General features: G+C 58.6%; 195 protein-coding genes, 2 tRNA genes and 2 riboswitches (1 of these 199 only partly in view). Of the genes, 115 read left to right on the top strand and 82 right to left on the bottom strand.

Annotation, left to right across the window (positions count from 1 at the left end; genetic code table 11):
- Positions 1-25: 25 nt before the first annotated feature.
- The 3 genes from ahpF to Q6A51_RS02515 form a co-directional block, all read right to left on the bottom strand.
- Positions 26-1,588: an alkyl hydroperoxide reductase subunit F gene (ahpF, locus tag Q6A51_RS02525; protein ID WP_304574043.1), complete on the bottom strand. Its 1,563-nt coding sequence runs from the start codon at positions 1,586-1,588 to the stop codon at positions 26-28.
- Between the two features lie 125 nt (positions 1,589-1,713).
- A complete protein-coding gene (gene ahpC / locus Q6A51_RS02520; RefSeq protein WP_025259928.1) occupies positions 1,714-2,277 on the bottom strand; it encodes an alkyl hydroperoxide reductase subunit C in 564 nt (187 codons plus the stop codon).
- A 101-nt stretch (positions 2,278-2,378) separates the two neighbouring features.
- On the bottom strand, positions 2,379-3,338 hold the full coding sequence (locus tag Q6A51_RS02515) for a site-specific integrase (protein ID WP_304574042.1): 960 nt from the start codon (positions 3,336-3,338) through the stop codon (positions 2,379-2,381).
- Positions 3,339-3,515: 177 nt separating this feature from the next.
- Between Q6A51_RS02515 and Q6A51_RS02510 the strand changes: the two genes are divergently transcribed.
- Both Q6A51_RS02510 and Q6A51_RS02505 read left to right on the top strand, forming a co-directional pair.
- Positions 3,516-4,532, top strand: a complete 1,017-nt coding sequence (locus tag Q6A51_RS02510; RefSeq protein ID WP_304574041.1) for a DNA-binding protein — start codon at positions 3,516-3,518, stop codon at positions 4,530-4,532.
- A 146-nt stretch (positions 4,533-4,678) separates the two neighbouring features.
- Positions 4,679-5,707 (top strand): ABC transporter substrate-binding protein, encoded by a 1,029-nt coding sequence (locus tag Q6A51_RS02505; RefSeq protein ID WP_201019593.1) that lies wholly within the window; start codon positions 4,679-4,681, stop codon positions 5,705-5,707.
- An 87-nt stretch (positions 5,708-5,794) separates the two neighbouring features.
- Here Q6A51_RS02505 and Q6A51_RS02500 read toward each other — a convergent pair whose 3' ends face one another.
- From Q6A51_RS02500 to Q6A51_RS02490, 3 genes are all read right to left on the bottom strand, one after another.
- Complete coding sequence (locus tag Q6A51_RS02500) at positions 5,795-8,182, bottom strand: TonB-dependent receptor plug domain-containing protein (RefSeq protein ID WP_304574040.1); 2,388 nt, start codon at positions 8,180-8,182, stop codon at positions 5,795-5,797.
- Positions 8,183-8,508: 326 nt separating this feature from the next.
- Positions 8,509-9,546 (bottom strand): NADP(H)-dependent aldo-keto reductase, encoded by a 1,038-nt coding sequence (locus tag Q6A51_RS02495; RefSeq protein ID WP_201002142.1) that lies wholly within the window; start codon positions 9,544-9,546, stop codon positions 8,509-8,511.
- 135 nt (positions 9,547-9,681) lie between these two features.
- Positions 9,682-11,493 (bottom strand): ABC transporter ATP-binding protein, encoded by a 1,812-nt coding sequence (locus Q6A51_RS02490; RefSeq protein ID WP_304574039.1) that lies wholly within the window; start codon positions 11,491-11,493, stop codon positions 9,682-9,684.
- 89 nt (positions 11,494-11,582) lie between these two features.
- Here Q6A51_RS02490 and Q6A51_RS02485 point away from each other — a divergent pair, with 89 nt between their 5' ends.
- A complete protein-coding gene (locus Q6A51_RS02485) occupies positions 11,583-12,014 on the top strand; it encodes a DUF1810 domain-containing protein (protein ID WP_201019591.1) in 432 nt (143 codons plus the stop codon).
- Positions 12,015-12,019: 5 nt separating this feature from the next.
- Here Q6A51_RS02485 and Q6A51_RS02480 read toward each other — a convergent pair whose 3' ends face one another.
- The 6 genes from Q6A51_RS02480 to Q6A51_RS02455 form a co-directional block, all read right to left on the bottom strand.
- Positions 12,020-13,093 carry a DUF1615 domain-containing protein gene (locus Q6A51_RS02480; RefSeq protein WP_304574038.1) on the bottom strand — a complete coding sequence of 358 codons (1,074 nt, stop codon included), beginning with the start codon at positions 13,091-13,093 and terminating at the stop codon, positions 12,020-12,022.
- Positions 13,094-13,147: 54 nt separating this feature from the next.
- Positions 13,148-14,056 carry a glutaminase B gene (gene glsB, locus Q6A51_RS02475; protein ID WP_201002134.1) on the bottom strand — a complete coding sequence of 303 codons (909 nt, stop codon included), beginning with the start codon at positions 14,054-14,056 and terminating at the stop codon, positions 13,148-13,150.
- A 119-nt stretch (positions 14,057-14,175) separates the two neighbouring features.
- Positions 14,176-14,994: a class II aldolase/adducin family protein gene (locus Q6A51_RS02470; RefSeq protein WP_201019588.1), complete on the bottom strand. Its 819-nt coding sequence runs from the start codon at positions 14,992-14,994 to the stop codon at positions 14,176-14,178.
- Positions 14,995-15,185: 191 nt separating this feature from the next.
- A complete protein-coding gene (gorA, locus tag Q6A51_RS02465; protein WP_304574037.1) occupies positions 15,186-16,550 on the bottom strand; it encodes a glutathione-disulfide reductase in 1,365 nt (454 codons plus the stop codon).
- Positions 16,551-16,655: 105 nt separating this feature from the next.
- On the bottom strand, positions 16,656-17,495 hold the full coding sequence (galU, locus tag Q6A51_RS02460; RefSeq protein ID WP_025259916.1) for a UTP--glucose-1-phosphate uridylyltransferase GalU: 840 nt from the start codon (positions 17,493-17,495) through the stop codon (positions 16,656-16,658).
- A 44-nt stretch (positions 17,496-17,539) separates the two neighbouring features.
- Positions 17,540-18,901 (bottom strand): UDP-glucose dehydrogenase family protein, encoded by a 1,362-nt coding sequence (locus Q6A51_RS02455; protein WP_304574036.1) that lies wholly within the window; start codon positions 18,899-18,901, stop codon positions 17,540-17,542.
- A 183-nt stretch (positions 18,902-19,084) separates the two neighbouring features.
- On the opposite strand from Q6A51_RS02455, the gene Q6A51_RS02450 reads away from it, so the two are divergent.
- The gene (locus tag Q6A51_RS02450; RefSeq protein WP_025259914.1) at positions 19,085-19,366 is read left to right on the top strand and encodes a hypothetical protein; all 282 of its coding nucleotides are present in this window, start codon (positions 19,085-19,087) and stop codon (positions 19,364-19,366) included.
- A gap of 7 nt (positions 19,367-19,373) precedes the next feature.
- Here the strand turns inward: Q6A51_RS02450 and Q6A51_RS02445 are convergent, their stop codons facing one another.
- The gene (locus Q6A51_RS02445) at positions 19,374-19,724 is read right to left on the bottom strand and encodes a hypothetical protein (protein WP_201002128.1); all 351 of its coding nucleotides are present in this window, start codon (positions 19,722-19,724) and stop codon (positions 19,374-19,376) included.
- 172 nt (positions 19,725-19,896) lie between these two features.
- Here Q6A51_RS02445 and Q6A51_RS02440 point away from each other — a divergent pair, with 172 nt between their 5' ends.
- Complete coding sequence (locus Q6A51_RS02440) at positions 19,897-20,202, top strand: DUF1883 domain-containing protein (protein WP_201002126.1); 306 nt, start codon at positions 19,897-19,899, stop codon at positions 20,200-20,202.
- A gap of 16 nt (positions 20,203-20,218) precedes the next feature.
- A complete protein-coding gene (locus Q6A51_RS02435; protein WP_201002124.1) occupies positions 20,219-20,398 on the top strand; it encodes a hypothetical protein in 180 nt (59 codons plus the stop codon).
- Between the two features lie 117 nt (positions 20,399-20,515).
- On the opposite strand, the gene Q6A51_RS02430 is transcribed toward Q6A51_RS02435, so the two are convergent.
- From Q6A51_RS02430 to gnd, 4 genes are read right to left on the bottom strand one after another with little or no spacing between them, the layout of a single operon-like run.
- Entirely contained in the window at positions 20,516-22,336 is a 1,821-nt protein-coding gene (locus tag Q6A51_RS02430; RefSeq protein ID WP_304574035.1) for a glycoside hydrolase family 15 protein, read from the bottom strand.
- 46 nt (positions 22,337-22,382) lie between these two features.
- Complete coding sequence (locus Q6A51_RS02425) at positions 22,383-23,201, bottom strand: HAD family hydrolase (RefSeq protein WP_201002411.1); 819 nt, start codon at positions 23,199-23,201, stop codon at positions 22,383-22,385.
- Positions 23,194-24,726: a glucose-6-phosphate dehydrogenase gene (gene zwf / locus Q6A51_RS02420; protein ID WP_304574034.1), complete on the bottom strand. Its 1,533-nt coding sequence runs from the start codon at positions 24,724-24,726 to the stop codon at positions 23,194-23,196. Before zwf ends, Q6A51_RS02425 begins: the two co-directional genes overlap by 8 nt.
- Complete coding sequence (gene gnd / locus Q6A51_RS02415) at positions 24,726-25,700, bottom strand: phosphogluconate dehydrogenase (NAD(+)-dependent, decarboxylating) (RefSeq protein WP_201019583.1); 975 nt, start codon at positions 25,698-25,700, stop codon at positions 24,726-24,728. The genes zwf and gnd overlap by 1 nt, the downstream gene beginning before the upstream one ends.
- Positions 25,701-26,016: 316 nt before the next feature.
- On the opposite strand from gnd, the gene Q6A51_RS02410 reads away from it, so the two are divergent.
- Entirely contained in the window at positions 26,017-26,190 is a 174-nt protein-coding gene (locus Q6A51_RS02410; RefSeq protein WP_201002116.1) for a DUF6026 family protein, read from the top strand.
- A gap of 73 nt (positions 26,191-26,263) precedes the next feature.
- On the opposite strand, the gene Q6A51_RS02405 is transcribed toward Q6A51_RS02410, so the two are convergent.
- Positions 26,264-26,755 (bottom strand): GNAT family N-acetyltransferase, encoded by a 492-nt coding sequence (locus Q6A51_RS02405; protein ID WP_201002114.1) that lies wholly within the window; start codon positions 26,753-26,755, stop codon positions 26,264-26,266.
- Between the two features lie 599 nt (positions 26,756-27,354).
- Between Q6A51_RS02405 and glgA the strand changes: the two genes are divergently transcribed.
- The 10 genes from glgA (at position 27,355) to Q6A51_RS02355 (ending at position 41,361) form a co-directional block, all read left to right on the top strand.
- Complete coding sequence (glgA, locus tag Q6A51_RS02400) at positions 27,355-28,947, top strand: glycogen synthase GlgA (RefSeq protein WP_201002112.1); 1,593 nt, start codon at positions 27,355-27,357, stop codon at positions 28,945-28,947.
- A 17-nt stretch (positions 28,948-28,964) separates the two neighbouring features.
- Positions 28,965-30,779: a malto-oligosyltrehalose trehalohydrolase gene (gene treZ / locus Q6A51_RS02395; protein WP_304574033.1), complete on the top strand. Its 1,815-nt coding sequence runs from the start codon at positions 28,965-28,967 to the stop codon at positions 30,777-30,779.
- Positions 30,769-32,847, top strand: coding sequence for a 4-alpha-glucanotransferase (malQ, locus tag Q6A51_RS02390; RefSeq protein WP_304574032.1), 2,079 nt, complete (start codon positions 30,769-30,771; stop codon positions 32,845-32,847). The genes treZ and malQ overlap by 11 nt, the downstream gene beginning before the upstream one ends.
- Positions 32,844-35,627, top strand: coding sequence for a malto-oligosyltrehalose synthase (locus tag Q6A51_RS02385; RefSeq protein ID WP_304574031.1), 2,784 nt, complete (start codon positions 32,844-32,846; stop codon positions 35,625-35,627). Before malQ ends, Q6A51_RS02385 begins: the two co-directional genes overlap by 4 nt.
- 17 nt (positions 35,628-35,644) lie before the next feature.
- Entirely contained in the window at positions 35,645-35,995 is a 351-nt protein-coding gene (locus Q6A51_RS02380) for a DUF2934 domain-containing protein (RefSeq protein ID WP_201002104.1), read from the top strand.
- Between the two features lie 159 nt (positions 35,996-36,154).
- Positions 36,155-38,323 carry a glycogen debranching protein GlgX gene (gene glgX / locus Q6A51_RS02375; RefSeq protein ID WP_304574030.1) on the top strand — a complete coding sequence of 723 codons (2,169 nt, stop codon included), beginning with the start codon at positions 36,155-36,157 and terminating at the stop codon, positions 38,321-38,323.
- Positions 38,320-39,339, top strand: coding sequence for an acyl-CoA dehydrogenase family protein (locus Q6A51_RS02370; RefSeq protein ID WP_304574029.1), 1,020 nt, complete (start codon positions 38,320-38,322; stop codon positions 39,337-39,339). The genes glgX and Q6A51_RS02370 overlap by 4 nt, the downstream gene beginning before the upstream one ends.
- Complete coding sequence (locus tag Q6A51_RS02365; RefSeq protein ID WP_201002098.1) at positions 39,336-40,094, top strand: PIG-L deacetylase family protein; 759 nt, start codon at positions 39,336-39,338, stop codon at positions 40,092-40,094. The genes Q6A51_RS02370 and Q6A51_RS02365 overlap by 4 nt, the downstream gene beginning before the upstream one ends.
- Positions 40,091-40,690: a class I SAM-dependent DNA methyltransferase gene (locus Q6A51_RS02360; RefSeq protein ID WP_201019578.1), complete on the top strand. Its 600-nt coding sequence runs from the start codon at positions 40,091-40,093 to the stop codon at positions 40,688-40,690. Before Q6A51_RS02365 ends, Q6A51_RS02360 begins: the two co-directional genes overlap by 4 nt.
- Entirely contained in the window at positions 40,687-41,361 is a 675-nt protein-coding gene (locus tag Q6A51_RS02355) for a glycosyltransferase family 2 protein (RefSeq protein WP_201019577.1), read from the top strand. The genes Q6A51_RS02360 and Q6A51_RS02355 overlap by 4 nt, the downstream gene beginning before the upstream one ends.
- On the opposite strand, the gene Q6A51_RS02350 is transcribed toward Q6A51_RS02355, so the two are convergent.
- On the bottom strand, positions 41,316-42,395 hold the full coding sequence (locus Q6A51_RS02350; protein ID WP_201002409.1) for an alpha/beta hydrolase family protein: 1,080 nt from the start codon (positions 42,393-42,395) through the stop codon (positions 41,316-41,318). The genes Q6A51_RS02355 and Q6A51_RS02350 overlap by 46 nt on opposite strands.
- A gap of 306 nt (positions 42,396-42,701) precedes the next feature.
- Positions 42,702-43,493: a 3-oxoadipate enol-lactonase gene (pcaD, locus tag Q6A51_RS02345; protein ID WP_304574028.1), complete on the bottom strand. Its 792-nt coding sequence runs from the start codon at positions 43,491-43,493 to the stop codon at positions 42,702-42,704.
- Between the two features lie 118 nt (positions 43,494-43,611).
- On the opposite strand from pcaD, the gene Q6A51_RS02340 reads away from it, so the two are divergent.
- Entirely contained in the window at positions 43,612-43,956 is a 345-nt protein-coding gene (locus tag Q6A51_RS02340) for an MmcQ/YjbR family DNA-binding protein (RefSeq protein ID WP_201019575.1), read from the top strand.
- On the opposite strand, the gene Q6A51_RS02335 is transcribed toward Q6A51_RS02340, so the two are convergent.
- Both Q6A51_RS02335 and Q6A51_RS02330 read right to left on the bottom strand, forming a co-directional pair.
- A complete protein-coding gene (locus Q6A51_RS02335; protein WP_405046116.1) occupies positions 43,921-44,385 on the bottom strand; it encodes a DUF1294 domain-containing protein in 465 nt (154 codons plus the stop codon). The genes Q6A51_RS02340 and Q6A51_RS02335 overlap by 36 nt on opposite strands.
- Positions 44,386-44,387: 2 nt before the next feature.
- Complete coding sequence (locus tag Q6A51_RS02330; RefSeq protein ID WP_201002085.1) at positions 44,388-45,218, bottom strand: undecaprenyl-diphosphate phosphatase; 831 nt, start codon at positions 45,216-45,218, stop codon at positions 44,388-44,390.
- A gap of 214 nt (positions 45,219-45,432) precedes the next feature.
- Between Q6A51_RS02330 and pnuC the strand changes: the two genes are divergently transcribed.
- Both pnuC and Q6A51_RS02320 read left to right on the top strand, forming a co-directional pair.
- The gene (pnuC, locus tag Q6A51_RS02325) at positions 45,433-45,996 is read left to right on the top strand and encodes a nicotinamide riboside transporter PnuC (RefSeq protein WP_201002083.1); all 564 of its coding nucleotides are present in this window, start codon (positions 45,433-45,435) and stop codon (positions 45,994-45,996) included.
- Positions 45,993-46,571: an AAA family ATPase gene (locus Q6A51_RS02320; RefSeq protein WP_201019572.1), complete on the top strand. Its 579-nt coding sequence runs from the start codon at positions 45,993-45,995 to the stop codon at positions 46,569-46,571. The genes pnuC and Q6A51_RS02320 overlap by 4 nt, the downstream gene beginning before the upstream one ends.
- On the opposite strand, the gene Q6A51_RS02315 is transcribed toward Q6A51_RS02320, so the two are convergent.
- Positions 46,515-47,840, bottom strand: coding sequence for a sigma-54 dependent transcriptional regulator (locus tag Q6A51_RS02315; protein WP_304574026.1), 1,326 nt, complete (start codon positions 47,838-47,840; stop codon positions 46,515-46,517). The genes Q6A51_RS02320 and Q6A51_RS02315 overlap by 57 nt on opposite strands.
- Positions 47,841-48,213: 373 nt before the next feature.
- Between Q6A51_RS02315 and Q6A51_RS02310 the strand changes: the two genes are divergently transcribed.
- Positions 48,214-48,480 (top strand): hypothetical protein, encoded by a 267-nt coding sequence (locus Q6A51_RS02310; protein ID WP_201002078.1) that lies wholly within the window; start codon positions 48,214-48,216, stop codon positions 48,478-48,480.
- Between the two features lie 156 nt (positions 48,481-48,636).
- Here Q6A51_RS02310 and Q6A51_RS02305 read toward each other — a convergent pair whose 3' ends face one another.
- The 4 genes from Q6A51_RS02305 to cobW are packed head-to-tail and all read right to left on the bottom strand — an operon-like array spanning position 48,637 to position 55,211.
- Positions 48,637-49,245: a vWA domain-containing protein gene (locus Q6A51_RS02305; RefSeq protein WP_304574101.1), complete on the bottom strand. Its 609-nt coding sequence runs from the start codon at positions 49,243-49,245 to the stop codon at positions 48,637-48,639.
- Positions 49,246-49,298: 53 nt separating this feature from the next.
- A complete protein-coding gene (locus tag Q6A51_RS02300; RefSeq protein ID WP_304574025.1) occupies positions 49,299-50,330 on the bottom strand; it encodes an ATP-binding protein in 1,032 nt (343 codons plus the stop codon).
- Entirely contained in the window at positions 50,330-54,094 is a 3,765-nt protein-coding gene (gene cobN, locus Q6A51_RS02295) for a cobaltochelatase subunit CobN (protein ID WP_304574024.1), read from the bottom strand. Before cobN ends, Q6A51_RS02300 begins: the two co-directional genes overlap by 1 nt.
- Positions 54,095-54,116: 22 nt before the next feature.
- Positions 54,117-55,211 (bottom strand): cobalamin biosynthesis protein CobW, encoded by a 1,095-nt coding sequence (cobW, locus tag Q6A51_RS02290; protein WP_304574023.1) that lies wholly within the window; start codon positions 55,209-55,211, stop codon positions 54,117-54,119.
- A 108-nt stretch (positions 55,212-55,319) separates the two neighbouring features.
- Positions 55,320-55,531, bottom strand: a riboswitch (cobalamin riboswitch).
- A 58-nt stretch (positions 55,532-55,589) separates the two neighbouring features.
- Positions 55,590-55,805: riboswitch (cobalamin riboswitch) on the top strand.
- 95 nt (positions 55,806-55,900) lie between these two features.
- On the opposite strand from cobW, the gene Q6A51_RS02285 reads away from it, so the two are divergent.
- From Q6A51_RS02285 to cobM, 4 genes are read left to right on the top strand one after another with little or no spacing between them, the layout of a single operon-like run.
- Positions 55,901-56,086 (top strand): CbtB domain-containing protein, encoded by a 186-nt coding sequence (locus Q6A51_RS02285; protein WP_201002072.1) that lies wholly within the window; start codon positions 55,901-55,903, stop codon positions 56,084-56,086.
- An 11-nt stretch (positions 56,087-56,097) separates the two neighbouring features.
- Positions 56,098-56,802 (top strand): CbtA family protein, encoded by a 705-nt coding sequence (locus Q6A51_RS02280; protein ID WP_304574022.1) that lies wholly within the window; start codon positions 56,098-56,100, stop codon positions 56,800-56,802.
- Complete coding sequence (locus Q6A51_RS02275) at positions 56,783-57,226, top strand: cobalamin biosynthesis protein (protein WP_304574021.1); 444 nt, start codon at positions 56,783-56,785, stop codon at positions 57,224-57,226. Before Q6A51_RS02280 ends, Q6A51_RS02275 begins: the two co-directional genes overlap by 20 nt.
- A gap of 42 nt (positions 57,227-57,268) precedes the next feature.
- Entirely contained in the window at positions 57,269-58,015 is a 747-nt protein-coding gene (gene cobM / locus Q6A51_RS02270; RefSeq protein WP_201002066.1) for a precorrin-4 C(11)-methyltransferase, read from the top strand.
- A 68-nt stretch (positions 58,016-58,083) separates the two neighbouring features.
- Here cobM and nfuA read toward each other — a convergent pair whose 3' ends face one another.
- The 3 genes from nfuA to Q6A51_RS02255 form a co-directional block, all read right to left on the bottom strand.
- Complete coding sequence (gene nfuA, locus Q6A51_RS02265; RefSeq protein ID WP_122315432.1) at positions 58,084-58,677, bottom strand: Fe-S biogenesis protein NfuA; 594 nt, start codon at positions 58,675-58,677, stop codon at positions 58,084-58,086.
- Between the two features lie 69 nt (positions 58,678-58,746).
- Positions 58,747-59,769: an acyltransferase family protein gene (locus tag Q6A51_RS02260; RefSeq protein ID WP_304574020.1), complete on the bottom strand. Its 1,023-nt coding sequence runs from the start codon at positions 59,767-59,769 to the stop codon at positions 58,747-58,749.
- Between the two features lie 167 nt (positions 59,770-59,936).
- Positions 59,937-62,240, bottom strand: a complete 2,304-nt coding sequence (locus Q6A51_RS02255) for a fatty acid cis/trans isomerase (RefSeq protein WP_405046110.1) — start codon at positions 62,238-62,240, stop codon at positions 59,937-59,939.
- Between the two features lie 153 nt (positions 62,241-62,393).
- Here Q6A51_RS02255 and metH point away from each other — a divergent pair, with 153 nt between their 5' ends.
- Positions 62,394-66,113: a methionine synthase gene (gene metH / locus Q6A51_RS02250; protein WP_304574019.1), complete on the top strand. Its 3,720-nt coding sequence runs from the start codon at positions 62,394-62,396 to the stop codon at positions 66,111-66,113.
- 51 nt (positions 66,114-66,164) lie between these two features.
- Here the strand turns inward: metH and Q6A51_RS02245 are convergent, their stop codons facing one another.
- Positions 66,165-67,268 (bottom strand): ABC transporter substrate-binding protein, encoded by a 1,104-nt coding sequence (locus Q6A51_RS02245; protein ID WP_201002057.1) that lies wholly within the window; start codon positions 67,266-67,268, stop codon positions 66,165-66,167.
- A 572-nt stretch (positions 67,269-67,840) separates the two neighbouring features.
- Here Q6A51_RS02245 and Q6A51_RS02240 point away from each other — a divergent pair.
- Together Q6A51_RS02240 and Q6A51_RS02235 are read left to right on the top strand one after the other, a co-directional pair.
- Positions 67,841-69,499 carry a nitrite/sulfite reductase gene (locus Q6A51_RS02240; protein WP_201002055.1) on the top strand — a complete coding sequence of 553 codons (1,659 nt, stop codon included), beginning with the start codon at positions 67,841-67,843 and terminating at the stop codon, positions 69,497-69,499.
- Entirely contained in the window at positions 69,483-69,977 is a 495-nt protein-coding gene (locus Q6A51_RS02235; RefSeq protein WP_201002053.1) for a DUF934 domain-containing protein, read from the top strand. Before Q6A51_RS02240 ends, Q6A51_RS02235 begins: the two co-directional genes overlap by 17 nt.
- A gap of 67 nt (positions 69,978-70,044) precedes the next feature.
- On the opposite strand, the gene sohB is transcribed toward Q6A51_RS02235, so the two are convergent.
- Positions 70,045-71,073 carry a protease SohB gene (sohB, locus tag Q6A51_RS02230; RefSeq protein WP_304574018.1) on the bottom strand — a complete coding sequence of 343 codons (1,029 nt, stop codon included), beginning with the start codon at positions 71,071-71,073 and terminating at the stop codon, positions 70,045-70,047.
- Positions 71,074-71,278: 205 nt separating this feature from the next.
- Here sohB and Q6A51_RS02225 point away from each other — a divergent pair, with 205 nt between their 5' ends.
- From Q6A51_RS02225 to Q6A51_RS02200, 6 genes are all read left to right on the top strand, one after another.
- Positions 71,279-71,989, top strand: a complete 711-nt coding sequence (locus Q6A51_RS02225) for a histidine phosphatase family protein (RefSeq protein ID WP_304574017.1) — start codon at positions 71,279-71,281, stop codon at positions 71,987-71,989.
- Between the two features lie 55 nt (positions 71,990-72,044).
- The gene (locus tag Q6A51_RS02220) at positions 72,045-72,362 is read left to right on the top strand and encodes an SCP2 sterol-binding domain-containing protein (protein ID WP_201002048.1); all 318 of its coding nucleotides are present in this window, start codon (positions 72,045-72,047) and stop codon (positions 72,360-72,362) included.
- Positions 72,363-72,573: 211 nt separating this feature from the next.
- Positions 72,574-73,641: a phosphotransferase family protein gene (locus tag Q6A51_RS02215; protein ID WP_304574016.1), complete on the top strand. Its 1,068-nt coding sequence runs from the start codon at positions 72,574-72,576 to the stop codon at positions 73,639-73,641.
- Positions 73,642-73,671: 30 nt separating this feature from the next.
- A complete protein-coding gene (locus Q6A51_RS02210; protein WP_201002044.1) occupies positions 73,672-74,439 on the top strand; it encodes an SDR family oxidoreductase in 768 nt (255 codons plus the stop codon).
- Between the two features lie 140 nt (positions 74,440-74,579).
- A complete protein-coding gene (locus Q6A51_RS02205; protein WP_201002042.1) occupies positions 74,580-75,722 on the top strand; it encodes a Gfo/Idh/MocA family protein in 1,143 nt (380 codons plus the stop codon).
- Between the two features lie 103 nt (positions 75,723-75,825).
- On the top strand, positions 75,826-76,605 hold the full coding sequence (locus Q6A51_RS02200; protein WP_201019559.1) for a TSUP family transporter: 780 nt from the start codon (positions 75,826-75,828) through the stop codon (positions 76,603-76,605).
- Here the strand turns inward: Q6A51_RS02200 and nudC are convergent.
- On the bottom strand, positions 76,573-77,409 hold the full coding sequence (nudC, locus tag Q6A51_RS02195; RefSeq protein ID WP_201019558.1) for an NAD(+) diphosphatase: 837 nt from the start codon (positions 77,407-77,409) through the stop codon (positions 76,573-76,575). The two genes, Q6A51_RS02200 and nudC, sit on opposite strands and share 33 nt — an antisense overlap.
- 39 nt (positions 77,410-77,448) lie before the next feature.
- On the bottom strand, positions 77,449-78,261 hold the full coding sequence (locus tag Q6A51_RS02190; RefSeq protein WP_304574015.1) for a crotonase/enoyl-CoA hydratase family protein: 813 nt from the start codon (positions 78,259-78,261) through the stop codon (positions 77,449-77,451).
- A gap of 203 nt (positions 78,262-78,464) precedes the next feature.
- On the opposite strand from Q6A51_RS02190, the gene Q6A51_RS02185 reads away from it, so the two are divergent.
- Positions 78,465-79,949 carry an ATPase domain-containing protein gene (locus Q6A51_RS02185; protein ID WP_304574014.1) on the top strand — a complete coding sequence of 495 codons (1,485 nt, stop codon included), beginning with the start codon at positions 78,465-78,467 and terminating at the stop codon, positions 79,947-79,949.
- Positions 79,946-81,976 carry a hybrid sensor histidine kinase/response regulator gene (locus tag Q6A51_RS02180; RefSeq protein ID WP_304574013.1) on the top strand — a complete coding sequence of 677 codons (2,031 nt, stop codon included), beginning with the start codon at positions 79,946-79,948 and terminating at the stop codon, positions 81,974-81,976. Before Q6A51_RS02185 ends, Q6A51_RS02180 begins: the two co-directional genes overlap by 4 nt.
- Positions 81,977-81,995: 19 nt before the next feature.
- Here Q6A51_RS02180 and Q6A51_RS02175 read toward each other — a convergent pair whose 3' ends face one another.
- The 5 genes from Q6A51_RS02175 to Q6A51_RS02155 form a co-directional block, all read right to left on the bottom strand.
- Positions 81,996-82,373 (bottom strand): response regulator, encoded by a 378-nt coding sequence (locus Q6A51_RS02175; RefSeq protein ID WP_201002030.1) that lies wholly within the window; start codon positions 82,371-82,373, stop codon positions 81,996-81,998.
- 176 nt (positions 82,374-82,549) lie between these two features.
- Positions 82,550-83,731, bottom strand: a complete 1,182-nt coding sequence (locus Q6A51_RS02170) for a hybrid sensor histidine kinase/response regulator (protein WP_201019554.1) — start codon at positions 83,729-83,731, stop codon at positions 82,550-82,552.
- On the bottom strand, positions 83,725-84,339 hold the full coding sequence (locus tag Q6A51_RS02165; protein ID WP_201019553.1) for a chemotaxis protein CheB: 615 nt from the start codon (positions 84,337-84,339) through the stop codon (positions 83,725-83,727). The genes Q6A51_RS02170 and Q6A51_RS02165 overlap by 7 nt, the downstream gene beginning before the upstream one ends.
- Entirely contained in the window at positions 84,336-85,157 is an 822-nt protein-coding gene (locus Q6A51_RS02160) for a CheR family methyltransferase (protein WP_201002024.1), read from the bottom strand. Before Q6A51_RS02160 ends, Q6A51_RS02165 begins: the two co-directional genes overlap by 4 nt.
- Before the next feature lie 40 nt (positions 85,158-85,197).
- A complete protein-coding gene (locus Q6A51_RS02155) occupies positions 85,198-88,698 on the bottom strand; it encodes a response regulator (protein ID WP_201019552.1) in 3,501 nt (1,166 codons plus the stop codon).
- Positions 88,699-89,045: 347 nt separating this feature from the next.
- Here Q6A51_RS02155 and Q6A51_RS02150 point away from each other — a divergent pair, with 347 nt between their 5' ends.
- Positions 89,046-89,405, top strand: coding sequence for a response regulator (locus Q6A51_RS02150; RefSeq protein WP_201019551.1), 360 nt, complete (start codon positions 89,046-89,048; stop codon positions 89,403-89,405).
- A gap of 46 nt (positions 89,406-89,451) precedes the next feature.
- Positions 89,452-90,720, top strand: a complete 1,269-nt coding sequence (locus tag Q6A51_RS02145; protein ID WP_405046115.1) for a glycosyltransferase — start codon at positions 89,452-89,454, stop codon at positions 90,718-90,720.
- Position 90,721: 1 nt separating this feature from the next.
- Here Q6A51_RS02145 and cobF read toward each other — a convergent pair whose 3' ends face one another.
- The gene (gene cobF, locus Q6A51_RS02140; protein WP_304574012.1) at positions 90,722-91,477 is read right to left on the bottom strand and encodes a precorrin-6A synthase (deacetylating); all 756 of its coding nucleotides are present in this window, start codon (positions 91,475-91,477) and stop codon (positions 90,722-90,724) included.
- Positions 91,478-91,582: 105 nt separating this feature from the next.
- Here cobF and Q6A51_RS02135 point away from each other — a divergent pair, with 105 nt between their 5' ends.
- From Q6A51_RS02135 to Q6A51_RS02100, 8 genes are all read left to right on the top strand, one after another.
- Positions 91,583-92,488, top strand: a complete 906-nt coding sequence (locus Q6A51_RS02135) for an AraC family transcriptional regulator (protein ID WP_201002016.1) — start codon at positions 91,583-91,585, stop codon at positions 92,486-92,488.
- Between the two features lie 240 nt (positions 92,489-92,728).
- Positions 92,729-94,051: an ABC transporter substrate-binding protein gene (locus Q6A51_RS02130; RefSeq protein WP_304574011.1), complete on the top strand. Its 1,323-nt coding sequence runs from the start codon at positions 92,729-92,731 to the stop codon at positions 94,049-94,051.
- 74 nt (positions 94,052-94,125) lie between these two features.
- Positions 94,126-95,058 (top strand): carbohydrate ABC transporter permease, encoded by a 933-nt coding sequence (locus Q6A51_RS02125; protein WP_201002012.1) that lies wholly within the window; start codon positions 94,126-94,128, stop codon positions 95,056-95,058.
- Between the two features lie 10 nt (positions 95,059-95,068).
- The gene (locus Q6A51_RS02120; protein ID WP_201002010.1) at positions 95,069-95,902 is read left to right on the top strand and encodes a carbohydrate ABC transporter permease; all 834 of its coding nucleotides are present in this window, start codon (positions 95,069-95,071) and stop codon (positions 95,900-95,902) included.
- Positions 95,903-95,933: 31 nt separating this feature from the next.
- Entirely contained in the window at positions 95,934-97,037 is a 1,104-nt protein-coding gene (locus Q6A51_RS02115) for an ABC transporter ATP-binding protein (RefSeq protein WP_304574010.1), read from the top strand.
- A gap of 20 nt (positions 97,038-97,057) precedes the next feature.
- The gene (locus Q6A51_RS02110; RefSeq protein ID WP_304574009.1) at positions 97,058-98,539 is read left to right on the top strand and encodes a mannitol dehydrogenase family protein; all 1,482 of its coding nucleotides are present in this window, start codon (positions 97,058-97,060) and stop codon (positions 98,537-98,539) included.
- 9 nt (positions 98,540-98,548) lie between these two features.
- On the top strand, positions 98,549-100,030 hold the full coding sequence (gene xylB / locus Q6A51_RS02105; RefSeq protein WP_304574008.1) for a xylulokinase: 1,482 nt from the start codon (positions 98,549-98,551) through the stop codon (positions 100,028-100,030).
- Positions 100,031-100,053: 23 nt separating this feature from the next.
- On the top strand, positions 100,054-100,992 hold the full coding sequence (locus tag Q6A51_RS02100) for a carbohydrate kinase family protein (protein WP_201019544.1): 939 nt from the start codon (positions 100,054-100,056) through the stop codon (positions 100,990-100,992).
- A gap of 61 nt (positions 100,993-101,053) precedes the next feature.
- Here Q6A51_RS02100 and Q6A51_RS02095 read toward each other — a convergent pair whose 3' ends face one another.
- Positions 101,054-101,608, bottom strand: coding sequence for a hypothetical protein (locus Q6A51_RS02095; protein ID WP_304574007.1), 555 nt, complete (start codon positions 101,606-101,608; stop codon positions 101,054-101,056).
- 142 nt (positions 101,609-101,750) lie between these two features.
- On the bottom strand, positions 101,751-104,651 hold the full coding sequence (locus Q6A51_RS02090) for a sensor domain-containing phosphodiesterase (RefSeq protein WP_405046109.1): 2,901 nt from the start codon (positions 104,649-104,651) through the stop codon (positions 101,751-101,753).
- Between the two features lie 260 nt (positions 104,652-104,911).
- Between Q6A51_RS02090 and Q6A51_RS02085 the strand changes: the two genes are divergently transcribed.
- The 10 genes from Q6A51_RS02085 (at position 104,912) to Q6A51_RS02040 (ending at position 112,091) form a co-directional block, all read left to right on the top strand.
- Positions 104,912-105,976 (top strand): NAD(P)-dependent alcohol dehydrogenase, encoded by a 1,065-nt coding sequence (locus Q6A51_RS02085; RefSeq protein WP_201001996.1) that lies wholly within the window; start codon positions 104,912-104,914, stop codon positions 105,974-105,976.
- A 243-nt stretch (positions 105,977-106,219) separates the two neighbouring features.
- Positions 106,220-106,588 (top strand): hypothetical protein, encoded by a 369-nt coding sequence (locus Q6A51_RS02080; RefSeq protein ID WP_201019540.1) that lies wholly within the window; start codon positions 106,220-106,222, stop codon positions 106,586-106,588.
- 220 nt (positions 106,589-106,808) lie between these two features.
- Positions 106,809-107,171 (top strand): NUDIX hydrolase, encoded by a 363-nt coding sequence (locus tag Q6A51_RS02075; RefSeq protein WP_025259837.1) that lies wholly within the window; start codon positions 106,809-106,811, stop codon positions 107,169-107,171.
- A gap of 206 nt (positions 107,172-107,377) precedes the next feature.
- Positions 107,378-108,334: a tyrosine-type recombinase/integrase gene (locus tag Q6A51_RS02070; protein ID WP_122321287.1), complete on the top strand. Its 957-nt coding sequence runs from the start codon at positions 107,378-107,380 to the stop codon at positions 108,332-108,334.
- A 474-nt stretch (positions 108,335-108,808) separates the two neighbouring features.
- Positions 108,809-109,078, top strand: coding sequence for a hypothetical protein (locus tag Q6A51_RS02065; protein WP_122321285.1), 270 nt, complete (start codon positions 108,809-108,811; stop codon positions 109,076-109,078).
- Positions 109,079-109,092: 14 nt separating this feature from the next.
- Positions 109,093-109,518, top strand: a complete 426-nt coding sequence (locus Q6A51_RS02060) for a hypothetical protein (protein WP_122321283.1) — start codon at positions 109,093-109,095, stop codon at positions 109,516-109,518.
- Entirely contained in the window at positions 109,515-109,778 is a 264-nt protein-coding gene (locus Q6A51_RS02055) for a hypothetical protein (protein ID WP_122321281.1), read from the top strand. Before Q6A51_RS02060 ends, Q6A51_RS02055 begins: the two co-directional genes overlap by 4 nt.
- Before the next feature lie 94 nt (positions 109,779-109,872).
- Entirely contained in the window at positions 109,873-110,124 is a 252-nt protein-coding gene (locus tag Q6A51_RS02050) for a hypothetical protein (RefSeq protein ID WP_122321279.1), read from the top strand.
- Between the two features lie 34 nt (positions 110,125-110,158).
- Positions 110,159-111,409, top strand: coding sequence for a hypothetical protein (locus Q6A51_RS02045; RefSeq protein WP_122321277.1), 1,251 nt, complete (start codon positions 110,159-110,161; stop codon positions 111,407-111,409).
- Positions 111,410-111,743: 334 nt separating this feature from the next.
- Positions 111,744-112,091, top strand: a complete 348-nt coding sequence (locus tag Q6A51_RS02040; protein WP_122321275.1) for a hypothetical protein — start codon at positions 111,744-111,746, stop codon at positions 112,089-112,091.
- Between the two features lie 668 nt (positions 112,092-112,759).
- Here Q6A51_RS02040 and Q6A51_RS02035 read toward each other — a convergent pair.
- Both Q6A51_RS02035 and Q6A51_RS02030 read right to left on the bottom strand, forming a co-directional pair.
- Positions 112,760-113,077, bottom strand: a complete 318-nt coding sequence (locus tag Q6A51_RS02035) for a hypothetical protein (RefSeq protein ID WP_201019539.1) — start codon at positions 113,075-113,077, stop codon at positions 112,760-112,762.
- A 540-nt stretch (positions 113,078-113,617) separates the two neighbouring features.
- Positions 113,618-113,694, bottom strand: a tRNA-Val gene (locus tag Q6A51_RS02030).
- A gap of 296 nt (positions 113,695-113,990) precedes the next feature.
- Between Q6A51_RS02030 and Q6A51_RS02025 the strand changes: the two genes are divergently transcribed.
- The gene (locus Q6A51_RS02025) at positions 113,991-114,212 is read left to right on the top strand and encodes a ubiquitin-like protein (RefSeq protein ID WP_025259836.1); all 222 of its coding nucleotides are present in this window, start codon (positions 113,991-113,993) and stop codon (positions 114,210-114,212) included.
- A 140-nt stretch (positions 114,213-114,352) separates the two neighbouring features.
- Here the strand turns inward: Q6A51_RS02025 and Q6A51_RS02020 are convergent.
- Positions 114,353-114,429, bottom strand: a tRNA-Val gene (locus Q6A51_RS02020).
- Positions 114,430-114,611: 182 nt separating this feature from the next.
- Here Q6A51_RS02020 and Q6A51_RS02015 point away from each other — a divergent pair.
- Positions 114,612-115,895: an NAD(P)/FAD-dependent oxidoreductase gene (locus tag Q6A51_RS02015; RefSeq protein ID WP_304574006.1), complete on the top strand. Its 1,284-nt coding sequence runs from the start codon at positions 114,612-114,614 to the stop codon at positions 115,893-115,895.
- A gap of 58 nt (positions 115,896-115,953) precedes the next feature.
- Here Q6A51_RS02015 and Q6A51_RS02010 read toward each other — a convergent pair whose 3' ends face one another.
- A complete protein-coding gene (locus Q6A51_RS02010; RefSeq protein WP_374063445.1) occupies positions 115,954-116,544 on the bottom strand; it encodes a peptidase C39 family protein in 591 nt (196 codons plus the stop codon).
- Between the two features lie 7 nt (positions 116,545-116,551).
- Between Q6A51_RS02010 and Q6A51_RS02005 the strand changes: the two genes are divergently transcribed.
- Both Q6A51_RS02005 and Q6A51_RS02000 read left to right on the top strand, forming a co-directional pair.
- The gene (locus Q6A51_RS02005) at positions 116,552-116,731 is read left to right on the top strand and encodes a hypothetical protein (protein WP_236124047.1); all 180 of its coding nucleotides are present in this window, start codon (positions 116,552-116,554) and stop codon (positions 116,729-116,731) included.
- A 128-nt stretch (positions 116,732-116,859) separates the two neighbouring features.
- The gene (locus Q6A51_RS02000; RefSeq protein WP_201019536.1) at positions 116,860-117,024 is read left to right on the top strand and encodes a hypothetical protein; all 165 of its coding nucleotides are present in this window, start codon (positions 116,860-116,862) and stop codon (positions 117,022-117,024) included.
- A gap of 73 nt (positions 117,025-117,097) precedes the next feature.
- Here Q6A51_RS02000 and Q6A51_RS01995 read toward each other — a convergent pair whose 3' ends face one another.
- Together Q6A51_RS01995 and Q6A51_RS01990 are read right to left on the bottom strand one after the other, a co-directional pair.
- A complete protein-coding gene (locus tag Q6A51_RS01995; RefSeq protein ID WP_201019535.1) occupies positions 117,098-117,856 on the bottom strand; it encodes a TerC family protein in 759 nt (252 codons plus the stop codon).
- Positions 117,857-117,888: 32 nt separating this feature from the next.
- Positions 117,889-118,131: a hypothetical protein gene (locus Q6A51_RS01990; RefSeq protein WP_201001980.1), complete on the bottom strand. Its 243-nt coding sequence runs from the start codon at positions 118,129-118,131 to the stop codon at positions 117,889-117,891.
- Between the two features lie 132 nt (positions 118,132-118,263).
- Here Q6A51_RS01990 and nhaR point away from each other — a divergent pair, with 132 nt between their 5' ends.
- The gene (gene nhaR, locus Q6A51_RS01985) at positions 118,264-119,160 is read left to right on the top strand and encodes a transcriptional activator NhaR (protein WP_201019533.1); all 897 of its coding nucleotides are present in this window, start codon (positions 118,264-118,266) and stop codon (positions 119,158-119,160) included.
- A gap of 2 nt (positions 119,161-119,162) precedes the next feature.
- On the opposite strand, the gene Q6A51_RS01980 is transcribed toward nhaR, so the two are convergent.
- Positions 119,163-119,672: a DUF1993 domain-containing protein gene (locus Q6A51_RS01980; protein WP_201001977.1), complete on the bottom strand. Its 510-nt coding sequence runs from the start codon at positions 119,670-119,672 to the stop codon at positions 119,163-119,165.
- Positions 119,673-119,826: 154 nt separating this feature from the next.
- Here Q6A51_RS01980 and Q6A51_RS01975 point away from each other — a divergent pair, with 154 nt between their 5' ends.
- Positions 119,827-120,486, top strand: a complete 660-nt coding sequence (locus tag Q6A51_RS01975; RefSeq protein WP_304574005.1) for a YceH family protein — start codon at positions 119,827-119,829, stop codon at positions 120,484-120,486.
- A gap of 100 nt (positions 120,487-120,586) precedes the next feature.
- Here Q6A51_RS01975 and Q6A51_RS01970 read toward each other — a convergent pair whose 3' ends face one another.
- Genes Q6A51_RS01970 through Q6A51_RS01960 form a run of 3 tightly spaced genes read right to left on the bottom strand, consistent with a single transcriptional unit; the run spans position 120,587 to position 123,144 of the window.
- Entirely contained in the window at positions 120,587-121,171 is a 585-nt protein-coding gene (locus tag Q6A51_RS01970; RefSeq protein ID WP_304574004.1) for an isochorismatase family protein, read from the bottom strand.
- A gap of 60 nt (positions 121,172-121,231) precedes the next feature.
- The gene (locus tag Q6A51_RS01965; RefSeq protein ID WP_304574003.1) at positions 121,232-122,068 is read right to left on the bottom strand and encodes a pirin family protein; all 837 of its coding nucleotides are present in this window, start codon (positions 122,066-122,068) and stop codon (positions 121,232-121,234) included.
- Between the two features lie 11 nt (positions 122,069-122,079).
- Positions 122,080-123,144 (bottom strand): alkene reductase, encoded by a 1,065-nt coding sequence (locus Q6A51_RS01960; RefSeq protein WP_304574002.1) that lies wholly within the window; start codon positions 123,142-123,144, stop codon positions 122,080-122,082.
- Between the two features lie 101 nt (positions 123,145-123,245).
- Here Q6A51_RS01960 and Q6A51_RS01955 point away from each other — a divergent pair, with 101 nt between their 5' ends.
- The 3 genes from Q6A51_RS01955 (at position 123,246) to Q6A51_RS01945 (ending at position 125,080) form a co-directional block, all read left to right on the top strand.
- A complete protein-coding gene (locus Q6A51_RS01955) occupies positions 123,246-124,127 on the top strand; it encodes a LysR family transcriptional regulator (RefSeq protein WP_304574001.1) in 882 nt (293 codons plus the stop codon).
- 246 nt (positions 124,128-124,373) lie between these two features.
- Positions 124,374-124,727 (top strand): hypothetical protein, encoded by a 354-nt coding sequence (locus Q6A51_RS01950; protein WP_025259829.1) that lies wholly within the window; start codon positions 124,374-124,376, stop codon positions 124,725-124,727.
- Between the two features lie 170 nt (positions 124,728-124,897).
- Positions 124,898-125,080 (top strand): hypothetical protein, encoded by a 183-nt coding sequence (locus Q6A51_RS01945; protein WP_201019531.1) that lies wholly within the window; start codon positions 124,898-124,900, stop codon positions 125,078-125,080.
- A gap of 97 nt (positions 125,081-125,177) precedes the next feature.
- On the opposite strand, the gene Q6A51_RS01940 is transcribed toward Q6A51_RS01945, so the two are convergent.
- A complete protein-coding gene (locus Q6A51_RS01940; RefSeq protein WP_201017540.1) occupies positions 125,178-125,738 on the bottom strand; it encodes a hypothetical protein in 561 nt (186 codons plus the stop codon).
- A gap of 252 nt (positions 125,739-125,990) precedes the next feature.
- On the opposite strand from Q6A51_RS01940, the gene pbpG reads away from it, so the two are divergent.
- A complete protein-coding gene (gene pbpG, locus Q6A51_RS01935; protein WP_304574000.1) occupies positions 125,991-126,935 on the top strand; it encodes a D-alanyl-D-alanine endopeptidase in 945 nt (314 codons plus the stop codon).
- Positions 126,936-127,018: 83 nt separating this feature from the next.
- Here pbpG and Q6A51_RS01930 read toward each other — a convergent pair whose 3' ends face one another.
- Together Q6A51_RS01930 and Q6A51_RS01925 are read right to left on the bottom strand one after the other, a co-directional pair.
- On the bottom strand, positions 127,019-128,449 hold the full coding sequence (locus Q6A51_RS01930; protein ID WP_201017542.1) for an NAD-dependent succinate-semialdehyde dehydrogenase: 1,431 nt from the start codon (positions 128,447-128,449) through the stop codon (positions 127,019-127,021).
- A 170-nt stretch (positions 128,450-128,619) separates the two neighbouring features.
- The gene (locus Q6A51_RS01925) at positions 128,620-129,477 is read right to left on the bottom strand and encodes an SDR family oxidoreductase (protein ID WP_201017543.1); all 858 of its coding nucleotides are present in this window, start codon (positions 129,475-129,477) and stop codon (positions 128,620-128,622) included.
- 220 nt (positions 129,478-129,697) lie between these two features.
- Between Q6A51_RS01925 and Q6A51_RS01920 the strand changes: the two genes are divergently transcribed.
- The 6 genes from Q6A51_RS01920 to Q6A51_RS01895 all read left to right on the top strand — a co-directional run bounded on the left by Q6A51_RS01920 (position 129,698) and on the right by Q6A51_RS01895 (position 134,633).
- Positions 129,698-130,288 carry an amino acid synthesis family protein gene (locus tag Q6A51_RS01920; protein ID WP_201017544.1) on the top strand — a complete coding sequence of 197 codons (591 nt, stop codon included), beginning with the start codon at positions 129,698-129,700 and terminating at the stop codon, positions 130,286-130,288.
- Positions 130,289-130,332: 44 nt separating this feature from the next.
- Positions 130,333-131,166, top strand: a complete 834-nt coding sequence (locus Q6A51_RS01915) for an alpha/beta fold hydrolase (protein ID WP_201017545.1) — start codon at positions 130,333-130,335, stop codon at positions 131,164-131,166.
- Entirely contained in the window at positions 131,163-132,644 is a 1,482-nt protein-coding gene (locus Q6A51_RS01910; RefSeq protein ID WP_201017546.1) for an aldehyde dehydrogenase, read from the top strand. The genes Q6A51_RS01915 and Q6A51_RS01910 overlap by 4 nt, the downstream gene beginning before the upstream one ends.
- A 14-nt stretch (positions 132,645-132,658) precedes the next feature.
- Entirely contained in the window at positions 132,659-133,144 is a 486-nt protein-coding gene (locus tag Q6A51_RS01905; protein ID WP_201017547.1) for a flavin reductase family protein, read from the top strand.
- A gap of 171 nt (positions 133,145-133,315) precedes the next feature.
- Positions 133,316-134,068 carry a GntR family transcriptional regulator gene (locus Q6A51_RS01900; protein ID WP_201001956.1) on the top strand — a complete coding sequence of 251 codons (753 nt, stop codon included), beginning with the start codon at positions 133,316-133,318 and terminating at the stop codon, positions 134,066-134,068.
- Between the two features lies 1 nt (position 134,069).
- Positions 134,070-134,633 carry an NUDIX hydrolase gene (locus tag Q6A51_RS01895; RefSeq protein WP_201001954.1) on the top strand — a complete coding sequence of 188 codons (564 nt, stop codon included), beginning with the start codon at positions 134,070-134,072 and terminating at the stop codon, positions 134,631-134,633.
- A gap of 73 nt (positions 134,634-134,706) precedes the next feature.
- Here Q6A51_RS01895 and Q6A51_RS01890 read toward each other — a convergent pair whose 3' ends face one another.
- Positions 134,707-134,994: a DUF1330 domain-containing protein gene (locus tag Q6A51_RS01890; protein WP_201017548.1), complete on the bottom strand. Its 288-nt coding sequence runs from the start codon at positions 134,992-134,994 to the stop codon at positions 134,707-134,709.
- Positions 134,995-135,087: 93 nt separating this feature from the next.
- Here Q6A51_RS01890 and ribBA point away from each other — a divergent pair, with 93 nt between their 5' ends.
- The 5 genes from ribBA to Q6A51_RS01865 all read left to right on the top strand — a co-directional run bounded on the left by ribBA (position 135,088) and on the right by Q6A51_RS01865 (position 140,442).
- Positions 135,088-136,197 (top strand): bifunctional 3,4-dihydroxy-2-butanone-4-phosphate synthase/GTP cyclohydrolase II, encoded by a 1,110-nt coding sequence (gene ribBA / locus Q6A51_RS01885; RefSeq protein WP_201001951.1) that lies wholly within the window; start codon positions 135,088-135,090, stop codon positions 136,195-136,197.
- A 308-nt stretch (positions 136,198-136,505) separates the two neighbouring features.
- Positions 136,506-137,531 carry an ABC transporter substrate-binding protein gene (locus Q6A51_RS01880; protein ID WP_304573999.1) on the top strand — a complete coding sequence of 342 codons (1,026 nt, stop codon included), beginning with the start codon at positions 136,506-136,508 and terminating at the stop codon, positions 137,529-137,531.
- The gene (locus Q6A51_RS01875; protein ID WP_201001948.1) at positions 137,516-138,472 is read left to right on the top strand and encodes an ABC transporter permease; all 957 of its coding nucleotides are present in this window, start codon (positions 137,516-137,518) and stop codon (positions 138,470-138,472) included. Before Q6A51_RS01880 ends, Q6A51_RS01875 begins: the two co-directional genes overlap by 16 nt.
- A gap of 3 nt (positions 138,473-138,475) precedes the next feature.
- Positions 138,476-139,291, top strand: a complete 816-nt coding sequence (locus Q6A51_RS01870) for an ABC transporter permease (RefSeq protein WP_201001946.1) — start codon at positions 138,476-138,478, stop codon at positions 139,289-139,291.
- Positions 139,288-140,442 carry an ABC transporter ATP-binding protein gene (locus tag Q6A51_RS01865; protein ID WP_304573998.1) on the top strand — a complete coding sequence of 385 codons (1,155 nt, stop codon included), beginning with the start codon at positions 139,288-139,290 and terminating at the stop codon, positions 140,440-140,442. The genes Q6A51_RS01870 and Q6A51_RS01865 overlap by 4 nt, the downstream gene beginning before the upstream one ends.
- A 146-nt stretch (positions 140,443-140,588) precedes the next feature.
- Here Q6A51_RS01865 and Q6A51_RS01860 read toward each other — a convergent pair whose 3' ends face one another.
- From Q6A51_RS01860 to Q6A51_RS01835, 6 genes are all read right to left on the bottom strand, one after another.
- Entirely contained in the window at positions 140,589-140,990 is a 402-nt protein-coding gene (locus Q6A51_RS01860) for an ExbD/TolR family protein (RefSeq protein ID WP_122318332.1), read from the bottom strand.
- 1 nt (position 140,991) lies between these two features.
- Entirely contained in the window at positions 140,992-141,717 is a 726-nt protein-coding gene (locus Q6A51_RS01855; RefSeq protein ID WP_201001940.1) for a MotA/TolQ/ExbB proton channel family protein, read from the bottom strand.
- A gap of 90 nt (positions 141,718-141,807) precedes the next feature.
- Positions 141,808-142,620: an energy transducer TonB gene (locus tag Q6A51_RS01850; protein ID WP_201017553.1), complete on the bottom strand. Its 813-nt coding sequence runs from the start codon at positions 142,618-142,620 to the stop codon at positions 141,808-141,810.
- A gap of 224 nt (positions 142,621-142,844) precedes the next feature.
- On the bottom strand, positions 142,845-143,354 hold the full coding sequence (locus tag Q6A51_RS01845; protein ID WP_304573997.1) for a copper chaperone PCu(A)C: 510 nt from the start codon (positions 143,352-143,354) through the stop codon (positions 142,845-142,847).
- Entirely contained in the window at positions 143,348-143,953 is a 606-nt protein-coding gene (locus tag Q6A51_RS01840; RefSeq protein ID WP_201017555.1) for an SCO family protein, read from the bottom strand. Before Q6A51_RS01840 ends, Q6A51_RS01845 begins: the two co-directional genes overlap by 7 nt.
- A gap of 92 nt (positions 143,954-144,045) precedes the next feature.
- Positions 144,046-144,423, bottom strand: coding sequence for a DUF2946 domain-containing protein (locus Q6A51_RS01835; protein ID WP_201001932.1), 378 nt, complete (start codon positions 144,421-144,423; stop codon positions 144,046-144,048).
- Between the two features lie 345 nt (positions 144,424-144,768).
- Between Q6A51_RS01835 and Q6A51_RS01830 the strand changes: the two genes are divergently transcribed.
- Positions 144,769-147,264 (top strand): TonB-dependent receptor plug domain-containing protein, encoded by a 2,496-nt coding sequence (locus Q6A51_RS01830; RefSeq protein WP_304573996.1) that lies wholly within the window; start codon positions 144,769-144,771, stop codon positions 147,262-147,264.
- A gap of 15 nt (positions 147,265-147,279) precedes the next feature.
- Here Q6A51_RS01830 and Q6A51_RS01825 read toward each other — a convergent pair whose 3' ends face one another.
- Positions 147,280-148,224 (bottom strand): helix-turn-helix transcriptional regulator, encoded by a 945-nt coding sequence (locus tag Q6A51_RS01825; RefSeq protein ID WP_304573995.1) that lies wholly within the window; start codon positions 148,222-148,224, stop codon positions 147,280-147,282.
- 147 nt (positions 148,225-148,371) lie between these two features.
- Here Q6A51_RS01825 and Q6A51_RS01820 point away from each other — a divergent pair, with 147 nt between their 5' ends.
- The 11 genes from Q6A51_RS01820 (at position 148,372) to Q6A51_RS01770 (ending at position 176,137) form a co-directional block, all read left to right on the top strand.
- The gene (locus Q6A51_RS01820; protein WP_201001926.1) at positions 148,372-150,375 is read left to right on the top strand and encodes a TonB-dependent receptor; all 2,004 of its coding nucleotides are present in this window, start codon (positions 148,372-148,374) and stop codon (positions 150,373-150,375) included.
- Positions 150,376-150,521: 146 nt separating this feature from the next.
- On the top strand, positions 150,522-152,306 hold the full coding sequence (locus tag Q6A51_RS01815) for an ABC transporter ATP-binding protein (RefSeq protein WP_304573994.1): 1,785 nt from the start codon (positions 150,522-150,524) through the stop codon (positions 152,304-152,306).
- Positions 152,303-154,048: an ABC transporter ATP-binding protein gene (locus Q6A51_RS01810; RefSeq protein ID WP_304573993.1), complete on the top strand. Its 1,746-nt coding sequence runs from the start codon at positions 152,303-152,305 to the stop codon at positions 154,046-154,048. The genes Q6A51_RS01815 and Q6A51_RS01810 overlap by 4 nt, the downstream gene beginning before the upstream one ends.
- Before the next feature lie 59 nt (positions 154,049-154,107).
- Positions 154,108-160,284: a non-ribosomal peptide synthetase gene (locus tag Q6A51_RS01805; RefSeq protein WP_304573992.1), complete on the top strand. Its 6,177-nt coding sequence runs from the start codon at positions 154,108-154,110 to the stop codon at positions 160,282-160,284.
- A complete protein-coding gene (locus tag Q6A51_RS01800) occupies positions 160,281-161,504 on the top strand; it encodes an MFS transporter (protein ID WP_304573991.1) in 1,224 nt (407 codons plus the stop codon). The genes Q6A51_RS01805 and Q6A51_RS01800 overlap by 4 nt, the downstream gene beginning before the upstream one ends.
- Positions 161,491-170,982, top strand: coding sequence for a type I polyketide synthase (locus Q6A51_RS01795; protein WP_304573990.1), 9,492 nt, complete (start codon positions 161,491-161,493; stop codon positions 170,980-170,982). Before Q6A51_RS01800 ends, Q6A51_RS01795 begins: the two co-directional genes overlap by 14 nt.
- Positions 170,979-172,061 (top strand): Gfo/Idh/MocA family oxidoreductase, encoded by a 1,083-nt coding sequence (locus Q6A51_RS01790; RefSeq protein WP_201017563.1) that lies wholly within the window; start codon positions 170,979-170,981, stop codon positions 172,059-172,061. Before Q6A51_RS01795 ends, Q6A51_RS01790 begins: the two co-directional genes overlap by 4 nt.
- A 4-nt stretch (positions 172,062-172,065) precedes the next feature.
- The gene (locus tag Q6A51_RS01785; protein ID WP_304573989.1) at positions 172,066-172,830 is read left to right on the top strand and encodes a thioesterase II family protein; all 765 of its coding nucleotides are present in this window, start codon (positions 172,066-172,068) and stop codon (positions 172,828-172,830) included.
- A 12-nt stretch (positions 172,831-172,842) separates the two neighbouring features.
- Positions 172,843-174,414, top strand: a complete 1,572-nt coding sequence (locus tag Q6A51_RS01780) for a (2,3-dihydroxybenzoyl)adenylate synthase (protein ID WP_304573988.1) — start codon at positions 172,843-172,845, stop codon at positions 174,412-174,414.
- 14 nt (positions 174,415-174,428) lie between these two features.
- On the top strand, positions 174,429-174,752 hold the full coding sequence (locus Q6A51_RS01775; protein ID WP_025259794.1) for an isochorismate lyase: 324 nt from the start codon (positions 174,429-174,431) through the stop codon (positions 174,750-174,752).
- Positions 174,749-176,137: an isochorismate synthase gene (locus tag Q6A51_RS01770; protein ID WP_304573987.1), complete on the top strand. Its 1,389-nt coding sequence runs from the start codon at positions 174,749-174,751 to the stop codon at positions 176,135-176,137. The genes Q6A51_RS01775 and Q6A51_RS01770 overlap by 4 nt, the downstream gene beginning before the upstream one ends.
- A gap of 69 nt (positions 176,138-176,206) precedes the next feature.
- On the opposite strand, the gene Q6A51_RS01765 is transcribed toward Q6A51_RS01770, so the two are convergent.
- Positions 176,207-176,758: a TetR/AcrR family transcriptional regulator gene (locus Q6A51_RS01765; RefSeq protein ID WP_201017567.1), complete on the bottom strand. Its 552-nt coding sequence runs from the start codon at positions 176,756-176,758 to the stop codon at positions 176,207-176,209.
- Between the two features lie 178 nt (positions 176,759-176,936).
- Here Q6A51_RS01765 and Q6A51_RS01760 point away from each other — a divergent pair, with 178 nt between their 5' ends.
- On the top strand, positions 176,937-178,097 hold the full coding sequence (locus tag Q6A51_RS01760; protein ID WP_201001910.1) for an efflux RND transporter periplasmic adaptor subunit: 1,161 nt from the start codon (positions 176,937-176,939) through the stop codon (positions 178,095-178,097).
- A gap of 33 nt (positions 178,098-178,130) precedes the next feature.
- Complete coding sequence (locus Q6A51_RS01755; RefSeq protein ID WP_304573986.1) at positions 178,131-181,241, top strand: efflux RND transporter permease subunit; 3,111 nt, start codon at positions 178,131-178,133, stop codon at positions 181,239-181,241.
- 42 nt (positions 181,242-181,283) lie between these two features.
- Here Q6A51_RS01755 and Q6A51_RS01750 read toward each other — a convergent pair whose 3' ends face one another.
- Entirely contained in the window at positions 181,284-182,840 is a 1,557-nt protein-coding gene (locus tag Q6A51_RS01750) for a sensor domain-containing diguanylate cyclase (RefSeq protein WP_304573985.1), read from the bottom strand.
- Between the two features lie 313 nt (positions 182,841-183,153).
- Between Q6A51_RS01750 and Q6A51_RS01745 the strand changes: the two genes are divergently transcribed.
- Both Q6A51_RS01745 and Q6A51_RS01740 read left to right on the top strand, forming a co-directional pair.
- On the top strand, positions 183,154-183,933 hold the full coding sequence (locus tag Q6A51_RS01745) for a DUF4198 domain-containing protein (RefSeq protein ID WP_201017570.1): 780 nt from the start codon (positions 183,154-183,156) through the stop codon (positions 183,931-183,933).
- Positions 183,934-183,949: 16 nt separating this feature from the next.
- Positions 183,950-184,327: a hypothetical protein gene (locus Q6A51_RS01740; RefSeq protein ID WP_304573984.1), complete on the top strand. Its 378-nt coding sequence runs from the start codon at positions 183,950-183,952 to the stop codon at positions 184,325-184,327.
- Positions 184,328-184,522: 195 nt separating this feature from the next.
- Here the strand turns inward: Q6A51_RS01740 and Q6A51_RS01735 are convergent, their stop codons facing one another.
- Entirely contained in the window at positions 184,523-185,020 is a 498-nt protein-coding gene (locus Q6A51_RS01735) for a hypothetical protein (protein ID WP_304573983.1), read from the bottom strand.
- A 131-nt stretch (positions 185,021-185,151) separates the two neighbouring features.
- The gene (locus Q6A51_RS01730) at positions 185,152-186,210 is read right to left on the bottom strand and encodes a LacI family DNA-binding transcriptional regulator (RefSeq protein WP_304573982.1); all 1,059 of its coding nucleotides are present in this window, start codon (positions 186,208-186,210) and stop codon (positions 185,152-185,154) included.
- A 178-nt stretch (positions 186,211-186,388) separates the two neighbouring features.
- Between Q6A51_RS01730 and Q6A51_RS01725 the strand changes: the two genes are divergently transcribed.
- Genes Q6A51_RS01725 through Q6A51_RS01710 form a run of 4 tightly spaced genes read left to right on the top strand, consistent with a single transcriptional unit; the run spans position 186,389 to position 189,988 of the window.
- A complete protein-coding gene (locus Q6A51_RS01725) occupies positions 186,389-187,486 on the top strand; it encodes a fatty acid desaturase family protein (protein WP_122321239.1) in 1,098 nt (365 codons plus the stop codon).
- A gap of 45 nt (positions 187,487-187,531) precedes the next feature.
- Complete coding sequence (locus Q6A51_RS01720; RefSeq protein ID WP_122321237.1) at positions 187,532-187,852, top strand: MocE family 2Fe-2S type ferredoxin; 321 nt, start codon at positions 187,532-187,534, stop codon at positions 187,850-187,852.
- Between the two features lie 14 nt (positions 187,853-187,866).
- Positions 187,867-189,108, top strand: a complete 1,242-nt coding sequence (locus Q6A51_RS01715) for an NAD(P)/FAD-dependent oxidoreductase (RefSeq protein ID WP_304573981.1) — start codon at positions 187,867-187,869, stop codon at positions 189,106-189,108.
- Between the two features lies 1 nt (position 189,109).
- Positions 189,110-189,988, top strand: a complete 879-nt coding sequence (locus tag Q6A51_RS01710) for a sugar phosphate isomerase/epimerase family protein (protein WP_304573980.1) — start codon at positions 189,110-189,112, stop codon at positions 189,986-189,988.
- On the opposite strand, the gene Q6A51_RS01705 is transcribed toward Q6A51_RS01710, so the two are convergent.
- The gene (locus Q6A51_RS01705) at positions 189,939-190,682 is read right to left on the bottom strand and encodes a GntR family transcriptional regulator (protein WP_122321295.1); all 744 of its coding nucleotides are present in this window, start codon (positions 190,680-190,682) and stop codon (positions 189,939-189,941) included. The genes Q6A51_RS01710 and Q6A51_RS01705 overlap by 50 nt on opposite strands.
- A gap of 116 nt (positions 190,683-190,798) precedes the next feature.
- On the opposite strand from Q6A51_RS01705, the gene Q6A51_RS01700 reads away from it, so the two are divergent.
- Both Q6A51_RS01700 and Q6A51_RS01695 read left to right on the top strand, forming a co-directional pair.
- On the top strand, positions 190,799-192,154 hold the full coding sequence (locus Q6A51_RS01700) for a class-II fumarase/aspartase family protein (RefSeq protein ID WP_304573979.1): 1,356 nt from the start codon (positions 190,799-190,801) through the stop codon (positions 192,152-192,154).
- Between the two features lie 69 nt (positions 192,155-192,223).
- Positions 192,224-193,525 (top strand): cation:dicarboxylate symporter family transporter, encoded by a 1,302-nt coding sequence (locus Q6A51_RS01695; protein WP_201017580.1) that lies wholly within the window; start codon positions 192,224-192,226, stop codon positions 193,523-193,525.
- A gap of 16 nt (positions 193,526-193,541) precedes the next feature.
- Here Q6A51_RS01695 and Q6A51_RS01690 read toward each other — a convergent pair whose 3' ends face one another.
- Entirely contained in the window at positions 193,542-194,237 is a 696-nt protein-coding gene (locus tag Q6A51_RS01690) for a TetR/AcrR family transcriptional regulator (protein ID WP_304573978.1), read from the bottom strand.
- 136 nt (positions 194,238-194,373) lie between these two features.
- On the opposite strand from Q6A51_RS01690, the gene Q6A51_RS01685 reads away from it, so the two are divergent.
- From Q6A51_RS01685 to Q6A51_RS01650, 8 genes are all read left to right on the top strand, one after another.
- Positions 194,374-195,579 (top strand): efflux RND transporter periplasmic adaptor subunit, encoded by a 1,206-nt coding sequence (locus tag Q6A51_RS01685; protein WP_304573977.1) that lies wholly within the window; start codon positions 194,374-194,376, stop codon positions 195,577-195,579.
- Between the two features lie 15 nt (positions 195,580-195,594).
- A complete protein-coding gene (locus Q6A51_RS01680; RefSeq protein WP_304573976.1) occupies positions 195,595-198,708 on the top strand; it encodes an efflux RND transporter permease subunit in 3,114 nt (1,037 codons plus the stop codon).
- 161 nt (positions 198,709-198,869) lie between these two features.
- Positions 198,870-199,205, top strand: a complete 336-nt coding sequence (locus Q6A51_RS01675) for a hypothetical protein (protein ID WP_201017583.1) — start codon at positions 198,870-198,872, stop codon at positions 199,203-199,205.
- A gap of 258 nt (positions 199,206-199,463) precedes the next feature.
- Positions 199,464-200,441 carry an aldo/keto reductase gene (locus tag Q6A51_RS01670; protein ID WP_304573975.1) on the top strand — a complete coding sequence of 326 codons (978 nt, stop codon included), beginning with the start codon at positions 199,464-199,466 and terminating at the stop codon, positions 200,439-200,441.
- Between the two features lie 11 nt (positions 200,442-200,452).
- Positions 200,453-201,175: an NADPH-dependent F420 reductase gene (locus Q6A51_RS01665; RefSeq protein ID WP_236250160.1), complete on the top strand. Its 723-nt coding sequence runs from the start codon at positions 200,453-200,455 to the stop codon at positions 201,173-201,175.
- Between the two features lie 55 nt (positions 201,176-201,230).
- Complete coding sequence (locus Q6A51_RS01660) at positions 201,231-201,704, top strand: (2Fe-2S)-binding protein (protein ID WP_025259773.1); 474 nt, start codon at positions 201,231-201,233, stop codon at positions 201,702-201,704.
- A 14-nt stretch (positions 201,705-201,718) separates the two neighbouring features.
- Positions 201,719-203,956, top strand: coding sequence for a xanthine dehydrogenase family protein molybdopterin-binding subunit (locus Q6A51_RS01655; RefSeq protein ID WP_304573974.1), 2,238 nt, complete (start codon positions 201,719-201,721; stop codon positions 203,954-203,956).
- Positions 203,957-203,986: 30 nt separating this feature from the next.
- Entirely contained in the window at positions 203,987-204,352 is a 366-nt protein-coding gene (locus Q6A51_RS01650) for a c-type cytochrome (protein WP_236249374.1), read from the top strand.
- 2 nt (positions 204,353-204,354) lie between these two features.
- On the opposite strand, the gene Q6A51_RS01645 is transcribed toward Q6A51_RS01650, so the two are convergent.
- The 4 genes from Q6A51_RS01645 to Q6A51_RS01630 all read right to left on the bottom strand — a co-directional run bounded on the left by Q6A51_RS01645 (position 204,355) and on the right by Q6A51_RS01630 (position 208,600).
- Complete coding sequence (locus Q6A51_RS01645) at positions 204,355-205,263, bottom strand: AraC family transcriptional regulator (RefSeq protein WP_025259770.1); 909 nt, start codon at positions 205,261-205,263, stop codon at positions 204,355-204,357.
- A 134-nt stretch (positions 205,264-205,397) separates the two neighbouring features.
- Positions 205,398-206,684: an NTP/NDP exchange transporter gene (locus Q6A51_RS01640; protein ID WP_304573973.1), complete on the bottom strand. Its 1,287-nt coding sequence runs from the start codon at positions 206,682-206,684 to the stop codon at positions 205,398-205,400.
- Positions 206,685-206,763: 79 nt separating this feature from the next.
- Complete coding sequence (locus Q6A51_RS01635; RefSeq protein ID WP_201001890.1) at positions 206,764-207,108, bottom strand: antibiotic biosynthesis monooxygenase; 345 nt, start codon at positions 207,106-207,108, stop codon at positions 206,764-206,766.
- 322 nt (positions 207,109-207,430) lie between these two features.
- Positions 207,431-208,600, bottom strand: a complete 1,170-nt coding sequence (locus Q6A51_RS01630; RefSeq protein WP_304573972.1) for a PQQ-dependent sugar dehydrogenase — start codon at positions 208,598-208,600, stop codon at positions 207,431-207,433.
- A gap of 301 nt (positions 208,601-208,901) precedes the next feature.
- Between Q6A51_RS01630 and Q6A51_RS01625 the strand changes: the two genes are divergently transcribed.
- The 5 genes from Q6A51_RS01625 to Q6A51_RS01605 all read left to right on the top strand — a co-directional run bounded on the left by Q6A51_RS01625 (position 208,902) and on the right by Q6A51_RS01605 (position 216,351).
- The gene (locus Q6A51_RS01625) at positions 208,902-209,606 is read left to right on the top strand and encodes a heavy metal response regulator transcription factor (RefSeq protein WP_201017591.1); all 705 of its coding nucleotides are present in this window, start codon (positions 208,902-208,904) and stop codon (positions 209,604-209,606) included.
- Positions 209,603-210,991 carry a heavy metal sensor histidine kinase gene (locus Q6A51_RS01620; RefSeq protein ID WP_304573971.1) on the top strand — a complete coding sequence of 463 codons (1,389 nt, stop codon included), beginning with the start codon at positions 209,603-209,605 and terminating at the stop codon, positions 210,989-210,991. The genes Q6A51_RS01625 and Q6A51_RS01620 overlap by 4 nt, the downstream gene beginning before the upstream one ends.
- A gap of 198 nt (positions 210,992-211,189) precedes the next feature.
- On the top strand, positions 211,190-211,927 hold the full coding sequence (locus tag Q6A51_RS01615) for a hypothetical protein (protein WP_304573970.1): 738 nt from the start codon (positions 211,190-211,192) through the stop codon (positions 211,925-211,927).
- An 82-nt stretch (positions 211,928-212,009) separates the two neighbouring features.
- Complete coding sequence (locus tag Q6A51_RS01610) at positions 212,010-213,188, top strand: efflux RND transporter periplasmic adaptor subunit (protein ID WP_200985963.1); 1,179 nt, start codon at positions 212,010-212,012, stop codon at positions 213,186-213,188.
- Between the two features lie 7 nt (positions 213,189-213,195).
- Entirely contained in the window at positions 213,196-216,351 is a 3,156-nt protein-coding gene (locus Q6A51_RS01605; protein ID WP_304573969.1) for an efflux RND transporter permease subunit, read from the top strand.
- 223 nt (positions 216,352-216,574) lie between these two features.
- Here Q6A51_RS01605 and Q6A51_RS01600 read toward each other — a convergent pair whose 3' ends face one another.
- The 4 genes from Q6A51_RS01600 to Q6A51_RS01585 form a co-directional block, all read right to left on the bottom strand.
- Positions 216,575-217,594 carry a transketolase family protein gene (locus Q6A51_RS01600; RefSeq protein WP_201001883.1) on the bottom strand — a complete coding sequence of 340 codons (1,020 nt, stop codon included), beginning with the start codon at positions 217,592-217,594 and terminating at the stop codon, positions 216,575-216,577.
- Positions 217,591-218,451 (bottom strand): transketolase, encoded by an 861-nt coding sequence (locus tag Q6A51_RS01595; RefSeq protein WP_201001882.1) that lies wholly within the window; start codon positions 218,449-218,451, stop codon positions 217,591-217,593. The genes Q6A51_RS01600 and Q6A51_RS01595 overlap by 4 nt, the downstream gene beginning before the upstream one ends.
- A 17-nt stretch (positions 218,452-218,468) precedes the next feature.
- On the bottom strand, positions 218,469-219,773 hold the full coding sequence (locus Q6A51_RS01590) for an MFS transporter (protein ID WP_201001881.1): 1,305 nt from the start codon (positions 219,771-219,773) through the stop codon (positions 218,469-218,471).
- Between the two features lie 93 nt (positions 219,774-219,866).
- A complete protein-coding gene (locus Q6A51_RS01585; RefSeq protein ID WP_201017595.1) occupies positions 219,867-220,616 on the bottom strand; it encodes an SDR family NAD(P)-dependent oxidoreductase in 750 nt (249 codons plus the stop codon).
- Between the two features lie 186 nt (positions 220,617-220,802).
- On the opposite strand from Q6A51_RS01585, the gene Q6A51_RS01580 reads away from it, so the two are divergent.
- The gene (locus tag Q6A51_RS01580) at positions 220,803-221,720 is read left to right on the top strand and encodes a LysR substrate-binding domain-containing protein (protein WP_304573968.1); all 918 of its coding nucleotides are present in this window, start codon (positions 220,803-220,805) and stop codon (positions 221,718-221,720) included.
- A gap of 106 nt (positions 221,721-221,826) precedes the next feature.
- On the opposite strand, the gene tssA is transcribed toward Q6A51_RS01580, so the two are convergent.
- From tssA to Q6A51_RS01555, 5 genes are read right to left on the bottom strand one after another with little or no spacing between them, the layout of a single operon-like run.
- Positions 221,827-222,900 (bottom strand): type VI secretion system protein TssA, encoded by a 1,074-nt coding sequence (gene tssA / locus Q6A51_RS01575; protein WP_304573967.1) that lies wholly within the window; start codon positions 222,898-222,900, stop codon positions 221,827-221,829.
- Positions 222,897-226,712, bottom strand: coding sequence for a type VI secretion system protein (locus tag Q6A51_RS01570; protein WP_304573966.1), 3,816 nt, complete (start codon positions 226,710-226,712; stop codon positions 222,897-222,899). The genes tssA and Q6A51_RS01570 overlap by 4 nt, the downstream gene beginning before the upstream one ends.
- Positions 226,709-227,479: a DotU family type IV/VI secretion system protein gene (locus Q6A51_RS01565; RefSeq protein WP_304573965.1), complete on the bottom strand. Its 771-nt coding sequence runs from the start codon at positions 227,477-227,479 to the stop codon at positions 226,709-226,711. Before Q6A51_RS01565 ends, Q6A51_RS01570 begins: the two co-directional genes overlap by 4 nt.
- Positions 227,480-227,497: 18 nt before the next feature.
- Entirely contained in the window at positions 227,498-228,832 is a 1,335-nt protein-coding gene (tssK, locus tag Q6A51_RS01560; protein ID WP_304573964.1) for a type VI secretion system baseplate subunit TssK, read from the bottom strand.
- Between the two features lie 51 nt (positions 228,833-228,883).
- A complete protein-coding gene (locus Q6A51_RS01555) occupies positions 228,884-229,354 on the bottom strand; it encodes a YajG family lipoprotein (RefSeq protein ID WP_201017602.1) in 471 nt (156 codons plus the stop codon).
- Positions 229,355-229,548: 194 nt separating this feature from the next.
- On the opposite strand from Q6A51_RS01555, the gene tssB reads away from it, so the two are divergent.
- The gene (gene tssB / locus Q6A51_RS01550) at positions 229,549-230,103 is read left to right on the top strand and encodes a type VI secretion system contractile sheath small subunit (RefSeq protein WP_201001873.1); all 555 of its coding nucleotides are present in this window, start codon (positions 229,549-229,551) and stop codon (positions 230,101-230,103) included.
- 34 nt (positions 230,104-230,137) lie between these two features.
- Positions 230,138-230,686: the beginning of a type VI secretion system contractile sheath large subunit gene (gene tssC / locus Q6A51_RS01545; RefSeq protein ID WP_201001872.1), read on the top strand. 939 nt of this gene lie beyond the right edge of the window; only the first 549 of its 1,488 coding nucleotides appear in the window; it begins with the start codon at positions 230,138-230,140; the stop codon falls past the right edge of the window.

Raw genomic sequence — 230,686 nt, 5'->3', positions numbered from 1 at the left:
GGGCTTTCTTGTATCTGACCGCCAATCAGGCCGGAGCAGAGGTACGGATCAGGTGATCGAAAGCACTCAGAGAGGCCTTGGCACCCTCGCCCAGAGCGATGATGATCTGCTTGTAAGGAGCAACCGTCACGTCACCGGCACCGAAAATACCCGGCACTGAAGTTTCGCCCCGCGCATCGACCACGATCTCGCCACGTGGCGACAATTCGATGGTGCCCTTGAGCCATTCACTGTTAGGCAGCAAGCCGATCTGTACGAAGATACCTTCCAGCTCTACAGTCACTTCCTCGCCATTCACGCGATTCTTGTAGCGCAGGCCGTTGACCTTCTGCTCATCGCCAGTCACTTCAGTGGTCTGGGCGCTGGTAATCACTGTAACGTTCGGCAGGCTGTGCAGCTTGCGTTGCAGAACGGCATCGGCACGCAATTGCACATCGAACTCCAGCAGGGTGACGTGAGACACGATACCCGCCAGGTCAATGGCCGCTTCAACGCCCGAGTTACCACCACCGATCACTGCAACACGCTTGCCTTTGAACAGTGGGCCATCGCAGTGCGGGCAGTAGGCAACGCCCTTGTTGCGGTATTGCTGCTCGCCCGGAACATTCATCTCCCTCCAGCGAGCGCCGGTTGCCAGAATCACGGTCTTGGCCTTGAGGCTTGCACCGCTGGCGAACTTCACTTCATGCAACTCACCGGCATTGCCGGGAATCAGCTTGTCGGCGCGCTGCAGATTCATGATGTCGACGTTGTATTGCTTGACGTGCTCTTCAAGCGCAACGGCCAGTTTCGGCCCTTCGGTGTGCTGTACCGAGATGAAGTTCTCGATTGCCATGGTGTCCAGCACCTGACCGCCGAAACGCTCTGCCGCAACACCGGTACGAATGCCTTTACGGGCTGCGTAGACCGCTGCGGCCGAACCGGCTGGACCACCGCCTACTACCAGAACGTCGAAGGCATCCTTGGCGTTGAGTTTTTCAGCCTGACGGGCGCTGGCGCCGGTGTCGATCTTGGCGAGGATTTCTTCAAGACCCATGCGGCCCTGACCGAACAGTTCGCCATTGAGGTAGATACTCGGAACCGACATGATCTTGCGTTCGGTCACTTCATCCTGGAACAACGCACCGTCGATAGCGACGTGCTTGATGTTCGGATTGAGGACTGCCATCAGGTTCAGGGCCTGAACGACATCCGGGCAGTTCTGGCAAGACTGCGAGAAATAGGTCTCGAAACGGAACTCGCCTTGCAGAGCGCGAACCTGTTCGATGGTTTCCGCGCTGACCTTGGGTGGGTAGCCGCCAGTTTGCAGCAACGCCAGGACCAGCGAGGTGAATTCGTGCCCCATCGGGATGCCGGCGAAACGCAGGCTGATATCCTGACCCGGGCTGTTCAGCGAGAACGATGGCTTGCGCGCATCGGTGCCGTTGTCTTGCAGGGTGATGTCTTTGGAAACACTGAGCACATCGTTCAGCAGAGCCAGCATTTCCTGGGATTTGGCGCCGTCATCAAGGGACGCAACGATCTCGATGGGGCGAGTAACCCGCTCCAGGTAGGATTTCAACTGGGCTTTAAGATTGGCGTCCAACATGTGGCGACTTCCTATTTTTACGAAGGTAGAAAAAACAACGCCCAGGCGATGACCGCCCGGGCGTTTTTTGGGGCGATGCGGTTTACTTGCTCAAGAGCTCAAAGCCCCTAGCCGTTTCATACGACTTAGATCTTGCCAACCAGGTCCAGGGACGGAGCCAGGGTAGCCTCGCCTTCTTTCCACTTGGCCGGGCAGACTTCGCCTGGGTGAGCAGCGACGTATTGAGCAGCCTTGATCTTGCGCAGCAGCTCGGAAGCGTCACGGCCAACGCCGCCATCGTTCAGTTCAACGATTTTGATCTGGCCTTCAGGGTTAACCACGAAAGTACCGCGATCAGCCAGACCGGCTTCTTCGATCAGCACGTCGAAGTTGCGGGAGATCTGCAGAGTAGGGTCGCCGATCATGGTGTACTGGATTTTGCCGATTGCTGGCGAAGTGTTGTGCCATGCAGCGTGGGCAAAATGAGTGTCGGTAGAAACGCTGTAGATCTCGACGCCCAGTTTCTGGAACTCAGCGTAGTTGTCAGCCAGGTCTTCCAATTCGGTAGGGCAAACAAAGGTGAAGTCGGCTGGGTAGAAGAATACGACAGACCATTTACCTTTGAAGTCAGCTTCCGATACGTCGACGAAAGCACCGTTCTTGAATGCGGTTGCTTTGAACGGTTTTACTTGGCTGTTGATAATAGGCATCGGTGAATCTCCTGATGGGTTGTGAATTCGATGGAGTGAAGCTTACGCACGATTGATGACAAAGGCTCATTGGCAAACCTGATATCACTCATTAGTTTTGCCTATCGGCGCAGCTTATTAATAGAAGAAACCTTCAAGCCGCTCACCTCCTCGGAGGGAGCGCTGAACGTAACCGGCTCAATGTAACGCATCGCAGACTTCATGTCCCGCCAGCCCACGTAAGCCATGAGCGACTTGAGATCCCATCCGCTACGATGCGCCCAGGTTGCAAAGCCTCGTCGCAACGAATGGCTGGTGTATTGATCGGCCGCGACACCGGCGCGCTCGAAGGCCTGACGCAACAGGGGAATGAGGCTGTTGGCATGCAGCCCCTCCTCTCCCAGATTGCCCCAGCGGTCAATCGATCTGAATACCGGCCCACGCACCAGGGCCGCACAATTGACCCATTCGATGTACGCCTTCACCGGGCACAGACGCTGCAAGGCAGGAGTCTGGTAGGTCTTGCCGATATTGTCCCTGTCACCCTTGCTGCGCGACAAGTAGAGACTGATCCCCGACTCCGGGATTGCCTTGATATCCTCGACTTGCAGCCGGCATAGCTCGTCACTGCGAAACCCGCGCCAGAAGCCCAGCAAGATCAGCGCCGCATCACGGCGACAGCGCAGCAACTGCACCTGATCATGCCGCGCCAGCGCCTCGCTCGCCTCCACTTCCAGCCAGGCAACCACCCGCTCCAGATCCTGCAACTGCAAAGGCTCGGCCTGCTTCTCCTGAGCGGGGTGCAAGGCCCGTATGCCCTTGAGCACCTTGCGCACCATCGCCGACTTGGTCGGGTCGGCAAAACCCTGACTGTTGTGCCACTGCGCCAGTGCCGACATGCGCAGCTTCAAGGTATTGACCGACAGGGTCGCGGCATAGGTCGCCAGATAGCGGGCCACGCTTTCGCTGGTGGCAGGCAGAAAACCTCCCCAGGTCACCTCGAAATGCTCGATGGCCGCCCGGTAGCTGCGCCGAGTGTTATCCCGCGTCGCAGCCTCGATGTAGCGATCGACGTCATTCATGCCTTGTCACCCCTTTGTGTACTGCGCACATCGCCCTCACAGGCCAGACAAGCGTATGACACGGGATAATACGCCAATATCACAGGTTAATTAATTGCAGATTTCACGCTGATTTGCGATTTAATATAGTATGTAATTACAGGGTACATACCACAGTACGAAATCGTAGGAGACAGCATGGCTCGCGGCGGTGTAAACAAGGCGCTGGTGAACAAGGCACGGCTTGCCCTGCTCTCTCGCGGGGAAAACCCGAGCATCGATGCCGTACGGGTCGAAATGGGCAATACCGGCTCGAAAACCACCATCCATCGTTACCTCAAGGAGCTGGATGAAACCGACACGCCCGCTCCTGCCATCAACGATGAGCTGACGGAACTGGTTGCCCGGCTTGCCCAACGCTTGCAGGAACAGGCCCAGGAGCGCATCGACTTTTCTTCGGCAGAGCACGACGCCAATCGCAAGGCCATGCAACAGGACCTTGCGACAGCGCAGCAGCGTATCAATGAGCTGCAAGAGCAACTGGCACGGCAGACCGAAGCTTTCGAGCAACAGAGCACCGCCCTGCTCCACCAGCAACAGGCACGGCAAGGCGAGCAGATGGAGAATGCCCGACTGCTTCAGGCCAATCAGGATCTGGAAGCGCGCCTGCAAGACAAGGACGGGCAGATTCGTTCGCTGGAAGAAAAGCATCGGCACGCCCGCGAAGCGCTGGAGCACTATCGAAACTCGATCACGGAACAACGCACTCAGGAACAACAACGCCACGAAGGTCAGCTACAACAGGTCCAGATGGAACTGCGCCAGGCCCAACAAAGCCTGATGATGCGCCAGGAAGAAATCACCCGCCTGAACCGGGACAATGAGCGACTGCTGACAGAGAGCCGCAACGTGGCACGGGAGCTGGAAAGCCAGAAAGACTTGCTGAGCAAAACCACTCAACAAGCCGCCAGCACCAGCGAGCAGTACCAGCACTCACAGACCCAATGCGCCCTGTTCGAAGAACGACTGCGCACCACTCAGGACGAGAACACTGAACTCAAGCAGAGTCTGGTCGACACACGACAGCAGAATCGCATGCTGGAATTGCTGCTGATAAAGAAGGAAGTCGCACTGGAAAATCTGCGCGAGCCTGATGAAAAGCCAAAACCGAAAAAAACCTCAGGCCCGACCGCAAAGGCAAAGCCGGATAAATAAAGAGCACCGCCCAATATGCACAACAATGATAAATAGCCACTATCGATTCATCATATAAATATTCTTAAATGTTATTTAAATAACATTTTTTATGCATATAAGCTCACTCCACACCTGAATATATCCCTCGAAAGCTGGAGCCTTGTATGCAAAAACCCACGAAACGCCTGTCTCGCCTGGCAACCGCCATCGGCCTGGGTGCTGCACTGATGTCCGGCGCGCTGATAATGCCTGCCACTGCGCAGGCCGAAGGTGAAATACGGATCGCCGAACAGTTCGGCATCGTCTATCTGCTGCTCAACGTTGTTCGCGACCAGAACCTGATCGAGAAGCACGGCAAAGAGGATGGCCTGGAGATCAAGGTCGACTGGACCCAGCTTTCCGGCGGCTCGGCCGTGAACGATGCCTTGCTGTCAGGCTCCATCGATATCGCAGGCGCCGGCGTCGGCCCGCTGCTGACAATCTGGGACCGCACCAAGGACAAACAGAACGTCAAGGCCGTCGCCTCGCTGGGTAACTTCCCGTACTACCTGGTCAGCAACAACCCCAAGGTCAAGACCATCGCCGACTTCACTGAAAAGGACCGCATCGCCGTGCCGGCAGTGAGCGTTTCCGTACAGTCGCGCTACCTGCAATATGCAGCAGCCAAACAATGGGGCGACAAGGAATACGCCCGACTGGACAAGTACACCATCAGCCTGCCTCACCCTGACGCTGCCGCCAGCCTCATCGCCGGTGGCACCGAGCTGACCGGGCACTTCTCCAACCCGCCCTTCCAGGAGCAGGAACTGAAAAACCCTAACGTGCATGTCGTGCTCAACACCTACGACCTGCTGGGGCCAAACTCGCCAACCGTACTGTTCGCCACCGAGAAATTCCGCAAGGAAAACCCGAAGACCTACAAGGCATTCATTGAAGCGTTGTCGGAAGCCGAAGACTTTGTCCGCAAGGATATCGGTGCTGCGGCAGACACCTACATCCGTGTCACCAAGGCCAAGATCGATCGTGCCGAACTGCTGCAGATCATCGACAAGCCTGAGTTCCAGTTCACCATCACCCCGAAAAACACCTACCCGCTGGCCGAATTCCTGTACCGCGTCGGCGCGATCAAGAACAAGCCAGAGTCATGGAAAGATTATTTCTTCCAGGATGCCAAGCCGCTGCAAGGCAGCTGATCCAACCGCCTCACCCCGCCTGATGGCGGGTTCTACAGACAAAAAAAATCGCCCCCGCCATAAGCGGGGGCGATTTTTTAACAGCGATTACCAGTTATAGGTGGCACGTGCGTAGTAAAACGCGCCGCTATACCCATAAGGTGAAAAGGTGCTGTAAGCCAGGTTGCCGCCACTGGAAGAAAACTCGTTCAGCTTCTCCGGGTAAACGTCGGTGACGTTGTCGCCACCCACCGTGAACACCCAGTTCTTGAGCTTGTAATCCACTGCCAGATCCAGCAGCCAGGCAGCCTTGAATGTCTGGTCGTTGACCTCGGCAGCCTGATAGCTGGTGAACTCGCCATAACGCACCAGGTTCGAGTGCAGCGTCCAGTTGCCGATCGTGAAATCGTTGGCCAGCGTGAGCTTATGCTGCGGCGTGGTATCGCCCAGCAGGCCGATACGCTCGCGACGATCCACACGCACCAGGTTGACGCCCAGTTGATCGAGTTCCGGCGGGTTGGCTTTTACGTCAGTAACTTTGGTGTGGTTGTAGTTGTAGCCCAGGGTGCTGTTCCAATCCACACCGTTATCGAACTGATAGCGGTAGTTGGCAACCAGATCGATACCATCGGTGCTGGTATCGGTGGCATTGGTGAAGTAACGGACACTGGTGTAGTTGATGTCAGTGATACCGTTGGCTTGCAGGTAGTTGGTTGCAGCGTTGTTGAGCACCAGGTTGGAGGACAGCGAGATACGGTCACGGATGTCGATACGGTAGACGTCCGCAGTCACGGTCAGATTGTCCAGCGGCTTGAGCACCAGGCCCAGGCTGTAGTTGCGGGACTTCTCGGCCTTGAGATCTTCAGCACCCAACAGTTGGGCCACATTGCTGTTGGCCGGGAACGTACCCGCTTCCTGGATGGTGTTGCCGATCAACTGCGACGAGGTATACGTGAAGTTCTGCTGAGCCAGCGATGGCGCGCGGAACCCTGTCGAAACGCTACCGCGCAAGGCGATACGCGGCGTGAAATCGTAACGCGCCGAAACCGAGCCACTGGTATTGGAGCCGAAGTCACTGTAGTCCTCGCGACGCACAGCAGCCGAAACACCGAGCTTTTCAGTGATATTGGTTTCCAGGTCCAGATACTGGGCAATGTTATGCCGTGAATAGCTGCCCGCATCCGCTGCGCGGAAACCGCCAAGCCCGGAGCTACCGGTCTGGAAGTAGGACTCGGCCTGACCCGCCTCGATCTGATAACCCTGATGCAGATACTCGGCACCGAACGCCACCGACACTGGATACGGCAGCCACGCAGCACTGAACTCACGGGACAGATCCAGGCTGAGCTGCTTCTGGTCGTTGGTCAGCGTACCGTTGTAGAACGAGCGCGGAGTGGCCAGACCCAACGAGGTGTTGATGGTCTTGGTGCGCAACTCGTAAGAGTTCTTGCCGTAGTTGGCAGACAGGTCGTAATGCCAGTTATTGGCAAGCTCGCCACGCAAACCGGCGACCAGCGTCGTGTCTTCCAGGGTGCCGCGAATCAGCGGCAGGTAACCATTGGGGAAAATCGCAGGAATGTTGTTACCGGCATTGCTGGCCCGGTAGAACGCTGCCGTTTCACCGCGACGCTTGCTGTAGCCGCCAAAGCTGTAGAACTCGGCAGCATCGCTGAAGGTGTAGCCACCGTTGAACTGGATCTTGCCTTCTTCGGTTTCCGGCTCACCCTGACGGAATACATGCTGACCGTAGGTGGTAGAACCGACGCTTGCAGGGCGGAAGTCATTACCGGCACGGTCGGTGTAATCGTTATTTGCGCCTTCGCCGGAAAGGTTGAGGAAGCCATTGCTGCCCAGGGCAAAACCGGTGTTACCCGAAATGTTGCGCTTGATCCCGTCACCCTTCTTGTACTGACCGTACTGAGTGGAGATCGAACCACCGTGATCACCCTCTTTAAGGATGACGTTGATAACCCCGGCGATGGCGTCCGAGCCGTAGCGCGCCGACGCACCATCACGCAGCACTTCGATATGATCGATGGCCGACAGCGGAATGGCGTTCAGGTCGGCAGGTGCCGAGCCACGGCCGACCGCACCACCGAGGTTGACGAAGGCCGAAGTATGACGACGCTTGCCATTGACCAGCACCAGCACCTGATCAGGCGAAAGACCACGCAATTGCGCAGGACGAGTCAGCTCAGCACCGTCGACCAGACTGGGACGCGGAAAGTTGATCGAAGGAATCAGGCGCGCCAGTACCGCACCCAGCTCTCCAGAGCCGGAACTGCGCAGGCTGTCGCCGGAAATGACGTCGATAGGTGACAACGAAGCGCTTGCGGTGCGCTCCTGAGCCCGAGTGCCGGTCACGATAACCGTATCGAGCGTCTTGCTCTCTTCTTTGGCCTCTTCGGCCAACGCTGCGGCGCTCCAGGTTCCGGCAGTCAGCAAATTGGCTGACAAAATGGCCGTCCCCAGCACGTGTCGTTTAAAGCTCCCCATACCGCTCCCCTTTTAAATCCCTGACCCAGGCCTCTCTGCCTGGGTAACAACGAGCGATCCGTGCGGCGGACGGTAGCGTTCATTGATACGTAATTAGGTTCTCCGGTGGCCCGATGCCTTATAGCTTAATGCCATTAAGTGTAAGTTTTTAAATACCATTAATGCATAAGAAGCTACAAATGGGTTTGCAAGCGCACAAGACAGGAGCAAACCCATTCGCGAAAGCGGATTTACGCACCAAAACAGGGAGTTTTCGGGAGGGGGATTTAGCCTTTCATGCCCAGTCGCGGGCAAGCCCCCTCCCACTATCGGGAGGGGGCAGCACTTTACGGAGCCGGGTTGGGTTGCCCGACATGAATCGCTTCGATACCGGCAACAACCTCATCGGACAGCGAGACATCGATGCTCGCCAGGTTGACAGCCAGTTGCTCCAGAGTGGTCGCGCCAATGATATTGCTGGTCACGAACGGGCGGCTGGTCACATAAGCCAGGGCCATTTGTGCCGGGTCCAGGCCGTGCTGACGGGCCAGTGCCACGTACTGCGCGGTAGCACGCACAGCCTGCGGATTGTTGTAACGCTGGAAGCGCTCGAACAGCGTCAGGCGGCCATCGGCCGGACGTGCGCCGTCGAGGTACTTGCCTGCAAGCACACCGAACGCCAGTGGCGAATAGGCCAGCAGACCAATCTGCTCACGAATGGCGATTTCCGCCAGGCCGATCTCGAAGCTGCGGTTAAGCAGGTTGTACGGGTTCTGGATAGAAACGGCACGCGGCAAGCCATGGGTTTCAGCCAGGTGCAGGAAACGCTGGGTGCCCCACGGGGTTTCGTTGGACAGACCAAAATGGCGAATCTTGCCCGCCTTGACCAGATCGTTCAGCACCGACAGGGTTTCCTCGATCTCCACTGCCGAATCGTCCGGGTCATGCTGATAGCCCAGCACACCGAAGAAGTTGGTCTTGCGATCCGGCCAGTGCAGTTGATAGAGATCCAGATAATCGGTGTTCAGACGCTTGAGGCTGGCCTCCAGTGCGGCGGTGATATTGGCGCGATCCAGGCGCGGATTGCCATTGCGGATATGCTCCATGCGACCAGGACCGGCCACCTTGCTGGCCAGCACCCAATCCTTGCGATCACCATACTTCTTGAAGTACTCGCCGATGATGCTTTCGGTCTTGGTGTAGGTTTCCCCACGTGGCGGCACCGGGTACATCTCGGCGGTATCGATGAAGTTGACGCCAGCCTTCTTGGCCAACTGGATTTGCTCGAAAGCCTGAGCTTCGGTGTTTTGCTCACCCCAGGTCATGGTGCCCAGTGCGATGGCGCTGACCGAGATATCGGTCTTGCCCAATGAACGAAATTGCATCGATGACTCCGTCTTGTTCAGATAAAAACGAGCGCACTCCGGCGCCTGGCAAAGAGGCCCTATAAAACGCCCTCAGGCCAGGGGCTGCAAGTGTTTTGTTGGTGTCTGCCAGCCAACACCTGCATGCCGGAACGCTTAGCGATAACCTTGCGCCTGCAAGTCGAACAGCGTTGCATAGTGGCCACCCGCAGCCATCAGGCTGTCGTGATCGCCACGCTCCAGCACCCGCCCCTGCTCCAGCACAACGATATGCTCAGCATTGCGCACACTGGAAAAACGATGGGAGATCAACAGCGTCATGCGCCCCTTGGCGTACTCGCGAAAGCGGTCGAATACTGCCGCCTCCGCCGCAGCATCCAGCGCAGCGGTCGGCTCATCGAGAATCAGAATGTCGGCATCACGCCGCATGTAGGCGCGGGACAAGGCGATCTTCTGCCATTGCCCGCCGGACAGTTCCTGCCCACCCTTGAACCAGCGCCCCAACTGAGTGGCATAGCCCTTATCGAGTTGCGCAATGAAAGAAGCGGCCATGCCTTGAGTGGCCGCTTCGCGCCAGCGACTCTCGTCATCGAAGGCCGTGATATCCCCCACACCAAGGTTTTCGCCCACCAGAAACTGGTAGCGAATGAAGTCCTGAAAGATCACCCCGATGCGGGTACGCAAGGCGTCTTCATCCCACTGCTGCAAATCACTGCCATCGAGCAGAATGCGCCCGCGATCCGGCCGATAAAGACGGGTCAGCAGCTTGATCAACGTGGTCTTGCCCGAACCATTGGCGCCCACCAGAGCAACACTGCGACCGGGTGCCAGATGCAGGTCGATACTTTCCAGCGCAGGCTGGCTGGAACCTGGATACGTGAAACTCACCGCCTCGAAACGCAGACCATCGCCGGGTGCAACACCTTCGATCAGGCTGCCGGAAGGCGCCTGAACCGGCTGCCCAAGGTATTCGTAGAGATCCGCCAGATACAGACCGTCCTCATACAAACCACTGATCGCCATCAGGCTGCTGCTCACGGCAGTCTGGCCCTGCTTGAACAGCACGAGATACATGGTCATTTGCCCAAGGCTGATTCGCCCATGCACGGCATCGACAATCACCCAGGCATACGTCAGGTAAAAGGCAGCGGTGCCCAGCAAACCCAGCAGAAACCCCCAGCCATCGCGGCGAACGGTCAGTTGACGATCCTCTGCATACAGGCGCTCGAAAGTGTCCCGATAGCGCTTGAGCAATAGCGGCGCAAAACCGAACAGCTTGACCTCCTTGATATGCACCTCATTGGAGAGCAGCGCTTCGATGTAATTCTGCTTGCGTGTTTCCGGGGCGCGACGGGCAAACAGGCGGAAGGCATTGCCCGAAAAGTGCGCCTCGGCAAAGAAGACCGGTAACGCACCCAGCACCAGAATCAGCAGAGCCCAGGGCGAAAAATGCACCAGCAATACGGCAAAGCCCATCAGGGAAATCAGGTTCTGCATCAAGCCCAGGGATTTGGTCACCAATGCCAGCGGCCTGACCGAAGCCTCGCGCCGGACCCGCACCAGCTTGTCGTAGAACTCTGAATCCTCGAACTGCAGCAACGAGAGGGTCTGGGCCTTTTCCAGAATCAGGGTGTTGACCTTCTGCCCAAGCTGCACGCGCAGCAAGGCCTGCTGAACCGACAGCGCCCGCTGAGCGGCGGCCAATAGCGCCAACACGCCCGCTTCGAGCAGTACATAGCGCAGGACCGGCCAAAGCGGCGCGTCACCGGTTGCCGTATTCAACTGGATGGCGGCAAGCACCGAGTCGACGATGCGCTGGCCCAGCCAGGCGGCCAATGCAGGCAGCAGACCGGCAATCAGGGTCGCCAGCACCAGACCGAGGGACAAGGCCCTAGAAGTGGTCCAGACTAGCTGCATGGCGCGGATTGCCTGCTGCAGGAAGGAAGTCAAACGACGAGCAAAGGACATGCGTAAAAGAACTCTTGGAACAGGGATGAATTGAGAGCAGGCCTGATACCACAAAACTGCCCCGGCCCACCGTGAAAAAGAGGCACATCATGCACGATGCTTACGACCTGCAACGTTTCGTCGAGGCTCAGGAACCGGTTTTCCGGCAGGCGCTGGCCGAACTGGAGGCCGGTAGAAAACGCAGTCACTGGATGTGGTTTGTATTCCCGCAGATCAAGGGCCTGGGACATAGCGCCATGGCGCAGCGCTATGCCATCAGCAACCTCGATGAAGCCCAGGCTTACCTGCAACACCCTCTGCTGGGGCCTCGCCTGGAAGAATGCGCAAAGGCCATCGCGCCTCAAGTACAGCGTTCGGCGCGACAGATTTTCGGTTCCCCGGATGACCTCAAGCTGCATTCAAGCATGACCCTGTTCGCAGCCGCAGCGCCGGAGCACCCGCTGTTCAAGGAAGTGCTGGACACCTTCTTCGATGGAGAACCGGACACCATGACGCTGGAGAAACTGCAAGCCTTTCCCTGAAGCCTTCAAACGCCTGCCGAAGAGCGCTGCATGCAGCGCTCGCGTCGCTCATCGACGCGCTCCGCAAACCAGGCCGTCGTCAGTTTGCGTGTGATCTTCGGACTTTTCAGGACAATGCCGGGCAAGACGGCCCGAGGCAGCGGCTTGCCCTGAGTCTTCTGCGCCAGTTCAAAGACCCGGGTGTAAAGCCGGGTTTCCTCGAACTCAAAAGTGTCGCCCTGCTTGAGCTGGTTCCAGATGGCCGAATTGCTCATGTCCAGACGAGCTCCCAGGGTACGGACAGCCAGCTCCGTGGAGCCTGGCGAAGTCGAATCGTAGCGGATCAGGTCGCCATCCAGCGCCAGATCGATACCAGTGGCCCGGCTGACTGCATTCTGGAAAGCGGCATTGCGGCTCGCGTACCAACCCGCATTGAAGTCCGCAAAACGATAGATCGATTGCGTGTAGTTCGCCGGGTAGCCGAGCAGATGGGCAATGCCGAAGTACATGCCGCCACGCCGGGTAAAGACCTCACGGCGGATGGAGCCATCGACCGGATACGGATAATTGGCAGCCTGCTTTTCAGCAAAGGCAATGCTGACCTGCATCGGCCCGCCGGTGCGCACCGGATTGAAATTACCGAACAGGGTTTGCCCCAGAGGCACCATGCCGATGAAGTCATCGAAAATGGCGCTCAGCTCTTTTTCGGTGCGGGCCGCATCCAGTCGCGCGCCATAGGATTTGCCGCTGGGCGAACGGATACGCAGGGCCGCATTGACCAGCGCTGCCGGAATATGCAGCCGTGAGGCGCGCCGGTCGATCTCGGCACGGGCGATCTTCGCCATTCCCGGCACCGTCGGATCAACCTGATAGGTGGATTCCTGCTCGGTCACTGCCAGCACGGAACACAGGTTCTCGGTACTCAGATCGATCCTCTGTGCCACGAAGGCGGCATAGATATCGTTCGCCCACGCCTGACGATCCGGGGTCTTGGCCGGCATCAGACGCACGATCTGGGCCCGCGCCTGATCAGGGCTCAACTCTGGCTGTTGAGCCCGTTGGGTACTGCATCCGGCAATCGCCAGCGTAAGGCTCATCATGAGCGTTCCAGACTTCATCCCATTCACTTGCTTACCTCTCACCTCAATACAGGTCTAGAACACAGACCACTCAATCCTCGCACTCAGTTTCTCCAGCGCTGCCATACCGACCAGCGAATTGCCTGCCGCGTTCAATTCCGGGGACCACACACAGACAGAAAAGCGCCCAGGCACAACGGCAACGATACCGCCGCCCACGCCGCTCTTGCCCGGCAAGCCCACCCGATAGGCAAAATTGCCGGCCTCATCGTAAAGACCGCTGGTAGCCATGATCGAATTCAATTGCGTGGCCTGGCGAGCCGTCAGGATCTGTGCGCCGCTATGGGTACAGAAGCCCTGATTGGCCAGGAAACCAAAGGCACGCGCCAGGTCGATGCAGTTCATGCTCAGCGCGCAATGATGGAAATAGCTGCGCAGCACGTCTTCGACATCGCCATGAAAGTTATCGAAGGATTTCATGAGGTACGCAGCCGCAGCATTGCGGGAACGATGCTGGTATTCGGACTCTGCGACCTTGGCATCGGAAATGATGGTGGGGTTGCCACACAGGCGCCGCACGAAGTCCCGCATCGACAGCGAGGGGGCGGCAAAGCGTGCCTGATTGATATCGCAGATCACCAACGCTCCTGCGTTGATGAAAGGGTTGCGCGGCCTGCCCCGCTCGAACTCCAGCTGGACCAGCGAATTGAATGGCTGGCCGGAAGGCTCGTGCCCCAGACGCTTCCAGATATCCTCGCCGGAATGCCCGATAGCCTGAACCAGGCTGAAGACCTTGGAAATACTCTGGATCGAAAACGGCGTGGCCGCATCACCGGCGTAGAACACTTCGCCGCTGTTGCTATAGACCGCGATACCCAGTTGATCGGGGCGAACTTCACCCAACGCAGGAATGTAATTGGCAACCTTGCCCTGACCGAGCAAGGGCCTGACTTCATCAAGAATTTCGTTCAGCAGGTTTTGCATGCATGCGCCCCGTGTTTTGGGTGCGCACACTACACCAACAATTGAAAACGAGCATCATCCAACAAGGACAATGTCCCGTGTTTTACAGTCATCGTGAAAAAGCCTGACCTCACCCGACATCAGGTCTTGTATTCGGTATCGGTGCGTTCAAGTTGACGGATCAGTGCATTCCAGTGCCTGGACACATAGGGCTCGTCACCATCCTTGAAGGCCTTGACCTGATTTTCCACAGTGGCGATCACTTCTGCAGGCGGGAAAACCAGCTCCGCATTGCCAGCAGCCTGAGCGGCGATCTGGATATTGCAGGCGTACTCCAGCGATTGCAGTTGCTGGAACGCATGCTCGACACTCACCCCGGCAGTCAGCAAGCCATGGTTGCGCAGGATCATCACGCTCTTGTCGCCCAGATCCGCCACCAGCCGCTCACGCTCGTCCAGGTTCAGTGCCACCCCTTCATAACCGTGATAGGCCACTCGCCCCGAGAACCCCAGAGAATGCTGGGAAATAAGCAGCAAGCCATCCTTCTGGGCAGAAACCGCAATGCCGTCGCGGGTATGGGTATGCAGTACCGCCTGAAGATCGGGACGTGCGCCATGGATCGCGCTATGAATCACGTAACCGGCATAGTTGATGCCAAGCCCCGTCGGGTCATCGACGATGGTGCCGTCGAGATCGACCTTGACCAGGTTCGATGCGGTAATTTCATCGAACAACAGGCCAAAGGCGTTGATCAGGAAATGCTCGTCCGGGCCAGGAACTCGTGCGGAGAAATGGGTGTAGATGTGATCGGTCCAGCGCTTGAGTGCCGCCAGACGATAAGCCGCCGCCAGCTTGACCCGCACTTCCCACTCCTCAGGCGAAACGCGATCCCGGACGCTACCTGATTTTTCCGGGCCTGGAATCCCTTGCTGGACTGGTAAAGCGCTGACGTTGCTCATGGTATTGCTCCTGAATGACTTTAAAGCCTGTCCCACAAGACTAAGCGCATAACAAAATCATTAAAAAGCACATTTTCTTATAAGCTAATTATGAAAAAAGCAAATATTAGAAGCACTGCAACATCGCTTGCAGCTTAAAGCTTGCGGCTTGTAGCTGGGCGCTAGCTACAAGCCTCAAGCTGCAAGAGGAGCTACAGCGCCCGCGCCACCGGCGTCCTCATCGTCACAAACTCTTCCGCAGCGGTCGGGTGTACGCCGATGGTGTCATCGAATATCTGCTTGGTCGCCCCGGCCTTCAGGGCGATTGCCAGGCTCTGGACGATCTCGCCGGCATCCGGGCCGACCATGTGGCACCCCAGCACGCGATCGGTCTGAGCGTCGACCACCAGTTTCATGAAGGTCTTCTCCTGATCGCCGGTCAGGGTCAGTTTCATGGGGCGGAAGCGACTCTCGAAAATCTGCACCTGATGCCCGGCCTTGATGGCGTCTTCTTCGGTCAGGCCGACCGTGCCGATGTTTGGCAGGCTGAAGACGGCCGTCGGGATATGGTTGTAATCCACCGGACGATACTGCTCTGGCTTGAACAGGCGGCGAGCGACAGCCATGCCTTCAGCCAGTGCAACTGGCGTCAGTTGCACGCCACCGATCACATCGCCGATGGCCAGGATCGACGGCTCGCTGCTCTGATAATGCTCGTCGACCTCGATATAACCGTGCTCGTCCAGCTTGATGTCCACGCTTTCCAGCCCGAGGTTGTCGAGCATCGGGCGACGACCTGTGGCGTAGAACACACAATCCGTTTCCAGCGTGCTGCCATCCTTGAGGGACAGCAAGAGACTGCCATCGGCCTGCTTTTCAATACGCTCGATATCGCTGTTGAAGCGCACATTCATGTGTCGCTTGACCAGCTCTTCATGCAAGTGAGTCCGCACACCACCATCAAAACCGCGCAGGAACAAATCGCCGCGATAAAGCAGTGTGGTGTCGGCCCCCAGACCATTGAAGATCGAAGCGAATTCCACGGCAATGTAGCCACCGCCAACCACCGTCACGCGCTTGGGCAGCTCCTTGAGATAGAAGGCTTCATTGGAAGTGATGGCATGCTCGCGACCCGGCACGTCAGGCACCTGTGGCCAGCCACCGGTCGCAATCAGGATGCGTTCGGCACTGTAGCTCTGGCCGTTGATTTCCACGCGCTGCGGCCCCGTGATCCGCGCATGGCCTTCCAGCAGCGTGACGCCGCTGTTGACCAGCAGATTGCGATAGATACCGTTGAGGCGATTGATTTCGCGGTCCTTGTTGGCGATCAGCGTGGCCCAGTCGAATTGTGCCTCGCCCAGTGACCAGCCAAAGCCTTTGGCCTGCTCGAAGTCTTCGGAATAATGGGCGCCGTACACCAGCAACTTCTTGGGTACGCACCCCACGTTGACGCATGTACCGCCCAGGTAGCGACTTTCGGCCACAGCCACCCGCGCGCCGAAACCAGCGGCGAAACGCGCCGCCCTTACACCACCGGAACCGGCACCAATTACAAAAAGATCGAAGTCGTAAGCCATTACTGTCTCCTTAGCGATGAAACAGCATACCCGCTAAGCGCTCAGTCCAGAAATGACAAAGCCACCCGAAGGTGGCCTTGTCTTGAAGCATGTACAGGCGATGGATCAGTAAGCCTTGCCCGTTTTGTAGAAATGCTCGAAGCAGAAGTTGGTTGCTTCGATGTAGCCTTCGGCGCCGCCGCAGTCGAAACGCTGGCCCTTGAACTTGTAAGCCAGAACGTTGCCTTCGGCAGCCTGTTTCATCAGGGCGTCGGTGATCTGGATCTCGCCGCCTTTGCCTGGAGCGGTCTGTTCGATCTTCTCGAAAATGTCCGGGGTCAGGATGTAACGACCGATGATTGCCATGTTCGATGGAGCGTCTTCAGGCTTTGGCTTCTCGACCATGTCGGTGACACGGAACAGGCCTGGCTTGATTTCGTCACCGGCAATAACACCGTACTTGTTGGTTTCCTGAGGATCGACTTCCTGGATCGCGATGATCGAGCAGCCGTAATGGTTGTGCAGCTTGACCATCTGGGCCAGTACACCGTCACCATCGAGGTTGACGCACAGGTCGTCCGCCAGAACCACGGCGAACGCTTCCTTGCCGATCAGAGGACGACCGCTGAGGATCGCGTGACCCAGGCCTTTCATTTCTGTCTGGCGAGTGTAGGAGAAGCTGCACTCGTCGATCAGTTTGCGGATACCGACCAGGTATTTCTCTTTATCAGTACCCTTGATCTGGTGTTCCAGCTCGTAGCTGATATCGAAATGGTCTTCCAGCGCGCGCTTGCCGCGACCGGTGACGATGGAGATCTCATTCAAACCAGCGGCGAGCGCTTCTTCCACACCGTATTGGATCAGTGGCTTGTTGACCACCGGCAGCATTTCCTTGGGCATGGCTTTGGTCGCTGGCAAAAAGCGAGTACCGTAACCGGCTGCTGGGAACAAGCATTTCTTGATCATAAAAGTCCTTGGTAAGGGCTGTTGGTGTTAGCGGCGCAGTCTAATCAGGCGGCGGTCACCTTACAATGCCCCGCCACTGGCCGTCCGATGCCATGGTAGAGGAATCCATGAGCAGATAGTTCCGCAAAATCATAGATATTGCGCCCATCAAAAAGCACGGGCATGCGCATCAGGCCCCGTACGCGGATGAAATCCGGCTGACGAAACTGCTTCCATTCGGTCAGCAGAACCACTGCATCTGCGCCTTCGACACAGCTGTACAGCGACTCGCTCAAGCGTAGCTGACCACTTTGCACGGCGCTGGAATAATATTCGGCCACCGGTCCAGTCGCCGCCGGGTCCGTGGCATGGACTTTCGCACCGGCCGCCAGCAAGGCATCGATGAGCACCAGGCTTGGCGCTTCACGAATGTCGTCGGTACCGGGCTTGAAGGCCAACCCCCACAAAGCCACCACCCGTCCTTGCATGTAACCGCCAAAATGCTGGAGCAAGGCCTGGAACAGCAAGGTCTTCTGGGTTGCATTGCGTTGCTGTACAGCGCGCAGGATCTGCGGCTCGAAACCCTGTTGCTCGGCCGTACGAATCAGGGCACGCACATCCTTGGGAAAACACGACCCGCCATAACCGCAACCGGCGTAGATAAAATGCGTACCAATGCGCTTGTCACTGCCGATACCACGACGCACCTGCTCGATGTCCACACCCAGATGAGCGCATAACCCGGCCATTTCGTTGATGAAGGAAATCTTTGTCGCCAGAAATGCATTGGCGGCGTACTTGCTGAATTCCGCCGCTCGCACGTCCATGACCAGGGCTCGCTCGCGGTTACGCAGGAACGGCCCATACAGGCGCTGCAACAATTGCGCGGACTCAGGCTCGGCACATCCCAGAATGACCCGGTCCGGCCTCATGAAGTCCTCGATTGCAGCGCCTTCCTTGAGAAACTCGGGGTTGCTCGCCACCGCTACACGGGCAGCCAGGCCACGGCGCGAAAGATGCCCGTTGATGCGCAGCGCCAATGTTTCGGCGGTGCCCACCGGCACGGTTGACTTGTTGACCACCAGGCAAGCCCGATTCAGGCATTGCCCCAGCTGATCCGCGACTTTCAGCACATGGGACAGGTCTGCCGATCCGTCCTCGCTGCCAGGCGTGCCTACGGCAATGAAAACGATCTCGGCCTGACGTACGCCCTCCTCCAGGCTTGAGGTAAACCGCAACAATCCACTGGCCTGATGCTCCTTGAGCATGGGCTCAAGCCCAGGCTCATAAATCGGGCACTCGCCACGGCGCAAGGCGGCAATTCTCTGCAAGCGGGTTTCGACACACACCACCTGATTGCCCATTTCAGAAAAGCAGGCCGCCGTTACCAGCCCCACGTATCCGGCACCGATTATGCACAGTCGCATGTGTCGCCCCTCCATTCGGATTTGCGACGATTGCAACGCAAACCGATTGCAGCCCGGTGATGACATGACGACAGACACATGACAGAAGAATTATCATGCGTTACATGGCGGAACGATGGCACTGGCGATCAGTCCAACCCTCGTATTGCAAACTCTCCCCGGCCTTATCTTGAAGCGAAAAACATGATCAGAGTTCTGTCCATTATTGCTGTACTGGGCCTGACTGGCTGCGCAACCGCCTCCAACACCTACCTGAAGAATGGCAAGCAAGGCTTGAGCATCGACTGCTCAGGCGAAGCGATGTCATGGGCCAGCTGCTATGAAAAAGCCGACGCATCGTGCGCCGGCACCGGTTACGAGATTGTCGGAACCGATGGCACGCCACGGCCGGCCGAAAGCGAGAAAACCCTTGGCCTGGACGTGGGCAACTACAAGAGCCGTAGCGTACTGGTGGTGTGCAAATAGATTTCGATCAGCCTGAAATGCAGGCCTCAGCCGCGTTGCGCACATCCTTGAAACGCAGAGGCAGGTTGGAAAGACGTTCATGGACCTTGATGGAGCTGCCTCCAGAGCGATTCTCGACATAAATCACTGCGGCGGGGTCACTGCTGAGGCTTTGCGCAACGATGATGCGCAAACCGTCGCGATGACGCTCAATGAGCGGTGGCTCGCGGCTGTCGCTGATTTTTTCGACGAAGCAATCGGCATATTGCTGGGGCGTCTTGCCGGAAATCACGTTCAGGGTTGCAGGTGAATGCTCGATATCAGCAACGGTCGCACATCCGCTCATCGCCAAAGCCATGACTACAACGGCCAGTTTCATACAATCCCCTCCAAATTAAAGGTGCTACGACAAGCAAAGGCGCGATTAGATCCCAACCGAGTCACTTTTTACCAGAAAGACCGCAATTGACACCCAATCAACGGCAAATAGCGCGCGCCGCATGCTATCGTTTTGATTTTTCAGAATAAAGCCACGGCTTTCGGAGACACCCATGAAATTCGTACACCAGCGTGAGCATTTGAACGAGGACGATCTGGTCGTCATCCAGTGCTCGCAAACGTGCAATATCCGCCTGATGAACGATGCCAACTTTCGCAGCTTCAAGAACGGCGGACGTCACACCTACCACGGTGGCGCGTTCGACAAGTTCCCGGCCAAGATCGCAGCTCCCAGCACGGGTTTCTGGAATATCACCATCGACACCACTGGCCGCAAGCCAAGCGCGAATCCGGGGCACAAACCGCAATTCACCCACTCGATCAAGATCGTTCGTCGCTCGACCTCTCGCCTGAGCTGACACCCAAGGAGCTACTGTGAACAACCCTGCCAAAACGACCAAATATGCCGTCAGCTACAAGCTCAATGGCGAGCGCCGCTTCGAGTTTGCACAACTGCAATCCGCTTCGGCAGAAGAAGCGCGGGCTGCGCTGGAAAAGATGCATGGCCAGAGCGATGACCAAATCACCGACGTGAAAGTCAGCAAGGCTCTTTAACCGTAGCAGCCTGTTTGCGGGACCAATCGCCAGCCGACCAGATTCATTTTTCGCGAATGAATTCGCTACCTGCTGCCCCCACAGGAGCGACTTCAGTCGCGAAAAGGCCAGAAGCTTTCACACACAACCTTCAAAACCAGCCGATGCACGCGCCCTGAGCGGGCACTCCGCACGATGCAGGTTCAGCGCGGTATTGATGATGCCGATATGGCTGAATGCCTGGGGGAAGTTGCCCAGCATGTGCCTGCCGTGCGGCTCGTACTGCTCGGCCAGCAGACCCACGTCATTGCACAGGCTGCATAAACGGTCGAACAAGGCTCGGGCTTCCTGCTTGCGGCCCTGCAGGACATAGACATCGGCCAGCCAGAACGAACACACCAGAAAAGTCCCTTCGGTTCCCGACACGCCATCGACACTGCGCTCATTGTCATAGCGCAGCAAAAGACCATCCTGCATCAGGGTACGCTCGATCCGCTCAACGGTGGCGACCACCCGAGGGTCGTTGGCGGGCAGAAACCCGGTAAGGGCAATCTGGAGCAGGCTGGCATCCATCTCCGTGGCGCCATAGGTCTGCACGAAACAGCCCAGTTGCGTATTGAAGCCATTGAGGCACACGTCGGCGTGGATCTGATCCGCTACCTCCCGAAAATGCCGCGCCAGGGCACGATCTTCTTCGGTGAGCGCAGCCTGGGCTATCTGTGTCGCATTACGGTCGAAGGCCACCCAGGCCATGACCTTGGAATGGGTAAAATGCCGCGGCTCGGAACGAATTTCCCAGATACCGGCGTCCGGCAAATGCCAGACCGTCTCCAGAAACGGCATCACCACCTTGGAAATCGCAATGCTGCGCGGGTGTCGCGGCATGCCGCCCTTGAGTGCCTGAATCATGGCATCGGCCACTTCGCCATAGACATCCAGTTGCATCTGGGTTGCAGCACCATTGCCTATGCGCACGGGCTGCGACCCTTTGTAACCGCTTAGCCAGGGCAACTCATACTCCATCAACCGCCGCTCACCGCCCAGGCCATACATGATTTGTATCTGCTCTGGGTTGCCGGCCACCGAGCGCAGCAGCCAGTCACGCCACTCTGTCGCTTCCTCGAAATAACCCAGATTCATGAACGCCAACAACGTCATGGTCGCGTCCCGCAACCAGCAATAGCGGTAATCCCAATTGCGCTCACCCCCCAATTGTTCAGGCAGAGAAGTCGTCACAGCAGCGACGATACCGCCCGTGGGCTGATAGGTCATGGCCTTGAGGGTAATCAGCGAACGCTTGACCTGAGCAGTCCAAGGCCCGACATCAGGGCAACGATCGGAAAACTCTCGCCAGAAAGCCTCTGTGCGAATCATCGCCTGATCGGCATCGACATCGGGAAGTATCGGTTCGTATGAAGGCTGATAAGCCAGGGTGAAGACCTTGCGCTCGCCAGCGGCGACATGGAAGTCACTGCCGGTGTGGTGATCATGGGGCTGAAGGGAAACCGGGCTGCGTAACACGAGCATTTCCGGCCCGGCCACGGCAGTCAGAGTGTGTGGGTCCTTCTTTTCGACCCACGGCACCGTACTGCCGTAATCGAAGCGAATGGCAAGGTCCATGCTGAAGCGCACCCGCCCTTCAAGACCGACCACAATCCGCACCACCTGATTGTCGACGCCCATAGGCATGAAGTCGATCAGCAGTGCGCAGCCGTTCGGGGTCGTGAACCGGGTTTCCAGAATCAGAGTGCCTTCGCGATAACAGCGCTCGACAGACGTGATCTCTTCTGCCGGAGCTATCTTCCAGCGGCCGTTATCGCTGTCGCCCAGCAACGCCGCGAAACAGGCAGGCGCATCGAAACGCGGAAAACACAGCCAGTCCAGCGAACCATCCCGGGCAACCAGTGCGGCAGTCCGGCAATTACCCAACAGTGCGTAGTCTTCAATCAGTGCAGCCATTCGAGAATGTCCGTCCTATTGTGAAGCCTCGCCGGGAACAGAAACCTCAGCGTGGCAAGATGTAACGGTCGATGGCCTGGGCCACCCCATCCTGCAGATTGCTGGCCGTAACCTCATCGGCCCGGGCCTGAACACTGGCGTCGGCCTGGCCCATGGCAATGGATAACCCGGCCCGCTGGAACATGGCGACATCATTGCCGCCATCACCAATGGCAGCCGTATGTTCAAGCTCCACTCCCAGATACTCGGCCAGAGTTGCCAGAGCCTCGCCCTTGTTGGCCGCCACTGCCGTGATATCGAGGTAATAAGACTGCGAACGCGCCGCCAGCGCCTTCCCCTCAATCAACGGGTTGAGGCGATTTTCCAGCACTTCAAGCAAGCCGAAATCGGTACTGGAGGCCACGATCTTGTCGATGCGGTCCAGATATGGCTCGAAACTGTCCACCAGAAGCGGTTCATAGCCCAGCGCATGACGCTCGTGATCGACATAGGCGCCGTCAAGGTCAAGCAACAGCCATTGGTCATCGGCGAAAACCCAGACCGCGACCTCCTGAGCAGCAAACAGCTCCAGGCAAGTGCGCGCAGCGTCCCGATCGATACGATAGGCCGCCAGCAGGCTTCCATCTGGATGGGTAATCGCGCCGCCATTGAAGGCTACGGTCGGCAGTTCGACGCCCAGGGCTTCGATAATCTGCCGCATGGCCCGTGGCGGACGGCTGCTTGCCAGGGTGAAATGAACTCCGGCATCGCGCAGCCGCTTCACTGCATCGACCGTCACCGGGCTGAGGCTGTGGTCGGGTAGCAGCAAGGTGCCGTCGATATCAGACATCATGAAGCGGATAAGTGGCTGCTCGCGCTCAATCATCGATCTGGCGCCACTCACGTCCATCGCGGGTCAGCAGATCCCTGGCAGCAGCAGGCCCGTCTTCCCCGGCCTTGTACAACTGCACCTCGGGCTTCTCGGCCCAAGCATCCAGAAACGGCTGCACGGCACGCCAGCCATTCTCGATATTGTCGGCACGCTGGAACAGCGTCTGGTCGCCCGTCAGGCAGTCGTAGATCAGGGTTTCGTAGCCGGTCGATGGCTGCATCTCGAAAAAGTCCTTGTAGGCAAAACCCAGTTCGATGTCTTCCATTTCCAGCGTCGGCCCCGGACGCTTGGCAAACAGGTCGAACCAGACACCTTCGTTGGGCTGGATCTGGATCCGCAGATAGTTGGGCTTGAGCCGGTCAACCTCGGTATCCCTGAACTGGGCATAAGGTGCCGGCTTGAAGCAGATGGCGATTTCGGTGTCGCGGGAGCTCATGCGCTTGCCGGTCCGCAGATAGAACGGCACCCCGACCCAACGCCAGTTATCGACCAGAACCTTGAGGGCGACATAGGTTTCGGTCGTGCTGTCAGCCGCGACCCGCTCCTCCTCGCGATAACCGACAACGTCGCGCTCGCCTGCACGGCCAGGCCCATACTGGCCGCGCACCGAGTTGGCCAGCGCTTCGTCCGTGCTCCATGGGCGAATCGCCCCGATGACCTTGGCCTTCTCGCCCCGCACTGCATCGGCGCCGAACGCCGCCGGAGGCTCCATGGCAACCATGGCCAACAACTGGAACAAGTGATTGGGCACCATGTCGCGCAGTGCCCCGGTGTTCTCGTAAAAACTGCCGCGGGTTTCAACGCCCACGGTTTCAGCCGCAGTAATCTGTATGTGATCGATGTAATGGTTGTTCCAGAACGACTCGAAAAAGGCATTGGAGAAACGGGTGACCAGAATGTTCTGCACCGTTTCCTTGCCCAGATAATGGTCGATCCGGTAGATCTGCTTTTCGCTCATGACCTTGAGCAGGCAGGCATTGAGCTCAACCGCACTGGCCAGATCGGAGCCAAACGGCTTTTCGATCACGACCCGGCGAAAAGCACCTTCGGTTTCCGTCAGCAGGCCTGAAGAGCCGAGGCGCGAGGCCACTTCGCTGAAGAAACGCGGCGCCGTGGCAAGATAGAAAACGGCGTTGGCAGTGCCGCTGCTCTCGATCTTGCCGGCGATGTCCTGATAGGTCGAATCGTCGAGAAAGTCGCCCTGCACATAGCTGATGCGCTTGGCCAGCTTGCCCCAGAGCGCAGGGTCCAGCGCCTCTCCACCCGCCTCGGCCACCTTGCTGGCGGCCTCCTGGCGGATGAAGTTTTCCAGCTTGAGGGCAAAGTCGGCGTCACTGATCGCATTGTGATCGACACCGACAATGTGCAGACCTTCGTCCACCAGGCCGTCACGCGCCAGGTTGTAAAGCGCCGGCATCAGCAAACGCTTTACTAGGTCGCCATGAGCACCGAACAGAAACAGTGTCGTAGCCGGAGCGACCTCAGCCTTTTGTGCGGACTTGCCGCGTGACAGGCCCATTACTTGGGTTCCTTGTGACCACCGAACCCGAAGCGCATGGCGGAAAGCATCTTGTCGGCGTAGGAACTGGTCTGACGCGAACGGAATCGTGCAAAGAGCGCACTGGACAATACCGGGACCGGAACAGCCTGCTCGATGGCGGCTTCGATGGTCCAGCGGCCTTCACCACTGTCGGCCACGGAACCGGAGAACGCATCCAGTTGCGGATCAGTTGCCAGGGCATCGGCGGTCAGGTCCAGCAGCCAGGACGAAACCACGCTGCCGCGACGCCAGACTTCGGCAATATCAGCGGTATTGAGGTCGAAACGCTGCTCGGGCGGCAAGTGCTCGGAGTTCTTCTGCTTGAGCAGATCGAAGCCCTCGGCAAAAGCCTGCATCATTCCGTATTCGATACCGTTGTGGATCATCTTCACGAAATGACCGGAACCGGCAGGGCCTGAATGAATGTAACCACGCTCGGCGCGGTCATCGCTGGAAGTGCGGCCCCTGGTGCGCTCGATCGAGCCATAGCCCGGAGCGAGGGTTGCAAACAGCGGGTCCAGACGCTCGACGATGGCGCTTTCGCCGCCAATCATCATGCAGTAGCCACGCTCCAGCCCCCAGACACCACCGGAAGTACCGACATCGATGTAATGCAGGCCTTTCTGGGTCAGCTCCTGGGCACGACGGATGTCATCCTTGTAGAAGGTGTTACCGCCATCGATGATCACATCGTCGGCTTCGAGCAACTGGCTCAAGGCCTGAATGGTGTCTTCGGTTGGAGCACCAGCCGGCAGCATTACCCAGACAGCACGTGGTTTCTCAAGTGCAGCTACCAGTGACGCGAGGTCGGTGGCAGGCGTCGAACCTTCGTTGGCCAGGGTATTGCGCAAGGCTTCGTCGCGGTCATAGACCACAGTGCTGTGGCCATCGAGCATCAGTCGCCGTGCAATATTGCCGCCCATGCGGCCCAGCCCAACAATCCCAAGTTGCATGAAAAGGTGCTCCTCAATCTGTAAAAAGGTGCCTCACTTTCTCGGATCCAGCACTTGATTCAGTGACACATGCTGGTTAGTCAAGAAAGCTCTGGCATCGGTTCCCCAGAGCGGGGATGGCGGCACATCTGCCACCCGATAGTGCATTTTGTCGTTAACGGGAAAGGTTCGCGACAATTAAAAATAAAAAAGTTCCAATTTAACGCAAAAGAAATCAAAATCAGGGCCGATAGAGAGACAAGCAGTGGCGATTCAGGGAACGATTGTCAATGCAGAGGTCTTTCCGACGTTGAATCCGCCATTTGCGAGGTGAGCAATGGGCACTGTACTACCAGCACTTGCACCACAAACCCTGTACGTCACTATCCGTCGCGATGAACTGCGTGCGCTCAAAGAAGAGCGTGAACAGTTACTCAGCAAAGTAGCTCACTTGAGCCTGCTTCTGCAGCAAGCCCAGCTGTCCGCTCCCGGCACAGCCCTGCAAGCCTGATCCGCTAACCCCCGCCCCGACCTGAACGTTCAGTGGCAAGCCTGATATCTGGCTTGCCCGCGATGAGCGTAGCTTAAAGCGTTTTCTGCCAGAACATCGCACGCCCCATTTCCGGGTTGAGCTGATAGCCGCCAAAACCCTGCCTTGCATACACGCGCTGCGCCGTCTCGTTACCTTCCAGTACTTCCAGTGTCAGCTTGCAGCAACCACGTTGACGTGCAATTTCCTCGACCTTGGCGAGCATTTTCTGACAGATGCCCAGGCCACGATGCTGGGGCAACACAGCAACGTCATGGATATTCACCAGCGGGCGACAGGCAAAAGTCGAAAACCCCTCGAAGCAGTTGACCAGCCCTACCGGCTCGTTAGCGATAAAAGCCAGGACACTGAAGGCATGAGGTCGCTTGGCCAGTTCGATTGCCAGTTGCTGACGGGTATCAGCCGATAATGACTCGCCACCACCCATTACATCTTCGGCATAGTGATTCAAGACGAATCCAATCGCTTCGGCATGCACCGGATTGGTATAGCTCGCTTGCAGTACCAGCACCTCTGGGGCTTCCATTTCCAACCTCTTCAATACGTCGACACAGTTTGATTCCACCGGCAAGCATGCACAAAGGCAAGCCAACGGAGGCCGATTCTATCGCGCCTCACCCCAAAATGTTCCAACATGAATGTAGGAAATTTCCTCGGACGCCCAAAGATAAAACGCCCCATGCACCCGGAAGAGGCATACAGCCTGTTTCCCACCGAAAAAGTGCGCAAATTCATTGCATCTGTCATTGAATTCGCTGAAATCAGCACGGTGGCCAAGGCAATCCGACGACCGGTCACGACACCCTTTTCCAGCTCCTGAGCCCGCACCAAAAAGACGCGCCCTTGCCTCTTCGGGCTCCCGCGGCCCCAGCGTTATCTACGCCTAATGCCCATGCCAGACATTTCCCCGTAAAAAAGTCGAAACTTCTCCAAAACGGGTGGGTCATCTCAATAGAGCGCCTATGCTATTGGCTGACCAATAAGCATTGGGTCTCATCACCACGCTCCATCACTGCGCAAGGCATAAACAGGTACTGATCTTGCGTAGTGCATATCGTCAGCCATAGGGAATGGCTCATAAAAACACCAATGCTGCACCAACACTGTGTTGAATGGGAGAAAACGATGATTAGCGCCGCGGTCAAAACCCAGAAGGGAGAGAGTTTTAATCAGCTGGCCAACGAGCTGACTCATCTACCATCATTTGCTACAACCCCTGCTCCACAGCTTCAACTACCCCCTTCAACTACACAGCCCACCCTATCGCCGGTCAACAGACGCAAAGTGCTGTTCGTGACTTCGGAGCTGGCTGATCTGGTAAAGACCGGGGGCCTGGGCGATGTGTCTGCCGCCCTGCCGCGCGCCATGCGTCACCTGCATGATGTACGAGTGCTGATTCCTGGCTATCCGCAAGTGCTCAACAGCGGTAACCCGATCCATGTGATCAGTGAGCTGGGAGGCTATGCCGCCTTGCCTGCCTGCAAGATCGGGCGTATGGATATGAAGGACGGTCTGGTCATCTATGTATTGATCTGCCCTGAACTTTACGAGCGTGAAGGTACGCCTTATGGCGACGCCAACGGCCGCGACTGGTCCGATAACCATATCCGTTTCGCCCGGCTGGGGCTGGCGGCGGCCGACTTCGCCGCTGGCGCGGTAAAAAGCCAGTGGAGCCCGGAGCTGGTCCACGCCCACGACTGGCCTGCCGGCCTGGCCCCCGCCTACATGCGCTGGCGCGGGCAGACCACGCCAAGCATTTTCACCATTCATAACCTGGCCTACCAAGGCACAGTCAGTACAGGTTCGAGTCGTGAACTGGGTATTCCGGACGAAGCCTTGAGCAGCGACGGCATGGAGTTCTACGGCAAGCTGTCCTTCATCAAGGCCGGCATGGCCTACGCCAGCCATATCACGACGGTCAGCGCGACCTACGCCAGAGAAATCACGACTCCCGACTTTGGCTGCGGCCTGGAAGGCTTCCTGCAAAGCAAGGCCGACAAGGGCCAGCTCAGCGGTATCCCCAATGGTATCGACGCCAGCTGGGATGCAAGTACCGACGAGCACTTGATCTGCCATTTCGCACCCAACGAGTGGCTGCGCAAGGAAATCAACGCCGACTACGTTCGCGAGCTGTTCGAGCTGGATCCTTCGAGCGGCCCGCTGTTCGCCGTGGTTTCGCGGCTGGTGTACCAGAAGGGTCTGGACCTGACCATCGGCGTAGCAGAGCACATCGTCAATCAAGGCGGACAAATCGCGATCATCGGCCGTGGCGAACCGGAGGAAGAGGATGCCATGCGCGCCCTGGCCGAACGTTTTCCGGGGCGAATCAGTGTCCGTATCGGCTTCAACGAAACCGATGCGCGCCGCATGTTTGCCGGCAGCGATTTCCTGCTGATGCCATCCCGCTACGAGCCTTGCGGCCTGAGCCAGATGTACGCCCAGCGTTTCGGCTCACTGCCGGTTGCTCGCAATACCGGCGGCCTGGCAGACACGATAGAAGATGGTGTTACCGGTTTTCTGTTCGATGACTCCAGCGTAGAGAGCTACACCGAAGCGTTGAATCGTGCCTTCAAGGTTTTCGCCAACCATGAATTGCTCAATGCCATGCGCTGCCGCGCCATGGCTGCACCGTTCAACTGGCAGCAGGCTGTAGAACCCTATGCAGAGCTGTATCAGGACCTGCTGAAAAAGAATGCAGGTGTTTCGACTTACTATTGAGGAGAAGGGGTCACTGGATGCTTGTGCGTACAGACGATAGCTGGTGCCACGGTGCCGTTTTGTTGGACCCCGAACACACCCGGTTCGCCCTCTGGGCACCGGATGCCAAAGATGTAAGCGTCGAGCTGGACAATGGCCAGTCACTGGCCATGTCGGCACGCGAGGACGGCTGGTTCGTTATCGATGCCCGCTGCAAGGCGGGCACTCGCTACCGCTACAGAATCGACAAGGCGCTGGAGGTGCCGGACCCGGCCTCCCGCGCCCAGGTCGATGGCGTGCATTCGCAAAGCATCGTGGTCGATCACCAGGCTTATGAGTGGCAACACACACACTGGCTCGGTCGCCCATGGCACGAGGCTGTGATCCATGAACTGCATGTCGGCACACTGGGCGGTTATGCCGCAGTAGAGACACATCTGGCCCGGCTTGCAGAACTGGGCGTCACCGCCATCGAGCTGATGCCGCTGGCGCAATTCCCCGGTGATCGCAACTGGGGCTACGACGGCGTACTGCCCTATGCCCCGCAATCCTCCTATGGCACCCCGCAACAGCTCAAGCACCTGATAGACACGGCCCACGGCCATGGCCTGATGGTGATCCTGGATGTGGTCTACAACCACTTCGGCCCGGACGGCAACTATCTGGGCAGCTACGCCAAAAGCTTCTTTCGCAGCGATGTGAACACGCCCTGGGGCGATGCCATCGATTTTCGTCGGCCGCAGGTTCGTGACTTCTTCATCGACAATGCCCTGATGTGGCTGCTCGAATATCGATTCGACGGGCTGCGCCTGGACGCCGTACATGCCATCAAGGACGACACCTTTCTGCCAGAGTTTGCCCGGCGCGTGCGTCAGCGCATCGACAAGGACCGGCATGTCTGGTTGAACCTGGAAAACGAATTCAATCAGGCAAGGCTGCTTGAACAAGGCTTCGATGCCCAGTGGAACGATGACGGGCACAACACCCTGCATGTCTTGCTGACCGGCGAAACCGATGCCTATTACTCGGACTTCGCACAAGAGCCGACCCGGAAGCTGGCTCGTCTGCTGAGCGAAGGTTTCGTCTATCAGGGCGAAGCAACCCGGCACAGCCATAACCGGGGCGAGCCCAGCGGGCACCTTGAACCCAGTGCCTTCGTCCTGTTCCTGCAGAATCACGATCAGATCGGCAATCGCGCCTTGGGTGAGCGCCTGACCCGGCTCTGCTCTGCCCCTGCGCTCAAGGCGGCGACCGCCCTGTTGTTGCTGTCGCCAATGATCCCGCTGATGTTCATGGGCGATGAATGGGGTGCGAGCGAACCTTTCCTGTTCTTCACCAGCCACCACGGCGAACTGGCCGACGCCGTTCGCGAGGGGCGACGAAACGAATTCGCCGACTTCGCAGCCTTTGCCGACGAGGAGCGCCGAGAGCACATCCCCGACCCCAACGACCCGCAAACCTTCGCCGCTTCTCGCCCCGCCTTCGATGCCATCGAACTGGAAACCGACAAAGGCAGCGACCATCAAAGCTGGCTGCAGCTCTATCGACAACTGCTGGGCATTCGTCACGACCAGATCGTCCCGCGCCTGCCGGGCACCCGCGCACTGGGTTGCGACGTGCTGGGCGATGGCGCGGTCAGTGCGCGCTGGCGCATGGGCGATGGCAGTGTCCTGCGCATCGATCTGAATCTCGGCGAGCATCCGGCAGTGGCACCCGAACGGGATAGCGCTACGCTTCTCTTTGCCACTCAGCAACATCCGGTAGAACTTTCCCGACGAGGCACCCTCAATCCTTACACGGCCATTGTCAGCCTGACAGCAAGTGATGTTCTGGAGGAACAGGATGAGCAATGAGCAATTGGAGAGACTTGCCACTGAAGCAGGCTTGTCGGTGCATTGGGTCGATGCGAATGGTCGACCGCAAACGGTCAGCCCGCAGGTATTGCGCAAGGTTCTCGAGGCACTCGGTCACCCGGCAGACAGTAGCGAAACCATCGACGCCAGCCTGCTGCAATTGCAGACCTCCATGCACGGCGCCAGCGCCCCGCCGCTGCTGACGGTGGACCATGGCAGCAATCTGGACCTGTCCGAATGGTTCGAGCCTGAGACACCTTTCGTCCTGCATCTGGAAGACGGTTCACGACTGGCTGCCAGGCTGACCGCCAATGCGCAGTTGCCAGCACTGGCAACCATCGGCTATCAGCAACTGGATATCGCCGGCCAGCACCTGACCATCGCCGTAGCCCCCAAAGCCTGCTTCAGCATGGCCATGGCAACCGATGTCCGTGTGCCCCGCGCATGGGGGCTGACAGTGCAGCTATATGGCCTCCGTCGTGAAGGCGATGGCGGATTCGGCGACACCCAGGCGCTTGAAGCCCTGGTGCGCTCGGCCGGCGAACGGGGTGCCGACGCCTTGGCGATCAGCCCCATCCACGCCATGTTCGCCAGCGACCCGCACCGATACAGCCCTTATTCCCCCTCAAGCCGCCTGTTCCTCAACAGTCTCTACGCTTCGCCGGGCATGATCCTCGGCGAGCGAGCCTGGCGTCAGGCCGTTGAAGATGCCGGTGTGAGCGATGAGTTCAAGCGTCTGGAAGACTTGCCCTTGATCGACTGGCCAGCGGCCGCCAGTGCCAAGTGGAAAGCTCTTCATAAACTCTATGAAGCGTTCAGTACCGGTGCTCATCCGCTGTACGAAGACTTCAACAGCTTCCGCCACAGTGGCGGCGAAGCCCTGGAAAACCATTGTCGCTTTGAAGCCCTGCGCGCCGAGTGCCCGAACATGGGCATCAGTGACAATTGGCATGAGTGGCCGGACGAACTGAAAAACCCGCGCAGCGACGCCATTGGCCTGTTCGCCGCAGCCCACGGCCGGCAGATCAGCTTTCATGCCTTTACCCAGTGGCTGATCACTCGCAGCCTGGAACGTGCGCAGGTTGCCGCACGCAGCAGTGGCATGAGGGTTGGCCTGATCGCCGACCTGGCAGTGGGCGCAGACGGCGCCGGCAGCCAGGCCTGGAGTCGGCAGGACGAACTGCTGTCGGCGCTGACCGTTGGCGCACCGCCGGATATCCTCAATCGCTCAGGACAAAGCTGGGGGATCTCGGCTTTCTCTCCCGATGGGCTGAAACGCAACGGCTTCCGGGCTTTCATCGAGATGCTGCGCGCCAACTTCGCCCATGCCGGTGGCTTGCGTATCGACCATGTGATGGGCCTGCAACGCCTGTGGGTCGTGCCACTGGGGTCGCCGCCCAGCGAAGGCGCCTACCTCAACTACCCGCTTGACGACATGTTGCGCCTGCTGAGCCTCGAATCCTGGCGGCACAAGGCAATTGTGCTGGGAGAAGATCTGGGCACAGTCCCCGAAGGCCTGCATGAGAAACTGTCGGCCCGTGCGATTCTGGGCATGCGCGTCTTGTTGTTTGAACAGAACAACGGGCATTTCAAACCGATCCTCGACTGGTCGGACGAAGCACTGGCCACGACCAGCACTCACGACCTGCCCACTCTGACGGGCTGGCTGAGCGAGCTGGATATCGAGTGGCATTCGCGCCTGGGCCATCTCGACGAACAAAGCGAGCGCCATTGGCGCGAAGAACGGGCCCGTGAATACGATAGCCTGCGCCGTGCCTTGAGCCAGAACAACGACAACTTGCCCGCCGACACCGAAGACTTCAGTCGCATCATCGATGCCAGCATCCGCTATCTGGGCCATACCCGCGCACCGCTGGTGCTGCTGCCCATGGAAGATGCTCTGGGCGTTCATGAGCAGGCCAACCTGCCCGGCACCATCGACAGTCATCCGAACTGGCGACGGCGCTTCACTGCAGAAAGTGCCGCCTTGCTCGACCATGAAGACACTGCACGAAGGCTGGAGCTGCTGTCCCAATCCCGGCTGCAAGCTGCGGAGCGTGACCGATGAGTATTGCCCTGCAACCCCTGCGCGCGACTCAACGCTTGCAGTTCCACAAGGACTTCACCCTCGACGACGCTGTGCCATTGGTGCCCTATTTTGCCAGCCTGGGTATCAGCCACATTTATGCCTCTCCGCTGCTCAAGGCGCGGGCCGATTCCATGCATGGCTACGATGTGGTCGACCCGACCATCATCAACCCGCAACTGGGCGGCGAACCGGCACTGCGCCGTCTGGTAGAGGCCCTGCGCGCCCACGGCATGGGCCTGATCCTCGATATCGTTTCCAATCACATGGCCGTCGGCGGTGCGGACAACCCCTGGTGGCTCGATCTGCTGGAGTGGGGGCGCGGCAGCCCTTACGCCAGCTTTTTCGATATTCAGTGGAACTCCCCCGACCCGCTGCTCGAAGGCCAGTTGCTGCTGCCATTCCTGAGCAGCGACTACGGAGCGGTGCTGCAAGCCGGGGACGTTGCGTTGCGTTTCAATGCGCAGAACGGCTCGTTTCATATCGAGCACTATCAGCATCACTTTCCGATCACGCCAATGACCTACGGCCCGTTGCTGCATGCCAGCGCGCATCCGCAACTGACCGAACTGGGCCAGCGCTTTTCGGCACTGAGTCAGTACCCCCAGGCTTACGAGCGTGCCCGACAAGCCAAGGCCGAGCTGGCTGAAATGGCCAGGAACCCAGAAATACTTCAAGCCATCGAGCAAGGAATTACACAGTTCGACTCACGGGAAAGCGAAGGCTTCAACCGTCTGCACCACTTGCTTGAACGCCAGCATTATCGATTGGCCAGTTGGCGCACCGCCGCCGATGACATCAACTGGCGGCGCTTCTTCGACATCAATGAACTGGGTGGCCTGCGGGTCGAAAGGCCCATGGTCTTCGAGGCTACCCATGGCAAGATTTTCCAGTTGATCGAGGAGGGTCTGGTAGACGGTCTGCGCATCGACCATATCGACGGGTTGGCCGACCCTCGCGGCTACGGCCGTAAACTGCATCGTCGGGTCCAAGGGCTGCTCAGGCACCGTCCTGCCCACGCCCGGCTGGACCACCTGCCGATTTTCGTCGAGAAGATCCTCGGCCCCGATGAACCGTTGCGCGATGACTGGAGCGTGGATGGCACCACCGGTTACGAGTTCATGAATCAGGTATCCCTGCTGCAACACGATCCCAAGGGCCAGGCGCCGCTGGCCGAACTCTGGAGCCGACTGACAGAACGCAGTGCGGATTTCGATCAGGAGGTGCTGCAAGCCCGTGATCTGGTGCTGCATGGCACCCTGGCCGGCGACTTCGAGAATCTTGCTCAGGCGCTGCTGCAAGTAGCGCGCAGCGACCTGATGAGTCGCGACCTGACCCTTGGCGCCATTCGCCGTGCGCTGCTGGCACTGGTGGTGAACTTCCCGATCTACCGGACCTACATCAGTGCCTGCGGCCGTTCGCCAGAGGACGATCGTTTCTTTCAGCAGGCGATGCAAGGCGCCCGCACGACGCTCAACGAAGGTGACTGGCCAGTGCTGGATTACCTGCAACGCTGGCTAGGGGGTGAGCCATGGCGAAAGCTGCCCCGCGGGCGCCTTCGCGATCAACTGCGCAAAGCCTGTGTCCGCTTTCAGCAACTGACCTCCCCCGTCGCAGCCAAATCCGTGGAAGACACCGCCTTCTATCGCTCGGCAGTGCTGCTTTCGCGCAACGACGTAGGGTTTCATCCCCAGCACTTCAGTGCGCCGGTGGAAGCCTTTCATGAGGCCTGCCAGCAGCGACACGACAAGTTTGCCAACAACCTGCTGGCGACCGCGACCCACGACCATAAACGCGGCGAAGACACTCGCACGCGACTGGCCGTGCTCAGCGAATGCGCAGACTGGTATGCCGAGCAAGTCGAGCGCTGGCGACAACTGGCGATCGCGCTGAAAGGTGAAGACCCGACCATCAGCGCGGGGGATGAGCTGATGCTCTATCAGGCGCTGCTGGGTAGTTGGCCGCTTGATCTTGAAGGTGAGCAAGCCCATGAAACCTATGCTCAGCGCATGGTTCAGTGGCAGGAAAAAGCCCTGCGTGAAGCCAAGCTGCAAAGCAGTTGGGGCTCGCCCAATCAGGCCTATGAAGGCGCCTGCCGGGAATTTCTCCAGCGCCTGCTGCTGGCCCCTGAAGCCTTGGCGCTGCGTCAGTCTCTGGGGGCGACCGCCAACCGCATCGCTGTCGCCGGAGCACTCAACAGTCTGGCGCAGACTTTGCTGCGCTTGACCGTACCGGGTGTGCCTGATCTGTACCAGGGCACCGAGTTCTGGGATTTCAGTCTGGTGGACCCTGACAACCGTCGCCCGGTGGACTACAAGGCCCGTGAGCGAGCCCTGGCTGAATCCGTTCCGGCCCCCGAACTGCTGAGCGACTGGCAGGACGGCAGAGTCAAGCAGGCGCTGATCGCACAGGTGCTGAATCTGCGCGCAAAACATTCAAGCCTGTTCAGTCACGGGGAGTATCTGCCCCTGCAAGTGACTGGCAGCCACGCAGAGCATGTAGTGGCTTTCGCTCGTGTATGGGAGGGCGAGCGCGCCATTGTTGTTGTTCCACGCACAAGCAGTGAACTATTGGGCACTGCGCAAACTCCATTCATTAATGCTGCCAATTGGGGAAATACACGAATCATTCTGCCGTTCGCTGATTCACATCCAGACTGGAAGGGCCTCTTTTCTGACGTCGTAGTTATAAATGACAGGGAAATACAGCTCAGTGCAGCGCTCAAGGATTTTTCTGTAAACCTGCTTATTCAAACTATGTAATACCTGGGAGTGTCGAGATGAGTGCCGACGAAAAAAGAATCCGCGAATTTGCATATCAGATATGGGAATCGGAAGGGAAGCCCACTGGGCAGGAACAGCGTCACTGGGAAATGGCCCGCAAACTGGCAGAAGCCGAAGCACTGGCTCCGGATAAAACCAGTGCCAGCAAGGCCAACAAGCCCAAGTTACCCAAGGTCGATGGAGGTACGCCAAAAACCGCGCCCTCCAAGCCGGCAGCCAAGGCAGCACCGGTAGCCAAACCAGCCGCCGCACCCAAGCCCGCTGCAAAACCAAAGTCACCTCCTACCCAGGCAGAACAACCGCCCAAGCCTGCGGCGAAGAAACCACGTAAACCACCGGCGACTTGAAACGCTACAGGTCCTGTACCTGCACACTGCCGCAGATGTCGCGCTAGATCACGGCGCGACCTGCGGCAACTCCGGCATCTTTATTCAGCAGTATTGAAGCCGTCCGGGTTTCGATAGCGGTTCTGGCTGCCTGAAAAGTCATCGCGTCAGGAAAGAATCATGAATACAAAGTCCAAAACCGTAAAAGACGAGACTTCAACGACCAGTTCACCCTCCCGCATTCGTGAAGGGCTGCCCTTCCCGCTCGGCGCCAACTGGGATGGCCTGGGTGTCAACTTTGCACTGTTTTCCGCCAATGCAACCAAGGTGGAACTGTGCCTGTTCGATTCAAGCGGTGAGGAAGAACTGGAGCGTATCGAGCTACCGGAATACACCGATGAAATCTTTCATGGCTACCTTCCCGATGCACACCCCGGCCTGATCTACGGTTATCGAGTCTATGGGCCTTACGACCCGCAGAATGGCCATCGCTTCAACCATAACAAACTGCTGATCGACCCATATGCCAAGCAACTGGTCGGCAAGCTGAAATGGTCTGAAGCCTTGTTCGGTTACACCATCGGCCACCCTGACGGCGATTTGAGTTTCGATGAGCGCGACAGCGCGCCTTTCGTGCCCAAGAGCAAGGTCATCGACCCGGCCTACACATGGGGCCGCGACCAGCGGGTCGGTACGCCCTGGGACAAGACCATCCTCTATGAAACCCATGTGCGCGGCTTCACCATGCGCCACCCGGCGGTACCGGATGAATTGCGTGGCACCTTCTCCGGCCTGATGGTCGAGGAGGTCATAGACCATGTGCGCAAGCTGGGTGTGACAGCGGTGGAATTGCTGCCCGTGCATGCCTTCGTCAATGACCAGCACCTGCTGCAAAAAGGCATGACCAATTACTGGGGCTATAACAGCATTGCGTTCTTCGCCCCGGACCCACGCTACCTGGCGCACGGCAAGATCGCCGAGTTCAAGGAAATGATCGCGCACATGCACCACGCGGGGCTGGAGGTCATTCTTGATGTGGTCTACAACCATACCGCCGAGGGCAACGAACTGGGGCCGACCCTGTCCATGCGCGGCATCGACAACGCCTCTTATTACCGGTTGATGCCAGACGACAAGCGCTTCTACATCAATGATTCAGGCACAGGCAACACACTGGACCTGAGTCATCCCTGCGTACTGCAAATGGTCACCGACTCCCTGCGTTACTGGGCTTCGGAAATGCATGTCGATGGTTTCCGCTTCGATCTGGCGACCATTCTGGGCCGCTATCACGACGGCTTCGATGAGCGGCACAGTTTCCTGGTCGCCTGCCGCCAGGACCCGGTCCTGCGTCAGGTAAAGCTCATCGCCGAACCTTGGGACTGCGGGCCTGGCGGCTATCAGGTCGGCGGCTTCCCGCCAGGCTGGATGGAGTGGAACGACAAGTTCCGCGACACCGTACGTGCATTCTGGAAAGGCGATGACAATCAGCTTGCCGACTTTGCCGGCCGCATGACTGCATCGGGTAACATGTTCAATCAGCGCGGTCGCCGCCCTCAGGCTTCGGTGAACTTCATCACCGCCCACGACGGCTTTACCCTGCATGACCTGGTGTCCTACAACGACAAGCACAACGAGGCCAACGACGAGAACAATCAGGACGGCAGCAATAACAACCTGTCCTGGAACCACGGCGTCGAAGGCCCGACAGACAACCAGGAAATCAATCAGTTGCGCCTGCGTCAGATGCGCAACTTCTTCGCCACCCTGCTGCTGGCCCAAGGCACTCCGATGATGGTCGCTGGCGATGAATTCGCCCGAACCCAGCATGGCAATAACAACGCCTATTGCCAGGACAGCGAAATCGGTTGGGTCAACTGGGATCTGGATTCCGATGGCAAGGCACTGCTCAAGTTCGTCAAGCGCGTGATCAAGCTGCGCCAAAGCTACCCGATCCTGCGCCGCAGCCGTTTTCTGGTGGGCGACTACAACGAAGAAATCGGCGTCAAGGATGTCACCTGGCTGGCGCCGGACGGCAATGAAATGAGCGTCGAACAATGGCACGACAGCCAGGCCCGCTGCCTGGGCATGCTGATGGATGGCCGTGCCCAGGAAACCGGAATCCGTCGCCCCGGTGCCGATGCCACCCTGCTGCTGGTGGTCAATGCTCATCATGAAGGCGTTGACTTCACCTTCCCGCAAGTACCTGAAGGCACGCATTTCACCTGCCTGATCGATACCAATCAGGAAGATTTGCGCAGCAAGGAAAAATTCGACTTCGGCTCCCGCTACACCGTAACCCCACGCTCGTTGTTGCTATTTGAGCTACAGCGCGAAGATCAGTCATGACTCAGGCACTCAAGGAGTTTCTCGACTGGCGCAAGCACGGTTATGCCGATACGCAGGCGCTGGGCGAATGCTTGCGGGCATTGGTGAGCGAAGGCCTCGACCACCTGCCGATGCCGGCAAGCGGCCAGACTCTGGAGCGCTGGCAAGCGCTGGCCTGTGTGGCAGCTCATGATCTGGGGCTGTGCAAACTCTATGAAGGGCATACCGATGCCCTGGCGATCATGCAGGAACTGGGCGCGGTGATTCCCGAGCCCGGGACGACCTGGGGCATGTGGGCTGCCGAACCGCCCACAGCCAGAGTCAGTGTCAGCGGCAAGGGCGACTCGCTTCGACTGAACGGCCGCAAGGCATGGTGCTCGGGAGCGGCAGTCTTGAGCCATGCCCTGATCACCGCCTGGGATGAAGAAAACCGCCAGCAACTGGTTGCTGTGGCTCTCGATCAACCCGGCATTCATATCGCAACCTCCGGATGGCGTGCAGTCGGCATGGGCGCAACCGGCAGTATCGAGGTTCAGTTCGAGCAAGCCACCGCGTCGACAGTCGGCACGCCTGGGGCGTATCTGACGCGCGCAGGTTTCTGGCATGGCGGCATCGGTATTGCGGCGTGCTGGTACGGCGCTTCATGCGCACTGGCACAACGTCTTTTACAGCAGGCCGGTAAAAGCGAAGAACCCCATGCCCTTGCACATCTGGGGGCGGTGGATACTGCCTTGTACAGCGCCAGCCAGCTATTGCAGGCAGCCGCCCTCAGCCTGGACCGGACACCGGAGGACAATGCCGAACAGCTTGCCCGACGCTGTCGTGCCCATGTCGAACACACGGCCGAACAGGTCATTCATCATGTGGGCCGGGCACTAGGGGCAACCCCTTACTGCAAGGACGCCCATTTTGCCCGCCTGATTGCCGACCTGCCGGTCTTCCTGCGCCAGAGTCATGCCGAGAAAGACCTCGCCATTCTCGGGCAATTGGCAAGCAAGGCATCGAATAGCCCATGGGGTGCAGCCTGGCAGCCATGAAAAAGAAACTGATAGCCGGTTGTGGCACCAGCCTGAAAGCCTGGAACGCCTCACAGAAACTGGCCGCAGTACCCGTCATCAGCGCTGACCTGCTGGTACCACATCACTCACGGGCAATCATCGTCGCCCCTCATCCAGACGATGAAATACTGGGCTGTGGCGGCCTGATGTGCCAACTGGCGCAACTGGACCGGAGCCTGAAACTGTTATCGGTCACCGATGGCAGCGCCAGCCATCCCGGCTCGAAACTCTGGCCCGCCGGACGCCTGAGCGTGATCCGTCCCCAAGAAAGCGCCGAAGCCTTGCGTCGTCTCGACCTGCCACTGCATCGCCTGCAATGGATTCGTGGTGGTTTCAATGACGGCGCAGTCGCCGCCCAGGAGGAAAAGCTGGTGAAATTCATCGAACGCTACCTGCTGCCCACCGATGTGGTGTTCACCACCTGGGCCGAAGACGGGCATGCCGATCACGAAGCAACAGGCCGCGCCTGCGCACGCGCCTGTGCCCAGGCAGGCGCCACCCTCATCGAAGTGCCGATCTGGGCCTGGCACTGGGCAAGCCCGGAAGATGACCGCCTGCCTTGGGAACGTGCCCGCAAGGTCTTGCTGGACCCCATGACCATTGCCCGCAAGCGCCATGCTGCCCATGCCTTTGCCAGCCAGTTGCAAGGCGACCCGGACATCGGGCTTTCCCCGATATTGCCTGCCGGAATACTTGAACGGCTGCTGCAACCTTTCGAGGTGATCTTCATATGAGTGTCACCGAACAGCATTTCGATGAGCTTTTCCGGGACAACGACGACCCCTGGGCTTTCAAGCAGCGCTGGTACGAACGCCGCAAACGCGCCCTGACCCTCGCCGCCCTGCCCCATGAGCGCTATGCCTCAATTTTCGAGCCTGGCTGCGCCAATGGCGAACTGAGCGCAGAACTGGCCGGACGCTGCGAACATTTATTGTGTTGCGATACCTCAAACCTGGCTGTGGAGCTTGCCCGCCAGCGCCTGGCGTCTTTCAGCCATGTCCATGTGCTGCACGCCCGCCTTCCACAGCAATGGCCCGAGGGACAGTTCGATCTGATCGTGTTCAGCGAACTTGGCTATTACCTCGATCTCGAAGACCTGCATCAATGGATCGACTGCGCGCTTGCCTCGCTCACACCCGATGGTCAATTGCTGGCCTGTCATTGGCGTCCCGACATCGAGGGCTGCCCATTGAATGCCGATCGGGTTCATCAGGTTCTGGACGAACGCTTGCAGGCGCACCGGCTGTTCAGTCATCACGAAGCCGACTTTCTGCTGGACCTCTGGAGTCATGATCAAACCTCCGTCGCAGCTCGGGAGAAACTCAGATGATTGGCATCCTGCTCCCGGTACACAACGAAGAGAAACTGCTCGGTGCCTGCCTTGAAAGCCTGCTGCTGGCCAGCAGGCATCCAGGGTTGAATGGCGAACCCGTCACGATCCTGGTGGTATTGGACAGTTGTACCGATCACTCGGCCGATATCGCCCTGGAACACGGTGTCATCACCCTTGACCTGAAGGCCCGCAATGTCGGACAGGCGCGGGCGGCAGGCGCACGTTACCTGCTCGCCCACGGCGCCCGCTGGCTGGCCAGCACCGATGGCGACAGCAATGTGGCGACAGACTGGCTGGTGGAGCAACTGGCACTGAATGCCGACGCCGTTTGCGGCACGGTCACACTCGCCATGCAGAACAATGGCCTGTCAGCCACAGCACAGAGGCTGTTTGAACAGCACTATCAACATCGCGAAGGGCATCGGCACATTCATGGCGCCAACCTGGGCGTCAGTGCCTCTGCCTATTTGCGGGCCGGAGGATTTCCTTTCCTGGCCTGCCATGAAGACGTACATCTTGTCCGCCAACTGGAACGCAGCGGTGCCCGTATCGCATGGAGTTGCAGGCCACAGGTCACCACCAGCACTCGCCTTGACCCCAGGGCCAGCGGCGGGTTTGGTGATTACCTGAGACTGCTGTCAGAAGGGAGCAGTGAATCGGGCCATTGATGATGAGCCGTCTGCATGCCGGAACGATCGGCATCGGAGGAGCCCAATGTACTGCTGAAGAAGCGCACCGCTTCGGCACTGAGATTGCGATGGATATCTTCGCGGTCCACGCCCTCACGGTCAGTGCATAACAGCGGCATGGTTGCGCGCTGCTCATCGCTGCACGGGGCCATGAATACGAAATGACCTGCGCCTGCCAGCAACTTGTAGTCCGACACCTTCGGCAGCTTGCGCGCCAGAGCCTCTGCATTCTTGTCGATGGGCAGCAATTGATCGTCATCACCGGCATACATCAGCACCGGAACATGAACTTCGCTCAGGGTATGGCGACCGAACATCAGGCTCAGGGGCGCCATGAGCATCAGCGCACCGACTCGCGGATCGGCCTGGGCATGCAAGTCGTCCCGGTCAGCAACAAGCTCCCCCCGGGTCTTGCAGGCATCGCGATCATCAGGCCGCTCCAGACAATACTGGCGCAGACGCTTGAGGTCCGGCTGCGCACCCGCGAGGATCAGCGCGGTTTCGCCACCTGCCGAATAACCGATCACGCCGACCTGACGGGCATTGAGATAAGGCGACAGCATGGGGTCGAGCAAGGCTGCGCTGATGGCTTCGGAAATCTGCAACGGACGGCCATAAAGATTGCTCAGGCTGCCGAGACGGCTGTGATCGCGATAGTTATCACCGGGGTGCATCACGGCAACGACCACAAAGCCCTGGCGAGCAAGGGACGTCGCCAGATCATGCAAGGCCAGCGGGTTGCCTGTATTGCCGTGCGACAACAACAGCAACGGGAAACGTCCCATGGCAATCGGCACATCTTCACCGGCTTCAACCCGATAACCCTGGATCGCGCTCACCTGCTCCGACCCGGTGGACGGATAGAAAGCAATGGCCTGCATCAGCTGCGAATCCAGAGGGTCGGGAAAGCTCAGCTCATGAAAGCCCGCGCTCCAATCCTCACTCGCCTGTGCCTGCACTGAAATCAGGCCATTGAGCACAAAAACCAGCATAGCTGCACAAAGACGTACCATTTGAAGGCTCATCCTTTGTAGTCCTGAACAATCCATTTATGCGCACATGAGGAACTTCATGCTCCAGCGCCCCTGCTCTCACAGAAATGAGAGTCTTTGAATGGAAAATAGTGCATAAGCCGGGCCAGACTATTTATCGGGAGGACGTCTGTATTCCGGCTGGGGCCATTTTACTGCCGGTCAGCCACGCTTACCTGTAAGGAAGCTGTCAAGGTTTCAACTTGCCGCGTATGGAAAGCAAAAACTCCACAGCCCGGCGCAAGCCAATGCACGGGCTGTGGAGTTCATGGATTCTGCCGGTAGCGTTTATTCGTCGTTCAGAAATGCCAGCACCGGTTGCGTGAACAGCTCGCCCGCCTCGACGTTCGACAGATGCGCCGCATGCAGCTCGATCATCTGCGCGTCCTGGATACGCTCGATCATGAAGCGCCCGTCCGCAGGCGTGGTCACGGCATCCTGGGTACCACAGACCACCAGAACCGGCAGGCTGATCGAAGCGATCCGGTCACGGAAGTCGGCATCGCGCACGGCAGCGCAGTTGGCGGCATAGCCTTGGGGCGAGGTCTGCGCCAGCATGCCGACAATGGTCTCGACTTTTGCAGGCTCGGCAACGGCGAACTCAGGCGTGAACCAGCGGGCAATCGAGGCATCGCGCAAAGCAACCATCGCGGCCTGACCATCGCGCAGCACGGTTTCGATACGCGGATTCCACACCTCAGGCGTGCCGATCTTCGATGCGGTATTGCACAGCACCACACGCTCCAGACGCTCGGGAGCATTGATCGCCAGCCACTGGCCGATCAGCCCGCCCATGGACAGGCCACAGAAAGACACCTTGTCGATATGGAGCGCATCCAGCAATGCCAGCACATCACGCCCATTGCGCTCGATACTGTAAGGGCCTTCGCTGACCAGCGAGCGGCCATGGCCACGTGTGTCGTAGCGCAACACACGAAAATGCCGGGTAAACGCCGGAATCTGCGCATCCCACATGTGCAGATCAGTGCCCAGAGAATTGGACAGCACCAGTACCGGTGCATCGGCCGGGCCTTCCAGCAGATAATTGAGTTCACCCTCAGCGAGTTGCACGGCAGACATTCCAGGCTCCTGAACAAAACAAAAGATGCACAGTAGACACAGACGCATGGGCAAACAATCCGCTGATGGATTATTCGTGCGACTATCGAACACCTTAGAAGCAAGGACCACAAACACCATGCAAACCGAAGAAATCGCACGCTTCTGCCTGAACCTGCCGGGAGCCCGGGAAGACTATAAATGGGGCGGCGTAAGGGTGTTTTCAGTTGCCGAGAAGAAGATGTTCGCGGTGATGGACCTGGCCGGTCAGGGTTTGTCTTTCAAGGTCCACCCGGAGCTGTTTCTGGGTTACGTCGACCGGCCCGGCATCCGCCCTGCACCTTATCTGGCAAGGGCCCACTGGATCAGTGTCCAGCAGCCCCATGTGTTGAGCGACGATGAAATCAGGGATTTGCTCACCCGCTCGCATCAACTGGTGGTCAGCAAGCTACCGAAGCGCCTGCAGGTAGCGCTCAAGCTGTGACAGCCAGGGTTTGAACCAGCCGCTGTCGAGAAACAGCTGGTCGATCCAGAACAACTGATGCCCCAGCACAATCAGCCAGAACACCAGCTGGAAAGACAGCTTGCGTGTCTTGTGCCGGAAAACCTGCTGGCCCAGCAAAGCCCCGGGCCAGCCGCCGAACAGTTCGGTCATGTGCAGAATGTTCTCCGGGGTGCGCCAGCCGCCGTTACCGGCCTGACGCTTGTCGTGCCGGTAAAGCAGAAACGCCAGCAGGCTGACGACCAGATAAGCCGCAAGCACGAAGGGGATGCCTGATTTGGCCCACAACATGCCCGCGCCATAAGCAGGCATCGCGCACAACAGCACAAGGATGCAGACCTTGAGGTTCAATCCCTGAACCGGCGCCCTGCCCCCGCTCGGTCTCTGCGTCGAAGAACGCTGCCGAGGCAGGGTCATGCCTTGGCCGCTGCCCAGTCAATCCAGCCAAACTGCCAGGTCGCGAGGATCAACAGGCCAAAGGCGATGCGATACCAGGCGAACACTGCATAGCTGTGCGTGGCGATGAACTTGAGCAGACCGCGCACGGCAATCATGGCGAAGATGAATGAGGTGATGAAACCGATCGCGAACACCGCAAAGTCATCAGGGCGAAACAGATCGCGGTACTTGTAGCCCGAATACACCGCGGCCCCGACCATGGTCGGCATGGCCAGGAAGAAAGAGAACTCGGTCGCAGCCTTGCGCGACAGACCGAACAACAGGCCGCCGATGATGGTGGAGCCCGAACGTGAAGTTCCCGGAATCATCGCCAGACACTGCGCCAGCCCCACTTTCAGGGCATCGCGCCAAGTCATGTCATCGACTGTTTCGGCACGTACCACATGCTGGCGACGCTCGGCCCAGAGCATGATCACACCGCCGATGACCAAGGCAGCCGCGACCGTGATCGGGTTGAACAGGTAATGGTGAATCAGGTCCGCAAAAATCACCCCCAGCACGACTGCCGGCAGGAAGGCGATCAGCAGATTGATGGTGAAACGCTGCGCCTGTTGTTGCTTGGGCAGGCCAATGACCACGTCAAGAATCTTGCGCCGAAATTCCCAGACCACCGCCAGAATGGCGCCGAGCTGGATGATGATGTTGAACGCCATGGCACGCTCACCACCGAAACCGATCAAGTCGGCAACGATGATCTGATGCCCCGTACTGGAAATCGGCAGAAACTCCGTCAGCCCCTCGACAACACCCAATATCAACGCCTGAGCGGCGGTCCAAAGATCCATCATTCCCCCATAAAGCGCTGCCTGTGGCTCGCTCGTTAGTGTTGTTTTGCAAAAAAGGTTGTAACTATGAGCATCCGAACCTGAACAATGCTTGAAGAGGATGCTTAAAAGCGCCGAGATGCTAGCAGACCTGCGCGTGCAAAGGCTCCCTGTCTTGCGCATAAGCGCTTACAATCGCGCGCCCACCCATTCCAACCACACTCAGGGAGCCGCCATGTCCGGACTTGAACTCTTCGCTGCCGTCCTCGGCGTGATAGCAGTCTGGCTTACAGTGAAGCAGAACCCTTGGTGCTGGCCAATTGGTCTGGTGATGGTGGTGATCTATATCTGGATCTTCTTCGACGTAAAGCTCTATTCGGACATGCTGCTGCAAGTGATCTACGCCGGTCTTCAGGTGTATGGCTGGCTGCAGTGGACCCGACACGGCAACGGCTTGCCGGTGCGGGCGGTCACGGTCCTGCAGAGCGGGCCAGTCCTGGGCGGCCTGGCAATCGGTGCTGTCATCAGCCTGGTGCTGGGTGCTTCCATGGCTCATTTCACGGATGCAGCACAGCCCTGGCTCGATGCCGCGCTGACCGGTTTCAGCCTGGTTGCACAAGTGTGGATGGCACAAAAACGGGTCCAGTGCTGGCCCCTGTGGATCGTGCTGGATGTCATTTTCGTCGGCCTGTTCATTTACAAGGAGCTGTACCTGACCGCGGCGCTGTATGGGCTCTTTACCCTGCTGGCCGTTCAAGGCTGGCGTGAGTGGCGCAACGATCTGGCGCTGGCGCGATGAAAATCCTGGTCCTGGCAGGTCCCGAGTCCAGCGGCAAGAGCTGGCTGTCCCAGGAAATCAGCAAGCGCTTCGGTGGTTTGCTGGTGGGCGAGTACGTGCGCCATTTCATCGAGCAGCAAGGTCGCGACACTGTCTACAGCGATATTCCCGACATTGCCCAAGGCCAACTGGCCTGGGAGGACACGGCCCGTGCTACCGCCCCGCCGCTGCTGATTCTCGACACGCATCTTCTGAGCAACATGCTCTGGAGCAAGGCCTTGTTCGGTGATTGCCCGCAGTGGATCGAGCAGCAATTGCTCAGCAGGCACTACGACCTGCATCTGCTGCTTTCCCCTGAAGGTGTCGACTGGATCAGTGACGGGCAACGTTGCCAGCCGCAACTGAGCGAGCGACAGGCATTTTTCGAGGACAGTCGGCAATGGCTGCATCGCCATGCGCAGAACTATCAGGTCATCGGGGGTGATTGGGACGCACGCCGCGAGCAGGCAATGGCTGCCGTCACGCAGCTACTGACTGGCTCAGCGGATCTGATGCTTGTGCAGCAGCCGATAGAACGTCGGCCGCGAAATACCTAAAACCTTGGCTGCAACGCTGAGGTTATCGCTGTGGCGGGTCAACACATCGCACAAGGCCTGACGCTCGGCTCGCGACTTGTAGTCATCCAGCGTCCCCATGCTGCTGGCAATATCCTCTTCACCGAGCAAGCCAAGATCCGCGGCCTCTATCTGCCGTCCCTCGGCCAGCACCAACCCGCGCCTTACGCGATTGGCCAGCTCCCGTACATTGCCGGGCCAGTCATGCTTGCCCATGGCGATCAAGGCGTCCTGGCTGAAGTTGCGGGCACGCCTGCCGGTTTCCTGACTGTAGAAATGCGCAAAATGATTGGCCAGCATGGCCAGATCACCATGTCGTTCACGCAGAGGCGCAGTGCCGACCTGCAAGACATTCAGGCGGTAGTACAAATCTTCACGGAAACGCTTTTTACGGATGGCGGTTTCAAGGTCCACATGGGTCGCGGCCAGCACCCGCACATCCACGGGAATCGCTTCGCTACCACCGAACCGCTCGATATGCCGGTCCTGCAACAGGCGTAGCAGATGGGCCTGGGTTTCCATGGGCAGATCGCCTATATCGTCCAGAAACAACGTCCCGCCATTCGCCGCTTCGATGCGGCCGATCTTGCGCTCCAGGGCTCCGTTGAAAGCACCTTTCTCATAACCGAACAGCTCTGTGTGCAATAGATGCTCGGCAATGGCACCGCAATTGACTGCAACGAATGGCTTGTTCCTGCGCTGCGACTGCATGTGCAAGGTACGCGCAACCAGCTCCTTGCCAGTACCGCGCTCGCCGCGGATCAGCACCGGTGATTCAGTGGGAGCCAGCTTGCCCAGCAAACGACGCAACTCGCGGATAGGACGGCTCTCGCCAAGCATCTCGTGATCGGAGCTCGATACTTGCGCAGCCCCCTGGGCACGCAGACGTGCCATGCCATAAGCCCGGCCCAGCGTGACCTGCATGCGAGCCACATCGAAAGGCAAGGTGTGAAAATCGAAAAACCACTCACAGACAAAATCGCCGATCTTTTCGCGCCGCAGATCATTGGGTGCAAGCACCGCAATCCATTGGGTGTTGCTGCGGGTAATCAGTTCCTTGACCACTTCGGGGTGCTCGAAATGCTCAGGCATGAGACGAATCAGACCAACATCGCAACGCTGGTTAAGCGCCCCTTCCAGCGTATTGCTGTCCACAGCCCATCCGGCAGCCTGCAGGACAGGGATCAACTGATGGCAATCATCGCTGGGATCAACAATCAACAGACGTCGTGTTTGGGCCGCTTCATGCATATTAGGTTTCCTTGGCGCCCGACGTGGAAGAGAGTGATTAAAATCTTTTTATAAACAGTAAGTTGACGAGCCCGAATGTTACATTAGCAAATATTTGACACACCCTTGTACCGTTTAAATATATCGCTCATAACGAAAAGTAATTAAACAGGTTGTAACGTTTTTACAGTCAGGAAATTCTGCCGGTCATTGAACCGAACATCGTAAAAATTGCCTCAGATCAAGCCGAACGCGGCATGGATGTAAAAAAATTGAAAATATCCGGCAAGCGGTGTGACTCACCCCACCCTGTTCGGCATCAACACAGGTAACCAGCCGAACGGTCAGCCCACCGACGTGACTGGACTGATATGGGCATTTTGAGGAATTGAAAATGAACGCCCCACTGCGCTTCAACGATGCACTTCTGATCGCTGGAAACGCCTTTGCACCTTTCCAGTGTGTTGCCTGGGCAGCCCAGGCCGGAAGCGGCGAACTGAGCCTTACAGTGATCGACCGCACCTGCGCACTGATCGGTCGTAAACAGATCCCGAGCAGCGCTTACTCCGACCCTGTTCAACTGGCCAGCGCCCTGAAAGAAGCTCGCGAAGAAATCAGCAATGAGGGTTACAGCCTCCAGCCTTGGACCATGCCGGCTTGATGGCGTGACTCTTGTCGCGAATGAATTCGCTCCTACTTGTGGGTGAATTCATTCGCGAGACGTCATTTGAAGGATATACATTTTCTTCGGATGTACGAACCCTTCGCGAATTAATTCGCTCCTACGGAAACTTCATTAAATTCATGATGTTGCGTTTTATTCGCGAAGCTCTTCAATATGCCGGTAATCGGCACCCAGTCTATTAGCCAGTTCCCGCGCCCGGCCCAGCCGGATCGGTCCTTTCTCTATATCGATCAACAGGCTCTCGCAGTCGAAACCTGAACAGTGCGGCATGTCCTTGATACGACCATCGGTGAGGATCAATACACGCAAATGTTCGGCGGGATAACGCTGCTGACGCACCTTCAACCAGTCCTTCGCCTGCTCGATGGCAGCAAACAAGGGCGTTCCTCCGCCAGCGCCCAGCGCATCCAGCCAGGGACGCAATGCCGCCGAGGCCTTGAGCCCTTGATGCTTCCACTGCGGGACATTGCCGCTGGCGGTCAGCAATGCCAGCCTTGCGCGACGGCGATAAGCCTCGTCAAAAACCTGGGCCAGCATGCCCTTGGCCTGACTCAAGGCCTGATGACGACGAGTCGAGGCCGATGCATCGACGATCACCAGCAACAACTCCGTAGGCCGACTGCTGCGAGGCTGGCGCACCAGATCGTTGCGGCTTTGCGGGCGACCGCGCAATAAAGTGGGCAGCCAGGCAATCGCGCCATCGATACCCGAACGCGAGGCACCATGACGCCCGTAAGTCAGTTTGCCTGGACGGGGGCTGGCATCCGCCCCCTTTGCCGAACGAGGGCGGATGCCTAAGGCTTTTTTGGCCAGCTCGGCACTTCGCGGCGCGCCCCTGTCGACACTGGCCGGGCAGGCAATTCACCCCAGCTACCCTGCCCGCTTTGCGGCTGAGGGTTTTGTGGGCGAGCCTGGCTGGATGGCGGTGTTTCAGGGCTCTGTGCCGGTGGCGCAGGATCGCGGCGCCGGTGACGCAAGGCAAACTCGGCCACCGCGTCGATATCCTGCTCCTCGATCACACTGCCCCCACGCCACGCAGCATGCGCACGCGCAGCACGCAGCCAGACCAGATCGGCCCGCATGCCATCGACACCCGCCGCAAAACATCGCTCGGTAACAAGACCCAGCGACCGGTCATCCAGCTCAATGGAAGACAACAACCCACGAGCCTGCTCACAGCGTTGCTTCAAGGCTTGCTGCTGGCCTTGCCATGCCTGACAAAAGCCATGGGGGTCGGCATCGAAATCCAGACGTCGGCGGATGATCTGGCTGCGCTCGGCTGGCAATGTCTGCCCGCTCAGAACCACGTTCAGACCAAAACGGTCCAGCAGCTGCGGACGCAATTCGCCTTCTTCCGGGTTCATGGTGCCGATCAGCACGAAACGTGCTGCATGGCGATGGGAAATACCGTCGCGCTCCACCAGATTGGTACCGCTGGCAGCGACATCCAGCAACAGGTCGACAAGGTGATCGGCCAGCAGATTGACCTCATCCACATACAGGACGCCACCGTCAGCCTTGGCCAAAACACCGGGCGAGAACTGCGCACGACCTTCGGACAGCGCCGCATCCAGATCCAGAGTGCCGACCAGACGCTCTTCGGTAGCGCCCAGCGGCAAGGTGACGAACTGACCGCTGGCCAGCAGGTCCGCCAGACCACGGGCCAGGGTCGACTTGGCCATGCCCCGCGGGCCTTCGATCAGCACGCCGCCAATTCTGGGGTCGATGGCTGCCAGGCACAGCGCCAGTTTCAGATCATCTGCACCGACTACGGCTGCCAGAGGAAAATGCGGGGTGTCGGTCATGCTTGGGTCAGGCAAGTTCATCAGCTCTCTTCTATATCCAGCAGCAGGTCTTCCAGCGCTTCACGATAGTCGCCCGGCTCCTGCCAGAGCCCGCGCTGCTGGGCTTCAAGCATGCGTTCGGTCATGTCGCGCAGGGCATCGGGGTTGTGCTGGCGAATGAATTGGCGGGTCGATGGATCCAGCAGGTAGGCATCGGCCAGCAGTGCATATTGATGGTCGTCGATCAGCTCGGTAGTGGCATCGAACGCGAACAGGAAGTCCACGGTCGCAGCCATTTCGAACGCGCCTTTATAGCCATGCCGTTTGACGCCTTCGATCCACTTCGGGTTGGCCGCACGGCTGCGGATCACCCGGTTCAGCTCTTCCTTGAGGGTGCGAATTCTAGGCAAGTCCGGCTGGCTGTGATCGCCGTGGTAGCTGGCCGTTTTCTGGCCGCTCAGGCTTTCGGCGGCAGCCAGCATTCCGCCCTGGAACTGGTAGTAATCGTTGGAATCCAGCAGGTCATGCTCTCGGTTATCCTGATTCTGCAATACGGCCTGAACCTGTGTCAGTCGTTGTGCAAACTGCTGGCGAGCCGGCGTGCCCTCATCGGCTGCGCCGTAGGCATAGCCGCCCCAGTTCAGATAAACCTCGGCCAGATCGTCACGGCTCTGCCACAGACGCCCGTCGATAGCGCCCTGCACACCCGCGCCATACGCACCGGGCTTGGCACCGAAGATTCGCCAACCGGCCTGGCGCACGGCCTCGTCTTCGCTCAACCCGGTTTCCTGCAAGCTGCGGCGCTCTTCACGAACCCGGGCGGCCAGCGGGTTCTGATCGTCCGGCTCATCGAGAGCGGCCACGGCCTGTACGGCGGCATCGAACAGGCGGATAAGATTGGCAAAAGCATCACGGAAGAACCCGGACACTCGCAAGGTCACGTCCACACGAGGACGATCCAGCAAACTCAGCGGCAGAATCTCGAAATCATCGACCCGCTGACTGCCCGTCGCCCAGACGGGACGCACGCCCATCAGGGCCATGGCCTGAGCGATATCGTCACCACCGGTGCGCATGGTGGCCGTGCCCCAGACCGACAGGCCGAGCTGGCGCAAATGATCGCCATGATCCTGAAGATGGCGTTCCAGCAGCAGGTTTGCCGACTGGAAGCCGATCCGCCAGGCCGTAGTGGTTGGCAGATTGCGCACATCCACAGTAAAGAAGTTGCGACCGGTGGGCAGCACGTCAAGCCGACCTCGACTCGGCGCACCGCTCGGGCCAGCCGGCACGAAACGACCGCTCAGGGCATCGAGCAGGCCACGCATTTCTTCGGGGCCACAGGCATCGAGGCGCGGGGCTACGACATCGCGCAGGCTATCCAGAACCAGTGCCAGTTCCGGGTGCTCAGGAAGATCGTCGACTGCTTCATTCTTGACGATGCGCTCGATCAGGATGGCGGCATACAACTCCAGCCGCTCTCGCGTATCCCCCGTGGTACGCCATGGATCGTTGCTCACCGCCAACAAGGCTGACGGGCGCGGCCCGCTCCAGGGTTCAGCCAGATCACAATCCAGTGGATCGAAATCCAGCACCAGCGCCTTGGCCAGCACCCGCAACAGGCTCGACTGCGCGCCACGACCATCGCCACGGGGAATGCGCAGCAACGCCAGCAGCGTGTCGATGCGCAGGCGCCCCTCAGGGGATTGGCCGAAGACATGCAGGCCATCGCGGATCTGCGATTCCTTCAGGTCACACAGATAAGTGTCCAGACGCGGTAACCAGATCGCCGCATCGGCATCGCTGTCGATGGAGTCGTCCAGCGCCAGTTCGCGGTCGATACGGGTTTCGCGTACCAGCTTGAGGATGTCCCGCTGCAGCTCCAGCGCTCGACGCGGGTCAAGCAGTTGCGCTTCGTAATATTCGTCGGCCAGCAGTTCCAGATTGCGCAGCGGGCCGTAGGTTTCGGCACGGGTAAGCGGCGGCATCAGATGGTCGATGATGACCGCCTGGGTACGGCGCTTGGCCTGGGCGCCCTCGCCCGGATCGTTGACGATAAACGGGTAGATATTCGGCATCGCACCCAGCACTGCATCAGGCCAGCAATCCTGTGACAGGCCAACGCCCTTGCCCGGCAACCACTCCAGATTGCCATGCTTGCCCACATGCAGCACAGCATGCGCACCATAAGCCTTGCGCAACCAGAAGTAGAACGCGAGATAACCGTGGGGCGGTACCAGATCGGGGTCGTGATAGACCGCGCTGGGGTCCACTTGATAGCCACGGGCGGGCTGGATACCGACAAAGGTCAGACCAAAGCGGATACCGGCAATCATCATCCGCCCGCTACGGAACATCGGGTCATCCACGGGTGCGCCCCAACGGGCATTTACCGCATCGCGATTGGCCTGGGGCAAGGCATCGAAGGCTTGCAGGTATTCATCCAGCGCCATGCTTTGCTGGCAGGGACGCAGATCGATGCTGTCCAGATCGTTGGTGACGCCGCCGAGCAATTGCTGAATCAGTGCAGTACCGCTTTCAGGCAACTGCGCCAGCGGATAGCCCTCGCCCTGCATGGCACGCAGGATATTCAGCGCCGCCGCGGGCGTGTCGAGCCCGACTCCGTTGCCGATCCGGCCATCGCGGGTCGGGTAGTTGGCCAGGATCAACGCTACCCGCTTGCTGGCATTGGGCAAGCGCGCCAGTTCGATCCAGCGCCGCGCCAGTTGCGCAACGAAGCCCATACGCTCTGGATGGGCGCGATAGCACACCACATCCGACTGGCTGCGCTCGCTGCGCCAGGCCAGATCCTTGAAGCTGACGGGGCGGCTGATGATCCGCCCGTCCAGCTCCGGCAAGGCAATGTGCATCGCCAGATCCCGAGCGCCCAGCCCTTGCTCGCTGGCCTGCCAGGCGGGCTGGTTGTCCTGGGCGCAAATGGCCTGGATGACCGGCACATTGCGGCGAAACGGTCGCAGATGCGGCGCTTCCGGGCTGGACTGGGCAAAGCCTGTGGTGTTGAGGATCAGTTCGGCTTCGACTTCATCCAGCCAGTCCTCGACCATGGTCAGGCAACCCGGCTCCTTGAGACTGGCCAGCGCAACCGGCAAGGGGTTGAGCCCTTCGGCCTGCAAGCGCTCACAGAACACATCGATGAAACCGGTATTGGCGGCCTGCAAGTGGGAGCGGTAGAACAGCAGCGCAACCACCGGCTGCCCGGCAATCCAGTCAGCCTGCCAGTCAGTCAGCGCGGCACCGGGTTTATGTGGATGGTAGATCGCCGTACGCGGCAATGGCCGGGGCTCGCCCCATGGATAGTCGCGCTCAAGCCAGCTACTTGCCAGGCAGCGATAAAGATCCAGTGCGTTTTGCAGCCCGCCCTGACGCAAGAACTGCCAGAGCCGGTCCCGCGCTTCTGCGGGCACGGTGCTCAGGTCGCTCAATTCCGGATCGGGACGATCATCGCCCGGCACCAGAATCACTTGCACGCCACGGGCAGCAAGCTCCATCAAGCGCTCGACGCCATAACGCCAGTAGCCGATGCCGCCATGCAGGGAAATCAGAATGACCCTGGCGTGACGCAACACTTCATCGACGTACAAGTCCACCGAAGCGTGATTCTGCACCTGCATCGGGTTGGCCAGACGCAGGCTCGGGTAATCGTCGGGCAGTTGCTGCGCGGCTTCGGCCAGCAAGGCCAGGCTCGAATCGCCGCTACAGAGAATCACCAGCTCGGCCGGGGTCTGCCCCAGGTCGGCAATGCTGTCGTCGGGGACGAAACCGCCCGGCTGGGTTTTCAGTAAATGCATGGGTCAGGCAAGACTCGTAACGTTAAAGTTGGGCTCGCAGCGCTGTATGAACTTCAGACTCAAGCTCATCGTAGAGTTGCTTTTCCAGCGCGGCAGCATCGAGTTCCTGGCCAATCAATACCAGATGGGTGGCACGCTCTTCATCAGCCTTCCATGCACGGTCAAAGTGCTTGTCGAAACGAGTGCCCACACCCTGAATCAAGAGACGCATCGGCTTGCCGGGAATCGCGGCAAAACCTTTGACGCGCAGGATACCGTGCTGAACGACCATGCGGTTCAGCACGTTCAGCAGGAAGGCCTCTTCGGCTGGCGGCAGCTTGATGGAGATCGAATCGAATACATCGTGATCGTGGTCATCATGATCATCGTCGTCATGATGGTCATGGTGAGTCTTGCGGCTGTCGATATGCAGTTCCGACTCCGCGCCAATGCCCAGCAGTACATTGATTGGCAGACGGCCATTGCTGGCCTCGATGACCTTGACCGCTGGCGGCAGTTCTTCGGCAACTTCGGCACGTACCGCCGCCAGACCTTCGGGATCGATCATGTCGGCCTTGTTGAGGATCACCAGGTCGGCACTGGCCAACTGATCAGCAAACAGTTCATGCAGCGGGGACTCATGATCCAGATTCGGGTCGAGCTTGCGCTGGGCGTCCACTTGATCCGGGAAAGCCGCGAAAGTGCCTGCGGCAACGGCCGGGCTGTCGACCACGGTTATGACCGCATCGACGGTGCAGGCATTGCGGATTTCCGGCCACTGGAAAGCCTGGACCAGCGGTTTTGGCAACGCCAGACCCGAGGTTTCGATAAGGATGTGGTCCAGGTCGGCGCGACGCGACACCAATTCGCGCATCACCGGGAAGAACTCTTCCTGCACCGTGCAGCACAGGCAGCCATTGGCCAGTTCGTAGACACGACCAGTGGCTTCTTCTTCGGTGCAACCGATGGTGCATTGCTTGAGGATTTCGCCGTCGATGCCCAGCTCGCCGAACTCGTTGACGATCACCGCGATACGACGCCCTTCGGCGTTATCGAGCATATGCCGCAACAAGGTGGTTTTACCCGACCCCAGGAAACCGGTAACGATGGTGACGGGAAGTTTGGCCAGTGTTTTCATCGGATGCCCTTTGGCAATACGGCGGGCAAGCAGGACGAGAACCGTGCGCTGCGCACGGATCGATTCGCCACCGGATCACCCCGCCCGGTTGTAGTGAGAATTCGTGGGCCTGTGGCCCGGTTCGAGGCAGGTCTCCTGGCTGACGGCGGCGTATCGGCGGTGCTGGCCGACAGGCATTCATCGCGCCTTCCCGCTTGCGCAGTGGCCATGCAATGAACATCACCGTTTACAGTTGCGGGGGCAGCTGCGGCTTGGACCGCATTCCCGTCTTAGCTCTACCCTCCTGCAGAAGGCAGAGAACCTCAAGTGCGCAAGGCTACGCAGTGGTCGAGGGCAGGTCAATCGTTCAGATTGACGTTCAGTGGCTGCCATGCTCTCCTATTACAACTTGTTACGGGTGCCCTTCACGGGGTGAAACGGGAAACCGGTGCGCTCATTCACGCATGAGCAAGTCCGGCGCTGCCCCCGCAACGGTAAGCGAGAGAGGGTCAGAACCACTGTGCCACGGCATGGGAAGGTGATCCTGAAGGTGTTGAACGCTGCACATCAACGCCCCTCGCGAGCCCGGAGACCGGCCCGATACTGACTCAATGACACACCCGCGGTGGGCGGGCGCAGTTGAAACCTCCTGGCGCCCGTCAGAAGGTTCCTGTGCGCATGCCCGCCTGTCGAAACCAGAGGGAAGCGCCATGTCCACCATCAGCAGCAGCCAGTCGAGCACAGCCACATCCACCCAGACCCAACGCCTGACCGCCGCCATCAGCGCTGCGATTCTTGGTGCGTGCCTGGTGTATTTCGCCGGTTTCTCGCACATCGCCGCCGTTCACAACGCCGCGCACGACACCCGCCACAGCGCCGCCTTCCCTTGCCATTGAGACCTGACGCCATGTTCAAGCGAATCATCCAGACCGCAGGCTTCAGCGGTCTGCTGGCGGCACTGCTGCTGACCTTGCTGCAAAGCTTCTGGGTCGCGCCGCTGATTCTTCAGGCCGAAACCTACGAAAAAGCACCTGCCGAGCACGTGCATGAACATGATCATGCCGAAGGCGCAGCCGCCGGACACAGTCACGACGAAGAGGCCTGGGAACCGGAAGACGGCTGGCAGCGCATCCTCTCCACAACCGGTGGCAATCTGGTGGTCGCAGTCGGTTTTGCCTTGATGCTGGTCGCGCTCTACACCCTGCGCGCACCGGGCCGCACCTCCCAGGGCGCGCTATGGGGGCTGGCCGGTTTTGCGGTTTTCGTTCTGGCACCAACGCTGGGGCTGCCGCCCGAACTGCCGGGCACTGCGGCCGCCGACCTGAACCTGCGCCAATACTGGTGGATCGGGACTGCGGCTTCCACGGCTGCCGGGCTGGCCCTGATCGCCTTCGGCCAGAACTGGCTGTTCAAAGTGCTGGGCGCGGCCATTCTGGTAGTGCCGCACCTGATTGGCGCACCACAGCCGCTGACCCACGAGAGTCTGGCTCCTGAAGCACTGGAATCACAGTTCATCATGGCTTCGCTGCTGACCAACGCACTGTTCTGGATTGCTCTGGGCCTGATCAGCGCCTGGCTGTTCCGTCGCAACAATGCCGACCTGCACGCCTGATCACACCCCCGCACAGCCCCGTCCTGTCCTTGTGGCAGGCCTGGGCTGCCAGCGTGGCTGCCCATCCACGCACCTGCTGGAGCTGATCGAAAGCAGCCTGAAAGCCCACGCTCTGGAGATCGGAGCCATTACCGCCCTCGCCTCCATCGACCTCAAGCAGGACGAGCCGGGCTTGCTGGAGCTGGCTGAATACCTGTCAGTACCGCTGATTTTCTTCGATGCCTCTCAACTGGCACGATACGAACCGCAACTGACCCATCGCTCGCCAACGACGTTCCAGCACACCGGCTGCCACGGCGTTGCCGAAAGTGCAGCGCTGGCACTGGCCAGCCAGTTGGGCAACAGCCCTGCAACACTGGTGATCGAACGCCAGAAAAACATCAGGGCAACATTTGCCTTGGCACGCGCCCCTGGGCAGGGTTGATAATCCGCTGCTCATTTATCCCGCTCGATTCAGGAGAATCCATTGACCGTCTTTTTCATCGGTGCAGGCCCAGGCGACCCGGACCTCATCACCGTCAAAGGCCAACGACTGATCAACAGCTGCCCGGTCATCATTTACGCGGGTTCACTGGTGCCAGTCGCGGTGCTGGATGGCAATCGGGCCATTCAGGTGGTCAATAGTGCCGAGTTGCACCTGGAGCAGATCATTGCCTTGATGAAATCTGCTCATGAACAGGGCCGGGATGTGGCCCGCGTGCATTCCGGTGACCCGAGCCTGTACGGTGCGATTGGCGAACAGATTCGTTGCCTGCGCGAGCTGGGAATTCCCTTCGAGATCATCCCCGGCGTAACAGCCACGGCGGCCTGCGCAGCACTGCTGGGCACCGAACTGACACTGCCGGACATTTCCCAGAGCGTGATCCTGACCCGCTATGCCGACAAGACCTCAATGCCACTTGGCGAGGAGCTGGCAAGCCTGGCACAGCATCGCGCCACCATGGCCATTCATCTGGGGGTCAATAATCTGCAGAAAATAGTGGAAGAGCTGACGCCGCATTACGGCCCCGACTGCCCCATAGCCGTGGTGCATCGCGCAAGCTGGCCGGATCAGGACTGGGTTTTGGGCACGCTGGCCGACATTCACGACAAGGTGCAGGAGAAAGGCTTCAGGCGTACGGCACTGATACTGGTTGGTCGCGTACTGGCAGACGATACGTTTGGCGAGTCATCGCTGTATCGGGCCGGGCATGCGCATTTGTTCAGGCCTTGAATGAAGAGTTTCGCGAATGAATTCGCTCCCACGGAATAAGGAGCGGGTTCACTCGCGAAGAAAACAACTCAGTAGTAAGCGTTTTCTTTCTGGGTATGGTCAGTCACATCACGCACACCGGCCAGCTCGGGGATGCGTTCGAGCAAGGTGCGCTCGATGCCTTCCTTCAAGGTGACATCGGCCTGACCGCAGCCCTGGCAACCACCGCCGAACTGCAGGACGGCGATATTGCGCTCCTCTTCCTCGATCACGTCGATCAGGGTCACCTGACCACCGTGGCTGGCGAGCCCCGGATTGATCTCGGTTTGCAGGTAGTAGTTGATGCGCTCGTTGATCGGGCTGTCGGCATTGACCATCGGAACTTTGGCGTTTGGCGCCTTGATGGTCAACTGGCCACCCATGCGATCCGTTGCGTAATCGACAACGGCGTCATCCAGAAAAGCTTCGCTGAAACCATCGATCCAGGCGGTGAAGCTCTTCAGGCCAATGGCCTTGTCTTCAGGTTTTTCTTCGCCCGGCTTGCAGTAGGCAATGCAGGTTTCAGCGTACTGGGTGCCAGGCTGGGTGATAAACACTCGGATGCCGATACCCGGGGTATTCTGCTTTTCCAGCAGATCGGCCAGATAATCGTGGGCAGCATCGGTAATAGTGATAGCGGTCATGAACATTCCTCGCAGACTTGGCGGCAGTTTACGCCAATCGGATGCGCATACAAAGTCCTAGTGTTTTTGTCAGGAAAGCGCAACCGATTCTCTTCCTTGCTGGCGGGCATCCAGACTGCGGCGCATTCGGCGATACAAGCCCTTCTCGATCCACTCATAGCTGCCCCATGCGCCAATGGCGATGATCGGCACACAGAAGGCAAACACCAGATACGGGCTCAAGGCAAAGCGCTGCGCCATGAGCAAGCCACCGTAGAGCACCAGAACATGCAGCAGATATACCGAGTAGGAACAGTCGCCCAGAGTCTTGAGCATCCGGCTGCCGCGCAAGTAAGGCTCCAGCGAAATGGCGCACAGCACGATCAAGGCACTTGGCAGCCCCCAGTTCAGCAGGCGTTGCTCGTTGGTCAGGTGATGGATCAGCAGCATTCCCGCCACAATCCCGGCCAATGGCAACCATAACCCTTCCTTGATCAAGCCCCGGCGATACAGCATGCCGATACCGATCCCCAACAGGAATTCGTAGACGATGTCGTTGCCGTAGAAGCGGCTGATCAAACCACTGCGAGCCAGAATCTCGGTCACGACAAACAGCGCGGCGGCGATGATCAAGGGCCGATGGCGCTGCTCGAACAGAAAGACCATGGAGAACAGCACATAAAACAGCATCTCGTAGTTCAGGGTCCAGCCGACGTTCAGCGTCGGATACAAGCCGTAGCCACCGGGATTTTCCGAAGGAATGAAAAGCAACGAAAGGAAGAAGTTCTGCCAGCCGATTACCTGATGGGGAAGCCAGGGCGCCGCAACCAGCAGCAACAGCCCCATGGCAGCGGTGTACAGCCAGTAAGCCGGCACGATGCGGATCAGGCGGTGCAGGATAAAACGCCCGGCGGGCATGTCGCTGTCATGGGTCGAGAGGTAAATCACCAGCCCGCTGATGACAAAGAAGATATCGACGCCCACGGCGCCCTTGGAAACAAAGAATTCGCCAACGGGACCGCTGGCCTTGAAATCGAAAAAAATCTGCATGAAGTGATGACACACAACAACCCACGCGGCGAAAGCCCGTAAAGCCTGAACCGAAATCAACATCCAAAAACCTCTTGTCACCTGCCTTTTCAACCAGAAGCCCGGACACGAAGCGAGCCGGACACGCATGAGGTCGGACAGTGAGATGACAAAAAAGATCAGGAAAATCCTGTTTCGTTCAGGAAACAGTAGTGGCGGCAGGCCACGTCAAACGTGGCCTGCAACGACATTCAGAGGTTTTCGTAGCGATTCATATCCAGCACCCCGCTCTCTCGCGGCTCGGTCTCCTGGATATAGCGGCTGATGTCATGGAAATAGGTCCAGAACAGCGGATGAGTGCGGCGCACACCCCAGCGCTGCACGATCTTCTCGAACCCGTCCTGATCCTTGACCTGCTGCATGGCGTCGACAAACCCGGACACTTCGCCAGCCGGGATATTGAACATGAAGTTCGGATAACTGCTGAGCACGCCCGGGTAAATGGTCAGGGTGTCCAGACCCGGCTGGTAGCGATAGGACTCGCCCAGCAGGAAGGCAACGTTACTGTGGGCGCGGTTGCGCAGCATGCTGTACATCACACGCTTGCCGCTGGCGTCTTCGATGCGCAGCATGGTCGCTTCGGGCAACTGATCGATGACCTTGAGGCCAGCGGCAGGCCTTGAAACCAGTCGACTGAGAGACTGCTCTGCCTGGGCAAAAGCGGGGCTGATGCCGGGGCGCGAGCAATAAGCCCCCATGCAGCGGTTGATCGGGTCCGGCGCGGCGTTGAGGGTGCCGGAGCGCTGAATCAACTGCCGGGAGAAGTCCTGACGAGGGTGGCGCTCGTCAAGCCTCAGGCCGCTTGGAGTGTCGTCATCGATGCTCTGGTAGTCCAGCCACATCTTGAATTTGCCGGAGTCCTGATACAGGTCGCCCAGCATCTTCTCGCGCTTGTCGGCAGGCATCAGACGCATGAAATTGATTTCCGCGCCGTTGCGGATCAGATCGAAATACAGCCGGGTCTGGGCCTGATGGGAAATATTGCCGTAGACATCGAAGTTCACCGCCAACTGGTAATAGGTGCGCTCCAGCAACGGGTAATCGAACAACCATAGCGAGTGCGGCACATCGCCGATCAACCCTTTGGTCACCGATGCGCTGTCGAAGTGGCGGAATACTGTCAGCAGCGAGTTATCGTTGCCGGCCCACAGCGTCGACCAACTGGGTGGCGTCATGCTGGCGTAGCTGTCGCGGCGCAGGTTTTCATAAGCGTTGCGACGATCCCGGTAGGACAGCCACAGACTCAGGATGCTGCCTACTTCGTCGTTCTGCCCGGGCATGGCCAGCAATGGCGTTGCCTGCCCACGGTACTGGGCGTCGATGACATAACGATCATGACTCGGCTCTTGGAACAGCACCCAGAAATGGTCGCGAATCACGTCGGTCGCAATCTGGCCACGGCACACCGGACCGCGAATGAAGGTGCGCACGAAGTATTCGGCGTTATCGAGCATGAACTGATAACGCGCCTGCGCCGGAATCGCCTCGAAAGTCAGAAACGGGTTGGCACGATGCCCCGGCCCATAGCCCGGCATTGCATCCACGCTCCAGTTGGCGCTGTAAAACAGGTCCTTGACCCGCTTCAGCTTCTGCGGGCTCATGGCGTAGGTGATATGGGTCTTGTGGACGATCACGCCCTGCACCGGTATCAGCCGGTAATAGAAGTCATTGCCCGGATCGTCATTGGGGCGACGGGTAGCGATCAGATCGACAGGTTTGCCGCTTGGCGTGCGCGAGCGTACCCACTGAAAGAAGTGCCCGGTATCGCCACCTTCAAAATAGACATGCGCCAGAAACAGGTGCTCGTATAACCATCGGCCCACCAGCGTCTCTCTGGAACCCGGGCGGTTGAGCAAGGCTTCCCATTCGGCAATCTGCGCCGCTTCAGCGACATTGGGCATGATGGGTTGTTGTTCGACCGGCGCACCGGCAGACAGCCAGCGCTGCAAGGTCTGGTACTCGGCGTCGCTCAGCCCGGCCACCGCCAGCGGCATGCCGCCGGTGGAATGCGCCTGGGCATAGGCAGGAAACTCGCCCGGCAGCGGGCATAGGTTTTCCCGGTTCAACCCCAGAACGATGTCGTCGGGAATCTTGCTGTTGGGCGGCAGCGGCGCACTGCGCCCCAATTCCAGCATGCGTGCCATCAAGGCAGCCTGGCTGCCCTGGGCATCGAGCACCGAATAGAAATCCTTGCGCCGCCACGCATCGGTGCCCTGAGCATCGTAAAACAGCCGGGTGGGCGCCATCGCCGTACTGCGCTCGCCCTGATAGACCGGGGTCTTGCTCGCCCCGCGGCTCATGCCCTCGCCGCTGCCCAGGTTCAACTGGCAAGGCGCGTCGTTGCAGGCATGGCAGGCCACGCACTTCTGGGTCAGGATCGGCTGGATATCCCGCACATAGGAAATAGCGGGGGCCGGGGCCGCAGGCACTCCCTGGGCCTGGACAGCACAACACCACAACAACAGAACGAGACTTGGCAATGAGCGGTACGGCATATCCAGGGCCTTGAAATGAAAAACCGCGCAATTCTACAGCTGTTAGAGCACACCAACATGAGCTATTTTCATGCAAAGGCGCCATCAACACCAAAAGCGCTCCGGTTTGGTATGATCTCGACCTTTCTGTATCGGCCTTTTCAAGGTATCCCTATGTCTGACCGCAGCGCCCGCCATCAAGCCTTTCTCAACGCACTTAAACAGAGGATCCTGATCCTCGATGGCGGCATGGGCACCATGATCCAGAGCTACAGGCTCGAGGAAGAGGATTACCGTGGCAAACGCTTCGCCGACTGGCCAAGCGATGTCAAAGGCAACAACGACCTGCTGGTTCTGACGCGCCCCGATGTCATCGGTGCCATCGAGAAGGCCTATCTGGATGCCGGTGCAGACATTCTTGAAACCAACACCTTCAACGCCACCCAGGTTTCCCAGGCCGATTACGGTATGGAAGCGCTGGTCTACGAGCTGAACGTAGAAGGTGCCCGGCTGGCGCGCAAGGTCGCCGATGCAAAAACCCTCGAAACCCCGGACAGACCGCGTTTTGTCGCGGGTGTGCTCGGCCCGACCAGCCGCACCTGCTCCCTGTCGCCGGACGTGAACAACCCCGGCTACCGCAACGTGACCTTCGACGAGTTGGTAGAGAATTACACCGAAGCCACTCGCGGCCTGATAGAGGGCGGCGCCGACCTGATCCTGATCGAAACCATCTTCGACACCCTCAACGCCAAGGCCGCGATCTTCGCCGTGCAGGGAGTATTCGAGGAAATCGGCTTCGAGTTGCCGATCATGATTTCCGGCACCATCACTGACGCTTCGGGCCGTACCCTGTCCGGCCAGACCACCGAAGCCTTCTGGAACTCCATCAGCCACGCCAAACCGATTTCCGTGGGCCTGAACTGCGCTCTGGGTGCCAGCGACCTGCGCCCTTACCTGCAGGAACTGTCCACCAAGGCCAACACCCACGTTTCCGCGCACCCGAACGCCGGCCTGCCCAACGCCTTCGGCGAATATGACGAACTGCCGAGCCAGACGGCAAAAATCATCGAGGAATTCGCCCAGAGCGGCTTCCTGAACATCGTCGGCGGCTGCTGCGGCACCACGCCTGCGCATATCAAGGCGATTGCCGAAGCGGTATCCGGCTACGCTCCGCGCCAGATCCCGGATATTCCGAAAGCCTGCCGCCTGTCGGGTCTTGAGCCGTTCACCATCGACCGCCAGTCGCTGTTCGTCAACGTCGGTGAGCGTACCAACATCACTGGCTCCGCCCGCTTCGCCCGCCTGATCCGTGAAGACAACTACACCGAAGCCCTGGAAGTCGCCCTGCAGCAGGTCGAAGCCGGTGCCCAGGTGATCGATATCAACATGGACGAAGGGATGCTGGACTCGAAGAAGGCCATGGTGACCTTCCTCAACCTGATCGCAGGCGAGCCGGACATCTCCCGCGTGCCGATCATGATCGACTCCTCCAAATGGGATGTGATCGAAGCCGGCCTCAAGTGCATCCAGGGCAAGGGCATCGTCAACTCCATCAGCATGAAGGAAGGCGTCGAGCAGTTCATCCATCACGCCAGGCTCTGCAAGCGCTATGGCGCGGCCGTGGTGGTGATGGCTTTCGACGAGGCCGGTCAGGCCGACACCGAAGCGCGCAAGAAGGAAATCTGCAAGCGCTCCTACGACATTCTGGTCAACGAAGTAGGTTTCCCGCCGGAAGACATCATCTTCGACCCGAACATCTTCGCTATCGCCACCGGCATCGAAGAGCACAACAACTACGCCGTAGACTTCATCAATGCCTGCGCCTACATCCGTGACGAACTGCCCTACGCACTGACTTCCGGCGGCGTATCCAACGTGTCGTTCTCGTTCCGTGGCAACAACCCGGTGCGTGAAGCCATTCACTCGGTATTCCTGCTGCACGCGATCCGCAACGGCCTGAGCATGGGCATCGTCAACGCCGGCCAGCTGGAAATCTACGATCAGATCCCGGCCGAGTTGCGCGAGCGTGTCGAGGATGTGGTCCTCAACCGCACCGCCGATGGCACCGACGCGCTGCTGGCCATTGCCGACAGCTTCAAGGGCGACGGCAGCGTCAAAGAAGCCGAAACCGAAGAGTGGCGCACCTGGCCTGTGAATCAGCGCCTTGAACATGCGCTGGTCAAGGGCATCACGACCCATATCGTCGAAGACACCGAAGAGTCCCGCCTGTCGTTCTCGCGCCCGATCGAAGTGATCGAAGGCCCGCTGATGTCCGGCATGAACGTGGTCGGCGACCTGTTCGGCGCAGGAAAGATGTTTCTGCCGCAAGTGGTGAAATCCGCCCGTGTGATGAAACAGGCCGTGGCGCACCTGATCCCGTTCATCGAACTGGAAAAAGGCGACAAGCCCGAAGCCAAGGGCAAGATCCTGATGGCCACGGTCAAGGGCGATGTGCATGACATCGGCAAGAACATCGTCGGCGTGGTACTGGGCTGCAACGGTTATGACATCGTTGACCTGGGCGTCATGGTGCCTGCCGAGAAGATCCTGCAAGTGGCCCGCGACGAGAAATGCGACATCATCGGCCTGTCCGGCCTGATCACCCCGTCGCTGGACGAAATGGTCCATGTCGCCCGCGAAATGCAGCGCCAGGATTTCCATCTTCCGCTGATGATCGGCGGGGCAACCACTTCCAAGGCGCATACGGCAGTCAAGATCGAGCCGCGTTACAGCAATAACGCCGTGGTCTATGTGACTGACGCCTCCCGCGCAGTGGGTGTTGCCACACAGTTACTGTCAAAGGAACTGAAAGCCGGCTTCATCGAGAAGACTCGCCGCGAGTACGTCGAAGTCCGCGAGCGTACCTCGGCACGCAGCGCCCGCACCGAACGCCTGAGCTATGGCGCGGCAGTCGCGAAAAAGCCGCAGTTCGACTGGAGCAGCTACGAGCCTGCCAAGCCGACCTTCACCGGCACTCGCATTCTGGAAGACATCGACCTGGACGTGCTGGCCGAATACATCGACTGGACACCCTTCTTCATTTCCTGGGATCTGGCCGGCAAATACCCGCGCATCCTGACTGACGAAGTGGTTGGCGAAGCGGCTACAGCGCTGTTTGCCGACGCCCAGCAGATGCTGCGCAAACTGATTGACGAGAAGCTGATCAGCGCCCGTGCGGTGTTCGGCTTCTGGCCTGCCAATCAGATCGATGACGATGACCTGGAAGTCTACGGTGACGACGGCCAGCCACTGGCAAAGCTGCATCACCTGCGCCAGCAGATCATCAAGACCGATGGCAAACCGAACTTCTCCCTGGCCGACTTCGTGGCGCCCAAGGACAGCGGCGTGACCGACTATGTGGGCGGCTTCATCACCACCGCCGGCATCGGTGCCGAAGAAGTGGCCAAGGCCTACCAGGACAAGGGCGACGACTACAACTCGATCATGGTCAAGGCACTGGCCGACCGGCTGGCCGAAGCCTGCGCCGAATGGCTGCACCAGCAGGTGCGCAAGGAATATTGGGGTTACGCCAAGGACGAGCACCTGGACAACGAAGCGCTCATCAAGGAGCAATACGTGGGTATCCGTCCTGCACCGGGTTACCCGGCCTGCCCGGATCACACCGAGAAGAGCACCCTCTTCGCCCTGCTGGACCCGCTGCCTGAAGGCACACCGATCCATACACCCGGCAAGAGCGGCGTGTTCCTCACCGAGCACTACGCCATGTTCCCCGCAGCAGCCGTCAGCGGCTGGTACTTCGCCCATCCGCAGGCGCAATACTTCGCCGTGGGCAAGGTCGACAAGGATCAGGTCGAAAGCTACACCGCTCGCAAAGGCCAGGATCTGAGCGTGACCGAGCGCTGGCTGGCACCCAACCTGGGTTACGACGAGTAACCCGTCGCCGCCCTTTCCCCATGGATACCCGCCATCCATGGGGAAAGGGCATTATTTCGGGTCTTGCTGAACCAGCGGCAGCATGTTTTTCAGGGCAAAGGGGGAATTGCCGTCGACCGGCTCACGCCTGAACGCCTGTTTGTCCAGGTAGTAACGCTCGACTTTCGCAGCCTCCAGAAAACGCCTGGCATCATGGCGCTCTACCAACTCCAGCACCCGCACACTGCGCTCACCGATTCGGGGGCGTGTCTGAGCATCGGCAGCATCGTAGTCATGCAGCAAGAGCATGGCCCAGCCGCCAATGGTGAAGTGCCCCGTTGCCACCACACTCAAGCGACCATTCAACTGCGCCTGCAATGAAATCGTCGTACCGTTGATGGCGCTGAACAGGATGTCCTTGCCGGGTTCCCCGCCACGCTCGCGTAACGCATCCATGGCACCGAACGCCATTTGCTCGTTTGCAGCCCAGATCAGCCGGATATTCGGATACCGCTTGAGCAGTACCCGGGCCTGCTCCTGTGCCCTGTCACGACGCCAGCCACCCAGCACGATCTGACGCAGATGAACCTGCGGAAACTCTTCGAGAGCACGGCGCATCCCCTGTTCACGCGCCAGGGAAACCGGCGTGGAGTTGGTCCCGGAAAACGCCAGCATCTCGATTGGCTGGCCGCCAGCCAGGCCAGGATAAAGGCTTATCAGCCGCCTTGCCGTCAGATAGCCGCCCTCCTCATCGTTACCGATCAGGCTGCCGATGAAGTTAGGGTATCGCGAGGGAAGATCACCCAGAATCCGCACCTGATCCTCCGTCAGCGTATTGTTGACGGCCAGCAGCTTGACGCCACTGCCCTGAGACAATCGCAGGACCTCGGGGGCTACATTCAATTCATTGGAGAACACCAGATAGTCAGGACGCTGACCGGCCCCCTGCAACGCCTCTCGCGCCATATCCAGCAATTTGCGGGTGTCACGATCCGTGTACAGCACCTTGAGTGACATGCCGGTTTCATCGGCAGCCGACTGCATGACACGCGCATAGCTTTGCCAGTAGCCATCGGTTGCAAAACCCGGGCTTAGAAAGGTTACGGAAGCGGCCAGGGCCACACCGCTCCATGAACCGCAGAGAATGATCAAACAGCGGAAAATGAAGCCACTCATATTCACAGAACCTTGAGCATATAAATGGCTATCGGCCGCCCTTCCCGAATACTGGAGAGCTGCGCAGTCGACCGCTAGACAATCAGGTTCTGGCTATTGGCCGCTGACCCAGAAGACAGCAGCGCCTACTACCAGCAGAATCAGGAAGAAAATAGCCCAGGCATCCACGTTGCTATCGGACTTGGTGGTCTTCGGGTGCTTACTCATCGCATCGCCTCTTGTCGGTTTTATAGGTGATTGCATATGAAAAATTTTGTCTTACCCCTCATCGGGCATCGATCAGCACTCAGTAAAGTCGACAATTTCCCGCACTTCAAGCAGGGTCTTGTACATGCGGCGCAGGGACAGGATTTTGCTTATCGCTTTTAACGATTTGCATATATATAAACATCACTTTTACCGATATCTGCAAACTGGTATCTTCGCCGCGCTCCGTTGGGAGTGCGCGACCGTGCGCGCAGAATTGTCTAGATGGCGTAAGGCTTCGCAAGCGAAGACAGAGGCTGTGTAACCGCAGTCGTGTTTGACGCCGCAGCCCTTGCTTCATTACGAAGCCTGAGAACAGGACCTATATGTACGTATACGACGAGTACGATCAGCGGATCATCGAGGACCGCGTCAAGCAGTTCCGTGACCAGACCCGACGCTACCTGGCGGGGGAACTGAGCGAAGAAGAATTCCGACCGTTGCGCCTGCAAAACGGTCTTTATGTCCAGCGTTTCGCGCCGATGCTGCGCGTTGCCGTACCTTACGGCCAACTGACGTCGCGTCAGACGCGCATGATGGCCAAGATAGCCCGTGATTACGACAAAGGCTATGCACACATCAGCACCCGCCAGAACGTGCAGTTCAACTGGCCAGCCCTGGAAGACGTGCCGGATATTCTGGCCGAACTGGCAACCGTGCAGATGCACGCCATCCAGACCAGCGGCAACTGCCTGCGCAACGTGACCACCGACCAGTTCGCCGGTGTTGCCGCCGACGAGCTGATCGACCCGCGTCCATGGTGTGAAATCGTTCGCCAGTGGACCACGTTCCACCCGGAATTCGCCTACCTGCCGCGCAAGTTCAAGATCGCGATCAACGGCTCGAAAAGCGACCGCGCCGCCATTGAAGTACACGATATCGGCCTGGAGCCGGTACACAATGCTGCTGGCGAACTGGGCTTCCGCGTACTGGTCGGTGGCGGTCTGGGCCGTACGCCGGTAGTTGGCGCCTTCATCAACGAGTTCCTGCCATGGCAGGATCTGTTGAGCTACCTGGATGCCATCCTGCGGGTCTACAACCGCTACGGTCGTCGCGACAACAAGTACAAGGCCCGGATCAAGATTCTGGTCAAGGCACTGACACCTGAAGTCTTCGCCGAAAAGGTCGAGGCCGAAATGGCTCACCTGCGCGGCGGCCAGACCACCCTGACCGAAGCCGAAGTCCAGCGTGTTGCCAAGCACTTCGTCGACCCGGATTACAAAACCCTCAGCGATCAGCACGCCGAACTGGCTGCTCTGGACGCCCAGCACCCTGGCTTCGCTCGCTGGCGCACCCGCAATGTCCTGGCCCATAAAAAGCCGGGGTACATTGCCGTGACCCTGTCGCTCAAGCCGACCGGTGTTGCTCCTGGCGACCTGACCGACAAACAGCTGGATGCCGTTGCCGATCTGGCCGACCGCTACAGCTTCGGCCAGCTGCGCACCTCCCACGAGCAGAACATCATTCTGGCCGACGTCGAGCAGTCCGAGCTGTTCACCCTCTGGAACGAGTTGCGTGAAGGCGGTTTCGCCACGCCGAACATCGGCCTGCTGACCGATATCATCTGCTGCCCTGGCGGTGACTTCTGCTCGCTGGCCAACGCCAAGTCGATCCCCATCGCAGAATCCATCCAGCGTCGTTTCGATGACCTGGACTACCTGTTCGACATCGGCGAGCTGGACCTGAACATTTCCGGCTGCATGAACGCATGCGGTCACCACCATGTCGGCCACATCGGCATTCTGGGCGTGGACAAGAAAGGCGAAGAGTTCTATCAGGTTTCACTCGGCGGCAGCGCCAGCCGTGATGCAAGCCTGGGCAAGATCCTCGGCCCGTCCTTCGCCCAGGACGCGATGCCGGACGTGATCGAGAAGCTGATTGACGTCTACGTCGAGAAACGTACCGAAGACGAACGCTTCATCGACACTTACCAGCGTATTGGCATTGACCCTTTCAAGGAGCGCGTCTATGCAGCGAATCATTAAGAACAACGAAGTCATCGACGAAACCTGGCACCTGCTGCCCAAGGACACGACTTTCGACAGCCTGTCCAACTGCGATGACCTGATTGTGCCGCTGGCGTTGTGGCGCGAACATGGCCACGCACTCAAGGCCCGCGATGGCGGCCTGGGTGTATGGCTGGACAGTGATGAAGAAGCCGAGGAAATCGGCGAGCACGTGGATCAGTTCCAGGTCATTGCCCTGAACTTCCCGGCCTTCACCGATGGCCGCAGCTACTCCAATGCACGCCTGCTGCGTGATCGCTATGGCTACAAGGGTGAGTTGCGGGCAATTGGCGATGTGTTGCGCGACCAGTTGTTCTACCTGCGTCGCTGCGGTTTCGATGCTTTCGCTGTCCGCGCCGACAAGGACCCCTACGACGCCCTCGAAGGCCTCAAGGACTTCTCGGTGACCTACCAGGCTGCAACCGACGAGCCTCTGCCGCTGTTCCGTCGTCGCTGACGGACAGTGTTTCGCGAATGAATTCGCTCCTGCACGGTATGTGGGAGCGAACTCATTCGCGAAGGCATCACCAGAACCGCTGCTGGGTCAGACGACTCCACCAGCCGGTAACCAACCGATCCACCGATGATGTTGCTGCCAGTCCTACGCGCTCCTGCAGGCTTTTGCGCTGGGCATAATTCAGGTGAAACACTTCGGCATCCTTGGCCCGCTCGGCCAGGTACTGATCACTGGTCTGCAACTCATCGACCAATTGCTTCTCAAGAGCAGCCATACCCAGCCAGACTTCACCGGTGGCCACCTCATCGATGGACAACTGTGGGCGATAGCTGGCGACAAAGCCCTTGAACAGGTCATGGGTGATGTCCAGATCCTGCTGGAACTTCTCGCGGCCCTTCTCGGTGTTTTCGCCAAAGACCGTCAGGGTGCGCTTGTACTCGCCAGCAGTCAGCACTTCAAAATCGATATCGTGCTTTTTCAGCAACCGGTTGACGTTGGGCAACTGCGCCACGACGCCGATGGAGCCGAGAATCGCGAACGGTGCGCTGATGATCTTGTTACCGATACAAGCCATCATGTAGCCGCCGCTGGCCGCGACCTTGTCGATGCAGATGGTCAGCGGAATCCCCGCCTGACGGATACGCGCCAGTTGCGATGAAGCCAGACCATAGCTGTGAACCATGCCGCCACCGCTTTCCAGACGCAGGACCACTTCATCCTTGTCGGTAGCCATGGTCAGCAGCGCGGTGATTTCATGACGCATGCTTTCGGTGGCCGAAGCCTTGATGTCGCCATCGAAATCCAGCACGAAGACACGAGGCTTCTGTTCAGGCTCAGCCTGCTTCTTCTCTTTCTTCAGGGTCTTGGCCTGCTCCTTGCGCAAGGCCTTGAGGCGATCCTTGTCCAGCAGCGCCTGCTCCAGATGCTCGCGCAGGCCTTTATAGAACTCGTTGAGCTTGGTGACCTGAAGTTGTCCTGCCGTCCTGCGACGACCTTTTCCACGTGCTGACGCGATAGCTACCAGCACGACGACGATGGCAATGACCAGCGTAACCGTCTTGGCCAGAAAACTTGCGTAATCGGCAACGAAATCCACAGATACTCCTCACTTGCGTTGCGCCCTTTCCAGTCAAGGGCTTCGATGGCTCAAGCATACCGACGCGCTCTGACGTTCACCAGCACACGACCTGTTGCAAATAGTTAAAACGGTAATTTCAAACGAGCGTATGTTTTTTCGTTGACAGGCCCCGGCCATCCCCCATAACCTCGCCGGACCTTCAACGTACCGAGACGACACGGACGTGGGCAGCATTTATTTGATACGACATGGCCAGGCTTCATTCGGTGCAGACGATTACGACGTCCTGTCGCCCGTCGGTATTCGTCAGGCCCAGGTAATTGGCGAACATCTGGCGCAGCTTGGCCTGCGCTTCGACCGCTGCCTGTCCGGCAATCTGCGGCGCCAGAAAGACACTGCACAAAATGCCCTGGCCCAACTGGCCGAGGCCGGTCTTGAGCCGCCTGTGCTGGAAATCGACAGCGCCTTCAATGAATTCGATGCCGAAGGCATCGTCCGCGCCCTGCTGCCCGCAATGCTCCCCGATGAACCCGATGCCTTGAATATCCTGCGCAATGCCGGCCATGACCCGGCCGAGTTCCAGCGCCTGTTCGCACAGATCGTCAGCCGCTGGCTCGGCGGCGAACACGACACACCGGGCATGCAAAGCTGGCTGGCGTTCGTCGCTGGCGTAAAGGCAGGTCTGGACAGAATCATCGAAGCGGCAGACAAGCACGGGCGCATCGCCGTGTTCACCTCCGGCGGCACCATCACGGCTTTACTGCATCTTGTCAGCGGCGTACCTGCCCGGCAGGCATTCGAGCTTAACTGGCATATCGTCAACACCTCGCTGAACCGGCTGGAATTCAGTGGCAGCAAGGTGACCCTGGCTTCCTTCAACAGTTACACACACCTGCAACTGCTGAAGGCGCCGGAACTCATCACTTACCGCTGAGTCCGGCCAACCGCGCCCTGACCGGCGCCAGAACCAACCATAAAAGGATAAGACCATGACCTCAGTAGCCGAAGCTGTCCAAACCATGAAAGCCAAGTTCAACCCAAGCGCTGCTTCGGGCCTGGACCTGGTTTTCGGCTTCAACATCACTGACGAAGACAAGCACTACGCCCTGATCGTCAAGGACAGCACCTGCGAACTGCAGGAAGGTGAAAACCCTGACGCCAACGTGACTCTGGTCATGGACAGCGAAACCCTCAAAGGCATCGTCAGCGGCGAGACCGATGGCATGCAGGCTTTCATGGGCGGCAAACTGCGCGCCGAAGGCGACATGATGCTGGCCATGAAGCTGAGCGAGCTGTTCCCGGTTTAATGAAAACCACTGCGCCCGGTCATGCAGACTGGCTCAGGACGATGCACGAAAAACCGAAGCTTCAGGGCTTCGGTTTTTTTTCGTCTGCAATAAAACCGGCTGATCGGCGGGCAACACGCTAGCCTATAAGGCTCGCCAAGGGTTGTTCGCCAATAGCCTGCCGATTAGATTAGCCAATGATCCTGACAGACCATAATAAACAGGAATAAGTATGGCGCTAACCGACCAGTCCACGGATATTCGTCCCGGTGAAGAGCTGGACGCACACCTGATTGATCCCTACCTGAAAGCACAGATCCCTGGCCTCAGCGGTTTGCCGCAGATCAGCCAGTTTCCGGGAGGCGCATCGAATCTCACCTACCTGATCCGTTATCCCGAACAGGAGTTTGTCCTGCGCCGCCCGCCATTCGGGCAAAAAGCCAGGTCGGCCCACGACATGGGCCGTGAGTATCGTATTCTCAACGGCCTCAAGGATGCATTTCCCTATTGCCCGAAAGCCTATGCACACTGCACCGATGAAAGCCTGATCGGCTCTGACTTTTATGTCATGGAGCGGGTCAAGGGCATCATCCTGCGCTCGGACCTGCCGCCTGAGCTGAATCTGGATGCCCGACAGACCGGGGAACTGTGCAAAAGCTTCATCGACAAGCTGGTGGAGTTGCATCGGGTCGATTATCAGGCGTGCGGCCTGACTGACCTGGGCAAGCCTCAGGGTTATGTCAAACGGCAGATCCTCGGCTGGAGTGAACGCTACGAGAAAGCCATGACCCCTGATGCTCCCGCCTGGGAAACGGTCAGGAACTGGCTGGTGGAAAAAATGCCCTCCGACCACCCGCAGCACGCCATCGTACACAACGATTACCGCTTCGATAACGTGATTCTCGACCCCGAAAACCCGATGCGCATCATTGGCGTGCTGGACTGGGAACTGACCACGCTGGGAGACCCGCTGATGGATCTGGGCAACACCCTCGCCTACTGGATACAGGCAGACGACCCTGCGCCCGTACAGTTGATGCGCCGTCAGCCCAGCAATGCGCCGGGTATGCTGACCCGCCAGCAGTTTGTCGATTATTACGCCGAACGCTCTGGCATCCGCATCGATAACTTCGACTTCTACTACACCTACGGCCTGTTCCGTCTGGCCGGCATCGTGCAACAGATCTACTACCGGTTCTTTCATGGCCAGACCCGGGACAAGCGCTTCGCACAGTTCATTCAGATGAACCTGCTGCTGGAGCGGATGAGCCTGCAAGTGATCGAAAAATCCAGTCTTTGAGTGCAGTGACCCAGGAAACAGGAAACCAACATGTCCAGAACCCAGTTATTCGACCTTGATGGCAAAATCGCCTTTGTTTCCGGTGCCAGTCGCGGCATCGGGGAAGCCATCGCCAGACTGCTGGCCCAGCAAGGCGCACATGTCATCGTCTCCAGCCGCAAGATCGAGGGCTGCCAGCAGGTTGCCGATGCAATCATCGCCGAAGGTGGCAAGGCGACGGCCATCGCCTGCCATATTGGCGAGATGGAACAGATTCAAAGCGTCTTCGAGCAGATTCGCCAACAGTTCGGGCGTCTGGACGTGCTGGTCAACAATGCCGCCACCAACCCGCAGTTCTGCAATGTGCTGGATACCGACCTGGGTGCCTTCCAAAAGACCGTGGACGTGAACATTCGCGGGTACTTCTTCATGTCGGTGGAAGCCGGCAAGCTGATGCGCGAAAACGGCGGCGGCAGCATCATCAATGTGGCCTCGATCAATGGCGTATCTCCAGGCGAATTCCAGGGTATCTATTCGGTGACCAAGGCAGCCGTCATCAATATGACCAAGGTGTTTGCCAAGGAGTGCGCGGCGTTCGGTATCCGCTGCAATGCGCTGCTGCCGGGCCTCACCGACACCAAATTCGCCTCGGCACTGGTCAAGAACGACGCCATTCTCAATGTGGCACTGGCCCAGATCCCCCTCAAGCGCGTGGCCGCGCCCAGTGAAATGGCCGGTGCGGTGCTGTATCTGGCCAGCGAAGCGTCGAGCTATACCACCGGGGTTGCGCTGAATGTGGATGGCGGGTTTCTTTCCTGAGTGCAGCCATGACGTCTGCGTAGGAGCGAATTCATTCGCGAATGAATTCGCTCCCACAGAACCAGATAAGAATTAAATTTCCATAATTATAATTTGTAGAATATATTTTCCGAAAACAATGATCCTTTACGGAGACTGTCATGCGGAAAACCCCTCTCGCTGCGCCACTGGGTATCGGGCTGATCGGCACCGGTTTCATGGGCCGCGCCCATGCCCTTGCATTTCGTAATGTCAGCGCGACTTTTGAGCTGCCTGCCCCTCTCCACCTGGCGGCACTGGCCGATGCAGACAGCGCCCGTGCCGAGCAGTGTGCGCAAGCATGGGGGTTCGAGCGCAGTCATGGCGACTGGCAGCAACTGATCGACGATCCTCAGGTTCAGATCGTGGCGATCACCACACCCAATCATTTGCACTTCCCCATGGCCATGGCAGCCATCGCCGCGGGAAAGGCGGTGTATTGCGAAAAGCCTCTGGCCGTCAGCCTTGCCCAGGCCGATGAGATGCGCCGCAGCGCCCAGACCGCAGGCGTCGTGACGCAAGTGGGTTACAACTATCAGCACAACCCGATGATCGGCCTGGCAAAAGAGATGATCGAGGCTGGCGAGCTGGGGGACATCATCAGTTTCCAGGGCGAGTTCAGTGAGGACTTCATGGGCGACCCGGCTTCGCCATGGTCCTGGCGCTGTGAAGCCGAGCATGCCGGTGGCGCACTGGCCGATCTTGGCAGCCATCTGCTGGCCATGGCCCGCTACCTGTTGGGCGATATCGAAGCAGTGTGCGCCGACTCGAATACGGTGCATCGCCAGCGCCCGAGCACTCGCGGCAGCAGCGAGCTGCGCCCGATTGCGGTAGACGATCAGACCCACGCCCTGCTGCGCTTTGCCAGTGGCGCACGCGGCACCTTCAGCAGCAGCTGGCTCAAGCATGGCTACAAGAATCACCTGAGCTTTGAAATCAGCGGCACTCGCGGCACCCTGGCTTTCGATCAGGAGCGCTTGAACGAACTGCGCATTTATCGCTCGGGCGCCACCGGGCGCGATGGCTTCCAGCGGATACTCGCAGGCCCGGCCCAGGCAGGCTATGCCGCCTTCTGTCCAGCGCCCGGCCATCAACTGGGTTACAACGAACTCAAGGCACTGGAAGTACATTCTCTGATTCAGGCCGTTTGCGGCCTTGGCAAGCGAGGACCGGATTTTGAAGAGGCCTGGCAGATCGAACGCCTGGCAGCGGCGATTCGCCTTGCGGCGCGTGAACAGCGCTGGGTCGGACTGGGTGAAATTTGAGAGCCAGGCTTCGACCATTGTCTGACACTGGGTACACATGGGAGTAGAATGCGCGGCCTTCGGGCAGCCATTCTGCCCCCCTGCCCTATAAGCCGTACCGATCATGCCTTTTGAACTCAGTGTCGACCTTACTACCCTCGCTGTTCTGATCGCCGTTGCCTTCATCGCCGGATTCATCGATGCCATTGCCGGCGGCGGCGGGCTGCTGACCACCCCGGCCCTGATGACAGCCGGCCTGCCGCCGCATCTGGTTCTGGGCACCAACAAGCTCAGTTCGACCTTCGGCTCGGCCACGGCCAGCTTTACCTACTACCGTCGCAAGCTTTTCCATCCACGCCAATGGATGCATGCATTGGTCGGCACCGCTGTGGGTGCGGCACTCGGCGCGGTGATTGCCCATTACCTGCCTGCCGAATGGCTGAACCAGATGCTGCCGGTGATTGTGTTCGGTTGCGGTTTGTACCTGCTGTTCGGCGGCACGCCCAAGGCGCCGCTGGACAGTGACGCGCCGATCAAGAAGAAATGGCAACTGCCCCAAGGCCTGACGCTGGGTTTCTATGATGGCGTGGCGGGTCCCGGCACCGGAGCCTTCTGGACTGTCAGCACCTTGATGATGTACCCCGTGGATCTGGTGAAGGCCAGTGGCGTGGCGCGCAGCATGAACTTCGTCAGCAATGCCGTGGCCTTGTCGGTGTTCATCTTTTCCGGCCAGGTAGACTTCGTGATCGGCCTGAGCATGGGGCTGTCAGTGATGCTCGGTGCCTACTTCGGCGCAGGCACCGCAATCAAGGGCGGTGCCAGGTTCATTCGCCCGGTGTTCATCACCGTCGTGCTCGGCCTGACTGTGCGCCTAGCCTGGCAGCACTGGTTCGGGGGCGCCTGAGCGACGAGCCAGATACGACTCGATCAGATAGCGCGCAATGGAACGGCTGGCCGGCAAAGGCGGCAGGTCATCGATACGGAACCAGCGCGCATCTTCGATCTCATCGACCTGCGGCACGATTTCACCGCTTTCATATTCGGCATGAAAGCCCAGCATCATCGAGTGGGGGAACGGCCAGCACTGGCTGCCCATGTAAGTGATATTGCGGATGCGGATCTGCACCTCCTCCATCACCTCCCGACGCACGCAGTCCTCGGCGGACTCACCCGGTTCGGCAAAGCCCGCCAGAGTGCTGTAGACGCCCGGCACGAAGCGCGGTGAACGGGCCAGCAGGATTTCATCGCCACGGGTAATCAGCACGATCATGCTTGGCGAGATACGCGGATAGAAGCGCAGGTTGTCATGCTCGCAGTACATGGCCCGCTCGCCCGGAATCTGCACCGTCGGGCGGCCACAGGCGCCACAGAATCGATGTTCGCGAGCCCAGGTGCTGATCTGCGCCGCATAGCCAAGCTTTTGATAGACAGCAAAATCGCCTTGCAGCATGAACTGGCGAAGCCCCTGCCAGGTGCATCCTTCGACCTCCACCGACCTGTCGAGCACCAGCACATAGACCGGCTCGCCATCGAAGTGGCCAATCCCATGCTCGCTTTGCACCGGCAGGTCCTGACGCTTGAGCCACTCCCTGGGGAACATGACGCCATTGCCGTCGAGCAGGAAACCCTCGTCGCCATGGACCACGGCCCAACCACCCGTGGCTTGCGTATCCAGAACTGCGGTAGTCCAGCGCGCCGGGCGTGTCATGGCAAAACTCCTCTGGTAACTGGCAAGAATCTTAGCTCCTCAATTGTCGAAAACAGGCTTCTGCTTGCTCATGTGCGCCGCCATGGCCACTTTGAGGTCTGCCGATTGCAGCATGGCAGAGTTCCAGATGGCAACGTGCTCAAGCCCATCGTCAATACGATGGTCGCGCATGTAACCGATCATTTGCTTGGTGCCTTCTATTGCAATGGGAGACTTGGTGGCAATTTCACGGGCGATGGCGAACACACCTTCCAACAGGCTCGGCGCATCGGCAAAAGTACTGTTGACCAGACCGATGCGCTGGGCTTCTTCGGCACCCACGGTGCGCCCGGTGTAAGCCAGCTCACGCATCATGCCGTCACCGATGATACGTGGCAGGCGTTGCAGGGTCCCGACATCGGCAGCCATCCCCATATCGATTTCACGGATCGAGAATTGCGCGTCGGCTGCGGCGTAGCGCATGTCGCACGCGGAAACCAGGTCGATGGCGCCGCCCAGGCAATAGCCCTGAATTGCAGCGAGCACGGGCTTGCGGCAGTTGTCCACCGCAGTGAACGAAGCCTGCATCTGCTGGATCTTGCGCCGCAACATCCGCGCATTGCGCCCGACATCCTTGCCCATCTGCCCCGCGATGGAAGCCAGCAGCGCCAGATCGATCCCCGAGGAAAAATGTTTGCCCGCACCACTCAAAACGACGACACGCACCTCATCGTTCTCCTCGACCCACTGGAATATCTCGATTATTTCACTCCAGAAGGCAGCGCTCATGGCATTGACCTTGTCTGGTCGATTAATCTGCACATGAGCAATGTGATCGGTCAGTTCGACGAGAAAGGCTTGGTAATCGGACACGGGCATCATCCTCAGAGGTGATTATTGTTTTGACTGGCCCGGACTATACCAAGCCCTTCACAACTGCCGTAAGACGACTTTTGTGACATTTCCCGGACCGCGAATCGGCCATGTTCCATGGCCTGACACATAAAAAGTATGAACCGTCGAGGCCTCAAGGGGTCCAGATTCATTGCCTGTATTCGGAAACAAGAGGGCAATACTTGGAAAATTCAAAAGCGGTAACCGGCATAGAAGGTCTGGACGACATCCTTTCGGGTGGTCTTTCACGCAATCATGTTTTCCTTCTCGAAGGGGAACCCGGAACCGGCAAGACCACCGTAGCGCTGCAGTTTTTGCTGGCGGGTGCGCAAACGGGTGAAGTCTGCCTCTACATCACACTCTCGGAAACCGAACGAGAGCTGCGTGAGGGAGCACGTTCCCATGGCTGGGAACTGGATGAACATATCGAGATTTTCGAGCTGACGCCTCCGGAAAGCCTGCTCAATACCGAGCAGCATCAAAGCCTGCTGTACTCCTCCGACCTTGAGCTGGGGGAAGCAACACGGCAGATCTTTGACGTGGTGGAGCGCATCAGGCCATCTCGCGTAGTCATAGACAGCCTTTCGGAAATTCGCCTGCTGGCGCAGAGTTCGTTGCGCTACAGACGGCAGATTCTGTCCATCAAGCATTACTTCGCTCGCTATGACGCGACCGTCATTCTGCTCGACGACCTGACTACGGAGTCTCTGGACAAGACCGTACACAGCGTCGCCCACGGCGTCATCCGCCTGGAAGAACTGACACCCAACTATGGCGCAGAGCGGCGACGCCTCAAGATCGTCAAGTATCGCGGTCAGAAGTATCGCGGCGGCTTCCATGACTTCACCATCATGGAAGACGGAATCCATGTGTTCCCGCGCCTGGTCGCGGCCGAACACCGTAATGACTACATCCGCACGCAACTGGGCAGCGGCATCAAGGAACTCGACGACTTGCTCGGCGGTGGTACGGACGGCGGCTCAAGTACGCTGATCCTCGGCCCGGCCGGCACTGGCAAATCGTTGATCGCACTGGTCTTCGCCGCACAGGCCGTATCTCGTGGCGAGCGGGTCGGCCTGTTCATCTTCGACGAAGAACTGGGCCTGCTGTTTGACCGGATGAAAAAGATAGGCATCGACCTCAAGGCCTTGCAGGCCACGGGCAACCTGATGATCGAGCAGGTGGACGCTGCCGAGTTGTCTCCGGGGGAGTTTTCCCATCGGGTGCGCCGCTGCGTGGATGACAAGCAGATCAAGACCGTTGTCATCGACAGCATAAACGGCTATCAGGCGGCAATGCCGGAAGAGAACTCACTGGTTCTGCACATGCATGAACTTCTGCTTTATCTCAACCGACAAGGTGCCTCGACCTTCATGACCGTGGCGCAACACGGCCTGGTTGGCGATATGCAAACGCCAGTGGATATTACCTATCTGGCAGATACCGTCATCCTGTTGCGCTACTTTGAAGCGCTCGGCCAGATTCGCAGGGCCATATCCATCATCAAGAAACGAACCGGCACTCACGAATCGACGATTCGCGAATACCGCATTGGCAGGAGCGGCCTGAGAATAGGCGAGCCGTTATCAGCCTTTCAGGGTGTCTTGCGCGGCGCTCCCGATTACTTTGGCGAAAGCAAGCCACTGCTCAAGGATGAAGACGAGTGAGTGTCAGCGGATTGTTATCGGAGCGGGCTGTCATTCTGGCCCCCAGAGGACGTGACAGTCAGATTGCGGTAATGATCCTTGAGGAAGCGGGCTATGGAGCAACCATAGCCCGCGATCTCAACGAACTAGGCCAGGAACTGGCTGCCGGAGCGGGACTCGCGATCATTGCCGATGAGGCGCTGCGCGGTGCGGATATCGATCCTCTGGTGAGCCTTCTGGCCAACCAGCCCGCCTGGTCAGACCTGCCTATCGTGTTGCTCACTCACCATGGCGGCCCGGACCAGAACCCTTCGGCACGTCTGGGCAACCTGTTGGGCAACGTCACTTTCCTGGAACGCCCCTTCCACCCCATCACTCTGGTCAGCCTGGTGTCCACGGCCGTGCGCGGCCGTCGACGCCAGTACGAGGCTCGGGCACGCATGGAGGATCTTGTGGAGGGTGAAAGGCGTTTGCAAAACGCCCTCAAGGCAGGTCGGCTCGGTTCATGGCAACTGGAGGCCGGGTTTCTGGTACTGACCTGCTCGGCCATCAGTAAAGCCCACTATGGCCGCGAAGAGCACGAAAACTTCACCTACGACGACTGGCTGGAAGCAGTTCACCCCGAAGATCAGCCCCGTATGCAATCGGCCTTGCAGCGCAGCCTGGATACGGGCGTCGATTTCATCATTGAGTACCGTGATATCTGGCCCGACGGCTCGGTCAACTGGGTCGATGTGCGCGCACGGGCCCTGCGCGCCAAGAACGGCCATGTCAGCGCACTATCCGGAGTGACCTCCGACATTTCTGAGCGCAAGCAGGCCGAAGCCCAGCTCAGAAGCCTCAACGAAACCCTTGAACAACAGGTCGAGGAGCGAACGTCGCAGTTGCGCCATAAGGAAGAGATCCTGCGTCAGTCGCAAAAGATGGAGGCTGTCGGCCAGTTGACCGGCGGCATCGCCCACGACTTCAACAATATGCTGACGGGGATCATCGGCAGCCTTGAGCTGATCAGGCGACGCCTGGCTCGGGGCCGTATCGAGGACCTCGACAACCTGATCGACCTGGGCGTGACCTCCGCCAACCGTGCAGCCGCTCTCACCCATCGTCTGCTGGCCTTTTCCAGACGCCAGTCGCTGGACTCAAAGCCCGTAGAGATGAACCAGTTGATCAGTTCCATGGGCGAATTGATCCAGCGCAGCCTCAACGAAAGCATTCACTTGGACATGCGCCCGCATGCAGAGCTATGGACCGCCGAGGCCGACCCCAACCAGCTGGAAAATGCCCTGCTCAACCTGGTGCTCAATGCACGGGACGCCATGCCCGATGGCGGGCAGTTGCAGATCGAGACCTTCAATCAGCGGCTGGACAAGTCGTTCACCAACGCCCATGAAAACCTTCTGCCGGGCGACTATGTAGTACTGAGTGTCAGCGACAACGGCTGTGGCATGCCGGAAGCCGTGGTCAGCCGTGCCTTTGACCCGTTCTTCACCACCAAACCCATCGGCCAGGGCACAGGGCTCGGGCTGTCGATGATTTATGGTTTCAGCAAACAGTCTCATGGTCATGTCGCCATCAAGAGCGAAATGGGCCGCGGTACGACAGTGCAGTTATTCCTGCCGCGCTTCCAGGGCGATCAGCCTGAAAACGAGCAGAGCTATCAGGGCAACACCCTTTTTGCCAAAGAAGGCGAAACCGTACTTATAGTCGAAGACGATCCAGCCGTACGGGCCTTGGTCAGCGCAGTGCTCGGTGAACTGGGGTACGCCTTCATAGAAGCCGGCGATGCCCGTGGAGCCGTGCCGATTCTGGAGTCGGATCAACGCATTGACTTGCTGATCAGTGACGTCGGCCTGCCCGGCATGAACGGTCGGCAACTGGCGGAAATAGCCCGGCAACTGAGGCCAGAGCTGAAAGTGCTGTTCATTACCGGCTATGCCGAACATGCGGCGGCACGCTCGGGGTTTCTGGACACGGGCATGCAGATGATCACCAAGCCCTTTGCGTTTGATCACCTGACATCCAAGGTACGAGAGATGATCGAGGCCTGAAGCCTCCATTCTGGACGTTTCAGGCCAGCAGGCGCTGGATCTGCGTATGCAGGGTTTCCATGGTGAATGGCTTGGCCAGAATCGGTGCCTTGCGAGTGATCGGGCTGTCGCAATCGAGAATTTCCGCCGGATAGCCGCTGATGAAGATCACTTTGAGTTCAGGTCGCAGTTTGACTGCCGGCTCGGCAATCATCACACCGGAAAAGCCGCCTGGCAGGCGATAGTCGGTGATCATCAGGTCCAGATGGGGCTTTGTCGCAAGAATCTCGAACGCCTGCTCGCCGTTTGTGGCCTGCAAGACTCGATAGCCCTCGCCCGACAGATAGTCGGCCAACAGCATCAAGATCAGGGGTTCGTCTTCGACGATTAGTACGACGTTTTCTGCATCAGCGCTCATGGAACTGCCTTTGTTCTGTAAATAGCTGCCAATACGACCACGGCGCTCTGTAGAGGTTGCGCTAATTTTTCCCGAAAATTTGCAAACCTCTGCAGGAGCGAATTCATTCGCGAGACAGCATTTGAAGGCGATACATTTTTTGGGGATGTACCGACCTCTCGCGAATGAATTCGCTCCTACAGCGGCAGGCAGACCCGGAATGTCGAGCCCTTGCCCTCTTCGCTTTCCACGACAATCCGGCCGCCATGGGCCAGGACGATCTGTTCGGAGATGAACAACCCGAGCCCCAGGCCGGCAACGGCATGCTTGGCCGTTACCCGCTCGAACTGCTGGAAGATGCGCTTCTGGTTTTCCCCGGAAATACCGATCCCCTGGTCGATCACTTCGACCCTTGCCTCTCCGTTGTCACAGTACACACGCACTTCAATCGGCTTGCGGGCGCCGTAGCGCATGGCGTTGGTCAGCAGGTTGGCCACCACCTGCTCTATCCGGAATTCGTCCCAGACACCAATGACCGTGTCATCGGCAAACAGGGTCACGGTAGATTCGGTCGCAGTAATCTGGGCGGAGAAGTTCTCCAGCAACTGGCTGACCAGTTCGCTCAGGTCAAAAGCACTCGGCCGGATCGACAGTTTGCCGGTGCGGATACGGGACACATCGAGCATGTCTTCGATCAACCGGATCAGGCTCTGGATCTGGCGCTCGTCGCGATCGACCATGCCACGCAGTTTTTCCATGGTGAAAGCCGAAGCGTTGTCCTTGGCCAGATGCAGCTTGCGCAGCTGGGTTTCAAGGATCAGGCCATTGAGTGGCGTACGCACTTCATGGGAAACGATGGACATGAAGTCATCGCGCATGCGGATCGCATGCTCAAGCTCGCCCTGTGTCGCCTGCAAGCGCTTGAGCAGCACCTCCTGCTCCTGACGACTCTGCTCCAGTGCCTCGACCTGCAGTTTCACTGCCTTGCGCTGACGATAAAGCTCGACGAACACATTGACCTTGCTCTTGACCGCATGGATATCAAGCGGCTTGTGCAGGAAGTCCACTGCGCCGCTTTCATAGCCCTTGAAGGCGTAGTTGAGCTCACGCCCTGCCGCACTGACAAACACGATGGGGATGTTCTTGGTCTTCTCGGTGCTGCGCATCATCTCGGCCAGCTCAAAACCGTTCATACCGGGCATCTGCACGTCGAGAATGGCCAGGGCGAATTCGTGCTGCAGCAGCAGAGACAAGGCTTCGTCTGCCGAAAGAGCCTTGTAGACTTCTCGGTCATCGCGCTTTATCAACGCTTCGAGGGCGAGCAGGTTTTCCGGCAAATCGTCGACTATCAGCAGTTTTGCCTGGATTTCATTTAGCATGCGATTCGTTCCAGCTCGACCAGCAGTTGGCCTATCTCATTCAAAGGCAGAAGGTAATCGGGCGAATGAAGCGCCAGAGCCGCCTCCGGCATGGTACGTGCCAGGGCCTGATCAGGGTCCTGGATCACGGTAAAGCCACCGTATCTCTTGATGTGCGCCAATCCGAGCGCGCCATCGTTGTTGGCACCGGTCAATAAAATGCCCGCAAGGCGTGAGCCAAAGGCATCGGCAGCCGAATCGAACAAGATATCGATGCTGGGCCGAGAATGAAACACACGCTCTTCCTGGCTCAATGAAAAGCTCTGATCGTTTTCAACCGACAGGTGGTAACCGGCGGGCGCAAAATACAGCGTGCCCGGCACAATCGACTCCTTGTCGTCAGCTTCCTTGACCGGTATCTCCAGACGATTCTGGAACACATGGGCCAACTGGCTGCGTCGCTCCTCAGGCAGATGCAGGACAGTAATGATCGGCAGACGGAAGCCGGGCCTGAGCAAGCTGAATATTTTCAGCAATGCTTCCACACCCCCAGCCGAAGCGCCGACAACAATGGCATCTACGGCCGGCAGGGGGCAATTCTGCGACTCGGCACTGAACGTCGTTTTCATTTTTTCCGGTAGATCCGTTCCGGCTTCACCAATGTCTCGAAAGCATTGCTGTACGCGGAGAAATCCAGAGTCTCCTTGCTGCCCAGCGCCAGGAACCCGCGATGGCACAGCGACTCATGGAACAGCCCGAACGTTCGGTTCTGAAGGTTCTTGTTGAAGTAAATCAGCACATTACGGCATGAAATGAGCTGCGTTTCGGAAAACACGCTGTCAGTGGCCAGACTATGATCGGCAAAGGTGACATTTTCACGCAGGGTCTTGTCGAATATCGCGTAATCATAGGCCGATGTGTAGTAATCCGAGAGCTCGCGCTGACCACCGGCCTTGCGGTAGTTATCGGCATAGGCGCGCACGCTTTCCATGGGGAAGATCCCCTGCTTGGCCTTTTCCAGCGAGTTGGGGTTGATATCGGTGGCGTAAATGATGGTGCGCTCCAGCAAACCCTCTTCGCGCAGCAGGATGGCCATCGAATAAACCTCCTCCCCTGTGCTGCATCCGGCGATCCAGACCTTTATCGAGGGATAGGTTCTGAGCAATGGCACGACTTCCTGGCGAATCGCCAGAAAGTGCGAAGGATCACGAAACATCTCGCTGACCGGAATGGTCAGGAACTGCAGCAATTGCATGAAGGCCGCCGGGTCATGCAGCACCCGCTCCTGCAAGGCGGAGATGGTGCTGCAATCGAACTGGCGCAAGGCATGACTGACCCGACGCTTGATGGAAGCGCCGGAGTAATCCCGAAAGTCGTAGCTGTACTTCAGGTAAATAGCATCAATCAGCAGTCGCAGCTCGATATCAGCGTTTCGATCAAGAACCATGAAAAAACCTGAAAGAGTGAATCGGTTGGGCCACTGCCATTCAAATACGTTCCATTTTCGGCAGCCAGACCCGGATCAGCGAGAATAGCCGGTCAAGATCGATCGGCTTGGCCAGGTAATCGTTGGAGCCCGCTTGCAGGCAACGCTCCTGGTCATCCTTCATCGCCTTGGCAGTCACCGCAATGATCGGCAGCTTGCGCCAGCGCGGGTCTTTGCGGATCTCGACAGTCGCTTCGTAACCATCCATTTCCGGCATCATCACGTCCATCAGCACCAGATCGATATCCTCGACCTCGTTGAGCCTGGCAATTGCCTCAAGGCCGTTGCGAGCGATCTCGACCACGGCACCCTTGTGCTCCAGAGCGCTGGTGAGGGCAAAGATATTGCGTACGTCGTCATCGACCACCAGGATCTTGCGCGCCTCGAAGACCTTGTCACGGCTGCGTGCGGTCTTGAGCATTTTCTGGCGCTCGTTGGAGAGCTGCGACTCGATCTTGTGCAGAAACAGCGTCACCTCATCGAGCAGACGCTCCGGCGAACGGGCACCCTTGATGATGATCGAGCGCGAATACTTCATCAGCTCGGCTTCTTCGTCACGGGTCATATTACGCCCCGTGTAAACGATCACCGGCGGGAAGGCACGGATGTCCTCGGTGGACATGCGCTTGAGCAATTCATTACCCAGCATGTCCGGCAACTTGAGGTCGATGATCATGCAGTCGTAGATGTTCTCGCGCAACAGATCCAGAGCTTCCTGAGCGAACCCCACTGCGGTGATCTCGATATCATCGTCGCCAATCAGACGCGCGATGCTGTCACGCTGCAAAGCATCGTCCTCGACCAGCAGGATGCGCTTGACCTTCTGGGTCAGCTTGGCTTCGAGCCTGGCGAATACATCCTTGAGTTCTTCGCGGGTGGTCGGCTTCACGGCATAGCCGATGGCCCCCATGTGCATGGCGGCCTCCTGACGATCCTCGACGGAAATCACATGCACCGGGATGTGCCGGGTAGGCGCCAGTTCCTTGAGGCGTTGCAGCACGGTCAGCCCGGAGTGATCCGGCAGGCGCATGTCCAGCAGGATTGCGTCGGGAGTGTACTGCGCCGCCAGATTGAAGCCGTCATCGGCGGCGTGGGCGACCAGACAGTCGTATCCCAGTTCGTGGGCCAGATCGAAAAGAATCTGGGCGAACGACACTTCATCCTCGATGACCAGAATGCAGCGACCGCTGAACGGCGCCTTGTGGCGATCATCGGCAAAGGTCGGCTGAGGTTTTGCCGACACAGGCTCGGCAACGGGCGGGCTCACAACCGGCAGCGTGACGACGGGTGAGGAAATGATCGCTGAGCGCTCGCCAGCATCCTCTTCACGCCCTTGATCGACGTATTGCTCCGGCAGCACCAGAGAGAAAATACTGCCCTGCCCCGGCGCGCTGGTGACGCTGATGGAACCGCCAAGCAACGCTGCCAGATCGCGGGAAATCGACAACCCCAGACCGGTGCCGCCGTAACGACGGTTGGTCGTGCCGTCGGCCTGACGGAAGGCCTCGAAAATGCTTTGCTGATGCTCCTGGGCAATCCCGATCCCGGAATCGCGCACGGTAAACACAATGCCCGCTCCCGGTTGGCGGGAGACGATCATGCTGACAGAACCGCTCTCGGTGAACTTGATCGCGTTGGACAGCAGGTTCTTGAGGATCTGCTCCAGACGCTGGCGGTCGGTGAACAGCATGGTCGGCGTTCCAGGTTGCACCTCCACGCTGAAGTCCAGATTCTTGTCGGTCGCCAAAGGCTGGAACAGGCCGCGCAGGCCATCCACCAGACGCGACACACTGCTGTTCTCCGGCCGAACCTCCAGCTTGCCCGCCTCGACCTTGGAGATATCCAGAATGTCATTGATCAGGTTCAGCAGGTCATTGCCCGCCGAATAGATCGACTCGGCAAACTTCACCTGCTCTTCGGTGAGGTTCTCTGTCGGGTTTTCAGCCAGCAGCTTGGCCAGGATCAGCGAGCTGTTGAGCGGCGTGCGCAGCTCATGGGACATGTTGGCCAGGAATTCGGACTTGTACTTGCTGGAACGTTGCAGCTCATCGGCACGGGCCTGCAACTCAACCTGGGCCAGGCTCAGCTCTTCGTTCTTGCTGTCCAGGATGTCGCGCTGGTCTTCAAGCGCCTGGCTTTGTTCGGCCAGTTGGGTATTGGTCTGCTCAAGCTCGGCCTGCTGGGTTTCCAGATGCGCCTGGGATTCCTTGAGGATGCGCGATTGCTCTTCGAGTTCTTCGTTGGCGGTGCGCAACTCTTCCTGCTGGACCTGCAACTCTTCGTTGAGCTGCTGGGTTTCGGTCAGGACTTCCTGCAAGCGCTGGCGATAACGCGCCGCTTCGATGGAAGTCCCTACATTCGCTGCCACCAGCTCCAGGAATTCGGTGTCCTTGTCGGTCAGCGCCCGCAGAAAGCCCAGTTCGACCACACCATTGACCTGATCGTCATTGGTGGTGGGCACGATCACGACACTGCGCGGCAGACCTTCGCCCAGACCCGAGCTGTACTTGAAGTAATCGCTGGGCAGTTCATTGAGCGTGACGATGCGGTTCTGCTGCGCGGCCTGACCGATAACGCCCTCACCGCTGAAGATTGTCTGCTCCTGCTGCTCCTGCTCTCGGGAAAGGCCGTAAGAGGCCACACGCTGCAGACCACCATGCTCCTGGCGAACATAAACAGCCGCAACAACCGCGCCCAGGTACTGGGCAAAGAATTGCAGAATATGCAGCCCGAGGGTGTTGAGAGTCAGTTGCCCCAGGACCTGCTCAGCCAGTTCGCTCTGACCATTACGCAACCAGGCGACCTTCTGCAGGCGCTCAGCGTTATCTTCGAGCTGACTGAGGTTTGCGCTGTAGGTATTTGAAAGAGAAAGCAGATCACGCCTTCCGAAGTAAGCGAGGATGCCACTGACCGTCAGCACAAAGATCAGGTACAGCACCACCGACGCAATGGTCGTGCGGGTCACGTCGGCATTGCGTGCAAGACGCAACTGCTGCTCCATGGAAATGGCCTGATCGTACTCGGAGCGGATTTCATCGGTAATACGCTTGCCACGCCCTGACTGGGTAGCCGTCCGATAATCCCCACTCTGACGACGCAGATCGATCATCTCCTGAGCGAAACGCTCCCACTCCTCATGCAGGGTGGCCAGTCGGCGAAAACGATCCAGTTGCGTCGCGTTATCGGCAACCAGTTCTGCCAGGGTTTTCAGCTCTGCCTTGAGCACAGGTCTTGCGACTTCATAAGGGTCAAGAAAGCTTTCCTGGCCGGTCAGCAGAAAACCGCGCATCCCCGTCTCCATGTCGATGGAGAGTTTCATGGAGCGGTTGGTGCTATTGATGACCCGATCCGTATGCTCGACCCATTGGATGACCGAGAGCAGATAGGTGATCAGCAAGACAAAGAAAAACGCACTTAAAACGCCAACACCCAGCGGCAGACTGACATTACGAACCAATAACTTGCGAAAGCGCTGTTCATCGACGACAGACGTCCGGATCATGAAAAGTCCCTGGCGATATATCAAAACGTTAGAGTTTGCCGCAACGGCAAGAAAAAGACTCAGTTTTCTCACATAGAGGATTGAAATCTCACACATAAATCGGCGATAAGCTCGCCCACATCAAGCGAATAAAGCCTGCTGGCAAAGGATAGCTATTCGATTCGATTCTGACGGAACTTCTGGTTGTGTTTTATTTACTGATGGAAGGAATGGGCAAGAAATCACCCGTCCCGATCAGACCAGGCTGTTTTTGACGGCTGCATGATCCAAACGCAGTGACTTTTCGTACAAAAGCCCGCAGGCTGCGCCAGTGCGTAGCCTTCACTACCATTTTCTAGGAAATCGCCATGCCTGACGCAGCCAACACCATTCTTGTGGTCGAAGATGACAGCATCGTACGCATGCTGATCGTCGATGTGCTTGAAGAACTGGAGTATCAGGTACTTGAAGCGTCGGACGCCCAGGAGGCGCTGGCCCATATCAAGGACGAGGCCACTCACATCGACTTGCTGATGACCGATCAGGGCCTGCCTGACATGCGTGGTACGGAGCTGGCCAGACAAACCCGGCAACTGCGCCCGCAACTGCCGGTCCTGTTTGCCAGCGGCTATTCGGAAAACATCGAAGTCCCGGATGGCATGCATTCGATTGGCAAGCCGTTTTCCATCGATGACCTGCGCGACAAGGTAAAAAGCATCCTTGGCTAATCATGACGTTCACCCTGCACAGACTCCGCCCCGAGTAAAAACCAGCCTGCTGATCATTGGTTATGTATGGCCCGAGCCCCGTTCCTCCGCGGCCAGCGGCCATGTCATGCAACTGATCCAGTGTTTTCTCGAACAGGATTGGCACATCACCTTCGCCAGCCCGGCCACCGAAGGTGAACACCGGGCCGACCTGAAAAGCCTGGGGATTGAAGAAGTCCATATCGAGCTCAACAGCAGCAGCTTCGATACCTTCGTCAGTGAGCTACAGCCCGATATCGTGCTGTTCGACCAGTTTCTCATCGAAGAGCAATTTGGCTGGCGCGTTGAAAAGCATTGCCCGAATGCCTTGCGGGTACTGGAAACTTCCGACTTTCAGAGCCTGCGCCATACACGCCATCAGATTCTCAAGGATCATTTGAATGAATCGTCAGAGCCTGACGATCTGAATGACTTTTTCGCGATCGACCACTCAAGCCTCTTTGCCCGAATCGCCAGCAGCGATCTGGCCCAGCGCGAAGTGGCCTCACTCTATCGCTGCGACCTCAACCTGATGGTTTCTGACGTGGAGATCGACCTGCTGAGCGGCCAGTTCGGCGTGCCGAAATCCCTGCTGCACTGGTGCCCATTGATGCTCGATGGCGTACCGGACAGCGTGACGCCGTTCGAGCAGCGGGCGCACTTTCTCAGCATCGGCAACTTCCGGCATGCGCCCAACTGGGATGCCGTGCTCTGGATGAAAAACGCCATCTGGCCGCTGATTCGCCAACAGTTGCCGACTGCGCAATTGCATATCTATGGCGCCTACACACCGCCCAAGGCCACCGCTCTGCATAACGCGGCGCAGGGTTTTCATGTCATGAACTGGGCCGAAGACGCCCTGCAAGTGATGTCTGCCGCGCGCATATGCCTGGCACCGATACGCTTCGGGGCGGGCATCAAGGGCAAGCTGATGGATGCCATGCTCAGCGGCACGCCTTCGGTAACGACGCCCGTGGGCGCCGAAGCCATGAGCGGCGACCTGCCATGGCCTGGCGCAATTGCCCGCAGCGCCAGCGAAATCGCCAGCGCGGCGGTGCGTCTGTATCAGGATCAGACCTTGTGGACCGAAGCCCAGACCGCGGGCCGGACTATCCTTCAGGCGCGCTTTCAGCACAGGCAACACTGCGCGAGCCTGATCGAACGTATCGAAACCCTGCGTCAGGACTTGCCGCGCCATCGCCTCACCAACTTCACCGGCGCGATGCTGCGCCATCACCACCACAAAAGTACTCAGTACATGGCGCAGTGGATCGAGGCGAAGAATCGCAAGGATTGACTCAACCTTTGCGCAGCAGATAGGTGTCCATGATCCAGCCCTTGCGGCTGCGGGCTTCGTCCCGTAGCCGCCTGATCTGCCCACAGACCTGATCGAGCGGGCCGGACAGCAGGATCTCGTCCGGCGTGCCCAGATAAGCCCCCCAGTAGATATCCAGCCCCTGCCCGACAAAGCGCTCGAAAGTGCAGTGTGCATCGAGCATCACGACCACATTATCCAGTTCACTCTCGGGCATGGCAGCCAATCGCCTGCCGGTGGTGATGCGGATCGGTTCGCCAATGCGGTTCAGCGGCACCCGATGTCGTGCTACCAGCGCCTGAACGCTGGTGATGCCGGGAATCACCTGATACTCGAAGACCTCCCGGCCACGCGCCAGTACCTGATCGAGAATCCTGAGGGTGCTGTCGTACAGCGACGGATCCCCCCAGACCAGAAACGCCCCGACCTCCCCCGCTCTCAGTTCATCACCGATCAGCCGCTCGAACAGAACCGCCCGCTGCTCATGCCAATGTTCGATGCCGCGCTCATAGCCCTGAGGATCATCTTCGCGCTGCGGGTCCCGGACCTGCACCAGTCGATAGTTGTCGTTCTGGATATAACGCTGACAGATGTCTTTTCTCAGGCGCAGCAGATCATCCTCGGCATAGCCCTTGTCCAGCAGGAAGAACACCGTGGCGCGGTTCAGGGCATTGATGGCCTGCACTGTAATTTGTTCAGGATCTCCGGCACCAATACCGATCAGAAGGATCTGTTTCATCAGGCAATGACTCCGGTTTCGATGCGGACAGCATTAGACGACTGGGCATGAATAGAACAATTAAGGCACATTAGCAGACTGGCAACTTCTGAAGGCGGTCAGACCATGACAAGAACAACAAGAATCACAGACCCTTCCTACGAATTGATGGACGATCACAATGGCCTGTCGATCATCTACCGCGAACACGGTTTCCCCTGCCCGCTGGTGCGCTGGCATTTCCACAAGGAATACGAGCTGCACCTGATCGTCGCCAGCTCCGGCAAAGTGTTCGTCGGTGACTACATTGGCAACTTCAACCCCGGCAGCCTGTTCCTCACCGGGCCGAACCTGCCGCACAACTGGATCAGCCAGATTCAGGAAGATGAAGTAGTGGCCAAGCGCGACATGCTGGTCAATTTCACCGATGAACTGCTGGAAAGCGGCAACCAGGTGTTTACCGAACTCAAGAGCCTGACCCCGCTGCTGGAGCGCGCCCGGTACGGCATCGAATTCCGCTGCAAGCGCACGATCCGTCAGGCCATGAAGCTGATGCAGAAAATCGCCGACTCCAGCGGTATCACCCGGCTCGGGCACTTCCTGATTCTGCTGGAGCTGCTGGCGGCCAGCGACGACTTTCAACTGCTTTCGGGGACCACGGTGTCGCACATGGCCGACGAGCACAGCGTTGAGCGCACCAACCGGGCGGTGGACTACATTTTTGCCCACTATGGGCGCGAATTGCCCCTTGAAGAGGTCGCTGAATACCTGGGCATGAAACCGACGTATTTCTCTCGTGTATTCAAACAGGCCACTGGCCGCTGCTTCGTGGAGTTCGTCAATCGCCTGCGCATCAGCAAGTCCTGTGAGCTGCTGGCCGATGGCGACAAGCCGGTGACGGATATCTGCTTCGAGTCGGGATTCAATAACATTTCCAACTTCAATCGCCGCTTCCAGCAGCTCAAAGGGATGACGCCGTCACACTATCGACGCCTTGCCGTCCAGCGCCTGACCGAGCAGAACCTGTACTGATTCACCCTGCCTGCGGCCATCTCGTCTACGCTGATTCTGCATTGCAGCCTGCCTGAGCGCGGTTGCGGTGCGTTTTCAAAGCACTGCCGAATGCAAAAAAGTATCAGTTGAAGTGCGGTGCAGGATTTGTCATCGCGTCTCAAGGTCGTTGTAATCAGCTCACATCTTCCTCACCTCCGGAAGAGACAAAAACAATAACCGACCCTCCATGACTCCCAGAGCATGGACGAGGAGTGATCAATGAAGACCCCAGCAAAATTACTGCTTGCCAGTTCAGTCCTCAGCGCCGGTTTCCTGTTCGGCGGCAACGCTGTTGCAGGGACCGTGACCATTGCCACGGTCAACAACAGCGACATGATTCGCATGCAACGCCTCTCCAAGACCTTTGAAGAACAACATCCTGACATCAAGCTCAACTGGGTCGTGCTGGAAGAAAACGTCCTGCGCCAGCGTCTGACCACCGACATTGCCACCAAGGGCGGCCAGTTCGACGTGCTGACCATTGGCATGTACGAAGCCTCACTGTGGGGCGCCAAGGGCTGGTTGCAGGAAATGAAGGATCTGCCTGCCAGTTACCAGCTCGATGATGTTTTCCCGTCGGTGCGCGACGGGTTGTCGGTGGACGGCAAGTTGTTTGCCCTGCCGTTCTATGCAGAAAGCTCGATTACCTACTACCGCAAGGACCTGTTCCAGAACGCCGGGCTGACCATGCCGGAGCGTCCGACCTGGACCCAGATTGCCGAGTTCGCGGGCAAGCTCACCGACAAGTCCAAGGAGCAATACGGCATCTGCCTGCGCGGCAAGGCCGGCTGGGGCGAGAACATGGCGCTGATTACCACGGTGGCCAACGCCTACGGCGCACGCTGGTTCGATGAACAATGGAAACCCCAGTTCGATCAGCCGGAATGGAAAGACGCCCTCAACTTCTACGTCAACACCATGAAGCAATCCGGGCCACCGGGCGCATCGAGCAACGGTTTCAACGAGAACCTGGCGCTGTTCAACAGCGGCAAGTGTGCTATCTGGGTCGATGCCAGCGTGGCTGGTTCCTTTGTCACCGACAAGAGCCAGAGCAAGGTCGCCGACCATGTCGGCTTTACCTATGCGCCTCATCAAGTGACGGAAAAAGGCTCGTCGTGGCTGTATTCCTGGTCGCTGGCGATTCCGACCAGTGCCAAGAACACCAAGGACGCCCAGGCCTTCACTCAGTGGGCAACGTCCAAGGAATATGCCGCTCTGGTCGCAGAGAAAGACGGCGTATCCAACGTGCCGCCAGGTACGCGGGCATCGACCTACACGGATGAATACAAGAAAGCCGCGCCATTCGCCGATATCACCCTCAAATCGCTGATGGCCGTGACGCCCAAGACACCAACGCTCAAGCCGGTGCCTTACGTGGGCATCCAGTTGGTGACCATTCCCGAGTTCCAGGCCATCGGCACCAGTGTCGGCCAGCAGTTCTCGGCTGCACTGATCGGTCAGTCGACAGTGGAGAACGCCTTGAAAACGGCGCAAAACTCCACAGAGCGCGACATGAAACGAGCCGGCTACCCGAAAAAGTAGGCCTCACGACTCAAGCCGAGGGGCACTTGCCCCTCGACTCCCGCTGACAGGCAAATCCCGGTTCGGAGTTCCCCATGAAGACCTCAGCCATTCCTGCTCGCCCGGATTTGTCCGGCGATGCCTCCAAGGCCAGAAACAACAGGTTCAAACCCGGATGGTTTCTGGTCAGCCCTTCCGTGGCGCTCTTGCTGATCTGGATGATCGTGCCTCTGGGCATGACCATTTATTTCTCGCTGATTCGCTACAACCTGTTGAGCCCCGGCGAAAACGAATTCGTCGGGCTGGAAAACTTCACGTACTTCGTCACCGACAGCGGTTTCCTGCCCGGTGCCGGTAATACCTTGTTGCTGGTGGGCAGCGTACTGGCGATCAGTGTGATCCTCGGTGTATTGATTTCCGCCCTGTTGGAAGCCAGCGAGTTTTTCGGCCGCGGCATCGTACGGGTACTGTTGATCTCGCCGTTCTTCATCATGCCAACGGTCAGCGCCCTGATCTGGAAGAACCTGATTTTCCACCCGGTTTCCGGCGTACTGGCCGCCGTGTGGCGCTTCTTCGGGGCCGAGCCCGTCGACTGGTTCGCTCATTACCCGATGCTGTCGATCATTATCATCGTGTCCTGGCAATGGTTGCCGTTCGCGATCCTGATTCTGATGACCGCCATGCAGTCGCTGGACCAGGAGCAGAAAGAGGCCGCCCGACTCGATGGCGCCGGGCCGATTGCGATTTTCTGGCACCTGACCCTTCCCCACCTGGCCCGGCCGATTGCCGTGGTGGTGATGATCGAAACGATTTTCCTGCTCTCGGTGTTTGCCGAAATCTTCACCACCACCAATGGCGGGCCGGGCTTTGCCTCGACCAACCTGGCGTACCTGATCTACATCCAGGCGTTGCTGCAGTTCGATGTCGGCATGGCCTCGGCGGGCGGCCTGATTGCGGTCGTCATTGCCAATATCGCGGCGATCATCCTGATCCGGATGATCGGCAAAAACCTCACCGACAAGTCATGAGGGCCTTGCCATGATGACGCTCAAACAATCACGCCGCCTGCAAAGCCTGCTGCTCGGGGTCTTGTCCTGGCTTATCGCCGCACTGGTGTTCTTCCCGATCTTCTGGATGGTGCTGACCAGCTTCAAGACCGAGATCGACGCCTTCGCGACGCCGCCGCAACTGTTTTTCACGCCGACGCTGGAAAACTACCTGCACATTCAGGAACGCAGCGATTACTTCCACTTCGCCTGGAACTCGGTACTGATTTCGTTCAGCGCCACGATCCTGAGCATGCTGGTGGCCATTCCTGCGGCCTACTCAATGGCGTTCTTCGAGACCAAGCGCACCAAGAGCACACTGCTGTGGATGCTCTCGACCAAGATGCTGCCGCCGGTGGGCGTGCTGATGCCGATCTATCTGCTGGCCAAGACCTTCGGCCTGCTGGATTCGCGTCTGGCGCTGATCATCATCTACACGCTGATCAACCTGCCGATCGTGGTCTGGATGATTTACACCTACTTCAAGGACATTCCGGGAGAAATCCTCGAAGCCTCGCGGCTGGACGGTGCCAGCACGCGCCAGGAAATATTCCGGGTGCTGATGCCGATCTGCAAGGGCGGCCTGGCTTCGACGGCGCTGCTGTCCTTGATCCTGTGCTGGAACGAGGCCTTCTGGTCCCTGAACCTCACCTCGTCCAACGCCGCGCCGCTCACTGCACTGATCGCCTCGTACTCAAGCCCTGAAGGGTTGTTCTGGGCCAAGCTCTCGGCCGTCTCGACCCTGGCCTGCGCACCGATCCTGATTTTCGGCTGGATCAGCCAGAAACAACTGGTCCGCGGCCTGTCGTTCGGCGCAGTCAAATAGCCCGAATTCAAGAATAAAAACGGAGTCAAGCATGGCTAATCTCAGTATCAGAAATCTGCAAAAAGGCTTCGACGGCCATCAGATCATCAAAGGCATCGATCTGGATGTGAAGGATCGCGAGTTCGTGGTCTTTGTCGGCCCGTCGGGTTGCGGCAAGTCCACCCTGCTGCGCCTGATTGCCGGGCTTGAGGAAGTCACCTCGGGGAGCATCGAACTCGATGGCCGCGAGATCACCCAGGTCACACCGGCCAAGCGCGACCTGGCCATGGTGTTCCAGACCTACGCCCTGTACCCGCACATGACCGTGGGCAAGAATCTGTCCTTTGCCTTGGACCTGGCGGGCGGCGACAAGGCCGAGATCAAGAAGAAAGTGGATGAAGCCGCACGCATCCTGGAGCTTGGGCCACTGCTGGAGCGTAAACCCAAGCAGCTTTCAGGTGGTCAGCGCCAGCGGGTCGCCATTGGCCGGGCCATCGTGCGCAACCCGAAAATCTTCCTGTTCGACGAACCGCTTTCCAACCTCGACGCTGCTTTACGGGTACAAACCCGGCTGGAGCTGTCGCGCCTGCACAAAGAGTTACAGGCAACGATGATTTACGTCACCCACGATCAGGTCGAAGCCATGACTCTGGCCGACAAGGTGGTGGTGCTCAATGGCGGCAAGGTGGAACAGGTGGGCTCACCACTGGAGTTGTATCACCATCCGGCCAACCTGTTTGTCGCGGGTTTTCTCGGCACGCCGAAAATGGGCTTTCTCAAGGGCCGGATCAGCCGCGTCGACAACCAGGACTGCGAAGTCGAACTGGATGCCGGTACACGCATCACCCTGCCGGTAAGACGTGCCGGCTTGAGTGTCGGGGCTCCGGTCACGCTGGGCATTCGTCCCGAGCATCTGAACATTGCCCAGAACGGCGAGTGCCAGTTGCAGGTTACTGCCGATGTCAGCGAGCGTCTGGGCAGCGATACCTATTGCCATGTCCGCACCCGTTCGGGCGAAGCGCTGACCATGCGTATCCGTGGCGATCTGGCCAGCCAGTACGGCGAAACCCTGAACCTGCATCTCGATAGCGCCCACTGCCATCTGTTCGACGATCAGGGGTTGGTCATTGCCAAGGCCTTGCCGGTCGCTGCCTAACGTATTGGAGAGCCTTTGACATGAAACTGAACAAACAGAACCTGTCACAACTGGGCGCCGATATTGCCCGCCCCGCCTACTCTGCCAGCGAAACCCGCCAGGGCATTGCCCATATTGGCGTCGGTGGATTTCATCGCGCACATCAGGCGTTTTACACCGATGCATTGATGAACAGCGGTGAAGGTCTGGACTGGAGCATCTGCGGCGTCGGCCTGCGCCCCGAAGACCAGGCCGTGCGCGATGCACTGGCCGGCCAGGACTATCTGTACACCCTGTATGAGCTGGGTGACACGCCAGACACTGAAACCCGGATCATCGCCTCCATCAGTGGCATGTTGCTGGCCGAGGAAGATCCCCAGGCCTTGATCGACAAACTGGCCAGCCCGGACATCCGCATTGTGTCCCTGACCATTACCGAGGGTGGCTATTGCATCGACGACAGCAACGGCCAGTTCATGGCGCACCTGCCGCAGATCCGCCACGACCTGACCCACCCCAATACGCCCGGCACGGTATTCGGTTTTCTGTGTGCCGCGCTGGCCCGTCGGCGTGCTGCGGGCATACCGGCCTTTACGCTGATGTCCTGCGATAACCTGCCCCACAACGGCGCCGTTACCCGCAAGGCACTGCTGGCCTTTGCTGCCCTGCGCGATGCCGACCTGCATGACTGGATTGCCGAAAACGTCAGCTTCCCCAATGCCATGGTCGACCGCATCACGCCCATGACCAGCTCGGCCCACCGCCTGAAACTGGCCGATGAAAAGCATATCGACGACGCATGGCCAGTGGTCTGCGAGCCGTTCGTGCAATGGGTGCTGGAAGACAAGTTCGTCAATGGCCGCCCGGCCTGGGAAAAGGTCGGCGTACAGTTCACCGACGACGTGACGCCCTACGAAGAAATGAAGATCAAGCTGCTCAACGGCAGCCACCTTGCATTGACCTACCTGGGTTTTCTGAAGGGTTACCGCTTCGTCCACGAAACCATGAACGACCCGCTGTTCGTGCGTTATATCCGGGCCTATATGGACCTGGATGTCACCCCGCAGCTGGCTTCGGTGCCAGGCATCGATCTGGAAGGCTACAAGGACACGCTGATCGAGCGCTTCTCCAATCAGGCGATTGCCGATCAACTGGAGCGTGTGTGTTCGGACGGCTCGTCGAAATTCCCCAAGTTCACCATTCCGACCATTAACCGGCTGATTCTCGATCAGGGCAATCTGGAGCGCGCATCACTGGTGGTGGCTGCCTGGGCCTTGTACCTCAAGGGCGTGGACGAGAACGGCACGACCTACAGGATTCCCGATCCACGGGCTGACTTCTGTCAGGCGCTGGTGGCCGACGATGTTTTGCTGACTCAGCGGCTGCTGGACGTGGAAGAAATCTTTGGCCTGGCAATCCCTCGCTCGGCCGAGTTCGTCGCAGCCTTTGAGCAGAACCTCAATAACCTGCGGGACTTGGGAGTCAGCGGCACACTGGAAAAAATCCTGGCCAACAGCCCTTGAGAGGCAACCATGTTTCTTGGAATCGATTGCGGGACCCAAGGTACCAAAGCCATCGTTCTGGATGCTGATAGCGGTCAGGTGCTAGGCGAAGGCTCAGCCCCGCACAGCCTGATCAGCAACGCCCATGGCCGACGTGAACAGGATGTGCAGCAGTGGCTGGACGCGCTGGAGCAGGCGACCCGCAGCGCTCTGAAACAGGCTGGCATTTCAGGCCAGCAGATCAAGGGCATTGGCGTTTCGGGCCAGCAGCACGGTCTGGTGCTGCTGGACGCTCAGGGCCAGGTGCTGCGCCCGGCCAAATTGTGGTGCGACACCGAAACCACTCCCGAGAACCAGCGCCTGCTGGATTATCTGGGCGGCGAGCAAGGTTCGCTGCAACGTCTGGGGCTGGTCATTGCACCGGGCTATACGGTTTCCAAGCTGTTGTGGACCAAGGAGCAGCACCCGGAACTGTTCGGGCGCATCGACAAGATCCTGCTGCCTCACGATTACCTCAATTACTGGCTGACCGGGCGTTGCTGCACGGACTATGGGGATGCGTCGGGAACGGGCTACTTCAATGTTCGCAGCCGGGAATGGGATCTGCCGCTGCTGGCGCATATCGACCCGACCGGCCGCCTGGGCAAGGCGCTTCCAGAACTACTGCCGGCGCAACACAAGGTCGGCACGATTCGGGATGAAGTCGCCAGGCGGCTGGGCCTGAATCCCGAAGCGGTGGTGTCCAGCGGTGGCGGCGACAACATGATGGGAGCCATCGGCACCGGCAATATCCAGCCGGGCCTGATTACCATGAGCCTCGGTTCGTCAGGCACCATCTACGCCTTTGCCGATCAGGCATTTGTCAGCGAGCAAGCGTCGGTGGCAACCTTCTGCTCCTCATCCGATGGCTGGCTGCCATTGATCTGCACCATGAACCTGACCAATGCCACCAGTGCGATTCGCGAGCTGTTCGCGCTGGATATCAACGGCTTCAATCAGGCCATAGCCCAGGCCCCGATTGGTGCGGAGGGCGTGCTTATGCTGCCGTTTCTAAACGGCGAACGGGTCCCCGCCCTCCCCGATGCCACCGGCAGCATTCTGGGTCTGAACAGCACCAACCTGACCCAGGCCAATCTGTGCAGGGCCGTGGTTGAAGGGACCAGCCTCGGGTTACGCTACGGGCTGGACCTGCTGCGGGCCAGCGGCATCAAGAGCCAGACCATCCGTTTGATCGGCGGCGGCTCGAAAAGCGCCATCTGGCGACAGATGATTGCCGACATCATGGATACTCCCGTCATCTGCACCGAATACGCCGAAGCGGCGGCACTGGGTGCGGCGATTCAGGCGGCCTGGTGCTGGTCTGGCGAGCATGGGCAGACAGCGGATCTGCAAGCACTTTGCGAACGTTGTGTCAGGCTTGATCCAGATAGCGAAACCCATCCAGTCCAGGAGAACGTGGCCGCCTACGAGCGAGTCTATTCACGTTATCAAGATCAATTGCGGGCAGCCTGATCCTGCCCTTTCACGGAGCACCTATGTTTCTTGTCTGCGGCGAAGCGCTTTTTGACATTTTTACCCGAGCGGACGACAACGGCTCGCTCAACCGGCTGGGCCTTGAAGCCATTGCCGGTGGCTCCCCCTTCAACGTGGCGATAGGTTTACGCCGTCTGGGGGTCGAAGCGGCCTTTTTTGCCGGGCTGTCCACCGATTATCTCGGACAGCGCCTGCGGGCGGTGCTGGAGCAGGAAGCGGTCAACCCCGATTACCTGATCGACTTTGCAGCGCCTACGACCCTGGCCATGGTCGCAGTCGGTGCCAATGGCTCGCCCACCTACAGTTTCCGGGGCGAAGGCTGTGCCGACCGGCAACTGCGCCTGGAACACTTGCCCACACTGGATGAAAAAGTGCGCGGCATTCATGTCGGTTCGTTTTCACTGGTTGTGCAGCCGGTCGCCGATACCTTGCTGGCGCTGGTTGCCCGGGAAAGCAACAACCGTCTGATCACCCTGGACCCGAATGTGCGGCTCAATCCGGAGCCGGATATAGAGCGCTGGCGCACCCGGATCCACGCCTTTGCCGAGCACGCGCATATCATCAAGGTCAGCGACGAAGACCTGCACCTGCTCTACCCGGACAGCACCCCGCAAAGCATTGCGCAAGAGTGGCTGAACAAGCGCTGCCAGTTGGTGGTCCTGACCCGGGGTTCGGAAGGTGCCAGCATTTTTACCCGGCAACACGGAAACTGGTCGGTGGCGGCACAAAGCGTCAAGACCGTGGATACGGTGGGCGCAGGAGATACCTTTCAGGCAGCATTGCTGACGTTCCTCAGCGAACGCCAACTGGACAACGCGCAAAGCCTGGAATCACTGTCGCGGGAAACCCTGGATGAAATGCTCGGCTTTGCCGTCAGGGCAGCGGCACTGACCTGTACCAAGGTGGGGCCGGATCTGCCGTATCGGCATCAGCTGGCGTGATTTTCGCGACTGAAGTCGCTCCTACACCCGCGTAGGAGCGAATTCATTCGCGAAAGATACGCTACGCAACCATCCCGGCCTTGATGCCGTTGATTCTGGCATTGATGTCATCAACGGCAGCGGTTTGCTGCTCCTTGAGAGCCTCCTGGACTTTCTTGTCCAGAGCCAGTTTCTCTTCAGGCGTCATGGCGTCGTATTCCTCTTTGCTGACGCCAGTGAGTTTTTCACGCATTTTCTCTTCGGCAGACTGCTTCATGTAATCCATGAATTCCTGCTGAACAGAGCCAGTCGGAGTATCCGTGTTGATTGCACTGGTTGAGCCGGTCGAGGCGATAAAACCGTTATCGCTGTCGGCAGTCGCCTCGGACAGGGTTTTCTCGGCCAGGGTCTTGATGTTGAACATCATCCGGGCAAAAGACTCGTCATACCCATTGTTGCTCTTGGTACTGTCCTGAGATGCGGAACTGTCTGCCCTGGCGGTCACCGGAGTGACTGCCGGAACCAGACTCTCAGCAGCCGCAACAGTACTGAATGAGTTCTGGGAAACCTCATCCACTGTCTTGCGCCCGACGAATCTGGAAACCAGACCTTCAAGCGTGCCGTTGTTGATAATCATCTTTCACCTCCTGCGGTGGGTGCGCCCCTTTCGCAGCAAAACCAGTGCCAGCCCTCTCAACAAAATATAATCGACTGATTAATAAGGACTTTATTACAGAGGCCCGACCAAAAGCCTGACAGGAAAGGAAAGACAATGCCGGTCATGGCAAGTCATTGCCGGTCTGGTTCCAGTGCTGGCCCAACTCGATATCCTTGTTCAGGTCGAGCTGCTCCAGAGGCAACGGCATCGCAAAGTGATACCCCTGAGCCTGCCCCGCTCCCATACCGCGCAGCAGCTCCAGGGTAGCGCGGTCTTCAACCCCTTCGGCCACCACCGTCAGATCCAGCGACTCGGCCATTCGTACGATAGCGCGCACAATGGCCCGGCTTCTGGCGCTGGTCGTCAGCTCCAGAATGAAGGATTTGTCGATCTTCAAGCCGCTGAAGTGATACTGATGCACATAGCTGAGCGATGAGAAGCCCGCTCCGAAATCGTCCAGCACCACCGACATGCCCCTGTCAGCCAATTGTTTCATGGACTGACGAGCCTGCTCGGGATCTGCCACCAGCGCGCCTTCGGTCAGCTCCAGGCAAAGCCGCGAAGGCGCAACGTCGTATTCCGCCAGCAAGGCCAGTACTTCGGAGGCGAACTCGGGACGGGTGATGCTGTAACTGGAGCAGTTCACATGCACCGGCGGCCAGTGAGCATTGGCCGGATCAGCCAGAATGGCAATCACCCGCTGCAACATGTAAAGGTCCAGACGCCCGATAAGGCGAAACCCTTCCAGAGCTGGCAGAAAGCTGCCGGGAGCGATGACCCGACCATCGGGTTGACGCCAGCGGATCAAGGCTTCAAGCGCCAGCAGCTTGCCGGTGTTGACGCAAATGATGGGCTGAAAATACGGAATCAGTTCGTTGGTATGTTTGAGCGCCTTGCGCAATGCGCCTTCGCGCTCGACCTGGTCCGAGACTTCGCGACGCAACTCCTGATTGAACACGACAAAGCTGTCACGCCCACCATTCTTGGCCCGGTACATAGCCGTGTCCGCATCACGCAGCAAATCGGCTGGCTCCTGGTGAAACTGACGATCAGCCCCGACCACTCCGATACTGCACGAAGAAAAGACCGAATGGCCGCTGATAAAGAACGGCAGGTCGAACGCTTCAAGAATGCGCTCGGCAATCCCGACCCCGACAGCCAGCGGCGCACCGATCCCCAGCACAGCAAATTCATCGCCCCCCAGACGCGCAAGCAAATCGCAATCGCGGATACAACTGCGCAACCGCGCAGCCGCCTGGACCAACAGGATATCGCCAAAGTGATGGCCCAGGCTGTCGTTGACGACCTTGAACCGGTCCAGGTCAATAAACATGACCACCAATTGCTGGTCATGTTTATTGAAAGCCTGCCAGGCCTCTTTCAGGCGCTGTTGCAACTGGCTGCGATTGGGCAGGCTGGTGAGTGAGTCATGGGAGTTTTCATGCTGAAGCCGGGCATTGGCCAGATCCAGCTCACGGGTACGGTCCTGAACCCGTGCCTCAAGGCGCAGATTAGCGGTATGTATCGCCTCGGCAGCGCTACGCCGGGACAAGGCCGTATCGATATGGCGAGAGACGAAGGTCAGCAACTCCTGATCGCGCAGGGTGTAGCTGACGTTCTGCGAATAGCTCTGCACCGCCAGCACGCCTCGTACATCGTCCCCCTCGAACAGGGGGATGCCCAACCAGGATGACGAACGATTGGATTCATTCTGAATCTCGATTTCACCTTCCCTTTCCAGCCTGTAAGCATCTTCTTTATCGATCAGGCAAGGACGGCGCTGGCGGATGACGTATTCGGTAAAGCCACGCTGCCCCCGCCGCGACCTGGGAGGCGTCGCCAGTCGCTCATCGCTGTAATACGGGAAGGTCACTTCTTGTGTAGAACTGTCGTACAGGGCGATATAGAAGTTGTACGCCACCAGCAACTCGCCGACGATCATATGCAGGCTGTGGAACAGTTCTGCCATATCGCCCGGCTGGCTGGACAGCTCGGTAATCTGGAACAACGCACTCTGCAGGTGCTCTGCCCGCTCGCGATCTGCCACCTCCTGCCTGAGTGCATCGTTGGCGGCCGAAAGCTGCTGGGTGCGCAGCAACACCGTATGTTCCAGGTCGGCCCGGTGCAGAATCCGGTCCAGCGCCATCGCCACATGCCGGGCAACCACCAGAAACAGCGCACGGTCTTCGACACTGTAAATCCGCGAGACGTCGTAGACCTGCATGGCCAGCATGCCAAAGACTTCGTCCGATGACTTCTTGAGCGGTGCGCCCATCCAGAACTCGGGATGACGCCCCTCGCAGAAAAAGCGCCCCTGAGCCTGAGCCTGCCTGATAGCGATGGCATCAATGAACATCGGCTGGCCGGTGGTCAGGACATAGCCCGTCATGGATAGCCGTGAGCGGTCGAGATACTCGAAGCTCTCCGGCTCCAGCGCTTCGTGGTCGGCTACATCGATGTAATAGGGATAAGTGATCTTGTCTCGCTGGCCGTCGTACAGCGCCAGATAGAAGTTCTCGGCATCGATCAGAGTCGCCAGCTGTTTATGGATGCCTTTGAGGAAGGTGCTACGGTCCCGTGTCGAACTGGCCAGATGACTGATTTCATAAAGGACGCGCTGGGTATTCTGCGCCCTGACCAGAGCAGCACTTTGCAAGAGATACCCCAATCGCAGGGCCAGATCGGCCAATTGCGGGTTATCGGCTTCGGACAGGGGCGCCAGCAACCAGCCCAGCGCCGCTTCGCCCATCCCCATGACCCAGCGATGCAACTGCCGCGAGCGACAGAAGTCATCGAAACCGTCACAGGCAATTTCCCCAAGCCAGTCAGCCTGTACACACCCGCTCCCCAGCAGACGCTTGTGTGACCCGGCACCGTAGGCCGCCCATGCCACATTGGGCATGCGGCTTCTCGCCTCGCGCAGCAAGGCTTCCACGGAGTCTTCATCTGAAGGTGCAGGTGATACAGCACAAGAGTCATCAGTGGACTGGTACAAGTCTGGGGACAAAGGGGGAACCTGCATGAAAAACACCAAATCCTGAAGCTGACTGCGGCTATCTTCATCGGCAGCCCCCAATGGTGGCAAGCAGGAAGTGTGATTGAACACAAGAAAATACGTATTACCGAGCGTATCAAGGCCTCAGCCCATCAGAAAAGCTGACGGCGACCGGCACTATCGGTTCATTCAGCAAGTCAAACCCGGTCACATTGCAATACTCGAAGCCTGATCAACAGCTATGCTGGCTTCCGGTTTCTTTCAACCCCACTCCAAAGGTGATCGCAGTGGTCAAGACATACAGCTACGCCGCAAAAGAACCGTCCGACACCCTGAAACCTTACCGCTTCGAACGCCGCACCCCAGGTGCTGACGATGTGCAGATCGATATTCTGTACTGCGGCGTCTGCCACTCGGACCTGCATACCGCACGCAACGAATGGCACAACACGCTCTACCCTTCGGTGCCGGGCCATGAAATCGTTGGCCGGGTCACCGCTGTGGGTGCCGACGTCAAGAACTTCAAGGTAGGAGACCTGGCGGGCGTCGGCTGCATGGTCGACAGTTGCCAACACTGCGCCTCCTGCGCTGAAGGTGAAGAACAATACTGTGAGAACGGTTTTACCGGCACCTATAACGGCCCGGTCTTTGGTGGCGAAAACACCTTTGGCGGTTACTCCGACAATATCGTCGTCAAGGAGAAATTCGTCCTGCGCATCTCCCACAGCGACAATCTGGCTGCTGTCGCTCCGTTGCTCTGTGCAGGCATCACCACCTACTCACCGCTGCGCCACTGGAAAGTCGGGCCAGGAAAACGGGTCGGTGTCGTCGGCCTTGGCGGGCTGGGTCATATGGCCGTGAAGATTGCCCACGCCATGGGCGCGCATGTGGTGCTGTTCACCACCTCGCCCAACAAGCGTGAAGATGGCCTGCGCCTGGGCGCCGATGAAGTCGTGGTTTCCAAAGACCCTGCCGAAATGGCAGCACAGGCCAACAGCCTGGACTTCATTCTCAATACCGTCGCTGCACCTCACGATCTCGATGCCTTCCTGGGATTGCTCAAGCGTGACGGCACCATGACGCTGGTCGGCGCCCCTGCGGAGCCTCACCCATCACCGGCCGTGTTCGGGCTGATCTTCAAGCGCCGCAGCCTGGCCGGTTCATTGATAGGCGGCATTCAGGAAACCCAGGAAATGCTGGATTTCTGCGCCGAGCACGGCATCGTTTCGGATATCGAAATCATCGCCATGCAGGACATCAACGACGCCTACGAGCGCATGCTCAAGGGTGACGTGAAATATCGCTTCGTGATCGACATGGCCACTCTGAAGCAGGAAGCGTCTGCTGCCTGATAGCGGACATTCAGGCTGTCCGACAGGATCGGGCAGCCTGTTTTATCATCAGGGCCATATGACAAAAAGTCTCGATTCAGCGCATTTAAACAACAAACCTCATCATTGAAATATCTTGCTGCAAATAACTGCACGCTTCCTCAAACCATTCATCATAAAGCCCTTATCCATCACTTCCCGCTGTTGACACGCCCTTTTATGGGGCGCGCAATAGGTGCTGGATGAAACGACGGGGAAACACACATGGCTAAGATCAATGTTTTAGCGGGTGATTTTCTTCAAGGTAATGGGGAATACCGCTCTGGCACCATTACTCTTGTAACCCCCCTCTTTCCATGGCCTGGAATCTGTTTCAAGCAGAACGAAATCAAGTCAGTGGAAATTGCCAGCAAAGCGTCAAACAGGAAAATGGATGACACCATCGGATTCGGTCTGGCAGGCGCATTGATGCTAGGTCCCGTGGGAGCTGCCGCTGGCATGCTCCTGGCGAGCGAGGAGAAAGAAATAACCTTTGTAGCAACGTTCAAGGACGGCAGAAGCCTGCTCGCTGCCACCGATGAAAAAACCTACCGCAAAATGGCGCAGGATATCCCTGTGTCCGACTTCATGTAAAAGCCCCCCACTGCCTGACAAGAGCCCGGTCCTGCGCCGGGCTCTTTCGTCATGACCCGGCTATTCTTTTTTCAACAAGCGTTCTGGCACCGATTGTGCTTGGTGAAAAATTAACTTTTTATTACATTTTTATGACATTGATATCTGTTATCTCAACAGATTCAAGTTTCAGGGCAAGCGTGCAGATATCAAGAATGACTGGACGTTAACAGGTGGAAAGATGAAAGAACGAGCAACAGTCATCTGCAAGCGTGACGACCAGATCCTCTACGTTCGCAAACCAAAATCGAAATGGGCATTGCCCGGCGGCAGGATCGAAGCGGGAGAAACGCCAGCCCAGGCAGCCGTGCGCGAACTGAGTGAGGAAACGGGCCTTGAAAACCTGGACCTCATGTATGTGGATGAATACGAAAAGGATCGGGTCATTCACCACATATTCACAGCCGTGATCCCCTCCTCCAGCGAGCCCTCGCCACGGAACGAGATTGCCGCCTGCAAATGGCTCGCGACTGGAAACATCAGCGACCTCAAGGCAAGCACAGCGACCAAATCCATCGTCAAATCGTTTGCCCGGCCCAAATAGGGTCGGGTTTCAATCTGCGCAAACGAAAAAAGGGCGACCCTTTCGGATCGCCCTTCTTCACCGCCCAGCAGAGCGGATTTTGTTTGGTAGGCGCGATTGGACTCGAACCAACGACCCCCACCATGTCAAGAAGGCAGCCTGCTGTCTATAGCCCTTGTGGTTCTAGGCCCTGAGAGAACGCCCATTCACACTATGAGGCGTCAAATATGGCTAACATCCGTTCCCTTCCTTCTGGTAACTGGAATGCTCAGGTACGTATCAAGGGCAGACCTGCTCAATCAGCCACCTTCCCTACTCAAGCTGAGGCTCAGGCATGGGCTGACAAACAGGAAGCGATTCACAAGGACCACAAGCATCACACCATACTCACGCTAGGCATGACCTATTGTGAGTCCCACCTCAAGGGCAAGGGCAGCTATGACCATGCCATCCAGATTGTTGAGCAGCTTGCTCAAGCCTTCCCCCAGCCCATCCATGAAATCACCCCTCAAATGATTAATGACTTCAAGCTGAGACGCTTACAGACAGTGAAGGCTGCTACCTGTAGGCATCAGCTAGCGTTCCTCTCTCGGTTCTTCAAATATGCAAAGCGGGGCTTGCTGATAGACATAGCTAACCCCGTACAGGAAATAGTCCTGCCAAAGCCAGGAAAGTCGAGTGACAAGGTAGTGACCACTGGTGAGCTACACATAATCCTCAATGAGCTGTCACCTACCATGGGGTTGATAGCTGAACTCGCATATGAAACAGCCATGAGGCGTTCGGAGATATTGAAGCTGACAGTTAACTGCTTGCATCTGGATCAACGTATAGCGGATGTTGTAGATGGGAAAAATGGGACACGCTCTGTTCCTCTTACCTTTCGTGCTGTAGAGCTATTCAGAGAAGCTATGAGGCGTGCTGTAGCTGAGCGCATACCCAAAGGAAGGTTATTCACTGTAACGCCCCGTAGCGTCTCACAGGCTATCAGGCGGGCACGTATCGCAACCAACTTAGACAGTAGTGTAAGACTGCACCAATTGAGACATACAAGAATAACCAATGTAGCCAAGAAAGGTTTTAACAATGCTCAGATAATGATTGTGTCGGGGCACAGAGATACGAGATCGGTAGCCAGATACTCTCACTTGAATGCCAAGGACGTTCTCCATCTAATTGATTGAGCCCTTACAAGCCCTCTGGCGAGGCGTAAGGAACCGCCCTCGCCAGACTATAACTTTATACACAGCACCTCCCCAACAGGCTTACTTATAGGCACCAGCCATACCACAACAAACTCACCATGAGTATGCTTGAGCTACCGTCATTGAAAAATATTTTTGATTTTCCATGCAGGAAATTTCCTAAAAAACGACTCTAGTATATTACTAGTAGAGAAAATATCTCTGCTACATTTTTAGGCACCCCTCCAAAAATCAGGCACAGTTATTAAAATCACAAAATCACCTCCTCAACTCCCACACCAAACCAGACTGTAACTCCGAGCAGCAACCTCTCCCAGCCTTCTATTTTCATAAAAGTTATGAGATAGAGACAACTTGTGGTTTCACCCAGATAATATTACGAGCCGTAAACTCTAGACATCCATGGGAAACACAACAAGGAGAGCCCTTCATAAAACCAAAGAGACAATAGCAATGAGCATAACACTTGAACAGATTGTAGCAATCCAACACCAGCAGCTTAATACATTTCCAAGGAAGATCATCTACTTGATGGTGCGTAACCAAGCCGACCAAGAAGGTTGGTCTACCATCTCAGGTAATGACTTCTGTGTAGCATCTGCTCTCTCCCGTCGCTCTGTAGAAGGCGTGATTAAACACCTGATTAAATCAGGTCTGGTAGAGCGTAGAAAGTCTGGACCGAATCAAACATCTCCTTTCCAGTATCGGACCATTACATTTTAAGAAGGAAACACAGTATGAATTATACCCACAACGACCTAGTAACCATTGCCCAAGAAACTGGACGCAGTGTCGAAGAAATCGAAGAGATTGCAAAGAACTCAGGTTGGCAGCTATCAGAGAAACCTAAGACTTTACGAAGCCTTGACAACTCCAAGGACGCTGTAGCAATGATGAAACAGATCAAAGAGCAAACATTACAGCGCCTCTACAGAGATGACCCTTTCATTCGAGAGGGGATTAATGCCCAAGCAGCCATTGAGGCAGCCAGACAAACACGCAAGAACACCGAGCCTAACAATAACATCTACGACGAGAATGGACATTTTCAAGGTGTAAACAAAAGCATCATTAGCGGACCAGCGGCTACAGGAAAAAATCAAGCTGACGCAATGAAGGCTATCAAAGCCAATATTTATAAACGACTGGGGGCTGAGCAATGAACTGTTACCGATCAGAAGGTGAGCGACAATACCTTGAACATCGCAAGGCCGAGCTAGAGAAAACTATTAAAGCTGTTGCCTTGAAGAACGACAGCCCTGTAGGTGAGATTAAAACCTACAAGGGCGTTCAATACCAGATGAATCAGAGAGGTAATTTCCTCTGCATCAATCCTCGCCCTGAGCTGGAAGGTGTATTTACTACAGCCTTTATTCTACACAACGTTGTTGACGAACTAGAAAGACTTAAGCCCAAGAAATGAATACGGGTACAAGCTGGGCTATTACAGCAATCATCATGCATGCAACATGCATAATCTTACTTACCATAGCTATACTTATCATAGGCGCCATGATATGGCTCAATTAAATTCAGAAGAAGACTTCATCCTCATACCTAACTACCAATCCCCCCTCAGAGCTATCATCCCCATTAAGATTAAGCGCAAGGTAGTTAGAGAAATAATGACGGCCAAGGGTAATCCTGACGCTATCTACGCATTAGCTCTAAAGCATCGAATGTCTTTACAAGCTGTAGGCCATTTAACTTGGCAGACGGAGAAGTATATTAATGAAGCACCAGCAGTTAGCCCTAACTACAAGGTGTGATTACTCATATAAAAAACCATAGAGAGAGTAAAGTTTGGTAACTATTATAGATGCTGTATGCGGTGCAGGCAAAACCACTTGGGTCTTTGACCACATTAAGAAAAACAAAGAAAAACGCTGGCTATTCGTTTCTCCTTACCTATCAGAAGTAGGAGACGGCAAAACCAAAGGACGCATCCAGCTAGAGCTACCAAACTTAGACTTTAAATCTCCCGGAACCAGCGGCCTTAGCAAGTCTTCTCACTTAAAATCCCTTCTCTCCTGTGGTCACAACATTGCATGCACCCATGCTCTGTTTGAAGACATAGACAAGGACACTATCCAAATCATCTACGAAAATGACTACCATCTAATCATAGACGAAACGATAGACATGATTGAGGTGTGGAAGGAATATCACCCGCAAGACATTACAGCGCTAGCTGAGGCTGGCATGATACACATCGCTGAAAATGGCAGGGTTGAGTGGAATCACCTCAAATACCCCAACTATAAAGGCCGCGATCTGTCAGTTAAAAACAAATGCGATGCAGGCTCCCTATGGTTATATGGAGATACTATCTTCATTGCGCGCACACCACCTTGCGTTATCAATGCAGCCAAGACCACTACCATTCTGACATACCTGTTTGAAGGTAGCCTAATGGCTGCATGGTTGAAGATCAACGACCTTGAATATGCTTATCACTACCCTACCGAGCTACGCTCTGAGAATGAGATAAAGCGTATCATCAAGCAGAAACTGAAAATCATCAATACACCTAAGAAAGTTTTAGACATACAGACTGACAGTAAGGGTATGTATGCACCACATACCTTCTCTTACTCTTGGTTTGAGAACGCAAGTGACGAAACACTAAAAACCTTTGGGGCTAGCCTGGAGAACACCAGACAGAAGGTAATGCCTAAAGGCTCATATTTCTGGACTGCGCCTATAGGCTCCTCTCCTTACCAAAAACTTAAAGTAATGGCACATAAGCGCTGGCAGACTGACCTAGAAGGTAATGACGATTCAAAACATAGAACCTTCATACCTTGGAACACCAGAGCAACCAATGAATTTGCAGATCGAATCAATTGCATCTACGCATACAACATCTACCCTAACGTAATCATCATCCAGCATTACAAGACATTGGGGATAGAGATTGACTCAGAGAGATATGCCCTAGGCTTTCTCCTGCAATTCATATTCAGAGGTTCAATCAGAACACACAACGATATGAATCTACTGATAGCCAGCGAGCGAATGAGAAAACTACTAGAAAACTGGCTAGAAGTTTAGTGACAAGAAAATGGCAATTCTTTGTCACCAAATTAGAATTAGCCCTTGATTTACGCGACCTACAGAGGCGCTCCCTTAAAGATTTATAAATAGAAGACAAGTCCTTCTATCAATTATTCTCAGATACATTACAAACAACTTCCTTATACTTGAAATCAAAAGCAACTTCGGCATAGCCGAAAAGAGCACGCATTAAAACAAAGATCAAAAGCGGAACACCTACCAGTGCCTTTGCCCTTCTCTTTGATGCGTTGCCACTCCGTGGCGTGCTCTTGCTTCTGCCGTCACGCAGTGACTCCTGCTGAAAGCCAACCACTACCCTCAAGAGAAAAAAATGAATATTAAAGAAACATACAAGAAGGAATATATCGAAGCCTTCTCGCACATTGAGCTAGCAGAGAAGATAGGCGTAAGCCTCTCCCTTCTAGATAGCCATGCCGAGTTTCAAGGCTGGAAAGAAGAACATAGACTCTACTGGTTTGACAAGTCGGTGGAGCAACTTAAGGTTGAGCTTATCAATGGTAACGTTGTAGCAGTGAAGGAAATGCTTAAGCTTGCTGGTATGGCCCGACCTGTGGGACGCCCTAAAAAAGCAGACGTAGAAAAGTATCTTAATATTAAGTCTAAGATAGACAATGAGTTTGATGCAGATGTTAAGCGTATGGCTCTAGTCAAGCCGTAGAATTATTTATTAATTGAGGTGATAGGCATTAACCTCAGAGCACAACCACCACTTTTCTATCTATACTTACGAAACAGATAAAGCCTCAACACCCACATGACTATCGCTCGAATCACAAACGCTGAGAGCACCAATAATAAAGCGCCTACCACCTTGCCTTTGAATATGGCAATCATGATTGATGCAATAATCGTAGAAAGTAGCAGAAAATTACATAGCAACCCTAAAGGGTGGAATGCAGAAGTTGACTTCAATATAAGTCTTGTTAATTCAGGCGTTGATTCTTGCATTCAATTCTCTCCTTGAATTAAAGGCATAGTAGAATCAAAGAGAGCGTTAAGCTCTAACTGTACCTATGCCCTCTTAGGGTGCTCAATGCGTTTCCACACTGGCCGTTCTTCACAGGGGCTTACACCTGCTGTGCCTGATAGTTTAGCTACCAGTACCTACCCATCTAACAAAGCCAGAGGGGATATGCCGACGTATCAGTTACGCCTCACTGGGGAGTTCTACCAACCATCCTCCCATTGTCCTCTTAGCGGTCATATCACCACTACGCCATTGAAGGCTACGCTATGAAATTACTAACATTGAGGTGCCCCCTACTGGGACATACAGTTTACCTGTGAAGCTAGGCAGGCCCGTTTGCCGAAGGCATTAAGATACGCTCAAGAAGAACGTAAGTCAAGATTAGCCTTAGCTAATAGAAATCGGTTTATATTCTCTTGGGCCTGGCTAATAAGTTTCTGCTTACCGAAGCGACGCTCTAAACCAAGAAGACCGAGTGATAAATAGTCGCACGAATGGTATGCAACCTCTTCCAGAGCAACACCCTGAGACCGCAAATGATACAACCTTAACATGTGCTGACTGCAACCACCCTCTTCCATAGCGCCATGATACAATCTACGATTAACACCCAGATAATCTGCCACTTCATTACCGAACGACTTACCTTTCCAAGCCCAATATATTCCCTTAAACATTCTCAATTCCTTAATTTTCACTAGATGCAGCTACAGAGTTTTTTCTAGAAAATAATACGTAGCATTGCATAGATAGCACCACGCCCCACACCCCCTCCCCACCCCTAGTGCTCATAGTGCTCAGTCACAGAAAATCAGGGCATGTCTTCTCCCACCAGACAGACACATGCACTGGCTATTCGCTTCTCTCATGCGTTACTTGGATGCCATAGGCGCTTAGCTGACTCCCCACAACAGGCACGTAGCTCAGTTGGTTAGACGCTAGCCATTGTGAGGCACGAACAATGAGCACCACCTTAACAAGAAGGTGTTCCAGCCTTTGAAATCAATTGGTTAGGCTAGGTCGTTCACAATTTCTTGTGTGAACGCTGGTGTGAACGTCACTGTGAATGATGTGTGAACGCTCACCACTGGCCAAATTTTCTGTTCACGTTGCCTTCTGTGAACACTGCCTGTAATTTGTGAACGTTTTCTCAGGAACGAAAAAAGGGCGACCCTTTCGGATCGCCCTTCTTCACCGCCCAGCAGAGCGGATTTGTTTGGTAGGCGCGATTGGACTCGAACCAACGACCCCCACCATGTCAAGGTGGTGCTCTAACCAACTGAGCTACGTGCCTGCTGTGGGAGCGCATTCTACGGATATTGAAAAAGGTGTCAACGGCTTTTTGCAGTAACCCACTGATATATTCAAATTTTTAGCTCTGAATTCAGCACATGCCATCAGACGCAAGCTCCGGCAAGGGCATCAAGCCAGCTGTCTGAAAGCGCACGGCGCTGACAGTTCTGTCAGTTCCCGTCATTTCCCCCCACTTTTAATCTGTACGCACGCGCGCAAGCGAATGTAGCTATCTGCACGAACACGTTCAAGGCACTCCTGTTCGCGTCTCCTATGCCATTCACGCCAGGTGACGAAATGATTATTTATGCAAAGAAATTGACCGGAGAACTCTGGGAACTGGATGTTGAACCCTCAGATACGATCAGTAACGTGAAATGCAAGATTCAGGATAAATCTGGCATTTCCCCCGAAGCACAGAGGCTTATCTTTGCCGGGAAACAGCTTGAAGATCAGAGAAGCCTGAGCGATTACAACATTCAGAAGGAGAGCACCATATATGTTGTAATCCGACTCTAGACATAAAGCTCTGGCGCAATACCCCTAGGCAACCGGCATCATGCACTTCACGAGCGCTTTTCAAACCTGCTTGCGCCGAACGAAAAAAGGGCGACCCTTTCGGATCGCCCTTCTTCACCGCCCAGCAGAGCGGATTTGTCTGGTAGGCGCGATTGGACTCGAACCAACGACCCCCACCATGTCAAGGTGGTGCTCTAACCAACTGAGCTACGTGCCTGCTGTGGGTGCGCATTCTACGGACATTGGCTGGCCTGTCAATCTCTTTTTCAGCTAAGCCTATGAATTCGCAACGCTTTTAGGTGCTGCGCAGGTAAATATGTTTTATCCCGTGGCTGGCAGAGGTTTTTTAACTGGGGTAGGATCACGGCACTCGTCAAGAATTTTAAACGGAGCTTCAGGATGGCGAACACGCTCTATCCGCAGTCCTACTACGCCGCATCAGCCAATCCGGTCCCGGAACGTCCTACCTTGCAGGGTGAAGTGGAGACGGACGTATGCGTCATCGGCGCAGGCTATACAGGGTTGTCCAGCGCCCTCTTCCTGCTTGAGCATGGCTTCAGAGTCACCGTGCTGGAGGCCGCGAAGGTCGGCTTTGGCGCCTCGGGCCGTAACGGCGGGCAGATCGTCAACAGCTATAGCCGCGATATCGATGTCATCGAGCGCAGCGTAGGCCCCAAACAGGCGCAACTGCTGGGGCAGATGGCATTCGAGGGCGCGGCGATCATCCGAGATCGTGTTTCCCGTTACGGTATTCAATGCGACCTGAAGGACGGCGGCGTATTCGCAGCCCTGACCAACAAGCAGATGGCGCATCTGGAAGCTCAGAAGCGTTTGTGGGAACGCTATGGGCATTCGCATCTGGAGCTGATGGATAAAAACCGCATCCGCGAAGTCGTTGCCTGCGAGCAATATATCGGCGGCATGCTGGACATGACCGGCGGCCATATCCATCCACTGAACCTGGCGCTGGGCGAAGCGACTGCCGTGGAATCGCTTGGCGGTGTCATCCATGAACAATCGGCGGCGATCCGTATCGAACGTGGCGCCAACCCGGTCGTGCATACGGCACAAGGGAAAGTCCGCGCCAGATTCATCATCGTGGCCGGCAATGCCTATCTGGGCAATCTGGTGCCGGAACTGGCGGCCAAGTCGATGCCATGCGGCACTCAGGTGATCACCACCGAACCGCTGACCGAAGAGCTGGCCAAATCCCTGCTGCCTCAGGATTACTGCGTCGAGGACTGTAATTACCTGCTGGACTACTACCGCCTCAGCGCCGACAAGCGCCTGATCTTTGGTGGCGGCGTGGTCTATGGCGCCCGCGACCCAGCCAATATCGAAGCCATCATTCGCCCCAAGATGCTCAAGGCCTTCCCGCAACTCAAGGATGTGAAGATCGATTACGCATGGACCGGCAATTTCCTGCTGACCCTGTCACGACTTCCGCAGGTCGGGCGCCTGGGCGACAACATCTATTACTCTCAGGGTTGCAGCGGGCATGGCGTGACCTACACCCACCTGGCAGGCAAAGTGCTCGCCGAAGCCTTGCGCGGCCAGGCCGAGCGATTCGATGCATTCGCTGACCTGCCCCACTACCCCTTCCCCGGTGGCCAGTTGTTGCGCACACCGCTTACGGCATTGGGTGCCTGGTATTACAGCCTGCGCGACAGGCTGGGCTTCTGATACTCGGCTTCAGAGTGAAAACCGCCTATCTCGGGGTTTTCACTCTGCCAAGCCAAACTTATTTAACACCCTGGCGCGCCAACGCCTTGACCGCCTCACCCGCCGCCTGCTCCTGTCCCGCCAGGGACACTTCATTGGCAGCTTTCAGCCAGCGCTGCTGATCCACATTGGCAGGCAGTTGCCTCGGCCCCTGAATCAGGACAGCCCAGCTACCCGCATCCTTCCAGGCAGAGCTGAAGCTGCCAAAGCTCATCATCTGCCGACGGTTCATGCCCGCCTGCAACAGCACCGTCTGCTTGATGCGGTTATAGCCAACGAGTACGACATAGCGAGGCCCTTTCCACCAGGCCGAGCCTTCGGACATGCGCAGCATCACCGGATATCCCGCTGAAACCTGCTCCAGCAGAGCGTGCAGCTCGCCATCGAGGGGGTAGACCACAAAGCCATATTGGCGCGCCACGTTCTGCATGCTGCTTTCAAGACGGCCTTCGCCGCCCGGCAATTGCAGAGGTTTGTCGAGCAGGCCGGGGGTAATCAGCACCTGATGGTTGGACAGCATGCTCGCCAGTGCGCCCGGCCCGCTTTGGTAGGCATTGCCCCGGAAGAACGGCACGGAGTTGAGTTCGACCCGATCCGGCAGACGCTGGATTTGCGGGGTGACCATCGAAGCGCAGGCGGCCAGGCTCAGTGCCAGGGCAATCACCCATGACCGCCGGGATCTGGCGGCGTTGAACAAAAAGGATACCGGCAGCATTTTCACTCACTTCAACTGGCGTCAGGCAACACGCGACCTGACTCGGACGTCGATCATAGAGCCGCGCAAGGCATGGGTATAGCCTTCTCACGCAGTCAGAGTGTCTGGATAGATCAAATCGATCATAGCCGTCAATTAATCGAAACATGTGAGGGACTAGACTGTCAGTTATTCAGACAGCAAGAAGATGCAGCAAATGCGGAGGCGCTTATGAGCCTGGAAATGACAATCGTGATGCTGATCATGGCATGGCTGATGGTTGCAGGTGCCATGCTTTGGGGAGTTCTGCGAATTTCTCGCCGCCATCATCCTCGTCCGGTGCGACCGACCCCAGTGGTCCGGCTGGAAAAAAGACAGCCTGCAACAGCCCACTGATTACCGTCCATGAAATGAAAAATGGTCGGCCCCATTACAGGGCCGACCATTTTTTACATTACCGCCCCAGGTATCAGGCGTTGGCAGCTTCAGCAGCAGCCTTTTTACGCTTGGCCTTGCGAGCCAGGATGTTGAGGATCTCAACCGCTGCCGAGAACGTCATGGCGGCGTAGATGTAGCCTTTAGGTACATGGGCACCAAAACCTTCAGCGATCAGTGTCATACCGATCATGATCAGGAAGCCCAGCGCCAGCATCACCACCGTCGGGTTGTCATTGATGAACTTGGCCAACGGGTTGGCAGCCACCATCATCACGATCACAGCAGACACCACAGCGATAATCATGATCGGCAAGTGTTCGGTCATGCCCACCGCAGTGATGATACTGTCGATGGAGAACACCAGGTCCAGCAGCAGGATCTGGAAGATCGCCGCGCCCATGCTCAGCGTCACAGCAGACCCGATGGTCTTTTCCTGCTCGGCCTTGCTGTCCATGCTGTGATGGATTTCAGTGGTCGCTTTCCAGACCAGGAACAGGCCACCCGCGATCAGGATCATGTCCTTCCAGGAGAACGCCTGGCCGAGTACTTCGATCACAGGTTCGGTCAACTGGACAATGAAGGCCACGGTACTGAGCAGGCCCAGACGCATGATCAAGGCCGCACTGATACCCAGGCGACGGGCCTTGGCCCGCTGATGCTCAGGTAGCTTGTTGGTCAGAATGGAGATGAAGATCAGGTTATCGATACCCAATACGACTTCCATCACCACCAGCGTGGCCAAGGCAATCCAGGCTGCGGGACTTGTAGCGAGTTCCAAAAGGTATTCCATAGATCGTGTCCTGCTTGAGCCAATATTAAGCGTTAGATTTCTTTACCAGACTTCTCTTCGGGAGACTCGGGCTGTTTCCTGGGTTCAAGTACCGAAAGATCCTTGCGGGTATCTTCAAGCGCCTTGGTTGCAGCTTCATGGGTATCGTCAATCGCCTGCTTGGCTGTGTTGGCAGCCGTATCCAGAATCTGTTTGGTCGATGTTTCAACCTGGTCACAGCCCGCCATTACAACCAGCGAACATGTCAGCAATGCGGCGTAAATGGGTTTGATCATGTTTCCCTCGATAAGCAAGGCCGGACATCACCTTTGGTCCGGCGTCAGCGAAGCATTCTAGGGACATGGAAACATCAGAAAAATTCGATTTTTCAAGGTGTATACTTCGGTTTTACCGAATCGGCAATCTTTATGCTCAACTATCGCCAACTCCACTATTTCTGGGTCGTGGCCAAGACCGGCAGTATCGTGCGCGCCTGCGAACAATTGAACCTCACGCCCCAGACCATCAGCGGCCAGATCAGCCTGTTCGAGGAGACACTGGGCGTCGATCTCTTTCGCCGTGTAGGCCGGCAACTGGAACTGACCGAAGCCGGTCGACTGGCACTGCCCTATGCCGAACAGATGTTCCAACTGGGTAATGAGCTGGAAACCATGCTGCGCTCACAGCCCGACGAGCAACAGATCCTGTTTCGCATCGGCGTTGCAGATGTCGTCCCCAAATCCATCGTCTATCGCCTGATCGCCCCCACCATGGAACTCGAAGAGTCGATTCGCATCACCTGCCGCGAAGACAAGCTCGAACGCCTGCTGGCCGACCTGGCAATCCAGAAACTGGACATGGTGATTTCTGACAGCCCTATGCCACCACATCTGGACATTAAAGGCTACAACCAGAAACTGGGAGAATGCGGTGTCAGCTTCTTCGCGACCCGAGGCGTCGCTGAAAATCTGTGGGGAGACTTTCCGCAGAGCATGCATGGCGCACCGCTATTGATTCCTGGGCAGGACACTGTGGTGCGCGGCAGATTGATGCGCTGGTTCGCCGAACAGAAAATCCAGCCGCGGATTATCGGCGAGTTTGATGACAGCGCCTTGATGAAGGCTTTCGGCAAATCCGGCAGCGGCGTGTTCGTCGCCCCCAGCGTGATCGCCGATGAAGTGCAGAACCAATATGACGTGCAGATCATTGGCCAGACCGAATCAGTCACCGAGTCGTTCTATGCCATTACCGTCGAACGCAAGGTCAAGCACCCCGGCATTGTCGCCATTACCGAGAGTGCTCGAAACAAGCTGTTTACCGACTGAGCTTAAAACTTGCCCATGTAATCGCGCTTGCCGATTTCCACGCCATTGTGACGAAGCAGGTCGTAAGCGGTGGTGACATGGAAGAAGAACTGCGGCAAGGCATAGCTCAACAGATAAGCCTGGCCGTTGAGGCGTTTTTCCTTGTCAGTGCCAGGACGCAGGACGACTTCAATACCTTCCTTGCCGTCGACATCCTGCGCCTTGATGCTGCCGATGAAGGCCAGAGTCTTGGCGATCAGGGCTTGCAGATCGGCAAAAGTGGTTTCGGAGTCTTCGTATTTTGGGATCTCGACGCCAGCCAGGCGAGCCGAAGCGCCCTTGGCGAAGTCGACAGCGATCTGGATCTGACGGGTGAAAGGCAGCATGTCCGGGAACAGACGCGCCTGCAACAGGGCTTCAGGCTGGATTTTCTTCTCGGTAGCGTGGGCCTCGGCCTTGACCAGAACGTCATTCAGCGCGTTGAGCATTTGCTGGAATACAGGAACGGAAGCGGCGTACAGGGAAATAGACATGACAAATCCTGAGAGTGAAAGCAGGAATTATAGACATGCTCTTCAGGAAAGATGGCGAGTCTTTTTCCATTCCACACAACGAGCCAGCGGCGCACTGGATATAATTCAGCGCAGCCCATAGGCTGACACCCCGCCATCGCTCAGGGAAAGCGTAATGACCACCGAACCCTCTTCAACCGAATCAGCCGATGCCACCCAAGCGCTGCAACTCAACAGCACCGAAGTACGCATTCTCGGCTGCCTGATCGAAAAACAGGCAACCAGCCCTGAAACCTACCCGCTGACACTCAACGCCCTGGTCATTGCCTGCAACCAGAAAACCAGCCGCGACCCGGTGATGAACCTGACCCAGGGCCAGGTTGGCCAAAGCCTGCGCGCCCTGGAAAACCTTGGGCTGGCCCGCCTGGTCATGGGCAGCCGCGCCGATCGCTGGGAACACAAGGTCGACAAGCATCTGGAACTGGTGCCCGCGCAAGTGATCCTGAGCGGGCTGCTATTTTTGCGTGGCCCGCAAACCACCAACGAACTGCTGACACGCAGTAACCGAATGCACGACTTCGAAGACAGCGAACAAGTCGTCCACCAACTGGACCGCCTCATCGCCCGAGGCCTGGCAACCCTGCTGCCACGCCAGGCCGGCCAGCGGGAAGATCGCTACATGCATTCACTGGGAGATCCGGCCGACCTGGAGGAACTGCTGGCTGCACGGCAAAACCAGCCGGAACGGGTATCGGCATCTGCATCGAGCGAGCGGATTGATGAACTTGAGGCACGGATTGCGGCGCTTGAGGAGCGGTTGGCGAGGCTGGAGTGAAAGGTCGCGCGGGTATGACTGCCTGAAACACTTGCTTCATGGGTATTGAACAACAGGCAGAACCTCACATTGAGGTCCTGCCTGTTGTTCTAAAAAGGCCTCAGCCTTGAAGTGCCTCAATCAGCACCTGCACCAACTGCCCACCTTCTGGTGTCGCCCAGCTTCCAGCAAGTTCGGCAATCAATTGGTTGGTTGTGGTCAATGTCACACCGCCTTTATCCATCCTGCGCAAAGCGATGTCGTCCGCCATGACGGTAGGTGAGCCACCGCCATCGGCGACAACCTGCACGTCAAAGCCGTCGCGTACCAGGCTCAATGCCGGATAGACCGTACAAACGTCATTGGTGACACCGGCGATGATCAGTTTCTTGCGGCCTGTCGCCTTGACCGCAGCAGCAAAGTTCTCATCGTCCATGGCGTTGACGATGCCCAGGCGCTTGATTCGTGAAGCGAATTCGGCAGGCAGGATCTGCTCCAGTTCACTGAGCAGTGGACCTTGGGCGTACTCCTCCATGCTGGAAGTCAATACGACCGGCAGTTTCAGAATGCTGGCAGTCCTGGCGAGCATCAGTGCATTGCGTTTCATGTCTTCGAATGAAATGGATTTAACCCATCCCATCGTCCCCACCTGATGATCGATCAACAACAGGGCAGCATTGTCGGCACTGAATTTTTCGTAGCTCATTTGACTCTCCTGACAGCAAGATTAGGGCCTGAGGCCCCGGTTTGGGGTTGTTATGTCTGGTTATCGAGGTTGCAGGGTTCCGAATGCGCCGCTCTGGTAGCCGTTTACGGCTGCTGCCAATGCAGTCGATGAGGCAAGCGCCAACGGTCCTTGCCAGTACACCGGTTGATTGAGCGGGACACCGGAAAACACGACGGCCTTGGCATTGCCTTTTCCGGCCCGCAAGGTGACGGTCCGGTCCGCACTCTGCGGCAGACTTACCGGCAACCGGGGCTCCACAAGATTGAAAGCCTGGCCATCAACGGACACATCGCCGTCGATGGGCATCACGAACGCGACATGGCCATCCGGGATAGGAACATTGATTTCGGCACCCTCCTCAAGGGAGATGTCCAGCACACACACTTCGGTCGGCACCGAGAGTGGCGAAACAGCATTCTCGAAACGACCCAGCGGCACTCGTATCTTTGCGCCTGGCAAATGCACAACCGGAACATCGCGTGCTTCGAGGCTCAGGGCAAAAGGTGCCTGCGCCTGCCGATCCTCCGGCAGGTTGATGAAGATTTGCAGCATGTGCACGGTCTTGCCCGTTTCGGCAGGGATTTCTTCATGCACCACACCCGCTCCGGCAGCCGTCCAATGCAGCCCGCCGGGTTGAATCAGGTTGCGGTTACCCAGCGAATCCCGGTTATCGATGCCTGTTTCCGAATCCAGAAACAGGTAGGACACGGCTGAAAACCCCGCATGGGGATGCGGCGGAAAAGTAGGCCCACTGATCCAGGCATGATCGACCGCCAGAAACGGATCGATAGGTTTGGCAAACTGATCGCCGCGCAGTGTGAAGGCCCGGAACTGGCTGCCGTGGTTCATGCGTTGCAAACGAGCGGTGGCTAACATGGCTGCGCTCCTTATGCGTTTCGGGACATGGCGGGATAGTCGATGTAACCCTCGGCACCCGGCGAGTAGAAAGTCTCCTTGTTCGGTACATTAAGTTCGGCACTGGTACGGAAACGCTCGGGCAAGTCGGGGTTGGCCAGGAACGCGCCGCCAAATACAGCGGCATCGGCCTTGCCTTCACGAATGAGGGCGTCGGCACTCTCTTTGGTGAGGCCACTGCCAATCAGATAGCTGCCTCCGAACAACGGACGCAGTGCAGCGTGGTAGTCGAAATCGGCCCCGAACAAGGCGACATGAAGATAGGCAAGCTTGAGGTCGCGAAGCTGCTCTACCAGATAGGTGTAAGTTTCCTGCGGGTTTGCATCGACGATGTCGTTGAAGTTCATCTCAGGCGAAATCTTGATACCCACGCGATCACTACCCACTTCATCGGCCATGGCTGTCAGCACTTCGATCACAAAGCGGGCACGGTTTTCAACCGAACCACCGTAACGATCTGTACGCTGGTTGCTGCCTGTGGAAAGGAATTGCTCTGGCAAATAACCGGAGGCCGCGTGCAGTTCGACGCCATCGAAGCCGGCCTCGATGGCCTGGCGTGCCGCCTGACGGTAGCCAGCAATCACGACACCGATCTCGGCCTGACTCAGGGCATGGGGTGTCACGAAATCCTGCAAACCAGTGGCAGTCCAGGTCTGGCCCGCTGCCTTGATTGCCGAAGGTGCTTGCGGCTGTGCGCCGTCAGCCAACAGCGAAGGGTGAGAAACACGCCCGCAGTGCATCAACTGCATGAAGATTCGCCCGCCACCGGCATGGACAGCCTCGGTTACTTTTTTCCAGGCGGCGACCTGTTCGGCGGTTTCGATACCCGGAGTGCGGACGTACCCCTTGCCCAGCGCAACAGGGAAAACACCTTCGCTGATGATCAGACCGGCAGTGGCACGCTGGGCGTAATAGGTCGCAACGAAATCGGATGGCACGCCTGTGTCATCGGAACGTGAACGAGTCATCGGAGCCATGACCATACGGTTAGAGAGGGTGTAGCGACCGACCTGGACTTGCGAAAAAAGGGAATTCATTACGGTGCTCCTCAGAAGTGATGTGGTTATGATTAATCAGACCCTAATACGGGATAAACCCCGTAAAAATGAAATCACTAATCCATCAGTGGGATAATTAATTGGAATATCTCAACGATATGGCGCTGTTTGTAGAGGTGGTGAAGACGCGCAGCTTCAGCCGTGCGGCAGAAACCCTGGGCATACCAAACTCGACGCTGTCGCGACGCATAAGTGAATTGGAGAAAGGGATTGGCCTGAGACTGCTTCACCGCACAACGCGAAAGATCGAGCCGACGGAGGCCGGTCAGCTGTACTTTGAGCGTTGTAAACGGATCGTCGATGAAGCCCGTCTGGCCCATGAGCAGCTAGGGGAAATGCTGGCACGGCCCAGCGGAATACTCCGCGCTTCGCTGCCCGTCGATTTCGCCACTGTCTACCTGGCACCACTGATTGCAGAGTTCGCCCGACTTTATCCGGGTATCGGTTTTGAGTTCGATCTAAGCCCGCGTCAGGTTGATCTGGTCAGCGACTCGGTGGATGTCGTGATCAGGATGGGAGAGCCTGCAGATTCAAACCTGATAGCCCGCAAACTCGCAAGTTTGCGGCGCGGCCTGTATGCCTCTCCCCGATATCTGGAAATGTCTGGCGAACCTGAGCAACCTTCGGATCTGAGCCACCACGAGTGCTTGCGATTACGCGGTTCAGGTGCAGATCGATGGACGCTGTCCACTGGCGAAGAGAGCGTGGAAGTGGATGTCGGCGGGCGATTTGAACTCAACAGCGTAGGCATGCTCAGGCGCCTGGCATCGCTGGATATGGGAATTGCGTTATTGCCAGAGGGGATCGCGGAACAAGATTTGAACAACGGAACATTACGCCAGGTCCTGACGAAATGGCACGCTTCTCCTGTATCCGTTTACGCACTGACCGAAACTCGTTTGCTACCGGCAAAAACTCAGCGGTTTATCGAGTTTCTGCGCGACAGGCTTGTCGATGCATGACAAGGCATCCGGCAGATGTTTCCACACCTTCCTACCAAACGGTATTGGATTAACTCTGAGGAGCAGGCGTAGAATCAGCGGCAAGATTCGCGATGGACAAGCCACACAAAACATCGCCAGCCCCTTACACAAAATTTACCTAACGGCTTCGCAGTTTTCTCAAATTACGATGTCTTAGAGTTATCCCGTGGCAGTGCTTGAGCGTAATGCAGGCCCGCGACAACGGGTTGAGAGCGAGGAACAGTCATGATTCGTCATATCCCCAAAATTGCCTTGTTTATTGGTGCCCTGGCACTGGCAGGTCAAGCCAACGCTGATCGTGGCTGGGGTGGGCCCGCCGTACTGGGCGCAATCGTTGGCGCTGCCGTGGTTGGAGCGGCTGTTTCGTCCAGTCGTGACAGGACAGTGTATGTAGAACGCCAGCCGGTCTATGTTCAACCACAGCCGGTTTACTACGCTCCACCTCCTCCGCCAGTGGTTTACTACCAGCCGGCACCCGCTTATGAGGTTGTGGAACGCTACCCGGCTCCGCCACCGGTCTACTACCGTCGCTATGCACCGCCGCCAGCCTACTATGGCCCGCCACGCGGTCACTGGTAACCCACAAAAAACCCCGCTTTGGCGGGGTTTTTCGTTTCTTTGTCATGAGTCGGGGGTGGAGCGTCAAGGCTTGGGAACCTCGCGCTCATCAATGACCACTATCGAGAGCGATGATTTTTACCAGAGACGATGGCTGCGTAAAGTAGCGCCATCGATTGATGGAGACAGCCATGAACAAGGTTCAGATCATGTCAGTAGTTGGCAGCGCCGTACCAGCCACACTCAGAGAACGCGGCCTGCTGGCCTGCTGGTATCTGATGCACAACGGCGAGCCCGTCAGCGGCCCTTTCGCTTCACTGCCTGCAGCCAAGGCCAGTTCCGAGAAACTGGAAAGCAACATGCTCAACGGCTGAATGCAGTACCCGGCTTTAACGAACTTCGTGCGTTGCTCCGCACATCCCCTTGCCCACATCCTTTGATGTGGGCTTTTTTATGAGGGCTGAAAAAGCCTCAGACGCGCTCGGCCATCGCCGCATTCACCTGGCAGCGATGAGTCAGTTTTTGCAGGCGCTTTTCCAGGGCAATGAACACGACACGATCAGTGCGACCGCTGTCCAGCTCATCGATCAGGTCATTGGCGACCTGACGCAATTCATAGGCGAGCACTACACGATCATCGTTCAAGTCCTGTTTATGGGACTCGAACAAGCGGTGCAGATAATCCTGCAAGGTGTATTTCAGGCGATGACGGTCGCTGGCACGCAAATGGCTGAGGTTGAGGCTCGTTCTGGCCTGCAGTTCGGTCAACTCGCCGCACAGGTATTGAATACGGCGGGCATAACCGGTTTCACGCTCACGCAGTTGCCTGTGAGCCACGGCTGCTTCCTGCTTGCGCTGGATACCTGGAACACCCACCGCGACCATCATGCCGACAATCAGCGCGGTAGCCTGGACCCAGCCGGCCCAGTCGGAAGGACGTGAAAAAAAGCCTGTAACAAGCAGCACTACCGCAACCAGAGATGCAGCGATCACCAGAACAACGTAATCCTTGCCGATAAACCCCTTGAGCATTGCACGCTTCCTTAAATCGATGACCATTGATGGCGTGGATGCTAATCGGTGCGAGCCTCCGACACCACGAATATTGAAAGCACAACATCAATTCATGGCTTTCCTACTTAACAGCGACTTAATAAAACCACAATTCCTGCATTAATTGACGAAACGCCCTACTCACCCCATCGACTTTGAGCAAAGTCCGCTCCTAAAATGCAGCGTTTTTCCTATATCCACGTGCAAAACCGCACATTTATCGAGTGAGCCTTGCTCTTGAAAATTCGTCTGCCACTTCTGGGTCTTTTATTTGCACTTACAGGCCCTGTAGTTTCCGCCCATGCCATTGCAAACGAAGCCGCAGCCCTGAACCGGGACCCATCACAACTTCATCTGGCTTCCGGCAGCACACTGGTCATTGATGTACAGACCGACAAGGTTCTTTATTCGCACAACCCGGACGTTATCGTCCCGATCGCCTCGGTCACCAAGCTCATGACGGCAATGGTGGTGCTGGATGCCAAGCAGCCGATGGACGAAGTCATTCCGGTCAATATTTCCCAGACGCCGGAAATGAAAGGCGTGTTCTCCCGCGTCAAACTGGGCAGCGAAATGAATCGCAAGGACATGCTGCTGATTACTCTGATGTCCTCGGAAAACCGTGCCGCCGCAAGCCTGGCCCACAGTTATCCGGGCGGCTACCCGGCCTTTATCCTGGCAATGAACGCCAAGGCCAAGGCACTGGGCATGAAGCATACGGCCTATGTCGAGCCTACCGGATTGTCGGTCTATAACGTGTCCACGGCTCGCGACCTCACCAAGCTGATCATGGCCGCTCGCAAATACCCGATGATCACCGAACTGAGTACCACCCCGGAAAAGACCGTGACCTTCCGTAAACCCACTTACAGCCTGGGTTTCAGCAACACGGATCACCTTGTCCGCAAGGATAACTGGGATATCAAGCTGACCAAGACCGGCTTCACCAATCAGGCCGGTCATTGCCTGGTGCTGCTGACCACCATGGCTAACCGCCAGGTTTCCGTGGTGATTCTCGATGCCTTCGGCAAATACACACACTTCGCCGATGCCAGCCGCCTGCGCCGGTGGCTGGAAACAGGCCAGAGCGGCCCTGCGCCGGAAGTCGCCTTGCAGTACAAGAAGGAGAAGAATCTGGTGATGAAACAGAACGGTATTCAGCAGGCGCGGGAATAAAACCCCACCTGCGCAGGAGCGGATTTATCCGCGAAGAAGGTATGAAGATCTTCGCGAATGAATTCGCTCCTACCGGGGCAGGTTTAGTTGAACTGCGTCACCAGCTTGGTATTGAGGTAAGCCTCGATGGCTTCGGTGCCGCCTTCGGAGCCGTAGCCTGAGTCCTTGATCCCGCCAAACGGAATTTCAGGCAGGCCAATGCCCTGATGGTTGATCGACAGCATGCCTGCCTCGATGCCATTGCTCAGCGCCTGAGCAGTCTTCATCGACGTGGTGAAGGCATAGGACGCCAGCCCGAACGGCACTCGGTTGGATTCGGCGATAACCTCTTCCAGCGTGTCGAACGGCACCAGCAATGCTACCGGCCCGAAAGGTTCTTCGTTCATGATGCGCATTTCACGGTTCAGACCGCTCAATACGGTTGGCTCGAAGAAATAGCCCGGCCCTTCAAGGGCCTTGCCGCCCGTTTCAAGCTTCGCACCGGCACCCACGGCATCCTCGACCAGATCCACCAGCGCCGGAACACGACGCTCATTGGCCACCGGCCCCATGGTGGTGCCCGCCTCCAGACCATTGCCCACCTTGACCTCACGGGTCAGGCCGACGAATTTCTCGGTGAAAGCCTCGAATACCTTGCGCTGAACCAGAATCCGCGTCGGTGAAACGCAGACCTGGCCGGCATTGCGGAATTTGGCGGTTACCAGCACCCGAGCAGCCAGATCCAGATCGGCATCGTCGAATACCAGCGCAGGCGCATGGCCGCCCAGCTCCATGGTGGCACGTTTCATATGCTGACCAGCCAGGGCCGCCAGTTGCTTGCCCACCGGCGTGGAGCCAGTAAAGGTCACCTTGCGGATCACCGGATGCGGGATCAGGTAATTGGAGATTTCGGCAGGAATGCCATACACCAGACCGATCACACCTGCCGGCACGCCAGCATCGGCAAAGGCACGAATCAGTTCAGCAGGCGATGCCGGGGTTTCTTCCGGTGCCTTGATGATGATCGAACAACCGGCAGCCAGTGCGGAAGACAGCTTGCGCACCACCTGGTTGATCGGGAAGTTCCAGGGCGTAAACGCCGCCACCGGGCCAACCGGCTCCTTGATGACTTTCTGTTCGATTGAAGGATTGCGCGACGGCACGAGGCGGCCATAGCTGCGGCGCCCCTCCTCGGCCAGCCAGTCGATGATATCGGCAGCAGACAGGGTTTCCATGCGCGCCTCGGCCAGCGGCTTGCCCTGTTCCTGAGTCATGATGCGGGCGATGCTGTCGGCGCGTTCGCGCAACAGTTGTGCAGCTTTCTGCATGATCTTGTAGCGATCATAAGCCGAAGTGGCACGCCAGGTTGCAAAACCACGTTCAGCTGCCGCCAGCGCTTCATCCAGATCGGGAATGCTGGCATGCGCCACAGTTCCCAGAGACTGGCCGGTGGCAGGATCGATGACAGGCAAGGTGCGGCCATCACGGCTTGCACGCCATTGGCCATCGATAAAGAGCTGAACATCGGGATACATGGCAATTCTCCTGAGGCAGTTGAATGACAGAGCCGCCCAACTTACGGGGATATCCCCGCATAAGTCAAGGCACAGTCAAGAATGAATGACATACGGAAACAGCAGCGGCCTGCCAACACCTCATCGTCAGGCCGTCACTGCATGGGATTACATCGACACCAGAATGTTCGCTACAGAATGGGCTTACCACCCGTGACGCTATACAGCGCGCCCGAGGTGTAGCTGGCCTGATCGGAAGCCAGCAACACATAAACAGGTGCGACCTCGACAGGTTGGCCCGGACGCCCCAATGGCGTCTGGCTACCAAAGTTGCTGGCCTCCTCTTCGGGCATGGTCGAAACGATCAAGGGTGTCCAGATCGGTCCCGGAGCGACGCTGTTCACCCGGATACCACGCTCGCCCAGCATTTGCGCAAGGCCACCGGAGAAGTTGGCAATGGCCCCTTTGGTGGAGGCATAGGCCAGCAAGGTTGGCTTGGGCATGTCGGCGTTCACCGAACTGGTATTGATGATCGAGCTGCCCGCAGCCATGTGCGGCAGAGCCGCCTGACAGATACGAAATATCGCCGTGATATTGATATCGAAGGTCTTCACCCACTCCTCATCGGTGATTTCCTCGAAGGTTTCGTGGCTCATCTGGAAAGCTGCGTTATTGACCAATACATCAATCCGGCCAAATCGCTCCACCGTTTTTTCAACGATGCCACGGCAATGCTCCTTCTGCGCCAGATCACCCGGCAGCAGCAGGCACTGCCTGCCCGCCTGCTCGACCCAGCGAGCGGTTTCCTGAGCGTCCTCATGCTCATCGAGATAAGAAAGCGCGACATCGGCGCCCTCTCGTGCAAAGGCGATGGCCACCGCACGACCAATGCCGCTATCGGCGCCAGTAATCAGGGCAATTTTGTCTTGTAGCCGTTCAGCGCCGCGGTAGCTCTGTTCGCCGCAATCGGGATAAGGCTCCATCTTCGCCTGCGAACCGGGCACCGATTGGGCCTGTGGCGGGAATGGAGGTCTCGGGTAGTCAGTCATTTCTTTCTCCTGTTGTGGGCTGAAGAAGACGGAAGTCATCCATGGCTCATGGAATATCTGGCCCGTCACCCGGGACCAACGTTCAAAGAACAGGGAAGAACGACTGACGAATGGTCGACGCACGAGGTTTTTGTATCCGACTCGAATAAAGCGCTTGCACACGCAATCTTATGGTATACCATCAGACGAAATACAACAGCGCTCGATCCGGGAGTCCTACATGAGCTTTGAAATTCGCAAGATCGTCAATTACACCGAAGAGACCTTCATCGAAGGCGGCAAGGCGACCGACAAACCAGTGACCATGGTCGGCCTGGCTGTCGTGATCAAGAACCCTTGGCTCGGTCGTGGTTTTGTCGAAGACCTCAAGCCGGAAATCCGCGCCAACTGCTCAGAGCTGGGCGAACTGATGGTCAAACGCCTGACCGATGCCATCGGTGGTGCAGACAAGATCGAGGCCTATGGCAAAGCCGCTGTGGTCGGGGCCGAAGGCGAGATCGAGCATGCTTCGGCGGTCATTCACACCCTGCGTTTTGGCAACCATTACCGTGAAGCGGTCAAGGCCAAGAGCTACCTGAGCTTCACCAACAAACGCGGCGGCCCGGGCACGTCCATCCAGATCCCGATGATGCACAAGGACGACGAAGGCCTGCGCTCGCACTACATCACCCTGGAAATGCAGATCGAAGACTCGCCACGCGCCGATGAAATCATTGTCGTGCTGGGCGCAGCCAACGGCGGCCGTCTGCATCCGCGCATCGGCAACCGTTATATCGACCTGGAAGAGCTGGCTGCCGAAAAGGCCCAGTAATCATCCATCCCCAACAATAATGAATGCCTGCGCAGGAGCGATCCATGATTCAGCTCACCGCTGAACGCACCCCGGCCGGGACCAGTTATCTGGCCACCGGCCAAGGCCACCCTGTGGTGTTGATTCACGGGGTAGGTCTGAACAAAGAGATGTGGGGCGGGCAGATCGTCGGTCTGTCCCCGCACTATCGAGTCATTGCCTACGACATGCTGGGTCATGGATCGAGTCCGCGCCCGGACCCGGATACCGGCCTGCCCGGTTATGCCGAACAACTGCGTGAGCTGCTCGACCATCTGGGTTTGCCCCAGGCCACGATCATCGGCTTCTCGATGGGCGGGCTGGTGGCGCGGGCCTTTGCCCTGCACTTCCCGCAGCACCTGTCAGGCATGGTCATCCTCAACAGCGTATTCAATCGCACCCCCGAACAACGTGCCGGTGTGATTGCACGCACCAGCCAGGCAGCCGAGCACGGGCCGGACGCCAATGCAGCAGAGGCCTTGTCGCGCTGGTTCAGTCGTGAATACCAGGCCGCCAACCCCGCGCAGATCGCTGCCATCCGCCAGAACCTGGCCAGCAACGATCCGCAGGGCTACCTGACGACTTACAAGCTGTTCGCCACGCAGGATATGTACCGCGCCGACGATCTGGGCGATATTCACGTCCCGACGCTGATTGCCACCGGCGAGCTGGACCCGGGCTCGACGCCCGACATGGCCCGCCAGCTGGCAATGCGCATTCAGGGTGCAGAGGTTGCGATACTGCCCGAGCAGCGGCACATGATGCCGGTGGAATCGCCACGTCTGGTCAATCAGGTGTTGCTGGACTTCCTCGACAAGTCGGCAGCTCTACACAACCCGGTAAAGGGAATCGTTGCATGACTCTCACGCGCTTTCAGATGTGCATCGACGGCCAATGGGTCGACGCACTTTCCGGCAAGACCTTCGACAGTCTCAACCCTGCATTGGCCGAGCCTTGGGCACAATTGCCCGACGCTGATGAAGCGGATGTGGAGCGCGCCGTCCAGGCGGCGCAAAAGGCCTTTGAAAGCCCGGCATGGCGTGGATTGACCGCCACTGCACGGGGCAAACTGCTGCGCAGGCTGGGCGACCTGATTGCCGAGAACAAGGAACAACTGGCCCAGCTGGAAAGCCGCGACAACGGCAAGCTGATCCGCGAAACCCGCGGTCAGGTGAGCTATCTGCCGGAGTTCTTCCACTACACGGCCGGCCTTGCAGACAAACTCGAAGGCGGCACCCTGCCCCTCGACAAGCCTGATCTGTTTGCCTACACCGTCCATGAACCGATGGGCGTGGTCGCCGGGATCATTCCCTGGAACAGCCCGCTGTACCTGACAGCCATCAAGCTGGCTCCGGCACTGGCGGCTGGCAACACTATCGTGCTCAAGCCTTCCGAACATGCCTCGGCGACCATTCTTGAACTGGCTCGCCTGGCACTGGAAGCCGGTATTCCGCCGGGCGTGGTCAATGTCGTGACCGGCTATGGCCCAAGCACCGGCGCAGCCTTGACCCGTCATCCGCTGGTACGCAAGATCGCCTTTACCGGCGGTGCCGCGACCGCACGCCATGTAGTGCGCAGCAGCGCCGAGAACTTCGCCAAATTGTCACTGGAACTGGGTGGCAAATCCCCCAACATCATCTTTGCCGACGCCGATCTGGACAGCGCCATCAATGGCGCGGTCGCCGGTATCTACGCAGCCTCGGGGCAAAGCTGTGTGTCCGGTTCGCGACTGTTGGTTCAGGACGAGATCTACGACGAATTCGTCGAGCGGCTGGCCGAACGTGCCAGCCGCATCCGCATCGGTAACCCGCAGGACGAAACCACTGAAATGGGCCCCATGGCCACCGCCCAGCAACTGGCGGTGGTCGAAGGTCTGGTGGCTGACGCTCTGGCCGAAGGCGCACGCCTGAGACTGGGTGGCAAACGCCCGGCAACAGCCAGTGAAGGCTGGTTCTACGAGCCGACCCTGTTCGAGTGCGACCGCAACTCCATGAAGATCATGCAGGAAGAAGTCTTCGGCCCTGTGGCGTCCGTGATTCGTTTCAAGGACGAAGCCGAAGCCCTGGCAATTGCCAACGACTCCCAGTTTGGTCTGGCGGCAGGCATCTGGACCCGCGACCTTGGCCGCGCACACCGTCTGGCACGGGACATTCGTTCAGGTATCATCTGGGTCAACACCTATCGAGCCGTCTCTGCCATGGCCCCCATCGGCGGGTTCAAGAACAGCGGCTATGGCCGTGAGAGCGGCATTGACTCGGTCCTGGCCTATACCGAACTGAAAACGGTATGGATCAATCTATCGCAGGCCCCTATGCCTGATCCTTTTGTAATGCGTTGAGTGAGGCGGCGGCAATGATAGAACCCGGCATTTATAAAGAAGTCATGGCGTCCTTTCCCTCGGGCGTCACCATCGTCACCACACTTGACGCCGAAGGCGGTCTGGTAGGCATCACCGCCAGTGCCTTCAGCGCACTGTCCATCGACCCCGCGCTGGTGCTGTTCTGCCCGAACTATGCCAGCGACACCTACCCGGTCCTGCGCGACAGTAAAAAATTCGCCATCCATTTGCTGTCCGCAGAACAGCAGACCGAAGCCTATGCTTTCGCCAGCAAGGGCAAGGACAAGACCAAGGGTATCGAATGGCACCTGAGCGACCTCGGCAACCCGTTGCTGAGCAAGGCGACGGCGATCATCGAGTGCGAGTTGTGGCGCGAATATGATGGCGGCGATCACGCCATCATCGTCGGTGCCGTGAAAAACCTGATCCTGCCCGAAACACCGGCGACGCCGATGCTCTACTACCGCGGCAAACTGGGGGCTCTGCCACCTTTTGCATGAGACGGGGTTCTTGGTAGTCGAGCGCAACGGCATGATAAACTCGGCACCTTTCCGGGCGATGCATGCCCGGTCATGCGTCAGCCCGACCAGTTTTCAGGCTGACGCCATGAACGCGACCGCCTTGTTCTGGCCGTGTTTTTCACATAGACAGCCCCACTCCGAGCACACCCGATGAAACGCCTGCCACTCGACGACAACTTCAAGGTCAATCGCAATCCCGTTACCCTGCGTGAGATCGTGCTGGACAAACTGCGCAGCGCGATCATGAACTTCCAGCTTCTGCCGGGAGATCGCCTGGTCGAGCGAGACTTGTGCGACCGCCTGGGGGTCAGTCGAACATCGGTGCGCGAAGCATTGCGTCACCTGGAGTCCGAGGGGCTGGTGGAGTTCGCCGACGCCAAGGGGCCACGGGTCGCGATCATCACTCTGGAAGATGCCTGCGATATCTATGAACTGCGTTGCGTGCTTGAAGGGCTGATCGTGCAGCTTTTCACCCTGCGAGCCAAGGCAAAAGATATCCGTGCCCTGGAAAAGGCCCTCGAAGAAAACCGCAAGGCACTCAACGATGGCGAGCTGCAACAGGTCATCGACTCGGTGCAAAGCTTCTACGATGTGCTGCTTGAAGGGTCGGGCAATCACATCGCCGCCACCCAGTTGCGGCAGTTGCAGGCACGTATAAGCTACCTGCGTGCCACCTCGGTGTCCCAGGTCAATCGTCGCGGTGCGAGCAGCCAGGAAATGGAACGCATCGTCGAAGCCATCAAGAGCGGCGACCCGCTGGCGGCGCATCAGGCCTCGGTCGATCATGTGCGCAATGCCGCCAAGGTGGCGCTGGAATACCTGAAGTCCAAGCAGGACGATGATGCCAAGGTTCGCGACATCGTTGCCCCCGTCGTGCTCAAAGAACCCCGCATAGGCCGCTGACATGCCAGCGCCGCGCTTTTGCCCGCAGTGCGGCAGCGCTGATCTCGATCAGCGTGTGCCACCGGGCGATACCCATGCGCGGCTGATGTGCGGCAGTTGCAACTACATTCACTACGTCAATCCCAAGATCATTGCCGGCTGCATCATCGAGCAGGAAGGCAAGTACCTGCTGTGCCAACGGGCAATCGCACCACGCCCCGGCACCTGGACGCTTCCGGCAGGCTTCATGGAAAGCGGCGAGACCACCGAGCAGGCGGCGCTGCGCGAAGTCTGGGAAGAAAGCGGCGTACGCGCAGAAATCATCTCGCCCTACTCCATCTTCAGCGTGCCGAAGATCAGCGAGGTGTATATCGTCTTCCGGGCAATAGCACTGGAAATCACCGGCCAGTTCGGGCCGGAGACACTGGATTACCGCTTCTTCGCACCTGAAGAAATCCCGTGGGACAGCATCTACTACCCAGCCATCCGGCAGATCCTCGAACGCTACATCACCGAGCGTCAGGCCGGGGTGTATGGCCTGTACATGGGCAATGACGATACCGGAAAGGTGCATTTCATTCGGTGAATTTCCTCCGTGTGGGAGCGAATTTATTCGCTAAACGGCCCTTCGCGAATGAATTCGCTCCTACGGGGATAAGTCAAACCCCTTCGACAATCACGATCTCGGCCTTCGCCACGCCATGGCGATGACTCATCGCCTCCTGATACTCGGCCGAGCGATAACAGGCCACGGCCTGCTCATACGATTCGAACTCGATCACTACCGTGCGTTGCGGCGTTTCGCGTCCTTCGACTGCTTCAGAACGCCCGCCGCGTGCCATGAATTTGCCACCAAATAATTTGAACGCCGCTGGCGCTCGCTGGGTATATTCGCTGTACTGCTGAGGGTCGGTAACGTCCACGTTTGCAATCCAATAAGCCTTCATCGCGATCTCACTGTTTCAATGATAGGGAATCTATGAAATATTCTGTCTTATGGTATACCACGATTTTTCATCCATAACACCGAGATCCTGAGTATGGCGTTCGATCGCATCGAAGACATCATTGAAGACTACCGCCAAGGCAAGATGGTCCTGCTGGTCGACGATGAAGACCGGGAAAACGAAGGTGACCTGCTGCTCGCCGCCGACCTCTGTACACCTCAGGCAATCAGCTTCATGGCCCGCGAAGCACGCGGCCTGATCTGCCTTACCCTGACCGACGAACATTGCCAGCGTCTGGGGCTCGAGCAGATGGTGCCCAGCAACGGCAGTGTCTTCGCGACAGCCTTCACGGTTTCCATAGAAGCCGCCACAGGCGTCAGCACCGGCATTTCCGCCGCCGACCGCGCCCGCACCGTTCAGGCCGCCGTGAATCCCGAAGCCCGCGCCGAGGATCTGGTGCAGCCTGGCCATATCTTCCCGCTGCGCGCCCGGGAAGGCGGCGTGCTGACCCGCGCCGGGCACACCGAGGCTGGTTGCGACCTGGCTCGTCTGGCTGGCCTGACGCCTGCGTCGGTGATCGTCGAAGTCATGAACGATGACGGTACGATGGCCCGCCGCCCCGATCTGGAACTGTTCGCTGAAAAGCACGGCATCCGCATCGGCACCATTGCCGACCTGATCCACTACCGCCTGAGCACCGAACACACGGTCGTGCGTATCGGCGAACGCGAGCTGCCGACCGTCCACGGGACTTTCCGCCTGTTCAGCTACGAGGACCGGATCGAAGGTGGCGTACACATGGCCATGGTCATGGGCGACATTCAGCGTAATTACCCGACGCTGGTGCGGGTGCATGTGGTTGACCCTCTGCGCGATCTGGTAGGTGCCGAATACACAGGACCGGCAAACTGGACGCTCTGGGCCGCTCTGCAAAAGGTGGCCGAAGAAGGTCGCGGCGTGGTCGTGGTGCTGGCCAATCATGAGTCGTCCCAGGCTTTGCTCGAACGCATTCCGCAACTCACTCAACCGCCACGCCAGTACACACGTTCGCAGTCACGCATCTATTCGGAAGTCGGTACTGGCGCACAGATCCTGCAGGACCTTGGCGTGGGTAAATTGCGCCATCTTGGCCCGCCTCTCAAGTACGCAGGGCTGACCGGATACGATCTGGAAGTGGTTGAAAGCATTCCTTTTACTGGCTGACCGGCCACTGATGCAAGGCAGGCAACACGTCTGAAGAGGTGACGCCTGCCCCAGTAAACAAAGGCTTTCACGGGCAAAAAATTAAAAAGGAACGGGTTCCGGCAGGGCAAAATACTTGCACAAAGTTTGGAATACCATAATATGACATTCCGTAGACCGAAGGTTTTTGTCAGGTGCGCCCGCTGAGGGATAAGGCCAAACAACAGCACCCGGCATGGTCGCCAGTTTCTCCGGTCCACTGGACCTACTGCTCCCGAATACGCGGGCAAAAAAAGCCCGCTCAAAACACAACAAATGAGGGCGTGAAAATGGTGTTGAACAAACGTGCAACTGCAGTTCTTGCTGCTGGCGTGTTGGCTATTTCAAGTTTCACAGCCATAGCCGCCGAAAGCGTCAACTTCGTCAGTTGGGGTGGCTCGACCCAGGATGCACAGAAGCAAGCCTGGGCTACACCTTTCACCAAGGCCAGCGGCATTACTGTTGTGCAGGATGGTCCGACCGACTACGGCAAACTCAAGGCCATGGTCGAAAGCGGCAACGTGCAGTGGGATGTCGTGGATGTGGAAGCCGACTTCGCCCTGCGCGCCGCCAGCGAAGGCCTGCTTGAACCCCTCGATTTCACCACCATCAAGCGTGACCGGATCGACCCTCGCTTCGTGTCTGACCACGGCGCCGGCTCGTTCTTCTTCTCCTTCGTACTGGGCTACAACGAAAGCAAGGTAGGCGCCAAGACCCCGCAAGACTGGTCGGCCATGTTCGACACCAAGACCTACCCCGGCAAACGCGCCCTGTACAAATGGCCAAGCCCTGGCGTACTTGAACTGGCACTGCTGGCCGATGGCGTAGCCCCTGACAAGCTCTATCCGCTGGATCTGGACCGCGCCTTCAAGAAACTCGACACCATCAAGAAAGATATCGTCTGGTGGGGCGGCGGCGCTCAGTCCCAGCAACTGCTGGCTTCGGGCGAAGCGTCCATGGGCCAGATGTGGAACGGCCGCGTCTACGCCCTGCAACAGGACGGTGCGCCAGTGGGCGTGAGCTGGAAGCAGAACCTGGTCATGGCCGATTTCCTGGTGGTCCCCAAAGGCGCCAAGAACAAAGCTGCTGCCATGAAGTTCATCGCCGAGGCGACCAGCCCTAAAGGCCAGGCAGACTTCTCCAACCTCAGCGCCTATGCGCCGGTCAACCTGGACAGCGTGCCGCGCCTGGATTCGACGCTGGCGCCTAATCTGCCAACCGCGTATGCCCAGGATCAAATCACTCTCGACTTCGCATACTGGGCCAAGAATGGTCCGGACATCGCGACACGGTGGAACGAATGGCTGGTCAAGTAAAAATGACGGCTATCGCTTCCCGTCAATCCAACCCGGCCGGTGGTGCGTCAAGCACCGCTGGCGCGGCTTGCACCAAGGCAGTGACGATGCAGTCAAAAACCACTTTGTCACAACGCTGGCGCGGCAGCCGCAATCTGCTCCCGGCACTGCTCTTTCTGGGGCTTTTTTTCTTCGCACCGCTGATAGGCCTGCTGCTTCGCGGCGTGCTTGAGCCCACTCCGGGCCTGGGCAACTACGAGCAACTGTTCGCCAACTCAGCCTACTCCAGAGTGTTGTTCAACACCTTCTCGGTGGCGGGCCTGGTGACACTGTTCAGTGTGCTGCTGGGTTTCCCGCTGGCCTGGGTCATCACCCTGGTGCCACGCGGCTGGGGCCGCTGGATTCTCAATATCGTGCTGCTGTCGATGTGGACCAGCCTGCTGGCCCGCACCTATTCCTGGCTGGTGCTGTTGCAGGCGTCCGGGGTCATCAACAAGACACTGATGGCCATGGGCATCATCGATCAGCCGCTGGAAATGGTTCACAACCTCACAGGCGTGGTGATCGGCATGAGCTACATCATGATCCCGTTCATCGTGCTGCCGTTGCAGGCAACCATGCAGGCCATCGACCCGATGGTATTGCAGGCCGGCTCCATTTGCGGCGCAAGCCCGTGGACCAACTTCTTCAGAGTGTTCCTGCCGCTGTGTCGCTCGGGGTTGTTTTCCGGTGGCCTGATGGTGTTTGTCATGTCCCTGGGTTACTACGTCACCCCCGCACTGCTCGGTGGCGCGCAGAACATGATGCTGCCCGAGTTCATCGTGCAACAGGTGCAGTCTTTCCTGAACTGGGGGCTGGCCAGCGCCGCAGCCGCGCTGCTGATCCTGATCACCCTGGTGTTGTTCTACTTCTACCTGAAGCTCCAGCCGGAATCCCCGGTCGGCGCCAGCAATGCGAGGTGAACCATGCTCCTGACTCCCAATGCCATGAGCACGCGCCTGCGGTTGGGTCTTTACCTGACCACAGGCCTGATCGCGCTGTTCCTGTTGCTGCCGATCCTGTTCATCGTGCTGCTTTCGTTCGGCTCCTCCCAGTGGCTGGTCTTCCCGCCGCCGGGCTGGACCCTGAAATGGTATCAGCAGTTTTTCTCCAATCCGGAGTGGATGCAGGCGGCAATGTCCAGTTTCAAGGTCGCCGTGCTGACCACCATCAGCGCCGTCGCTCTGGGCCTGCCCACCGCCTTTGCTCTGGTACGCGGACGCTTTCCGGGGCGTGACATGCTGTATGGCATCTTCACCCTGCCGATGATCGTGCCGCTGGTGATCATTGCCGTGGCCGTGTATGCGCTGTTTCTCAAGCTTGGTTACACCGGCACGCTGTTTTCCTTCGTGGTCAGCCATGTGATCGTGGCGTTGCCGTTCACCATCATCTCGATCATCAACTCGCTGAAGCTGTTCGATCAGTCCATCGAGGATGCCGCTGTGATCTGCGGGGCTTCGCGCATCCAGGCAGTGATCAAGGTCACTTTCCCGGCCATCCGTCCCGGCATGGTTGCCGGTGCGCTGTTCGCGTTTCTGGTGTCGTGGGACGAGGTGGTCCTGAGCGTGATGATGGCCAGCCCGACCCTGCAAACCCTACCCGTCAAAATGTGGACCACTCTGCGTCAGGATCTGACCCCGGTCATTGCAGTCGCTTCGACGCTGCTGATCGCCCTGTCGGTGCTGGTCATGTTCATCGCCGCGACCCTGCGTCGCCGCAACGAAGCCAGGAGTACCTCATGAGTGCCGTGATCAAAGACAACGCACAACACGACCCGAACACCCTGGTCAGCCTGTGCAACCTGAACAAGTATTACGGCGACTTCGCCGCCGTGGACAACATCGACCTGGATATCCAGGAAGGTGAATTCCTGACGTTCCTTGGCTCCAGCGGCTCGGGCAAGAGCACCACGCTGTCGATGCTGGCGGGATTTGAAACGCCCAGTTCGGGAGAAATCCTGGTCGGTGGCAAGTCGCTGGTGAACGTGCCGCCCCACAAGCGCGACATCGGCATGGTGTTCCAGCGCTATTCGCTGTTCCCGCATCTGTCGGTGCGCGACAACATCGCCTTCCCGCTGGCCATTCGCAAATTGCCGGCAGCCGAGCGCGAAAAACGTGTGGATGCAATGCTCAAGCTGGTGCAACTGGAACAATTCGCCCATCGCCGCCCTTCGCAACTGTCAGGCGGTCAGCAACAGCGGGTGGCGATTGCCAGGGCGCTGGTTTACGAGCCGCGCATTCTGCTGATGGACGAGCCGCTGGGTGCGCTGGACAAGAAACTGCGTGAGGATTTGCAGGATGAACTGCGCCAGTTGCATCGTCGTCTGGGCATCACCATTGTCTACGTGACCCACGATCAGGAAGAAGCCATGCGTCTGTCACAGCGCATTGCGATCTTCAGCCACGGCAAGATTGTCGGTCTGGGCACTGGCTATGACCTTTATCAGAACCCGCCCAATGCCTTTGTCGCCTCGTTCCTGGGCAACTCGAACTTCCTGAAGCTCAAGGCTCAGGGCAATGCGGTGGCGACGTTTGAAAGCAGCCCGCTGTCGATTCGGCTGACCCCTGGCCTGAAAACCGATCAGGATGTGCTGTTGATGATCCGCCCGGAAAAAGCTCAGGCTCTGAGCATTCAACAGGCTGAAGCCACTCCGCTGGAACATGGCTGGAATGAAGTGACCGCGAAGGTGACAGAGGTACTGTTTCTGGGCGAAAGCCAGACCTGCGCAGTCGTTACCCCTGGCGGTACGGCCATGACCGTCAAGGCGCTGTCTGCAACCGGGCTGCAACTGAAAGCCGGTGATGCTGTGCGCGTCCGCTGGGCCACCGCCGATGCCTGTATCTACACCCAATGGGCAGAAAGCGACCTGAACAAGGCGGCTGGGGCTCATTGAGCCTTTTTCGCGACTGAAGTCGCTCCTGCCTGGAGTCCGCAGGAGCGAATTCATTCGCGAAAGACCACAACATCACACACAAAAAAAAGGCCGTACCTACCTGAGGGTACGACCTTAAAGGCTTCACTGTCTTGAAGGGTATTGCTCTATTTGGCAGTAATCACCGACAACTTGGTGATGCCTGCACGTTCGATCGAGGCCATGGCACGGGCCACTTCGCCGTAGTTCACATCGTTGTCAGCCTGAAGCTGCACACGAACCTGCGCGTCCTTGGCCTTGGCGGCCTGAAGATTGGTTTCCAGCAGATCTGCCTGGATCTCGTCCTTGTTGATGAACACCTTGCCCTGCCCGTCGATACTCACTACCAGCGGGTCCTTCTGCTCTGCCGGGGCGACCGCTTCGGTCTTGGGCAAATTGATCGGGATCGAGTTGGTCAGCAACGGCGCAGTCACGATGAACACCACCAGCAGTACCAGCATCACGTCCACCAGAGGTGTCACGTTGATTTCACTGAGTACTTCATCACTGTCTTGAGTGGAGAAAGCCATATCAGGAAGCCTCTTTCACTTTCTGGCCAGCGGCGCTGGCACCGTTCTTGGTCAGTACCGGGTGCAGCAGGACACGGAAGGAATTCTTCTGCGCAAGGCTGTAGAAGTCATGGGCAAAATCGTCCAGGTCGGCAGCGGTCAGCTTCAGACGACGCAGGAAGTAGTTGTAAACCAGCACCGCTGGCACCGCGACCGCGATACCGACACCGGTAGCAACCAGGGCCGCACCGATAGGACCGGCAACCGTTTCCAGGCTGGCAGAACCCGCAGCACTGATACCCTGGAGTGCCGACATGATCCCCCAGACGGTACCGAACAGACCGATGAAGGGCGAGGTGCTGCCGATACTGGCCAGAACAGCCAGGCCGGTTTCCAGCGAACGACGCTCACGCACGATCTGCTGGCGCAAGGCGCGCTCCAGACGATCCTGATGGTTGATCGACTGGCTCAGGTCGGTCTGTTGAGTGCCTTCATGCACCTGGATTGCTGCATAACCTGCCTGGGCAACACGAGCAGCGGCGCCCGGCTGCTGCTGAGCCAGCTCGGCGGCCGAGTCCAGGCTGGAAGCCGCCCAGAACTGTTTGTGGAACTTGCGATCCTGGGATTTCAGACGTGAAAACTGCACGCCCTTGAGCAAGGCCAGGCCCCAGGTCGCGACGGAAAAGACCACCAGCAGCCAGATGACGGCGTGTTCGATGGATTCAAAAGGGGATGCCAGTAAGTTCATGATCTGTACTCTCGTGCTGTGCTGATACGTCAGGTTCTGGTGTCGCGATGCTCCTTTTGTCAGGTGGCTCGCATTGAAGCTTTGAAACCGTTATTTGATCTTGAAGTCGATGGGGACGCTGACCCAGCCATCCTGGGCGACATCGCCCTGCTTGGCTGGAACGAAGCTCCAGCGCTTGACTGCCGTTACTGCGGCTTCGTCGAGCGATTCACGACCACTGCTTTTCTGAATCTGGATTTCTCCAGGCTTGCCGCTGGCCAGTACATGCACTCGCAACAGGACTGTCCCTTCCCAACCGCGGCGCATGGCCAGAGACGGGTATTCCGGTGCCGGATTGCGCAGATAACCGGCGCTGGCCGAAGCAGGCGTCACGGGTGCTGGCGCAGGCGGTGCTGGAGGCGCTGGCGCTGCAACCGGTTGTGGCGGTGCAGGTGGCGCTGGCGGTTGCTCCACGGGCTTGGCGACAGGCTTGGGAGTCGGCGGTTTAACGACCGGCTTGGGTTTTGGCTTGGGCGGTGGCTTGACGGCCAGCTCATCCTCGACGGGAGGCGGCGGCTCGACCACAGGTTGAACGATTGGCTCGGGCGGCGGTGGCGGTGTTTCCACCACAGGCGGCGCGGGCTGGGAAAATTCGATGGTCATCGGCGGAATTTCCGGCGGAACGATCGGCAGAACAGGCGTCGGCGTCTGGCTCAGCCAGTAAATCACTGCGCCATGCAACACCAGAGCAAATGCACCGAGCAGAATTCCTTCCCGACGTCCCAAGACAGGCTTGGGCGTGCGGTGCAACCGCGACAGCGCCAAGGGTCCCCGAAAAGGACGCCCCAGATCGACCAATTCGCCGCTCGGCGTTTGGCGCCAAGGCACTTCATGCGCACTGGCTGCGGTCTGGACATTGCCCATTGATACACTCCTGCATTTTTTCAGTAAAAATCCAGGTTCTGTTGGTATCAGTCACCTTTCCAATTTGATAGCGCCGGGCAATCATCCATGATCACGCTTGTTCCCGAAAAGAATATTTAGTTCTCCTGTTATTCAAAAAGGAAATATAAAAAATCTCACCCATGAAAAAGCCCCGGCATGCAATGACATGACGGGGCTTGGCGCTGCCTGGGTCAACGGATCAATCAGTGACCGCTATGATCGCCATGACCGGAATGTCCCTGGGCCGTCAGCGCCTTGACTGGCGCGAGGACCTTGATCGACTCCTTGACGCCCTTGTCGTCTTCAACGGTCAGGGTCAGCGGCACCTGATCGCCCTCCTTCACCTGGGCAACCAGGCCCATGAGCATGACGTGATAGCCATTGGAGTCCAGCACAACAGTCTTGCCGGCTGGCAGGTCGATGGATTTGACCTGCTGCATGTTCATTACATCGTTCTTCATGCTCATCTGATGGATCTGCACGTCTTTCGCGGCAGGCGAGCTGACTTCAACCAGCTTGCTGTTGGTGGTCGACGTGATGTTCATGAAAGCACCGGTCGCAGGCTGCCCGGACACAGTGGCTCGCACCCAGGCGTCATCAACGGTGGTTTGCGCGTGAGCCTGCACGCTCATGCCCATGACAGAAAGGGCCAGCAGCAGGCTTTTGCATGGGGTGGCGTTCAGGGCATTACGGATCAGAGCATTCATCAACATACTTCCATCAAGGTGAGCAGATCTTCTGCGCATTGCTGTGCGGACAGCGAGTGGGACAGACCAAGGCGCAGCACGCCACGGGTGTCGAACACATAGCTGGTTGAGGTGTGGGAAATCGTATAAGTGTCGCCCAGCGGCACCTTCTCGTAGAACACGCCGAACTCCTTGGCCGTGGCCGCGGTTTCTTCCAGCGTGCCGGACAGGGCCACAAAACTTGGGTCGAACGCCTTTACATAGGCATCAATGACTTTTGGCGTGTCGCGCTCCGGGTCCAGGGTGATGAACACCACCTGGAAGGTGTCGGCATCGGCACCCATCAGTTTCTTGATCTGCGCCGCTCGGGCCAGTGCAGTCGGACAGACCGCCGGGCATTGGGTAAAGCCGAAGAACACCATCGGCATATAGCCCCGGAAACTCGACAGGGTCAGCACATCACCCTGAGAGTTCTTGAGCTTGAAGTTACGCCCGATGATCTTGTTGCTCAGGTCCTTGCCGTACTTGAACGGCAAGGCATTGGAGTTATTGCAACCGGTCAGAACGCCAAGGCTCAGCAAGGAGAGGCCCGCGACCACTTCGCGACGGGTCAGGTATTGAGTCATGCATTACGGTCCTTTGAAGGAAAACAGGCAAGGCATGCAGCACGTCACATGCTGGATGCGCTGCAGACAACCAATCAAGGCAAGACCGGGCTTCAGGGTGCCTGTGGCACCAGCCCTGGCGAAGTGTGACGGGAAGACTGGCGCATCAGGCCCGGCGGGATACGCAGCCTGACATCGCGCGAGCGCAGCAGCCAGCCCAGTCCGATGAAGAACACCACAATGCCGGTCAGTTTGCCGGCGAAGGTGCAATCCAGCATGGCCAGTTGCATGACCAGCGCATGCCTGGCCTCGTCCGGCCCTTCCATCGACAGGGAAGTGTCCGGGTGATCACCACAGATATCTGCGGCCTCTACAGAGGAAAACGCCCCCAGCATCTGCCCATGGCTGACGCTGCACATGACGCCATTGAACAGGATGAAGCCATACAGCATCCAGGCAATGAGCGAGCGGTGGGTTCGGACGAATTTCATGGCGGCGAATCTACCACTCTCACGCCCTGTCGAACACCGCGAATCCACGGGCGGCGTGCAGGCCAAGGCAGGAAGCGTGTGGTGACGGGCCATAGCCCGAGGTGCGACAAAGTGGCGCAGCCTGCACATAGGGTCCGCTGGCGACTGAAAGTCCGGATTCCCGCCAACCAAAAGATGCAATTATTTTATTTACACAATAAATATAAATTCAAATTATTTATAATTAGCTTATACCGAAAAGAACTTTCACAGGATTGTTTCATAACCATATATTCCAGCTTACAGACCGACCCCTACCAGTGGAGGCTCAGAAAAACTTCCCGAAACTGACAAGGATCACTCTCCATGGCCTTCACTGCTCGCGCAGCCACAAAGCCTCTGCACCCTCACCTGCTAAAAGGTATCGCCTTTGCCGGACTGGGTCTGATAACGCCCGTTCAGGCGGCTGAAGAATCCGGCAATGACACCCGCCTGGACAAGGTCACGGTCATCTCCACCGGCATTCGCGGCACCGAGCGCACCGTGACCAACAGCCCGGCCCCCATCGACATAGTCACCAGCGAGCAGTTGCTCAAGACCGGCCGCGCAGACCTGACCGAAGCCATCGCCAAGCTGCTGCCTTCGTTCAACTACGGCACCAACGTCGCCGGTTACAACTCCACTATCCGCCCCTTGTCCAACCGCAGCCTGGCACCGGCTTATACATTGGTGCTGGTCAATGGCAAGCGACGCCATAACAGCGCCCTGCCCGCCAACGGCTCGACTGACAGCAGCGGCGCCAACTCGGTGGACATCGACATGATCCCCGTCAGCGCTGTGGAGCGCATCGAAGTCCTAAAGGACAGCGCCGCGGCCCAGTACGGCTCCGATGCCATTGCGGGGGTGATCAACGTCATCCTCAAATCCAGCGCTCAGGGCGGCCACCTGGGCGTGACCTACGGCAAGCTCTACAGCGGCGAAGGCGAAGTGACCAAGTTCGAAGGCGATACCGGCTTTGAACTGGGGGATGGCGGCTTCCTGCACCTGTCCGCCGATGCCCGCAAGCGTGGGGATGCCAGCTGGAATGAAAAAGCCACCAACACCGCTTACTTCCCCGGCGATCCTCGGGAGGCGACCTGGGACCGGGTGGGCGTCAAGAACGGCGACCCGCAGATCAAGGCATTCAACCTGGCCTACAACGCCGAATTGCCACTGGATGATCAGACAAAGCTGTATTCCTATGGCACCTATGGCCAACGCGACGCCATCATCAATAACTATTTCCGCTACCCCAATGGCAACGCCAACATCCCGGAACTGTTCCCCGATGGCTACTATCCGCTGAACAACCTGGACGATACCGACTACCAGTACCTGATAGGCGCCAAAGGTGAATCACTGGGCTGGAACTGGGACCTGAGCACCACTTACGGGCGCAACAACAACCATCAATACAGTGACCTGACCATCAACCCGTCACTGGGTCCGGCATCACCGACGTCCTTTGATGACCTGGCGACCTACCGTTTCGAGCAATGGGTCAACAACCTGGACATCACCCGCGCCTTTGACGGCGTGTTCGGTGTGCCGCTACAGGTGTCTGCGGGGCTGGAACATCGCTGGGAACGCTTCCGGACCTTCGCCGGTGATGCACAGGCGTATCAGGTCGGGGGATATCGCTTCCCGGCCACCCTGCCCAATGGCCAGCCCAACCCGCTGGCAGGCCAGTTGGCCTCGATTGCTGCTCAGGCTGCGGCGGTCATTTCACCTCTGGACGCCACCAGTATCAAACGCAACAACTATGCAGCCTATGTGGACTTCGGCATCACGCCCATAGAGCCACTGTTCATTGACCTGGCCCTGCGCGCAGAGCATTTCGATGACGACTCGGGCAACACCGTCAGCGCCAAGCTCAACTCCCGCTACGAGTTCACCGACACCTTCGCGGTGCGCGGTACAGTGGGCACCGGCTTCCGGGCACCTTCCCTGACCCAGATCGGCTACAGCATCTCCGACAACCGGGTCGGTGCAGCGCCTGACGGCACCATCGTGCCGGCCGTGACCCGCATCGCACCGGTCAATTCGGCCCTGGCCCAGGCCTTGGGTGCCACTCCTCTGGACCCGGAAAAATCCCGTAACCTGGGCCTTGGCGTGACCTGGCAACCGGCACCGCGCACCAGCGTGACGGTGGATGCCTACTGGATCGAAATCGCCGACCGCATCGCGCGTACCGAAAGCCTGTACGGCCCGGCACTGGCACCGATTCTTACCGCGCAAGGCGTCGACACCAGCACCTGGACCTCGTACTACGCCAACGCCTTCGACACCCGCACTCGCGGCCTGGATATCGTGCTCGATCACTCCAGCCGTTATGGCGCTTTTGGCGATGTGCGCTGGAGTGCCGGCTTCAACTACAACAAGACCATCATCACCGACGTCAAGAGCGAGCCCTCAGCCTTACAGGGCCTGGGCGACAACACCGGCGGCAGCCTGACCTGGGTCGGCCGTGCCCGGGAAGGCGATCTGACCGACGCGCAACCAAAAACCAAATGGGTGCTGGGCGCCAACTGGACCCTCGGCGATCTGGGCGTGAACCTGCAAACCACCCGCTATGGCAAGGTCAAGACGCTTCAACAACTGGAAAGTGGCGACCGCAGCTTCGGTGCCAAATGGATCACCGACCTGGACCTGTCCTACACCATTGCGGACAACATCACCCTCAGCCTGGGCGGCACCAACATCTTCAATGTGCGCCCGGACAAGAACGCCATCCCTTCGGCCAATGGCCTGAACCTGTACAGCAACCCGCCGTTCTATCCGGGTGGCGGGTTCTGGTATAGCAAGATCGCTTATGACTTCTGATTGGCGCCATCAGGATCAGAATGGATAGACCTCGGCCTGAATCGCGGTCTCATCCATGCCATTGGCGGCCAGGGTACTGAAGTGCAGCGGATTGATGCCGTAGTAACGGCGGAAAACCTTGGCGAAGTGGCTGGCGTTGGAATACCCGACCGCCGCCGCCACTTCGCTGACCGATCCCTGCTGCTTGAGCAATTGTGCAGCACGCTCGATACGGACTTTCTGCAGATAGCCATACACGCCGCTGTCGTAGACGTCGCGAAAACCCTGCTTGAGTTTCTTGGTATTGAGCTCCACACACTGGGCCAGTGACTCGATGGTCCAGTCCTGTTCCGGGTGGGCCTCAAGCAGTTTGCGCGCACGCTCGACACGGGCCAGATCACGGCCACCGGCGCTGAGCCCGGTGAAGCGCGCAAGGTCCTGGATATGCGCCGTCAATTGCCCGAGCATTTCATAGGCCTTGCCCCGCAGCAGTAAATCCCTGGCAACACCTTCCAGCCTGCATCCCAGCATTTCCTGGCCAATACGCCGCACCACATGGGGCGCTGGAAACTGTGCCAGACGCGCCGCACTGTCTACCGTACGGGTTTTCTCCCAGGGGCCGTCGTACTCGAACAATTGAGTGGCCAGATCCAGCATGCCCAGCCGATGAGCCGCGAAACTGATATTGACCCCGCGCCAGCGCGTTCCTGCCGGGACAAAACCCACGCCCTGTAACGGCACCGTGGAATGAAACAGACAGCAATGATCTTCGCGCCAGCTCAAGGGCGAAGTATCGGCGAAACTGCGCCAGCCCGCACAGTTGGCGTGATAGGACACCGTCAACGACGCCTCGCAGGAGGCATCCAGATGCCGGTCTTCATCGACCTGCCATTCGATCAGACGGATATCGAGTTCGTCTCCCACCTCTTCGGTGAGCACCTTGGGCAACTCATAATCAGCGCGGTAATGATTAAGGCTCATTGGTACACACTCTTTTGGGAATCAGACTCAAATGATAACACTTATCAACTATAGTGCCGATTGCGCGCATTTATACCCCGATCGCACGCGCAACAACATAACCATAACCAGAAGATAGCGGCTTCCACTTACCAGCAGAGTCTTCCCATGCAGCGCTCTATCCTCAGCCTGGCGATCACATTCGCCATATCCGGCCACGTTCTGGCGGACGATGTTCTGAACTTGCCCGAAATGCAAGTGACTGCCAGCAAGCGAACCCAGGCCCAGGATCAGACCGATCTGGCGCTTTCGGTTGCCAGTGAGGCTGACCTTGAGCGTGCCAACGTCTATAACAGCGGCGAGCTGGAAAGAGTATTCCCCGAACTGCTGGTGCGTAATACCGGTGCCGGAGTGTTCCCGAGCCTGAGCATGCGCGGCATTTCGTCTTCGGACCCTTACAACGCGCCAGTGGCAATCTACGTCGATGGCGTCCCGCAATACCTGGGCACCTTCAATCAGCAACTGCTCGACGTAGAACACATCGAACTGCTCAAAGGGCCGCAAGGCACCCTGTACGGACGCAACGCCCATGCAGGTGCGCTGAACATCATTACCCGCCAGCCGGACAACACACCGACGGCGACGATACAAAGCCGCTTCAGCAATCTGCATCAACAAGTCGCCGTCAGCGGCTCGGCTCCGCTGGTCACAGACAAGCTGTTCATTCAGGGCACCGTCTACCATGATGATACCGATGGCGAACTGACCCGCAGCGAACATCATGGCGACAGCGACAACGGTGGCGGCAATGTCGCACTGACCTTCAGGCCCAACGAAGACTTCAGCCTGAAACTGGCCTATGCCCGTGACCGGCTGACGTCCTACAACGAGCAATATCTGGCCGACGAAACCTATGAAAAGCGCCGGGCCAGCGTACCGTTGATGGAGTCGATCTACGTGCGTCGGGTAGAAACCAGCAGCGCGACCATTGACTGGAACCTCAGCGACTCACTGAAACTGACCTCCATCACATCCCTGCAGAATTACCGTCATGAGCGCCTGTTCGGTGACATGGGTTTCCACTGGCCGGAAGCCCAGCGCACCGTCAGCCAGGAATTGCGCCTCGCCACCCAAGGTGAAGACCGTGCCTGGGATGCAGTCGGCGGTCTGTACTGGCAGAAGAGCCGCAGCCACTCAGAGCGGACTCCTGACGCTGGCGCCCCGTTGTTCGGCGTGTATGGCGCAGCCGACAGCCGCATCGAGAACACCGAAAAAGCCGTGTTCGGCGAGTTCATCTGGCACCTGGCGCCGCGCTGGGACCTGACCCTGGGCGCCCGTCACAGCGAGGAAAAGGCCGAGACCACCTACAACCAGGTGGACGCGCTGTTCACACCGGGCTTCGTCTATAAAGGCAACGACACCTTCACCAGCACCACGCCCAAAGTGGCGCTGGGCTTCCAGGTAACGCCTGATACCCGCCTGTACGCATCGGTCAGCAAAGGCTTCAAGGCAGGTGGTTACAACCGCATTGGCTCGATCACCTCCGACTCGGTGGCTTACTCGCCGGAAAAATCCCTGAACATGGAAGTCGGCGTCAAATCCAGCCTGCTGGACAAGCGTCTCTGGCTGAATGCGGCGCTGTACCGCATCGATATCGACGATGTGCAGCAGTTCATCGGCGCCGCAGGCACCGGCACTCAAGCCTTGAGCAACATCGGCAAGGCCCGCAGCGAAGGCGCGGAAATGTCCGTGGACTGGCGCGCCGACGAAGCGACGCTGATTCGTCTGGCCGGCACCGTCAACCGCAACCGCATGCTGGATTCCGACCGCCAGGGCAACAGCCTGACCTACACGCCCGGACGCACCTTGCGTGCTTCGGCCGAGCGCAGTTTCTACTTCGACAACCTGCTGGGCGAGCTGCGCCCGAGTGTCGGCATCAGCTACACCGGCCAGCACTATTTCGATGTCGACAACGAGGTTTCACAGGGCGGTTACAGCCTGGTGGACGCCCGTCTTTCCTGGCTGCCAAAACCCGATCTGGAACTGGCGCTGTACGGCAACAACCTGGGGGACAAGGACTATCGCACCTACTCCTACATCACCTCCGGCGCCCAGTTCAGCCAACCCGGCCAAGGCCGCGAACTGGGCGTGAGCACCAAAATAACCTTCTGACGCGAGACACGTCGGGAAAGGTGTAACGGGCGAAGCCGGCAAGCGCTTCGCTCTTTCAACGGAATGCCCCGTGGCCACGGCCCTTCAGCCGTCAGCCCGGCCCCGTGCACCCTCCTGAAAAGCACAGAAACCTACAGGAGTTCTGAATGAGCCCACAACACGACACTGTCGGCACGACCACAAAAGAGCCCTTGAGCCATACCGGGCTGCTGAAACTGGCACCCACAATGTTTGCCATCGCCATCGGTTGCGCCGTGGCCTCGACCCTGCTCAGCCTGGTGCCGCTGTGGTGCATCTACAAGATTGCGCAGATGCTGCTCAATACCGCACCCAATGCCGAAGCCGCCCTGGGCTGGGGGCTGGCAGCGCTTTTTGCCGTTCTGTTGCGCTGGCTGATCATGACCGTCAGCCATGTAACCGCCCACCTCGCGGCCTTCGAGCTATTACGCCAGCTGCGCAGCCGTATCGCCCGGCATCTGGGCGAAGTCCCCTTGAGCTTCTTCAACAAGAACAGCAGCACGGACCTGCGTCGCACAATCAACGACGACGTCGGCTCTCTTGAAGGCTTTTTTGCTCACTCACTCCCCGACTCCATAGCCGCCGCCGTAATGCCGCCGCTGACCCTGATCGTGCTGCTTTGCATCGACTGGCGACTGGCACTGGCCTGTATTGCCCCGCTGCCCCTGGCCTTTATGGCGCAGATGCTGATGGTCAAGGGCTCGGCCGAACGCATGGCCAAATGGCAAAGCCTGCAACAGCAGATTTCCCAGAGCTTCAGCGAGTACCTGCAAGGTATACAGGTCGTGAAAAGCTTCGGCCTGACCAGCCTGCGCTTCGGCACACTGAGCAAGGACATTCGCGGTGCCGCTGAGTGGGTGGCCGGCTTTGCCCGCAAGAGTTCGCTGTTCTGGGTGGTGTTCTCGGGCCTGCTCAGCGCCAACCTGATCATCGTTGCGCCACTGGGTGCCTGGCTGCTGCTGGCAGGCAAGATCACCCTGGAAACATTGCTGTTGTTTCTGCTTCTCGCCCCCGCCGTACTGATGCCACTGCTGCGCCTGACCTACATGCTCGGCGATCAGGTACAACGCAATGCGGCACTGGCCCGTATCAACGAGGTGTTGCTCAGCCCGGCGATGAGCGAAAACCCGGACGCCCGCATCCCCGATGCGCCACTGGACCTGCGCCTGGAAAACGTCTCCCACGCCTATGGCGAAAGAAAAGCCCTGAACCAGGTCAGCTTCAGCGCCCAGGCAGGCCAGTTGACAGCGCTGGTCGGCCCGAGCGGCTCCGGCAAGAGCACCGTGGCGCAACTGGTTTGCCGTCTGTTCGATGCCGACAGCGGCAGTATCACTCTGGGCGGCACGGATCTGCGTGACTGGCCGCTGGAAGCCTTGCTCGAACGGGTCGCGTCGGTATTCCAGCAGGTTCACCTGTTCGACGGCACAGTGCTCGACAACCTGCTGCTGGCCAGGCCCGATGCCGATCAGGCCAGCGTCGAAGCCGCCGCCCGCGCAGCCTGTGCCCATGACTTTATTCAGCGTCTGCCGCAGGGCTATCAGACCCGGATCGGCGAAGGCGGAGCGCAACTGTCCGGTGGCGAACGCCAGCGGCTATCCATCGCCCGCGCCCTGCTCAAGAACGCTCCGGTACTGATTCTTGATGAAGCCACCGCCTATGCCGACAGCGAAAACGAAGCGCTGATCCAGGAAGCTCTGGCCAATCTGTGTCGAGGCCGCACGGTGCTGATGATCGCCCACCGCCTGCATACCGTGATTGCCGCCCAGCGCATCGTCGTGCTGGATCAGGGGCAAGTGCGCGGCGTCGGTCGTCATGAAGAGCTGCTTGAAGGCTGCACGCTGTATCGACAGCTCTGGCAAGACCACACACGTATTCGCCAATGGCAACTGAGCAGTACAGGAGTATCGGCATGATCGCCAATCTGATGCGAGCCGGTGAACGCCTGGCCGGCCAGCGTGACCCACATCTGAATCAGGGCCTGCGCCTTGCAGTGCTGGAAGGCCTGCTGAGCGCTGCGCCTTACCCTTTGTTGTACTGGTTGCTCGACAGCCTGCTCAAAGGCACGGCCACCACCTTGAGCGTGATCGGGCTGGCACTGGCGATGCTCGCCTGCCTGATTGCCCGAATCGTCACCGGCGCAATCGGCACCCCGCTGATCTTCACTGGTGCCTACGCCATGATGGCCAACGCCCGCATTCGCCTTGTGGACCATCTGCAAAAGCTGCCTCTTGGCTGGTTCGGCAAGACCCACAGCGGCGAAATCAGCGCTCGGGTCACCGGTGACCTGGCACTGGTAGAACATCTCTGGTCACACTTTCTCGGCGTCTTCGCCCTGTCGCTTGCGAAGCTGGCCTTTCTCCTGATCTTCCTGTTCTGGCTGGAACCCGTGCTGGCCTTCGCTGTGCTGGCCATGCTGCCATTGGCCTGCCTGGCCATCTATGTGGCGATCCGCAAGACTCTGGTGCATGCCGACCGCATGCTCACCAATAACAACCGCACCCAGGCAGCGTTGCAGGAATACATTCAAGGCATTGCGGTGATCCGCAGCTTCGGCCGGTTCGGCAGCGCCCTGCAACGCTTGAACAAAGTGATGGATGCGCAGCATCAGGCGATGGTCAGCATCGAACTGAAACCGGCACCCTGGGTCGGGCTGTTCGGACTGGTGATCGAAGCCGGCTTCATCCTGATGGTGCTGCTGGGCTGCAACCTGCTGCTCAAGGGGCAGTTGAGCATCGAAAACCTGCTCATCTTTACCGTGCTGTCTCTGCCGTTGTATCGCCAGGCCATCGACCTGGGTTTCTCCACGCTGCTGCTGCGCTTCGGCCATCTGGCCCTGACCCGCACCGAGCAGTTGCTGGAGCAGGCACCGATGCCTGAGCCTTCCACGCCACGCAAACCCCAACACTTCGATATCGAACTCAAGAATGTGCGCTTCAGCTACGCCGAGCGTGAATCGACGGTGATCGACGGTATTTCCTGCCACCTGCCAGCAGGCACCCTGACCGCACTGGTCGGCCCGAGCGGAGCCGGCAAAAGCACTCTGGCGCATCTGGTCGCAAGGCTCTGGGACATCGACAGCGGTCACTTGCAGATTGGCGGCATCGAGGCCCGTGAGATTGGCAGTCAGTACCTGCAAGAACACATCTCCATGGTCTTCCAGGACGTCACGCTGTTCTCCGGCACCGTGCTGGACAACCTGCTGGTCGGCAAGCCCGGCGCAAGCGAACAGGAAGTCATCCACGCCGCACGCCTTGCTCAGGCCCACGACTTTATCGAGGCCCTGCCAGACGGTTACGCCACGCGGATTGGCGAAAACGGCGGCTGGCTTTCAGGTGGCGAACGCCAACGCCTGTCCATTGCCCGTGCCCTGCTCAAGAACAGCCCGATCCTGTTGCTCGATGAAGCCACTTCCAGCGTCGATCCGTCCTCGGAAGCCGCTATTCAACTGGGGCTCGATGCATTGGTGCGTGACCGCACCGTGCTGGTCATCGCTCACCGCCTGCACAACATCCAGCACGCCGACCAGATTCTGGTCATGGATCGCGGGCGCATCGTCGAGCAGGGCCGTCACGACGAGCTTCTGGAGCTGAACGGTCTTTACGCACATTTATGGAATCAGCAGAGCCGGGCACGGCACTGGAACCTGAACACCTGAACCCTACGCGCCGCGCAAATCCTGCGCGGCACGAGTACTTGTCTGGATGGAGTCTTACCATGTACACATCGACCAGAAAAGCCTCGACTACGCGCGGCACAACGCTTGAAGACTTCGACCCTGCAACACTGGTTGATGAAATCGCCAAGCAACTTCGCTTGCCCGTCGAACAGCTACCAGGCGATGCCAACCTTCTACGGCTGGGCCTTGATTCAATGCACCTGATGGCCTGGCTCAATCGCTTTCGTCGCCTGGGCTTCAAGGTGACCTTGAGCGAGCTTTATGACCACCCGACGCTGGAGGGCTGGCAAAACCTGCTGGCCAATGCCCGCGCCAAAGTTTCGGGTGCCGCAGTACCACAAGCCACCGAACCGCTGCCGCGCATGAGCGATGGCCAGCCATTCCCGCTGACCGCCGTGCAGCACGCCTATCTGGTAGGCCGCTCCAGCGAGCAGCCACTGGGCGGCGTGGGTTGCCATCTGTATCAGGAATTCGATGGCCATGGGCTGACAGCACAGGTGCTGGAGCCTGCGATCTATCAGCTGATCGAACGCCATCCGATGCTCAAGACCCGCTTTCTGGCCAACGGTCGCCAGCAATGGCAACCACACGCCTCATGGCCGGGCCTGAAGGTTCATGACCTGCGTCAGCACGACCAGGCTTCGCGCCAGCAAACCCTCCTGCAATTGCGTGAGCAACTGGGCCATCGTCGTCTGCAGGTCGAGATCGGTGAAACCTTCGACTTCCAGTTGTGCCTGCTGCCTGAAGGCAAACACCGGCTGCTGGTCAATATCGACCTGCTGGTCTGCGATGCCGCCAGCTTCAACCAGTTGTTCGAGGAACTGATTGCCCTGATAGCGGACCAGCCACTGCCGCCCTCGCCCACCGATTACGACTTTTGCAGTTACCTGACACAGGTCGAGCGCAACGATCAGGCACGTATCGAACAGGCCAAAGCCTGGTGGATGGCGCGTCTGGACGATTTGCCGCTAGCCCCGATCCTGCCTTTGGCGCAAGAACCCGAGCGTATCGAACAGGTCCGCATCAGCCGCCGTCGCGGACAACTGGACGCCGCGCAATGGCAGGTTTTCAAGGAGCACGCCGGCAACCACGGCGTCACCCCGACCATGGCGCTGGCCACATTGTTCAGCGCGGTGCTGGGTCGCTGGAGCGGCCAACAGAAACTGCTGCTGAACCTGACCCTGTTCGACCGTCAGCCACTGCATCCGGCTGTGTCCGGCATGATTGCCGACTTCACCAATATCCTGCCGCTGCCTGTGGAATGCGACGGCCAGACCTTTGCCGAACTGGCACTGGCCAACCAGCGGACGTTTGCAGAGGTCCATGAGCACAGCGCCTGGTCCGGCGTTGAAGTGCTGCGCGAACTCAAGAAACACCAGCGCCATCCCCATGGCGCGCCGTTGGTGTTCACCAGCAATCTGGGACGCCCGCTGTATGGCGAAGCCGAAGCAAGCTCCATCGGCGAACTGGGCTGGGGCATTTCCCAGACCCCGCAAGTGTGGATCGACCACCTGGCGTTCGAGCACCGCGGCCAGATCATGCTGCAATGGGACAGCAACAACGATCTGTTCCCCAAAGGGCTGACCGACACGCTGTTCGAGGTCTATTTCGAGCAGGTCCTGGCCTTGATTGCTGACCCGAGCGGCTGGTCACGCCCGCTGCCAGAACTGATGCCTGCCACCCAGCGAGTGGTTCGCGAGCTGGTGAACGCCACGGCGCGTCCTGTGCCTGCCGGCCTGCTGCACGACGCTGTTTTCGCTCAGGCTGAACACACACCGAATGCCATCGCCTTGATTCAGGGCGAGCGTCAGTTGAGCTTTGCCCAGTTGATCGATCAGGCCAGTCGCCTTGCCGGCAGCCTGCAAGCCCGAGGCGTGAGCGCAGGCGATACGGTCGCGGTCAGCATGTTCAAGGATATCGGCCAGATCATTGCCGTACTGGGCATTCTCAAGGCCGGAGCCATTTACGTTCCCGTGCCGCCTGATCAACCGCTGGCGCGACGTCTGGGAATCTACAAAGGTGCCGGGGTCAAGTGCGTGCTGACCAGCGCGGACGAAGTTCGCGAAAGCGAAATCGACAACCGTCTCGACTGGCAGCAGGCAATCCTCGGTGAACCCTTGCTTGAGCAAGTGCCGGTGGATGTGCAACAACCGGCCTACATCATCTACACCTCGGGTTCCACCGGCGAACCCAAAGGCGTGGTCATCAGCCATCAGAGCGCCCTGAACACCTGCGTGGATATCAGCCAACGCCATCAAGTCGACGAAAACGACCGGGTACTGGCCCTCTCGGCGCTGCATTTCGACCTGTCGGTCTACGACATCTTCGGCGTGCTCGGTTCAGGCGCTTCGGTGGTGCTGGTCAACGAGCAGCAGCGCCGTGACCCGGCGCTGTGGTGCGACCTGATCGTGAAACACGGCATCACGCTCTGGAACAGCGTACCTGCCCTGTTCGACATGCTGCTGACCTACAGCGAAGGTTTCGAGCTGCACAGCCCGGAACATCTGCGAGTGGTCATGCTGTCCGGCGACTGGATCGGCCTGGACCTGCCCGAGCGCTATCACCAGTACCGCGCCGACGGCCAGTTCGTGGCCATGGGCGGTGCGACGGAAGCGGCGATCTGGTCCAACACCTGCACCGTAGCCCGTGTCGAGCCGAACTGGCGCTCGATTCCCTACGGCCAGCCGCTGGCCAACCAGAGCTATCGCGTGGTGGATGAGCTGGGTCGCGACTGCCCCGACTGGGTTGCGGGGGAACTGTGGATCGGCGGTATCGGCGTCGCACAAGGCTACTTCAACGACATCGAGCGCAGCGCCCGGCAGTTCGTCGAAGTGGACGGCGCACGCTGGTATCGCACCGGCGACATGGGTTGCTACTGGCCTGACGGCACCCTGGAATTCCTCGGCCGTCGCGACAAGCAGGTCAAGGTCGGTGGCTATCGCATCGAACTGGGCGAAATCGACGCTGCATTCAATCGCCTGGAAGGCGTCAAGAGCGCCATCAGCATGGCGCTGGGCGAGCGGGAAAAAAGTCTGGTGGCCTTTGTCGTGCCGCAAGGTTCAAGCCTGTGCAGCCCGGTGGAAGCCGACCCACGCACACCGACCGACTATTGCGACTGGCTGACGTCTGCCTGCCTTGCCGAGCTATCGACCTCGCAAGATGCTCTGCTGGCTGATTTCCTGACCCAGCATCTGGCCCTCAACGGCCTGGACTTCAATACACCCGCCAGCCTCGACGCGGCCCTGCAAACCTATGGCGCTCAGGAACAATGGCGTGGACTGATGGGTCGCTGGCTGGACTGGCTGAGCGCCCAGGGCCGCCTGAGCTGCAATGCCGATGGACAATGGCAGCGCACACACAGCGCCGAATCGGTCAGCAGCGCCGACAACGATTCGACTTACGCCCTCAAGGAAGCGCTGAACGCTCACCATGACGCACTCAGCGATATCCTGCGCGGCCAACGCAATGCCCGGACTTTGCTCGATCACCCTTACTGGTCGCCCGAGCATCTGTTGATGCAAAGCGCTGGCAGCAGCGCCGCCCTCGAACAACTGGCGGCCTCCATTGCCAGCCTGAGCCAGCGTCTGCAACGCCCCGTGCGACTGATCGAAGCCGGTGCCCGCAGCGCTGTGGGCGCCGTTCATCTGCTGGAGCGACTGAGCGCCACCCAGGTGCAGTACACGGCTATCGATGAGTCCCAGGCGCTGGTCCTCAAAGCCCGGGAACGTCTGGCCCGCTTTGCCCACGGCAAAGCCTGTCGCGACACCGATGCCGAACTCCAGACCCTGCGCCACAGCGCCGATGTACTGCTGATCAATAACCAGTTGCACCGCATCGATCAGCCTGAGCTGGCACTCCAGCGCTGGCTGAAACTCTGTACACCGGGCGCAGCCGTCTGCGTGCTGGAACTGGCGCAGGCTTCTGCGCTGGCATTGGTCAGCGCGGATCTGCTCAACGGCGGTCAGAGTGCCGCGCAACAGTTGCGCAACACCGCTCACTGGCAAAACCTGCTGGCACAAGCCGGGCTGAACGCTTGCCAGGCTGATCGCCTGGGCGATGTGCAACGTCTGGTGCTGCGCGCCAGCGACACACTGCAAAAACCGGACGCGGCACGACTGGCCAAGGCACTGGCCAGCGAACTGCCCGGCTATATGATCCCGCAGCGCCTGTACTTTCTCGACGCTCTGCCCCTGACTGCCAATGGCAAGATCGACCACAAGACTCTGGCCCAGCTCTGCAAACCTGCCGTCGAAACCCTCGACGACACTCAGGCCCCGAGCACCGACAGCGAGCAATTGCTGGCCCGTCTCTGGGAAGAGCTGTTGCAGACCGGTCCGGTTCATTGCCAAAGCCAGTTCTTCCAGCTGGGCGGCGACTCCCTGCTGGCCACCCGACTGATCGGCGAACTGGGCAAGCATGGCTATCGCGCACGGCTCGATGACCTGTTCAACTTCCCGGGCCTGCAAGCCTTCGCCGCCACTCTGGTTGCCGACAACAGCGCGCCTGCGACAAACCTGCAACATGATCCCGCTGGCCGCTATCAGCCTTTTGCCTTGAGCGATGTGCAGGAAGCCTATCTGGTGGGTCGCCAGCCCGGTTTCGTACTGGGTGGCGTAGGCGCGCATTTCTTTGTCGAGTTCAACGTCGAACAACTGGATATCCAGCGCTTCGAGTCGGTCTGGCAACAGTTGATCGCCCGCCACGACACACTGCGCGCAGTGGTGCGTGACGGGAGCATGCAAGTGCTGGAGCAGGTTCCCGCTTTTGTGCCGCAACGTCACCGCGTCAGCTCGCTGCAGGCCCCGGAAACCCTGGCGCTGCGTGATCGCCTGTCGCATCAAGTGCTGAACCCGGAACAATGGCCATTGTTCGATGTGCAAATCGCCGAGGATGGCGGCACGCACAGCAGCGTTTTCATCAGCCTGGACAACCTGTTGCTCGACGGTATGAGCATGCAGATTCTGCTGGCCGAACTGGAAGTGCTGTATCAGCAACCCGACCGCGAACTGGAGCCCATCGAGATCGGCTTCCGGGATTACCAGTGTCTGCGTGCCGCGCAACCCGAGGCCGTCAACGCCCAGGCCTACTGGCAGCGCCGCCTGGACAGTCTGCCGTCCGCGCCGCGCCTGCCATTGCGACAGGACCCGAGCGAAGTCGGTACACCGCGCTTCGTGCGTCTGGCCGACCGGATTCCGGCAGACACCTGGGAACGCCTGAAAGCCCAGGCACACCAGCACCAGTTGACGCCTTCAGGCCTGCTGCTCAGTGCATTCGCCGCCGTGCTTTCGGCCTGGAGCAGCGAGCGTGAACTGACCCTGAACCTGACGCTGTTCGACCGTCAGCCGTTGCACCCGCACATCGACCGGGTACTGGGCGACTTCACGTCATTGCTGTTGCTGGCCTGGCAACCGACCGGCCAGTGGCTCGGCAGCGCTCAACGCCTGCAACAGCGGCTCTGGCGCGATCTGGCCCAACGGGATCACTCGGCCATCCGGGTCATGCGCGAACTGGCCAGACGCAACGGTATGGCTGCCGCGCAGATGCCGGTGGTGTTCACCAGCGCGCTGGGCTTCGACAAAGGCCGCTTCATGGCCGAGTCGTCCTGGCTCAAACCGGTCTGGGGCATTTCCCAGACGCCACAGATCTGGCTGGACCATCAGGTCTACGAGTCGGAAGGCGACCTGTGCCTGAACTGGGATGCCGTCGAGGCGCTGTTCGAGCCAGAGATGCTGCGCGCCATGTTTGCGCAGTACGTTGCCTTGTTGCATCAACTGGCCGAACAACCGCAGGCATGGGCCTTGCCGCTGGAGCAACTGGTGACGCGCAAACAGGCAGGCTCCTCAATCGCCACCCTGCCCCGCGCACTGCCAGTACCGACGCCGGTTGACACCGGCAGCCAGGTCGATGAGCAGATCGTCGAACAGATCCGCCAGAGCTTCAGCGAAGTGATGGGGCTGAAGCTGCACGACGCCCGACAGAACTTCTTCGATGCGGGCGCCAGCTCCCTGAAGCTGGTGCAGTTGCATATCCGTCTGACTCAGTCGGGCTACCCGCAACTGCAAGTCACGGACCTGTTCGGCTACCCCAATGCCCATGCGCTGGCCTTGCATCTGAGCCAGACAGCGCCAGTCAGCGAAGATCTGGAACAGGCGCGTCGTACCCAGTTGACCCAGCGCAATGCCAGACGGTTACGTCGCATCGGGAGTGCTTCATGAGCCGCTACCTGCCTTATTGGTGTTACTACCTGCATCAAGGCATGCTCACGGCCTTGATGCTGCAAGGGGTGGTCGGCTACTTCCGTCATCAGGGGCTGGACCTTGCAAGCCTCAGTTTGCTGTCGCTGACGTTCCTGCCCTGGGTCGGCAAGTTTCTCTGGGCACCCTGGTGCGAACGCCACAGCATTTCCCTGCGCGGCAACCGCTACCTGGGCAGCCTGGTGATCCTGCAACTGTGCATGGCGGCGACCTTGCTGACGCTCGGCTTTCTGGCACCGGAGCATTCGATCTACCCGATCATGGCCGGTTTGATGCTGCTGGCCTTGCTGTCGGCCAGTCATGACATCTATGCCGACGGTATCACCATCACTACTTGTGATGCCGCCAGTCGTCCGTTCGCCAATACCGCGCAGGTGGGCGGCAGTTATCTGGGCGTGGTGTTCGGCTCGTTCGTGTTCCTCTACCTGGCCGAGCGCTGGGGCTGGCGTGCGGGCTTTACCGGGATGGCGGCGGTTTCACTGTTGCTGTTGTTGCCGGTGAGCCTGCTACCGGCCAGCACGGTCAGCACGGAACCGACACGGCCTCCAAGGCTGGACCTCAGCAGCTTCACGGCCCTGTGGCCTGCGCTCTGCCTGACCGCCATCTACTACTTGGCAATGCGCGGCCTGATGACCGTACAAACCGTGCTCTTGCTGGATCAAGGCTTGAGCCTTGCGGACCTGGGTTTTGTAACGACGTTGTACGGCACCCTCGCCAGCGCTCTTGGCGTATTCCTCGGCGGCTGGCTGGCCAAGCGTTTCGGCGCCTGGCGTTGCCTGTTGCCCGCCATGGCCATCCACGCCGCGATTGCCGTGGCGGCGGCACTGGGCGCCACGCTCTACAGCCTCACGGCCTGGCTGGCGCTGTTCGCGCTGGTCAATGTCGCGGCGGCCATCAGCTTTGTCACGCTCTACAACCTGTTGATGGGCGTCGTACGAGCGCATCAACCGGCCTCGGACTATGCCCTGCTGCAATCGGTGGATGCCGCCATTGCCATGCTCGGTTCCATCGCCTCCCTGCAAGTCGCCCATCACCTGGGCTATCCAGCGTTGCTGGCCATTCTGGCGGCCATTGCCTGCCTTTCTCTATGGCCTGCGTTGCGGCTGCGTCGCCGCCTTGAACGCGCTTCATCCACTTCTTCTAACGCTCCTGCCCAAGAGGTCATTCATGCACACCTTTGAAGAGTTCTACGGCACCAGTGAACCCATCGCAGTCATTGGTCTGGCTTGCCGCTTCCCCGGTGCCAGCGACAGTACCGAGTACTGGCAGAATCTACTGAATGGCCGCGAATGCAGCCGCCGTTTCAGCCGCGAAGAACTGTTGGCCGCCGGGCTGGACCCGGCGCTGATCGACAACCCCGATTTCGTCAATGTGGCCTCGACCATCGATAACCCTGACCGGTTCGATGCCGCGCTGTTCGGCTATTCGCGTCAGGAAGCCGAGTCCATCGATCCACAACAACGACTGTTCCTGCAAACCGTCTGGCACGCTCTGGAGCATGCGGGTTTTGCGCCTCGCGACGTTGCTCACAAGACCGGTGTATTCGCCTCCGGACGAATGAGCACTTATCCGGGCCGCGACAATATCCGCGTCACCGAAGTGGCTCAGGTCAAGGGTTTGCAAGCCTTGATGGGCAACGACAAGGATTACCTGGCCAGCCGCGCGGCCTACAAACTCAACCTTCGCGGCCCGGCGATGACGGTGCAGACGGCCTGTTCCAGTTCGCTGGTGGCCGTGCATATGGCCTGTGAAAGCCTGCGCAGTGGCGAATGCTCCATGGCCGTGGCGGGTGGCGTTGCAGTGTCGTTTCCGCAGCAGGCGGGTTACCTCTACCAACCGGGCATGATTTTCTCGCCGGACGGACGCTGCCGCCCGTTCGACGCCGGTGCCCAAGGCACCTTTGCCGGCAACGGAGTCGGTGCCGTTACCTTGCGTCGCCTTGAAGATGCCTTGCGCGATGGCGATCCGGTTCTTGCCGTACTGCGCGGCAGTGCGATCAATAACGACGGTCATCACAAGGTCGGCTATACCGCGCCATCGGTGGTCGGCCAGCGTGAAGTCATCAGCGATGCCCTGCTGCTGGCCGATATCGAATGTTCCAGCATCGGCATGATCGAGGCTCATGGCACCGGCACGCCATTGGGCGACCCCATCGAAGTGCAGGCGTTGCGCGATGTCTTCGCCCAGCGCAGCGACATCGGCGGCTGTGCGCTGGGCTCGGTCAAGGGCAACCTCGGCCATCTGGACACCGCAGCCGGTATCGCCAGCCTGATCAAGACGGTGCTTGCCGTCAGCCATGGGCGGATTCCGCCGAGTATCAACTTCGAGCAGGCCAACCCGGCGCTGCAACTGGAAAACAGTCCGTTCAAGGTCCCGACCCAGCCTCGTGACTGGCCAGCCGGGCCGCGCCGCGCGGGCGTTTCCTCCTTCGGAATCGGCGGCACCAACTGCCATGTAATCGTCGAAGCCGTACCCGACACCTTGCGCAGCGTCAGCCCCAAACCTGAGGCAAGCGCTCTGTTGCTCAGCGCTGCAAGCCAGGCATCACTGCAACAACTGGCCGGTCGCTACGCCCTGCAACTCAAGAACAGCAACGCTCCTGCCAACCTGGCACATACCGCGTTACACGGTCGCCAACTCGACCTGCCTTATCGCCTGGCGGTGCCATTGCATGAAGAAACGGCACCGGCACTTGAAGCCTTTGCCCAGGGCAACAGCGATGCACTGCTGCATGACGGCCATGCACAACAGGCCGCACAGCTCTGGTTGTGCAGCGGCCAGGGCAGCCAGTGGGCGGGCATGGGCAAAAGTCTCTACGGCCAGGCCAAGGCATTTACCGAAAGCCTGGACCGCAGCTTCGCCGCCTGCGCTGCCCACCTTCAACCATCCCTGCAATCGGTGATGTTCGGCGAGCATGACACGCTGATCGACCGCATGGATTATGCGCAGCCGGCCATCGTGGCCTTTGCCGTGGCCATGGCCGCCCACTGGCGCGAACAAGGCCTGACGCCGGACCTGCTGATCGGTCATTCGGTGGGTGAGTTCGCTGCCGTGGTGATCGCCGGAATCTACCGTCTGGAAGACGTGCTGCCACTGGTCATTACCCGTGGTCGCCTGATGAACCAGAGCGCCGCCGAAGGCACGATGCTCTCGGTGTTCTGCGACGCCGCAACCCTTGAGCCTCTGGCCCGCCAGCATGGCGTCGAGATTGCCGTGCATAACGCCGAACAGCATCTGGTGGCTTCGGGCAGCCGTGACGGCATCGAGGCGCTTGTGCAAACACTGCAAGACCGGCAGATCCGCCATAATCGCCTGAGCGTGGCCGGTGCAGCACATTCTCGTCTGCTCGACCCGATCCTTGATGAGTTCCAGCAAGCCTGCGCCCGCCTGCATGCCAACCCCGGAAAAATCCCGCTGATCTCGACCCTGACCGGCCAGCCGCTGACTCAGGCAGAGCTGGAAAGCGGTGATTACTGGCGCCGGCACATGCGCGAGCCGGTGCGCTTCCATCAGGCATTGCAACAAGCCCTGCAAACCGGCGTCGGCATCAGCCTGGAGCTTGGCCCCGATGCACCGCTGACCGGCATTGGCACTCGCCTGCAACAACCGGGCGTTCACTGGATCGCCAGTGCCCGACGTCACAAACCCGCACAGACTGTATTGCAAGACAGCCTCCTGCGCCTGTTCGCCGCTGGCGCCAACCTGCCATGGCGCGAGTTGCTGCCCAGCAGCGGGCAGCGCATCCAGGCACCACTTTATGCCTTCGATGAACAACGCTACTGGTGCGATACGCCACGTCAAACGCTCGCGGTGACTCAGCAGGATCCGTTGCTGGAAGCCGGTCGCAAGGCAGTCATTCAGGAAGGCGCAAGCCTGGATCTGCCGCGTCTGGAACGCCTCTATGTGTGCGTGACCAAGCTGCATGCAATCTATGTCGATCAGATGGTTCGTCAGTGCGTGGGCGAGCGCATCGATGCCGGTGCTCCGGCGCTGGATATACTGCGTGGCGGGCGTCTGCTACCGCGTCACCGGCAATTGCTGGTACGCCTGCTCAACGCCTGTGTCGAGGACGGCTACTACGCGCAGGAACAAGGCCTCTATCGCACCGCCATTCCGGTGCCTTACGAGCAGCGCGCAGCCCTGCTCAAGGAGTTGCGTGACTGCTGCGAAGGCCTGGACGTGATCGCCGAAACGGTCGAACGCGCTGGCGAGCAGCTTTTCGCCATGATGAACGGCTCGGTGGAGCCCGTAGCGGTGATCTTCCCGGAAAGCGCGTCGAGCGGCGTGGAAGTGCTGTATCAGCAATTCAGTTTCGGTCGCTACTTCAACCAGATTGCCGCAGGCGTGATAACCGGGCTGGTCAACCAGAACCAGCAGAACGGTGGTGGCCCGCTGCGCATTCTGGAAGTCGGTGGCGGCACGGGCGGCACCACCGCCTGGCTGTTGCCCGGGCTCAAGGATGTGGCGGATGTGCGTTATTGCTTCACCGATATCTCCGCCCTGTTCAGCCGCCGCGCCGAAGACAAGTTCAGCGAATACGACTTTGTCGATTACGCCCAGTTCGACCTGCAGAAACCGGCCGGCGAGCAAGGCTTCCTGGCCGGGCAATATGACCTGATCGTCGCCGCCAACGTGATCCACGCCACCCAGCATGTGGGCCAGACGCTGCAAAACCTGCGCCCGTTGCTCAAGCCCGGTGGCGGCCTGTTGATGCGCGAAATCACCCGCCCGATGCGTCTTTTCGACTTCGTGTTCGGCCCGCTGGTACTGCCGCTGCATGACGAACAGGCCCGTGGCGGCGAGTTGTTCCTGTCCACTGAACACTGGCAGCAGCAATGCCGGGAAAGCGGTTTCGAGCGCCTGGACTGGCTGCCGGACGATGGCAGCGCCACCGCCAACATCAGCGAACATATTCTGCTGGCCCGCACCCAGGCGTCGAACGTCACCAACAGCACGGCCAGTGCCGGTCACGACAGTGGCAGCGCTGTCCTCGGTCGACAATTGGGCGAAAGCCTTTATCAACCCGACTGGCGCGATTGTGCCGGCCAGGCACAACGCTGGCAGGCGCGTCTGCAACAGGCGTGCAGCGAACTGGCGGCGCGGCATGGCGATACGCGCCAAGTGCCAGTCTTCAATCAGTCTGTCGCCTTGCCGGAACGGCTGGACGGTCTGTCGCTGGAATGGTGTGCCAGCCCGTTCGGCATCGCCCGTGTGACACTCAAGCAACGCAATGACCAAGGCCAATGGCTATTGCTCGGCAACGCCGATAACCAGCCTGCGGCCAGTTCGTCTCTGCCCGCACTGAAAGCAGCGCCAGGCACTCATTACGCCTGGCAGTGGCTGACACTGAAAGTGCAGGATGCCGTTGTACCCGCGTTGCGCATTGAACCGGCCAGCATGCGATCTGCACTGGCTGAAGTGGGCATTGCTCATGACCCTGACGCCAAGGCCTGTCTGCTGATCGTGGAAAACGGCGAACTGCAAAGCATCACCAACGACGTGCTCAATGCCCTGACCCACAACACCGATCAACCGTTGCTGGTGGTCACACGCAATGCCTGGGCACCGACCGCCGTGAGTCCTGAACAACGTGCAATCTGGGGCTTGCTAAAGGTTGCCAGTGCCGAGCAACCAGAGCGGGCGCTGGCGGCTATCGACCTGAATGGCAGTGACGAATGGCAACAACTCTTGCCGGGACTGAGCGCCGCACAGAGCGGCGAACGCTGGATCGCCATACGCAATGGCTTGGTACAAGTCCAGACGCTGGCCGTCCAACCTCACAGCACCGCCAACCTGCCCGCGCAAAGCTTCACCGGCAACGGTTGGCATGTGGTCACCGGAGCCTTTGGCGGGCTGGGTCGCTTGAGCGTCGAGTGGCTGGCTCATCAAGGTGCCCGTCGCATTGCCCTGCTCGCCCCTCGTTGCCCTGAAGACGTCGGGCAATGGTTCGCCCGCCTGCAACAGGAGCACACCTGCGAATTGCGCTGGTTCGACTGCGATGTCAGCGACCCGGCTGCGCTGGGCATGTGCCTGGAAGACTTGCAACTGGATGGCGGCCTGACTGGCGCGATTCATAGCGCCGGTCTGCTGGACGATACACCGCTGGCCAACCTCGACAGCGAACGCATGCAACCGCTGTTGCAGGTCAAATGCTCGGCCGCCAGCCAGCTCCAGACCGCACTGGCCGGTCAGGGCCGCTATCTGCTGCTCTACTCTTCGGCCGCTGCCAGCCTCGGCGCATCGGGCCAGGGAGCCCATGCGCTGGCCAGTGCCTATCTGGACGGTCTGGCCGAAGCCAATCCTCGCACCAGCCTGCGCACCATCAGCATTGCCTGGGGTGCCTGGGGCGAAATCGGCCGGGCTGCCGAAGACAACCTGCATGCCAGACTGGCTCAGGGCGGAATGGGCACGCTGCAAACAGGCGAAGGTCTCTGGCATCTGGAGCAAGCTGTCATGCGCGGTGCGCCATGGCACCTGGCAATGCGCGTGGATCATGAGCGTATCGACCCGCGTCGTCGCCTGTTCGCACAACAGGCCGAACAACCTGCCGCCCGACCTCAGGCCAAGAACACTCGGCAGACCAATGCCATCGCGGCACCGGTGCTGACCGGCGAAGCACAGGCTGATCGTCAGGCCCTGAGCCAGTGGCTGAGCGCATCGATCTGCCGACAATTGCGCCTGGGCTCCGATTCTGCGCCTGCGGAAAATCAGGACCTGATGCAACTGGGTCTGGATTCGTTGCTGTTCCTGGAACTGAGCAGCGATATCCAGCGCCAACTGGGCATCCGTCTGGACGCCGAACAGGCCTATCGCGACCTGAGCATCCGCGGCCTGAGCGCCCTGTTGCTGGCCGATGCCGGGAAAGCGCCGGTGGCCGCGAACGATCAGCAGATCGTGCCTGATCCAAAGGCGCGCTTCGAGCCGTTCCCGTTGACACCGATTCAGCACGCCTACTGGCTGGGACGCACCGACCTGATCGAATACGGCGGTGTGGCCTGCCATGTGCTGTTCGAGTGGGACAAGGCCTATGCCGACTTTGACCTGAGCCGTTTCGAGCGGGCCTGGAATGCGCTGATCGCACGCCACGACATGCTGCGCATGGTGGTCGACAGCGACGGTCGGCAACGCATCCTTGAACAGACGCCCTGGTACAAGCTGCCACGCAATGACCTGCGCGACTTGCCTGAGGAACAGCAACAACAGCGCTTGCTGGGCATTCGCGAAGAAATGTCGTATCGGGTCCTGCCCGCCGACCGCTGGCCTCTGTTCGAGGTCACGGTCAGCGAACTGGATGCCGAACATTGCCGCCTGCACATGAACCTCGATCTGCTGCTGTTCGATGTGCAGAGTTTCAAGGTGATGATGGACGATCTGGCCACGGCCTATGCCGGTCAGGACCTTGCACCTCTGCAACTGACCTTCCGCGACTATGTGCTGACCGACCTGGCGCAGCGCGACAGCCTGCAATGGCGCCAGTCCTGGCGCTACTGGCAGGACACGCTGGAGCACCTGCCAGCCGCTCCGCAGTTGCCGATGGCCGCCGTGCCGCAACAGGGCCAGCCACGTTTCCGCACTCTGCAGGCCACGCTGGGTGCCAAGCACTGGAGCAGCTTCAAGACGCAATGCCAACAGTCTGGCGTCACCGCCTCCGCGGCCTTGCTGGCGCTGTTTGCCCAGACACTGGAAAGCGTCAGCCGCACGCCGGACTTCACCCTCAACCTGACTTACTTCAACCGCCGTCCACTGCATCCGCAGGTCCAGCAGTTGATCGGCGACTTCACTTCGGTGCTGTTGATCGACTTCCAGCTGGGGCGCGGCGACAGTCTGCGCCAGGTCATGGAAAGTACCCAGGCACGTCTCTGGCAACGCCTCACCCACACCAACGTCAACGGTGTGGAACTGATGCGCGAACTCGGACGCCGTCAGGGCCAGAGCCGTCAACCGGCAATGCCGGTGGTGTTCACCAGCATGCTGGGCATGTCGCTGGACGGTAAAGCCATCGATCAGGCCATGACCTCGACCCTCGGCGACCCGGTGCATGTCTTCACCCAGACGCCGCAGGTCTGGCTCGATCATCAGGTCATGGAGATCGACGGGGAGCTGGTGTTCAGTTGGTACTGCATGGAGGACGTGCTGGCCGACGGTTTGATCGACAGCCTGTTCCAGGCCTATGGCGAATTGTTGCAGAAGCTGGCAAGCCAGCCCCAAGGCTTCGATGGCCTGCCGGATCTGCCACGCCACGACTGGTCGGTCAATCTGGACGGCGAGCGTTTCGACCCGCAAGCCCTTGAGGCACAGTTGCGCCGTGCTCAAGACGTTCAGGCGGCAAGAATCAGCGTCGATACCGATGGCCGTACCTTGCTGGGTGAACTGGTCGCCAGAGAACCGGCAGCCCTTGATGACACCCTTCTCGCCCCGCTGCCACTGGCGCTGAACGAGTTGCCGGACCTGAGCGATGCCCAGCGTCGGGAAGTGGATCTGACCTGGCAAGCGCTCGAAAGCCGTGCCCGCCAGGGCATCCTCGCCACTCTACAAAAGCACGGGCTGTTCACTGAAGCTGGTCAGAGCCATGACCTGGCCCAAGTGATGACCCGTCTGGGAGCATTGCCGCAATTTGGCGGCCTGCTGCGCCAATGGCTGGCCATGCTCTGCCAGCAAGGCTGGGTACAACAGGACGGACAACGCTACCTGACCCTGGCGCCAGAAGGTGCCCCGGCGATAGCGCAGACACTGCCTGATGCCGACTGGAGCCAGACACTTTCCACCTATCTGGATGCCTGCATCGAGTTGCATGGAGAGTTGCTGCGTGGTGATCGCTCGCCACTGAGCCTGCTGTTCGGTAACAGCGACGAGGTCGTGAAAGCCCTTTACAGCAACAACCCGGTCCTGCATTGCCTGAACAGTGCTCTCGCACAGACCGCTAAGGCGCTGGCCGGTAAACGTCGTGACCTGCGCGTGCTGGAAGTGGGTGCCGGTACCGGTGCCACCACCAACCACTTGCTGCCGATGCTGGAAAGTCATCTGAGCGAATACCGCTTTACCGATGTTTCCAGCCTGTTCCTCAAGCAGGCCCAGGAGCGCTTCGCAGCCTGGCCACAACTGACCAGCTCGATTCTGGACCTGAACCAGCCCGTGGACTTCAGCCAGCATCCGGCACAAGGCTACGACCTGATCGTGGCGGTCAACGTGATGCACGATGCTTCCCATGTGACACGCTCACTCAAGCGCTTGCATCGCCTGTTACGCAGTGGCGGGCATTTGCTGCTGCTGGAGGCAACCGAACGCGACAGCGCGCTGCAACTGGCGAGCATCGGGTTCATCGAAGGCCTGAGCAACTTTGAAGACGAGCGCAGCGAAGACGACAAGGCCATGCTGGATCTGCCGCGCTGGCGCACTGCCGTGCAGGCTTCGGGCTTCAGTTGGGTGATGAACTGGCCGCAACAGGCTCAGGACAGCATGCGCCAGCATTTCATGCTGGCCCGCGCCGAAGGCAACACGCATCTGGATCTGGCGGCGGTGCAGGCTGATATTGAGCAGCAGACACACTGGCCACTGGCATTGCGTCAGGTCGAACAGTTGTTGAGCGCGACTGAAACCCAGCGTGCCGAAGCAGCCAGCACCGAGTCTCGTCCCGCAGCAGTCGTGAACCCGGCAACACTGGATGCCGTCGCCCGACTATGGCAGGAACTGCTCGGGCAAAGTCTGGATGCCGAAAGCGACTTCTTCCAGAGTGGCGGTGACAGCCTGATCGCGACCCGCATGATCGCACGCCTCAACCGCATGGGTTACCCCGGCAGCAGCCTGCGCAATCTGTTCGACAACCCGCGTCTGGGTGACTTCTGCGCCACCTTGCAAACCACCGAAACCCGTGCCGACGACAACCCGCTGGCCCTGGCCCGTGGCCGCAACAAGCTGCCGATGTTTGTGTTCCATGCATCCGATGGCGAAATAGGCTCTTACCTGCCACTGGCTCAAGCGCTGGATCTGCAGGTCTTCGGCCTGCAGGCCGCCGATGCACTGGGTATTCAGTCTCTGCAAGATCTGGCAGCACATTACGTTCGCGCCATTCGCCGCCAACAGGCCAGCGGACCGTATGTGCTGTTGGGCTGGTCCTACGGGACATTCGTGGCCGAAGCGGCTGCTCATCTGTTGCAGCGCGATGGTCAGCAGGTGCGTCTGATCCTGCTCGACCCGGTCTGCCGTGAAGACTTCCACTTCGAGAACCGTTCGGGCCTGTTGCGCCTGATGGCCCGGGGCGCGAAGACCGTCGAGTTGCCCGACGATCTGGAACAACTTTCCGCATCCCGGCAACTGGAAGTGTTCATGGGCAATGCCACCCGTGCCGGCGTACTGAAGAACCAGCCGGAACCGGAGCAGGCCCGACAGTGGCTGCAACGCATCGAGCACTTGATGAAGCTGCTGACCCGCCACTCACGCCCACAACACCTGGACCTGCCGTGCCTGTGGCTGACCGCCGAAGGCCGCCCGCAGCACTGGCAACCCGCCGAACAGGACTGGCAGGAGTGGGCTGCACAAGCCCGACGTGAATCCATGGCCTGCGATCACTGGCAACTGCTGCTCGAACCGCAACAAGTCGAACGTACCGCCGCAGCCATCAATGCCTGGCTGGTCGCCACTGACAAGGAGCATCAACAATGAGTACGCCTTTGAAAGTCCTGATCGTCGGGGCCAAATTCGGCGAGTTGTACCTCAACAGCTTTCTGGACGAGCAACCCGGCCTGCAACTGGCTGGCCTGCTGGCCAATGGCAGCCCGCGCTCCAGAGCGCTGGCCAATGCCTTCGGCATCCCGCTGTACACCGACATCGAGCAATTGCCCGGCGACCTGGACATTGCCTGTGTCGTGGTGCGCTCGGCCATTGTTGGCGGTGTCGGCGGGCAGCTCACGGAAAAGCTGCTGCGCCGTGGCCTGCACGTCATTCAGGAACACCCGGTTCACCCGGATGAAATCGCCCGTCATCAGCAACTGGCCGCGCAGTCGGGGCTGCATTACATCGTCAACAGTTTCTACCCGCATACCGAAGCCGGTCGTTGCTGGACCGGTGCAGCACAACGTGTCAGCCAGTTGCTGGATGGCCAGAAACCACAACTGGCGCAACTGACCACCAGTCGCCAGTTGCTCTATTCAAGCCTGGACCTGCTGCTGCAAGCCTTGGGCTGCGAGCTGGCGGCACAGGCCAGCGTGAGCCTGGTGGATCGCGACACGGATTTTCACACCCTGTCGCTCAATCTGCCGGGCAGCCGTGTGCTGCTGCGCCTGCAAAGCTGGATGGACCCTGACGATCCCGACCTGCACAGCCTGGTCATGCATCAGTTGAACCTGGCCTGGAGCAGCGGATACCTGTCGCTGGACGCCAGTTATGGCCCGGTCAACTGGACGCCCGCGCTGCATGCCGATACCCACAACGACGATCGGCAGACGCTCTACGCCAGCACCGCCAACTATCTTGAACGAGCCACGGCATTACCCCTGCACCCGGCAGCCAGCCACTGGCGCAGCGCCCATGAAATCGAAGGACCTGCCGGCGTCACCTGGCTATTGCAACACCTGAAAGCCTGCATTCAGGGCGAACCTGTCGCTGCAAGCCTGAGCGGCGACTACCAACTCGCCCTGGCCCGGCTCTGGCAGGAAACCCTGCGCTGCGCCGGGCCTGCCGAGCAGCGTTCGGCCACGCCGCCGCGCATCATCGATGCCGACCAACTGCGAGCGGAGGTCTGAGTCCATGGGCATGCTGCGACCTTATCTTCAGGCCGACCACTGCGACACCCATGTGCTGCTCTGCCCGTTCGCCGGTGCCAGCGGCGGTGCATTCCAGAGCTGGCGGGGCCTGGACGAACTGGGGCTGGACCTTTCGCTGGCAATCTATCCGGGACGCGACCAGCGCATGCACGAACCTTGCGTGCGTCAGGTCCAGCCACTGGCCGAAAGCCTTGCCGCCGAAATTCAGGCGCTGACCAACCCCCAGCGCCAGAAGCTGATCCTGGCCGGGCACAGCATGGGCGCTCAGGTGGCGTTCGAGACCTGCCTGCTACTGGAAAAGGCCGGTAAACCGCCCGCCGGGCTGGTGTTATCTGCCTGTCATGCACCGCATCTGAGTGGCAGACGCCTGCTCAGCCATCTGGATGATCAGCGTTTTATCGAGCAACTGGTCGACATTGGTGGTTGCAGCGAGGCGCTGCTGGAAGACCGCGACCTGCTGATGCTGTTCATGCCCTTGCTGCGCGCCGACTTCCAGGCCACCGAGAGCTATCACCGTCTGCTTGATCCCCAGCGCCAGCAACTGCACACCCCGACCCTGCTGCTGCACGGCAGTCACGACCCCGAGGCCGATGCCGAGGAAGTGGCGGCCTGGAGCCAGTGGCTGTGTGGCGATCACCAGCAACACGCCATGGCAGGCGATCACTTTTATCTGACTCAGCGTCCCAGGGCCTTTGCGGCCCGTGTTCTCGGCTTCATCGAGAACAGCATCAGCCCTTTCCATCATTAACGGGAGCCGGACATGAACACACAACACACCTTGCCCAATGACCCGCTGCAACCTTACCTCGACCTGACGCTGCCCCAGCGCCTGCAACACTGGGCTCAGGCCAAGGGTTCGCGCACCGCTCTGGTTTCGGGCGAACTGCGCATGAGCTACACGCAGCTCAATCAACGAGTAGAACGCCTGGCAGGCGGGCTGGCAGCACTCGGCATCGTGGCCGGTGACCGGGTGATGCTGCAACTGCCCAACAGCATTGCCTTTGTCAGCGCCTTTTTCGCCGTGATGCGCATCGGCGCGCTGCCGGTCCTGACCATGCCCACACAACGCGCCCAGGATATCGAAGCGCTGTGCCAACTGGCCGAACCGGTGGCCTACCTGATTCCCGACCGTATCCGTGACTTCGACTACCGGGAAATGGCGGCAGGCATCGTCGAGCGTCAGCACTCGTTGCGCCATGTGATTGTCGACGGTGAGCCGGGGGCTTTCACTGCCCTGTCATCCCTGGATGCGCCCTGCCCGCCATGGCCGGTCATCGACCCGCTCGATACGGCGTTGCTGCTACTGTCTGGCGGCACCACCGGAACACCCAAGTTGATTCCCCGCAGCCACGCAGCCTACGCCTATAACTTTTCCCTTTCGGCAGAGTTGTGCGAAATCGACAGCAGCAGCGTGTACCTCGCGGTACTGCCGACTGCCCATAACTTCACCCTGGCCTGTCCGGGAATATTGGGCAGCCTGGCGGCGGGAGCGACGGTCATTCTGGGCGAAAGCGCCAGTTGCGATCAGGCGATGCCGTTGATCGAGCGCGAGCGTGTCACCCATGTGGCGCTGGTGCCGCCACTGGCACAGCTTTGGGCACAAGGCCGGGAATGGGAAGACAGCGACCTGTCGAGCCTGAAGCTGTTGCAGGTCGGCGGCTCGCGACTCGATCCGGTTCTGGCGCAACAGCTGCTGGATTCTCTCGGCTGTCGCCTGCAGCAGGTGTTCGGCATGGCCGAAGGCTTGCTGTGTTACACCCGGCCCTCGGACTCGCTGGATGTGGTGATCAACACTCAAGGCCGTCCATTGTCGCCATTCGATGAAGTGCGGCTGGTGGATGCCGATCTGCAGGACGTCGCACCGGGCCAGACCGGCGAACTGCTGACCCGTGGCCCTTACACCATTGCCGGTTATTACCGGGCCGAGGCCCACAACGCCGTCAGCTTTACCCCGGATGGCTTTTACCGCAGTGGCGACCTGGCGCGCTGGACACCCGAAGGCAACATCATCGTCGAAGGCCGGATCAAGGAGCAGATCCAGCGCAGTGGGGAAAAGATCTCTGCCGCACTGATCGAATCCCACCTCAATACCCTGCCCGAAGTCGAAGCGGCGGTTGTGGTTGCCGTGCCGGACACGCTGCTGGGCGAGCGCATCTGCGCCTTCATTCTCGGAGAGCAACCGGCAGGCGCGGCTCAGCAGGTGCGTGACCAGTTGCGCGAATGCGGGTTGGGCGAAGACAAGCTGCCCGATCAGTTCGAGTGGGTTGCGGCCTGGCCATTGACCGCCGTGGGCAAGATAGACAAACGCCAACTCGCCGTCATGGCTCAGTGAATCCGGAGTTTTCCATGAGTGCCATCAAGTCCGCGCCTGACTGCCAGAACCTGGGCGACATACGCCAAGGCATCGACAGCATTGATCAGCAGATCGTCAGTCTGCTTGCCCGACGCTTGACCTATGTAAAGGCCGCTACCCGTTTCAAGGCCAACGAACACAGCATTCCCGCCCCGGAGCGGGTCGTGGCCATGCTCGAAGAACGGCGCCAATGGGCCGCCGAGGCGGGGCTGCCTGTGGATCAGACCGAGGATTTCTTCAAGGACCTGATTCACTGGTTCATCAATCAGCAGATCAATCACTGGCGCACCCTGCATCCGGAGGCTTGTGAACAATGAACCCACTCCCATCGTTCGACGGGCTGCTGAAATGCCTGGACGAAGCCCGGCAGCGGGTCAGCCCGAAGCGGCCTTTTGTGCTGGCGTCATTCTCGACGCCATCGCCGGAGGTCGAGCCACTGACGCTGTTCAGCGCCAACCGGGAACATCTGCAACCGGCCAGCCTGTGGCACGTCAAGGCTCAGGCGCAATATCGCCTGGGGCTGGGCCTTGCTCATGAGTTCAATGCCCGCCGCACCGACAGTTGGCAACTGCTTGAAGATCGCTGGCAAAGCCTGGCAGCCGACGCCGTCGTCCATGGCCCGCATCGTCCGGCGCTGTTCGGTGGTTTCGCCTTCGACAGGCACCATCACAGAACCCGGTTATGGCGTGATTTTCCCGATGCTGCGCTGACCCTGCCGCGCTTCGAGCTGCATGAGAACGAGGGCCAGACACGCCTGATCGTCAATGTGCTGGTGGCGCAAGGCACCGTCTGTGAGCAACTGGCCGACAGCCTTGTCAACGAGTGGGCGACCGTTCTCGCCAGACCGGTACCCGTCAAGGCTGCGCCCGTCGACAACTATGTGCGCCTGTCCATGGCGCACTTGTGGAAGCAGGATGTAAGTAATGCTGTGAGCTGGATCCAGCGCAGCGACCTGGAAAAGGTCGTGCTGGCCCGTTCTCAAAACGTACCGGCTGCGCAGCCCTTGCATCAGGTCATGCAACGTCTGCTGCACAAACAACCCAATGCCTATCTGTTTGCATTCGCTCGGCAGGACAGTTGCTTTGTCGGCGCTTCACCGGAATGCCTGCTTACCGTACAAGGCAAGGCGTTTCAGACCATGGCCCTGGCGGGCACAGCACCACGCGGCCAGAACAGCACTGACGATGCGCGGCTGGGAGAGCAATTGCTCGCCAGCCGCAAGGACAACGCCGAGCATGCAATGGTGGTCGCCAGCCTCAGGGAGTGCCTGAGCCAGCACTGCCTGGAACTGGATATCGCTCGCCAGCCACGGCTGCATAAACTGCCGCATATCCAGCACTTGCTGACGCCGGTCCAGGGCACACTCGCGCCAGACGCCCGCTTGCTGGCAATGGTCGAAAGCCTGCACCCGACCCCGGCGGTCGGCGGTTTGCCGCGTAATCAGGCACTGGACTACATACGCAATCACGAGCATCTGGATCGTGGCTGGTACGCCGGGCCGGTAGGCTGGCTGGATGATCGCGGTAGCGGCGAATTTGCCGTCGCCCTGCGCTCTGCCCTGCTGGACGGCAACAGAGCGACCCTGTTTGCAGGGTGCGGGCTGGTCAGTGAATCTGAGCCGGAGAGCGAATATCGGGAGAGTGATCTGAAGATGCAGACCATGCGCGAGGCATTGTCAGGAGGCATGATGGGGATTGGATGACGCTGTCGCGGGCAAGCCCCCTCCCACAATCCCGTGGGAGGGGGCTTGCCCGCGACAGATGGTTTGTCCTTACTTCGCCGCCCCCTGCAAGAAGAACTGCATCAACAATGCTGCCATACCGGAGCGCGCCACCCGGCCGCGCCGTTCTGCATCCACCAGCCCGAACAGCTGGGAAGCGAAGATTTCCGTCAGTACCGGTGCGCCGATGTCGATCCGGAAAATACCTTCGCGCTGACCACGCAGGAAGAAGGCATCCAAAGCATCCGAATACGGCATCCAGCGGGTGCCGCCACAGCGTTCGTCCATGGAATCCGGGCGCCATTGAAAGCACAGGAACACCAGCACTTCACGATGGGTCAGGTGCCCTTCGATCAGACGGCTCAATGCATCCAGCGGTGCAGCGTGCTCCAGGTCCGAGGCTTCAATGACCTGGTTCATCAGCGACGAGCCATGGTTGAGCAACATTTCGATGAGGTTGCTGCGGGTCCCGCAAAAGCGATTGAGGGTAGCCTTGCTCACGCCGGCAGCCTCGGCGATGTCCTTGAACGTGCCTGCCGGATGTTCGACAAGCGCGATAGCCAGAGCTTTCAGGAGTTTTTCATCAGCAGCGGGTAAATCCATTGGGTGGTCTTTCACTCGTCAAAATGGCATGGCGGGCATTGTGCAGAAAAAGCCCATTTCCTCAAAGAACATTAACAATTGCTCACAAAAGATTCATATGAGTCAATATTGACTCACCTTAGTACAGAACAGATCATTCGCAACTTTAGCGACTAATGGGCGTTGCCCGGGTGAAAGCATGAGTACGTTGCGCGAATGGCGTGTTATTCCGGTTGTGACGCTGCTGGCCGCATTGGGCCTGGCAGGTTGTGATCAAAAAGCCCAACAGGGCTGGGGAGCGTCAGGCGCACCACGGGAGGTCGAGTCTGTTGCCGTCAAGACCGAGGCTTTCACCCTGATCAACGAACTGCCCGGCCGCATCGAGCCGGTTCGAGTCGCCCAGGTACGCGCCCGGGTCGCAGGTATCGTGCTCAGTCGCAACTTCGTGGAAGGAGCCGATGTAAAGGCTGGTGACATCCTGTTCCAGATCGACCCTGCTCCGTTCAAGGCCGCCCTTTCCAAGGCCCAGGGTGATCTGGCCCGCACCGAGGCCACGCTGTTCGAGACCCAGGCCACCGTCAAACGCTATGAACCCCTGGTGAAAATCGAAGCAGTCAGCCAGCAGGACTACGACACCGCCAGAGCCGCACTGCAAAACGCCATTGCCGCAAAACGCTCGGCCCAGGCCGATGTCGAGACAGCAAGGCTGGACTTGGGTTATGCCACGGTCAAGGCGCCGATCTCCGGGCGTATCGGCCGAGCCACCGTCACCGAAGGTGCGCTGGTCGGCCAGGGCGAAACCACGCTGATGGCGACCATCCAGCAACTGGACCCGGTGTATGCCGACTTCACCCAGCCGGTGGCCGATGCATTGCGCATGCGTACCGCCATCCAGAACGGCAGCCTGCCCAAGGGCGGTGAAGATGCCCTTTCCCTGAGCGTCGAAGGTACCGATTACCAGAGCCGTGGCACGCTGCTGTTCACCGACATCGAGGTAGACCGCACCACCAGTCAGGTTTCCCTGCGCGCCCGCTTCGCCAACCCCGAAGGCATATTGTTGCCAGGCATGTATGTGCGGGTTCGCACGCCACAGAGCACAAGCGATAACGCGATCCTGATTCCTCAGCGTGCCATCAAGCGTTCCAGCGACGGCGCAGCCCAGGTGCTGGTCATCGGCAAGGATGGAACGGTGGAAGCCAGACCGGTGAAAACCGGAGCGATGCAGGACTCGCGCTGGCAGATCACCGAAGGGTTGAGCGCAGGCGAGCAGATCATCGTCGGCAACATGACCGGCCTCAATCCTGGTGACAAGGTAGTCCCCAAATCGCAACCCGCTCAACAGCAGGCCAAGGCTCTGTAAGGCCGACTTCAGCGCGATCAAGGATAACCTTCTATGTCACTGTTCTTTATCAAGCGCCCCAACTTCGCGTGGGTCGTTGCCTTGTTCATCCTGCTGGCAGGCCTGATGGCGCTGCCGTCATTGCCGGTGGCGCAATACCCGGTCGTGGCTCCGCCGCAGATCACCGTGACTGCCACCTACCCGGGCGCCTCCGCCAAGGTGCTGGTGGACTCGGTCACCAGCGTCATCGAGGACGAACTCAACGGCGCCAAGGGGATGCTGTATTACGAGTCGACCAGCAACTCAACCGGTTCTGCCGAAATCAATGTGACCTTCAATCCGGGCACCAACCCGGACATGGCACAGGTCGAAGTACAGAACCGCATCAAGAAAGCCGAAGCACGCCTGCCGCAACCTGTCCTGAGCCAGGGCCTGCAAGTGGAACAGGCCAGCTCCGGTTTCCTGATGATTTTCACCCTGAGTTACAAGGGTGATTCAACCAACAAGGACACCGTTGCCCTGGCTGACTATGCAGCGCGTAACGTCAACAATGAAATCAGCCGCGTGGCCGGTGTCGGCAAGTTGCAGTTCTTTGCCGCCGAAGCCGCCATGCGCGTATGGATCGACCCGCAGAAGCTGGTGGGTTTCGGGCTGTCCATCGATGACGTGAACACCGCAATTCAGGGCCAGAACGTTCAGGTGCCTGCCGGCAGCTTCGGCAGTACCCCCGGCTCGTCCCTGCAAGAGCTGACCGCGACGCTGGCGGTCAAGGGCACTCTGGATAATCCCGAGGAGTTCGGGCGCATCGTGTTGCGCGCCAATCAGGATGGCTCCACCGTGCATCTGTCCGATGTCGCACGCCTTGCCGTGGGCAGCCAGGATTACAACTTCGAGTCGCGCCTGAACGGCAAGCGTGCCGTAGCGGCTGCCATTCAGCTATCGCCGGGCGCCAACGCCATCGAGACGGTCAAGGCGGTCAAACAGCGCCTGACCGAGCTGTCGGTGAATTTCCCGGACGATGTCGAGTTTTCCGTTCCCTATGACACCTCGCTGTTCGTGGGTGTGGCCATCGACAAGGTGATCTACACCCTGATCGAAGCCATGGTGCTGGTGTTCCTGGTGATGTTCCTGTTCCTGCAGAACATCCGCTACACCCTGATCCCGACCATTGTGGTGCCAGTCTGTCTGGCCGGTACGCTGGCGATCATGTACCTGCTGGGCTTCTCGGTGAACATGATGACCATGTTCGGCATGGTACTGGCCATCGGTATTCTGGTGGACGACGCCATTGTGGTGGTGGAGAACGTCGAGCGGATCATGGCCGAAGAAGGCCTGTCCCCGGCGGCCGCGACGGTCAAGGCGATGGGTCAGGTGTCAGGCGCGATTCTGGGCATCACCCTGGTGCTGGCTGCGGTGTTCCTGCCGCTGGCCTTCATGGGCGGTTCGGTGGGCGTGATCTACCAGCAGTTCTCGCTGTCGCTGGCGGTGTCGATCCTGTTCTCGGGCTTCCTGGCCCTGACGTTCACACCCGCACTGTGTGCCACTCTGCTCAAGCCGATCCCGGCCGGGCATCACGAGAAGCGCGGTTTCTTCGGTGGCTTCAACCGTCTGTTCAACAAGCTGACCCACCGCTACGAGCGCCTGAGTTCAAGCATGCTCAAACGTGCGGGCCGTTACATGCTGCTGTATGTGGGCATCGTCGGTCTGCTGGGCTTTTTCTATCTGCGTCTGCCGGAATCCTTCGTGCCAGTTGAAGACCAGGGCTACCTGATCGTCGACGTGCAACTACCGCCCGGCGCGACCCGTGCGCGCACCGATGAAACTGCGCAACTGTTGGAAAAATACCTGATGTCCCGGGAGAGCAACGACGCGGTGACGATGCTGCTGGGCTTCAGCTTCTCCGGCATGGGCGAAAACGCCGGCCTGGCTTTCCCGACCCTGAAGGACTGGTCCGAACGCGGCAAGGGGCAGTCGGCCGCCGACGAAGCAGCAGCGTTCAACCAGCATTTCGCCGGCCTGAGCGACGGTACGGTCATGGCCGTTACACCACCGCCAATCGAAGGCCTTGGCACGTCGGGCGGTTTTGCCCTGCGCCTGCAAGACCGTGCAGGTCTGGGCCGTGAAGCCCTGCTGGCAGCACGTAATGAATTGCTGGGCAAGGCCAATGGCAACCCGAAAATCCTCTACGCCATGATGGAAGGCCTGGCCGAAGCACCACAGCTGCGTCTGAATATCGACCGGGAAAAAGCCCGCGCCCTGGGGGTGAGTTTCGAGTCGATCAACAATGCCCTGTCCACGGCATTTGGTTCCTCGGTCATCAGTGACTTTGCCAACGCCGGTAGACAGCAACGAGTCGTGGTTCAGGCCGATCAGGACTCGCGGATGACACCGGAAAGCGTTCTGAAACTCCATGTTCCCAACAGCAGCGGCACACTGGTTCCGCTGGGTGCGTTCGTCACCACTCACTGGGAGGAAGGTCCGGTGCAGATCGCCCGCTACAACGGCTATCCGGCGTTCAAGATCTCGGGTGATGCCCCGCCGGGTGTCAGCACTGGCGAGGCGATGGCCGAGATCGAGCGGATTGTCTCCGAGTTGCCACCGGGCATTGGCTATGAGTGGACCGGCCTCTCCTATCAGGAGAAAGTAGCCAGCGGCCAGGCAACGGTGTTGTTCGCCCTGGCGTTGGTGGTGGTGTTCCTGTTGCTGGTTGCGCTTTATGAAAGCTGGGCGATCCCGCTGGTGGTGATGCTGATCGTACCGGTCGGCGCCTTGGGTGCAGTGCTGGCTGTAACGGCGGTCGACATGCCTAACGATGTGTACTTCAAGGTTGGTCTGATCACCATCATCGGTCTGGCAGCGAAGAACGCGATTCTGATCGTCGAGTTCGCCAAGGAACTGTGGGAACAGGGGCATTCCCTGCGCGATTCGGCTCTCCAGGCAGCACGCCTGCGCTTCCGCCCGATCGTCATGACCTCGCTGGCCTTTATCCTGGGTGTCGTCCCGCTGACCATCGCTACCGGTGCCGGCGCTGCCAGCCAGCGTGCCATCGGTACAGGCGTGATTGGCGGCATGTTCAGTGCGACCCTGCTGGGCGTGATTCTGGTGCCGATCTTCTTTGTCTGGGTGCTGTCGGTATTACGCCGCAAGCCCAATGCAATCGAGTAGGAGAGAATCGGGCGGCGCTCCGCTCATTCGCGAATGAATTCGCTACGGATTATTTCTTGCCGTGATCTGTGACCAGGCCGGGCTGACGTCGAGGAGGAACTTCGACGCCATGCTCACCTGGTTCTTGCCCTGTGACTTGGCCGAATACAGCGCCCGGTCGGCCAGTTCGATCAACCCTTCCTGATTCACCGGCTCATTGCGCTGCGCAAGCGTTGCAACCCCCAGGCTGATGGTCACGATGTTGAAGGGGCTCGATATATGCTCGATGCATTGAGTGCGGATGCGCTCCAGAATCGCCTCGGCGACCGCGCTGGCACCCGCCTCGTCAGTATCGGGAATGACCACCGCAAACTCCTCACCGCCATAGCGGGCCGCCATGTCTCCAGGGCGTCTTATGCATTGCTCGATGATCCGGCTGATGATCTTCAGGCACTCGTCACCCGCCAGATGGCCGTAATGGTCGTTATAGAGTTTGAAGTAATCCACATCGATAAGGATCAGCGACAAGGCACGCCGCTCGCGCTTGGCCCGCTTGAATTCGATATCCAGAAACTGATCGAAGCGCCTGCGGTTGGCCAACCCCGTCAGTTTGTCCTGAGAGGCAAGAAGTTCCAGGCTCTGGTTCAGCTCGATCAGCGCGGCCTGGGAAACCAGCAGTTCGCTTTCGGCCCGTATGCGGCGATGGATGTGGCCAATCAGGCGAATCCCCAATCCAACCAGCAACCCCAATAGCACCAGCACCACCACAATCGACTGCCGGGCCTGGCTCCACCAGATTTCCATGGCCTCGTTGCGCCCTACCGCCACCGTGGTCACCAACGGGTAATATTCGCTCCTCTTGAATGCATAGAGACGATCCACACCATCCACATTGGAAATGAACTCGGCCGTACCGGACAGGTTCTTCCGGGTCATGGCAAAAATCGGTGCCGAGGACAGATCGCGATTGATATCAGCCTCTCGGAAGGGGTACCTGACCAACAGCCGTCCCTGTGCCGAACTCAAGCTGATGACCCCGGTGTGCCCGACATCGATATTGGAGTAGAACTTGAGCAAATGATCGATGCTGATGGTGATCAGCATGACGCCGGCAAAACCTGAGTCAGGATTGTCGATTCGCCGGCTGATCGAAACCAGCCAGGCCCCCGTGACACGACTTTGAAAAGCCGGGCCGATGAATACACCTCGGTCGCGGTTATTCTTGTGGTACATGAAGAACTCGCGATCTTCGCCTCCCATCCTGGGGATATGCCGGTTGCTCAGGAAGACCCCGTTGCCCTCTGCGTCATATAGCACCACGCTGTTCAAGGCTTTCAGCGTTGCCATTTCCTGGGCAACCACCGACCTCAGGCGGTCGATCTGCTTTTCGCCGACACCCTCTTTCTCGACCCTTTCGATAAGGCCGACCAGCATCAGCTCACTCTGCCTGAACATGCCCTCGGTGTAGTTGCTCAGGGCACTGGTGAGGTTGACGGTATTGGTTTCGATACTCACCAGCGTATTCTGGCGAACCGTCACTATCTGCCATACCGTCAGTAACACGACGCACAGGCACACAACAAAAATCAGCAATGAGGCAAGACGAAGATCACTCTTCAAAGGCAGCCTCCAAGGCAGGTTGAAAACATGTTCGACGTACACGGATTCATCATTGAACCTGCGCACTCATGATGTGTACCAACCCTGTACCATTCTTTTGCCATCATTTCCAAGATTTGCTCGCATCCCTAGTCCTATTCCTTATTGAAACAGTAGACGTGTTCCGGCCTTGAACGGAAAAAGCTTTGGGCCTCATACGAAAAAAATTGGCGGCCAGATCATGAGCTTAGCTCTGAAAAAGCTCGCACAAGCCTGACACAGAAGCTTTCGCTGGGTATTCTGGCCGGCTTGGCCCAATGGATATGAAACCGTCATGAAGAAAACCCTGAGCACCTTGCTTGCCGCTTCGGCAATCCTGCTTGCAGCCCACTCTGTACAGGCTCACCAGATCTGGTTCGAGCAGGCCCCGGACCGCAGCATGACGTTCTACTACGGCGAATATGACAGCAACATGCTGGAAGTCACACCCGGCGGCATGGATCGCTTCAAGGCCCTGGAAGCTCAGTGGACAAGCGCCTCAGGTACGGTCCCGCTGAAGATGAAACTCGAACGCGACCATTTCTCGGTCGCTCAGAAGCCAGGCAAGAATGATTCATTGCTGGCCGTCGACAAGCAGTACCCGATCTTTCAGGTCAAGGACGAAGGCAAGACCGTCAGCGCCTACTGGACACCAGCCACCCGCTGGGTCAGCGACTTTCGTGTACGCGAGCCCGAACTGGACCTGGATATCGTGCCGACAGGCGTCGTAAAGGGCGATGAAGTGGAGTTTCAGGTCTTTCACCTGCAAGACCCGTTGGGCAATGTTCCCGTGACCCTGTCTTCGGGCTCCGGCTGGGTGCGGCTGGCCAATACAGATGGCGAAGGCAAGGTCAGCTTCAAGCTGCCCTGGAAAGGCACTTATGTGCTGGGTATCGAATACCGCGATCGCTCGGCGGGTGGAGAACGTGTCGGCCTTGATGGCAACAAGGAAAAATACGACATCCTGGCCTATAGCTCGTCGCTCTCCTTCCACAAGAATACAGGCCTGGCACCTCTGCCCCGAGCCGACTCAAGCCTGCCAGCGTCTGAAATCGCTCGCCTGAACAAAAAGTGATTGATGGAGCCTTGTCATGAAAGCTGTTTTCCAGACCCTGCTGGCCGCGACCTGCGCCCTGCTCATGAGCCAGGCCAGTGCCCATGGTGTCCCCCAGCCACAGCACGGTGGCCTGATCGAGGATGCCGGGCTGGTCGCCATCGAAATGGTTGCCACAGGGGATACAGTCGATCTGTACCTGACCGACCATGATGAGCCCGTCAGTACAGAGAATGTCACCGGGGTACTCACCATCACCACCCGCCACAAACGGGTTAAAACCGACATCGTCGCGCTCAGCGGCAATCAACTGCAAAGCAAGGGCGTGAGTTACCAGTCGGGCTCACGGATCAGCGCCCTGCTGACCCTGGCGGATGGCAAGACCAAGGTCAGCGCCCGGTTCAAAGTTCCGTGATGGGGTTGAATATGGCATTCAGGACCGGCCTCGGTTTTTACCCTGCTTGCAGGATATTTCTGATGGACCTGCCCCTATCTCGACCGTAAAAAAGTACTCCCCGACCCACCTGTTCCTTCCCTCGAAGAATCCCTGCTGCACATCTGCGAACTGCTGCGCTGCGCAGCCGCCACCGCCTACGAATTCTGGCAATCGCTACAAACCACATTCTTTGGTAACTGTCTCTACCACAAGCGTTTCGGGCACCTGGCCAGTATGCATGTCCAGGATTTTTAACGAGCAACCCTGCTCAGGCGTTGATTGGCTCATCTGATAGGTCGCTCCAGCTTTGGGAACAAAGCTGCTGACGTTCAAACAGGTTTTGCCAATCAGTGAACCCGGGGTGGGCTGGTGGATTTTTGTGCCCGAGCTCACGGCGATCAAGTAAATACGTCGATCAGGCTTGATAAAGAATCGATTTTTTTCGGGCTCCGATTCCGAAACGGCACCCAGCACACCGGTTTCGTCTGTGTCGGTACAACGGTTGTCATAATACGCATCGTACGCCTGGAAGCCTCCAGAAATGAGGGCGTTGGTGCTCCACTTGGCAATCAGGGTTGCATGCGCAGCGTTTGGTGCTGGCTGCTGGTAGTGACCAACGCAGCCCGCCAACAATGCCAAGCATAAGAATAGAAAGGGTTTGATCAATTTCACACCGGTGGTAAACGAGGAAAGGAAGCAAGTTGGTTATCGACTGCTCTGTGGTAAGCAATAGTGCTGAGTTAAGGATTCTCCGATCAAGTCCGCAGGATGCCATTCCAAAAGCCAAAAGCATCGGCCATACCTCAACAGCCCAAAGCTCCATTATTCTCACTCGTCACTATCTGCAAAGGCACATGAACACAATGCCGCTTTGGATCAAAGGCTGGTGCCTCCTGCAACTCGACCAGCAACCGGATCAGGGAAGTGCCGATTAGCAGTGGCTGCGAATCGATGACCAGGCTGACCACGCCCTGCTCAAGGGCCTGACACGACAGGGGCGTCGACTCCAGCAGGATGCTGCAGATCGACGGCCGCTCGGGCAGTTGAGCCAGCGCCTTGATGATGCCATCTCCCCCGCCTCCGACTACGCACAGGCCGCGCAGGTCGTCATGGCGGGCCAGCAGGTCAAGCGTGGCCTCCTCGGTGATGTCGTCGTTATCCATGTTCACCAACGCTTCCAGCATGCGCAACTGCGGTGCATGTTCTGTCAGGTAGCTGCGCAGGCCATCGACACGGGCCTGATGTCCCAGAAAGCGATGCCCGCCCATCAATACACCGACACAACCTTCGCGGGCACCCCCGAAGTGCGCGACCAGCCAGCCCATGGTACGCCCGACCTGGTGATTGTCCTGCCCGACATAAGGCCCTTGCCGGGTGTCGTGAAAGTCCGACAGCAAGGCCACGACAGGCACGCCGGCAGCGCGTATCTGCGTGATGGTCTGGTTGATCAGCGGATGGGCAAAGCTGACCACGCCAAGACCGTCGTACTTCACCGCCAGTTGTTCGATCTGCCCGGCAATGACAGCCGGTGTGCGGTCGGTGATGTACTCGAAGTGGCACGTGAGATTCGCATCGGGCCAGGCCCGCGCCGCCTCATTGATGGCGGCGGCAAGATTGGCGTAGAACGCCTGGGCCGTCCCCAGCAACAGGATGCCGAAACGGTAGTGAGGACGACGTTCACGAATTCGCTGGCCAATCAGCCGGGCAGCGAAATAACCGACCGACTCGGCCGCTTGCAGCACCTGCTCGGCCGTTTGCGGGCTGACCGGTGCCCTGTCGTTGAGCACCCGGTCCACGGTGGCGACACTCAACCCGGCACGCTCGGCCACTGTGGCAATCGTAGGACGTTTCTTGTTATTCATGTTTGATCCCTTGATAGAAAACTATCATTCCGCTCCGGGGCTGGATGATAGCTTGATAGAGAATGAATTCAAGGGATTGAGTGACTTACTGCAACTGCCTACTCTTTTCTCCAGCGATGCAATCAAACAAACATCGCGGCAAGTTCCAACAATAAACATGCTTGCGGAGAATAATAAAATGCCTGAACACGATTCAGCCTTTGAACAGGATATTCAATACAAGCGCCGGGATTATCGACTGACCGGTCCAGAGGCAGCACGTGCCGCGCAAAAAGGTCTGGTCTCGGCCACCTGGTATCAATGCCCTGTCCCTCGCAAGCGCATGAAGGAATTGATGCAACGCAGCGATGGTCCGGCCCTGCGTGATACCGCGCTGTGGTTTCTGACGCTGGGGCTGTCCGGCTGGGGTGGCTACTGGTTCTGGGGAAGCTGGGCGTGCGTGCCGTTTTTCATTGTCTATGGCGTGCTGTATGGCACAGCCTCCAATGCCCGCTGGCATGAAACCGGCCACGGCACGGCCTTCAAGACCCGCTGGATGAACGATGTCGTCTATCACATTGCCAGTTTCATGTGCATCTTCGAGCCCCATGTCTGGCGCTGGAGCCATGCCCGTCATCACACCGACACCATCATCGTCGGCCGGGACCCGGAGATCGTCGAACCACGTCCGCCCAGTCTGTTGAAGATGTTTCTGAACCTGCTCAGCCTGCCCCGCGCCCTGGAAACCTTTCGCGGTGTCCTGCGCCATGCCCAGGGCCATGCGAGTGATGAAGAACGGGATTTCATCCCTGAATCCGAGCTGCCCAAGGTCTTTCGTGCGGCGCGGATCTGGCTGGTGATCTATGCCCTGACCATCATGGCCGCACTCTATCTGCACAGTTGGCTGCCGTTGATGTTTATCGGTCTACCGTCACTTTATGGCGGCTGGCTTTCCTATCTTTTCGGTATTACGCAACATGTAGGGTTGGCCGAAGATACATTGGACCACCGCACTAACTGCCGAACCATTTATATGAACCCTGTGCTTCGGTTCCTCTACATGAACATGAACTATCACCTGGAACATCACATGTTTCCCATGGTGCCTTATCACGCCCTGGCCCAACTTCATGCCGAAATAGTCGACGATTGTCCGCCGCCCTATCGCAGCCTGTTCGAGGCTTTCAGGGAGATCCTTCCAACGGTCTGGAAACAGCGCAAGGACCCGACCTACTTCGTTCGCCGCCCGTTGCAACCACGCCGGGAAAGCAGTGAACAGGCACTTGCCGAGTCCTGAACGGCCCCTCGCTGGATCCCACGAAAAACAACAAGAGAGTTTGCCATGACCGACCAATGGATCGACGTATGCGCTGTGGACGACATAGACGAAGAAGATGTCATTCGTTTCGACCATGCCCAGCGCACCTATGCGGTTTACCGCTCTGCCGACAGTGAGTTTTTCGCCACCGACGGCCTGTGCTCCCATGAGGCCATTCACCTCGCCGACGGGCTGGTGATGGCGCATGTGATCGAGTGCCCCAAACACAATGGACGCTTCGATTACCGCTCTGGCCAGGCCTTGGGGGCTCCGGTCTGCGTCAATCTCAAGACCTATCAGGTCCGGGTCGAAGCGGGACGTGTCCTGCTCGGCCTCACCTCATGAAAGGGGGAATCGCCATGCCTGCTCATGACGCTCCACTGGTGATCATCGGCGCCGGGCATGCCGGTGGCCGTGCGGCCCTGACTCTGCGGGCCGAGGGTTACAGCGGTCGTCTGGTGCTGATCGGTGATGAAAGGCACCTGCCCTACGAGCGTCCGCCACTGTCCAAGGAATTGCTCAAGGGCACGATGGACCTTGCTGCATGCAGCCTCTGCGATGAGGCCCGGCTGGCCGAACTGAACATCGAGCATCTGTCGGGCAACCCGGTGACAGCACTGGACCCGTCCCGTCATCGCCTACAACTGGCCGACGGAAACTGGCTGGATTATGCCCGCCTGTTGATTGCCACCGGTGGCCGGGCACGGCAGTTGCCCATTGCTGTGCAGCAGCCCGCCAACCTGCTTTACCTTCGGACCCATGACGAAGCCATTGCCTTGCGAACGTCGCTCAAGCCGGGAACTCGTCTGGTGGTGATCGGTGGCGGCTTCATCGGCCTGGAGGTCGCGGCCACTGCCCGAGCCCTGGATTGCCAGGTGACCTTGCTGGAGGCCGGGCCGCGTCTGGCGGGTCGAGTCCTGCCAGGGCCTGTTTCCGCCGCCCTGCTGGCACTGCATGTACGCAACGGCGTGAACGTACGTCTGAATGCAGCCATTGAAACCTTGCAGGGCGCGCCCCGTGTAGAGGCCGTGCAACTGGTCAACGGCGAGCAGTTTGCCTGTGACCTGGTGGTCGCAGGTATTGGCATGCAACCCAATATCGAGCTGGCCAGAGCAGCAGGTCTTGAGGTCGGGCAAGGCATTCGTGTCGATGAACAATTGCGTACCAGCGCCCCGGATATCTTTGCCGCCGGGGATGTCTGCGAGTTCCGCCTGCACCCCGAGGGTGACTTTCAACGTCAGGAAACCTGGCGCAATGCCGAAGCCCAGGGGCGACATGCGGCCTTGAATATGCTGGGTGCCGGGCAGCCATTCAACGATGTACCCGGCTTCTGGAGCGATCAGTACGATTGGGGGCTGCAAACCGTGGGGCAGGTTTCAAATAGCGAGCCTGATGCCACACGTGTCACCCCGGCGGACGGCTTCGTGCTGTTTTACCTCGACCCGCAACAACGTCTGATCGGCGCCTGCGGCTGGGGACCGGGTAACAGCGTCGCCAAGGACATCAAGCTTTGCGAACGGCTGATCGGCAGTCAGATCCGCCTGGATGCGGGGCAACTGGCCAATCCCGATATGCCACTCAAGCAATTGCTGAGGAACTGACATGCGTGAATTCCTGATCTTTCAGTCACTCTGGGCAATGCTCGATCATCAGGGGCAGTGCGACCTCTCTCTTGAGGCGCAACTGGAGAAAATCGCGGCGGCAGGGTTTGACGGCATCACCGATCACTTCTGGGTCCCCGGACATGTGAAGCGGCTAGCCTCTGCTGCCAACGCTCAGGGCCTGCAGATCGAAGGCCAGTTGTTTCCGCGTACCGTGGACGATCTGGCCAGAGCCATCGATGTGATTTCACCTCACGGCTGCCACCACCTCACCCTGCAAGCGGATGCGCAACCACGGACATTGCACCAGGCCATCGACCTGATAGAGGGCTGGCAGCGACTGGCCGAGCAGGCAGCGTTTCCGATCCTGCTGGAAACCCATCGCTATCGCATCACCAGCGACTTGTTGTTCACCCTGGATATCCTCGCCGAGATGCCGGACCTCAAGCTTCTGGCCGATCTGTCCCATTACGTCGTGGGCCGGGAACTGCCCTTGCCTGCGGCCTCGCAAGACGAAGAGCATTTGCAGACCATTCTGCGCCATAGCTGGGGTTTCCATGGCCGGGTCGCCAACAGTGAACAGGTGCAAATACCCATCACCTTTGCCCAGCATCGGCCCTGGCTGGACTACTTTCTCAAGCTCTGGCGCTACGGCATCGAGGACTGGCTGAACCGCCCGCTCGGCGAAACCGGCAGCCTGTCATTTACCTGCGAACTCGGCCCGCCGCCCTATGCAATCACCGGCCCGGACGGGCGTGATATCACCGACCGCTGGGCCGAGGCGCTGTTGCTCAAACAACTGATCGGCGAGGTCTGGAAAGAATGTCAGGCTAGCCGGCGCCAGTACTCTTCTCGCGTTTCATCTGCACCACCAGTGTGAAGCGGTCATCCGGGTGAATGGTTTCGGACACCACCATCAAGGCCCCTGAATCGTCTCGATACTGGCGAATGATCTTCAGGCCGGGCGAGCCCGTCTCGGCATTGAGGCTCCTGGCGATTTCCGGGGTCAGGAGCACCGCTCGCACCTGCTGGTCCACCACGTCGATATGGCGACCGAAATGCTGCTCGATCAGTGCCGCGATCAGTTCGTCGGGGTGCTGCTCGGCCAGTTCGATCACGGCCGAGTAGCCATCCTGCGCGTAGACATCCGTCCAGCACAAAGGCGCATTGATGTTCTGCTGGTCGACCCGAATGCTCGACACGCAAAAGTAATGCTCCCCCGGCTCAAGCCCCAGACGCCGGGCTTCGGCGATATCCGCAACGAAATGACGAACGTTCTGGATGCTGCGCACCTGCGTCTCGGCCAGATGAACCAGATCCGACACCGATGCCAATGAATGCGAGTAGCCGCCTCTCGGCGAGCTGGCTTCGACCCGCGTCCCCACCCGCTTGCGTCGTGATACCAGGCCCTGATTCTGCAACTGGGTGATGGCCGCACGCACGGTATGGCGGCTCACGTCATAAAGCTCACATAACTCGAACTCGGTGGGTAGCAGGCTCCCCACCGGGTAGCGGCCGCTGGCAATGCCCTCCAGCAAGTCCTTGGCAACAACCGCATAGCGCGTCTGGTTCATACCTTTCATCAGTCCCGGTCTTTCTGCGAGTTGACAGTGTATCAGCGAGCGGGCAAGAATTATGTACGGACATTTATAATATGTCCGACCAATAACAACATATCAGGTATCTCTTCATGTCCAGCACCGTCTTCGACTCCGCCCTCTTTCGCGATATGTTCGGCACCGCCGAGATGCGCGCCGTGTTTTCCGACAAAGCCCTGATCGAACGCTATATCGAGGTCGAGGTTGCCCTCGCTCGTGCAGAAGCCCGTTGTGGCGTGATCCCCGCCGAGGCGGCCGAGCAGATCGCCGAACTGGCCACTTACTCGTCGCTGGATCTGGCGCTCATGCAGCACGAAACCGAAATCGTCGGTTATCCGATCCTGCCTCTGGTCGAACAACTGTCCAAAACCTGCGGCGAAGCCGGACGCTATGTGCATTGGGGCGCGACCACCCAGGACATCATGGACACCGCTGTGGTGTTGCAGGTACGCGCAGCCCTGGCCATCGTCGAACGTGATATCCAGAGCGTGCGCAACCTGCTGGCCGGTCTGGCCCAGCGTTATCGCGATACCCCGATGGCTGGCCGGACTCACTTGCAACATGCCCTGCCCATCACCTTCGGCTACAAATGCGCGGTCTGGCTGAGCATGTTCGACCGCCACGCCGAGCGTCTGGTGGAGTTGCGCCCGCGGGTGGAAATCGGTCAGTTCGCAGGGGCCGCAGGCACCCTGGCCTCGCTGGGCGACAAGGGCCTGGAAGTGCAGGAAGCCTTGATGGCCGAGCTGGGCCTTGGCGTCCCTCAGGCGACCTGGCATGTGGCTCGCGATGGCTTGGCTGAAACCCTGAACTTCCTGGGCCTGGTGACCGGTTCGCTGGGCAAGATCGCGCTGGACATCATGATGATGATGACCAGCGAGCTGGGCGAAGTGTACGAACCCTTCGTCAAGGGACGTGGTGCCAGCAGCACCATGCCGCAGAAACGCAACCCGATTTCCTGCGAGCTGATGTATGCCGCCGCCAAGGGTGTACGCCAGCAGGCAGGCCTGATGCTCGACGCCATGATTCAGGATTTCGAGCGCTCCACCGGCCCATGGCAGGCCGAATGGATCGCCATTCCCGAAGCCTTCGCCTTGAGCGCCGCGTCCCTGGGCCAGGCGACCTTCATGCTCGCCGGGCTTGAAGTACGCCCCGAGCGCATGCGCAAGAACCTGGACATGACCCAAGGCCTGATCGTGGCCGAAGCGGTGATGATGGGACTGGCTCCGGCATTGGGTCGCCAGGTCGCCCATGACGTGGTGTATACCGCCTGCCGCATGGCCAACGATCAGGGCATCAGCCTGCTCGACGCCCTTCTCGCCCAAGGCGAAGCCACCGCACAACTGGACATCGAGGAACTCAAGCGTCTGACCGATCCGGCCAACTATCTGGGCCTGGCCCCGCAGATGGTCGATATCGCCCTGGCCCGAGAGGGCTCTGTCAAACGCTGATCCTCCGAAGGCCCGGTCAAGGCCGGGTCATTGCCTTTGCTTGCCAATAAAAACAATGAGATTGCAATCATGTCCACGACCACCAAGAAACCGTTCTACAAGGACCTGACCTTTCAGGTCATCGCTGCGATGGTGCTGGGTATCGCCTTCGGCTTCATGGCTCCGGAGCTGGCGGCCAAGTTCAAGATCCTCGGCGATATCTTCCTCAAGCTGATCAAGACCGCTGTTGCGCCACTGGTGTTTTTCACCGTGGTTCATGGCATCGCCTCGGCCGGCGATATCAAGCGGGTCGGCAAGGTGGGCCTGCGCGCCCTGATCTATTTCGAGATCGTGTCCACCATTGCTCTGGCTCTGGGCCTGCTGTGGGGCAACCTGCTGCAGATCGGCTCAGGCATGCATGACGCACACCCGAGCAGCAATACCGCAGCGGCAGCCAGCGCGGCAATCGCCAAAGGCCACGCACCGACCTCGACGCTGGACTTCATCTACGGGATCTTCCCGGACAACTTCGTCGGAGCCTTCTCCGGCGGTCAACTGCTGCAAGTGCTGGTGATCTCGGTGTTCTTCGGTTTTGCGCTGCTGGCACTCAAGCCCGAACGCCGGGAAGTCATCGAGGATGGCCTGAATCGCATCTCCGAGTGCTTCTTCGAGTTCATCAACCTGATCATGAAGTTCGCGCCTCTGGGTGCATTCGGCTCGGTGGCGTACGCCGTCGGCAGCAACGGCACGGCAGTGCTGATGTCGCTGGCCAATCTGGTGCTGATGTTCTACGTCTGCGTGGCCTTCTTCATCTTTGTAGTGCTGGGCGTGGTGTGCCGTATTTCCGGGTTCAGCCTGTGGCGCTTCCTGAAGTACATCAAGGATGAAATCTTCATCGTTCTGGGAACGGCCTCCTCGGAAAGCGCCCTGCCACGCCTGCTGCAAAAGCTGGAGAAGTTCGGCTGTTCCAAGCAGAGCGTGGGCCTGGTACTGCCTACCGGCTATGCCTTCAACCTGGACGGCACGTCCATCTACATGTCGCTGTGTGTGCTGTTCATCGCCAATGCCTACGGCGTGCCGCTGAGCTGGGAGCAACAACTGGGCATCATCGCCCTGATGCTGGTGACCTCCAAAGGCGCCGCCGCCGTGTCGGGAGGCAGCTTTGTGGTATTCGCCGCGACAGTGACCGCCATCGGCGTACTGCCAGCCGAAGGCCTGGCGCTGCTGTTCGGGGTCTACCGCTTCATGTCCATGGCCATCGCCACCTGCAACACCATTGGCAATAGCGTCGCAACAGTGGTGGTTTCCAAATGGTCGGGCGAGTTTACAGAAGCGACAGCCCAGGCTGAATACAGCCGTGTGCTGGGGCGTAGTCCGCAGGCTGCGTTGTAAATTCAGCAGTAAGGCATCAAGGCCCCGGAGCAATCCGGGGCTTTTCCTGTTCTGCGTGCGAAGCACGTTTCACCGCCTGTATAAGTTGCTCATTCGACAAGGGGTGATCAAGCACCGCATAGGCATTGAGGAATGCACCCAACGCCCGCACTGTAGACTCGCCGAGATACTGGCTGGTGGGGTTCTTGAGGATGCCCAGCAGCCCCGGCAGCAGGGTTTCAGCCTGATGCAATGAGTGAAAGTGTTGAGCGGTGACCATCGAATCACTGCGCCTGAGCATGCCAGCCTCCATCTGCCGCTCCAGATAGTCGGCAAGCGCTTGCAGTCCTTTGGCAGGCCCCGTCGCATAGAACATTACGCCTATATCGCTTCTCCCGGACACCGCAATCATCGTGCGCATGATCTGCAATGTCTGCTCATCGGTCATCAGCCTGCTCAAGCTGTAGCCGACCCTTGCCAATGCCACAGGAAGTGGCTCATCGGTAGTTGCAAGGGAGTCAAACAGCGAACCTAGCAAACCCTCGGCAACGTTATGCGCAACAGCGACGAAGAGGTCTTCCTTGTTCGCGAAATAACCGTATAGCGTGCGTTTTGATCCGCCGACCCGAGCGGCGATCTGAGACATCGACGCCCCCTCGAAACCAGACTCCAGAAAAACCTGAGAAGCAGCCTCAAGAATGGCTTGGCGCTTGGCTTCTGTCCTGACGCGCATAAAAAACTCCTTATAAGCGGACGCCAATAGTACACCAAACTGGGCAGTTTAAGTTGACGCCTAAAAAAGCCGTTATTAGCATACCGAACCGTACCGTTTATATTTTAATCGCCCCCTCGCCCGCCGGAGAACTACCTTGAGCCCTGCTGCCAGTCGTCCCAGCCTGCCTTTTGCTCTTGTATTTGTGCTTGCAACGCCGCTGCTGTTGACGGCATGCGGCAATCCACCCGGTGGGCCACCGCCTGCTGAAGGAACGCCGGTGATGGGTGTCACGACGGTCAGGGCTCAGCCCGTCAACCTGACAACCGAGCTTCCGGGCCGCACGACTCCCTACCTGATCGCCGAAGTTCGCCCTCAGGTAGGCGGCATCGTTCTGGAGCGTACCTTCCGCGAAGGTGCTGATGTAAAGGCTGGTGAAACGCTCTACCGGATTGACCCGGCGACGTTCAAGGCAAGTTACGACAATTACGTGGCGACCCTCGGCAAGGCGCAAGCCACTCAGCGCTCCTCGCGCCTCAAGAGCGAACGCTACAAGGAGTTAGTGACAATAAAGGCCGTCAGTCAGCAAGAATACGATGATGCTGACGCTGAACTGGGACAAGCCAATGCCGATGTGAATGCGGCGAAGGCGAACGTCGAAAGCGCTCGTATCACCCTTGCCTACACCCGAGTCACCGCTCCTATTACCGGGCGCATCGGCAAGTCGACCGTCACACCCGGCGCATTGGTAACGGCTAGCCAGACCACGGCTCTGACCACCATTCAGCAACTTGACCCTATCTATGTAGATGTCACTCAGCCCAGCGCATCGCTGCTGCGTCTCAAGCGCTCAATGGCTCGTGGTGAGCTGGAAAAATCCGGTGAGTCCGCCGCCAGAATCCGGTTACAGCTGGAGGACGGCAGTGACTACCCGCTTGAAGGCCGCCTGGAATTCTCGGACGTCACCGTGGACCAGAACACCGGCTCCATCACTCTGCGGGCCGTCTTCCCTAATCCCCAGGCAGAGTTGCTGCCGGGGATGTACGTACGCGCGATTCTGCAGGAAGGCACGCAACAGAACGGAATTCTGATCCCGCAGCAGGCTGTATCACGTAACAGCGCAGGCAAACCCATTGCTTATGTCGTCGGCAAAGACAACAAACTCGAACTCCGGACACTGGATACCGACCGCACAGTTGGCGACCAATGGCTGGTGCGCTCAGGCTTGCAGCCTGGTGAGCAACTGGTGGTAGAGGGCATCCCGCGCGCCCAACCGGGTGCCGAAGTCAAGACAACGCCCTGGCAGCCCAAGGCTGTTACTGCGAACGTTTTCTCATCAGCGCCAGCCAGCGCCTCGAACTAAGCCGGACGGCCCCCTATGTCGCGTTTCTTTATCGACCGACCCATTTTTGCATGGGTACTTGCCATTATCGTGATGCTAGCGGGCATCATGTCGATTCTTACATTGCCTATCGCGCAGTACCCCAGCATCGCACCGCCAGCAATCGCCATCACCGCTACCTACCCCGGAGCCTCGGCGAAAACCCTGGAAGACAGTGTCACCCAGGTCATCGAGCAAAAGATGAAGGGGCTGGACAGGCTTAGCTACATGGCCTCGACCAGTGAGTCCTCGGGCACCGCCACCATTACCCTGACATTCGAGAACGGCACTGACCCGGACACTGCACAGGTACAAGTGCAGAATAAGCTATCGCTGGCCACTCCATTGCTGCCGCAGGAAGTCCAGCAGCAAGGTGTCACCGTTGCCAAGTCAGCGACCAACTTCCTCAATGTGCTCGCCTTCACCTCAGAAGACGGCAGCATGAGCGATACGGACCTCGCCGACTACGTGGCCGCTAACGTACAGGAAACGATCAGCCGTCTGGATGGAGTCGGAGACACCACACTGTTCGGGTCTCAATACGCCATGCGCATCTGGCTCGACCCGAACAAGCTGATCAACTTCGGGCTTACGCCCATTGATGTCACGACCGCGATCAAGGCTCAGAACGCCCAGGTATCGGCCGGTCAGCTAGGCGGCTTGCCACTGGCACCCAACCAGCAACTCAATGCAACGATTACCGCTCAGACTCGACTCAAGACAGCTGAGGAATTCAGAAACATCCTGCTGCGCACCCAGACCGATGGCTCCCAGGTACGCCTCAAGGATGTCGCACGAATAGAATTGGGGGCCGAGTCCTACACCACTTCCAGCCGCTACAACGGCAAACCGGCGACCGGCCTGGCCATCAAACTGGCCCCCGGTGCCAACGCACTGGATACAGTGAAGGCAATCGATGCCAGCCTCGCCGAGCAGGAAGAGTTCTTCCCGCCAGGCATGAAAGTCCAAAAGCCGTATGACACGACGCCCTTCGTGCGGATCTCGATCAAGCAGGTCGTTCATACCCTGGTCGAAGCTGTGGCGCTGGTCTTTCTGGTGATGTTTCTGTTCCTGCAGAATCTGCGCGCCACATTGATCCCGACCATCGCGGTGCCTGTAGTGTTGCTCGGCACCTTTGGTGTATTGGCGGTTTTCGGATTCACCATCAACACGCTGACCATGTTCGCCATGGTTCTGGCCATTGGCTTGTTGGTAGACGATGCTATCGTCGTGGTGGAGAACGTCGAACGGGTGATGGAGGAAGAAGGCCTGTCTCCCAAAGAGGCCACACGCAAATCCATGACACAGATCAGCGGCGCACTGATCGGCATCGCGCTGGTTCTGGCCGCTGTATTCGTACCTATGGCCTTTTTTGGCGGCTCAACCGGCGTGATCTATCGCCAGTTCTCCATCACCATCGTCTCGGCGATGACGCTTTCGGTGCTGGTGGCCTTCGTGCTCACCCCGGCACTCTGCGCGACAATGCTCAAACCCTCCCATGGCCTGACCAATAAAGGATTCTTTGGCGGGTTCAATCGCATGTTCGACCGTGGCAACAAACGCTACCAGGGCATCGTCATGCACATGCTGGGCAAGGGACGGCGCTACATGGTTGTCTACGCGATGTTACTGGCCGCGGTCGTATTCGGATTCAGCAAACTTCCAGGCGGGTTCCTGCCTGACGAGGATCAGGGCACCTTGTTTGCCCTCGTCCAGTTGCCGCCGGGCGCAACACAGACCCGCACCAACGAAGTCTTGCGTGAAGTCGAGCACCATTTCCTGGTGGACCAGAAGGACTCGGTTGAAGGCATGTTTGCCGTCATGGGCTTCAGCTTCGCTGGCAGCGGGCAGAACGTCGGCTTTGCCTTCATCAAGTTACGCCCCTGGGACCAGAGAACTGGCAAGGATCAGAGCGTGACCGCTGTGGCAGCCAAGGCTGGGGCCTTCTTTGCAGGCATTCGCGACGCCAGAGTGTTTGCCTTCGCGCCGCCTGCCGTCTCGGAACTCGGCAACGCAACGGGCTTTGATCTGATGCTGCAAGACAAGGCCAACCTCGGGCACGAGGCGCTCATGCAGGCACGCAACCAGTTGATGGCCGACTTGCACAAGGACAATCGACTGGTCGCCATACGCCCCAACGGCCAGGAAGACTCGCCGGAGTTCAAACTGGAGATCGACACGCACAAGGCTGAAAGCCTGGGCGTTTCGATTGACGACATCAATACCGTCTTTTCCAACGCCTGGGGCAGCAGCTATGTGAATGACTTCATAGACAAGGGCCGGATAAAGAAAGTGATGCTGCAGGGCGAAGCCACCTACCGCATGCTGCCGGAAGATATCCGTCGTTGGTATGTGCGCAACAGTGCCGGCACCATGGTGTCGTTCGATGCCTTCTCCAAAGGTGAGTGGATGCTGGCCTCCCCACGCCTTGAGCGATACAACGCCGTGCCGTCGGTCGAAATCCTCGGCATGGGCATGCCCGGCAGAGCCTCTAGCGGCGAGGCACTTGAGATCGTTGAGGCAGCAATCGCCAGGTTGCCAGCCGGGATAGGTTTCCAGTGGACAGGCCTTTCCCGTCAGGAAAAAGCGTCCAGCGGCCAGACGACACTCCTGTATAGCCTGTCGATCCTGATCGTGTTCCTCTGTCTGGCAGCGCTTTATGAAAGCTGGTCGATCCCTGTTTCGGTGATTCTGGTGATCCCTCTGGGTGTATTCGGTGCATTGCTGGGTGCGATGCTGACCTGGAAACTCAATGACGTTTATTTCCAGGTCGCCCTGCTCACCACCATCGGCCTGGCCTCAAAGAACGCCATCCTGATCGTCGAGTTTGCCAAAGAACAGCACGAAGCTGGAAAGACACTGGTCGCGGCGGCACTCGAAGCAGCCCGTATGCGCCTGCGCCCGGTCTTGATGACCTCCATCGCGTTCATTCTCGGTTGCGTTCCTCTGGTACTGAGCAACGGTGCCGGATCAGGCGCTCAAAATGCCCTGGGCACCGCCGTCATCGGCGGCATGCTGTCCGGCACGATCCTGGCGATCATATTTGTTCCGCTGTTTTACGTGATGGTGTCGCGCATTTTCCATGGCAAGGACAGCAAGGAAGCTGTTTGAAAAAGTTCCATGGACTCACGGGTATGACCTGCCATACGACGAACGGCAGGTCATATCAGCCACCAAAACGACGAAAGGCATGTTCCCCCGCTACCCAGAACAATAATCCGAGAGTAAATTTTGGATCCAATGAGCAACACAGTTCATCCGCAGGAGCACCGATGAGAATTCATGCTTGTTTGTTGGCTCTACTGATCCCAGTCTTCTCGGCCAATGCCACCGAGAAAACCATTTCCGTTCCCGGTGACCCGATCGGCACTTACGCTGTGGTGAAAAAAAGCGGCACAGCCGGACAGCGTGTCATCGTCACCAAACGTGAAGGCTTCCTGGGCGTGATCTACTCAAAGCGCGTCTATGACTGCCAGAACCGCACGGTGAATCTGGTGGGCACCGGCGCAACGCTTGAGATCATGGAACAATCGCACCCTGTCAGCAGCATGGGGCCAATCATTCGTGACTCCACTGCCGAATATCTTCATGCAGAAGCTTGCAGTTGATCGGCTGACACCTTCGATTCAGCCCATCGCCCCATAGAGCCCGACCCGATCGGGCTCTTTGTTTTCTGATACCCGCCCGATCCTTCCCCCCGCAAACATGCCGACACACCTCTCGCACTCTCGCTCTTTTAGGCAATGATTCGAGCGTAATGGGTAATTCGGGAAATGTGCCGCGCCCTATAGTTCCTCACAGGAACCCTGTCTCGGTTCATCACCTTTGTGGGGCTTCATGCTCACACCCGTTTGAGAAACTGACCTATGAAATATATATCCATTGGGGGGCTCGAAGTTTCCCGTATAGGGCTCGGCGCAATGTCGATGTCGGCCTTTTATGACATCGGGACAGCCAACGACGATGACTCCGTCAGAACCATTCACAGGGCGCTTGAGTTAGGGGTCACTCACCTGGACACCGCCGAAATCTATGGCCCCTATATCAATGAAGAACTGGTGGGTCGGGCCATCAAAGGACGTCGCGACAAGGTCGTGCTGGCCAGCAAGTTCGGGATTGTCTCCCACTCGAACGGTGGGCCTGGAGTGCTCGACAGCAGCCCGCTGAATATCCGCACCGCCGTCGAAGGTTCGCTGAAACGCCTGGGTACCGATTACATCGATTTGTACTACCAGCACCGTGTCGATCCGGATACCCCAATCGAAGATACCGTTGCGACACTGGCTGACCTCGTCAAAGAGGGAAAGATCCGCCATATCGGCCTGTCCGAGGCCTCGCCCTCCACAATCCGCCGTGCTCACGCAATACACCCGATCAGCGCCCTGCAAACGGAATACTCTTTGTGGAGCCGTGATCCCGAGGCGGTATTACTGCCATTGCTGCGAGAACTGGGCATCGGTTTTGTGCCGTATTCACCACTGGGCCACGGTTTCCTCACCGGCGCAATCCGTTCTCCCGAGCAGATTGGTGACGATGACTGGCGCAAGACCAACCCACGTTTTATCGGCGAAAACTTCCAGCGCAACCTGCGCATCGTTGAGCAGGTAAAGGCTGTGGCTGACGAGTCAGATGCGACCCCGGCTCAAGTGGCGCTGGCGTGGTTGCTGGCTCAGGGTGACGACATTGCCCCGATTCCAGGCACCAAAAACTTGTCGCGAGTCGAGGAAAACACAGCGGCGGATCAGCTTGAGCTCAGTGCCGGGCAAATCCATCGCCTGAACAATCTCACGCCTGCTGCAGGCGAGCGCCATAGCGTAGAAGGAATGGCCGCCATAGACCTTTGAGGATCGTTTTCATGCCAACTATTCGTCGCGCTGTTCTGATGGCCATTATGGTTTTATCAACGCTGTGGCTCTTCCCTGCCACAAGTCATGCCGAGCCCAGGATGCGAATCGGGGTGATCGGTGCCGGCTCACATGGCGGGACTCTCGGCCGGCTCTGGGTACAAGCGGGTCATGAGGTCATGTTTTCGTCGCGCACCCCGTCGGAACTTGAGCCGATGGTCAAACAACTGGGACCGCTGGCGTCGACAGGCACCCCGCAGCAAGCGGCAGAGTTCGGAACCGTAGTGTTTTTTGCCGTGCCTTATAACGCGCTAGTGCAACTGGGACAGGATCTGGCCCCTGCCCTGCGCGGCAAGATAGTCCTGGATGCCACCAACCCGCCTCCCGATGAAGGCAACGCCTTGTCCCGCGAAGCCTATGCCAATGGCGTAGGCGAAACCTCAACCAGATACTTGCCCGGGACCCGACTGGTTCGTGCTTTCAGCGCTGTCGATGCGACTTCTGTAAGTGCCTCTGCGCGTGGCCAGGGAGCGAAGCTGGGCGTACCCATCGCCAGTAATGACTCACAGGCGCTGGAAGTGGCAGCCCGGTTGGCCCGTGACATTGGCTGCGAACCGGTCATCACCGGCAACCTGGCCACGGCCCGTACCTTTCAACGGGGTGGCCCTGGGTTCAGGGCCAATACCGATGCAGTTGAGTTGCGCCAGTTGCTGGGTTTGCCAGCGGGCACCTGAGCACCTGCATGTTTGAAAGACTCGTTCCCCTCCAATCACTGAGAGCAGACACACCATGAGCGCCCTCAATATCAACGGTAAAGACCACGTAGTCGATGTAGACCCCGCAACGCCTGTCCTCTGGGTCTTGCGCGACACTCTGGGGCTGAGCGGCACCAAGTTCGGCTGCGGAATGGCGCTTTGCGGTGCTTGCACAGTGCATCTGGACGGACAGGCCATACGCTCCTGCGTGACTCCGATATCGGCAGTCGCAGGCAAGAAAATCGTCACGATCGAAAGCGCAACCGACGGCCACGACCCCATAGGTGCAGCGGTTCATGCTGCCTGGGTCAAGCACGACGTAGCGCAATGCGGTTACTGCCAGAGCGGGCAGATCATGAGTGCGACCGCCTTTCTCAAGGCACAGCCCAAGGGCAGGCAACCGACACCTGAGGAAATCGACTCCGCCATGGTCGGCAATATCTGCCGCTGCGGTACCTATGCCCGCATACGCGCAGCCGTGGCCGACGCTGCTCAAACTCTTGCCTGACTGGAGCTTTCATCATGTTCAACGAAACCGTCCCGGATGAGCTGCCACGTGCGCTGCAACACCTGCTTGAACGTGACCAGAAGCGCGAACCGGTCATGCTGGCGCGACGCAATTTCCTGAAAATGGCCGGTATCGGCGGGCTGGCCATCGGTGCCTTTCCCCACTGGGCAATGGCAGAAAGCGGCAGCACTGGCCCGGCACCTCTCAAACCTTCGCAACAGCCGTCGGCCTTTGTGCAGATTGCCTCCAACGGTGAAGTGACGGTGACCATCAACCGGCTGGAGTTTGGCCAGGGCGTACAAACCGGCCTGCCAATGATTCTGGCCGAAGAACTCGATGCTGACTGGAGCCTGGTGCGCAGTCGCAACGGCAACAGCGACGCAGCCTATCAAGACCCGTCTTTCGGCATGCACCTTACCGGCGGCTCGAATTCAATCAAGAACAGCTACCTCCAGTACCGCGAACTGGGCGCACGAGCACGCGCCATGTTGCTCACGGCAGCAGCCACGCGCTGGAAGGTAAACGTGACAAGCCTGCACACACAGTCAGGAATGGTCATCGGGCCGGGTGGCCGCAAGGCGAGCTACGGTGAGTTGGCCGAAGCCGCAATGGCATTGCCCGTACCGGAAAAAGTCACGCTCAAGGACCCCAAGGATTTCAGAATCATCGGCCGTGCAACAACACGTATCGACGCCAAGGCCAAAAGCAGTGGCCAGCAGGATTTTGGCATCGACATGCGCCTGCCTGGACAACTCACCGCCGTGGTCGCGCGCCCACCGATCTTTGGTGCCCGGCTTAGCTCGGTGGATGACAGTGCAGCTCGTGCAGTGAAAGGCGTAAAAGCCGTGCTGCGTATTCCGCTCGATCGCGGCGCAGAAGGCGTGGCGGTGGTGGCTGACGGTTACTGGCAAGCCAGACAGGGACGCGATGCACTCAAGCTGCAATGGGATACCGCAAACCTCGAAAAGGTAGACAGCGAAAAGCAGTTGGCTTCGTACCGAGAGCTGGCAGAGCGCCCCGGCCCGCGAAGCTTCGAGGCCGACATGACGCCGCTGGCAACAGCGCCGCATCAATTGCAGGCGGAGTTTGTGTTCCCGTACCTGGCCCACGCGCCCATGGAGCCGTTGAACTGTACCGTCCAGCTTTCTGAAAAGCGCGCCGAGCTTTGGGTGGGCACCCAGTTTCCCGGCACAGACAATGCGGCTGCCGCACGCGCTCTTGACCTCAAGCCTGAGCAGGTAAACGTGAATGTACAGATCGCTGGCGGTGGCTTCGGTCGGCGTGGCCTGCACAGTTGCGACATCGTTGTACTCGCGTGTGAAGTGGCCAAGGCAGCCCGGACAGCAGGTCTGAATGTACCAGTGCGTACGCTCTGGAGTCGCGAGGACGATATAAAGGGTGGCTACTACCGCCCCATGCATTTGCACCGCGCACATATCGGTTTTGACGACAAAGGCAACGTGCTGGCCTGGGACCATGTTCTGGTCGGGCAGTCCATCACCAGCGATACCATGTTCAGCGGCATGGTAAAGAACGGCATCGACAGGACCGCAACGGAAGGCATGCGTGATCCCTATCCGTTCCCCATGCGCCTGACCGTGCACCATCCGAAACTCAACGTTCCGGTTTTATGGTGGCGCAGTGTGGGCTCCACTCACACCGCCTTCGTGATGGAAACACTGATTGATGAAATCGCACGGACAACCGGCCAGGACCCTGTGGACTATCGGATGCGCCTGTTCGCCGATCAAAACCCACGCCACCGTGCCGCCCTGCAACTGGCGGTGGAAAAAAGCGGCTATGGCAAGGCTCAGCTACCCGCAGGCCGTGCCTGGGGAGTGGCCGTGCATGAGTCCTTCAGTTCGATTGTCGCCTACGTAGTACAAGCCTCGGTACGTGACGGGCAACCGGTGCTGCACCATGTCACGGCCGGTGTGCACTGCAACCTCGCGGTCAACCCGCGCAGCGTGGAAGCCCAGGTACAAGGTGCAGCCGTCATGGGCCTGTCGATGTGCTTGCCAGGCGGCGCAATCACGCTGAAAGACGGAGAAGTGCAGCAAAGCAATTTTGCAGACTTCAGCGTGCCGCGCATCACTGACATGCCTGAGTTCGCTGTACATGTCGTGCCGAGCGCCGAGCCGCCGACAGGAATCGGTGAGCCTGGCCTCCCCCCTCTCGCACCGGCTTTCGCCAACGCCATTGCCCGGCTCACTGGCAAACCGCTGCGTGAGCTGCCTTTCAAACTCGCGTAAGCGAATGCTGATCAATAGAGAGAAAACCAATTGACCTACTATCTGAACCCGAAATCTGCGCACAAACCGCAAGGCGTCATGATTGCCGCACTGGTCATGTCTCTAGGGGCATTTGCCAGCCTCCTGTTGCCAGCACAGGCCCAAGCCAGCCAGGCGTTGGCCCAGCGCTATGTCTGCACCGCCTGCCACCAGCCCGCTGCAAGGGTCGTTGGCCCGTCCTGGAAGGAAATCGCGCAAAAGTATAGCGACGGCAGCACGACAGCAGAGCAAATAGCCGCCAGTATCAAATCGGGCAGCACCGGCAAGTGGGGACCAATGTCGATGCCCCCGCAAGCCCAGGTTTCCGATGCCGATCTGAAGTCGATCGCGCAGTGGCTACTGGATGGCGCACCCTAGCATCACACACGCATCCGCTTGATATCCCGCTGCGGCGGTGCACCAAACAATCGGCTGTATTCACGACTGAACTGCGACGAGCTTTCATAACCCACCAACCCGCTGGCGCGGCTCGCATCGATATTCTGGCTCAGCATCAACTGCCGGGCCGCTTGCAGCCGCAATTGCTTCTGGTACTGCAACGGGCTCATCCCCGTGACGGCCCGAAAGTGCTGGCGAAAAGTCGATGGGCTCATATGGGCATGTTCCGCCAGATCGTCCATACGCAGGGTTTCCCGAAAATTCAGCTTCAGCCAGGCAACCGTTCTGGCGATGTGATTTCTGGGTGAACCGGCAGCCACGATATGCAGCAATTGCGGGCCATGCGCGCCATTCAGAAGACGAGTGATGATCTCTTCCTTGATCAGCGGAGCAATGGACGCCAGTAAATCCGGCTCACCGAGCAGATCGACCAGACGTCTCAACGCATCGAGTACGCCGGCGTCCAGCGCCTGTACGGTAATCGGACGAAACTCGTCGTCTTTCATGCGCGGCGACAACTGCATGCGCTCGGCCACCTGCATGACCGTGGCACTGTCGAATGTCAGCATCATGCCCAAGAACGGTTTGGCAACGCTGGCCTTGGTGACATTCGAGAACACCGGCAAATCGATGCTGGTCACCATCGACTGGCCAGGGTCATAGGCGAGCACCTCATCCCCGACAATGGCCTGCTTGCCGCCTTGTAAGGTCACACCGATCCCCAAGCCGTAAATACAGTGCACTGGCAACGTAGCGGCCTTGCGCCGATGCAGGCTCAGGCCGGGAATCGCGGTGACCAGGTCCCCTTCACTGCGCAGCAGCTGGCTCACCACGTGGGCGAGCTGGCTGGTATCGCTGCTGGTCTGATTGTTTTCGAAAGAAGACTGCACGTTCGACTCCTTGGCACTATCAGGTCTATAAATGGCAGGTCTATAACTGGCCACGAACAACTCCATCAGCAATGCGGACAATGTATGCAGGGCCTTGCTCAAGCCATTTCGAGGCTTGCTGCACGACCTGAAAATCAGGATTTCTCATGGGTTACCTGGGTGTCGACAGACGCCCTTTCCCGGTGCCGTCTGGATAGCCAGAGGCACAACGCGCCCCACAGACCAGCGACGGGCACGATGACGATGGCCAAAGCGCCAAAACCTGCGCCCAACGCCGTCAAGCCAACGGACAACCAGCCACTGGCCGCATCGCCACCCCGGTACACCAGGGTTTCGATCACATTCTTTGCCTTGTATTTTTCCTCGCGGGTGACGACGGTCCAGAGCACTTCACGGGCTGGACGCACCACGGCGAATTCGATGGCGCGACGCAAGCCCTGCGCCAACGCAACAGTCGCAGGAACGGGAGCCATGGCCATTGCAGTAAACGCCACGATGGTCGCCAGCGGCAGCGAGATCAGCGCGCCACCGACACCGACCAGCCGGATCAGCGGCCCCGTCAGCAAGAGCTGGAAAATCAGGGTCAGCGCTGACACGACCAGATCAATGATGGCAAAGAACCGGGTTCTGCTGCCCACATCCGAGTAACTGCCGGCAACAATCCGGCCCTGCTCGAAATACAGGAAAGTGGCTGCCGTGGTATGCAAGAGCATGAACAAGACCAGCCCCAGCAGATAAGGCGAGCGCGAAATCAGCGTGATGCCCGCCAGCACACTGCCGCCCATGCTTCGCTCACTCTGCAACAGGCTTATGGATTGCGCCTCGGTGCGAGACAGAAGCCCCCGATAGCAACGCACGGACAGTTCAAGCAGCAACGCCGCTGCAAAGGTCAATGCCAGCGGCCCTAGCCTGGTCGCCATTCCCGCAGCGAGTAACGGGCCGACGAAAGTCCCCAGGGTTCCTCCCGCCGCCACGAAGCCGAACAGTCGTCGACCTTGCTCGCTGGAGAATCGATCTACCAGCACACTCCAGAAAATGGAGACGATGAACAGGTTGTAGACGCTGATCCAGACAAAAAACACCTGCCCGACTCTGACTGGCGCAACCCGGTTGGCAATCAGCACACCGAATATCAGCATCGTCAACGCAACGAGCCGATAGATCAAAGGCACGAAACGTTTCGCAGGCAGGCGGGAAACCAATGCGCCAAATAACGGGACCATCAGCAGCATCACCAGGAAGGTCGCCGTAAACAGCCATTGCAGTTTGTCGGCACCGCCCTCCAGCCCCAAGGCATCACGTAGAGGGCGTACCAGGTAATAGCTGGCCAGGACGCAGAAATGAAACGCGAACCCCAGCAAAAGCGCAGCTCGCTCGGACGGCTGGACGTTTGTCCATTTGAATGCCTTGGCAGATATCAAAACCCGGTACCAAGCGCTGAAACGGGTGAATGAATAACAAGAGACATGGCGAAAGATCCTGTACGGGTCATGTGGGCACTCAAGACAACACCGGCTGCGCCTGCACTCGCGCAACCGTATTGAAAGCGCTGAACAACAGCGCGCGGGAGTGGTGTTGGCGGGCCAGTTGAAACAGGTCCGGCTCTATGGCTTGAGCTTTCTCAATCGCTTGCTGGCCCTGATTTACGGAAGACCACAGAAACTGCATGAGCACTCTGTCGCCCGCCTCACTGACATTGACGTGAGCACTGATGAATCCCGGATAAAAACAGGTAAAACGTTCAGCGCGAGCAATCAATGCCGCCGCCAGATCCTGAGCGTGAAGCGGATCGACGATGAATTCCACGAACTGACTGAACAGGGAATCGTGAGTTGAAAGGCTCATGAGCGGTCTCCAAAAGGCAGTCTGTGGGGCCAGGATCACTCAGCAGAAACTCAGATCCCGTGCAGCCTGACGCAGTATCCTGCGCTGAAGGCCTGATCGATTGCCTGATCGGCGCCATTGATTGCTCGATTCAACGGAGTTTTACTCGCCTGCTCCGAAAAACAACAAAGATTACAAATCATTTCAAAGTGGCAGAGTGCCCAAAACGACGGGACAGCTCATCGCTCCAGCACATGGAAGGTATAGTCAATCAGCACCCGACCAGGCAAATATCCCGCCAGCGCATTGCCCTTCCATTCGGGCGAGACTTGCCATAAGTCCGTCACTGATGGTCGGGCCTGAGATTGACCAGCATCCCTCCAGTCCCATCCTCTACCAGCCAGACAGCACCATCAGGCGCCACGGCGACATCGCGGATTCGCTTGCCTAGGTTCCAGCGGTCCTCTTGCCTGGCAATGCCGCGCTGATCAATGGAAACCCGGATGAGGCCGGTTGCCGACAACGATCCGATCAGCGCAGAGCCGTTCCACTCAGGGAACAATGGGCCGCTGTAAAAACTCATGCCTGCCGGAGATATGACCGGGGTCCAGAATAGCGCCGGGCCAGCGAACTCGGGACGTCTGTCCTGATCATGGTCCGGTATTGGCGAGCCGCCGTAGTTGTCGCCGTTCGAGACTACCGGCCAGCCGTAGTTTCTCCCTGCTTGCAGCAGGTTGAGTTCATCACCACCCTGGGGTCCCATTTCATGCTGCCAGAGCTTTCCATCAGCTGAAAAAGCCAGTCCGTAAGGGTTTCGATGCCCGCTGGTCCAGATCTGGGCCCTTACCCCGCCCCGGCTTGCCATGGGATTGTCAGCAGGTGTCGTGCCGTCGAGGTCAAGACGAATCACTTTCCCCAATGCAGAGTCCAGGTCCTGGGCCGAGTCGGGGTGGCGTCTGTCACCTGAGGTCAGAAAAAGGTGCTGGCCGTCAGGAGAGAACGCGATGACCCCGCCCGGCTGACTCCCCATGGCTTTGGGCTCCTGCCGCCAGATGACCGTCAGATCCTTCAGCGCAGCGCCCTGCTCAGTCTCATCCAGCCGGCCTCGGGCCAATGCGAGTCCGCTGCCTCCCGTTACCGGCTCAACAAAACTCAGGTAGATGCTGGAGTCCTGGTCAAACGTGGGTGAAACCGCGACGTCGAGCAACCCGTTTTGTCCGCCGTACTGAACCTGCGGAACACCTTCGACCTCCTTTTTTACGCCATCCTGGGTGGTAATAAACAGGCGACCTGCCTTTTCGGTGACCAGAAGCCGGGAATCAGGCAGGAACGCGATTGCCCAGGGCTCCCTGAATGCGGCAACCGGCGTTACCGAAAACGGGCGGGAAATACTGGGTTGCTGCTGGCCGGCATTCGGGGCACTTTTTGCAAATGATGGCGGTGCAATCAGAGCAAGAAATCCGCTGACGAGTATCAGGTGATGACGAGGGCGTTTACTTCCAAAGCTTCTCATAGAGCTCCATGACTCGCTGACGACGCGATACAACTGGGTGAGTATTGAGGCCCGAATTTAAGATTCCGTCGCTGACGGCAAGGTGACAGTTAACTGACGGCAAACCGACAAAGTCATTTTCCGGCAAGGCACACACCCCTGTGCCTGCTGCTGATGTCATGCTGCCGGGCAGCGATTACTGACAAAAATGTCAGGTAGCGGTCAGGCTGTAGACATGCATCCCCTCTACCCTGTAATGCTGATAATTCCCCTTATTCGAAGCAGCCGACTGCCATGCAAGGCTGCGCACCAGGAGTACAGAATGCGTCTGCTGATGGTTGAGGATGAAGAAAAGACATCCTCCTATGTTCATCGCGGTCTGAGCGAGCTGGGCTATACCGTCGACATTGCCAGCAATGGCATCGACGGTCTGCATCTGGCCGTGGAGATCGATTACGACGTCATCATTCTCGACATCATGCTGCCAGGCAAAGATGGCTACGGTGTTCTGGAAGGCCTGCGCCAGAAGAAGAAAACACCGGTCATCATGCTGTCCGCGCGAGGCACTGTAGATGACCGGGTCCGGGGGCTCAGGGAAGGTGCCGATGACTATCTGGGCAAACCCTTTTCATTTGCCGAACTGGTCGCCCGCATCCAGGCGCTGATACGTCGCAGCAGCGATGCGATAGACCTGACACACATCCATATCGACGATCTGGAAGTGGACCTGCAAGCCCGCAAGGTCATGCGCGGAGGCATTCGCCTGGACCTTACCGCCAAGGAGTTCGCCCTGCTGAGCCTGCTGGCTCGGCATCAGGGTGAAATTCTCTCCAAGTTGATGATCGCCGAGCAGGTATGGGACATGAACTTCGACAGCGACGCCAATGTAGTCGAAGTAGCAATCAAGCGAGTGCGGGCCAAAATCGACGCGCCTTATCCAAACAAGTTGCTGCATACCGTGCGCGGCATGGGCTATGTACTGGAAAAGCGCGAAACCCCAGGCATCAAAAGTAGCGTCACACCATGAAACTATCGATCTCGAAACGGCTGGCGCTGCTGTTTGCTCTGGCCATGGCGCTCATCATGTCGGTCAGCGCGGTCCTGCTGCGCAACTCACTGAAAGAATCGCTTCAGGGCCAGATCAGCAATGAACTGGCTCTGCGCCATTTCATGCTGGACCCCGCTGTCGCCAAGTACGAGAGCCGCGCAGACTGGATTGGCCTGCACAAAAAACTGGACGACCTTACGCCGTCGGACAAACGTGTGCGCCACTGGGTCCTGGCCGGTGACACCTATTTCAGCTATGGCGGCCCCATGCCGGACGGCAAGGACTGGTCCAGGCACCCCGATGGTACGGCAGTGATGGATATTGCCGACAAGAACCGGATGTTCCTGATGATCAAGACCATTCCGGCCTCGGCGATTCGTCCGGAACTGCGCTTTATCATCGGCCTGGACTACATGCCCTTCTGCGTTACGCTGGGGGAGTTCACCCACACCCTGATCATGACCTCGGCCTGGGCAATGCTTCTGGCGGCGCTGGTCGGTTACTGGGTAGCACGGGTGGGTCTGGCACCGGTGCGCAGGCTCAGCCAGCAAGCCAACAATCTGCCTCCCGGCGACTCGAAAAAACGCCTGGACACCACGGCACTGCCCAATGAACTGCAAGAGCTTGCGACCTCGTTCAATGGTGCATTGAGTCGGCAGGAAGCGGCATGGCAACAACTTGAAGGCTTCAATGCGAACGTGGCCCACGAACTGCGCACGCCACTGACCAACCTGATAGGCCAGACCCAGGTCGCACTGGCCCATGATCGTGATATCAATGAGCTTCAGGATCTTCTTCAGTCCAACCTCGAAGAGCTGGAGCGCATGGGCGGTATCGTGAACGACATGCTGTTTCTTGCAGGTGCCGAGAGCGGCGAGAGAATCACCGAACTGAGTGAGGTTTCCCTTCAGGAAGAGTCCTCCAAGACAGTGGAATACCTGGAGCCGGTACTGATAGAAAAGAATCTGGTTCTCGCCATTCACGGCGACATGCGGATCCAGGTAGACAAGCGCCTTTTTCACCGCTCCCTGGCCAACCTCCTGCAAAACGCAGCACGATACGCCCCGGTCTCCAGCACGCTGACCATCAATCTCGCCCGCAAGGAAAAACATGTCGAGATCAGCGTCTCCAACGTGGGCGAGCACATAGACAATACGCATCTGCAGCGCCTGTTCGAGCGTTTCTACAGGGCCGATGCCGCCCGCGCCCGAAGTGACTCGCATCACGGCCTGGGGCTCTCCATTGTCCGCGCTGTTGCGTCCATGCATGGCGGTATCGTTTTTGCCCGAAGTGAAAACGGCCTCAATACTTTCGGCTTCTCGGTAATGATCGACCCGCCTACCTCAAGAATGGCACCTGTCTGACCCGATCCCCCCGACTTGATCAGACTGGCGTTTGACATGTTCCTGTCAGCCGCCAGTCACTCTGACGTCAGTTCCTCCTCTCTAAAGTAACCACATGATTGCTGCTCTGATGCCTGCGTGAAAGACGCGCTATCAGTGCCAGTGAAGGGGCTAGCGTCTGGCAGAACCTCTTGCCATCAGCCGGAAGGAGAAACGCATATGAGCCACCCTGATACCCACGATAGCGTCCTGACCCCATTCAAATGGCAACCTGTGCCTGACAGTAATCAGGGCAGGAAAAATTTTCTGCTGTCCGTATTTGCCGAGCAGCGCTCGGTTGCAGAGAGGACAGCTTGCGGCAATATCGATCAGAAAGACTATCTGCTTGCCTTGATCGACAAGGCATCGAAGCCATCGACCTTCGATGCCGATCGACTTCGCCATGTCATCACTGAAGCGGCGGACAAAGGCCACTGGGGCAAGCTTTCACGAAAAGGAAGAGCACAGGGCATCGCCGCACACTACGACTCATCGACATACATGGCGGTGGTACTCGATGTAGAGGTGAGTGATGAGGGTCGCTTGATCATTCATGAAGCTGTGATTGCTGCTGACCTCGGCCCGCTTGAAAGTCCAGGACGCATGCGCTCACAGCTTGAAGGCGCTTGCCTGATGGGCGTAGCGCTTGTGACGTCATGCGATATCGGCCCGACCACAAGTCACCCATACCCGGTGGATGCCAGTCGCAATAGCTGGCCGCTCGTGTCCTTGTTACCCAGGCAAATCGCGGTACACCTGATAGATGCCGATCAAGACCTCAATGCCTGCCAGCCTGGCCAGGTGAGTTACGTACCCTTCGTGCGGGCCTTGTGTAATGCCATCGTCAACGCGATGGGCAACCGTACTCACCACTTGCCATTCAAAAGCCGGTCGATCGAAAGAAATAGAGGAAGTTGATACCTCGTTCGCTATCCGCACGCCGCTACCGCTTTTCCCCTTAATCCCCCTGTCCCATGAATCCCTCAACGGAGCTATATCCATGAGCATTCGAGTTGCGAGAGTACCCAGGCTCCTGTTGTTCATCGCCCTTGCTTCAAGTGCAGGTATTGCAGTCTGGTACACCCCGATGCTGTCAGGCTCCAGCACACCGCCGGCAGCGGCGGCTGCTCCGGTAGCTGTCGCCGTGATGCAGGTAAAAAAGAACACGATACGGACCTGGGACGATTTTTCAGGGCGCCTGGAAGCCGTTGATCGCGTGCTCATACGTCCTCAAGTGGCTGGCCAGATCAAGGAAATCCGTTTTCAAGAAGGTCAACTGGTCAAGCAAGGGGATGTTTTGCTGACCATTGACGCCGCGGTCTATGCCGCCGCAGTTGCACAGGCAGAAGCTCAGGTCGCCTCCGCCAGAGCACGCAAGCTCTACACCTCGGGTGAGGCCGAGCGAGCACGAAAACTGTGGCCTGCCCGGGCCATTGCCCAGAACATTCTGGAGCAGCGCGAAAACGAGGCGCTGGAGGCTGATGCACAGTTGAAGGCCGCTCAGGCCAACCTGCGGCTGGCGCAGATAAACCTCGGCTACACCGAGGTACGAGCACCTATTTCGGGTCGGATCGGACGTCGCGAAGTCACTACGGGGAATCTGGTAGCCGCAGGCCCGGAAGGTCCTGTGCTGACGACTCTGGTATCGGTAGATCCGATTTACCTGAGCTTTGACGCAGACGAGCAGGCGGTCGTGCGAGCGCTCGATACATTCTCCCAGCGCGATCAACTGGCCAATGTTCCCGTGCGCGTCACCGGCCAAGGCTTCCAGGCCACCGAAGGCCGCTTGCAGTTACTCGACAACCAGATCGACCCACAAAGCGGCACGGTGCGTATGCGCGCCGTGCTGGCAAATCCAGACGGGCAGCTTGTGCCTGGCCAGTTCGCCCGCTTGCAAATGGGACAGGTGCAAGCCCGTGAGGCCATTCTGGTAGAGGAACGATCAATTGGTACGGATCAGGATCGACGTTACGTACTTATCCTTGATGACCAGAACAAGGTCAGTTATCGGCAGATCTCGCTTGGAGCACGGGTCGATACGCAACGCATCGTGACCTCGGGGCTAGCTGAAGGCGACCGCATCATTGTCGATGGTATGCAACGTGTGCGTCCCGGAGCGCTTGTAACGCCTCAACCCGTTATCGATAACGGCTCATCCCTCGCCTCCAACAAGATCTGAAGCCCAGATGAATATTTCAAGGTTTTTCATCGACCGTCCCATCTTCGCCGCCGTCCTTTCGATATTGGTGGTCGTAGCAGGCCTGGTCGCGATTCCATTGCTACCGGTGTCCGAATACCCGGAAGTTGCCCCGCCGACCGTAGTGGTCAGTGCCCGGTTTCCGGGTGCGAGCCCGGAAGTCATTGCACAGACAGTGGCCATGCCACTGGAAGAAGCCATCAACGGCGTCGAGAACATGCTCTACATGAGCAGCCAGGCGACAACCGATGGCCTGCTGACGCTGACGGTGACCTTCCAGCTGGGAACGGACCCGAATCTGGCTCAGCAACTGGTTCAGAACCGGGTCCTGCAAGCGGAAACCCGATTGCCCGAAGAGGTCCAGCGGCTCGGCGTAACCACCATAAAAAGCACGCCCGACCTGACGATGGTGGTACACCTGTATTCGCCGGGTGAACGCTACGACATGGCCTATCTGAACAACTATGCGATCCTCAATGTGCGCGACCGGCTCACCCGTATTCAGGGTGTCGGAAGCATTCAGGTGCGTGGGGCTGGCGAATATGCGATGCGCATCTGGCTGGACCCTCAGAAGCTGAGTGAACGCGGGCTGGCGCCGATCGATGTCGTGACCGCCATCCGCCAGGAAAACCTTCAGGCGGCGGCAGGCATCATCGGTGCCAGTCCCAGCCCGAGCGATGTCGTTACACAGATGTCGATCAGTGTGCAGGGGCGTCTCAAGGATACTCAGGAGTTCGGCAATATCGTGGTGCGCACCAGCCCCACCGGTGCCGTGACTCACCTGCGCGATATCGCCCGGATCGAACTGGGCAGCGCCGAATATGCCGCCAGGGCACTGATGGATAATCAGCCCGCTGCGGCGCTGTTAGTGACACAGGCTCCCGGCTCCAACACCGTCGAAATCGGCAACGAAGTACGACGGATCATGGCCGAACTGAAACAGCAGATGCCTGAAGGTGTGGACTACCGGATTATTTTCGACCCCACGCAGTTCGTCACCGCTTCCATCGAGGCTGTAACCACCACATTGCTGGAAGCGGTCGCACTGGTGGTGCTCGTGGTGATCCTCTTTCTCCAGACATGGCGTGCCTCCATCATTCCCTTGCTGGCCGTTCCGGTATCGGTGATTGGCACCTTTGCCGTGATGCAGGCCTTTGGCTTCTCGATCAACACCCTGACGTTGTTCGGCCTGGTGCTGGCCATTGGCATAGTGGTGGATGATGCAATCGTCGTCGTGGAAAACGTGGAGCGCAACATTGAAGCAGGCCTGACGCCCAAGGAGGCCAGTTATCAGGCCATGCGTGAAGTCTCGGGCCCGATCATTGCCATCGCACTGGTGCTGTGTGCGGTATTCGTGCCCCTGGCTTTCAGTAGTGGGCTCAGCGGCCAGTTCTATCGTCAGTTCGCCCTGACAATCGCCATATCGACGGTGATTTCGGCCTTCAATTCCCTGACATTGTCTCCGGCCATGGCCGCCCTGCTGCTCAAGTCCCATGATGCACCCAAGGACTGGCTGACACGGGTCATGGACCGATTTCTCGGTCGATTCTTCCATGGGTTCAACCGGCTGTTCAGCAGAGGTGCGCAAGGTTATGGCACTAGTGTGCGTACAGCTCTGACACACAAGGGATCGCTTCTGCTGATCTACATGCTGCTTGTGGGCGTCACCGTGCTGCTGTTTCGCACCGTGCCAGCCGGTTTTGTGCCGGCTCAGGACAGGACCTATCTGCTTGCGGTTATCCAGTTGCCCGATGGCGCAACCCTGGACCGTACAGAGAAAGTCGTGAGGCAAGCCAGCGACATTGCCTTGCGCCACCCGGATGTTCGCGCATCGCTGGCCTTTCCCGGCATGTCGGTGAACGGCTTCACGAACAGCTCCAATGCGGGCATTGCCTTTATCAACCTCAAGCCCTTCGACGAACGTGTAGGTGAAGCCCATAGCGCCAGGGCAATTTCTGCTGCGCTGGCCCGCGAGTTTTCGGCAATCAAAGAGGCCCGTATCATTCTTTTCAACCCGCCTCCCGTTCGTGGTCTCGGAACGACGGGCGGATTCAGGCTTCAGCTTGAGGACCGTGCAGCACTCGGGTATGCCGCGCTTGACGAAGCCTCCAAGCGCTTCATCGCCGCAGCTTCTCAGGCGCCCGAACTGACCGGCATGTTCTCGAGCTTTCAGGTAAACGTTCCGCAATTGCGGGCGGAGGTGGACCGCGTCAAGGCCAGGCAACTGGGGGTGCCGGTCAATGAAATCTTCAGCACATTGCAGATATACCTGGGCAGCCTCTACGTAAACGACTTCACTCAATTCGGTCGCACTTACACGGTTCGCGCCCAAGCCGATGGCGAGTTCCGCGCCCAGGCAGAGGATGTCGGAGCACTGCGGGTGCGGTCGCAAAGCGGTGAAATGATTCCTCTGGAAACCTTGCTGTCGATCCAGCCCGGCTATGGGCCGGAACGGGCAATGCGCTACAACGGTTACCCCAGCGCCGATGTCAGTGGAGCCGCCGCTGCTGGTTATTCAAGCAGCCAGGCTCGCGAGGCCGTGGAAAGAGTTGCCGCCCAGACGCTACCGCCAGGCATAGCGTTCGAGTGGACCGACCTCACCTATCAGGAAATTCTTGCGGGCAGCAGCGGCTGGTGGCTGTTCCCGCTGGCTGTCCTGCTGGTGTTCCTGGTACTGGCCGCGCTTTATGAAAGTCTGGCCTTGCCGATGGCAATTATCCTCATCGTGCCCATGGCGCTCTTGTCGGCACTCACCGGAGTGTGGCTGACAGAGGGCGACAACAATATCTTCACGCAGATCGGCCTGATGGTTCTGGTAGGGCTTTCAGCGAAAAATGCCATTCTGATCGTGGAGTTCGCTCGGGAACTTGAATTCAATGGCCGCTCACCACTCCAGGCCGCCATCGAATCCTGCCGCCTGCGGCTGCGCCCGATCCTGATGACATCCGTAGCATTCATCATGGGGGTACTGCCGTTGCTTTACTCGACCGGTGCGGGATCAGAGGTTCGCTATGTCATGGGAGTTACGGTGTTCGCGGGGATGATTGGCGTGACGCTCTTCGGGCTTTTGCTGACGCCGGTGTTCTATGTAGCGATGCGCAAATTGGGTGGCAACCGACCTTTGCATCGGCATGCCAGCCTGTAGAGCTAATGCCAATCAGTCAAGCGGCTGACTTCGAAAATAGGGGGCTGGAATCACAATCCGAGGGAGGAGCATTGGCCGCGACAGCCAGGTTTCAGGCGCTGAAAATGAGTTGCCTGTAAGTTGGTCGTCGCGGCCAAGGCCCCTCCCACAGGTGACATGTATGCCTTTACTGATCGGCATTAGCCTGTAGAGCGCGCCTGCGCAAGGCAGGCGCGCTGTTTGGCTAGAGCCAGGCCTTTATCTGCTGGCTCACCGCGTTGGTTGAAATCCCGTAACGATCATGAAGCGTCGGCAAGGCTCCGGCATCCAGGAAGGCATCCGGCAGGGCAATCTGCCGGAAGGTCGGGGTTACGCCATTACGCAGCAGAACCCCCGCCACCGCTTCGCCCAGGCCTCCGATGATCGAGTGGTTTTCAGCCGTCACCACCAGTCGGCCCGGTTTACGGGCTTCGGCCAGGATGGTCTGCTCATCCAGCGGTTTGATGGTCGGGACATGCAATACCGCCACGTCCACGCCATCGGCCTGAAGCTGTTTGGCTGCTTCAAGGGCGCGCATGGTCATCAGGCCCGTGGAGATGATCAGCACATCGTTGCCGGTCCTGAGGGTTTTCGCCTTGCCCAGCTCGAAGGTGTAGCCGTACTCGTCCAGCACCAGAGGCACGTTGCCGCGCAGCAGGCGCATATAGACCGGGCCCTGGTGAGCGGCAATGGCGGGTACTGCCTGTTCGATTTCCAGTGCATCGCAAGGGTCGACGATCATCAGGTTCGGCATGGCGCGAAAGATCGCCAGATCATCGGTGGCCTGGTGGCTCGGGCCATAACCGGTGGTCAGGCCCGGCAAGCCACAGACGATCTTGACGTTCAGGTTCTCTTCGGCAATCGCCATGCAGATGAAGTCATAGGCCCGACGCGAGGCGAACACCGCATAGGTGGTCGCAAACGGCACAAAGCCCTCACGGGCCATGCCCGCTGCGGCGCTCATCAGCAACTGTTCGGCCATGCCCATCTGATAGAAACGCTCGGGATGCGCCTTGGCGAAGATATGCAAGTCAGTGTATTTCGACAGGTCGGCAGACAGCCCGACGATGTCCGGACGCTGATCGGCCAGCGCTGCGAGGGCATGGCCAAAGGGAGCCGGACGGGTTGCCTGCCCTTCGGAGGCAATCGACGCAATCATGGCCGAGGTGGTGAGGCGTTTCTTCGGCGCTTCGCTGCCGGAAGCGGTGTTTTTCAAGGTGCTCATACGGTTCTCCCGGTTTCCAGCCCAGCGTCCAGATTGTCCAGTGCAATATCCCATTCATGCTCATCGACACGAATGAAGTGGGTCTTTTCACGGGTTTCCAGGAAGGGAACGCCCTTGCCCATGCGGGTATCGCAAATGATGACCCGCGGCTGTGACCCAGTGTGATTGCGCGCCGCATCGAAGGCCTTGACCAGCGCCTCCAGATCATTGCCATCGACCCGCTGGGTAAACCAGCCAAAGGCCTGCCAGCGGTCGACGATAGGCTCGAACGCCAGGATTTCGCTGGAATGGCCGTCGGCCTGTTGGTTGTTCACGTCGACAATGGCAATCAGGTTATCGAGCTTCCAGTGGGAGGCGGACATGACCGCTTCCCAGGTGGAGCCTTCATTCAGTTCGCCGTCGGACAGCAGGTTGTAGACAAAGGAAGACGACGCCTTGCGCTTGAGCCCCAGGCAGGCTCCCACGGCGATACCCAGCCCATGGCCCAGTGAGCCACCGGTGATTTCCATGCCCGGTGTATAGGCCGCCATGCCTGACATGGGCAGGCGACTGTCATCTGCACCATAGGTTTCCAGCTCGTCGGCAGGAATGATTTCGGCCTCGATCAGCGCGGCATACAGGGCAATTGCATAGTGCCCGATGGACAGATAGAACCGGTCCCGGCCCTCCCACTCCGGGTCTTCGGGCCGCAAGTTCATGGCGTGAAAGTAGGACACCGCCAGCAGGTCGGCAGCGCCGAGTGCCTGGCCGACATAGCCCTGGCCTTGAACCTGCCCCATGCGCAAGGCATTGCGGCGGATGTTATGAGCACGTTGCGCCAGTGTCAGGGCACCGGTTTGTAAATCAGTAGCAGTCATTCGGGAAACTCCTCAACTTAGCGGTTGACCAGGGCAGCCGGGACACGCAGAACCAGAAAGGCACCAAAGACCAGCACGCAGGTAATCAAGTACATGCCAATGGCACTGGAGCCGGTAGTGGTCGTGATCCAGCCGATCAGATAGGGGGAACAGAAACCGGCAAGGTTGGCGAAACTATTGACCGCCGCGATTCCAGCCGCCGCCGATACCCCGCCCAGCAACGTGGTGGGCAACATCCAGAACAGTGACGACGCGGACAGAATTCCGGCAGCAGCCAGGCACAGGCTCATGATCGAAAACAGCAGGTTGCCGCCCATCACTGCCGCCAGGCTCAAGCCAGCAGCCCCTGCGATCATCGGGATCACCAGATGCCAGCGCCGCTCGCGATGCTTGTCACCGCTGCGCCCCATCAACAACATTGCGAAGATGGCGCAGATGTAAGGGACGCTGCTCAGCAGACCGATGTGCAACGGGTCGGACACACCGGCATTGCGCACCAGTGTCGGCAGCCAGAAGGTGATCGCGTACTGGCCCATGACCACGCAGAAGTAGATGCCCGCCAGCAACCACAGACGCCGGTCGCGAATAAAGGCACCTGTGGATTCATGGACGACTTTCTGGCTGTTGTCTTCTTCAAGCTCGCGCAGCACCAGCGCTTTTTCATCGTCATTGAGCCAGGTGGCCTGATGCACGCCGTCCTTGAGATAGCCCAGCACCATCAAGCCGACCACAACGGTGGGAATGGCCTCGATGACGAACATCCATTGCCAGCCCGCCCAGCCGTGATAACCGGCAAAGCTGTTCATGATCCAGCCTGACAGCGGCCCGCCGATCATTCCCGACAACGGAATGGCGACAAACCACAGCACCGTCATGCGCGCACGACGATAGGACGGAAACCAGTAGGTCAGGTACAGCAACAGGCCGGGAGCCAGGCCAGCTTCGGCAACACCCAGCAAGAAGCGCAGGACATAGAACTGCCAGGCCGTTTCCACAAAGGCAAAAAGCCCCGAAATGATGCCCCAGGTAATCATGATCCGGGCAATCCAGATCCGGGCGCCGACACGGTGCAGGATGATGTTGCTGGGCACTTCACACAGGAAGTAGCCGATGAAGAACATGCCGGCACCCAGGCCATATACCGCTTCGCTGAGGGCCAGGTCGTTCATCATCTGCAATTTGGCAAAGCCGACGTTGACCCGATCCAGATAGGCGCACAGGTAGCACAGCATCAGGAACGGCATGAGTCGCCAGGCGGTCTTGCGATAAGCGTTGGAACGCACGGTGGTGACCGCGTCCGCAGACAAGGTGGTCGTTGTCATGATGGTCTGATCTCTTGTTTTTATTGACCGCCAGGCTCGTGACCCGGCGGTATCGTCGATACAGAACAGTGCGGGCAAGGCAAGCCCGCAGGTTTAGTGAATCAGCATGCCGCCATTCACATCCAGGGTAATGCCGGTCAGGTACGAAGACAGATCGCTGGCCAGGAACAACGCCGCATTGGCCACGTCCTGAGCCACGCCCAGACGCCCGAGCGGAATGCCTTCGATAATGGCGTGACGACGTTCATCCTGCATCAGGCCGCCGGTGATATCGGTGTGAATCAGGCCCGGCGCGATGGAGTTGACACGCACATTGTCCGGTCCCAGTTCCCGCGCCATGGCCTTGGCCAGCCCCAGCACACCGGCCTTGGCTGCGCTGTAGTGAGGGCCGCCAAAGATACCGCCGCCACGCTGGGCGGAAACCGAAGACATGCACACAATGCTGCCGCTGGCCTGCTTGCGCATGGCCGGGATTACGGCCTGGGACATGAGCAATGTGCCGCGCAGACTGACATCCAGCACCTTGTCGTAATCGCTGCGACCGATGTCGAGGGTCTTGAGTGGCTGGGTGATACCAGCATTGTTGACCAGCACGTCGATACGGCCGAAGTGCTCTAGAACGCGGGCGACTGCCTGAGAGACATGAGCTTCGTCCGCCACGTTGGCAGCAAGCCCCAGATGACCTTCACCCAACGAAGCGGCGGCGTCACGGGCGGCTGACTCATCCAGGTCCAGAATGACCACGCGAGCGCCCTGTTGGGCAAAAGTGACAGCAGTGGCTCGGCCAATACCTCGTGCAGAGGCGGCACCGGTGATGATTGCGATCTTGTCTTGAAGAATCATGGGCAGGGTTCTCCTGAATTGTTTTTATTGGATCGACCCAAGTCGAATCGATGACCCAGCTTGTGCCCCACCCCGAACCTGAGCAATAACGCGACTTTCAGCAAGTGCTGAAAAAAAATCAGCACTCGGCAAATGAATCGGTGATATTTGGACGCAAAGAAAAGCTGACCAAGGCCGGATACCCGCATGCATACCCCAGGCGACCCTTCACTCAATCTGCCACCGCTCAAGGCCATTCAAGCCTTTGAGCAGACTGCCCGCTTCGGCAATGTGGCGCGCGCCGCCGAACAGCTCAACCTGACGCCCTCGGCTGTGAGCCATCAACTGGCCAAGCTGGAATCGATGATCGGTCGCCAGTTGTTCCTGCGCACGGCCAGAGGCGTGAGCCTGACGCCTGTAGGCGAACAGTACCTGTCGGAGATTTCAGGGATACTGCACAGCTTTGCCGTGGCCACCGAACGGGCTGCCAGTGATATCAGCCTGGACTGCCTGCGGCTGCATTCGGCGCCTAGCTTCGGCTTCCTGTGGCTGATGCCGCGCCTGGAAAAGTTTCGCCAGAGCCACCCCGATATCCAGCTGAACCTGTCGTGCTCCTACGAATCCCTGCACTTCAGCCGCGACAAGATCGACGTGGATATCCGCCATGGCCTGCCCAACTGGCCGACGCTTGAAGTGCGCACGGTGCGCAACGAACAGATCGCGGTCATGGCCTCACCGGCGCTGCTGGAAAGAAGCCCCGTCCAGAGCGCAGCGGACCTGCTCGACAGCCCGCTGATCCTGTCCGAATCCACCTTGATCAACTGGCCACAATGGTTTGCCCGGCACGGCCTTTCCCGACCGGAAAAACCCTATCCACTGAGTTTCGACCGCTCATACATGGCCCTCGAAGCGGCCAGTCAGGGTCTTGGCTTTGCACTGGAAAGCACCCTGCTGGCCCGCAAGTATCTGGCCAGAGGCGATCTGGTGGTTGTATCACCAGAGGCACTGAGCGCGCCGATTACCGCTCACCATCTGGTATTCCCCAAGGCCCATGCCAATTTCCCAAGGGTGAAACGATTTCTGGAGTGGATGCAGGAAGAGTTGGGCGGGGATTTTTCGTATTAGGGACTTTTTCGCGAATGAATTGCTCCTACATCAACCCCGTAGGAGCGGATTTATCCGCGAAGGCGACATTCCAGACAGCAAGAGTTTATGAGGTGAAACGGGGTCCTTAAAGCACCCCCAACAACGCCCAGACCCTTCTTGCCTCGGCATCGGATGTAATCAGTTCCGAAAGCAGTTCCTTGAGGGGTTTGTTGCCCCACTCCACGCCTTTGCGGATCAGGTAAGGCACCGGGCTGTGGGGTTCGTTGCGGGCCAGGTAATCGGCAATCAACAGTAATTGCCGATAGGCCTCTTCACGATTGCGTGGCTCGCTGAATGCTCGTGCTCCGGCGTTCGACTCAAGCGGGGTATCAAGCGTCATGTCGGCTGAGGCCTCTTCGGTTTCCGGCGGCAAGGGTTGTGGTGGATGCATGGCAATGAATTCCTTGAACAGTGCCGCCAGGGATACCAGCGTCTGTTTCAGGGGCGCGTACGAGGGGCCATCCTCGGCAAAGTACTGGGTGCTCCAGTTGTCCAGCGCCTCAAGTTTCTGCAACGCCGCCTGGGTGACTTCAAAGCTGCTCAACCACCAGGCAACCGGCGTGGCACGTACCCGTTCATTGATTCGGGCCTGGTCACCGGCAGCGTTTTCGGCCGCTATTTTGGATGCCTTGCTGTCGTTGACCTGCACTCGGTTGCGTTGCAGTTGCTGCCAGTCACTCAGGACATAACCGGCAAACTCTCCTTCCCGACTCTCGAACAACTGAAATTGCGTGCGCAGCAGTTCGGTATAGCGACGCACGATCCACTCAAGGGGCGTCGCTCGCCATGACAAGTCACCATCGGCGGGTTGTGGGTGCAGCTCCTGCGGATAGCGCTCGCACAGGCCGATCAGCAGGCTCAACGCATCGATGATTCCAGGCCTGGCATCCTTGTGCAACCAGGCTTCGCCCAGCCAGGCGGCGATCATCAGGTCCTTGCTTTCCTTGAGCAGTACCGAGGTCGCAATCGCTTCCACCTGCCCCCAGTCGGCCCGTTTGATGTCCGCCTGCCAGACGCCCATCGGCAAGCTGGCATCGTCTTCGCGGCGCAACTGGCGCAAGCGGTCGTAGATGGGTTCGTGGCGCAGGTTCACGCCGCAGGGCGAGTGACCAAACAGGGGCTCCAGCAGTTCGCTGACCCGTGACGAAAGCTGACTCATCGATACACTCCAGCATCAACTACAGAACGAGGGGCCGAGCCGAATGGCGAGCGAGGTGCCTGCACCGGCAAGGGTTGGATCGACAACGGAGCTTTGCCACCCTGGCTCATCAACGACAGGCGCACGAACATCAGGGTCTGGTTTTCCTCATTGGCAGGCGCATGGACTGGCACCTCAAGCGACAACGGGAATTCCGTGTAATCGACATTGGGCTGACGCTGCACCGATACATGGGCGCTCATCAGGCGCAATAGCGACCACGGCCCAAGGTATTGCCACTCGGCTTCCAGCCCGCTGACACGCAGGTCTGACTGCAACGGGTCGTTGACCGGGCGCTGAGTGCCATCCCGAGCCCAGCGCAGAATCAGGCTCAGCGGCTGACCGACATTCCAGTGCAAGACCTGCTGCGCCTGGCCCGGATAGCTGATCTCACGGTTCCCTGAAACCAGTTTCCAGTTGATGACCTGATCGGCACCGCGCTCACTGTCACGATCGGTGCGCCACTGGATTTCCATGTCCGCACCCACCAGACCGGCCTTGTCGCGCAGCAGCAGAGCACCAAGCCAGGGTCGGGCCAGCTTCAGGCGCTCAAGAAACTCGGCAGCCGCCGCCCGGTCGCGGGACTGGGCATTCTTGAGTCCGTCCTGAGCCTGTGGCAATCGCTCGTCGATCAGGGTCAGGAAGTGCTGAACCCGCGCCGGGTCGGCATCCGCTGCACTCAAGTCGTGGGCAAAGGGGAAACGCCCCGACAGGTATTGATTGAAGTAGCTGGCCAGTGCGTTCCAGGCAGCCGTGCCCTGCTGCTGTTGCAAGAGCTGGCAACGGCGCAGAGCCCCTTGTTGCAAGGTCAGCCAGCGCTGGGTCAACTGCCCGGTACTGACAGGCACATTGGCCGACTGCAAGATGCCCAGGCAAGTGTTCTCGTCCATGTCGTTGAAGTCACGACTGAGCAACTGAGTGATCAAGGCTGGAGAACTCGACGGATTCTGCGCCTTGTACTTGTTCATTTCCTCACTCAGGGAGGCAAACCGGGTCACTTCCTCGACGCTGACCAGCGGCAGGTTCTGCAACTGTGTCTTGAGCCATTCCACGGCCGGTGCATGCTGCTCGGTGATCTTGGAGATCACCACGAATTGCTGGTCCAGACCACGCTTGAGATCCTGGGCATCCGTGGCTCGCAACAATTGCAGACCAAAGTTTTTCCCGCCATCCCACTCACTGATATCGGCACGGTCCCGGAACAGCGGTTGCTCAAGCACCATTCCGGTTGCGGCCGAGATATCCGCCAGTGCGACCCGGTTCAGGTAGTTCTGCAGGCTGATTGCAAGCTGGGGGTGCTTGAGTTCGATAAAGGCCTTGTGCAGCGCCAGTGCCTGATCGGTCCGGATATCGAAAAGCTGGACTTCTTCCTGAGCCGTCAACGAAGACGCATGGGTACTCAGGCTCGACCACATGGAGTCGGCGGCAGCTTCCTCGGCGGTACTCAACATGGCCGGACGATACATGGCCGGAATATTCGGCAGCTCTTCACGGGCATACAGCTTGTAGCTGTTGTAGTGATTCAGGGCGATGCTCAGGCCGTCGTTATCGACATGCTGCGCCGGGCCGTTTTCACCACTGCCATCCTGACGCAGCGCGCTGGCCACAAAGTCGCGCCGCAGTAACGAGTTGATGGCCGCATGCAGTTGCGAAACCCGTTCCTGCAAGGTCAGTTGCCCGCTGCCACTCTGGGTCAGCAGGCTATTGCTCGCGGCCCCCTGAGCGATCCATTGTCCCTTGAAGCTGTGTTGCAATTGAGCCGCCTGGCTTTCAAGATCCTGAGCAACCTGTGGCCCCAGCAGCTTGCTTTTCCTGACGCTGTCCATCATGGCCAGATAACCCGGCACCAGTTCCTGCCCCTTGCCACGGCTCCAGGTCGCATTGGTCAGGTCGATGACCGCCTGCAAATCATCGATCAGGTCCTTGATGCGCTCCAGCTCTTCAAGGTTGTTATCGGTGCTCGACTCCAGACGTTCCAGATGCAGCTTGAGATAACCGGCGGCGGTGATGAAGTTGTCCGCCCGATAGTATTGAACCAGCCACTTTTCCATCAGTTTGGTGAAATTGCCAGTCACTTCCTTGCGGTGAGCCAGGAGGTCCAGCGGTTGCAGGACTGAAGTGCCCTTTTCCACCATCAGCCGGTTGTAGAACGACTCACGATGCAAGGTGCCCGCATTGAGGTTCAGGCTCAAGGCGTTATTGCTCAGAGGCACCAGCTCATCAAGAGGCGTTTTCTGGTTGCTCAGCGACAGGCTGTACAGATTGCTCATCTGCTCCAGACGAGTCGCCCGCTCCACCAGATCCCTGGCCTTGACGTAACTCTGCCACAACGCAGGGTCATCGCCTTCCTGAACGGAGCGCCGGTCACTGTCGGTGATCGCCAGCAATTCGTTGGTCTGGGCCAGCAGCAAGTCATGCAAAGGCTGGCGCATATGACTCATGGACATATGCCGCAAGACCCCGTCCAGACGGGTATCCAGCGAGGAGAACCAGGAGCTTGGATAAACCGGAGAAGCGAAATGCCAGCGCGGCGCGTTCTGCAGCACATTCCAGAAGGCCTGCACATTGCTGCGGGTCAGTTCCTGCCGGTGCGCGTCATCGTTGACCTGCACGTAACTGCGCTGGGCCTCCTGCAACAAGCGGGACAGTTCATCGGCCTCATCAATCGAATAGCGCCAGACCCAAAGCATGGAAATGCCCCAGATCACGCCAAAGACCAGCGCCCCAATGGCCGTGACCCGCTGCCAGCGTCGACGCAGATGCAAAAGGCGCGGCACCGGTTGCGCCAGCCCGCGCTCGGCATTGATGCGATGCTGCCAGAGCGACGAAGCGAAGACGCTCTGCATGGCCGGTGCATCGCTTGCCGACAGCGTTTCATGGCCCGGAGCCGACGCCTGATCGGCAGTGAAGTACAGCCCCCGAAAACGCACCGCCTCGCCCTGGGCATTGCCCTGAAAGACCGGCTCCAGCAGCATTTGCAGAGAGCGGCGCAAATCCTTCAGACGCTCGGGGAGGAAACTCAGCTCACCACTCAAGTGACCTGACAACGCGCCGATCTGGACCACCGCTTCAGACAGTGCCTGAATCACGGAGTCCAGCGCGGTATCGCTCCACTGGGATTGCCAGACCATTTCCGGGTCATAAGGCGAACTCCAGCCCAGAATCTGCTGGCGGGTGTCCTGCGGCAAGGCCATGACCAGATCCTGAAAGCCGGGAATCTCGTCCATGCCGTTGATCACGACATACACCGGCACACTGAGCCCAAGGCGTTGCAATAGATCGATAAAGCGCCGACGCGCCGCCAGCCCAAGCGAGGCCGCACGCTCGCCATCCAGAAGGTCGGCTGCGCTGATGTTCCAGATCACACCGTCCAGCGGGCGCTGGCCACGGATGCGCAGCAACAGGCCAAGCAGGCTCGCCCAGCCGTTACCCTGAAGTTTCATGCCTTCTTCGGGCATGAACAGAGACTGCGGCACAACCAGCACCGCGCCTTCGGGATCGGACCACCAACGGCCGAACCATGCCGGCTTGTCCGTGGGCGAAAGGTTCCAGGCCGAGCACAACTGCGAGCCCTGGGCCTCATCGCCGACCATCAACAGCCACGAGGTCTGATAGTGATCGCGTACGCCCTGGTCCTTCTCCATCTGGCGCACGGCAAAATGGAAACTGCGGATCGCTGCACCGCCACGGGTACGCAGCCACCAGATGCACAACAGCACAATCAGCAGGACGACCAGGATGCCGATCACCCAGCCCAGCATTTCCAGCGTCATGACAGGCTCTCCACAACGGCGAAGGGAGTCGCCAGATGCAGGACCGGCTCCAGACGCTGGCCGATGTCATGCCAGAACAGTTGACCGATACCGATAAACAGCAGCGTGAACGCCAGAATCACCAGCCCCAGGCGCAAGCCGTCAGGCAGGGATTTACGCAACGGCAACTGACGTGGCACAACACTGGAAGGTTCGGCCAGCAACTGGCTGACATTGGCATAGTCCGGCTCGCGCTGGCGAGTGAAGGTAAACAGCGCATGACGCCATTTTTCGTGCAGAGCCTGACCGCGCTCCCCACGCAAGTGCCCGTGAAAACCGAGGATCAGGCACAACAGATAAACGTTGCCCAGGTCCCGATTGGTGGAAACCTGCTCATCGAGCAAGCGCTTGATTTCCAGCGGCAGCCGCTGACCGGCCTGGCGGCTTGAATACAGGCGCGATTCCAGCGGCTTTTCCTGCCAGGCGCTCTGCCCCGACCAGTCGGCGAACAACAGGGTTTCATCCACCAGCGCGACAAAGGCATAGACCATGGCCTTCATTTGCTGAGTCGCGGAATCCCCTACATTGGAAAATGCATTGCGCCACAGTCGGCGTGTGATCCGGGTCGACAGCTCGGCCACGGTCTCGACCAGCTTCGGGGTATCTTCGCTACTCTTGTCCAGCTCGTTCCAGGCGGTCAGCCATTGCTGCCACGCCTCACGAAAAGCGCTACTCAACGGTGCATCCTGCATGGCGCGCACCCGCGAAACGGCATTCCCTTCAGGCATACGACTTCCCTACCGTACTCAGGCGGATTCGTTGGTGGTTTTGTCGATGAACAGAACGACTTGCCAGGGGCTGACTGCGCCTCCTGCAGTAGATGAAACAATGTGCAACGGCTGTGTCGGGTCGAACCATTCACCACTGGCCTGGATGACAAACAGCCGTGTGTCGTCGCCCGTGCTGTAGGCAACCTGCTCCTGACGGCTCATCGCCTGATGGGGCAAGCCGCTCATGCGCTGGCGGGCCAGCACCGGTATATGCGGGCCGGAAGCAATGATCGACCTGCCCAGCCAGTCGATTGCTGCCTGCTCGGACGCACCGGCCGGCATACGCAAGCCGACCACCAATCGCTGGCGAGGCTTTTGCTCGGGCAGTGCAATGGAAAAGACATGCTCGGCCTGCTCGAAAGGCACGCTGCGAAAGCCGACCCGCAACTGGTCCAGAGTGCGCTCCAGCCAGGTCAGTACCTGGTCGTAGCCGCGATACAGGTCGAGAAAGTCCAGCGGCGCATAAGCAGGCACACCAGAAATCGGGTCCAGTACCGACCAACTGCCGGTCATGCCGAGCAGCAATCCATGCAGACCTTGAGCCGTAGCGACCCGACTGCTCAAGGCACCTTCCACCTCGGGCAATCTGGCCCAGAGCGCAGCGGATTGCAGACGGATTTCCTCGGCATCGTCCTGATTACCCGCCTGCTGGGCCTGACGCAAACGTCCGGCCAGAAACATGCATTTCTCACGGGTGCGGGCACACAGGGCCGCGACTCTGCGGCCTAGCAAGGATTCGGGCAGGATCAGCGGTGTCGGCGCGACATAGGGCAACTGCACGAAACCACCACCCTCTTTGCGCAGATGCAGCAGAGGCACGCAGATGGAGTCAGCCTTGTTGGCCTCGGTGACCAGCCGAGGGTTAGGTCGCCATACGGTTATGGTTTCCGGGTTCTCGCCACTGGCCAGATCCGGCAGCGAGTCGCCGAGCACCGATTGCAGGCGACCCTTGAGCGGCAACAACTGACCGGCGCGCCACAAAGGGCTGACCGCCAGGTAGACCATCACAGTCGCAGTCGGAGATGCGGCGGCAGCCTCGTTGATATCCAGCTCGACCATCGGCCCCGATCCGGCACGAATGCTCAGCGGCATGCCGTCAGGCAAGGTAGCGTCCAGGGCCAGAATACGGACCTGCCCGGCAAACAGGGCCGAAGGGTCCAGATCAAGGTTTGTAACCCCCCAGTACCAAGGGTTGGATGCCTGGGCCAGATGGGCGGCCAACACTTCGGCCCGCAAGCCTTGCAACTGAAAATGCTGGGGCAGCAATTGCATGCCTTCGTGCCAGCAGACTGCATCAGGTAGCACGCTCATAAGGTTTCCTTGACATCCTGTGTGTGGCGCATGGTCAGTGCGACGCGATACTCAATGGGCATTTTCGTCGAACAGCGTCATTTCCCGACTATCGAATTTCAGCCATATCCTGCGCTGGCCATCAAGCCGCAGGCGATGCGCGCCGGGCGTATTGTAATGGGCAAAAACCAGTAACCCTACGGCGGGCTTGCCGTCCAGCGGGAAGATGCCGGATTCGATCAGTTGTCCCGGCACCAGCTCCATGCCCCAGACAGCCATGTTCTGGCGGTGGTCACGGCGGAACTGATCACGCTCGCTGAACCACTGGCTGGCGGTCAGGCCTGACAGTTGCTTGAGAAGGTCCGGGTCATTGACGGCGATGAAATCGACAGCGACAGGCGAGTCATCATTGGCACGCAGGGCTACGTCCAGAATCAGTGAATCGACGCCTATTTTTGGATCCAAGAATGAACAACCCGTGAGCATGAAAACAGCCAGCAATACGGCAATCCATTGTCGGTATATGAACTGTTTTACGGTCATGATTGTCCAAGAAAAATTTTGTATTGCTTTTAGCCGTTCCTGTTATAGCATCAAGGTCAATTCGCCACCATGACGAATTTTTAGAGGATCGCAGAATTAGACCCGTGCGGCTCTGTTCTGCGGTCAAGCAAGGGAATGCGAGCATTGGGAAACCGTTGCATTGCGCCCGCCTTATGCATCGGAGTTCAGCCACCATGGCCGAGAGTACTCAGCACAAGCTAGACAGGGTCCGCCCGCCTCGTGTTCAGATCACTTACGACGTAGAAATCGGTAATGCCATCGAAAAAAAGGAACTGCCTCTCGTAGTCGGCATCCTGGCCGATCTGTCAGGCAAACCTGATGCTCCCCCGCCAAAACTGATCGATCGACGTTTCGTTGAAATCGATCGCGACAACTTCAATGAAGTCCTCGCCTCCATTGCTCCACGCACCGCTATCCAGGTCGACAACACCCTCAGCGGTGACGGCAGCAAGCTCAACGTCGAACTGCGCTTCGGCCATATCGACGATTTCGACCCGATCAATCTGGTCAAGCAAGTCACGCCTCTGCGTCGCCTGCTCGAAGCCCGTCAGCGTCTTCGCGACCTGCTGACCAAGCTCGACGGCAACGACGATCTGGACAAGCTGCTGCAAGATGTCGTCGCCAATACCGAAGGCCTGCAACAGATCAAATCGGCCCGTCCGGAAAGCGAAACGGTAGCTGATGCACCGGCAGCAGCTGAAGAGCCGCCAGCCGAACCGCAAGCCTGATCGTCATCGCCCACCTATTCGCGGAGGATTAACCATGGCCACGTCAACCAGCGCTGAGAGTCAAGGCAGCGAAGGCTCCACCCAAACATTGTCCCTGCTGGACAAGATCATCGCCGAAGGTCGCATGGCGCATGACGACAGCCAGCAAGGCTACGCTCGCGACATGCTCGCCGAGTTCGCCACCCAGGTCCTGGATGAAGGCATGGCGGTCGATAAAGACACCGTCGCCATGATCAACGACCGCATCAGCCAGATCGACTCGCTGATCAGCGACCAGCTCAACCAGATCCTCCATCACGAGGACCTGCAGAAGCTTGAAGCTTCATGGCGCGGCCTGCATTCGCTGGTGCAGAACACCGAAACCAGCACCCGCCTGAAACTGCGCCTGCTCAACGTCTCGCAGAAAGAACTGCAGACCGATCTGGAGAAGGCAGTCGAATTCGACCAGAGCTCGCTGTTCAAGAAAATCTACGAAGAAGAATACGGCACCTTCGGCGGTCATCCGTTCAGCGTGCTGGTCGGCGACTACACCTTTGGCCGTCACCCACAGGACATCGGCCTGCTGGAGAAGCTGTCCAACGTC

Source organism: Pseudomonas serbiensis, assembly GCF_030580745.1.
Taxonomy (GTDB): domain Bacteria; phylum Pseudomonadota; class Gammaproteobacteria; order Pseudomonadales; family Pseudomonadaceae; genus Aquipseudomonas; species Aquipseudomonas serbiensis.
The sequence above is the reverse complement of the archived record's forward strand: the minus strand, read 5'-3'. Positions and strand labels throughout refer to the sequence as shown.

Bases quoted from the DNA above. Each gene is read 5' to 3' on its own strand.
- ahpF (WP_304574043.1), bottom strand. From the start codon at position 1,588: ATGTTGGACGCCAATCTTAAAGCCCAGTTGAAATCCTACCTGGAGCGG.
- ahpC (WP_025259928.1), bottom strand. From the start codon at position 2,277: ATGCCTATTATCAACAGCCAAGTAAAACCGTTCAAAGCAACCGCATTC.
- Q6A51_RS02515 (WP_304574042.1), bottom strand. From the start codon at position 3,338: ATGAATGACGTCGATCGCTACATCGAGGCTGCGACGCGGGATAACACT.
- Q6A51_RS02510 (WP_304574041.1), top strand. From the start codon at position 3,516: ATGGCTCGCGGCGGTGTAAACAAGGCGCTGGTGAACAAGGCACGGCTT.
- Q6A51_RS02505 (WP_201019593.1), top strand. From the start codon at position 4,679: ATGCAAAAACCCACGAAACGCCTGTCTCGCCTGGCAACCGCCATCGGC.
- Q6A51_RS02500 (WP_304574040.1), bottom strand. From the start codon at position 8,182: ATGGGGAGCTTTAAACGACACGTGCTGGGGACGGCCATTTTGTCAGCC.
- Q6A51_RS02495 (WP_201002142.1), bottom strand. From the start codon at position 9,546: ATGCAATTTCGTTCATTGGGCAAGACCGATATCTCGGTCAGCGCCATC.
- Q6A51_RS02490 (WP_304574039.1), bottom strand. From the start codon at position 11,493: ATGTCCTTTGCTCGTCGTTTGACTTCCTTCCTGCAGCAGGCAATCCGC.
- Q6A51_RS02485 (WP_201019591.1), top strand. From the start codon at position 11,583: ATGCACGATGCTTACGACCTGCAACGTTTCGTCGAGGCTCAGGAACCG.
- Q6A51_RS02480 (WP_304574038.1), bottom strand. From the start codon at position 13,093: ATGATGAGCCTTACGCTGGCGATTGCCGGATGCAGTACCCAACGGGCT.
- glsB (WP_201002134.1), bottom strand. From the start codon at position 14,056: ATGCAAAACCTGCTGAACGAAATTCTTGATGAAGTCAGGCCCTTGCTC.
- Q6A51_RS02470 (WP_201019588.1), bottom strand. From the start codon at position 14,994: ATGAGCAACGTCAGCGCTTTACCAGTCCAGCAAGGGATTCCAGGCCCG.
- gorA (WP_304574037.1), bottom strand. From the start codon at position 16,550: ATGGCTTACGACTTCGATCTTTTTGTAATTGGTGCCGGTTCCGGTGGT.
- galU (WP_025259916.1), bottom strand. From the start codon at position 17,495: ATGATCAAGAAATGCTTGTTCCCAGCAGCCGGTTACGGTACTCGCTTT.
- Q6A51_RS02455 (WP_304574036.1), bottom strand. From the start codon at position 18,901: ATGCGACTGTGCATAATCGGTGCCGGATACGTGGGGCTGGTAACGGCG.
- Q6A51_RS02450 (WP_025259914.1), top strand. From the start codon at position 19,085: ATGATCAGAGTTCTGTCCATTATTGCTGTACTGGGCCTGACTGGCTGC.
- Q6A51_RS02445 (WP_201002128.1), bottom strand. From the start codon at position 19,724: ATGAAACTGGCCGTTGTAGTCATGGCTTTGGCGATGAGCGGATGTGCG.
- Q6A51_RS02440 (WP_201002126.1), top strand. From the start codon at position 19,897: ATGAAATTCGTACACCAGCGTGAGCATTTGAACGAGGACGATCTGGTC.
- Q6A51_RS02430 (WP_304574035.1), bottom strand. From the start codon at position 22,336: ATGGCTGCACTGATTGAAGACTACGCACTGTTGGGTAATTGCCGGACT.
- Q6A51_RS02425 (WP_201002411.1), bottom strand. From the start codon at position 23,201: ATGATTGAGCGCGAGCAGCCACTTATCCGCTTCATGATGTCTGATATC.
- zwf (WP_304574034.1), bottom strand. From the start codon at position 24,726: ATGGGCCTGTCACGCGGCAAGTCCGCACAAAAGGCTGAGGTCGCTCCG.
- gnd (WP_201019583.1), bottom strand. From the start codon at position 25,700: ATGCAACTTGGGATTGTTGGGCTGGGCCGCATGGGCGGCAATATTGCA.
- Q6A51_RS02410 (WP_201002116.1), top strand. From the start codon at position 26,017: ATGGGCACTGTACTACCAGCACTTGCACCACAAACCCTGTACGTCACT.
- Q6A51_RS02405 (WP_201002114.1), bottom strand. From the start codon at position 26,755: ATGGAAGCCCCAGAGGTGCTGGTACTGCAAGCGAGCTATACCAATCCG.
- glgA (WP_201002112.1), top strand. From the start codon at position 27,355: ATGATTAGCGCCGCGGTCAAAACCCAGAAGGGAGAGAGTTTTAATCAG.
- treZ (WP_304574033.1), top strand. From the start codon at position 28,965: ATGCTTGTGCGTACAGACGATAGCTGGTGCCACGGTGCCGTTTTGTTG.
- malQ (WP_304574032.1), top strand. From the start codon at position 30,769: ATGAGCAATGAGCAATTGGAGAGACTTGCCACTGAAGCAGGCTTGTCG.
- Q6A51_RS02385 (WP_304574031.1), top strand. From the start codon at position 32,844: ATGAGTATTGCCCTGCAACCCCTGCGCGCGACTCAACGCTTGCAGTTC.
- Q6A51_RS02380 (WP_201002104.1), top strand. From the start codon at position 35,645: ATGAGTGCCGACGAAAAAAGAATCCGCGAATTTGCATATCAGATATGG.
- glgX (WP_304574030.1), top strand. From the start codon at position 36,155: ATGAATACAAAGTCCAAAACCGTAAAAGACGAGACTTCAACGACCAGT.
- Q6A51_RS02370 (WP_304574029.1), top strand. From the start codon at position 38,320: ATGACTCAGGCACTCAAGGAGTTTCTCGACTGGCGCAAGCACGGTTAT.
- Q6A51_RS02365 (WP_201002098.1), top strand. From the start codon at position 39,336: ATGAAAAAGAAACTGATAGCCGGTTGTGGCACCAGCCTGAAAGCCTGG.
- Q6A51_RS02360 (WP_201019578.1), top strand. From the start codon at position 40,091: ATGAGTGTCACCGAACAGCATTTCGATGAGCTTTTCCGGGACAACGAC.
- Q6A51_RS02355 (WP_201019577.1), top strand. From the start codon at position 40,687: ATGATTGGCATCCTGCTCCCGGTACACAACGAAGAGAAACTGCTCGGT.
- Q6A51_RS02350 (WP_201002409.1), bottom strand. From the start codon at position 42,395: ATGGTACGTCTTTGTGCAGCTATGCTGGTTTTTGTGCTCAATGGCCTG.
- pcaD (WP_304574028.1), bottom strand. From the start codon at position 43,493: ATGTCTGCCGTGCAACTCGCTGAGGGTGAACTCAATTATCTGCTGGAA.
- Q6A51_RS02340 (WP_201019575.1), top strand. From the start codon at position 43,612: ATGCAAACCGAAGAAATCGCACGCTTCTGCCTGAACCTGCCGGGAGCC.
- Q6A51_RS02330 (WP_201002085.1), bottom strand. From the start codon at position 45,218: ATGGATCTTTGGACCGCCGCTCAGGCGTTGATATTGGGTGTTGTCGAG.
- pnuC (WP_201002083.1), top strand. From the start codon at position 45,433: ATGTCCGGACTTGAACTCTTCGCTGCCGTCCTCGGCGTGATAGCAGTC.
- Q6A51_RS02320 (WP_201019572.1), top strand. From the start codon at position 45,993: ATGAAAATCCTGGTCCTGGCAGGTCCCGAGTCCAGCGGCAAGAGCTGG.
- Q6A51_RS02315 (WP_304574026.1), bottom strand. From the start codon at position 47,840: ATGCATGAAGCGGCCCAAACACGACGTCTGTTGATTGTTGATCCCAGC.
- Q6A51_RS02310 (WP_201002078.1), top strand. From the start codon at position 48,214: ATGAACGCCCCACTGCGCTTCAACGATGCACTTCTGATCGCTGGAAAC.
- Q6A51_RS02300 (WP_304574025.1), bottom strand. From the start codon at position 50,330: ATGAACTTGCCTGACCCAAGCATGACCGACACCCCGCATTTTCCTCTG.
- cobN (WP_304574024.1), bottom strand. From the start codon at position 54,094: ATGCATTTACTGAAAACCCAGCCGGGCGGTTTCGTCCCCGACGACAGC.
- cobW (WP_304574023.1), bottom strand. From the start codon at position 55,211: ATGAAAACACTGGCCAAACTTCCCGTCACCATCGTTACCGGTTTCCTG.
- Q6A51_RS02285 (WP_201002072.1), top strand. From the start codon at position 55,901: ATGTCCACCATCAGCAGCAGCCAGTCGAGCACAGCCACATCCACCCAG.
- Q6A51_RS02280 (WP_304574022.1), top strand. From the start codon at position 56,098: ATGTTCAAGCGAATCATCCAGACCGCAGGCTTCAGCGGTCTGCTGGCG.
- Q6A51_RS02275 (WP_304574021.1), top strand. From the start codon at position 56,783: ATGCCGACCTGCACGCCTGATCACACCCCCGCACAGCCCCGTCCTGTC.
- nfuA (WP_122315432.1), bottom strand. From the start codon at position 58,677: ATGACCGCTATCACTATTACCGATGCTGCCCACGATTATCTGGCCGAT.
- Q6A51_RS02260 (WP_304574020.1), bottom strand. From the start codon at position 59,769: ATGTTGATTTCGGTTCAGGCTTTACGGGCTTTCGCCGCGTGGGTTGTT.
- Q6A51_RS02255 (WP_405046110.1), bottom strand. From the start codon at position 62,240: ATGCCGTACCGCTCATTGCCAAGTCTCGTTCTGTTGTTGTGGTGTTGT.
- metH (WP_304574019.1), top strand. From the start codon at position 62,394: ATGTCTGACCGCAGCGCCCGCCATCAAGCCTTTCTCAACGCACTTAAA.
- Q6A51_RS02245 (WP_201002057.1), bottom strand. From the start codon at position 67,268: ATGAGTGGCTTCATTTTCCGCTGTTTGATCATTCTCTGCGGTTCATGG.
- Q6A51_RS02240 (WP_201002055.1), top strand. From the start codon at position 67,841: ATGTACGTATACGACGAGTACGATCAGCGGATCATCGAGGACCGCGTC.
- Q6A51_RS02235 (WP_201002053.1), top strand. From the start codon at position 69,483: ATGCAGCGAATCATTAAGAACAACGAAGTCATCGACGAAACCTGGCAC.
- Q6A51_RS02220 (WP_201002048.1), top strand. From the start codon at position 72,045: ATGACCTCAGTAGCCGAAGCTGTCCAAACCATGAAAGCCAAGTTCAAC.
- Q6A51_RS02215 (WP_304574016.1), top strand. From the start codon at position 72,574: ATGGCGCTAACCGACCAGTCCACGGATATTCGTCCCGGTGAAGAGCTG.
- Q6A51_RS02210 (WP_201002044.1), top strand. From the start codon at position 73,672: ATGTCCAGAACCCAGTTATTCGACCTTGATGGCAAAATCGCCTTTGTT.
- Q6A51_RS02205 (WP_201002042.1), top strand. From the start codon at position 74,580: ATGCGGAAAACCCCTCTCGCTGCGCCACTGGGTATCGGGCTGATCGGC.
- Q6A51_RS02200 (WP_201019559.1), top strand. From the start codon at position 75,826: ATGCCTTTTGAACTCAGTGTCGACCTTACTACCCTCGCTGTTCTGATC.
- nudC (WP_201019558.1), bottom strand. From the start codon at position 77,409: ATGACACGCCCGGCGCGCTGGACTACCGCAGTTCTGGATACGCAAGCC.
- Q6A51_RS02175 (WP_201002030.1), bottom strand. From the start codon at position 82,373: ATGAGCGCTGATGCAGAAAACGTCGTACTAATCGTCGAAGACGAACCC.
- Q6A51_RS02170 (WP_201019554.1), bottom strand. From the start codon at position 83,731: ATGCTAAATGAAATCCAGGCAAAACTGCTGATAGTCGACGATTTGCCG.
- Q6A51_RS02165 (WP_201019553.1), bottom strand. From the start codon at position 84,339: ATGAAAACGACGTTCAGTGCCGAGTCGCAGAATTGCCCCCTGCCGGCC.
- Q6A51_RS02160 (WP_201002024.1), bottom strand. From the start codon at position 85,157: ATGGTTCTTGATCGAAACGCTGATATCGAGCTGCGACTGCTGATTGAT.
- Q6A51_RS02155 (WP_201019552.1), bottom strand. From the start codon at position 88,698: ATGATCCGGACGTCTGTCGTCGATGAACAGCGCTTTCGCAAGTTATTG.
- Q6A51_RS02150 (WP_201019551.1), top strand. From the start codon at position 89,046: ATGCCTGACGCAGCCAACACCATTCTTGTGGTCGAAGATGACAGCATC.
- cobF (WP_304574012.1), bottom strand. From the start codon at position 91,477: ATGAAACAGATCCTTCTGATCGGTATTGGTGCCGGAGATCCTGAACAA.
- Q6A51_RS02135 (WP_201002016.1), top strand. From the start codon at position 91,583: ATGACAAGAACAACAAGAATCACAGACCCTTCCTACGAATTGATGGAC.
- Q6A51_RS02130 (WP_304574011.1), top strand. From the start codon at position 92,729: ATGAAGACCCCAGCAAAATTACTGCTTGCCAGTTCAGTCCTCAGCGCC.
- Q6A51_RS02125 (WP_201002012.1), top strand. From the start codon at position 94,126: ATGAAGACCTCAGCCATTCCTGCTCGCCCGGATTTGTCCGGCGATGCC.
- Q6A51_RS02120 (WP_201002010.1), top strand. From the start codon at position 95,069: ATGATGACGCTCAAACAATCACGCCGCCTGCAAAGCCTGCTGCTCGGG.
- Q6A51_RS02115 (WP_304574010.1), top strand. From the start codon at position 95,934: ATGGCTAATCTCAGTATCAGAAATCTGCAAAAAGGCTTCGACGGCCAT.
- Q6A51_RS02110 (WP_304574009.1), top strand. From the start codon at position 97,058: ATGAAACTGAACAAACAGAACCTGTCACAACTGGGCGCCGATATTGCC.
- xylB (WP_304574008.1), top strand. From the start codon at position 98,549: ATGTTTCTTGGAATCGATTGCGGGACCCAAGGTACCAAAGCCATCGTT.
- Q6A51_RS02100 (WP_201019544.1), top strand. From the start codon at position 100,054: ATGTTTCTTGTCTGCGGCGAAGCGCTTTTTGACATTTTTACCCGAGCG.
- Q6A51_RS02095 (WP_304574007.1), bottom strand. From the start codon at position 101,608: ATGATTATCAACAACGGCACGCTTGAAGGTCTGGTTTCCAGATTCGTC.
- Q6A51_RS02090 (WP_405046109.1), bottom strand. From the start codon at position 104,651: ATGCAGGTTCCCCCTTTGTCCCCAGACTTGTACCAGTCCACTGATGAC.
- Q6A51_RS02080 (WP_201019540.1), top strand. From the start codon at position 106,220: ATGGCTAAGATCAATGTTTTAGCGGGTGATTTTCTTCAAGGTAATGGG.
- Q6A51_RS02075 (WP_025259837.1), top strand. From the start codon at position 106,809: ATGAAAGAACGAGCAACAGTCATCTGCAAGCGTGACGACCAGATCCTC.
- Q6A51_RS02070 (WP_122321287.1), top strand. From the start codon at position 107,378: ATGGCTAACATCCGTTCCCTTCCTTCTGGTAACTGGAATGCTCAGGTA.
- Q6A51_RS02065 (WP_122321285.1), top strand. From the start codon at position 108,809: ATGAGCATAACACTTGAACAGATTGTAGCAATCCAACACCAGCAGCTT.
- Q6A51_RS02060 (WP_122321283.1), top strand. From the start codon at position 109,093: ATGAATTATACCCACAACGACCTAGTAACCATTGCCCAAGAAACTGGA.
- Q6A51_RS02055 (WP_122321281.1), top strand. From the start codon at position 109,515: ATGAACTGTTACCGATCAGAAGGTGAGCGACAATACCTTGAACATCGC.
- Q6A51_RS02050 (WP_122321279.1), top strand. From the start codon at position 109,873: ATGGCTCAATTAAATTCAGAAGAAGACTTCATCCTCATACCTAACTAC.
- Q6A51_RS02040 (WP_122321275.1), top strand. From the start codon at position 111,744: ATGAATATTAAAGAAACATACAAGAAGGAATATATCGAAGCCTTCTCG.
- Q6A51_RS02035 (WP_201019539.1), bottom strand. From the start codon at position 113,077: ATGTTTAAGGGAATATATTGGGCTTGGAAAGGTAAGTCGTTCGGTAAT.
- Q6A51_RS02025 (WP_025259836.1), top strand. From the start codon at position 113,991: ATGATTATTTATGCAAAGAAATTGACCGGAGAACTCTGGGAACTGGAT.
- Q6A51_RS02015 (WP_304574006.1), top strand. From the start codon at position 114,612: ATGGCGAACACGCTCTATCCGCAGTCCTACTACGCCGCATCAGCCAAT.
- Q6A51_RS02000 (WP_201019536.1), top strand. From the start codon at position 116,860: ATGAGCCTGGAAATGACAATCGTGATGCTGATCATGGCATGGCTGATG.
- Q6A51_RS01995 (WP_201019535.1), bottom strand. From the start codon at position 117,856: ATGGAATACCTTTTGGAACTCGCTACAAGTCCCGCAGCCTGGATTGCC.
- Q6A51_RS01990 (WP_201001980.1), bottom strand. From the start codon at position 118,131: ATGATCAAACCCATTTACGCCGCATTGCTGACATGTTCGCTGGTTGTA.
- nhaR (WP_201019533.1), top strand. From the start codon at position 118,264: ATGCTCAACTATCGCCAACTCCACTATTTCTGGGTCGTGGCCAAGACC.
- Q6A51_RS01980 (WP_201001977.1), bottom strand. From the start codon at position 119,672: ATGTCTATTTCCCTGTACGCCGCTTCCGTTCCTGTATTCCAGCAAATG.
- Q6A51_RS01975 (WP_304574005.1), top strand. From the start codon at position 119,827: ATGACCACCGAACCCTCTTCAACCGAATCAGCCGATGCCACCCAAGCG.
- Q6A51_RS01970 (WP_304574004.1), bottom strand. From the start codon at position 121,171: ATGAGCTACGAAAAATTCAGTGCCGACAATGCTGCCCTGTTGTTGATC.
- Q6A51_RS01965 (WP_304574003.1), bottom strand. From the start codon at position 122,068: ATGTTAGCCACCGCTCGTTTGCAACGCATGAACCACGGCAGCCAGTTC.
- Q6A51_RS01960 (WP_304574002.1), bottom strand. From the start codon at position 123,144: ATGAATTCCCTTTTTTCGCAAGTCCAGGTCGGTCGCTACACCCTCTCT.
- Q6A51_RS01950 (WP_025259829.1), top strand. From the start codon at position 124,374: ATGATTCGTCATATCCCCAAAATTGCCTTGTTTATTGGTGCCCTGGCA.
- Q6A51_RS01945 (WP_201019531.1), top strand. From the start codon at position 124,898: ATGAACAAGGTTCAGATCATGTCAGTAGTTGGCAGCGCCGTACCAGCC.
- Q6A51_RS01940 (WP_201017540.1), bottom strand. From the start codon at position 125,738: ATGCTCAAGGGGTTTATCGGCAAGGATTACGTTGTTCTGGTGATCGCT.
- Q6A51_RS01930 (WP_201017542.1), bottom strand. From the start codon at position 128,449: ATGTATCCCGATGTTCAGCTCTTTATCGATGGCCAATGGCGTGCAAGC.
- Q6A51_RS01925 (WP_201017543.1), bottom strand. From the start codon at position 129,477: ATGACTGACTACCCGAGACCTCCATTCCCGCCACAGGCCCAATCGGTG.
- Q6A51_RS01920 (WP_201017544.1), top strand. From the start codon at position 129,698: ATGAGCTTTGAAATTCGCAAGATCGTCAATTACACCGAAGAGACCTTC.
- Q6A51_RS01915 (WP_201017545.1), top strand. From the start codon at position 130,333: ATGATTCAGCTCACCGCTGAACGCACCCCGGCCGGGACCAGTTATCTG.
- Q6A51_RS01910 (WP_201017546.1), top strand. From the start codon at position 131,163: ATGACTCTCACGCGCTTTCAGATGTGCATCGACGGCCAATGGGTCGAC.
- Q6A51_RS01905 (WP_201017547.1), top strand. From the start codon at position 132,659: ATGATAGAACCCGGCATTTATAAAGAAGTCATGGCGTCCTTTCCCTCG.
- Q6A51_RS01900 (WP_201001956.1), top strand. From the start codon at position 133,316: ATGAAACGCCTGCCACTCGACGACAACTTCAAGGTCAATCGCAATCCC.
- Q6A51_RS01895 (WP_201001954.1), top strand. From the start codon at position 134,070: ATGCCAGCGCCGCGCTTTTGCCCGCAGTGCGGCAGCGCTGATCTCGAT.
- Q6A51_RS01890 (WP_201017548.1), bottom strand. From the start codon at position 134,994: ATGAAGGCTTATTGGATTGCAAACGTGGACGTTACCGACCCTCAGCAG.
- ribBA (WP_201001951.1), top strand. From the start codon at position 135,088: ATGGCGTTCGATCGCATCGAAGACATCATTGAAGACTACCGCCAAGGC.
- Q6A51_RS01880 (WP_304573999.1), top strand. From the start codon at position 136,506: ATGGTGTTGAACAAACGTGCAACTGCAGTTCTTGCTGCTGGCGTGTTG.
- Q6A51_RS01875 (WP_201001948.1), top strand. From the start codon at position 137,516: ATGGCTGGTCAAGTAAAAATGACGGCTATCGCTTCCCGTCAATCCAAC.
- Q6A51_RS01870 (WP_201001946.1), top strand. From the start codon at position 138,476: ATGCTCCTGACTCCCAATGCCATGAGCACGCGCCTGCGGTTGGGTCTT.
- Q6A51_RS01865 (WP_304573998.1), top strand. From the start codon at position 139,288: ATGAGTGCCGTGATCAAAGACAACGCACAACACGACCCGAACACCCTG.
- Q6A51_RS01860 (WP_122318332.1), bottom strand. From the start codon at position 140,990: ATGGCTTTCTCCACTCAAGACAGTGATGAAGTACTCAGTGAAATCAAC.
- Q6A51_RS01855 (WP_201001940.1), bottom strand. From the start codon at position 141,717: ATGAACTTACTGGCATCCCCTTTTGAATCCATCGAACACGCCGTCATC.
- Q6A51_RS01850 (WP_201017553.1), bottom strand. From the start codon at position 142,620: ATGGGCAATGTCCAGACCGCAGCCAGTGCGCATGAAGTGCCTTGGCGC.
- Q6A51_RS01845 (WP_304573997.1), bottom strand. From the start codon at position 143,354: ATGTTGATGAATGCTCTGATCCGTAATGCCCTGAACGCCACCCCATGC.
- Q6A51_RS01840 (WP_201017555.1), bottom strand. From the start codon at position 143,953: ATGACTCAATACCTGACCCGTCGCGAAGTGGTCGCGGGCCTCTCCTTG.
- Q6A51_RS01835 (WP_201001932.1), bottom strand. From the start codon at position 144,423: ATGAAATTCGTCCGAACCCACCGCTCGCTCATTGCCTGGATGCTGTAT.
- Q6A51_RS01830 (WP_304573996.1), top strand. From the start codon at position 144,769: ATGGCCTTCACTGCTCGCGCAGCCACAAAGCCTCTGCACCCTCACCTG.
- Q6A51_RS01825 (WP_304573995.1), bottom strand. From the start codon at position 148,224: ATGAGCCTTAATCATTACCGCGCTGATTATGAGTTGCCCAAGGTGCTC.
- Q6A51_RS01820 (WP_201001926.1), top strand. From the start codon at position 148,372: ATGCAGCGCTCTATCCTCAGCCTGGCGATCACATTCGCCATATCCGGC.
- Q6A51_RS01815 (WP_304573994.1), top strand. From the start codon at position 150,522: ATGAGCCCACAACACGACACTGTCGGCACGACCACAAAAGAGCCCTTG.
- Q6A51_RS01810 (WP_304573993.1), top strand. From the start codon at position 152,303: ATGATCGCCAATCTGATGCGAGCCGGTGAACGCCTGGCCGGCCAGCGT.
- Q6A51_RS01805 (WP_304573992.1), top strand. From the start codon at position 154,108: ATGTACACATCGACCAGAAAAGCCTCGACTACGCGCGGCACAACGCTT.
- Q6A51_RS01800 (WP_304573991.1), top strand. From the start codon at position 160,281: ATGAGCCGCTACCTGCCTTATTGGTGTTACTACCTGCATCAAGGCATG.
- Q6A51_RS01795 (WP_304573990.1), top strand. From the start codon at position 161,491: ATGCACACCTTTGAAGAGTTCTACGGCACCAGTGAACCCATCGCAGTC.
- Q6A51_RS01790 (WP_201017563.1), top strand. From the start codon at position 170,979: ATGAGTACGCCTTTGAAAGTCCTGATCGTCGGGGCCAAATTCGGCGAG.
- Q6A51_RS01785 (WP_304573989.1), top strand. From the start codon at position 172,066: ATGGGCATGCTGCGACCTTATCTTCAGGCCGACCACTGCGACACCCAT.
- Q6A51_RS01780 (WP_304573988.1), top strand. From the start codon at position 172,843: ATGAACACACAACACACCTTGCCCAATGACCCGCTGCAACCTTACCTC.
- Q6A51_RS01775 (WP_025259794.1), top strand. From the start codon at position 174,429: ATGAGTGCCATCAAGTCCGCGCCTGACTGCCAGAACCTGGGCGACATA.
- Q6A51_RS01770 (WP_304573987.1), top strand. From the start codon at position 174,749: ATGAACCCACTCCCATCGTTCGACGGGCTGCTGAAATGCCTGGACGAA.
- Q6A51_RS01765 (WP_201017567.1), bottom strand. From the start codon at position 176,758: ATGGATTTACCCGCTGCTGATGAAAAACTCCTGAAAGCTCTGGCTATC.
- Q6A51_RS01760 (WP_201001910.1), top strand. From the start codon at position 176,937: ATGAGTACGTTGCGCGAATGGCGTGTTATTCCGGTTGTGACGCTGCTG.
- Q6A51_RS01755 (WP_304573986.1), top strand. From the start codon at position 178,131: ATGTCACTGTTCTTTATCAAGCGCCCCAACTTCGCGTGGGTCGTTGCC.
- Q6A51_RS01745 (WP_201017570.1), top strand. From the start codon at position 183,154: ATGAAGAAAACCCTGAGCACCTTGCTTGCCGCTTCGGCAATCCTGCTT.
- Q6A51_RS01740 (WP_304573984.1), top strand. From the start codon at position 183,950: ATGAAAGCTGTTTTCCAGACCCTGCTGGCCGCGACCTGCGCCCTGCTC.
- Q6A51_RS01730 (WP_304573982.1), bottom strand. From the start codon at position 186,210: ATGAATAACAAGAAACGTCCTACGATTGCCACAGTGGCCGAGCGTGCC.
- Q6A51_RS01725 (WP_122321239.1), top strand. From the start codon at position 186,389: ATGCCTGAACACGATTCAGCCTTTGAACAGGATATTCAATACAAGCGC.
- Q6A51_RS01720 (WP_122321237.1), top strand. From the start codon at position 187,532: ATGACCGACCAATGGATCGACGTATGCGCTGTGGACGACATAGACGAA.
- Q6A51_RS01715 (WP_304573981.1), top strand. From the start codon at position 187,867: ATGCCTGCTCATGACGCTCCACTGGTGATCATCGGCGCCGGGCATGCC.
- Q6A51_RS01710 (WP_304573980.1), top strand. From the start codon at position 189,110: ATGCGTGAATTCCTGATCTTTCAGTCACTCTGGGCAATGCTCGATCAT.
- Q6A51_RS01705 (WP_122321295.1), bottom strand. From the start codon at position 190,682: ATGAACCAGACGCGCTATGCGGTTGTTGCCAAGGACTTGCTGGAGGGC.
- Q6A51_RS01700 (WP_304573979.1), top strand. From the start codon at position 190,799: ATGTCCAGCACCGTCTTCGACTCCGCCCTCTTTCGCGATATGTTCGGC.
- Q6A51_RS01695 (WP_201017580.1), top strand. From the start codon at position 192,224: ATGTCCACGACCACCAAGAAACCGTTCTACAAGGACCTGACCTTTCAG.
- Q6A51_RS01690 (WP_304573978.1), bottom strand. From the start codon at position 194,237: ATGCGCGTCAGGACAGAAGCCAAGCGCCAAGCCATTCTTGAGGCTGCT.
- Q6A51_RS01680 (WP_304573976.1), top strand. From the start codon at position 195,595: ATGTCGCGTTTCTTTATCGACCGACCCATTTTTGCATGGGTACTTGCC.
- Q6A51_RS01675 (WP_201017583.1), top strand. From the start codon at position 198,870: ATGAGAATTCATGCTTGTTTGTTGGCTCTACTGATCCCAGTCTTCTCG.
- Q6A51_RS01670 (WP_304573975.1), top strand. From the start codon at position 199,464: ATGAAATATATATCCATTGGGGGGCTCGAAGTTTCCCGTATAGGGCTC.
- Q6A51_RS01665 (WP_236250160.1), top strand. From the start codon at position 200,453: ATGCCAACTATTCGTCGCGCTGTTCTGATGGCCATTATGGTTTTATCA.
- Q6A51_RS01660 (WP_025259773.1), top strand. From the start codon at position 201,231: ATGAGCGCCCTCAATATCAACGGTAAAGACCACGTAGTCGATGTAGAC.
- Q6A51_RS01655 (WP_304573974.1), top strand. From the start codon at position 201,719: ATGTTCAACGAAACCGTCCCGGATGAGCTGCCACGTGCGCTGCAACAC.
- Q6A51_RS01635 (WP_201001890.1), bottom strand. From the start codon at position 207,108: ATGAGCCTTTCAACTCACGATTCCCTGTTCAGTCAGTTCGTGGAATTC.
- Q6A51_RS01630 (WP_304573972.1), bottom strand. From the start codon at position 208,600: ATGAGAAGCTTTGGAAGTAAACGCCCTCGTCATCACCTGATACTCGTC.
- Q6A51_RS01625 (WP_201017591.1), top strand. From the start codon at position 208,902: ATGCGTCTGCTGATGGTTGAGGATGAAGAAAAGACATCCTCCTATGTT.
- Q6A51_RS01620 (WP_304573971.1), top strand. From the start codon at position 209,603: ATGAAACTATCGATCTCGAAACGGCTGGCGCTGCTGTTTGCTCTGGCC.
- Q6A51_RS01615 (WP_304573970.1), top strand. From the start codon at position 211,190: ATGAGCCACCCTGATACCCACGATAGCGTCCTGACCCCATTCAAATGG.
- Q6A51_RS01610 (WP_200985963.1), top strand. From the start codon at position 212,010: ATGAGCATTCGAGTTGCGAGAGTACCCAGGCTCCTGTTGTTCATCGCC.
- Q6A51_RS01605 (WP_304573969.1), top strand. From the start codon at position 213,196: ATGAATATTTCAAGGTTTTTCATCGACCGTCCCATCTTCGCCGCCGTC.
- Q6A51_RS01600 (WP_201001883.1), bottom strand. From the start codon at position 217,594: ATGAGCACCTTGAAAAACACCGCTTCCGGCAGCGAAGCGCCGAAGAAA.
- Q6A51_RS01595 (WP_201001882.1), bottom strand. From the start codon at position 218,451: ATGACTGCTACTGATTTACAAACCGGTGCCCTGACACTGGCGCAACGT.
- Q6A51_RS01590 (WP_201001881.1), bottom strand. From the start codon at position 219,773: ATGACAACGACCACCTTGTCTGCGGACGCGGTCACCACCGTGCGTTCC.
- Q6A51_RS01585 (WP_201017595.1), bottom strand. From the start codon at position 220,616: ATGATTCTTCAAGACAAGATCGCAATCATCACCGGTGCCGCCTCTGCA.
- Q6A51_RS01580 (WP_304573968.1), top strand. From the start codon at position 220,803: ATGCATACCCCAGGCGACCCTTCACTCAATCTGCCACCGCTCAAGGCC.
- tssA (WP_304573967.1), bottom strand. From the start codon at position 222,900: ATGAGTCAGCTTTCGTCACGGGTCAGCGAACTGCTGGAGCCCCTGTTT.
- Q6A51_RS01570 (WP_304573966.1), bottom strand. From the start codon at position 226,712: ATGACGCTGGAAATGCTGGGCTGGGTGATCGGCATCCTGGTCGTCCTG.
- Q6A51_RS01565 (WP_304573965.1), bottom strand. From the start codon at position 227,479: ATGCCTGAAGGGAATGCCGTTTCGCGGGTGCGCGCCATGCAGGATGCA.
- tssK (WP_304573964.1), bottom strand. From the start codon at position 228,832: ATGAGCGTGCTACCTGATGCAGTCTGCTGGCACGAAGGCATGCAATTG.
- Q6A51_RS01555 (WP_201017602.1), bottom strand. From the start codon at position 229,354: ATGACCGTAAAACAGTTCATATACCGACAATGGATTGCCGTATTGCTG.
- tssB (WP_201001873.1), top strand. From the start codon at position 229,549: ATGGCCGAGAGTACTCAGCACAAGCTAGACAGGGTCCGCCCGCCTCGT.